Genomic DNA, 230,686 nt, shown 5'->3' with positions numbered 1-230,686 from the left:
TGATGGTCTCCGCACGGGCGTTGATCATGGGCGGTCCGCTGGTCAGATCCGGTGCCCACGGGGGGACGAGCCCCCAGCGCACGGCCCGCACCGAACGCACCGGCGCGGGCCTGCGGTCCTCGGAGTCCGCCCCGGCGGGGAACCGCTCGACGATGATCGGGATGAGGCGGGTGGGCGTCACGTTGTGATCCGGTCCCACGGCTCCCTCCGCACCGTCCACCGCGTCGAACTCGGCGGCCAGTCGCGCCGGATCCAGGCTGATCGCGTACCTACCGCACATCGGCGATTCGTCTCCCCGCGTCGCTGTCCCGGCGACGGGAGGGGCCGCGCCGCCCCGGTGTCGCCGGTGGGTCCGGGGATCATCCTTGCCGAAGGAGTGCCGAGGTGTCCAAGTCGGGGGTCACGCTGGTCCAGTCGAAGCGCCTGGTGAGCCGGGGGCCGTGGTGTTGGGCTCGGTTGACCTCGCGGGACACCGGCCGCACCTCGATGGCGGTCAGCTCCGCCGCCGGCGGGGGGACCATCAGGTCGGAGACGGTGTCCACGTCAGCGGTCGTGTCCAGCCACCGATCCCAGGCCGAGGGTGGCAGCAGCAGGGGCATCCGCTCGCCGATGGCGGCGAGGGGTCCGACCGCGGGTGTGGTCAGCACCGCGCAGGTGTCCAGTCGGCGGGTGGATCCCGGCTCCGGATCGCTCCACGAGGACCAGATGCCCGCGATCGCCAGCGCCGACCCGTCATAACGCGTGGAGTAGAAGGGGTACTTCCGGCCCGGCCCCCGTACCCACTCGTACCAGCCATCGGCCGGGAGCAGGCAGCGGCGGGCGGCGGCGGCGTCGCGGAACGCCGGCTTGTCCGCCACCGTCTCGACACGCGCGGCGAACATCCTGGAACCGATGGCCGGGTCCTTCGCCCAGCGTGGCACCAGCCCCCACGTCATCACCCGGACGATGCGTCCCGCCCGGTGGCCCCCCACCGACCGATTCCACTCGTTCGGGTGATCTCCGGTGATGACTAACACCGGGTGGGTCGGTTGGATGTTGTAGTCGGGACCGGGCGCGTCGCCCCCGGTGACGTCCACCGCGTCGAACTCCCGCGCCAACTGGGCCGGCTTCCGCGTCGAGGCATACCTTCCGCACACGCTGTTCCCCTTTCGTCGTTCCCACCACGGGTCGGAACGACGTCGAAGCACCCCCTCCGCGTCCAACGGTACGCAGGGCTCTCGTGCTCGCAGGGCCAATGACCAGGGTCAATGGCGGTTCGTGTCGCAACTTCATGGCACTGCGTGACGGAGGCTTCCCTGAACGAGTGAAGGCGGGTGCCTCCACCTCCAGGTCAGCTCACCCCCTTCCGGTGACGTCCCCTCCCCTGCCCGGGCACCGGTCCGGCGGAACTCCGCCCGGCGAGGCCTCACCGGTGCCGGTCGAGGTCGGGGAAGGGGTGGTGCGGGATTATCGGGTCATGGCAGAACTGTGGCCCGCGCCGAGCGCGGCAGGACCCGTCGGTGCGACCGTCTCGGTTCCCGGCTCGAAGTCGTTGACCAACCGCGCACTGCTGCTGGCCGCCCTCGCGGAGGGGGTCTCGGTGCTGCGGAACCCGCTGCGGAGCCGGGACACCACCCTGATGGCGGACGCGTTGCGGTCGCTGGGCATCGGTGTGCGCGACCTCGACGACGGGGACTGGGAGGTCACCGGGGGTCCGCTGCGGGGAGGCGCGCGCATCGACTGCGGCCTCGCGGGGACGGTGATGCGCTTCGTCCCCGCTGCCGCGGTCCTCGCCGACGGTCCCGTCCACTTCGACGGCGACCCGGGGGCCCGGGTCCGCCCGATGACGACCGTGCTGACGGCGCTGCGCGACCTCGGCGCCGAGGTGGCGGGCGACCGGTTGCCCTTCACCCTGAACGCCACCGGTCACCTGCCGGGCGGTGAGGTCACCATCGACGCCTCCGCCTCCTCCCAGTTCGTCTCGGGACTGCTCCTCGCCGGTGCCCGCTACGACCGCGGGGTCACGATCCGCCACGCGGGCCCCCCGGTGCCGTCGATGCCCCACGTCGTGATGACCGTGGCCGCGCTGCGCGAGGCTGGCGTGACCGTGGACGACGGGACGCCGGACGTGTGGCGGGTGGAGCCCGGTCCGATCGGGGCGCGGACGTGGGAGATCGAACCCGACCTCTCCAACGCCACCCCGTTCCTCGCCGCCGGCGCGGTCACCGGTGGCCGCGTGACCGTCGCCCACTGGCCGTCCGCGACCCACCAGCCGGGTGACGTGTTCCGGGGGCTGTTGGCCGAGATGGGCGCCGAGGTCGTCCTGGACGACCGGGGAGTCACGGTGACCGGACCGGACCGCCTCGTCGGCATCGACGCCGACCTGCACGAGGTCGGGGAACTGACCCCGACCGTCGCGGCCGTGGCGGCCCTGGCGGACACCCCTTCCCGGATCCGGGGAGTCGCGCACCTCCGAGGCCACGAGACCGACCGGCTCGCCGCGCTGGTGAGCGAGATCAACGGGCTCGGGGGGCGCGCCAGGGAGACCGAGGACGGGTTGGTGATCGAACCGGCGCCCCTGCACGGCGGGCGGTGGCGCTCCTACGCCGACCACCGCATGGCCACCGCGGGCGCCGTGATCGGCCTCCGGGTGCCCGGGGTCTCCGTGGAGGACATCGGCACGACGAGCAAGACGATCCCCGACTTCCCCGGCATGTGGGCGGCCATGCTCGGCGGGGGAGCCGGCGTCTCCGACGCCGAGCGGACGGAGGGTGTGGTCGGGTGAGCCGCCGCAGCTGGCGGGAGCTCGACGAGTCCGACGTCCGGGTACGTCCGAACCGGCGCGGGTCGCGGCCGCGCAGCAAGCGGCGGCCCGACCACGCCGACGCGGTGGCGGCGCTGGTCGTCGGTGTGGACCGGGGCCGGTGGACCTGCGCGCTGGACGCTGATCCGGACCAGCTCGTCACGGCGATGCGCGCCAGGGAACTGGGACGCACGCCGGTGGTGGTGGGGGACCGCGTCAGCCTGGTCGGCGACACCAGCGGAGCCGCCGACACGCTGGCCAGGATCGTCCGGGTCTCCGACCGGGAAAGCGTGCTGCGGCGGACCGCGGACGACACCGATCCCTACGAACGGGTCGTGGTGGCCAACGCGCACCAGCTCGTCATCGTCACCGCCCTCGCCGACCCACCGCCCCGGCTCGGGTTCATCGACCGTTGCCTCGTCGCCGCCTACGCGGGCGGGCTCGAACCGGTGCTGTGCCTGACCAAGTCGGACCTTGCCTCCCCGGACTCCATCCTGTCCGGCTACGAGGGCCTCGACCTGCCCGTCGTGGTCACCCGCCACGACACCGAGCCGGCGGAGCTGCGGTCGAGGCTGGCCGGCCGGGTCTCCGCCCTGGTGGGGCACTCCGGGGTGGGGAAGTCGACACTGGTGAACCACCTGGTGCCCAGCGCCCGCCGGGCGACGGGCGAGGTCAGCTCGGTGGGGAAGGGGCGGCACACCTCGACCTCGGCGGTGGCGCTGCCGCTCGAAGGCGGCGGCTGGGTCGTCGACACCCCCGGGATCAGGTCCTTCGGTCTCGCCCACATCAGCGCGGACGACGTCGTCTCGGCGTTCCCCGGCCTGGCCGAGGCGGCGGAGGAGTGCCCCCCGCACTGCGGCCACCTCGGCGCCCCCGAGGACCCCGGCTGCCACCTCGACCGGCACGTCGAGGAGGGGGACGGCTCCCAGGGCAGGCTCGACTCACTCCGCCGATTGCTGCTCTCCCGCGCTGGCCAGGACACGGAAGGGTGAGTTGCGGCCGACGCACGTACTCCGCGTGATGAAACATGTTTGGATCTTCACCCAAGTGGGAAAACCACCAACGTAATCGTGTGACGGTGGGAACCCGTTGCCCTCGCGGTACGTCCATCTCGGAAGACTCGGGCGACGAAGAGCACTCGGGTGGAGTGAGAGGAAGAGATTCTCAGTGCGCAAGACGACGATCGCCGCCTTCGCCGTCGCCCTGGCCGGGGTGGCCGCAGGTTGCGGGAACGCGGAGGACACCGCGGAGGACACCACTCCCGGCTCGTCCCAGGAGGCGGAGGGCGGCGACGCCGAGGGCTCCGGTGAGCACGGCGACGCCGGGGAACTCATGACCCGGATGAACGAGGCCATGATGGCCGAGGGAACCGTCACCCTCTCCTACGAGGGCGAGGCCGCCGGCGCGAGCATCAGCGGCGAGGGGGTCATGGAGTACCAGGACGGCGGAGCCGTCGACAGCTCCACGAGCATGGACGTCCCCGACTCCCCCAGCCCCGTGCGGTCCGTGCAGGTGGGCCAGATCATGTACCTCAACCTGGGGCAGGAGTTCGAGCCCGGCAAGAGCTGGTTGAAGATCGACCCGAACGAGGAGGCCGCGGGCGCCGGGGCGATGTTCCAGATGCTCGGCCAGCAGGCGGCGGCCTCGGGCAACCCGATGGCGATGTTGCAGGAGGCCGAGGACGCCCTTTCCATCGTGGACAGCGCGGAGGAGGAGGTCAACGGCCAGCAGGCCACCCGCTACACCGTCAGCCTCGACGTGGCCAGGGCCGGCGAGCTCGTGCAGGACGAGATGCAGGCGCAGGCCATGCAGATGCTCGCGCAGCAGGGTGTCGACACCATCGAGCAGCAGATCTGGCTGAACGACGCCGACCTGCCGGTCCAGGTCGTCCTCGACCAGGAGATCCCCGGCGCCGAGGACCAGGCGACCACCACGATCGTCACCTACTCGGGCTGGGGCGAGCCGGTGGACATCACCGTCCCGGCCGAGGAGGAGACGGTGAGCGCGAACGACCTGGAGGTGCCCTCCGGCGCCCCGACCGGCTGACGCCGGAACCGGGAGACCGCGTCTCGCGCCCCGGGACGGCGGTTCCGCCGCCGCGACCACATGCCGAACGCCCGGCCGGATCATCCGGCCGGGCGTTCGACCGTTCCCACCCGCTCCCGATCCCGCCTCGGGCCTCGGGCGGCCCTCACCCTCGTCGAGCCTCCGCCACCTCGCTCGCCGGCGGTGGCTCGAGGGCCACCCGCTCCTCCCCCCACCGGGAGAAGACCGCCTCGGTCACGTGCTCGGCGCCGTCAGCCGTGACGGCGCGGACCTCGGCTCTGGTCGGCAGGCCCTCGACGTCCACCCAGAGGTCGACGACGACGCGGGGCACCCCGTGATCGGTCAGCGCCCGGTAGTGGGCGCGGTCCGCCTCGTCGCGCGCGGCCGCCACCGCCGAGGCCGGGTCGACCTCCACCGTGTACCGCAGCACGGGGTCGTCGCCGTCCTCCGCCACCACCGCCACGAGGTCACCACCGGGTGGCAGCACACCGACGGGCGAGACCGCGCGCCGCACCAGCTCGGCGGTGGTCGCCAGGCCCTCGTACTGCCCGCCAGGGCCGAGCGCCAGCCAGGGTGGGCGGTGCGGATCCCTGGCGATCTCCGCCGTCTCGACGAACACCCCGTCCCCGACGGCGAGGAACCGGTCCTGGCTGCTTCCTGTCTCGGTACCCCCCAGGACGAAGCAGTCGACCCCGGGTTCCCGATCCGCGTAGACCACCAGGCAGTCGCCGCTCAGCGGCGGCACATCCGCGCTGCGGCCGACCGTGACGCCCACCCGCGCGCTGCCGGCCTCCTCGACGGCGGCCACCGTCGCTTCGACGAGCTCCGACAGCGAGTGGTGTCGACCCGGTTCGGACCGGCCGGCGCACGCGGCGACCGCCAGGACGAGCAGGGCTGGTCCGACCACCCGGGCGATCCGGCTCACGGCGTCCTCCAGGGTCCTCACCAGCGCTGGGGCCGGCCACCAACGATCCCGCTGGCCGTCCCAGGCTAGGTCTCCACCCGGGGGGACGCCCCCTCCCGTCACTCGACGGTGGGGCGGACGGGCTCAGCCCATGTGCGGGTACCGGTGGTCGGTGGGAGGCACGAAGGTCTCCTTGACCGAGCGCGGGCTGGTCCACCTGACCAGGTTGAAGACGGAACCCGCCTTGTCGTTCGTCCCCGAGGACCGGGACCCGCCGAAGGGCTGCTGGCTGACCACCGAACCGGTGGGCTTGTCGTTGACGTAGAAGTTGCCGGCGGTGAACCGCAGTCGCCGGTGCGCCTGCTCCACCGCCGAGCGGTCGGTGGCGAAGACGGCGCCCGTGAGGGCGTAGGGGCTGGCCTCGTCGACGAGGTCCAGCACGCGCGAGTAGTCACCGTCCTCGTAGACGTGGACCGCGAGGATCGGGCCGAAGTACTCGGTGGCGAACACCTCGTGCCCCGGGTCGGTCCCGACCAGGACCGTGGGCTCGACGAAGTAGCCGACCGAGTCGTCGGTCCCACCTCCCACGAGGACGTCGACCGAGGGATCGTCGGCCACCCGGTCGAACAGCGCCCGGTGCTTGGCGAACGCGCGGGCGTCGATCACCGCCCCACCGAAGTTCGAGAAGTCGCTGATGTCGCCGTAGCGGATCGTCCTCGTCACGTCCGCCAGCTCCTCCCGGAGACCCGACTCCCACAACGACCGGGGCAGGTAGGCGCGGGACACCGCGGAACACTTCTGCCCCTGGTACTCGAACGCACCCCGGACGAGGGCCGTCACCAGGGCGGCTGGGTCAGCGGAGGAGTGCGCGACCACGAAGTCCTTGCCGCCGGTCTCGCCGACGATGCGCGGGTACGCGCGGTAGGTGTCCAGGTGCTCGCCGATCGTCCGCCAGAGCATGCGGAACGTACCGGTCGATCCGGTGAAGTGCAGGCCCCCGAGACCCGGGTCGGTGAGCGCGACCTCGCTGACCGCCTCCCCGCGCCCCGTCACCAGGTTGATCACGCCCGGGGGCAGGCCGGCCGCCTCCAACACCCGCATCGTGAAGTGCGCGGCGAGCTGCTGGGTGGGCGTGGGCTTCCAGACCACCGTGTTACCCATCAGGGCGGGCGCCGTCGGCAGGTTGCCCGCGATCGCGGTGAAGTTGAACGGCGTGATCGCCGTCACGAACCCGTCCAGGGGACGGTACTCGAGCCGGTTCCACACCCCGGGTGTCGACCTCGGTTGTTCGGCCAGGATGCGTCGGCCGTAGTGCGCGTTGAACCGGAGGAAGTCGATCAACTCGCAGGCCGCGTCGATCTCGGCCTGCTGGACCGACTTGGACTGCCCGAGCATCGTCGCGCCGTTGATGGTGTCCCGCCAGGGGCCGGCCAGCAGGTCCGCCGCACGCAGGAACACCGCGGCACGCTCGTCGTAGGAGGTCTCCGCCCAGGCGCCCGACGCGTCCTTGGCCGCGCGGACCGCCTCCGCCACGTCCTCCCGGGTCGCCTCGGCGCTCACCCCCAGGACCTGGGAGTGGTCGTGCGGCCGCACCACGTCGAAGGACTTCCCCCCAGCCAGGCGCTGGACCCCGCCGATGGTCTGCGTGAGCTCGTGGCGGGTGCCGCCCAGCTCAGCCAGTCTCCGCCGCAGGCTCTCCCGCTCCTCGGTGCCGGGAGCGTAGCTGCGGACCGGCTCGTTGTAGGGGGTTGGTGGTGACGTCACGGCGTCCATCGGGTGACTCGCCTCCTCGCCTGGTGGCGCACCGGCTGCTGGGGCGCGGGCGCTGTCCCGGCCGCCGGCCGGTTCTGCTCGATCCCTGCCTCCATGGTGGCACGGAGACCGCCTCGTGACCGTCGGTCCGGCGACGGCACGTCGGGGTGCGGAGGACGTCAGCGGAGCGACCGACGGCTCCGTGAACGACGTGGTGAACCCGGCGCGGCATGCCGGGAGCCGCCCCTCGACGGCGCCAGGAGGCGGGGGCGGGTGACGGACGGAGGACGCGCGCGGGACGCCGGCGCCCCTGGCGGCGGCGGGTGAACCGCCCTGCCTCAGGGCTCCATCAGCTCCAGCAGGAAGGGCAGCTCCTGCGGGGCGTACCAGGCGAGTTCGTGGTCCTCCGCCTCGCCGATCTGGAACTCCGCGTCGTCGTCACCCAGGTCGGCGGCGTCGACCACCTCGGCGGCGGTGCGCACCGCGTCCTCGGCGGCGGGGTCGTCGAGGTGCACGGCGGCCACCTCGGCGGAGGTCACCGGCCCGGCCAGTCGGACGACCGCGGCGTCCAGGTCCGGCCGCAGCCGGACGTCCTCGACGTCAGCCGCCACCACCCCGCGACGAGCCGGGGTCTTCTGGTCCTCGGCCCACTCCGCCGCGAGCAACCGCAGCGAGGCGCGGGCCGCCTCCAGCATCGCGGCGTACTCGAGTTCGTCCGTGGAACCCGAGGCGTAGGACTCCCGGAGCATCGGGGTCAGAGCGAACGCCGTCCCGCTGATCGCCCGCAGCTCACCGGTGTCGACCAGGCTCCGCAACATCGTCACCGTGACCGGAACGTAGACCCTCACGCAGCACCCACCGTCCCGACCAGTTCCTCGACCGACTCGTTGATCATCCCAGCCAGCACATCCACGTCGAACATGGCGTCCCGGTCGCCGTTGAGACCGTAGTAGACACCGCCATCGTAGGACGTCACTCCCACCGACAGCGCCTGGTTCTTCGCGAGCGGCACCACGGGGAACATCTCCCGCATTCTCGCCCCTCCCGCGTACAGCGGCACCTGGGGCCCCGGGACGTTCGTCACCATGACGTTGAACAGGCGTTGGGAGAAGGAGTTCGCCGCCCGGGCCCCGAGCGCGTGCAGCGTCGGCGGGGCGAACCCCGACAACCGGACCAGCGCGTTCGCCGCGACCGACTGCCCCGACTCCTGGTGGGCCCGCATCTCGTGGCTGACCTGGTGCAGCCGCACGAGCGGGCTGCTCTCACCGACGGGCAGGTTCACCAGGTAGGCGGACACCTGTCCCGCCCCCGGGTCCTGGTGCCACGCCCCCTCGGTCACCCGCCCGGACGCCTCCGCTGCCACCGTCCGAACCGAGAGCGGCACCATCGCCCGCACCGTCGTCGACGCGGAGACCGCCTCCCCCCTCGACAGCAACCAGTTGCGGAGCGCGCCGGCCACCACGGCGAGCACCACGTCGTTGACGGTGCCACCGTGCCGCTGCCGCACGCTGCGGTAGTCGGTCAACGAGGTGCGCGCGACGGCGTACCGGCGCTGGCTGGAGATCGCGACGTTGAGCGGGCCCGCCGGCGGGGGACGCACCGCCGTCCGCAACGCGGAGGCGACGCCGGTGACCGCGCCCACCAGCTTCCGCGCGGTGGCGGCGAGGTCGAGCGCGGCCAGGCGGGCGTTCTCCACCGCCTCACCCGGCTGGCGGACCGCCTCCCACGCCGCGTCGAGGACGAGCTGGGAACCCGAGGGTTGCGGCTCCGGCATCCACAGCTCCGGGTCCTGCTGGGGAGGACGACGGCTCGACCGGAGGAGGACCTGGCCGATGTCCACCCCGGCGACCCCGTCGACGACCGCGTTGTGCGTCTTGGTGATGACCGCGACCCGGTTGCGGCTCAGCCCCTCCACCAGGTAGATCTCCCACAGCGGGCGGGAGTGGTCCAGCGGCCGGGACATCAGCCTCGCCACGAGCTCGTTCAGCTGCTCCTCACTGCCGGGTCTGGGCAGGGCGGACCGCCGGACGTGGTACCCGATGTCGAAGTCCGGGTCGTCGACCCACACCGGCCTGGCCAACCTGCCGGGGACCGCCACCACCTTCTGCCGGTACCGGGGCACCAACGCGAGCCGCTGCTCGATCAGGGAGACCAACCAGTCGTACTCGGCCGAGGGCGTCGCCGCCTCCCCCGCCCCGGCGGAGCGGGATGACCGGCGCGGCAGCTGGAGCAGCAGCACCGTGCCCACGTGCATCGGAGTGGTGGCGTCGTCCAGGTACAGGAAGGACGCGTCCAGGGCCGAGAGACGATCGGGCATGCCTCGATCCTGGCACAGCGGCCGGTGGCGCGATGGTCCCTCCGGGTCTCCGGCCCGCCGCCGGACGAGCCGCCCGGGTGGCCCCGTCCGCCCTGGCGATCGGCCGGGACGCGGCTCCCGGTGGGCCTGCTCCTCCCCCGGTGCCGGGGGCTTGCGATGCTGACGCCATGCAGACCCCCATCTCCCCGAAGGACCGCTTCGTCACGGTGTACGGCCGCAAGCCGGTGCTGGAGGCGTTGGCGGACCCCGAGCTCACCGTGGACAAGGTCGTGCTGGCGACCAACGCGAGCGGCGACTCCGCCGGTGAGATCCTGCGGGCGGCCAAGCGTCGTGGGGTGACCGTGCAGCGCGCCACCGCGCAACGGGTGAAGGTGCTCGCCGGGAACGGCCGCCACGACCAGGGGGTTCTCGCGGACGTCGTCGCGCGCCGGATGCGTCCGCTGTCCCTGGCGCTCTCGGAGGGCCCGGCGCCGAGGACGGTGCTGGTGTTGGACGGCATCACCACACCGGCCAACGTCGGCATGATCCTGCGCACCGCGACCGCGGCGGGCGTGGAGGGCATCGTGATGCCCCGGCGGGGCGTGGCGGCGATCGACCCGATGGTGGTGAAGGCATCGGCTGGCGTCGCGTTCCACGCCCCGGTGCTCCGGTGCGCCACCGCGGCCGGTGCCGTCGAGGAGCTGGCGGCCGAGGGCTACCAGGTCGTGGGCATGCAGGCGAGCGCCCACCGGTCCCTGTTCGACCTGACCCTCCCCGACGAGCGGGTGGCCTTCGTGCTCGGTGGCGAGACGGAGGGGATCTCGGTCGACGTGCACCGCCAGGTGACCAGGTGGACCCGCATCCCGCTCGGCGGCGGCGTCGAGTCGCTCAACGTGGCGAGCGCCGCGGCGGTGCTCTGCTTCGAGCTGGTGCGCCGGGGCCTGACCCACGACGGGTGACGGACGCCGAGGGCGAGGCGAGCGCCGGGGAGTTCGGGACGGCTCACCGTTCCGGGAACAGCGCGTCCAGTTCCTCGAGGGTGGCGGCCACGGTGTCGTGCCGCACCCCGACCATGCCGACGGCGACGGCACCACGCACGTTGCGGGGGAGGTCGTCGACGAAGACGCACCGGGAGGGGGCGAGACCGAGTCGAGCGGCGGTCAGGCGGTACACGCGCGGGTCCGGCTTCCCCATCCCGACCTCGCCGGACACCACCACGGCGTCGAAGTCGGCACGCCAGCCGGCATCGGGCGGGTACCCCTGGGCGTTGGACAGCACGGCCGTCCGCACGCCTCGGCGGCGCAACAGCCGCACCGCGCCCAGCAGCGGGGGCTCCTCGGACGCCGGAAACCCGCCGAGGTCGGTCAACACCCCGCCGACATCCATGACCAGGCCGACCAACGAATCCGACGACACGCGGCCCAGGGTAGTGCGCCAAGGTGGGACGACCGCCGTCCGTCGTCCGGGTTGGCCGTGCCCGAGGTCAGGTGGGTGGCCAGCGCCCGCGTCCGGCGCTCGGTACGGGGAGAACGCCCCCACCGTCGCGTCCGCACGTCGCACGGTGGACCGGGACCACTTGATCAGGTGAAAATCCCGGCCGGGTGACCGCAGGCGTGGTGCTCGGGGATCAGCCAGGTGTCCCGTGTCCCGGAACCTGGGAGATCCCGTGGAACGTTCGTTCGCCGCCGGCACGTCACTGCTGGTCCCGCCGAGCCCGGGCCTCGTCCGCGACGAGGCTGAGCGGCTGCTGGCCGATGTCCTGCCCGCCCTGCGCCTCCGCCCGCTGCCGGAGTTCGAACCGCCGCTGCGCCCGCTTCCGCCACCGCCCCAGCAAGGCACCCCGGTTGACGAACCGGCGTGGCACCGGAGCGGCCTGGCGGCACTGGCCGCCCAGGGACCGGTGGTCCTGCCCGGTGGTACCCGCGCCGGGGAACGGCTCGCGTACCGGGTGGCGCGGCCCGCCCTGACCGTCATCGTCGAGGTGTTCGCCCGCCGCAGGCCGGCGAGCCAGCTGCGGGCGGTGCTGGCCCCAGCCCTGGTCCGCGAGCTCCGCCCCGGCGGTCCCGGAGCGCCACCGGCGGCCCCCTACCGGCTGTGCTCGCTGCGCGCCCAGACCGTCCTCGACGCGCGGGGCGAGTGGTCCGGGGTGGAGGCCAGCGGTCTGGTGGCCCTGGGTGATCGCCGGCAGGCACTGGTCGCCCGCTTCGTCAGGGTGGGGCGGACATGGCGGTGCGCCGTGTTCGACCTCGTCGGTCGGACACGGCGCACCGGTCACGTCGTGGACGGGGGCCGGCGGTGACGCCGTTGGCCGGGTCAGCCGCGCCGGTCGCGCTTCGACTGGGCCCGCGCGGCCGCCCGGCGGTCCTTCCGGTTACCGCTCTGGCTCCGGCCGGCCTGGTTCCCGCCGGTGTTCGCGGTGCCACCCGAGCGGCCGCCGCCTCGACCACCCTGGTTGGCGGGGGCGCCGGCCTCGTCCGGTCCCGAGTAGTTCAGCTGCTGACGCCCCGGGCCGTCCAGCCCCTTGCCTCGCAGTGCCGCGGGCACGGGCGCCTGCTCCGCCGCCGGCGGCGGGGGTGCCGCTGGCCGACGGCCGCCGTTGCCGTTGGTCCTCGCCTGGCCGGGGGTGGCGGCCGGGTCCGCGCTGCCGGCACCCGAGCTGACGGTCACCGCGACCTTGTCCTCGCCCTCGCCGGCGGCGCGTTTGCGGTCCTTGTCCTCCGGCGGCTCGACCTGGATGTTGAACAGGAAACCGACCGATTCCTCCTTCAACGCGTCCAACATCGCGTTGAACATGTCGAAGCCCTCGCGCTGGTACTCGATCGCGGGGTCCCGCTGCGCCATCGCCCGCAGGCCGATGCCCTCCTTGAGGTAGTCCATCTCGTAGAGGTGCTCGCGCCACTTGCGGTCCAGGACGGAGAGGAGGACCCGCCGCTCCAGTTCACGCATGGCGTTCTCGTCGCCGACCAGCTCGTTGATCTCCGCCTCACGCCGCTCGTAGGCGCGTTCGGCGTCCGCCAGCACCGCGTCGAGCAGACCCTGCTTCGTCAGCCCCTTGCCGTCCTGCTCCAGCAGTTCCTTCCAGTCGATGCCGACCGGGTAGAGCGTGCGCAGCGCGGTCCACAGCTGCTCGAGATCCCAGTCCTCCGGGTAGCCGTCGTCGGCGGCGCCCTCCACGTAGGCCGTGCAGACGTCCCGCATCATGTGGTGGATCTGCTCGCGCAGGTCCTCACCCTCGAGCACCCGGCGGCGCTCGGCGTAGATGACGGTCCGCTGCTTGTTCATCACCTCGTCGTACTTGAGGACGTTCTTCCGGATCTCGAAGTTCTGCTGCTCGACCTGGGTCTGGGCGCTGCGGATCGCCCTGGTCACCATCTTGTGCTCGATCGGGACGTCGTCGGGCACCCGCAGCCTGGTCATCACCATCTCGACCATGCTGGCGTTGAAGCGCCGCATCAGCTCATCGCCCAGGGAGAGGTAGAACCGCGTCTCACCCGGGTCGCCCTGCCGCCCGGCCCGACCGCGCAGCTGGTTGTCGATGCGCCGCGACTCGTGGCGCTCGGTGCCCAGCACGTAGAGACCACCGGCCTCCCTGACCAGCTCCGCCTCCGCCTCGGCCTCGGCCTTCGCCTTGTCGAGCTCCGCGTCCCAGGCGGCCTCGTACTCCTCCCGGGTCTCCACCGGGTCCAGGCCCCGGTCGCGGAGTTCCTTGTCCGCGATGAAGTCGGGGTTGCCACCCAGCACGATGTCGGTTCCCCGGCCCGCCATGTTGGTGGCCACCGTGACCGCGCCCCGCACACCGGCGAGGGCGATGATGGCGGCCTCCCGCTCGTGGTGCTTGGCGTTGAGGACCTCGTGCTTGACACCCTTCTTGGTGAGGATCTTGGAGAGGTGTTCGGAGCGCTCGACGCTCGTCGTCCCGACCAGCACCGGCTGCCCCTCGCGGTGCCGCTCCTCGATGTCCTCGGCGACGGCCTCGAACTTCGCCACCTCGGTCTTGTAGACCAGGTCCGGCTGGTCCTTCCGCTGCATCGTGCGGTTCGTCGGGATGGTGACGACACCCAGCTTGTAGATCTGGTGCAGCTCGGCCGCCTCGGTCTGCGCCGTACCGGTCATCCCGGACAGCTTGTCGTAGAGGCGGAAGTAGTTCTGCAGCGTGATGGTGGCCAGCGTCTGGTTCTCGGCCTTGATCGGGACCCGCTCCTTGGCCTCGATGGCCTGGTGCATCCCCTCGTTGTACCGGCGCCCCGCGAGCACCCGGCCGGTGAACTCGTCGACGATCATCACGTCGTCGCCGCGCACGATGTAGTCCTTGTTCTTGTTGAACAGCTCCTTGGCCTTCAACGCGTTGTTCAGGTAGCCCACGAGCGGGGTGTTCGCCGCCTCGTAGAGGTTCTCGATACCGAGCTGGTCCTCGACCAGCTCCACACCGGCCTCGGTCACACCGATGGTGCGCTTGCGCTCGTCGACCTCGTAGTGCTTCTCCCGCTCCATCAGCGGCGCGATCCGCGCGAACTCCTGGTACCAGCGGGAGGACTGGTCGGCCGGGCCGGAGATGATCAGCGGGGTCCTGGCCTCGTCGATGAGGATGGAGTCCACCTCGTCGACCACGGCGAAGTTGTGGCCGCGCTGCACGCAGTCCCGCAGGTTCCACGCCATGTTGTCGCGCAGGTAGTCGAAACCGAACTCGTTGTTGGTGCCGTAGGTGATGTCCGCCCGGTAGGCCTCCCGTCGCTGCTCGGGGGTCATCTGGGCGACGATGACGCTGACCTCCAGGCCCAGGAAGCGGTGGACCCGGCCCATCCACTCCGAGTCACGTTTGGCCAGGTAGTCGTTGGTGGTGACGACGTGAACGCCCTCACCGGAGATCGCGTTCAGGTAGGCGGGCAACGACGAGGTGAGCGTCTTGCCCTCACCGGTGCGCATCTCGGCGACCTGCCCGAGGTGCAGGGCGGCGCCACCCATGAGCTGCACATCGAAGTGACGCTGGCCCAGCGTGCGCTTGGCGGCCTCCCGCACGACGGCGAAGGCCTCTGGCAGCAGCTCGTCGAGACTCTCGCCATCGGCGTGACGGCTGCGGAACTCGTCGGTCTTCGCCCGCAGCTGATCGTCGGTCAGCGGGGCGATCTCCTCCTCGAGCGAGTTCACGTGCGCCGCGATGTTGCGCAGGCGCTTGAGAGTCTTGCCCTCGCCGGCGCGGAGCAGTCGGGACAGGACCATTCGGTCGACCTCACTAGCTGATCGTCACGCGCCCGCCACAGGCGCTTTGCCGCCATACTAGGCGCGGATTGGGAGTGCGATACGTCCGTGCGGGGCAAGCATGACCGGCGGGAGCGCCCCGGAGTCGGTGCCACGCGGACGCGCCCACCGGGAACACCGACCTCACCGCCCCCACTCGCGGGGCGGTCCCCGACCCGATCCTGTCGGGCGGGGACCACTCGCACGGTCGCACTCTCAGTATGGCCCGTGCCGCGAACCGTCACTCACGGCAGTCAGACCAGACTGATCACACCGTAGTCGAAACCCCGACGCCGGTACACGACGCTGGGACGGCCGCTGTCGGCGTCGGAGAAGAGGTAGAAATCGTGGCCGACCAGTTCCATCTGGTAGAGGGCCTGGTCAACGGTCATCGGCTCGGCCGGGTGCTCCTTGGTGCGCACGATCCGGCCGGGTTCGTCGGAACTCCACTGGGAGGGGATCTCGCTCACGTTCTCGGCCTGAGCCACCTGGCGCTCGGTCGTGTCCAGCACGGTCGTCCTCCCTGTCTGCTCGCGATCAGCGTTCCCGGCGCCTCCGCCGGCCGTCGGCATCCCGACGAGGCTCGGCCACTCGGCGGAACCGGCGGCGGTCCCGGCCATCGTCTCCGCGATGGACTTCGCCTTGCGCCTGCCGTCCTTCCGCCGGTCGTGGATGCGGCGCAGCCGGTTCTCCAGCTTGTTCACCGCCACGTCCAACGCCGCGTAGAAGTCCTGGGCACAGGCCTCGGCGCGGACCACGGGTCCGCGTCCCTTGCCGGTGATCTCGACGCGCTGGCAGTTCTTCGCCTGCCGCGGATTGGGTTCGTGGAACAACTCGACGTCGAAGCGGATGACTTTGCGGTCATAACGTTCGAGTCGGCCCAGCTTCTCCGCCACGTGCACCCGGTAGTGCTGCGGGATCTCGACGTTACGACCCTTGACCACGATGTCCATAAACGACCTCCCTCGCGCGATCTGCGAGCGATGCGTGAAACGGTGGCGTCGGAGCGCGCCCGGGCTCATCCGGCCTCACGACGCCAATGGCATGAGTTGATCGCCTCCCTCCGGCGGTGTCATCCGGCCGGTTCGTCTGGCCCTCCGCGACTGATAGCCGAGCACGTTAGCCCCATCCGTCGGTATTGCCCAGCCCCGTGGAGAGCGATGCGCGATGACTACCGACGGTCACAGCACCCCTCGGCGGTCCCGAGACGTCGACGACCGAGGGCATGCTCGTCCGACCCGGTGTCCCACCGGGCTGACCTCCGCCCTCACTGCCGCCGCCTCGTAATCGCCTCATACCCGGGTAACGGGTGCGCGCAACCCGAAGTTCCCGAATTGGTCGCGAAAAATTCGCGGGAAACCAACCGATCGGGCGAGCGCGGAAACCCCGGGAGTCACGTCAGGTAATCGCCACGCGCCGTTCCACCGGTACCCGCGAGGCGCGCCGAACCCCCGCCCGCCACCGCCAGCACCACCACCGCGCGCACCCGCAGCCCGGCGTCGAGGAGGGAGCGCACCGACTGGGCGGCGGTGGCGCCGGAGGTGACCACGTCGTCCAGCACGACGACCTCCGCTCCCCGGGGTGGCAGGCGGCGGGGGCGCACCACGACCCGGCCGGCGAGGTTCGCCAGCCGTTCGGCGGGCGGCAGACCGACCGAGTCCCTGGCACCGGGTCCCAGCCGCAGGCCGTCCGCGACACCGACGGCCAGGCCACCCGCGCGGAGTCCCGCCGCGGCGACCTCGGCCAGCCGCAGAACGTGGCTCCCGCCCCTCCTCCGCACCGCGGCCGGGCGGGACGGCGCGGGGACGAGCCACCACGGTTCGTCACGCCCCAGCCTCGGTGGAGCTCCTGCGGGACGGTGCGGACCGCCGATCCCCTCGGCGAGGGCCCGGCCCAGGGGCACCGCGAGCCCCCGCCTGGCCCGCTCCTTGAACGCCAGGACGGCGGACCTGGTCGCGCCGGCGTACTCGGCCAGCGCGTACACCGGCGCCGCCACCGCGACCGGCCTCCTCGTCACCGCGCGGGGTCGGCCGAGCCCACGCCGGCAGCCGTCGCAGAGGTCGACCCCGGGGAGGTCGCAGCCCACGCACCAGCGGGGGACGAGCAGGTCCAGCACCGAGTCGCACAGCGCACGCATGGTTCGGAGCCTCCCGAGCGGGACCGACGGAAACCGGGTTCCCGACGCTCGATCGCGGCCGACTCCGACCGATCGGGTGTCACCCGGGGTAGAGCGGTACCGCGCCGCCGTTCTTGACGGCGGTGTGCTGCTGCCAGTAGCTGTTCACGTCCTGCACGGTCCACAGCCCGTTCTGGTCGGCGACCATCACGTCCTTCTTCGGGAACGCGGTCACCGTCGTGACGTCCTGGGTCAGGTTCGACTGCTGGTAGCGCTGGAAGACCATGCCGTCCGGGCTGATCCGCATCACCGGGTACTTCCCGCTGACCGCGACGATCAGGTACTCGCTGCCCTGTTCCCCGGGGGCCGGGTACTGCCAGGCCACCGAACGGGCCTGGATCTCCTCCCCGATGCGGTGCAACACGTGGTGCCCTCCGATCCTGGGCCCCTCGTTGTCGCTGGACACGGAGGCGACCAGCAGGTCGTCACCCCCGACCACGGCCACCCGCATCCCGTCCGGGGACAGCCGGAGATCGGTGACGGGCAACTGGTCGTCCGGCAGCCGGTGGGGCACCGGCCTGGTCACCCAGCCGTTCTGCCCCGTGGCCACCACCTGCAGCACCGTGTCGCCGTCGGCGACGGTCCACAACTCGGAGGTGCCAGCCCGCCACGTCGGCCTGGTGAGCGTCTCGGCGTCGATCTCCACCGGCAGCAGGTCCTCGCCGTAGCCACCGACCCAGAGGGTGGGCCGACCGCCCAGGTCACGGCCCACGACCGCGAGCTGGCTCCCGTCGACCGACTGCGCGGCCGTCTCCGCCCGGTAGTCGCCCGCGCCGGCCGGCCCCGGCACCGGTTCCCCGGTCAACGTCTCCACCCGGCCGTTGCGCACCATCAGCCCCGGCAGGTCCAGGTTGGGGGCGAACGCCTGCATCTCCGCCCGGAAGTCGACCATGCGCCACAGCTTCTTCTCGGGCAGCACGTCGACGTTCTCGTACATCACCCGCACCGGACGCGGGGTGACCGACTGGATGGAGAGCACGATGCCCGCGACCATCCGCCGGTAGGACTCCGGCGTCGGGTCCTTCCCCAGGTTCGACAGGTTGACCTCGATCACCGCGTCCCGCGCGTCGCTGACGTTGGACCGCATCGCCGCGCCCCGGGGCAGCACGGGAGCCACCGCTCCGGCGAGGCTGGCCGAGGGACCGCTCTGGAGCAACTCGACGACCTTCCCGGGATGCGCGGTGCTCGGCTGCGCCGGGATGTACCGCAGGTCCGGCACCAGGCCCGGCCGGTCACTGGCGTGGAAGTACAGCTGCACCTGCTGGTAGTTCAGGTTGAAGTCGTCCACCGTCATGACCACGTCGGTCGGGGGCTGGCTGATCCGCCACCCCCGCTCCTCGCTCTCCTTGGTCATCACCAGCCGCATGTCGTGCGTCCCCCAGTCGGGCACGAAGGACATGTCCGGCTCGATCCGGCCGATGCGGCGCGCGGTGACCCGGACGACCGCCACATCGTCCGGGGCCTCGCTCACGGCGAGTTCCTGGTCGTGGATCACCAGCTGGAGCTCGTCCACCAGGGTGATGCGGGACTCGGTGTCCCACTGGCGCTGCGCGTCGTCGGTCAGGTACGCACGCGCCTCCGCGTGGTCGTCGTCGGGGCGCGCGCTCGCCTGCACGAAGGCACGGGCCAGCTCGGGGGCGTCCAGTTCCGGGTCGGGCTCCTGGACGTCACCGCCGGGAATCCCGTCATCCATCCGTTGCGCCACGGTGGCCGTGGAGGACTCCGGGATCGCCACGCACCCCCCGGCGAGCAGGCTCACTCCCGCGAGCAGCATCACCAGCAGGCTCGCCGCCGGTCCTCCCCCACCAGGTCCGCTCCGCCCCGACGTCACGTCGAGTCCCTCCCCCGGTCGCCGGTCAACGCCTCGGACCAGCTGGGAAGGCCCAGCTTCTCCAACCGCTCCCGCGTCGCCCGCGCCTCGGCCACCGCCACGTCGTCCTCCGCGCCGACCAGCACCGAGTCCTCCTGGTGGTCCGGGTCCTCGACCGGTGCCGGAGCGGGTGGCCCCGCTGGAGCGCCGTCCTCGGGCCCGGCACCGCTCACGAGATCGGCGAGCCCGTCGTCCTGGACCCCGCCCGCCACGAGGCGCTCGGCGTCGTAGTAGGAGCGGGCACCGCCCCACGACGGGTCCGCCACCATCAACGGCAGCGGGCTCCGCGTCAGCTCGATCCCGGGACGCCGGGGCAGCGTCAGCCGGAAGCAGGCGCCCTCCCCGGGTTCACCGACCGCCTCCAACTCGCCGTTGTGCAGGCGGGCGTCCTCCAGGCTGATCGCCAGCCCGAGCCCCGTGCCACCGCTGTGCCGGTTCCTGGAGGGGTCGGCACGCCAGAAGCGGTTGAAGACCAGCTCCTCCTCACCGGGCCTGAGCCCCACGCCGAAGTCGCGGACGGTGACGGCGACCGCGGCGGAACTCTCACCGACCCTGACCTCCACGGGTTTGCCCTCACCGTGGTCGACGGCGTTGGCAAGCAGGTTGCGCAGCACCCGTTCGATGCGGCGGGAGTCGATGGCGACCATCACCGGGTCGGGTGGCAGGTGGAGGTCGATGCGGACCTTCGCCGTCGCGGCGATCGCGCGCACCGACTCCGCGGCGCTGCGCACCACCGGCCGCAGGTCCACGCTCTCCGCGCTGAGCTGGATCACCCCGGCGTCCAGTCGGCTGATCTCCAACAGGTCGCTGAGCAGGGACTCGAAGCGGTCCAGTTCGTTGACCAACAGCTCCGTGGAGCGGGCGAGGCCGGCGGGGAACTGGTCTCGGGAGGCGTGCAGCACGTCCGCCGCCATCCGGACCGTGGTCAACGGCGTCCGCAACTCGTGGGAGACGTCGGAGGTGAATCGGCGCTGGAGCTGGCCGAACTCCTCCAGCTGGCGGATCTGCCCCTGGAGGCTCTCGGCCATGGCGTTGAAGGACTCGGCGAGCCTGGCCACCTCGTCCTCACCGGTCGCCCGCATCCGGTCGTCCAGGTCCCCGTCGGCGAAGCGCTCGGCGACCTCGGCCGCCTCCCGGACCGGTCGGACGACCTGCCTGGTCACGAGGTAGGTGACGCCGCCCAACAGGACGACCAGCGCGAGCCCTCCGACGAGCAGCGTGCTCTGCACGAGGCTGATGGTCCGCTGCTCCGGGGTCAGCGGGTACAGCTGGTAGAGCTGGATCGTCCGGCTCACGGTGGGCACGGGAATGCCGACCGCGAGCATCGTCACGGGTTGGCCGTCGCGGTCGACCGTGGTGATCTGGGAGGCGAGGCTGTTCTCGTCCTCCACCTGCCGCCGCAGGTCCTCCGGGATGTCGTCGAGGGGGCCGGACTGGGCCAGGGGCTCCCCCGTCTCGGTCTGGCGCCCGTAGAAGTCGGCCAGCACCGGGTCGAAGACGCCGGCTGACCCGGACGAGTCCTGGTCGGTCCTGGTGCTGAGCGTGTTCCTCGCCGCGCTGAGCTGGGTGCCGAAACCGTCCGAGTTCGGGTTGGAGCCGCGCAACTCGTTGCTGACGATCTCCCTGCTGGTCTGGGCCTGTTCCAGCGCGGCGTCGCGCTTGCCGTCGATCAGCCGCGAGATGATCTGCGTCTGGAGCACCATCACCAACACGAACACCACGGCGGAGGAAAGCGCCAGCGTGCTCACGACCACCCGCACCTGGAGCGACCGCCGCCACAACCCGGCGGCTGCTCCCAGCCGCCGGCGGACGAGGCGATGAGCTCGCCGGACCCGCCGGGCGGCGCGCCGGTGGAACGACTCACCGCCGCGATCAGAACTCCTCACCCGCACCACCCGGTCCCGTCACGGGTCATGGGGGGCCGGCCTTGTATCCCACCCCACGAACGGTCAGTACCACCTCGGGGTGCTCCGGGTCGCGTTCGACCTTGGAACGCAGCCGCTGCACGTGGACGTTCACCAGCCGGGTGTCGGCGGCGTGCCGGTAACCCCACACCTGTTCCAGCAAGACCTCACGAGTGAACACCTGCCGGGGTTTGCGGGCAAGGGCGACCAGCAGGTCGAACTCCAGCGGAGTCAGCGAGATCGGTCGTCCCTCCCTGGTCACCTCGTGTCCGGGCACGTCGATGGTGAGATCTCCGATACTCAGCACCTCCGCCGGCTCGGACTCGGTCCGCCGGAGCCGGGCACGCAGGCGGGCCACCAACTCCTTGGGTTTGAACGGTTTCACCACGTAGTCGTCGGCACCGGATTCGAGGCCGAGCACGACGTCCACCGTGTCGTTCTTCGCCGTCAGCATCACGATCGGAACGCCCGACTCGGCGCGGATCGCCTTGCACACGTCGATGCCGTTCATCCCGGGGAGCATGAGGTCCAGCAGCACCAGGTCCGGCTTGAGCTCCCGCACGGCGGGAAGGGCGCGTGTGCCGTCGCCGACGACCGCGGTGTCGAATCCCTCGCCCCGGAGGACGATCGTCAGCATCTCGGCGAGCGCGGGGTCGTCGTCAACTACCAGTACACGCGACTTCATGCTGGATATCGTCGCATTGGCTGCCCTGCGGGAACGCACCACCCAGGGACGTGAGACGTGACCGTTGTTACCGAACCGCTCGCCGTGCACGGTGCTCGCATTTCGCACCAGCTCCCCCTCTTCCACGCCGTGGTGACTCGAATCACGTTGTATCCCCCGGTCTTAGACCGTTTCCGGTGACCGGTTCGTTACGCGTGGGGCAGGCGTGGTCGGGACGGGGTCGGGCTAGTCGGAACGGCTGCCTCCCAAGGCCGTTCCGGCGGCCTCCACGCTCTTCGTGGGGGGACTCTCGAGGCTCTCGCGGGGTGCGACCAGGAAGCCCTCCCCGGGGGGAGCGCCGTCGTCCTCGCTCGTGCCCGTCGGGTGCCCGTCGGGCACGTCGGCCAGGACCCGGCCGGGTTCCGCCGCCCCCGTCCAGGAGGGGAACCGCCGCACCCGGTGGGTCATGCGCCGCCGCCACATCCAGGTCCACGAGGACACCGTCACCCGGTGCTCGCCGCCGGGCCAGCGCACGGCGTAGGGGTGGCTCGCGGACCTGCCCACCAGCTCGTCGAACTCGACCTGCCCCCGCGCGGCGGCGAGCAACAGCGAGTGGAGGCGCTCCGCCTCACCCTCCTCCCGGAGGTCGAACTCGACGGGCTCGGCGATGTCCAGGAAGACCAGCGCGATCTGGCCGAGCAGCCACACCACGACGTCACCGGCGGCGTCGGGCGGGCAGACCTCGACGATCGAGTGGTCGCCGTGCTCCTCCCGGACCCAGTCCGTCACGGGCAGGCCAGTCTCGGACCGCACCTCGTCGAGCAGGGCGAGTACGAGGGTGTGCGGCTGTTCAGCCGAAGAGTTCATCGACCAACCGATTCGTATCCACCGTGGACACCGCGTCCACGACCGTCCAGGGCGCGAGCCAGCCGCGTCGGGCGAGCTGCTCGTAGAGCGCGGCGCACCGAGCCTGGAGGTCGGCGTCCGACTCGTAGATGTCACGTTCGCGCCCCACCTCGGTCGCCTCACGGCGGGTCACTCGGGAGGCGGCGACGGTGGGGGTGACGCTGAGCAGGAGGTGCGCGTCGGGGACGGGCAGCCGGAAGCGGGAGATCTCCAGGTCGTGCACCCAGCGCACGAAGTCGCCGTCGGCGTCCTGGCGCAGCCGGGCGGCACCGTACGCGGCGTTCGACGCCACGTAGCGGTCCAGCAGCACGACGTCGTACCGCTCCAGGTCCGCTCGCAGGCCCTCCGCCGCGTCCCGCCGGTCGAGCGCGTACAGCAGGCCCATCGCGTGCGGCGAGTCCGAGACCGGACCCAGGTCGCCGTGCAGGGCGTCCCGCACCAGGTCCGCGTGCACGTCCACGCCGTAGCGGGGGAAGGCTCGACCGCGCACGCTCAGCCCGCGTTCGGTGAGTGCCGTGCTCAGCTTCCCGAACAAGGTCCGCTTGCCCGCTCCGTCAATGCCCTCGATCCCGATCAAGCGTCCCACGGGCGCACACCGTAGCCACCCCTCGGGAGCCCGCGGACGCCGGCCCACGGATGTCGCTCGTGGCCGGTCACCAGGCGCACGACGTCGCGACGGCGAACCACGGCGGTGGGCGGCCGCCCGAGGCGGTGGGAGCTTCCTGGGCCGCGAACCCCCTCCGCACCCCTCGGATGAGGCGCGCCTGGCGGCGGGCGCGGGCCCGCGCGTCCTCGCGCCGCCGGCGGGACTGGCACGCGTGAGGACGGCACGGCCGAGGGGCGGTCCGCCCCTCGGCGCCGGCCCCGGCGGTGGTGGCACCCAGGTCCGGCACCGGTCGTCGCTTTCCGGGCCCCGCGACGCGCCGCCGGCACCACCAGCCGCCTCGACGCCTCCCGTCGGCACCACGGGTTGGGCGGACCGCTCAGCCGGCACCCCACCAGCGGGGCGCTGCCCGGCGGCAGCGGCGGCCAGCCCCGTGCTCGGACGGGGGCGGCTGGCTCGCGCACCACCTCCTCCGGGCCGGGTGCGCGGCCCCGCCGGCGCCCAGCCAGCACGAGGAGATCACCGCCGGGCTCGGGGCTGGGCGGAGCCCGGCCACCGGCGCCTTGGCCAAGGGGAGGGTGGCGGCTTCGCGACGAGGGGCGGGGGGAGGTGCTGCCCCCCGAGGCAGGGCGCGCGCCGAACGGGGGGACCGAGGACCGCCACCACCACGACCCGCCCGGAGGGCACCCGGGCGCGTCACGCGGCGGCAGCGGGCGACCCACCACGGCCGGATGGTCCCTCGGCTGCGGGGCGCCCCGACCAACCGGAGTCCGGCACATCGTCGGGAGGGCGCGCGGGACCGCCGCCCTCGGGCGGGACGGGGTGCTCCTCGGGCCGGGCGGAGCGGCTGCCCGCGCCGAGACGCGGACCCGGCACCGCACGGGAGCCCGCCGGCGACAGGTGGGCGACCGGGAGCGGCCCCCGGCTGGGCATCCGCCGGGGACCGGGACGGTCAGTACCGGTAGTGCTCGGACTTGAAGGGGCCGTCGACGGCGACGTCGATGTACTCGGCCTGCTCCTTGGTGAGCTTGGTCAGCTCACCACCCAGCGCCTCCAGGTGGATGCGCGCGACCTTCTCGTCGAGCTTCTTCGGCAGCCGGAAGACCTCCTTGTCGTACTCCTCGTGCTTGGTGAACAGCTCGATCTGGGCGATCACCTGGTTGGAGAAGGAGTTCGACATCACGAAGGACGGGTGCCCGGTGGCGTTGCCCAGGTTCAGCAGGCGCCCCTCGGAGAGCACGATGATCGAGTGGCCGTCGGGGAAGACCCACTCGTCGACCTGCGGCTTGATGTTGACGCGCCGAACGCCCTTCCACCGGGCGAGCCCCGCGATGTCGAGCTCGTTGTCGAAGTGCCCGATGTTGCCCAGGATCGCCTGGTGCTTCATCCGGGACATGTGCTCGGCGCTGACGACGTCCTTGTTGCCCGTGGTGGTGATGACGATGTCGGCCTGGTCGATGACGCTGTCCAGCGTGGACACCTGGTACCCGTCCATCAGGGCCTGGAGACCGCAGATCGGGTCGATCTCGGTGACGATGACCCTGGCGCCCTGACCCCGCAGCGACTCGGCCGCGCCCTTGCCCACGTCACCGTAGCCGCACACCACCGCGACCTTGCCGCCCATGAGGACGTCGGTGCCCCGGTTGATGCCGTCGATCAGCGAGTGCCGGATGCCGTACCGGTTGTCGAACTTCGACTTGGTGACCGAGTCGTTCACGTTGATGGCGGGGAAGAGCAGCTCACCGGCCGCCGCGAGCTGGTACAGGCGCAGGACGCCGGTGGTGGTCTCCTCGGTGACGCCCAGGATGGACTCCCCGACACGCGTCCACCGCGAGTCGTCCTCCTTCAGCGAGCGGCCGAGCAGGTCGAGGATGACCTTCCACTCGTCGGGGTCGTCGTCGGCCGCCGAGGGAACCACGCCGGCCTTCTCGTACTGCGTTCCCTTGTGCACCAACAGGGTGGCGTCGCCACCGTCGTCGAGGAGCATGTTGGGCAGGGCGCCCCCACCCCAGGTGAGCATCTTGTCGGTGCACCACCAGTACTCCTCCAGGGTCTCCCCCTTCCAGGCGAAGACGGGGACGCCCTTGGGCTCCTCCTCGGTGCCGTTCGGACCCACGACGACGGCCGCCGCCGCGTGGTCCTGGGTGGAGAAGATGTTGCAGGACGCCCACCGGACCTCGGCGCCCAGATCCACCAGCGTCTCGATCAGCACCGCGGTCTGCACCGTCATGTGCAGCGATCCGGAGATACGGGCTCCACGCAGCGGAAACGTGCCCGCGTACTCCCGCCGCAGCGCCATCAGCCCGGGCATCTCGTGCTCGGCGAGCCGGATCTCCTTGCGTCCGAAGTCGGCGAGTGACAGGTCTGCGATGGCGAACTCGATACCGGCACGGGTCTGGAGCCTTTCGGCGCTCATCAGGCGTCTCCTCACGACATGGGAACAGCCCCCGCACACTACCGTTCGCCACGCCGGAGCCCCAATACTCGCCAGTGACGATCAAATAGCCCAGGATTGCCACCGATCCACCACCGGAGAACCGATAATCGATCGCACGGAGCACGACGGGGCAGGGAGGGCGGTGGCCGTGGTGATACCCGGGCCCGACACACGCGTCGTGGAGCTGAGGGTCCACGGCGTTCTCGGAACCACCCCGGAGGACCTGACCGGATCGGTGTCCGCCGTCGAGGTGGCCGGGGACGGCCTCGGCCAACTCGTCCGCCCCGCCGACCGGCTCCGCAGACCCGCGCCCGGACCGATGCTCAACGCCGGGGGACGGCCGGTGCCACGTGTCGTCGAGGGTTACGTCTGGGGCGGCATGACCTCCGGCGGGTTCGCGAAGGCGACCTGGGCACTGCTCTTCCCCTTCGCGATGGCCAACGTCGCGCACTGGATGCTGCCTCCCGTGCGGGAGGGCAGCGCCGCCTCCCGGGGGCTCGGCCACCTGCTGCGCGCCCTGCTCCGGTTGGCCGCGCTCCTGCTCTCCTGCCTGCTCGTGTCCCAGCTCACCGTCATCTTCCTCGACCTCGTCGCGACGCAGTGCCTGCGGCCCGGCTCCTCCTGCCTGCCGTTCGCGCCGGACTCCCTGCGCGGGTGGGACCTGGGACGCGCCGTGCTCGGCCTGCTCCCGGTGGTGGCCCTGGTCGCCGTGTTGCACCGGGTGTCGACGGTGAGCTGGAAGGTCAACAGGTCCTCGGACCCGTTGCCCGCCGACCCGGAGCGGCGGCGCAGCCGGCTCGCCGGCCTCCCCGGCGAGACCGTCATCGCCGACCCCGACACCCCCGTTCTCCGGATGACGCACACCGTGGCGACGCTGGCGGTGGTCGCGATCCTCGCGCTGGGCGGGCCCACCGGCGCAACCGACGGTTCCAACGACTGGTTGTGGTGGTCGGCCGCCGCCCTGTTCCTCTTCGGGCTCCTGGCCACCGCCCTGTTGGACGACCCACCGGAGCTGCGGGCCAGGGGCGGCCTGGGGGGAAGGCTCCGGCGGTTCCTGGGGTCCTGGCCGTCCCAGGTCATGGTCGGCGCGTCGGTACTGCTCGTGGCCCTGGTGTCGGTCCGGTTGGGCCCGCTGCCCGCCGAGCTGCCGGCATCGACGCTCACCGTCGAGGTGGTCGCCGCCCTGCTCGCGCTCTGCTGCGTCCTGTTCGGCGCCCTGCTCGTCCCGGCCGCCTGGCTGGCGCGGGTGGAGTGGCGCGGGCAACCGCGCGACCAGCGCCCCTGGGCCGGGGGCTGGTTCTCGGCTCCGGTGCTCACCCTGGCCGCCCTGTTGGGAGCCGGGTTCGGTGCCGGGTTGACGCTCACCGTCCGCCAGTTGTTGGGGCGAGGACATCTCGCCGATCCGGAGGGCTACGAGGCGATCACCCTGTTGTGGGGCGCCGGTGCCGTTCTCGCCGTCGTCGCGGTCGCGGTCGTCGTCCCGGTGGTGCTCTTCCGCCGCTGGCTCGCCGAGCGCCGCGACCGACTGGCCCCGCCCGAGACCACGCTCCTGCACGCGGGCCGACCGGAGGACTCCCGAGTAGGCGCGAGGGCCTGGTGGTGGGCCGCGGCGCAGCGCCGGCACCTGCACCACATCCTGTTGCTGGTCGCCGGGGTGCTCAGTGCCGGTGCGCTGATCGCGTTGGTCGTCCGGCTCGCGGACGTCTCGCTGCCCGACTGGTTCGACCCGCTCGCCGGGATCGGGGTCGTGGTGCTCGCCGCGCTGGCCCTGGCGTTGCTGCGCACCGTCCACCTGGCGAAACGGCGCCCGGAAACCGCCAAGGTGCTGGGCATCCTCGCCGACCTGACGAGTTTCTGGCCCAGGGAGGCCCACCCGACGGTGCCGCCCTGTTACGCGTTGAAGGTCATCCCCGAGTTGGCGGACCGGGTGGTCCACCACCTCAAGGACCCCGGGGTCCGGGTGGTCATCACCGGGCACAGCCAGGGCAGTCTGTTGGCGGCGGTCACGGCGGCGCGGCTCGCGCAGTCCCTGCCCGACGCGGACCGGCACCGGGTCGGTCTGGTGACGCACGGCTCCCAGCTCCAGTGGATCTACGCGCGCGCGTTCCCCTCGGTGGTGCCGCTGTCCTCCCTGGCGGAGCTGTCCGGCGCGCTCCGGGGCCGGTGGCGTTCCCTCTGCCGTGGGACGGACCCGTTGGGCGGGCCGGTCACCACCTGGAACCGGCAGGTCTACGAGGGGACCCTGATCGGCGTCGGGTTCCGCGCCGACGGCTCGGTCGGCCCCCTGCCCGCCGCGACGCGGAGCCCCAACGGCGCCCTGGTGCTCGGCGGCGACCACTGGCTCCCCGACCCGATGCGGGGGCCGTTCACCGGTCGTCGGTGGAGCCCCGGGGTGCTCTCGCACTACGACTACCCCGTCGACCCGGAGTGGGACCGCGCGGTGGCCATCGCGGCCGGCCTGGAACTGCCACCGAGGGACACCCCGACGACGGGCAGCCTGCTCAGCGCGTTGGGGGTGGGCTCCGACGGCGCCGCCGCCGGCCAGTCCCCTCCACGAGGAGCGGCGGACCCGATCGACGGCGGTGGTGGTGGCTCGGCCGACCCGGAGGGCCGAGGACGACCGCCGGGACGACCGTCGAAAACGTCGTTATCCGACCCCGTGCCACCTCCCACCGAGATCCCCCGGGGCCGCAGCACTCCCTGGGAACGTGCCGCCGAGTTGCCGGTGAAGGGCGGCTGAGCGTTCGGGGTCGACGGGCGTCGCCGGCCCGGAGCCGCACGCGAGGAGCGCTCGCGCGCCCTGGGGTGGCCCTCGGGCCCGGGCCCTGGGACCACGCCCCGAGCGGAGAGGACGGCGCTCACCGCCGTCACGAGCCGGGACGCCGAGGAGCTGGCCGCCGGCGCGCGGGGAGATCCGCGTGGTGCCCTGGATGACGTGACGCCGCACTCCCCGGCTCCCTCGGGCGGGTTCCCCGGTCCCCCTGGCGCCCGGAGGGGTCAACCCGAGGCACCGCCCGGGTCCGGCTCGACGGCGGCGCCGCCGGCCGCGTCCGTCCCGGGTTCTCGTGGGGCCGCCCCCGGCCTCGGACTGGTCCGCCGACGCGCGGGTGGTGGACCGGGCTGTCCGTCAGGAACCCCCACCCGACCCGTGCCCGCGAACGGGCACCGAGCCGGGGCGGCTGGGAGCGGGCCGCGGTGCGTCGGGGGGCCGGTGGCGAGCGTGGACCGACCCCCGAGGCACGGCGCTCCTCTCCGCACGAGCCGTGGGCGGTCGACGCCGACCGGTCACCGGCGGCGTCGAATCCCGCCGGCCGACTCGCCCCACGGCCCCGCCACCGACCGGGTCAGGTCAGTCACCCGCAGCGCCGGAGGAGGAGCCGTCCCCGGTGCCGTCGGAGGTGGACCCGCCGCCGGACGCACCGTCCGCACCGTCGTCCTGGGCCGTCGCCGGGCCCCGGGGTCCCGCCCCGCCGCGTCCCCCGGCAGCGTCACCCGCCTCGGAGGGCACCGGGCCAGCGGCCGCGCCCGCCGGGGCCGTCGCCATCCGCTCCCGCCTGGCCAGGGTGGAGTTCCGGTAGCCGTAGACGAAGTAGATCACCGCGCCCAGCGCCATCCAGATCGAGAACCGCACCCACGTCAGCGCGGTCAGGTTGAACATCAACCAGACGCAGGCGAGGATCGCGAGGATCGGGATCAACGGGACCAGCGGGACCCGGAATCCCCTCTTGAGGTCCGGCCGGGTGCGGCGCAGGACGATGACCCCCGCGGAGACCAGGACGAAGGCGAACAGGGTGCCGACGTTCACCATCTCCTCCAGCGCGTGCGCCGGGAGAAAACCGGCGACCACGGCCACCACCCCACCGACCAGGAGGGTGGCCCGCACCGGCGTGCCGCGCCTGCCCGTCGGTGCCAGCCTCCGGGGCACCAGCCCGTCCCGTGACATCGCGAAGAGGACCCGGATCTGGCCCATCATGAGCACCATCACCACGGTGGTCAGACCGGCGAGAGCCCCCACGGAGATCACTCCGGCGGCCCAGTCGACCCCGTTCGCGGCGAACGCGGTCGCCAGGGTGGCGTCCTGCCCGCCGGGTTGGGTGGCGAGTTCCTGGTAGCTCTGCATCCCGGTCAGCACGAGGGCCACCAGCACGTAGAGGACGGTCACGATGAGCAGGGAACCGAGGATGCCTCGGGGCAGGTCGCGCTGCGGGTTCCTGGTCTCCTCGGCCGTCGTGGCCACCACGTCGAATCCGATGAAGGCGAAGAACACCAGGGACGCCGCCGCGAGCAGGCCGAACACCCCGTACGTGCTGGTCTCCACGCCGAACACCAACGACAACAAGGACTGGTCGAGCCCGGAACCGCCACCCTCGGCGCTGCCCTGGGCCGGGGGGATGAACGGCGAGTAGTTCTCGGCCCGCACGTAGGCGAAGCCCACGATGATCACGAGCAGCACGACGGCGACCTTGATGGCGGTGATGACCTGGCTGACCCGGGAGGAGAGCTTGGTGCCCAGGGCCAGCAGGAGCGTCAGCACGGCGATGAGCAGGACGGCGCCCCAGTCGAACTCGAGCGACCCCAGGGTGACGGTGGTGGGCACGTCCAGACCCAGCAGGGCCAGTCCCTCACGCAGGTAGTCCGACCAGCCCTTGCTGACCACCGCCGAGGCCAGGGCGAACTCGAGGATCAGGTCCCAGCCGATGATCCAGGCGAGGAACTCGCCGAAGGTCGCGTAGGAGAAGGTGTAGGCCGAACCGGCGACCGGCAGGGTCGAGGCGAACTCGGCGTAGCACAACGCGGCCAGGCCACACGCGATCGCGGCGAGGACGAACGACAACGAGACGGAGGGGCCGGCCACGTTCCCGGCGGTTCTGGCCGCCAACGTGAAGATCCCCGCTCCGATGACGACCGCGACACCGAAGACCGTCAGGTCCCAGGCCGTGAGGTCCCTGCGGAGTCGCGTACCGGGCTCGTCCGTCTCGGCGATGGACTGCTCCACGCTCTTGGTTCGCATCAGCCCATGCCGGGCCATGTCGTTCGCCCCTCACTGCCTTCCCCGGGGTTCCCCCCGAGGCCCCACCGTTGGAAAGTCACCGAAACGATAGTCCTCGCGGCGCTGAAGTCCAGACCATTTGACGTTGGCCACACGGGGGTGAGCACCGGTCGCACCCGCCCACCGGACGATTCGGTCGTTTCGCACCGGTTCGCCGTCCGGGCGGCGGGCGAGCCAGGCCCGCGGGGCCACGGTCGTGGTCGGCTCACCGGGTGGGACACCGCCCGCGCCGCAGCGCCTCCCACCCGCCCGTCGACCGTTCACCCCCGGTCGAGATCGGGTTCGAGGTAGACGAGGCGGGCGACGGGAACGGCGGCGCGGAGCCTGCCCTCCGCCTCGTCGATGGCGGCGGCCACCTCGCGGGTGGAGAGCGACGCCGTCACGGCGATCTTGGCGGCGACCAGCAGCTCCTCCGGCCCGAGGTACTCGGTCCGCAGGTGGATGACGCGGGATACCCGGCTCCCGACCAGCGCCTCCCGGATGCGCCGCACCTCCTCGGCGCTCGCCCCCTCACCCACCAGCAGGCTCTTGGTCTCGATGATCAGGGTGACCGCGATGAACCCGAGCAACGCGCCGATGCCGAGGGTGGCCACGCCGTCCCACACCGGGTCGCCGGTCAGCACGGTGAGGCCGATACCGGCGAGGGCGAGTACCAGCCCGACCAGCGCACCGCTGTCCTCCAACAGCACGATGGGGAGTTCGGGCTCCTTGGCCTGCCGGATGAACCGCCACCAGCTCCGGGTCCCCCGCGCGGCCCGGGAGTTGCGCACCGCCGTCCGCAGGCTGAGGGACTCCAGCCCGATGCCCACGAGCAGGATCACCACGGCGACCAGGGGAGAGGTGAGGGTCTCCGCGCCGAACACCTTGCGCACGCCCTCGTAGAGGGCGAACACGGACCCGAGGGAGAAGAGCAGCAGGGCCACCACGAAGGCGTAGAAGTAGCGGTCCCGTCCGTACCCGAAGGGGTGTTCCGGTGTCGCCCTCCGCCGGGAGGTCCGCTTCCCGACCAACAGCAGCCCCTGGTTCGAGGTGTCGGCAACCGAGTGCACGCTCTCGGCGAGCATGGCCGACGACCCGGTGACGAGGAAACCGACGAACTTCGCGACCGCGAGACCCAGATTCGCGGCCAGCGCGGCCAGTACCGCCCTGGTGCTCTCCTCCCCTGCCACGCCCCGCCCTCCCGTGGTCCGACCCCGGGTCAGCGCGCTGACCGCGGGTGGAAGCGCCGCAGCGGCAGACCCGTGCCCGGGCGCCTCACCCGCCGCCGCGCTGGTCACGGTAGCGAGAGCGTGGGGAGCCGGCTGGGTGGCACGAGTCCCACCGCGCTCTGATCACCCACCCGGGTCGGGGTGGACGGGCCGGGCCCGCGCGATGGCGTGGTCGCCACGAACCGGACGAACCGCGACCAACGGGGGGCGTGCCCGCCGGGCCGGCGCGACGACCGCCGGCCCCTCGGCGGTGGTCAGCCGAGCGGCGCGGTGGCGTGGAAGAGCTGGGTGCGGGCCCCGGTCGCCGGGCGCACCCGCACCGGTGGGTCCTCCGCCGGGAGCCACACCGACTGCCCCCGGCACACCTCCAGTTCACCGTGCTCGGGGCTGGTGAGGGTGACCTGACCGTCCGTGCAGAGGAGCAGTTGGGGGGTGGCGCCGGTCAGGGCGACCGGCGCCACCTCGTCGGCGTCCCAGTCGATGCGCGACAGCTGGAACTCCTCGGCCGGGGTCCGGTAGACGGTCAGGTGCTGGCCCTCCTGGTCACCGGTCAGCACCGGCATCGGGCCGTGGGCGAAGTCCAGCACCCGCATGAGTTCCGGCACGTCCACGTGCTTCGGGGTGAGTCCCCCGCGCAGGACGTTGTCGGAGTTCGCCATGATCTCCACCCCGGTGCCCAGCAGGTAGCTGTGCAGGTTCCCCGCCGGGAGGTAGATCGCCTCCCCTGGCTGGAGGACGACGCGGTTGAGCAACAGGGCGGCCAGGACCCCCGCGTCCCCCGGGTAGGCCTCCCCCAGCTCCAGCACCGTCCGGCACTCCTGACCGAACGCGCCGCGTTCCCGCAGGTGCCGGACGCAGCCCTCCAGCACCGGCGGGAGCAGCACGTCCAGGGCGCGCTGCGGCAGCGTGATGAGGGTGGTGAACAGCGCCCGCAGCCCACCCGGCCCGGGCTCGGCGGCCAGCAGGCCCGTGTAGGGCCGCAGCGTCGGCACGTCGAGCGCGTCGAGGAACCGCAGGGTCACCTGGGCGTCCCGGAAACCGGCCAGGGCGTGGAACTCGGTGAGCGCGCAGATCAACTCGGGTTTGTGACTGCTGTCGCGGTAGTTCCGGGTCGGTGCCAGCAGGGGAACGCCCGCGGCCTCCTCCCGCTCGAACCCCTCCTCCGCCTGCTCGGAGGACGGGTGGGCCTGGAGGCTGAGCGGTTCCTCGGCGGCGAGCACCTTCATCAGGAAGGGGAGCCGAGGCCCCCACCGGTCGGCGCACTTGCTGCCGAGCTGCCCGATCGGATCGGCGTGGAGGAGCTCGGTGAGGGCGGCTTCGGTACCGTCCGGCCGCACCAGGACCGAGGAGTCGGAGGGATGGGCGCCGAGCCACAGTTCTGCCTCGGGGTGGGGCGCCGGGATCGGTCGACCGAGCAGTTCCGAGATCGCGGTGCGGGAACCCCAGGCATAGGGGCGCACCGGATTGCGCAGCAGGTCCACTGTCGTCTCTCGTTCGCTTGTCCGCTGGTCTCAAGCCGGGCCGGCGCTGGCCGCCGCCCGGACGGTCACACGCCGGACGGCCGCAGCTCGGCCGAGCCGCCCATCGCCCCGGTGGTCAGACCGAGGTAGACGGCGGCGGTGTCCAGTCGGCACGCGAGGGACAACGCGCCGGTCACCGGGTCGCCCTGCGACTCCTCACCGGGAACGAGGAGGTCCGCGGCGGGAAGGCGGTCCGTCGCCCTCCGCAGCACGAGGTCCGCCTCGCGCTGGTCGGGGCGGGGCGGGACCGGGGACGCGGCCGGTCCGGCGGGCACGCTGACCAGCAGTACCCGCACCCGCTGCTGCCCGGACAGGTCGTCCGGGTCGGCGAAGATGTCCCCGTCGGAGCCCTGGGAGACGGCGGTCCTGAACAGCGCGGGACGGCGTTCGGCCTGCTGGTAGCCGGTGGCGTCGGCGGCGACACCCGCGAACCCGGCCAGCGCGCCCGCGCCGTGGCCGGCCACGGCGACCGCGACCGGGTCGACGCCCCAGAGCAGCGGCAGGCGTTCCCCGAGCCGCAGCGCCAGCGACTTGGCCGGGTTGACGAAGGACTCGTGGGAGAGGTGGTCGCGCTCCGACGCGTGGTCCAACCGGTCGGCCAGACCGTCGAGGTCGACGCGGAGGAGCCCGAGCGCGTCGGTCACCGCGAGGGTGAGCGCGACGGCGGCCGCGAGCCCCAACCCCGGTGGGACCGGGACCCGGGTGGGGAGCAGGATCGCCTGCCCGCCGGCCGCCGCGGCGGCCACCGGCCCGTCGCCGGGCCCGGCGACGACCACCCGCGCCCCGCGCCGGCCCGCTCGGTACACGCCCTCCGCCAGGGCGGGTTCGTCGACCATGTCGTCGACGTGGACGACGACGACGTCGAGTGGGCCGACCCAGCGCGGGACGTCGGGCGAGGTCACCACGGGGACCGGGCACTCCGGCCCCAGCAGCGCGGTCACCAGCGGTGCCGCGTCGGCGCCGGCGGTGCTCCTGGAGAGCAGGACCAGCGCCCTGGGCCGTTCACTGACGAGGCGGGACAGGCCCGCCTCGACCGCGGCGCCGGCGGTGGCCCGCACCTGGGCTCCCGGGGTCGCGGCCGCCCGGAGCAGACCGGCGGTGTCGGCCTGCTGGAGCCACGCCGGATCGTCGAGCAGGGTGTCGTCGAGCACCGGGATCACCTGCTCGCCGAGTCCCCACCGGTCGGTGCGCCGGTTCCGGTCCCCCGCGCCGCGTCCGGGCCGCCCTCGGCCTCGTCCAGCAGCAGCACCGGGATGCCGTCGCGGACCGGGAACCGTCGGGCGCACAGGGTGCAGGTCAGGTAGTCGGCGTCGGGGTCGGACGGCGTACCGGTCCGCAGGGGGCCGTGCTCGTCACACGGGCACGCGAGCACGTCCAGCAGACGGGGGTTCAGATCAACGGCCACGGTTCCTCCTCTTCACCGGGAGTCGCAAGGCCGGCACGCCGCCCTCTGACTCGTCGTCGACGTCAGCCTCGGACGATCGCGAGCACGTCGTCGCGCAGTCCCGCGACCGTCGCCTCGTCCGGTCCCTCGATGTTCAACCTCAACAGCGGCTCGGTGTTCGACGGGCGCAGATTGAACCACGCTCCCCCGGGCAGCGAGACGGTCAGGCCGTCCAACTCGTCGAGGACCACCTCGGGGCGGTCCGCGTAGGCGGACCGCACCGCCGCGAGCCGCTCGGTCGGCTCGTCCACCGTCGAGTTGATCTCCCCCGACGCCTGGTAGCGCTGGTAGGCGGCGGTGAGCTCGGACAGCGGCCGGTCCTGTTCGCCCAGGGCCGCCAGCACGTGCAGCGCGGCGAGCATGCCGGTGTCCGCCCGCCAGAAGTCGCGGAAGTAGTAGTGGGCCGAGTGCTCCCCGCCGAAGATCGCCCCCGTCTGGGCCATCGTCTGCTTGATGAAGGAGTGGCCGACCCGGGTGCGGACGGGCTTCCCGCCGTGTTCGGTGACGATCTCGGGAACTCCCCGGGAAGTGATCAGGTTGTGGATCACCGTCGCGCCCGGTTCCTTGGCCAGTTCCCGCACGGCCACCAGCGCGGTGATCGCGCTCGGGGACACCGCCTCTCCCCGCTCGTCCACCACGAAGCAGCGGTCGGCGTCCCCGTCGAACGCGAGTCCCGCGTCGGCCCCCTCGGCGCGGACCCGCGCCTGTAGGTCGACCAGGTTCTTCGGGTCGAGCGGGTTGGCCTCGTGGTTCGGGAACTCGCCGTCGAGCTCGAAGTACAGCGGGACGATCTCGATCGGCAGCCCCTCGAAGACGCTGGGGACGGTGTGGCCGCCCATCCCGTTCCCGGCGTCGACCACGACGCGCAGCGGCCGGGAACCGGACAGGTCCACCAGTTCGCGCAGGTAGCGGGCGTAGTCCGCGAGGAGGTCGCGCTGCCGGACCGTTCCCTGCCTCCCCACGAAACCCGGGACGCCGGTGGCGACCATCTCGCGGATCTCGGCGAGGCCGCTGTCCTGGCCCACGGGCGCCGCGCCGGCCCGGCACAACTTGATGCCGTTGTAGGCGGCGGGGTTGTGGCTCGCGGTGAACATCGCGCCGGGCAGGTCGAGCGTGCCGGAGGCGAAGTACAGCATGTCGGTGCTGGCCAGACCGATGCTCACGACATCGATCCCCTGGCCGGTGACCCCCTCGGCGAACGCCGCGGCGAGCCCGGGTGACGACTCCCGCATGTCGTGGCCGACGACGATCTCCGGGCCGCCCACCAGTCGCGCGAACGCGGCGCCGATGTCCCGCACCACGTCCTCGTCGAGTTGTTCACCGACCAGACCGCGGATGTCGTAGGCCTTCACGATGTCGGACAGGTCGCGCACGCCGCCTCCCTCACTGCGGGCCGTCCCCGATCTCGCCGACCCTGGCCTCCGAAGGGTACCGGCGCGGAGCGGTCACCAGAACGGGTCGGTGGGCAAAGCCTCCGGTCAGCCCTCACCCTCCACGACATCCGGATCAAGACCGAGGTAGCTGGCCACCTGCTCGACCAGGACGTCGTGCACGAGGTCGGAGAGGTCCGCGCCGTCCCGCGCCCTCGCCTCCAGGGGCCGGCGGTAGAGCACGACCCTGGCCCTGGTGGGAACGCCGCGCCGGTCGACGCCCGCCGGTACGAGCCGCGCGAGGGGGATCTCGCCGTCGCCCACGACATCACCCTGGTCGCCGTCCGGCCGGTAGCCGGCGCGCAGCTCGGGCACATCGTCCACGGCGACGTCGAGCTGGGTCAGCTCCGCCCGCCACCGCTGCTCGATGGGCTCCAGCGCCTCCAGCACGAGGGCGTCGAACCGCTCCGCCCGACTGCGTGCCGCCGGCATCGACGGCGGGTACAGCGTGCCTCGCAGGCCACGCCCCCGCCGATCACGTCGGCAGCGAGTTCGCCTCTGGTATCCGCGCGCTACCGCCACAGGGCCAAGGGTACGGGACCAGGCAGCCCTTCCGGTCCGCCGTCACCGGACCGGCTGCCCAGGAGCACCCACCGGCGGACCGGCGGAACCGGAGCGTGACCGGCGGGGAATGGATCACGAAAGCGTGTCATCCGCGTGGCTGCTACTCGCCAGGGCGGACAGGCGCTATCGTCCCCGCTGTGCGGAGCGTGAGACGGTGCTCGCGAACCGGGTGTACCAACCCGGCTGTCGCCACGCTCACCTACGCGTACGCGGACTCCACCGCAGTTGTCGGGCCCCTGGCCACCTACGCCGAGCCACACAGCTACGACTTGTGCGAAGCGCACGCGATGAGGTTGACGGCACCCAAGGGATGGGACGTAGTCCGGTACGAGGGCGAGTTCGCCCTGTCCCAACCGTCGGTCGACGATCTGACCGCGCTCGCGGAGGCAGTCCGCGAGGCCGGTCGCGTCGACCGGCAGGCAGAGGTGCCCGAGGAGTCGGTGACCAGCCCTGGTCGGCCACACCTGCGAGTACTCCGGAATCCCCATGACGACTGAGGCGGGGTCCGGTCGCCGGACCGGAACGGGTGGCCGACCCGCCCGGGACAACCGACGTGGCCAAGATCACTTCCGGACCGCGGCGGGGGTGCCCTGACCGAGTTCCGACTACGCAGCGCAGCCACCGGGCGCCCGTGGCGAGAACGCCAGACGGGGCTCCGGGCCGCCCCCTGGGCGCGGGAACGACGGAGCCCCTCGGCGTGCCGAGGGGCTCCGCACACGCGGCGTCAGACCGCGCGTTTCTTGAGCTTGCGTCGCTCACGTTCGGACAGTCCGCCCCAGATGCCGAAACGTTCGTCGTGCGCCAGCGCGTACTCGAGGCACTCGGAGCGCACCTCGCAGCCGGAGCAGATCCGTTTCGCCTCCCGGGTCGACCCACCCTTCTCTGGGAAGAACGCTTCCGGATCGGTCTGCGCGCACAGTGCGCGCTCCTGCCAGTCCTGTTCTTCCTCTCCCGTATCGAACAAACCGGTCAGCACGTCCAACTCCCCAAGCTGGACGGTCCCCCGCTCTGTCTCACGGTCCAGTTCGAATTCCCGCACGTCCGCCTCCTCGCCTTCCGCACTCCCCGGTTGGCGGACGCCACCCGTCGGCCCCCTCGGTCGACGAATGACACCGATGTGATTACACCTGTGTAACCGCTAGGGGTCAAGCGATAGTCAGCCGAACGAGTTACCAGCGCACGGGGTTCCCGAAGGCGGGTGCGGAACGCCGAACTCGCTAGGCCATCAGGAGGTTTCCCGGAAACCCACGGACAGCCGCTTGACAGCGACGCGCCGCGAAAGGCCCACCGATCGGGCGGTGGCGGCGGGCCGGCTGGGAGGGACCTCTCTCCCACCGGTCGCCCCCGGGAGGTGGGGGACACTGGCCTCGTGACGAGTTCTCCCGTTCGCCTCAGCCCGCTCTTCCTCGCCATCCTCGCGGCGACCGTGGCCGGCGGCGCGCTGACCCTCGTCGACGCCTCCGCCGCCGCCACCGCGGGAGTCGTGCTCGTCGTCCTCGGCGGCTGGGCGGTCTCCCTGTGCCTCCACGAGTTCGGTCACGCCGCCGTCGCCTACCGGGGCGGGGACCTGTCGGTCAGGGACAAGGGCTACCTGACGCTCGACCCCCGGCGGTACACCGACCCGGTCCTGAGCCTGCTGCTGCCGATCCTGCTGCTGATGGCGGGCGGGATCCCGCTGCCAGGCGGGGCGGTCTGGATCAACCGGCACGCGCTGCGCTCCCGTGCGGTGGAAAGCGGGGTCTCCCTCGCCGGCCCGCTGACCAACCTCGCCCTTGGCGGGTTGCTCGTCGCCGCGGTGTCGCTGACCCAGCCCCCGCTCACGCTGGCGGCCGCGCTGTCCTACCTGGCCTACGTCCAGATCATCGCCTTCGTGCTGAACATGCTCCCGGTTCCGGGGTTGGACGGGTACGGGGCGCTCGAACCGCACCTCTCCGCCAAGTGGCGGCACTACGGGTCGGTGGCCCGACCCTGGGCCCCGCTCGCGCTCTTCGCCGTCCTGCTGGGGTTGCCCCAGATCGGCTTCCCGTACCTGACCGACGGGCTGTTCACCCTCACCTCCGAGCTGTTCCGCCTGATCGGCGGCGACGCCATGCTGGCCGCCTGGGGCGGGTCGGAGTTCCGGTTCTGGCGGTAGGCCCGAGCCCCGCTGCCCGCGCCGCCCGTCCGACCCGCTTCCGACGGCTCCCGGCGGTGGCCGTGATCGGGGAATGCGAGGATGACGCCTCGTGAGAATCGTGGTGCTGGTCGGGGGAGTCGGGGGCGCTCGCTTCCTCCTCGGGGTCAAGGCCGCGCTCGGACTGCCCCCGGTCGGGGAACCGACCTCGGGCTCCGGCGGCGACGTGGGGGAACACCAGGTGACGGCGGTGGTCAACACCGGCGACGACACCTGGATGCACGGTCTCCGGATCTGCCCGGACCTCGACACCTGCATGTACACCCTGGGCGGTGGCATCGACGAGGAACGGGGCTGGGGCCGCGCGGGGGAGAGCTGGGCGGTGAAGGGGGAACTCGCCGCCTACGGCGCGCCCCCGGACTGGTTCGGCCTCGGCGACCGGGACATCGCCACGCACCTGGTGCGCAGCCGCATGCTCCGCGCCGGCTACCCCCTGTCCGCCGTCACCGAGGCCCTGTGCGACCGGTGGCGGCCGGGGGTCCGGCTCCTCCCCGCGTCCGACGACCGGGTGGAGACCCACGTCTCGGTGGACGACCCCGACTCCGGGGAGCGGCGCGCGATCCACTTCCAGGAGTGGTGGGTGCGGCACAGGGCTGGCCTACCGGCGCACTGGATAGGCCAGGTCGGCGCCGAGACCGCCACCCCGGCCCCCGGCGTCGCGGCCGCCCTCGACGAAGCGGACATCGTGCTGCTGGCGCCGTCCAACCCCGTCGTCAGCATCGGGTCGATCCTGGCCGTCGAGGGCGTCCGGGACGCTGTGCGCGCCACCTCCGCCCCCGTGGTCGGCGTGTCCCCGATCATCGCGGGGAAACCGCTCCGGGGCATGGCCGACGCCTGTCTCCGGGCCATCGGGGTCCCCTCGACCGCCGAGGGGGTGGGCCGGCACTACGGCGGGCGGGGGCAGGGGGGCTCCGGCCTGCTCGACGGCTGGCTCGTGCACACCGGGGACACCGCCGTCGTCCCCGGCGCGGCGGTGCGTTCCGTGCCGCTGCTCATGTCCGACGTCGCCGCCACGGCTGCGATGGTGGAGGCGGCCTTCGATCTGGCTGAGGTGACCCGATGAGCACGACGTCCACCCCCCACGAGGAGAGCCCCGCACCCCAGGGCGCCGGCCCGGCGCGGGGCGGTTCCGACACCACCACGCCGCCGGTGCGGGAGGGCGACCACGCGGCGAGCCGCCTCGAACTGTTCCCGGTCCCGGGGCTGCCCGAGGTCCGGCCCGGTACCGACCTGGCCGCGCTGGTCGCCGGATCGGCCCCCTGGCTGCGGGACCACGACGTCGTCGTGGTCACCAGCAAGATCGTCTCGAAGGCCGAGGGCCGGTTGGTGACCGTTCCCCGCGACCCGGAGGCCCGCGAGGCCGCCCGGCGGGAACTGGTCGGCCAGGAGGCGGTCTCGGTGATCGCCCGGTTCCGGAACAGCCTCATCACGGAGAACCGGTTGGGCATCGTGCAGGCCGCCTCCGGGGTCGACGCCTCCAACGTCGCCACCGACCAGATCGCGCTGCTCCCGGAGGACCCGGACGCCAGCGCCGCGCGGCTCAGGGCCGGCGTCCGGGAGCGGCTGGGCGTCGAGGTGGCGGTCGTGGTGACCGACACGATGGGCCGGGCCTGGCGGAACGGGCAGACCGACGCGGCGATCGGCGCCTCCGGGTTGCCGGTGCTCCACGGTTACGCCGGGCGGGTCGACCAGCACGGCAACGAACTCGCGGTGACGTCCGTGGCGCTGGCCGACGAGATCGCCGCCGCGGCCGACCTGGTCAAGGGCAAACTGGGTGGCGTGCCGGTCGCCGTGGTGCGTGGGCTGCGCCTGGTGGACGACGGGTCAACGGCACGCGCGTTGGTGCGGCCGGTGGAGCAGGACCTGTTCCGCATGGGGACCGCCGAGGCGGTGCGACGCGGGCGGTCCGAGGCCGTCCTGTCGCGGCGGTCGGTCCGCGAGTTCGCGGACGAGCCGGTGAGCCCCGACGCGGTGCGCCGTGCCGTGGGTGCCGCGCTGACGGCCCCCGCACCCCACCACAGCCGCCCGGTTCGCTTCGTGTGGCTCCGGGACCCGGTGCGGAGGCGGACGCTGCTGGCGGCCATGCGGCGGGCGTGGTTGGCCGACCTCGCCGGCGACGGCCTGACGGTCGAGCGCGCGGAACGGCGGGTGCGGCGGGGTGACCTGCTCCACCGCGCTCCCGAACTCGTCCTGCCCTTCCTGGTCCGGGACGCGGCGCACGACTACCCCGACGCGCGGCGACAGGAGGCGGAGCGGTCGATGTTCACCGTCGCCGGGGGCGCCGCGGTGCAGGGCCTGCTCGTCGCCCTCGCCGCCGAGGACCTCGGCTCCTGCTGGGTGTCGTCGACCCTGTTCTGCCCGGAGGTGGTGCGGGAGGTGCTCGAGCTACCCGAGCACTGGGAACCGCTGGGCACCGTGGCGGTGGGGCACCCGGCCCAGCCGGCCGAGGGCCCCCGCCCGCCGGCCGCCCTGGACGAGGGCATGGTGGAGCTGTGACCGCGCCAGGGCCGGACCTCCACACCAACGCCGTGCGCTGCCTGTCCTCGTGGCGGACGGCGGACCCCGGGCAGGAGGCGCTGCGCCAGGCCTTCCTGGGTTTCCTCGCCGCCAGGGCGGACGCGTGCCACCGGTCCTGCGAGGCCGGCCACCTCACCGCCTCCGCGTTGGTGCTGGACGCGACGGGGGAACGCACCCTGCTGACGCTCCACCCCCGGGTCGGGCGGTGGCTCCAACTCGGCGGGCACTGCGAACCGGAGGACACCGACCTGGTGTCGGCGGCGTTGCGGGAGGCCACCGAGGAGTCCGGCATCACCGGGCTGCGCATCGACCCGCGTCCCCTGCACCTCGACGTCCACGAGGTGACCTGCTCCCTCGGTGTGCCGACCCGGCACTTCGACGTCCGCTTCCTGGTGCGCGCCCCGGTGGCGGCGCGGGAGGTGCTCAGCGCCGAGTCGCTCGACCTGCGCTGGTTCCCGCTGGCGGCGCTGCCGGCGGACGTGGACTCGGTGCCCACCATGGTCAGCCTGGCGATGACCAGGGCGGCCGGTGCGGCTGAGGCCGGATCAGCAGGCCCGGTAGTCCCGGGGTGACAGCCTCGGCCCCCTCCGGGGGGCGCGGGAACCGACCGCCGTCAGGTACCGGACCGCGCGGTGCCGCTGGCCGGCGTAGGGGGCGAGCAACGCGAGCATGCCCGCGTCGTCCACCCGCCGGCCGAGCAACGCCCACCCGATCGTGTTGGACAGGTGGTAGTCCCCGACGCTCACCGCGTCGGGGTCGCCCCAGGCCCGCTGGGCGACCTCGGCTGCCGTCCACTCCCCCACGCCGGGCACGACGCGGAGCAGCGCCCGTCCCTCCGCACCGCCGAGTTCGACCGCGCGCTCCAGGCGGGACGCGACGCCCGCGACCGCCAGCAGGGTGCGCCTCCTCGCGCCGTCCACACCGCACTGGTGCCACTGCCAGTCGGTGATCGACCGCAGCCGAGCCGGGTCCGGTGGGACCCGCAGGTCCACCCCGTCGGGGCCGGGGGCCCGCCCGCCGAAACGGCGGGCCAGCTCACGCCAGGAGCGCCACGCCTCGGTGCTGGTGACCTTCTGCTCCAGGACGGCGGCCAGCAGCACGTCCCACACCCGGCCCGTGGAGCACAGCCGCAGCCCCGGCAGGGTCCGGCGCGCGAGGGCGACCGCCGGGTGGTGCGCGACGAACCCGCCGTCGTCGTCCTCGGCGCCGCACAGCGCCGGGAGCCCCTCGACCAGCCGCGCCGCCCCGGGCCCCCACGCCGTCGCCAGGACCGCCCCCCGGTGCCGTCGCAGCGCCAGGGTCCCGGGGCCCTCGTCGGTGTTGGTCGCCCACCAGTAGGCGTCGCCGTGGGTGCGGAGGCACGGGTCGCCGCTCCCCCGCCGGAGTGGCCCGAGCAGCTCCCCCAGGTCCACCGGGCGGGCCGGGGTCCAGGACCGGGTGAGGGGTGTCCGGGGGTGTCCGGCGGGCGGGCGGGCCGCCGCGCGCGACCGCGTCCCGGACTCGCGGTTCACACGTCCGCCGAGAACCGGATGCCGTTGGAGGGCAGCTCCACTCCGGGCCACACGCGGGCGCCGCCGACCAGCTCGCAGTTCTCGCCGACGACCGCGTCGTCGCCGATCACGGAATCCTCGATGACCGCCCCGGCCCCGATGACGGCGCGCGCGCCGACGACGCACCGCCGGACCTCGGCGCCCTTGCCGACCACGGCACCGGAGAACAGCACGGACCCCTCGACGGTGGCGCCGGAACCCACCTCGGCCCCCTCGCCCACGGCGGTGCCCCCGTGCACCTTCGCGTCGTCGGCGACCCTCGCGCCGTCGAGCACGATGGCTGGGCCGGCGGGGCGGGGGAGGGCCGGGGAGTGCACGACACCCCGGACGAGGTCGGCGGAGCCTCGGACGAACGCGGCGGGGGTGCCGAGGTCGAGCCAGTAGGACGTGTCGACGTGGCCCTGGAGCCGAGCTCCGGACTCCAGGAGGCCGGGGAAGGTCTCCCGTTCGACCGACACCGGCCGTCCGGCCGGGATGTCGTCGACGACCTCGCGGCGGAAGACGTAGCAGCCGGCGTTGATCTGGTCGGTCGGTGGGTCGTCGGTCTTCTCCAGGAAGGCGAGGACCCGCCCCGTCTCGTCGGTGGGGACGCTGCCGAACCTGCGGGGGTCCTTCACCCGGACCAGGTGCAGGGTGGCGTGCGCTCCCGAGGAGCGGTGCGTGTCGACGACGGCGGCCGGGTCCACCCCGGAGAGGATGTCCCCGTTGAACACCAGCACGTCGCGGGCGGTCAGGCCGGCGGCCGCGTTGCGGATCGCGCCCGCCGTGTCCAGCGGACGGTCCTCCACCACGTACCGCAGGTCGAGCCCGAGGGCCGACCCGTCGCCGAAGTGCCGCTCGAACACCTCCGCCTTGTACGAGGTCCCCAGCACCACTCTCGTCACCCCGGCGGCCCTGATCCGGCAGAGCAGGTGGGTGAGGAACGGCACGCCGGCGGTGGGCAGCATGGGCTTGGGTGCGGAGAGGGTCAGGGGCCGCAACCGGGTACCCTTGCCTCCGACCAGCACAACCGCGTCGACGTCGCGCAGTGCTCGTCGCGATCCGGACTCAGTCGCCGGTGGCTCGGCTGGACTCACCGACATGCGACGCTCCTCCTGATCTATCGAAACCACGTCGGAGGGCCTACTCTGGCATGAGCGACCAAGCGCGCGGGCAGTGGACCCACCGAGGCGCCGCGGTCACACACCGCGAGTAGGTCTCCAGCCGCCCACCGAACACCGCTCGCGTCGGCCCCCGCGGCTCCGCGGCAACGTCAGGAGAGGTCACCGATGGACCCCCGAAACCGTGCTGACGCGGCCCTGGCGCGTGCCAGGGCGCGCGGCTCATTCGTCGTGACCCCCGATGACGCCACCTCACCGATGGACGCCGCCAGCACCGTGCAGATCCCCCGCCGGGTGGTCTCGGCGGCGGACCCGGGCCGGAAACTCGCCGACGCGGAGAGCACCGTGGTCCTCCGGCCGGACCAGCGCCCGGCCCCCACCGCCCCCGGTCATCCCGGGATGGGCCAGCCCGGTCAGCACGGACAGCAGCCGGGTCCGGGTGGCCCCGGCCGGCCGCAGCCGCCCGCGCAGCAGACCGGTGGGCACGGCATGACCGCGCCCCAGCAACGGCCCCCGCACCAGCCCCCGCCGTCGCCGGGTGGTCAGCAGGCCCCGCACCCGGGGCCGGGCGGTGGCGGGCACCAGCAGGCCGAGAGCACCACCCCGCCCTGGCACAACCAGCAGTTCTAGGCCTCCCAGGCGCGTTCCCCAGGCCAGCGCCCGCTCCACCGGGCGCGACTGGCCGTCACGGGTCGGGCGCGGCGCCGGCCGCCGGCCCGCGCGCGTGCCGGCGGCAACCCGCCCTCCTGGCCCTGGCGCCGGACGAACTCGGGCCCGGTGCGTCGAACGGGCTGGGCGGGGCGCCACCTCCGGATGAGGACGCCGGGGTCCCGGTCGGCCGGAGGCGGGGTGCGGCCACTCGTCGGCCCGGGGTGACGGTGCCGTGCCCCGTCACCGCGCTCCACCTCCGGGTCAGCCCCCGGTGCGTCGGGAGCCGCGCAGCTCCCAGCGGTAGCGGGCGTTCAGGCCGGTGCGCAGGGCGAACCGCAGCGGAGCCCAGGCGGGCCCCTGGTGCCGGTCGCTGAGGTACCGGTAGGCGCTGCGGTGGTGGGCCGCGAGCATCCGTTCCGACGCCGTCGAGGTGGACGCTCCCCCGACGTGCATGACCTCGGCGCTGGGCACGTACACGTTGAGCCAGCCGGCCCGTGCCAGCCGATCGCCCAGGTCCACGTCCTCGAAGTACATGAAGTAGCGGGGGTCGAAGCCACCGACCGAGTCGAAGGCCTCCCGGCGGAAGAGCTGGCAGGACCCGGAGAGCCAGCCAGCGGTCCGCTCGACGACGGCGGTGTCGGACTGCCGGTAGGCCCTGGACCACGGGTTGTCGCTCCAGACCTTCCCGAGGACGGCGTGCCCGACGCCGCGCCCCAGGGAGGGCAGGAGGCGCGCGGACGGGTAGACGTCGCCGGCGGGCTCCCGGATCAGCGGGCCGAAGGCCCCGCCGCGCGGCCACCGCTCGGCGGCGGCCAACAGCACGTCGAGGCTTCCCGGCGTCCACTCCAGATCGGGGTTGGCGACGACGACCCAGCCGACCTCGTCCCCGAGGCGCTCGACACCGTGGTTGGCCGCCCGCCCGTACCCGAGGTTGCCCCCGGTGGGGGCGAGTTCGACGTTCGGTCGTTCGGCCGCCCGTTCTGGGGCGCCGTCGGTGGACCCGTTGTCGGCGAGGACGACCTTCGGGGTGCGTTCTGTCGCGGTGACCAGGGTGTCCAGGAAGCGGTCGATCGTCTCCCCTGGTGAGTAGGTGACGGTGACGACGGCGACATCGTCGCCGTAGGTCGCTGGTTTCCGGCTCTGCGCACTCGACGAGGTCACGGCGGACCATTCTGCCGTGGACCGCTCGTGCGCCACCGGCCCCCCGCGTCCTCGGTCCAGCTGGCGCTCCCGCGGCGCGAACGGCGTGTCGCGGCCGGCGAGCGGGGCGTGTCGGAGACGGTCAACGGCCGCGCCGGTGGATCCAGTCAGCCCGCGCGAAGGCCTCCAGGTGCCCGGCGGCGCACCCCGCCCAGGAGAACTCCTTGGACCGGGTGAGCGCGGCGGTGCTCAGCTCGGCGCGCCGCCGTGGCTGGTCCAGGAGCTCGGTGATCGCCTGGGCGATGTCCGCCGCCCCCACCCCGCAGTAGGCGACCGCGTCGCCGCCGACCTCGGGGAGGCTGAGGCGCTGGGTGGTCAGGACGCAGGCCCCGCAGGCCATCGCCTCCAACACCGGCAGGCCGAAGCCTTCCCCGAGGCTCGGGTAGGCGACCAGTTCCGCGCCGCCCAGGAACCCGGCGAGGTTCCGGAACGGGAGGTAGCCGGGCCGGATCACCCGCACACGGTGGGGAACCGAGTCCAGGGCTCGTTCGACCTGACCGTCCCAGCCCGGTTGACCGGCCAACACCAGCGTGGGCGGGTCCTCCCGTCCCTGGCACGCCTTCGCGAACCCCCGGATCAGCGAGGGCACGTTCTTCCGGGGTTCCAGCGCGCCGAGGAAGGCGACGTAGGGCGCGTCCCGCAGACCCAGCAGCTGGCGAACCTCGGCGACCTCCTCCGGGGTCGGCGGGTGGAACCGGTTGGTGTCGACGCCGTGCGGCACCACCGACATGGCGCTGCGCCTGGCGCCGAGCAACCGGACGAGTTCGCTGGTCGTCGCGTCGCTGGGGGTGACGCACAGCGTGGCGCGGGCCAGGGACGCGCGGATCCACCCCCGGAAGAACCCGGCCTTGACCGACGAGTGCAACGCGGGGTCGGTGAAGAAGGTCGCGTCGTGCAGGGTGACCACGCTGGCCACCGGGTTGGCCAGCGGCATCGTGTAGTGGGGTGAGTGCAGCACCCGGACGCCCAGTCGTCGGACGAGCCGGGGCAGGGTGAGCTGTTCCCAGCTGAGGCGCGCCGTCCTGGTCGCCACCGACTCCGAGGCCGGAACGACCCGGGAGGACGGCGCGGTCCTGGTGTACAGCTCGGCGTCACGAGGTTGGCAGACGACGCTGAGCTGGGCCCCGGCGGCGTCAAGGCCAGCGATCAACGAGTCCACGTACCGGCCCACTCCACCTCGGTCGGTGGGCACAGCGGTGGCGTCGATCAGGACGCTGGGTTCGGCAGACCGCACCACTGAAGCCTACGGCCGCTTCACACGCGATCCGGCGCCTTTGGCCGAATCGGCGGCCGGCAGTGGGCAGCCCCACGTCCACGCGCCTCGGCGACGGGTCCGCGCTCGCCTCCCGTGCCCGGGTTCCCGCGCTCCGTGGCCGTTCCCCTTCCCGTCGACCCGCCTGGGGACGGCCGGGCGGGGCACGGTGGCGGGCCGCCGGACCGTGGTGGTCCGAGGTGTCCGCACGGTCGACCCGAGGACCTTGACCTCAACAATCGTTCAGGTTGAACGATGGTGGCATGACGACGACCGAACAGGACAGCACGACCACCCTCGCCCACGATCCGCTGGTCGGTCCGGAACTCGACACGGCACCGGAGACCGCGCGGGGGTGGGCTTCCGCCGATCTCGACCTGGACGCCTACCTCGCCCGCATCGGCTACGACGGCGACCGCGCCCCCAACGCCGACACGCTGCGCGCGGTGCACCGCGCCCACGCCACCACCGTCCCGTTCGAGAACCTGGGCCTCCTCTCAGGTGGGGGTGTCCGACTGGACACGGCCTCCCTCCAGGACAAACTGGTCCGGCGCCGTCGTGGCGGCTACTGCTTCGAGCAGAACGTCCTGCTCGCCGCCGCCTTGGAGCGCCTCGGCTACCGGGTGTCCGGAGTGAGCACCCGAATCCGGCTCGGTTCCCGGAACGTGCGGCCCGCCGCGCACGCCGCCCTCCTCGTCGAGGCCGAGGAGCGGATGTGGTTGGCGGACGTCAGCGTCGGCGAGCAGGGCGTGCTGGAACCGACACCCCTGGTGTCGGGAGCCGAGGTTCGGCAGGGGGCCGGGTGGCGACACCGCCTCGCACGGGAGGAGGACGGGACCTGGGCACTCCAGTTGGCGCGCGGCGAGGACTGGCAGGACCTCTACGGCTTCACCCTGGAACCCCACTACCGCGTGGACTACGTGGTGCAGAACCACTTCGCGGCGACCCACCCGACCTCGCCGTTCCGCCGAACCCTGTTCGGCTCGCGCGGCGGGGAGGAGACGGCGCACAGCCTCTCCGGCCTGGACCTGACGGTGTCCCGCCCCGATTCCCCGGACGAGGTGGTCGTCCTGGGGCCCGACGAACTCCCCGGGTACTTCCGCGACGTGTTGGACGTTCCCCTGACATCGGAGGAGGCCGACGAGTTGGTGGTGATCGGCGAGCGCGCCCGCGCGGACCGGGAGACCTCCGGCTGAACCACTCCTGGCCGCGGTCGGCTGGCGTCAGCCGACCGCGTCGAGGTGGATCCGCCAGAGCGCCCGCGCCGCGCGTTCCCAGTCGTAGTGCTCGGCCCGGCGCAGACCCGCGCGGATCATCGCCTGGGCCCGCCCGGAGTCGGAGGCCACGGCGCGCAGCGCCCCGGCCAGGGTGTCCGGGTCCCCCCGCCGCACCACCAGACCCGCCCCGCCCGCGACCTCGACGAGCGCGGGCACGTCGGTGTGCACCACTGGAACGCCGACGGCCATCGCCTCCAGGACCGGTAACCCGAAACCCTCGGCCCGGCTCGGTGCCGCGAGGACCGTCGCCTGCCGGAGGACGGCGGACAGCTCGGTGTCCTCGATCCGCCCCAGCACCCGCAGCCGATCGCGGGCGAGCCCGTGCTCCTCGGCCAGCCGCCGGGGGTCGACCCCGCCCCAGCCGCTGGCTCCGACCAGGACCAGGGGGAGATCCGGGCCCCTGGCACCGGCCATCGCCCGGATGAGGACGTCGATGCCCTTCCGGGGCTCCACGGTGCCCACGGCGAGGACGTACCGGTCTGGCAGTCTCAACTTCCGGCCCACCCGCTGCTGGAACTCGTCGGTCAACGGACGGCGCAACGCGTCCGAGACGCCCTCGCCGACCACGTGGGTCCGGGGGCCGGTGGCGCCGATCGTGCCCGCCCCGGACCGTTGCCGGTCGGCGTCGAGGTGCCTGGCGAGTTCCGCCGCCACGGCCGCGGTCGGGGTCACCAGCGCGGAGGCACGGCGGGCGGCGCGACCCACCATCCGCCGGTGCCAGGCCGCGCCCCGACGGGTCAGCGTCTCGGGGTGGGTCCACGGCACGGTGTCGTGCACCGTGACCACCAGCCCCCGCCCCCGTGGCACGGACGGCGGGGCGAACGGGGTGGGCGCGTGCACCGAGTCACCTCCGGGCCAGACCGGGATCCCGCGTTCCCACAACGCGGAGAGCACCCGCCTCGGGTAGGGCAACGACTTCGGTCCGATCAGCCCGGGGATCACGGCGGCGTCCGGGTCGGCGTGCTTCGCGACGACCCCGGCGACATCCCACCCCGGGGGCGCCGTCCCGGCGAGCGCGGCGGCGAGTTCCCGGGTGTAGCGGCCCGTCCCACCCGGGACGGGAGCGAGCAGCTGTTCGGTGAGCACAACGAGGAGCGGCACCCGCCAACACTGCCACGAACCCCGCGGCGTTTCGCCGGGACCGGACGATCCGGAGCCGGGACCGCCGGCCGCCACCGGCCCCGGCCCCGTGGGTAGGTTGGTCGGTCATGGACACGGCCGACCCCGGGACCACATCGGCTCGCAGCACCGTCGTCATCGTGACCTGGCGGGCGAGGGACCACCTCGAACACTGCCTGGACGCGCTGGCGGCACAGACCCGGCCGCACCGGCTGCTGGTGGTCGACAACGCTTCGGACGACGGCACGGCCGACCTGCTGAGGGCGCACCCGACCGCCCCGGAGGTGCTGCGGCTACCGGCCAACTCCGGGTACGCCGGGGGGATGGCCGCCGCGCTGCGCCGGGTCCGCACCGAGTTCATGGTGTGGCTGAACGACGACGCCGTCCCCGCACGCGACTGGCTCGCGGCCCTGGAGGACGCCGCCGACGCCGACCCGGGGGCAGGGGCGGTCAGTTCGCTGTTGCGCGCGGAGGACGGCACCGTGCAGTCGGCCGGCGTCGGGTTGACCCCCGACGGCCACGGACGCGATCTCGGTGCGACCACCGGGGTGGACGGCACCGCCGAACCCGTGGAGGTGTTCTCCTTCTGCGGGGGCGCCGCCCTGGTGCGCACCGAGCCGCTGCGCGCGCTCGGCGGCGTGCCCGAGTCCTACTTCTGCTACTACGAGGACACCGACACCGCGTGGCGGCTGCGGCTCGGGGGCTGGCGGGTACTGCTCGCCCCCGCCGCCGGGGTGCGCCACGCGCACGGTGCGAGCAGCGCCCCGGGCTCCCCCCGTTTCCACCGGTGGAACGAACGGAACCGCCTCGTGACGCTGGTGCGCTGCGCGCCGCTGCCGGTCGCGCTCCGGGAGGTGCTGCGGTTCACCGCGATCACCGCGGCGCTCCCCCTCCGACGCCGGCTGGGACGACCAACGCCGGACGCCGCGAACTTCCGGGTGGGGCTCCGCCTCGGCGTGCTCGGCGAGACGCTGGAGCGGACACCCGAGGCGCTGCGGTTCCGGCGGGAACTCGGCCGCCGGGCCGTGCTGGACCGGACGGCGGTGTGGCGTAGCTGGGCTGGCCGGGACGAGCGGTGAGCGGCGCCGCCCGCACCGCCCCTGGTCGCCGTGCCAGCGGGTGGACCGCCCCGCTCGTGACGAGGAGCGCGCCGCCCCCGCCGCGCCGGCCCGCCGGCCCGACTCCGCGGTGATGGCCGCACCGACGACGACCAGGCGAGCGGAGCACCGGCAGCGCGGCCTGGCCTGGTGACGGCACCCGCCCCCGGGACGTCGTAGCCCCCGCCCGACGACGGCGGGGAGGGATGCGACGTGGCCCAACGTGGCCCACCTCCTCGACCAGGGTCGGGACGGGACCGAACCTCCCCGATCACCTCGCCTAGCGGCCCGGGTCCTCGGCGTCCGACCTCAGCGGCCGGCCCCGGAGCACCGGCGCGAGCGGCGCCGGCCGGCGGGGAGCAGGAACCCGCTCGGCCCACACCGCGAAGTACTCCCACGACCGGAAGTGCTGCCACGACCGGTCATCCCCCGCCGCCTGGTCACTCGGGTGGACCCCGAGGCCCGACGGGGAACCGCACCCCGCCTGGGCCACCTCACCCGCCACGTGGGCAACCGGGCCGTCTCGCCCCGACCTCCGCGCGGTCGGCGCGCGGGGGCGGGGAACGCCCGGCGGTTGGCCGCCGGGACGGCCCCGGGTCAGGCCGAGCTCTCCCCGGTCGCGAAGGGCTTGTCGTCGACCTGGGTGGAGTACACGGCGAGGTTCTTCGGCACGGCGATGGCGAGGGTCTGGGCCACGTCGGTGAGGACGTCACCGAGCTTCGCGACGTGCTTGCTGAGCCCGGTGATGCTCAGCACGGCCTTCTGGATCCAGTCCTGGACCTTGTTGGCCCACTTCATCACCAGCCGGATCCCGTCGGCCACGAGGACCGGGGTGGCGAGGCCCAGGGTCAGTCCGGCGGCGGCCGCCGCCCGGATGAGCCACTGCACGAGCTCGCTCATCGCCTCGGCGATGAGGTCCCGCACGATGGTGCGCACCACCGACACCACCGTGGCCCCCGCCGTCAACGCGACTCCGACCCCGTTGGCGGCGATCGAGGCGGCCTGGATGGCGGCGGCCTGGCCCATCGCGACGGGGCGGTAGGCCTCCACCGCCGGCCCCTCCCAGCCCTCGGTGTCGGCGCGGACGATGTCGCCCATGTCCTGGGAGGACTGCCCGAGCGAGTCGGCCACGTTGCCCCAGGTGGCCGCGTTGGTGTGCACCACGTCGGGGTTGCCGGCCAGGCAGTTCAGCAAGTCGGGCAGCGGCGGCACGTGTTCGATGAACCAGGCGAAGGCGGAGGTGAGCAGCGTGCCGAAAGGGTCGGCGACCACTGCCAGCGCGTCCAGGCCGGCCGCGCCGATGTTCACCCCGGCCTCGAGCCAGTCGCCGTTCTGGACGGCGGTCACCGCGTCGCCGGCGGCCTCCACCATCACGACCGCGTCGAGCTTGTCACCCCCGCTGTAGTCGGGGGCGATCAGCGGGTTCGTCATGGCGTCGACGGTCCTTCCAGTCGCTCGGCGATCTGGGCGAAGAGGCGGCTCACGCCCTCCTCCAACAGCTCGTAGGTGTCCGCGGAGGCGGTGATGGCGGTGCTGGTCGCGCTGACCGTTTCGCCGGCGGCGGCGATCGCGCCGTGGCCGAGGGCCTCGATGCTGCCCATCAGGGGCAGCATGATGGGACTGCACAGCAGCCCGTACGCGGTGGTGCCGCTGATCGAGGCGTGGGTGGCGGCGTCCTGCGCGACCCCGATCTGCTGGACCACCCCGTCGAGCCGGGCGGCGTGCTGCCGCATCTGCTCGGGGTAGACGTGGAACCCGTCCATCCGTCACCACCCCCTGTCGTTGCGCCAGCTGGCGCCGCCGTCCGGGTCGTCCGGGTCCTGGGGGTCGTCCGAGCTCCGGGCTGCTCCCCCGGTGTCCTCGTCGTCGAGCTGGGGGAACCGCTCCTGGTAGCCGCCCATCACCGCGTTCAGCGACTCGCTGTCCTCGCCGAGGATCGGGGCCAGCGCCTCCCGCATCTGGTCGGCGATCCGGGCCTGCGCCCGGCGGAGGGTGTCGAGGATCTGCGCGGACAGCTCCTCGGGGCGCCGGGTCATCGCGGCCGGCGTCAGGTCGAGGGCGGTCATGCCCCCGTTGCTGTCGACCGTCACCGAGACGGCGCCGTCCCGGCTGCGTTCGCTGACGCGCGCCTCCCTGGCGGCGGCCTGCAACTGGTCGGCCTGGCGCAGCTTGGCCTGCATCTGTTCCTGGAAGCCGCGCAACATGGCGTCGGCGGCGCTGGTGTCGGGCTGCACGTGTCCTCAGTCTCCCTGTCCGGTGGTGCCTCGCTGCTGGTGGGGCGGTAGGTGGCTGGCGGGGGGAGCGGGTGGTCCGCCCTGGCTCCCCGGTCGGCCGCTGCTGCCCCAGTGCGGTCCGAACCTGGGGTTCGGGGGGCTCCCCCCGCCGTTCCGCTCCTGCTCACCCTCCCGCTCCGGACGCGGCAGGAACCCGAGGCGCACCAGGACGCCGACGGTCACGGCGAGGACGAGCAGGTTCGCCAGGGCGTAGGCGGCGATAGAGATCGGCGGCGGGACGGGGGCTCCGGAGCGGTCCGTCCGGAAGACGGCGAGCTTCCATCCGCCACCCGCCACGATCTGGACCTCCTCCACCGGGACCTCGGTGCCCAGGTCCTCCCGGGTCAGCTGCCGGGGGTAGGCCTCACGGTGCTCCACCCGGCCGTCCGACCAGTGGATCTCCGCGGTGCACACGTCGGCCGGCCCGATGCCGCCCTCCAGGCTGATGGGCCCGGTGCTCCGGCAGCTCGTCACCTCGGCGGTTCCCGCGTCCACCACCGGCCTGTCGTCCGCCTTGGTCCCGCCCCAGGTGTGCAGGGTGGTCGTGAACGGGAACACGAGGGCGAACAGGGTCAGGCCGACCACCCCGAGGACGACCCCGGCCACGATCTTCCGGCCTCTGCTGATCTCCGCCACCGTCCACTCCTCACCTGGACCTGACACCCTGACGGAAGCGTAGACAGCGCGGCCGGCCACCGGGGGCGTTTTCCTCACAGAAGGTTGCCACGGGACTCCGCAGGGCGATCATGGTGGCGGGGGGCGGCGGTTCCCCCGGGTCCGCCCCCCGGCGCGAAGCGGATAGGGCAGGCTTAGACGCGGCTGGTCGCCGACCGGCCCGAGGAGAAGCTGAGGGGGAGCGACGTGCCCGAGCCGAGTTCCGGGGGCCTGCCGACAGTTTCCGTGGTGGTGGTGAACTACCGGGGGGTCAAGGACACGATCACCTGCCTCCGGTCGCTGCGGGACGACCTGGACTACCCGGCCGACCGCCTGGAGATCATCTGCGTCGACAACGCCTCCGGCGACGGCAGCGTGGAACGGCTCCGGGACGAGATGCCCGACGTCACCCTGGTCGAGTCTCCGGAGAACCTCGGTTTCGCCGGCGGCTGCAACCTCGGCGCCCGCCAGGCCAGTGGCCAGGTGCTCGCGTTCCTCAACAACGACGCCCGCCCGGACGCGGAGTGGGTGCGGGCCGCGGTCGCCGTGTTCCGCGCGGAGCCCACGGTCGGCGCGGTCGCCAGCAAGGTGCTCGACTGGGGCGGCGAGCTGATCGACTTCGTCGACGGCGGCCTCACCTGGTTCGGGATGGGGTACAAGCGGCACGCCGGTCAACGTGACGACGGCAGCCACGAGGTCGCCAGGGACGTGCTCTTCGGAACCGGTTCGGCGCTGTTCGTGCGCACCGAGCTGTTCGCCGCTCTCGGTGGCTTCGACGAGCGCTACTTCATGTTCTACGAGGACGTGGACCTCGGCTGGCGGCTGAACCTGCGCGGCTGGCGGGTGCGGTACGAACCGACGTCGGTGACCTACCACCGGCACCACGGCTCGATGGGTTCGGTCGACTCGTCCCGTGAGTACTACCTGTTGGAACGCAACGCCCTGGCGACGCTCTACAAGAACCTGGAGGACGAGACGCTGGCGAAGGTGCTGCCGGCGGCGCTCGCCCTCGCGGTGCGCCGGTCGACGGCACGGGGGGACATCGACCCCACCCAGCTGGAGATCACCCGCCGCCCGGCGGACCGGGGTGCCGACGCCGAGCCCGTCCCGGTGTCGCGGGAGGCGCTGGCCGGTTTCCTGGCGATCGACCAGTTCGTCGAACTGCTGCCCCAGCTGGCCGAGTCCAGGAAGGTGGAGCAGGAGTCGCGGGTCCGCTCGGACGGCGACATCGTTCCGCTGATGCGCAAGGCGCTGGAGCCGGCCTACCCGCTCCCCCGCTACCTGGCCGCCCACGAGACCCTGGTGCGGGCCTTCGGACTGGACGAGGCGTTCGGACGCCCCCGGCGGGTGCTGGTCGTCACCGGTGACGCGATCGCCGAACGGATGGCGGGCCCGGCGATCCGCGCCTGGCACATGGCCGAGGCGCTGTCCACCGAGCACGAGGTCAGGTTGGTCAGCGTCAACAACCACCACGAGCCGCCGGAGGCGGGTTTCCCGGTGGTGCACGCCAGGCCGAGGGACCTGGGCACGCACATCGCGTGGTCCGACATCGTGGTGGTGCAGGGCCACATCATGGAGATGGCGCCCGAGCTGAAGGACCCCTCCTCGGGCAAGATCGTGGTCTGCGACGTCTACGACCCGATGCACCTGGAGTACCTGGAGCAGGGCAAGGACGTCGACGACGAACGTCGCGCCCGCGACCTCGACGGGGTGACCCGGGTGTTGAACACCCAGCTGATGCGCGGGGACTTCTTCCTCTGCGCCTCGGAGCGGCAGCGGCACTTCTGGCTCGGGCACCTGGCCTCCCTGGGCCGGCTCAGCCCCGGGATGTACGACTCCGACCCCACCGTGCGGTCCCTGCTGTCCGTCGTCCCCTTCGGACTGCCGGCGGCCCGACCACGGCGCACCGCGCCGGCGATCCGGGACGTGGTGCCCGGCATCGGCCAACGGGACCGGGTCGTGCTGTGGGCCGGCGGCGTGTACAGCTGGTTCGACCCGTTGACCCTCGTCCAGGCCATCGACAAACTGCGCCGGGAGGAGGACGGCGTCCGGTTGTTCTTCCTCGGCATGCAGCACCCCAACCCGGACGTGCCCGAGATGGGCATGGCCGGGCAGACCCGCCAGCTCGCCGACCGGCTGGGCCTGGTCGGTTCGCACGTCTTCTTCAACGAGACCTGGGTGCCCTACCACGAGCGGCACAACTGGCTGCTGGACGCCGACTGCGGGGTCACCACGCACTTCGACCACGTCGAGACGACGTTCGCGTTCCGCACCAGGGTCTTGGACTACCTGTGGGCGGGTCTGCCGATCATCACCACCGACGGGGACTCGTTCGCGGACCTCGTGCGGCGGGAACGGCTCGGGGTGGTCGTGCCGGCCGAGGATGTCGACGCGCTGGCCGCCGCCCTGCGCCGGGTGCTCTACGACGAGGCGTTCGCCGAGTCCTGCCGGACGCGGATCGCGGAGGTGCGCGAGCGGTTCACCTGGGACGCGACCCTGCGCCCGCTGCTGGAGTTCTGCCGCGACCCCCGGCCGGCGGTGGACCGGCTGGGCGGGTCGGCTCCCTTGGTGCGCGAGCAGCCGCGAGGGGCCGGCGGCCAACTGAGGCATGATCTTGGTCTGATCCGGGAGTACCTCGACCTCGGTGGTCCCGGCGAGGTCGCCCGCAGGGCGGCCGGCAGGTTACGCAGGCTGGTGAAGGAGACGGTGCGTGGTCGACGCTGACGGTTCCGGGCGCAAGCTGAGGATTCTGCTGGACGGGACGCCGCTGCTGGGTGCCCGCACCGGGATCGGCCGGTACACGGCCGCGTTGGCCGAGGAACTGGCGTCGATGCCGGGCATGGACGTGACCGCTCTCGCGTTCACGCTGCGCGGTTGGCGGACCCTGCGCGGTGTCCTGCCGCACGGGGTCCGGGCCCGTGGTCTTCCCGTGCCGGCGCGTGCCCTGCGGGCGGCCTGGCTCCGCACTTCGGCGCCTCCGGTGGAGCTGCTGGCCGGCCGCGCGGCGGTGCTGCACGCGACGAACTTCGTCCTGGCACCCACGATCTTCGCGCGGGGTGTGCTCACCGTGCACGACCTGGACTTCCTGGACTCCCCCGAGGAACTGCCGGCCGGGGAACGGGACCTGCCCGAACTGGTGCGGCGCTCCGCTGGCCGGGCGGCGGTGGTGTGCACCCCGACCTCGGCGGTGGCCGAGGTGGTCACGGAACGGCTGGGGGTGCCCCAGGAACGGATCGTGGTGACGCCGTTGGGCGTGGACGCGGCCTGGTTCGCCGCCCGCCACCCGACCTCCGCCCTCCGGTCCGCGTTGGGCATCCCCAAGGAGTACCTCCTGTTCGTGGGCGCGGACGGCCCGAGGAAGGGTCTGAGCACGCTGCTGGCCGCCCACGCGGCGCGCCCGGAGCTGCCGCCGTTGGTGATCGCCGGCCCGGCCGCCGCGGACCCGCCAGGGTCGACCGACCGGGTGATCAGGACCGGCTACCTGCCGGAAGTGGACCTGCGGAGGGTGGTGGCCGGCGCCTCGGCGCTGGTGCTGCCGTCCCGGAACGAGGGCTTCGGTCTTCCGGTGTTGGAGGCGCTGGCCTGTGGGGTGCCGGTGGTCTGCTCCGATGTGCCCGCACTGCGCGAGGTGGCGGGTGGGCAGGCCGTCCTCGCCCCGGTGGGCGACGTGGAGGCGCTCGGGGCGGCCCTGGTCCAGGCGTTGGACAGCCCCAGCGACACGGCGACGTTGACCGCGCGCCGGGACCACGCCGCCGACTTCAGTTGGCGCCGGTGCGCCGAGGCGACGGCGGCGGCCTACCGCAGGGCGGCTGGCTGAGGCGGAGCCGCCGTGGGCGGTCCGGGCTCCCGGGGCGCGGCTCGTCCACCAACACCTCCACCGCCAACCGGGCCACATCCTCCCGAGCCACCCACGCCACCCGACCACCCCCAGCCGGAGCCGAAAGCACCCCGTCCTCCCCCACGCACCCCGGCGCCACATCCGCGTTAGACCGTGTTGCGCAACGACCGTTGGGGGGCGGGACGCCGTTGGGGGGCGGGGCGGCCGTGCCCCTCATGGGGGACCCGGCGGCGACGGGACGACCGGGTCGCCTGTTCCGCTCATCCTCGGTGTCGGGTGGTGCCCGCACGTCCACCCGGGGGAGCAGCCGTGTCCTGTCGGCGAGGTAGCCGGAGCACACCCCCACCCACCCGGGGGAGCAGCCCCGCGGCAAGCCTATCGGCGGGCCGGTGACGTGCGCCTCCACCCGCACCGACCGCTGTGGACAACTCCCTGATGGGGACAGGGCGGCCAGCCGAGGAGTTCCTGATGGGGACAGGGCGGCCAACCGAGGACGATCAGCACGGCCAACGGGCGGCACCTCTGGCCGGGCCGTGGGGACCACGGCTGCCACTCCCCCGGGGGACGCTCACCCCTTCCCGCCGGGATTCCGGGGCACGCCCGCCCCAAGAGGGAAGGACGGGCAGGGCGGGTTCCGGCGGGGGCCTCGGCACGCTCGCCCGGGGAGGCGCGCCCTGGTAGCGGGCCGCGTTCCTCCCCGAGGTCCCGGGCTCAGTTCCGCAGTTCCTCACCCTGCTCGGCGAAGGCCGCCGCCAACGCCTCCCGCCAGGGGCGGAGCGCTCCCAACCCCTCGTCCTCCCACCGCCGTGGGGACAGCACCGAGTAGGCCGGGCGGGGCGCCGGGCGGGGGAAGTCCTCGGTTCCGCAGGGGCGGACCCGCTCCGGATCGGCGCCGAGTTCGACGAAGACCGCCCTGGCGAACTCGAACCAGCTCGTCACGCCCGTGTTGGTGCAGTGCAGCACCCTGTTCTCCGGCGGTCGGCCGGCGGCCACCACCGACGCCAGCCGCAGCAGTCCGGCGGCCAGATCGGCCGACCAGGTCGGCGAACCCACCTGGTCGGACACGACGCTCAGCGTGTCGCGCTGCCGTTCCAACCTGGCCATCGTCCGGACGAAGTTGCCGCCACCAGCCCCGTACACCCAGGCGGTGCGCACCACCCATGACCGGTCGGTGCCACCCAGCACCGCCCGCTCGCCGGCGAGCTTCGTCCTTCCGTACGCCGAGCGGGGAGCGGGCGGGTCGCTCGGCTCGTACGGCCGGTCGCCATCACCCGCGAAGACGTAGTCCGTGGAGACGTGGACCAGCGGCACGGCCTCCGCCGCGCACGCCGCCGCCAGCGCCGCCGCCCCGGCCGCGTTGATCTCGTGGGCCCGGGCCTCGTCCTCCTCCGCGGCGTCCACCGCCGTGTAGGCGGCCGCGTTCACCACCACCGGCACGACACCGGAGTTCCGAGCCGCCTCGGCCAGCGCCCCGACGGCGTCCCGGACGGTGTCGGCGTCGGTGATGTCCAACTCGGCGGACCCCGGCGCGTGCGCGAACCCCGCGTCGCCGAGGTGGGCGGGCGCCAATCTGGCGAGGTCGCGGCCGAGCTGCCCGTGGCCTCCCGGCACCAGCAGGGCGAGTTCTGGCATGTCCGTCAGCTCCTCACCAGCGCGGCGCGCCGCTTCAGCGGCTCCCACCAGGCGCGGTTGTCCCGGTACCAGGCGATCGTGCCCGCCAGGCCCTCGTCGAAGGGCACCTTCGGGGCGTAGCCGAGTTCCGCCTGGATCTTGCCGATGTCGACGGAGTACCGCCGGTCGTGTCCCTTCCGGTCGGCCACCGGTTCCACCGAGGACCAGTCGGCGCCGAGAGCCGTGAGCAGCCGGCCGGTCAGCTCGCGGTTGGTCAGTTCGGTCCCGCCCCCGATGTTGTAGATCTCCCCGGGACGGCCGCCCTCCGCGACCAGTTGGATGCCCCGGCAGTGGTCGTCCACGTGCAACCAGTCGCGGACGTTCCCGCCGTCCCCGTACAGGGGCACCGTGCCCCCGTCGAGAAGCCGCGTGACGAACAGCGGGATGAGCTTCTCCGGGAACTGGTACGGACCGTAGTTGTTCGAACAGCGGGTGATGGAGACCGGGAGCCCGTGGGTGCGGTGGTAGGCGCGCGCGAGCAGGTCGGAGGCGGCCTTGGACGCCGAGTAGGGCGAGTTGGGTTCGAGGACGTGGCCCTCGTCCCAGGACCCCTCCGCGATCGAGCCGTAGACCTCGTCGGTGGAGACGTGGACGACCCGGCCGACCTCGGCCTCCAACGCGGCCTGGAGCAGGACCTGCGTGCCCAGGACGTTCGTGACGACGAAGTCGGAGGCGCCGTCGATCGAGCGGTCCACGTGTGATTCGGCGGCGAAGTGCACGAGGAGGTCGGTTCCGCGCATCAGCGGGTTCACCGTCTCCGGGTCACAGATGTCGCCCTCGACCAGGCGGAACCTCGGGTCGGACGCCACGGGGGCCAGGTTGTCGACGCTCGCCGCGTAGGTGAGCTTGTCGAGGACCACGACCTCGGCGTCCGCCAGGGCCGGGTACGCGCCAGCGAGCAGGGACCGGACGTAGTGGGAGCCGATGAAGCCCGCTCCACCGGTCACTAGGACTCGCATCACACTTCCTCCTTCGTGGGGGGCCGACGACGTCACGTCGAGGGTGACCGACACGCCGACACACGGGGGAAGGGCGTGCGCACCGACCGGGCGGCGCCCGGCCCGGACAGTCTGTCACGGGCGGTTCGGGTCGGGAGTGAACCTCGAGGATCTCGAAAACGTCAAACATGTAGCGAGGTGACACCCGTTCAGCCCAACACGGGATTAGCCTTGTTCGGGGCCGGGTACCAACGGTCAGTCGGGGCAGTGCCGGCGCGCACGCGGCAACGTGCGCTCCTGCGGGGAGGAGTTCACGCGTGGAGGATATGCCGCCCGATCCGGGAGGGGCATCCCGCCGCCGCAGAGGCGGTCCGACGCCTCCCCAGCCTGGTCGTACACCCTCTGAGCTGCGGCGGGTCGCCGCGGGCGACCTTGATGACGACCTTTCCTCCGCGCCGACCCAGGTGGGCGTCGGCGGTGGTGCGCTCACCGAGCCGATCGGGGCGGTGGGCGGCGCGGCCAGGGCCTCGGCCGAGCGCGACCGAGCTCGGCGCGGCCGGGGCCGGGTGCGCCCGAGCCGGGCCGGGCGGGCCGCGCTGGCCACCGCGAAGAGCGTGGTGGCCCTCTGCTCGGCGATCGTCATCGGCGGAACCGGCTACGCGTGGGCGACGCTGGGCAGCCTCGGGTCCGGGATGACGACGACGAACGTCTTCGGCGACCGCGACCGCGCGCCGATCACCCCGGACGGGCCGAGCCCGCTCGACGGGGGCATGGACATGCTGCTGGTGGGCATGGACAGCCGCACCGACGCGGAGGGCAACCCCCTGCCGGAGGAGGTCCTCGCGGAGCTGCGGGCGTCCGACAACGACGGTGAGCTGACCGACACCCTCATCCTGGTGCGCGTCCCGGTGGGTGGGGAGAGCGCGACGGCGGTGTCGATTCCGCGGGACAGCCTGGTCAACATCCCCGGCCACGGCTCCTACAAGGTCAATTCCGCGTTCGGCCGGGGGAAACGCGCGGCGGAGGCGACCCTCGCCGCGCAGGGGGTCACCGATCCCCAACAGCTCCACCAGGAGTCCTCCGCCGAGGGGCGCAAGTTGCTCATCGAGACCATCGAGGAGTTCACCGGCGTCGAGATCGACCACTACGCCGAGGTGAACCTGCTCGGCTTCTTCGAGATCACCGACGCCATCGGCGGCGTCACCGTCTGCCTCAACTCCGCGGTGAGCGAACCGAAATCCGGCGCCGACTTCGAGGCGGGTGAGCAGACCATCTCCGGGGGCGACGCGCTGGCCTTCGTGCGCCAGCGCTACGGCCTGCCCCGAGGTGACCTCGACCGGGTGGTGCGGCAGCAGGTGTTCCTCGCCGGGCTGGCGAACAAGCTGTTGTCCACCGACACCCTGACGAACCCGGCGAAGCTGAACAACCTGGTGTCCGCCGTGCAGCGGTCCGTCGTCCTCGACGACGGCCTCGACGTCCCGGGTTTCGCCATGCACATGCAGGACATGGCCGGGGGGAACATGGCGTTCGAGACCATCCCGGTCGGTCACGTCGGGAACTACATCGAGGTTGACCCGGTGGCCGTCCAGGAGTACATGCGGTCGCTGACCGCCGGTTCCTCGGAGGACGGCGGTTCCGAGGAGGCCGCCGACGCGGACAGGGCGGCGGTCACGGTCGGCGTGCACAACGCGGCGCAGGTGACCGGCCTGGCCGGGCAGGTGATGGAGCGGCTGACGACGGCGGGTTTCACCGAGGGCGTGACCGGGAACGCGGAACTGCGCGAGACCACGGTGGTCAGGCACGCGCCGGGCGAGGAGGCCAACGCGGAGCTCGTGGCCGAGGAACTCGGTGGCGTGTCCATCGAGCCGGACGCGAACCTGCCAGCCGGGTCCGTCTCGGTGCTGCTGGGGCTGGACTACTCCGGTGGGGAGTTGGCGGAGGGCGCGGAGCCCGGTCCGGGTGCCGTCGACCCCGGGGCGGTCCAACCGAACGCCACCGCGACGGACGAGGGCGGCGACATCACCGCGAGCACGGTTCCCTGCGTCAACTGACCACCCTCCTCGTCCCGTCGGGTTCCGCACGGTGGCGGCGCGGGCCGGTGATGCGCACTATGAGCGTGGGGGAAACGCTCGGGGCGTGACCACGGCCGGTAACGCCCGGGGGACAGCGAGGGACAGGACCGGTGAGGGCGCGATCCCGCGCCAGCTCGGCGACAGTAGGGGGAACAGGTGGCCGACGAGGGGGAGCCGGGCCGGCGGACATCGGCGACCGACCCGCCGGAGGGAGTGGCGGCGAGCGGGTCCGGGGAGCCCACGCCCCCACCCGCCACCGGGCGGGTCCGGGTGGTGCCAGGTGGTCGAGGACGTGGTCGGGCCCGGCGGGTGCTGGTCGCCGGTGGCCGCTCGCTGACGATCCTCGTCTCGGTCACCGCCCTGGTCGTGACCGGGGTCGCCTGGGTCATGGTCGACCGCATCCAGGAGGACCTGAGCACCACGAGCGTCCTGGCGGACCTGCGGCGGGCGCCCGTGGAGGCCGAGAGGAACGCTCCACCACCGCCCGACGCGGCCGATCTCGCCACCGACATCCTGCTGGTGGGCAACGACAGCAGGACCGACGCGCAGGGCCGCCCCCTGCCGGAGTCGGTGCTCCGGGAGCTGCGCACCGAGGCCAACGCCGGCCTGAACACCGACACCATCATCCTGCTGCGGATCCCCGACGACGGAAGCGCCGCGCACGCCGTGTCCATTCCCCGGGACACCTCGGTTCCGGTGTCGGCGCTCGGCACCGAGGAGAAGATCAACGGCGCCTTCGGGCTGGTGAAGGCGCGGAAGGCGAACGAGTTGGCCGCCCAGGGCGTCACGGACCGGTCCCGGATCGAACGGGAGTCCGACCACGCGGGCCGGTTGGCGCTCGTCCGGGCGGTCCAGGACCTGACGGGCGCGCACATCGACCACTACGCCGAGGTGAACCTGTACGGTTTCTACCTGTTCACGGAGGCGATCGGCGGCGTCGAGGTCTGCCTGAACCAGGCCACCAGCGACACCGACTCCGGCGCCAGCTTCACCAGGGGCGCGCAGGTCATCTCCGGCGGCGACGCGCTCGCGTTCGTCCGGCAACGCAAGAACCTGCCGCGAGGCGACCTGGACCGGATCGTCCGGCAGCAGGTCTTCCTCGCAGCCCTGGCGAACAAGGTGCTGTCCACCGGCACCCTCACCGATCCGGGCAAGCTCCAGGCCCTGTTGGCCGCGACCCGGGACTCGGTGGTCCTCGACGAGGACCTGGACCTCGTGGGCTTCGCCCGACAGCTGGAGGGCATCGCCAGCGGCGCCATCCAGTTCACCACCATCCCCGTCACCGGGGTCGGCGCCCGCAACGACCGGGGTCAGAGCATCATCACGGTGGACCCGACCCAGGTGCGCGACTTCGTCGCCGGCCTCCTCGACGGCGTGGAGGACCCGCCCGCGCCCGCCCGGTCGTCCGGGCCCGGGACACCCGCGCCGGGAGCGCCGTCCGAAGCCCAGGAGACCGGCGCGCCGAGCGCCGGCCCGGCCGCGGCCGGCGGCCCCTCTCGACCTGCGGAGGCGTCCTCGCTGGCCGCTGGTGCGCCGACGGACGAGGACCCGATCACCGCCGAGGGCCTGACCTGCGTGAACTGAGCCGCCCCCGGCGTTCGCCCGGTCGTCACCTCTCGGGCCAGGGGCCGTCCGTCCCGTGCCGGCACCGCCCGGGGTCCGCCGCTCGGAGCAGGGGCCGGGTCGACGGCGGCGGACACTAGGCTTGCCGGTATGAGCGTCACCGATCACCTGTTGCGCCCGCTGCTCGCCCGCAACCCCAGCCGGCCGATGCTCACCTACTACGACGGGCCCGGGGGTTACCGGGTGGAGCTGTCGGTGGCGACGGCGGCGAACTGGGCGGCCAAGACCGCGAACTGGCTGCGTGACGAGTGCGACGTGGAGCCGGGGACACCGGTGGTGGTCGCGTTGCCGGCGCACTGGCAGACGCTGGGTGTGCTGTTGGGCAGCTGGTGGTGCGGTGCGCACGTGGTGGCGGCGACCGGTGGGGACGGGTTGGGGGACGAGGAGGCGGCGGTCGCCTTCGTGCCGGCGACGGCGGTCGAGGCGCACCGGGGAGCGGCGACGACGATCGCGAAGGTCGGTCTCGACGCGCTGGGGATGTCCGGAGGCGGGCAGGACGATGACGCCGTGGACTACACCTCGGAGATCCGCATCCAGCCCGACGACTTCGTCCCGTGGTCACCGGTGCCGGGTTCGACCCCGGCCCTGCTGGGGATGACGGTCGACGAGGTGCTCGCCGCCGCCGAGGAACGGGCTTCGGCCCTCGGGGTGGAGCGGGGCTCACGTGTCCTCTCGGCCCTCGAGTGGACGCTGCCGGCCGGTGTGCTCGACGGCGTCCTCGCGGTGTTCGCACGGGAGGCGGGGCTGGTCCAGTACGGCACCGCGCCCGGGGGCGTCGTCGACCCCGAGCGGCTGGCGTCGTTGCGGGACTCCGAGCTCGCCGCCCTCGTCCTCCCCCGGACCGGCGGCGTCGACGGGGCCTGACGCGCGCTTGTCGTCGTGGTCAGGCGTTGACCTCGGCCGTCGGCTTCGGCTGCCCGCTCGTGCCGGCGGCGGCGACCGGGGGCGTGCCTCGGAACAGCAGGCGGTCCACGGCGTAGGAGCCGCCGTTGAAGCCGAGCGCCAGGGCGGCGGTGCCCAGGACGAGGACGAGTTCGACACCGCCCTCGGAGGCGAAGAACCCGTTGCCGATGTGGACGAAGAAGGCCGCGCCGGCCATCAGGGCGGCGAGGACCACCCCGGCGACTGGGAGGCCGACGCCCAGGACCAGGGCCGCGCCACCGACGAGCTCCCCGACCGCGGTGACCCACGCGGACACCTCGGGCAGGGGCACGCCCATCGCGTCGAACCCGGTCGCGACGTTGCCGATCCCGTTCGAGAACTTGTCCCAGCCGTGCGCGACGAAGGCCAGGCCGATTGCCAGCCTGGCCACCAGCAGGGTGATGTCCTTGATCATGCTCATGCTGATCTCCTGTGCTTGGTGCGGGGGCTCACGAGTGCCGATTATATGAACGCTCAACTAAGCTTGCCGTGAACCTACACCGGGAGTGATGCTCCGAGCGATCGATGTCACGACTCGTTCATGCGAGACCCAGCCAAACACGACAGACAAGACACCACTTCCACATACTGGGAACCGGTGGAGCCATCCGCTCACCCCACCGGGGCAGGCGACCAGGCCGGTCGGCCATCCCCCGGCAACGGCGGAGGACACGCCCCCTCCCACCTCCTACGCCGGCCGAACGACGAACGGATCCCACGGAGAGTGACCGTCGACACTCCTTGGCGACATACCGTGATCGACGGTCGGCGGCGTACCGTGTCGCGGCACCAGGCGGATTCGACCGGCCCACGAGCCGGGATCCAGCACGAGCGCGTCGACCGCCCGCGACCACGACGCCTCGCCACCCCGAGCACACGGATTCCGGACGGCCCGCTACCGCGTGCGGTACGGGCCGGGGATGCCACCGGCCTTCCACCCGTGGCCGCCGCCAGGAGCCCGACCGGTGACGGACGGTGGAACGGTCCCGTCAGCACGAGCGATCGTGCCGGCCTCCGGCCGTGGGGCTGGGCAGCCGCCGCACGCCGCGGAGGCGCTCCGCCAACCGCACGGCGACGGCACGGCGAGCGGCGAAGCGCAGTCGTCGACCACCCACCGGGGCCGGCGTGGCCCGGGGACCACGGACCAGGCCGGTTCGAACGCCCGAGGCTCGGCATCGGCCTCGGCGGGGCCACGCCGCGTCGTCCACGCCCGGACTGGGGTGTGGAGGCGATCCGGGTGCCCGCGCACGGCTCGTTCGCCCACCGCGCCCGGGCACCACGAGCTCGTGCCCTCCTCACCGGCCGCGCGCGGCGGCCGGTGGTCCCGGGTGACCGCCGCCTCCCGTCCCCAGCCCAGGAGGCGGACGGCGCCGGCCCGGGACGCTCGGGGCACGCCGAAGGACGCCCTGGTCGCCTCCGGGTGGCCGGAGGGCCGGGTGCCGGCCCCGGCGGCGCGGTGCCCACGAGCAGCGACGGCGAGGCGGCCGGGGCGGACTCCGCCCTCGTGCGCCCGGTTCAGCCCCGGAGCAGGGACTTCGCCATCACCATGCGCTGGATCTGGTTCGTGCCCTCGTAGATCTGGGTGATCTTGGCGTCACGCATCATCCGCTCGACCGGGAAGTCCGTGGTGTAACCGGCACCGCCGAAGAGCTGCACCGCATCGGTGGTGACCCGCATCGCGACGTCCGACGCGAAGCACTTCGCGGCGGCCGAGACGAACACGAGGTCGTCCTCACCGCGCTCGGCGCGCGCCGCCGCCACGTACACCATGTGCCGCGCCGCCTCGATGCTCATCGCCATGTCGGCGAGCATGAACTGGACGCCCTGGAAATCGCTGACGGGGCGGCCGAACTGGCGGCGCTCCCGCACGTAGGCGACGGCCGCGTCCAGGGCGCCCTGAGCGATGCCGACCGCCTGCGCGCCGATCGTCGGCCTGGTGTGGTCCAGGGCGCGCAGGGCGGTGCGCAGTCCCGTCCCCGGCTCCCCGATGATCCGGTTCTCGGGGATCGCGCAGTCGCTGAAGTGGATCTCACACGTGGGCGACCCCTTGATGCCGAGCTTGCGCTCCTTGGCCCCGACCTCGAAGCCGGGGTCGTCGGCGTGCACCAGGAACGCGGAGATCCCGTCCGCCTTCCTGGCCGCGTCCGGATCGGTCACGGCCATCACCGTGTACCAACTGGACTCGCCCGCGTTCGTGATCCAGCACTTGGTGCCGTTGAGCACCCAGTGGTCGCCGTCCAGGCGAGCCCTGGTGCGCATCGACGCCGTGTCGGAGCCCGCCTCGCGCTCGGACAGCGCGTAGGACACCATGGCCTCGCCGTTGGCGACGGAGGGCAGCACCGTCCGCTTCAGCTCATCGGAGGCGCCGAGCAGGATCGGCATGGTGCCCAGCTTGTTGACGGCCGGGATGAGCGACGACGAGGCGCACACCCGGGCGACCTCCTCGATGACGATGCAGGTCGCGATGGAGTCGGCGCCCTCCCCGGCGTAGTCCTCGGGGATGTGCGCGGCGTGGAACCCGGCCTTGACCAGGGCCTTCTTCGCCTCGATCGGGAACCGCGACTGCTCGTCGACCTCGGCCGCGTGCGGCGCGATCTCCTTCTCCGAGAGGGACCGCACCGCCGCGCGCAGCGCTTCGTGCTCCTCTGCCAGCTGGTAGGTGTCGAAGCCACGGTTCACCGCACGTCCTCCTGTTACCGACGGGTAGCAACGCTCCTGCGGGCGATCGTAGCGGGGTTACCCGCCAGTAGCGAGGGAGCGTGCCGACACCGGTGCTGGTGACGGGTGCCCAGGTTCCCGGCGGAGCGCGCCTCTCGGGTCGGCCGCCGTGTGGGAGGTCGACCGGATCCAGGGGAGCGCTCCTCCCCGACCGGGCCGGAGGAGCCCGCGCGCCAGCGCGGTCGTGACCAGCCGGACCACCCGACACCGCGTGCGGTGGAGGTCAGCCGGTGATCGCCTCGCCCTGGCTGATCCGTTCCCGCAGCGCCGCGTCCTTGTCGAGCACCAGGCGTTCCATCTCCGCCTGGAACGCGGCCATTCGCTGCCGGTACCCGGCCGCGCGCTCGTCGGTTCCCGCACCGAGCACGCGCACGGCGAGCAACCCCGCGTTGCGCGCCCCGCCCACCGACACCGTCGCGACCGGGACCCCGGCCGGCATCTGCACGATCGAGAGCAGCGAGTCCATGCCCTCCAGGTGCCGCAGGGGCACCGGAACGCCGATGACCGGCAGCACGGTCGCCGAGGCGACCATGCCGGGCAGGTGCGCCGCCCCACCGGCTCCGGCGACGATCACGCGGATTCCCCGCTCCGCCGCCGTCCGCGCGTAGTCGAGCATGCGCTGGGGTGTGCGGTGAGCCGACACCACCGACACCTCGTGCGGGACGCCGAACTCGGCCAGGGTCTCGGCGGCGACGCCCATCACGGGCCAGTCCGAGTCACTGCCCATGATCACACCGACGAGAGGCGCCTGTTGTTCTGCCACGTTGGTTCTCTTCTCCCTCCGCGGCCCCACCGGGCGGCCGCACCAGGAGGTGGGCCGGCGGGACCGACGCTCTGCGCTACGGGACGACGTCGCCTCGGGCGGGCGGACCGACCCCGGCCATCCTGACCCGACCCGGGGTGGTGGCGGGGCCGTGCCACGCCGGCGGCGACCAGTTCTAGGTGCCGTGGATGTCGTGGCCGTCGGGCCAGCGGGCGTCCCGCAGCCACGCCGCGGCCTGCCCCGCGCGCCCGCGAGCGGCGTCCGGATCGGCGCCCAGCGCGGTGACGTGACCGATCTTGCGCCCCGGCCGCTCCTCCTTGCCGTAGAGGTGGATCTTCACGTCGGGGTACCGGGCGAACAGGTGGTGCACCCGTTCGTCCATGGTCATCTCCGGAACGGGGTCCCCGCCCAGCACGTTGGCCATCACGACGGCGGGCGCCGCCAGGTCGGTGGCGCCGAGCGGGTAGTCGAGCACGGCCCGGAGGTGCTGCTCGAACTGGGAGGTCCGCGAGCCCTCGATCGTCCAGTGGCCCGAGTTGTGGGGGCGCATGGCGAGCTCGTTGACCAGCAACCTCCCGTCACGGGTCTCGAACAGCTCCACCGCCAGCACCCCGACGACGCCCAACGCGGACGCGATCGTGAAGGCCAGCTCCTGGGCCTGGGCGGCCTGGCCCTCGGTCAGGCCCGGCGCGGGCGCCAGCACCTCGACGCAGATGCCGTCCCGCTGCACCGTCTCGACCACGGGCCACGCCCCGCCCTGGCCGAAGGGGGACCGTGCGACCAGGGCGGCCAGCTCGCGGTGGAGGTCGACCCTTTCCTCGACCAGCAGTGGGGTACCGGCGGCGAGCAGTTCCGCCACCAGGGCCGCCCCGTCCTCCCGGGTGTCCACCATCCACACCCCGCGCCCGTCGTAGCCCCCTCTCGCGGCCTTGAGCACGCAGGGCCAGCCGTGTTCCTCCCCGAAGGCGACCAGGTCCGCCGGCGAGGTCACCTCCGCGAAGGCGGGGCCCGCGACGCCCAGCTCGGCGAGCCGGCGACGCATGACGAGCTTGTCCTGCGCGTGCGCCAGCGCGGCCGACCCCGGGTGGACGGTGACCCCTTCCGCCTCGAGCGCGCGCAGGTGTTCGCCGGGCACGTGCTCGTGGTCGAACGTGAGGACGTCGCTGTCCCGGGCGAAGGACCGCAACGCCTCCAGGTCGGTGTGGTGGCCGAAGGCGACGTCGCTGGCGACGACGGCGGCGGGGTCCGTCTCCGCCACCGCCAGCACCCGGAGGGACTGCCCGAGGGGAATCGCTGCCTGGTGGGTCATCCGCGCGAGCTGACCGCCGCCCACCATGCCGACCGAGGGCATGGTGGAACGGCCGCCGCGGCGGGCACGTCGGTCGTTGCTGGTCTCCACGGTTCCAGGAGCCTAAACGGGGGCCACGCGGAGAGGGTCCGGTGGCCTGGCTCCGAGGGACCGCGCGTTGCCGGTCCCCGCCCCGCTCGTCCGTCACGGTGGCCCTGATGGCGCGACGGGTAACCGGTTGGTCACAATGTGTGCTTCCGTGTGATGAGGAGGCGGCGGGCGTGGCAGACCCGGGGAACACGCACGGCACGAGTGACGAGGACCTGATCGATGCCGTCCGCCAGGGGGTCACCTCGGCGTACGGGGAGCTCTACGTCCGGCACGTCGACGCGGCGCGCAACCTGTCCCGCCAGCTCGCCAGGACCCCGATCGAGGCCGACGACCTGGTGTCGGAGGCGTTCGCCCGGGTGCTCCAGGTGCTGCGGACAGGTGGGGGCCCGGACTCGGCCTTCCGCGCCTACCTGCTGACGTCGTTGCGGCACACCGCCTACGACCGGACCCGGCGGGAACGGCGGGTCGAGCTGTCCGAGGACGTGGGCGCCGTCGCGGGCGCCGCCCTCGCGGTGCCCTTCACCGACACCGCGGTCGCCGGCCTGGAACGCTCCCTCGCCGCCCGGGCGTTCGCTCGACTCCCCGAACGGTGGCAGACGGTGCTGTGGCACACCGAGATCGAGGGACAGCCGCCCTCCGCGGTGGCACCGATCCTCGGGCTCTCCGCCAACGGGGTGGCGGCCCTCGCGTACCGGGCGAGGGAGGGGCTGCGGCAGGCCTTCCTCCAGGAGCACCTCAGCGAGGTCGGGGCGACGTCGCGGTGTCGCGCGGTGGCCGAGCGGCTCGGCGCGTGGACGAGGGATGGCCTCTCCCGACGGGAGACGGCCCAGGTGGAGACCCACCTCGACGGTTGCGAACGTTGTCGGACCCTCGCCTCCGAGCTGGCCGACCTCAACGGGGCGCTGCGCGGCGTCGCGTTCGTCGTCCTCGGGGTGGGAGCGGGCGGCTACCTCGCCACGGCGGCGGCGACCTCCCTGACCGGCGCGGGAGTCGGCGCGGTGAGCGGGTCGACCGCGGGTGCGGTCAGCGGGCTCATCAGCGGCGCGCCCCGCCAGTGGTTGGGTGCTGCCTCCTCGGCCGCCGCGCTGGCCGCGGCGATGGTGCTCGGCCTGTTGAGCGGAGGTCCCGCACCCGACCCGGTGGCGCAGCCCTCCGACCCGCCGGCCAGCGAGTCCTTACCGCTGCCCGAGGTCCCGACCGCGCCCCCGACCGTGCGGGATCCGGTCCAGCTCCCACCCCCACCACCGACCCCGTCCCCGTCGCCGCCCCACCCGCCAAGGCCGGCGGACCCACCTCCGCCCCCGGAGGAAACACCGGAGCCGGTGGGCGCGCGGCTGGAGGCGACCGTTCCCGACAGCTCACTCGTCCTGGTCGCCGGCGGCGAACCGGTGGACCTCCCCATCACGGTGCGCAACACCGGGGACCGTGCGTCGGAACCCGTCACCGTGTCGTTGGACCTCCCGAAGGGGGTCACGGCAACGGGACGAACCGTCCCGGACGCCCCTTCCGGATCGCGGCCCGCCGGAGACACCCCGGGAACGGGGGCCGGCGAACCGCCCGCCCCGGACCCGGCCGCGAGACCGCGAACCGGCGCCGAACCTCCCTCACCGAGGGCCGCCGAGGATCCCACCGGAGCCGCGCCGGCCGCCCCCTCCCCGGTCCCGACCACCGTCGGCGAGCCGGACGTCTGCGTCCAACACCCGACCGGCACGAGGGTCACCTGCCGGTCGGCCGAGGGGGTGCCCGCCGGGGGCGACCTGACGCTCCACATCCAGTTGACCGCCTCGGTCGACGCCGAGGGGGGCGCCATCAGCGGCACCCTGCACGCCGGCACCGCCATCCACCTCCGCCTGGCCACCATCACCGTCACCGTGCGCCCCGCCACGGTCGACCACCTGGCCCTGGGCGGGAGCGCGCTCCGCACCCCTGGGGGCGGGTGGCCCGCCCCCGCCGAACTCAGGGCCGAGGTCACGAACACCGGGACGAGCACCGCGCCCGTCTCCGTGGAGCTGCGGCTGCCGTGGTGGGTCCGGGTCGACGGCCTTCCGCCCCGGTGCGACCTGCGGTCCGACGCGTTCCGTCACCCCCACTCCTCCTGGGTCGTCGCCTCGGCGCTGCCCCCGTCGGTGGTTCGCTGCGAGTCACCGGGCGAGGTGGCACCGGGCGACCGGCACGACGTCCGCCTGCGGCTCCGCACCTGGCTGCCCGTGGAGACGCCGATCCGGGTCACCGCGAGGCTGGGCGCGGCGCGGGAGGCGCTGGACCTCCGGCTGACCGCGGCGCGCCCGGCCCTCCGGGTCGAGGCCCTCGGCGTTCCGGAGCCGCTGCCGCCCGGCGGCCCCGCCGGGTCGGTCACCTACCGCCTGCGGAACACGGGGAACGCCCCGACGGGCCCGGTGACCGTGCGAGCCGAGGTCCCGCGCCACTTCGCCCTCGACGGCGGGGAGGACATCTCGTGCGACGGGCGTGGACGGTTGGTCCACTGCCACGTTCCGGGCGGCCTCGAACCCGGTGAGCAGGCCGACCTCCCTCTCGTGGTCCGCGCGCTGGCGGCGGCGGGTTCGGCCGGGGAGGTCACGGGACACGTTCGAGGGGTGGACGGCGCGCTGACCCGGCTGCCAGCGGTACGGCTGGACCTGGCGGAACGGCCGTCCGGGGTGGCGGTCTCCACGGGGACCGGACCCGCGTGGTCGACGCCGTCCCCGAGTGGCGCCGGCCACCGCTCCTACCACGCGGTGCTGCGGGTCCGGGTGAGCAACGTCGGCCAGACGACGGCGCCGGCGAGGCTGGAGGCCACGCTGCCGCCGGGTGTCCGGATGCGCCAGTTGCCCGGTTGGCCCCTCGACCCGCCGAGGGGGCTCGCTGGCTGCCCCTCGGGGTCGACCCGACCCCGGCCCACGCCGCCCCTCAGCCCGGGCTCGTCACGGCACCTCGTCCTGTGGTTCTGCGCGGAGGGCGGTCGGGACGTGCCACCCGCGTCCTCCGTCGCACTGCTGGCGCGGCTCGGCGACTCCGAGCACCCGACGTCGGTGCGGGTGGAGTGGTCCCACCGACCGTTCGGCGGTCCCGCGGTCGGGGAGGCGCCGGACCCGGTGGAGGACGTCGACCGGGACGGACCACCGGCACCGAGGGACGCCGCGGACCCGGAACCGCGGCCACGGGCCCCCGCTCCACCGGAGGGGCCCCCGGGGCCGGCTCCTGAGCACGGCGTCGAATCCCGGGATCCTCCCCGTCCCGACCGGACCCCGGAGGCGCCGCACCGACCGTCGCCCCCGTCCACGCCCCCTCCGGTCAGCGGGAGCGGGCCACCCCAACCGGGGGGTCCGCCGGGCGGTGGTCGGGACGCACGGTCAGTACCACTTCCCTCACCTCCTTCACTCGACAGTGGCGTAATGCGACGGTTGTCCGATACGTTCGGTAGGAGGAACCAGGCGGACCGGCACGACCACCCACCGGGGATCGGGGGGCGCTCGCACGGCTGAACAGGGGGAATTCACCACTTCGCTGCGGGGTCCGGTAGCTACACACGGCCGTGGAGCGTGGTTCCGTAGACTGCGGTGGTGTCCGTCGTCCACAAGGTCCTCGATCGACTACCAGCGCCGCTGCGCACCGTCATGCTCAAGCACCGCGAACTGCTCAAGTTCGCGGTCGTGGGCGGCACGGCCTGGGTGATCGACACGATCGTCTTCTACACCGTCAAGTTGTGGATCCTGGACAAGCCCCTCACCGCGAAGGTCATCGCGGTGCTGGTGGCCACCGCCGCCTCCTACGTGCTGAACCGGGAGTGGTCCTTCCGGACGCGGGGAGGCCGACGCCCGGGGCACGAGGCGAGCCTGTTCTTCGTCATCAGCGGTCTCGCCTTCGTGCTCTACCTGGCCCCGCTGGCGGTGTCGCGTTACGTGCTCGACCTCAAGCAGCCGGCGGTCAGCTTCGTCACGGAGCAGGTCGCCGACTTCGTCAGCAGCCAGGTCATCGGCGTCCTCCTCGGCATGATCTTCCGGTACTGGGCGTTCCGCCGGTTCGTCTTCCCCCAGAGCGGGGTCCGCAACCTGGAGACGAGCTACGACACGGCCGGGTCGGAGACCGACACCCTCGACGGCCCGCCCCCGGCCCGGGCGGTGCCGGCCGCCTCGGCGCCGCCCGCCTCGGCGCCGGAGCACGGGCGGCGAGCCCACCCGGAGTCGGAGGAGCAGCCGGCCGAGGAGGCACGAGACCGGAACCGCATCCGTCGCAGGTGAGCGAACGCGCGCGGGGGAGCTGACGCCGGCGACCCACCGGTCCTCTGCCGTTCCCCTGGGCCCGGACGCGCGGGCCACCGACCTCGCTCCCGTCGTCGACGACGGTGGGCGGCCCCGTCCCGATCAGCCGCCGCGCCGGTGGGCACCACGTGCCGGGGACTCAGCGCGGGGCCTCCGCCCGCCAGGACACGCCGAGGACGTCGTCGACGCGGGGCACCCGGAGGTAGATGACGAACGCCGCCGTGCGTTCGGGGCTCACCTTCAACCGGCCCCCGTCGGCCTCCACCAGCGCCCGGGCCACCGCGAGCCCCACCCCGGTCGACCCGGCGGCGGACACGCCGCGTTCGAACACGTGGGGTACCAGCTCCTCCGGCACCCCCTTGCCCTGGTCGGTGACCTCGATGGTCACCATTCCCCCGGTCAGCCGCGCGGTCACCGCCACGGTCCCGGCGCCGTGGACGACGGCGTTCTCCAGCAGCACCCCGATCGCCTCCCGCAACCGAGCGGGTGTCGCCCTGGCCAGCAGGTTGGGTTCGACCCGCACCCGCAGGGCGCGGCCCGCCCCGCGCAGCCGGTCACGCCACTCGGCCACCATCGTGGGCAGTTCGGCGCTCAGTTCGAGGGGCTCGGCGCTGAGCGAACGCACCGCCGTCGCCGTCGCCAGCAGGTCCTCCAGCACCCGGGCCAGCAGCTCGGCCTGCTCCAGGGCCGCCCTCGCCTCCCCCGGCTCGGGTTGGTGCCGGGGGTCGGCGAGTTCCTCCAACCGCAGCTGGAGGGCGGTGAGGTGGCTTCGCAACTGGTGGGAGACGTCCCCGACCAGCTCACGCTCCCGCTCGACGAGCTGTGAGAGCGCGGCTGCCGAGGTGTCCAGGGCCTCGGCGACGCGGTCCAGCTCGGGCACGCCGTGGCGCCGCGAGTCCGGCCGGAAGTCACCCGCCCCCAGCCGGGCCGCCCGGTCCCCCACGTGCCGCAGCGGCTCGGACAACCGGCGCGCGGTCACGTTGGCGACGAGCATCCCGGTCCCGACCGAGAGCACCACCAGCAGCAGCACGACGGCCGCCATCTGGGCCTGGGCAGTGCGCAGCGGCCCGGAGGGAACCGCCAGCGACACGGTGCCCTGCTGCACGATCGCGGCTCGCTCCACCACCGGGTTCGGGCCGGGGTCGGGCCCCTGCTCCACCGGCGGCTCTCCCGGGATGGTCACCCTGATCTGGCCGTCCTCCGGCACCGCGACCCGGATCTGGCCCAGGTCGAGGTCCCGGCCGAAGGCCAGCTGGTCGTCGAGGCTGGCGGCGATCTGCTGGACGCGACCGCTCAGTTCGCCCCGGGTGATGTCCTCGACGAGGCGCAGGGCGCTGAAGCCGAGGGGCAGGCCGAGCGCGACCGCGGTCACCGCCACGGCGAGCAGGATCGACTGGAGGATTCGACGTCGCACCGGACTCAGCCGTCGCCGTTCGACCCTGCGCCGGGTCCGGGGCGGACGCCGACCCCGTCGTCCGCCCCGGTCCGGGCACGATCCCTCTCGGGCAGTCGCCGAGCCACCTGGGTCACCCCGTCAGTCGATGTTGAATCGGAAGCCCACGCCGCGGACGGTGGCGATGCGCTGGTCCGCCGGCTTCGCGTTGGTGTCACACAGTTTGCGGCGCAGCCAGGACACGTGCATGTCCAGGGTCTTGCTCGTCCTGCTCTCCGGCCCGTTCCACACCTCGTCCAGGATCGCGTCCCTGGTCACCACCTCGCCGGCGTGCTGCATCAGCACGCGCAGCAGCTCGAACTCCTTGTTCGCCAGCTGGACCTCGGATCCGTTCACCTGGACCCGCCGCGCCGCCAGGTCCATCCGCACCCCGTTCGCCTCGATGGTCTTCACGGCGCGCCGCCGGAGCAGCGCCCTGATCCTGGCGAGCAGTTCGGCCAGTCGGAAGGGTTTCGCGACGTAGTCGTCGGCACCCGCGTCCAACCCGACCACGAAGTCCACCTCGTCGGTGCGCGCGGTCAACATCAGGACGGGAATGCCGACACCGTCCGAGCGCAGCCGCCGGCACACCTCCAACCCGTCCATCTCGGGCAGCCCCAGGTCGAGCACGAGAAGGTCGGCGCCGCCGGCCCGGGTCGCGCCCAACGCGCTCGGGCCGTCCCCGACCACGCGCACCACGTAGCCCTCGCGTTGCAGCGCCCGGCACAGTGGTTCCGCGATCGCCTTGTCGTCCTCAGCCAGCAGCACCACGCTCACGCCTCCCAGCCTAGAGCGGCCGGTCCGCCCCGGGTGGGGTGACGACCGAGGTGACCACCTCCCAGCGGGCGCCGAAGGTCCCAGCGGGTGGCGGCCGTCCGCCGGCTAGGCTTGCGGGCCGTGGGTGCTGACGGGGAGGACCTGGTCCTGGCGGGCCAGACGGGGGACACGGTGGCGGCGGACCTCCGGCTGGCGCTGGCGCTGGCGGACGCCGCCGACGAGATCACGACGCGACGCTTCCGGGCGCTCGACCTCCGGTCGGAGCGGAAGCCGGACCGCACGCCGGTGACCGACGCCGACCGGGCCGTCGAGGAGCTGATCAGGACGTCCCTCGCCGAACATCGGCCGGCGGACGTGTTCGTCGGCGAGGAGAGCGGGGAGTCCGGGGCGGAACGAGCATCCACCGACCGGGTGTGGATCGTCGATCCCATCGACGGCACCAAGAACTTCCTCCGGGGTGTGCCGGCGTGGGCCACCCTGATCGCCCTGGTCGTGGACGGCACGCCCGCGGTGGGCGTGGTCAGCGCGCCCCGGTTGCGCCGTCGGTGGTGGGCGGCCCGGGGGCTCGGCGCCTGGGCGGCGACGGCCGAGGAGCCCCCTGAGCGGCTGCGGGTGTCCACCGTGTCCCAGCTGGAGGACGCGTACCTGTCCACCACCCACCTGGGCACCTGGGTGGAGTACGCGTCCCGGGACGCCTACCTGGCCTTGGCCGACGCCTGCTGGGAGAACCGCGCCTTCGGCGACTTCTGGCAGCACTGCCTCGTCGCCGAGGGGGCGATCGACCTGGCGGCCGAACCGGTCGTGAACGCCTGGGACGTCGCCGCCCTCCAGGTGCTCGTCGAGGAGGCCGGGGGCCGCTTCTCCGACCTGCGGGGAACACGCACGCACGAGGGCGGTGACGCGTTGTCCTCGAACGGTCCGCTGCACGACGCGGCGCTGCGCGTGTTGGGCGGCTGACAGCTCGCCCGACGCGCACCGGCCGCCGCGACCCCGGTCACCGGCCGACCGGAAGCCCCGTGGGCGGGGTGGCGGCCTCATGCGCGGTGACCGGTGGCGGGCTCGGACGGATCTCGTCCACGGTGGACGTGGGTGACGTGGTGCCGAGGGCACCTCGGAGCACCTGGGTCCAGGACAGCCGCCCGAACAGGTAGAAGCAGGCCACCTGTTCGTTGGAGAACCTGGCCCAGTCGTACCGGTTCCCGTGCTCGCGCCAGAAGACCTCCCAGGCGGGCTCGCCGCCGTTCTCCCCCGGGTCGTGCAGCACGCACCAGGCGTCCTCGGCCTCCCGGCCGACGGACACGACCTCGTCCGGCACCCCCACCCGGGCGAGCCAGTCCGCGATCGAGTTCATGTTCACGTGGTGTCTCCTCCGGTCGCCGTGGAGCCGAGCCGATCCAAGTAGCCCATCGCCACCAACTCGGCCACCGCGTACGTGGTGCGGTATCTCAGGGCGCCCCCCGGTTGGGCGAACCAGGCGGCGGCGGGGCCGGCCCACACGGGCAACGGCCGGGCGACCCGGTACCGCGCGTACTCGCGGTCGGCGTGGCCCGGTGGCAGCGACCGCGCCTCGAACGGGGCCCCCGCGCGGCAGAGCAGGCGTCCCTCCTCGTCGCCGAACCGGTCGAGTTCCGCCCCCTCGGACAGCACCACGGGCTCCAGGCCACCAGGGTCGGCGGCGCCCTCGGGGAAGAGCTCCGGTGGCGGCCAGGCGTACTCGGGTGGGCGGCCCGTCGCCAGGTCGATGCCGCGCACCACGAACCGGCGGTCCCACTCGCGGTCGGTGGGCGTCGGTTCGGGGACGGCCACGGCCGCCCCGGGGGGTGAGGTGCCCTCGGGTGCGGGCCCGGAGCCGTCGGGGCCCTCTCCCCCGGGTGTGTCCAGGGTGTTCACCAGGTCCGCGCGCGGATGGTCCTGGGGCGCGTACCTCCCGCCGGGGGCGTAGTCGCTGTCGGGAGCGGGAGCGGGCCGTTGCCGGGCGGGTTCGACCTCGGGGACCGGGATGCGTCCGAGGGGGAACAGGTGCATGACGAACGAGGCGACCTCGGGGAGTTCGCCCTGCGGGGTGGCGGTGCGTCGCGTCGTGCGCGGTTCGGCCGGTGGCGCCGCCGGTCCGTCCGGGGCCCGGGTCCGAGCACCTGCTTGGCGACCGGAGCCGCGCCGGCAACCGGGGCCAGCGGCTGCTGGCCGGGGGCCGGGGCTGGGGCGGGGGCGACGGCGGCTCCGGGTGGTACGGCCGTTCCACCGCCCACCGGGAACTCGGGTCGGAACGGCATCGGTTTCGGCTGGCCGCCGAGCGGCGGAGCGGCCCCGGCGCCGCGACCGGGGTCGGCCTGGCCGCCTGGCGCGCCGGCGCCCCCAGCACCGCCCGAACCGGGAGGGACCGCCGGCGCGGGCCCACCGTGCGGAAGGCCGGGACCACCCGCTCCCGGTGGCGCGGCGGGCAGGCCGCCAGCTGGGAGGTGCCCGCCAGGCGGCTGTCCCCCTCCTGGAGGGGGCGGCGGCACCGGCTGACCACCCGGCTGCCGTTCGGCCGGTGCGGTCGGCTGCGCGGGAGCGCTTCCGGCCCAGTTCGGGTCCACCCTGGTCGGTCCGGTGACCTCCCCCGGACCTGCCCCGGCCGGGGGTGCCCCAGCGGGGGGCGGCGCCGACGGGGGTGCCGCCGCTGCCGGTGGTTCGGTGATCGGGGGTGTGCCCGCCACGGGCGGGGCTGGCGGGGCGGCGGAGTGGACTGGCGGCCCGGGCACGGCGGCCGGGACACCGGCACCCGTTCCGACGGGTGCGTCCGTTCCGGACGGCGCGGTGCCTCGGGTGGATGCCGGGAGGGGTGGGCCTCCGGTGTTCGATGGTTCGGACGGTGGTGGGGGCGTTTCCTCGCCAGGGACATCCGGGATCGGCTGGCCGTCACGGCCACCCAGGAAGCCCTCGTCCAGCCCCCACTCCTCGCCGCTGCGGACGGCGAACTCCTCGGAGATCTCCCCCTCGGCCACCAGGCTGCTCATCACCTCCTCCAGCAGGAACGCGGAGTCCGAGGCGGACCGTTCGAGGAAGTCCCCGTCGTGCTGGCCGAGCCCGAACGGCGCGCCCTCCCCGATCCCGTCCTCGTCACCGAGCAGTGCCTCCGGCGAGGAGAAGGTGAGCGCTGTCGGGCTGCTCGCACCGGCGACCGGGGTCGCGCCGGGCATCATGACGCCGTTCCCGAGGTCCACGGCCTCGGCCAGGCCGCCCTGGATCTGGGCGAACTCGGTGCGGGCGGCCGAGAAGAGGGAGTCGAGCCCGGCCAGGGCGTCGGTGTGCCCCGCCGCGGCCGCCTGCTCGGCGGCGTCCGCGCGCTGGGCGAGGACGACCAGCCGGCGCACGATCGCCACCTTGGCGGCCCCGACCTGTTCGGCGCCGTGTTCCAGGCGGTCGGCGGCCGCCAGGCAGCCCTGGACGATCAGCGGGTAGTCACCCGCGTCGGCGTCCACGAAGGTGCGCCACTCGCGGCGGGCGCCGTCCGCGGTCGCGCCGGTGAAGCCGTCCAACGCCTGGTCGGCGAGGGAGTCGGCCCGCCGACCCGCGACCTCGACGTCCTCGGCGGCCTCCCGCCAGGCCTCCGCCTGGTCACGCATGGCCTCCTCGTCGGCGGCCGGCCAGCGCACCCCGGCCCGGTTGGCGATGTCCACGAGCTCGCCGGGTAGTTCGATCCCCATCCTCAGATCCCTTCGGCGAGATCAGCGGCTACCGGGTCCGGTGCCCAGCGCGCTGGTGTTGGTCTCCTCGGCGTCGCGGTAGGTGGCGGCCGAGGCGCGGAGGCGGTCGGTGTGGTCGGTGAGCCTTCCCGGCAGGCCGCTCATCAGCTCCAGGGTGGTGTCGGCGGGGTCCACGTGACCGGCGGCGAACCGGCGGCCGATCTCGTCGTCGCCCCAGCACTCCCCGGTCGCGTCCAGCACCTCGCGCAGCCGGCCCAGGATCCGCTCAGCCGTGGTCGCCTCCCCGCCCAGCGCGGCGGCGCGCTCGGCGAGGAGCTCCGGGTCGACCTGGTATCCGTCGTGGCTCACCGTCCGCTCCTCTCTCCCGACGTGGACCACCCGCCGGGGCGGAGCCAGCTCACCGCGTCGAACGAGTCGTCCTCGCTCGTGCCACCGGAAGCGGCGGCGCCCTCGTTCCGGTCTCGGCCGCACGCGTCGGGGCCGGGGAGCAGGTCCCGATCGGAGAGGTCACCGGTCCCCGCCAGCACCGAGTCCGAGCCGACCCGTTCGGGCAGCACGGGGGCCAGGGCGAGTTCGGCGGCCCGACTCGCGGCCTGGGAGGCTTCGGAGACGGTGGTGAGCACGAGTCTCGCGAGCTCGTCCGGCCGGTGCCGCCGGTAGGCGTCCGGGCTGATCGTCAGGTCCCGCAACGCGCCCTGGGAGCCGACCGTCGCCGTGACCGTCCGGTCCGGGCTGCTCGCGGTCTCGCGGATCGCCACGAGATCACGGCGCACGGTGCCCAGCTGCTCCCGGCTGCGCCGGTAGTCGGCCAGCAGCGCGTTCACGTCGGCCTGGTGGTCCATGTGGGCCAAGGTCGCCTCCGGGGTGGCCGACGGCACGGGGTACCGGTCTGGCAGGTTCCGGCTTTGACGGCGGCAGGGCTCCCCCGGTTCCGACGGAATGGGGAAACTTTTTCACGTCCACCCCGGCGGTCCGTTGATCAGCAACGCCGACCGGCTCTCAGGGCGCCAGCGCCGCGACCACCCGGGAGACGCTGGGGCGGCCGAGCCGCTCCGCCATCCACCTGCTGGTCTCGACCAGCGCGGGCAGGTCGACGCCGTGGCGCACCCCGAGCCCGTCGAGCATCCACACCAGGTCCTCGGTGGCGAGGTTCCCGGTGGCCGACCCCGCGAAGGGACAGCCCCCGAGCCCACCCGCCGAGGAGTCCACCGTCCGGACGCCGGCGCGCAGCGCCGTCAGGGTGTTCGACAGGGCCTGGCCGTAGGTGTCGTGGAAGTGGACGGCGAGCGTCACCGCCGGAGTTCCGGCGCGCTCGAAGGCGGCTAGCACGGCGAGCACGTGGCCGGGCGTCGCGACCCCGATGGTGTCCCCGAGGGAGAGCTGGTCCACTCCCATCTCCGCCAGGCGCGCGCCCGAGGCCACGACTCGTTCCGGCGGGACCGCCCCTTCCCACGGGTCGCCGAAGCACATCGACAGGTAGCCGCGCACCCGGACCCCCTCGGCGACCGCCCGCGCCACCACCGGTTCGAGCATGGCGAACTGCTCGTCGAAGGACCGGTTCAGGTTCCGCCGCGCGAAGGTCTCGGTCGCGCTGGCGAAGACGGCGATGTCCTCGACCCCGGCCCGCAGGGCGCGGTCCAGCCCGCGTTCGTTGGGCACCAGCACGGGGTACCGGACACCGGGTCGGCGGGGAAGGCGGGCCAGCAGCTCCTCGGCGTCGGCGAGCTGGGGAACCCACTTCGGGTGGACCAGGCTGGTGGCCTCCACGACGGGCAGGCCGGCCGCCGCCAGCCTCTCGAGGAACTCGAGCTTGACGGCGAGGTCCACCGGGCGGGACTCGTTCTGGAGGCCGTCCCTGGGCCCCACCTCCCAGATGGTGACCCGAGGGGGCAGGCCCTCCTCCTCGGGTGCCGGAACGGTCTGGGGCAGGCCGGGGGTGCGGGTGCTCAACGCTGGGCTCCTCACCGTGTCGGCGGCGCCTGCTCCAGGGCCGCTAGTCCGGGTCGCGTTGCGGACGGGACCGGTAGTAGTAGTCGCCGTCGTCATCGTCGTTGATCTGGTGGTAGAGCAGGCCGTGCACCCGCTCGACACTCGGGATGTCGTCGAACTCCAGGGGCTCCTCGGACGCGGACTCGATGATGAGCGTGCCGCACCCGAGGACCCGGTCGATCAGGCTGTGCTGGAAGCGGACGCTGTTGATTCGGGACAGCGGGATGTCGATGCCGGTGCGGTGCAGGACCCCCTCCCGCACCATGACCCGTTCCGAGGTGACGACGAAGTGGGTGCTGCGCCACCGCACGAGGGGGGTGACGAACAACCAGAGGATGAGGACGCCCCCCAGCACCGCGAGCGAGATCCAGGCGATCTGGTTCCAGGAGAGGTCCTGGGCCAGCGCGGCGAGGTAGGAGCCACCCCCCACGATGACCAGGAAGGCGATGGTGGGCCAGACGAGCGTCTTCCAGTGCGGATGCTTGTGGATGACCACCCGTTCGTCGTCGGTGAGCATGTTCTCCGGGTATCCCACGGATCCCTCCCCGCTCTGCCCGTACCGCTGCCGACCTGATCACCGTACCGGCGCGCCAGCCCGCGCGGGACGGCAACCGACCCGATTCCGTCACGTCCCACCCCCGGTGGGGGCACCGCCCGGCCCCGGCTCGGCCCGCAGGTGGTGGACGTCCCCGGCCGGGTAGTGGGCGCGCGCGCCGTCGTCGGTGCGCAGCACCAGCTGGCCCAGGTCGTCGACGTCCTCGGCGACTCCCGTCAGGTGCCCGCCTCCGGGCAGGTCGAGCCGCACCCGGGTGCCGAGGGTCGCGCACCGTTCGCGGTAGGCGGCGAGCTGACCGGACCGGCGGACGTCTCCCGCGTGATCCCGCCACCGCCGTTCCGCCGAGGCCAGCTCGTGGAGGAACACCGAGGCGAGGGTGGTGCGATCGGTCTCGGTGGCCCCCTGGAGCACCAACGACGTCGCCGGGACCGCGCCTGGACGGCTGGGCAGCTCCTCGGCCTCCTGGGTGACGTTGAGCCCGACACCGACCACCACGGCGGGCCGCTGCCCCTCCGATGCGGCCCTCGCTCCCCCCGGGCCGGCCGGAGGCACCGCCACCTCGGCGAGGATGCCGGCGCACTTGGCGCCCTCCGCCCCGACGAGCAGGTCGTTCGGCCACTTGAGGGCCGCCCGGACCCCGCACCGCTCACGCACCGTCCGCACGAGGGCGAGGCCGGTGAGCAGCGGCAACCAGCCCCACGCCGTTCCCGGCACGTCCGCCGGCCGGAACAGCACGCTGAGGGTGAGACCCGCCCGGGGCGGGGACTCCCAGTCCCGCCGGAGCCGGCCGCGCCCGGACCGCTGTTCCTCGGCCAGCAGCGCACTCCGGTCAGGAGCGCCCCGCCGGGCGGCGTCCACGAGGTCGGCGTTGGTCGACCCCGTCACCCCGACCACGTCGACGGAGGTGAACGGGCCGCCGTCCAACACCAGCTCGTGGTGGAGGCGGACCGCGTCGAGCGGGGGTCTGTCGAGTCGAGCGCGCACCGCACCAGCCTACGAACGACCGGCCGCCCACCGGTCGGGCCGGCCCCCGGGACGGGCGCCCCGCGTCCGAGGCCCTGGCGCGGCTCGGCGCGCCGGGCCCGCCTCGTCACGCTGGGGTCGGGGCGGGCCGCCACCCGACGCCGCCGGTCCCGTTCCCGCTCCCGCCTTTTCCTGGTTCCGCCCGGAACGGCACCGGACCCGGAATCGAAAAGCACCGTCCCGGTGTCGTCGTCCCCCGGGGGGTGGTGGTCCGCCGGCCGATTTCCGCTCGTGCGACACCATTCGCCTTTCGCGACAACCGGAGGCGCCAACTTCCCCTTTCCCCCACTTCCGAGTGAAACGCGGGTCCTGAATCCGCTACCGCGGTGCCGCGTGCCGTCGGCCCGGCCACGCCGCCAGGCCCCGAGGCCGCGGCCGCGCGACCCGCCGGCCGCCGCGGGGCGCGGCGCCGGCCCTCCCAGCGGCACAGCCCGGGCCCCGCGTCGGCCCGACGAGCGCCGCACCCCGGTGGGTGGTACGGGCAGGCCCCGCGGCCCCCGCGCGAACCGCTCAGCACCGACCCGTGCGTGGACGACAAAGCGAGCGGTCCGTTCTTGGTCCAGTTCCACAGAACTACCGCATCGCGGCAGGTGGTATGGGGTGCGGTCCTGGCAGGAGGAGTCCGGGCAAGGGTGCGGAGAAGTGGCTCCGACAACGCTAGGCTGCCTCCTCATGAGCAGCGCGACGGAGCCGATCGGGGAAGTGCCGGATGCCGAGCCGGACATCCACACCACGGCGGGCAAGCTCGCCGACCTCTACCGCCGGAGCCACGAGGCGGTGCACGCCGGCTCGGCCCGAGCGGTGGAGAAGCAACACGCGAAGGGCAAGAAGACCGCCCGTGAGCGGATCGACATGTTGCTCGACCCGGGGTCCTTCGTGGAGATCGACGAGCACGCTCGTCACCGGTCCACCAATTTCGGCATGGAGCGGAACCGCCCACTCGGCGACGGTGTCGTCACCGGATTCGGCACCGTCGACGGCCGAAAGGTGTGCGTCTACTCCCAGGACTTCACGATTTTCGGCGGTTCGCTGGGCGAGGTGCTCGGCGAGAAGATCGTCAAGATCATGGACCTCGCCATGAAGACCGGCTGCCCGATCGTCGGGATCAACGATTCGGGGGGCGCGCGGATCCAGGAGGGCGTGGTCTCCCTGGGGCTCTACGGCGAGATCTTCCGGCGCAACACCCACGCCTCGGGCGTCATCCCCCAGATCTCGCTGATCATGGGGCCCTGCGCGGGCGGTGCGGTGTACTCCCCCGCCATCACCGACTTCACCGTGATGGTCGACAAGACCTCGCACATGTTCGTGACCGGCCCGGACGTCATCCGGACCGTGACCGGTGAGGACGTCGGGTTCGAGGAACTGGGCGGCGCGGAGACGCACAACTCGCGGTCGGGCAACGCCCACTACCTGGCTGAGGACGAGGACGACGCGATCTCCTACGTCAAGGCGCTGCTGAGCTACCTCCCCTCGAACAACCTGTCGGACGCCCCGGTCTTCGAGGGGGAGGACACCGGCGAGGGCCCGGTGGCCGACACGCTCACCGAGAGCGACCTGGAGCTGGACACCCTCGTCCCGGACTCGCCGAACCAGCCCTACGACATCCGGGACGTCGTGACCCGCGTGCTCGACATGGGTGACTTCTGCGAGGTCCAGGAGCTGTTCGCACCCAACATCGTGATCGGCTTCGGCCGCGTCGAGGGGCACAGCGTCGGAGTGGTCGCCAACCAGCCCACCCAGTTCGCCGGCACGCTGGACATCGCCGCCAGCGAGAAGGCCGCCCGTTTCGTGCGGACCTGCGACGCCTTCAACATCCCGGTGCTGACCTTCGTCGACGTCCCCGGCTTCCTGCCAGGCACGGACCAGGAGTGGAACGGCATCATCCGACGCGGGGCGAAGCTGCTCTACGCCTACGCGGAGGCCACGGTCCCCAAGATCACCGTGATCACCCGCAAGGCGTACGGGGGCGCCTACGACGTCATGGGCTCCAAGCACCTGGGCGCGGACATGAACCTGGCGTGGCCCACCGCCCAGATCGCGGTGATGGGGGCGCAGGGCGCGGTCAACATCCTGCACCGCCGGACCCTGGTCGAGGCGGCGAACCGGGGGGAGGACATCGCCGAGGTGCGAGCCCGTCTCCAGCAGGAGTACGAGGACACCCTGTGCAATCCCTACGTGGCCGCGGAACGGGGCTACGTGGACTCGGTGATCCCACCGTCCCACACCCGGGGGTACATCGCCCGGTCCCTGCGGATGCTGCGGGACAAGCGGGAGGCGCTGCCCCCCAAGAAGCACGGGAACATCCCGCTCTGACCCTGGCGGGCCGACGGTCAACGGAGGTGAACGCATGAGCACGAACGACGAGGGCCAGCCGGCGCGTCCGCTGCTGCGGATCGTCAGGGGCAGCCCGGACGACGTCGAGCTGGCGGCGCTGACCAGCGTGGTGGCCTCACTGGCCTCGGCCGGTCCGGCCGAGGGCGGCCGGCGGGAGCGGTCGCCCTGGGCGGAGCGCTCCGCCTCCTTCCGCCAACCCCTGAGCCCCGGGCCCGGGGCGTGGCGGCGTTCCACGCTCCCCCGGGGGTGACGGGCCGCTGGGCGCGAGCCGACCGGAGGCCGTCGAGCGCGGGGAACGGTGGCCGGGCATCGCGATCCGGCGCCGTTCCCGCCCCCGGAGTTGGTGCCGCCCCTGGCCCTGGCGGGTCGCGGCACCCCTCTACGCTCGACCCGTGCAGCTGATTCTCGCCTCGGCCTCGCCCGCCCGACGCAGTGTGCTGCGGGCCGCCGGGGTCGATCCGGTGGTCCGGGTCTCCGGCGTCGACGAGGACGCGCTCATCGCGGGGATGTCCCGGCCGGACCCGGCTCGGGTCGTCGTGGAGCTGGCCAGGGCGAAGGCGGACGCGGTCGCCTCCGAGATCGCCTCGGAGCACCCGGATTCCGTCGTCGTCGCCTGTGACTCGATGCTGGCGGTGACGGGTCCGGACGGCGTGACGGCCGTGGGCAAGCCCGGTTCGGTCGAGCGCGCGAGGGAACGGTGGAAGTCCCTGTCCGGGAGCAGCGCCGAGCTGTTGACGGGCCACGCGGTGGTGCGCGTCGAACACGGTCGGCGGGTCCAGTCGCTGGAGGGCATCGCGGGGACCACGGTCCGGTTCGGTGAGCCGACCGAGGCCGAGTTGGAGGCCTACCTGGCCACGGGCGAACCGCTCCAGGTCGCCGGGGCCTTCACCCTCGACGGTCGCGGCGGGTGGTTCGTGGAGGGTGTGGAGGGGGACCCGTCGAACGTCGTCGGGATCAGCCTGCCCCTGACCAGGAAACTCCTCGCCGCCGCCGGGGTCGACGTGGTGGCGCTGTGGAGCTGACCGGCGAACGCCGGGCGAGGGCCAGCGGCCCCACGTCGCGGGTTCTCGGTCTCGACGTGGCGCGCGCCCTCGCGGTGTTGGGGATGTTCGCCGCGCACATCGGCCCGCACCCCAGGGACGGCGCGGAGGGCGCCGTGGTGCTCGAGGTGTTCCACGGCCGGTCCGCGGCGCTGTTCGCCCTGCTCGCGGGCGTCTCGCTCGCCCTGCTCAGCGGCGGCCGCACCCCCGCGGCGGGAGGGGACCGCGGTGCCGTCGTCGTCAGGCTCGCCGTCCGAGCCCTGCTGCTGTTCCTGATCGGCCTGGTGCTGGGCGCGCTGGGCACCCCGGTGCTGGTGATCCTCTGCTACTACGCCGTGTACTTCGCGCTGGCCCTGCCGCTGCTCTGGCTCCGACCGGCCGCGCTCTGGGCGGTCGCGGCCGCCTGGGCCGTGCTCGGACCGTTGGTGTCCTTCTGGCTGCGGTCCCGGTGGGCGCCCAGCGACCAGCCGTACGAGTACCACGTGTTCGAGTCACTGGAGTGGTCGAATCCCGACGGGCTGCCCGCGCTGCTGGTCACCGGGTCCTACCCGGCGCTGACGTGGATGCCGTTCGTGCTCGCCGGCGTCGCGGTGGGGCGGCTGGACCTCTCCTCCACCCGGGTCGCCAGGACGCTGTCGCTGGTCGGGGCGGGCCTGGCGGTGGCCGGGTACGGGCTGTCGGTCTGGATATCGGCCTCGGGGAACGCGGACCGGCTGCGTGGACTCCTCCTCGACCAGTACGGGTTGGGCACGCCGCCGACCGAGGAGTTCGCCTCCCGTCTCGACCAGCTCGTCCAGTGGGGCATGCTCGGCACCGTGCCCAGCGCCGACCCCGCGTGGCTGCTGGTCTCCTCCCCGCATTCGGGAACTCCCTTCGAGGTCGTGGGGGCGACCGGAGTCGGTCTGCTGGTGCTGGGCGGGTGTCTCCTGCTCTGCCGGTGGGGGGTGGTCGCGGCGGCACTCACCCCCCTCCGGGCGATCGGGTCGATGCCGCTGACCGTCTACGGTGCCCACCTGGTCGCGCTGGCCGCCGCGCATCCCCTCGACGAGGGCGACCGGTGGCCGGCGCTGGGGTTGTTCGTGTTGATCACGGCCGTGGTGGCGGTCGGGTGGTCGCTGGTGTTCCGCCGGGGGCCGCTGGAGTGGATGTTGTGGTCGGCGAGCACCCGCGTCTCCGAGGCGGTGACCGGCTCCGCCGGCGCCCGGTGACGACGGTCGTCGGCACCGGTTCGCGGGCCGCCCGACGGCCGGCCCCGCCCCCGACGCCCGTCTCGGAGGCTGACGGCGGGGGCTGTCACCACCGGCCGTGGTGCCTGGTCGCCGGCCTGCCGGCCCCGTCCCCGCCTCCGACCGGATCCACCCCTCCCCCGCCAGCCGTGAGCACCGGGTGCCCGCGCTCCGCCGCGTGCCCGGATCGAGGGCGGCTCCGCCACGTGCCCGACCGCTGTCCGATGGGGTCGAGGCCCGATCCGGCCCCCCTGGATGTCGTTCGCGGCCCTGGCCGTCACGCCCGGGCGAGGTGGGGGCGGACGGCGTGAACGCCCGCGCGGCCACGACCGGGTGATGGAGAACTCATGCCCCGCTGGTCCGAGCGGCGGTGTCGGACGGCGGTGACCGCAACCACAATCGGCGCGGAACGGGAAGAGATCTTCACACGATCGGGTTACAGCCCCCGCTATGCGAAGCCGATACAGGACTCCCCTGCTGACCCGCCGTCGCCACGTCGACTACTGCCGGTTGGCGAGTGCCACCTGTCCGGGTCGCTGATCCGACTCAGCACCCGACCGCCCGCACTCGTCCAGGAGTCCTCCCATGTCCGAGGCGACCGTCCGCCGCAGATCCCTCCGTCCCAGCCTCGCCATCCAGGTGCTCGCCGCCCTGTTGCTCGGCCTGTTGCTCGGCCTGGCCGCCAGGTCCCTCGAGTGGGACTGGCTGACCACCACCCTGGCCACCCTCGGTTCCTCCTACGTGAGCGCGTTGCAGGTGACCGTGGTCCCGCTGATCTTCACGGCGATCGTCGTGAGCATCGCGAACCTCCGCGACCTCGGGCGGGGCCCGGGAGCGGTCGCCCGCCTCGGCGGGAAGACCCTGCTGTGGTTCGCCGCCACCTCGCTCATCGCGGTGCTCATCGGACTGGCGACCGGCCTGCTCAGCCGCCCGGGGGAGGGCGTCGCGATCCAGCCCGATCCCGAGACGGTGGAGTCGCTGGCCGAGCGGCAGCCCGGTTCCTGGCTGGACTTCCTGACGGGCCTGGTCCCGAACAACCTCTTCGCCGCGTTCGCCGACGGAGCGGTGCTCCAGGTGGTCGTGATCTCCGTGGTCACCGGCATCGCCGCCTACGCGCTGAAGGACAAGGCCGCTCCCTTCATCGCCTTCAACCGGTCCGCGTTGGAGATCGTGCAGAAGGTGCTGTGGTGGCTGGTGCTGCTCGCGCCGCTCGGCGTCCTCGGGCTCATCGGCCGCGCCGTCGCCACCTACGGCGTCGGGGAGACCCTGGCCCCCCTGCTTCGCCTCGGCGTCTCCGTCTACGTCGCGTGCTTCGTCGTGCTGCTCGCCGTCTATCCGCTGCTGCTCCGAGTGGTCGCCGGGGTCAGCCCGCTGTTGTTCTTCCGGAAGGCCTGGCCTGTCCTCCAGTTCGCGTTCGTCTCCCGTTCCTCCGGGGCGACGCTCCCGCTGAGCACCCGGACCGCGGTCAACCTCGGCGTGGACTCGCGGTACGCGAGCTTCGCGGTGCCCCTGGGCGTGACCACCAAGATGGACGGGTGCGCCGCCATCTACCCGGCCATCGCGACCATCTTCATCGCCCAGTTCTACGGTGTGACGCTCACCCCCACGGACTACCTGCTCATCGTCCTCGTCGCGGTGGTCGGCTCGTCGGCGACGGCCGGCGTGACGGGGTGGTTCACGATGCTCACCCTGACCCTGAGCACCGTCGGCCTGCCGTTGGAGGGGGTCGCCCTGGTGTTCGCCATCGACCCGATCCTGGACATGATCAGGACCGCGACCAACGTCGCCGGTCAGATCGTCGTCCCGGTCCTCGTCGCCCGGAGCGAGGGGCTTCTCGACCGGGAGACCCTGCTCTCCCGGGACAGCTCACTGCTCGACCCCACCGCACCGCCGCTGGCCGAGGAGACCGCGCCGGCCGGTGCCCACGACGGGGGGTCGTCCAGCGGGCAACCCCCGGTACCAGCCGGTGAGGGGCGCTCCCCGGCAACGGGCTGAGCACCGAACGGCCACCCGTGAACCGGATCATCCATCCGCCAAATGGGTGATCCGGTTCACGTTCGGCGGACCGTTCGGGCCCGTGCCACCCGGGGAGCTGTCGGGCAGCGACAGAAACGGGCCCCGCCTTTGGTAGGGCTTCGCCATGACCGATCGCCCCTCCGGGCAGCGAGCATCGATCAGGGGTTTTGTGCCCGGACGCGTCCTTCGGTCCGCCACTCGCCGTAACGGCGACGGCCAGGGCCCCAGCAAACTTTGGTCGGGCCGGCCGTCGGCGACGACGTGCCAGGCGAGGAGGTTGAGCGTGCCCGAGTTGGCAGCCGAACACGGCACCGGAACCGGGTCGAGTGTCGAGATCCGTCCCCTACGCAAGGTGCTGATCGCCAATCGCGGCGAGATCGCCGTCAGGGTGATCCGGGCCTGCCGGGACGCCGGTCTGAGCAGCGTGGCGGTGTACGCCGACCCGGATCGGGACGCTCCGTTCGTCCGGTTGGCGGACGAGGCCTTCGCCCTCGGCGGGGACACCGCGGCCGACAGCTACCTGTCCGTCGACAAGCTGCTGGACGCCGCCGAGCGCAGCGGCGCCGACGCGGTCCACCCCGGCTACGGTTTCCTCTCCGAGAACGCCGACTTCGCCGAGGCCGTGACCAAGGCCGGCTTGACCTGGATCGGCCCGACGCCGCAGGCGATCCGGGACCTGGGGGACAAGGTCACCGCCCGGCACCTCGCGACGAAGGCCGGCGCGCCGCTGGTGCCAGGCACCAAGGACCCGGTCTCCGGGCCCGAGGAGGTCGTGGCCTTCGCGACCGAACACGGCCTGCCCGTCGCCATCAAGGCGGCCTTCGGCGGTGGCGGTCGTGGTCTCAAGGTCGCCAGGACCCTCGAGGAGATCCCCGAGCTGTTCGACAGCGCCGTCCGGGAGGCCGAGGCGGCCTTCGGCCGGGGCGAGTGCTTCGTGGAGCGCTACCTCGACCGGCCGCGCCACGTCGAGGCCCAGGTCCTGGCGGACCAGCACGGCCGCGTCGTGGTGGTCGGCACCCGGGACTGCTCGCTCCAGCGCCGCCACCAGAAGCTCGTCGAGGAGGCGCCCGCGCCCTTCCTGACCGAGGAGCAGCACTCCACCATCCACGAGGCCGCCAGGGCGATCTGCCTCGAGGCCGGGTACCACGGTGCGGGAACCGTGGAGTTCCTGGTCGGCACGGACGGCACGATCTCCTTCCTCGAGGTCAACACCCGCCTCCAGGTGGAGCACCCGGTGAGCGAGGAGACCACCGGCATCGACCTCGTCCTGGAGCAGTTCCGGATCGCCGAGGGCCTGCCGCTCGAGCTCGCCGCCGACCCGGTGCCACACGGCCACTCGATCGAGTTCCGGATCAACGGCGAGGACGCTGGGCGGAACTTCCTCCCCGCTCCCGGCACCGTGACCCGGTTCGTGCCCCCGAGCGGACCCGGTGTCCGGGTCGACGCCGGCGTCGAGTCCGGCAGCGTCATCGGCGGGCAGTTCGACTCGCTGCTGGCCAAGCTCGTCGTCACCGGTCGGACCAGGGCGGAGGCACTCGCCAGGGCCCGTCGCGCGCTGGACGAGTTCGAGGTCGAGGGGATGGCGACCGTGCTCCCCTTCCACCGCGCGGTGGTGCGTGACCCGGCCTTCACCGCCGAGGACGGCTTCGCCGTGCACACCCGGTGGATCGAGACGGAGTTCGACAACACGATCGAGCCCTTCACCTCCGGCGGCGCCTCGGCGGGCGAGGACGAGCCGAGGGAGTCGGTGGTCGTCGAGGTCGGTGGTCGTCGGCTCGAGGTGTCCCTCCCGGCTGGTCTCACGGCCGGGACCGGCCGTGGTTCGGGTGCCGCCGCGACGAAACCGGCGCCGCGTCGCCGTGGTGGTGGTCGGACCGTCGCCGTGTCGGGGGACGCGGTCACCGCCCCCATGCAGGGGACCGTCGTCAAACTCGCGGTCGCCGACGGCGACCAGGTCTCGGCCGGCGACCTGGTCGCGGTCCTCGAGGCCATGAAGATGGAGAACCCGGTCACCGCGCATCGGGCGGGGACGATCACCGGGCTGACGACCAGCGCCGGCGACACCGTCAGCCAGGGCACCGTGCTGTGCGAGATCAAGGACTGACCGGCGGGGTCCTGGTGGTCCTGCCCGACCGCGCCGACGCCGAGCTGCTGGCGGACGGCCTGGCCGAGGAGGGCTGGCGACCAGCGACCGTGCACCGCGAGCTGCTGGCCGGCGAGGACGACGCCGAGGACGCGGACTGGGTCGTCGAGCTGCTCAGCACGCCGGCAGGAGAACCGGCGACGGCCCTGCGGAACCGCCTGGACGAGCTGGCGCTTCCCCTCCACGGGTTCACCAGCGACCTCGACTGACCGGTGGCACGTCGTCCCGTCGCCCGGGCCGCCACGGCGACGGGCGCGGGGCGACGTCCGCTCCACCGCGCCGGCGAACGTAACATCGGCGTTCGTGGAGGACTTCCCGTCACCAGACGTCCGGATCGGGGACGCCGAACGAGCCGAGGCGGTGCGGCTGCTCGGTGAACACCTCAGTGCCGGGCGCCTGGGGGCGGAGGACTACGGGGACCGCGCCGCGCGGGCGTCCTCCGCCGTGACGCGCGGGGACCTCGCCAGGCTCTTCGTGGACCTGCCGGAACCCCGTCCCGAGTTCCTACGCCCGCCACCCCGTCCACGGGGCGACGTGGAACCGCGCCGCCACGGCGGGACCCTCGACTTCGGGACCGTGTCCACGATCGCGTTCTGCTGGGTCGCCGGCCTGGCGATCGCCTTCGTCGTGCGCAACCCGGTGGTCCTGCTGCTCCCCCTGGTGGTGACCCTGGTGCTGCGGCCCCGTCGCTGAGGCGGGACCCGCTCCCCGGCTCGTGTCCGGCCCCCGAAGGGCCTCCGCCCGGTTCCTCACTCGCCTCCCCGCCCCGGCCCGCGTCCGCGACGGCCGTCACCCGACACCCCCTGATTCCCCCGTTCCGCTTGACGCCGTGCCGAAGCCGTTGGTACCCACCGGTCGGGGGATACGGCGGACGGAGATCGTCGTCCGGCCGGTGACGAGGGGAGCCCGGGATGCCGCAGCTCGTGATCATGGCGCTGGTGGCCGTCGGAAGCGCGATCGCGGCGATCGTCCAGCGACGACGCGACCGCCGACTGGCGGCCGAGCTGAGCGCCTGGGCAGCCCAGCACGGCTGGGTCTACCAGCCCGACGACCAACGCTGGGTCGGGAGGTTCCAGGGGCCGCCGTTCAACAGGGGCTTCGGGCGCGCGGCGAGGCACGTCCTCGTCGGACGCCACCGGGGTTGGCGCGTCGCGGCGTTCCAGTACGTCTACAAGGAGAAGCGGGGCTCGGGGAAGAACCGGCGCACCGTGACCATCACCAACCTGGTGGCCTGCGCCTCGGCGGAACGCCGCATCCCGTGGCCCTCCCTGCAGATCGGCCGGGAACACTTCGGACACCGGCTGCTGAACCTCTTCGGCGGGCACGACCTGCGGTTGGAGAGCGAGGACTTCAACCGCACCTTCCGGATCAACACGGTGGACGACAAGTTCGCCTACGACGTCCTGCACCCGCGCACGATGGAGTGGATGTTGGCCGACGCGCGGGCCGTCCGGTTCCCGCTGCGCTTCGAGAACGTCGACCTGGTGACCTGGGAGAGCGGGACGCTGGACCTGCCGCGCGCCACGTCGATGCTGGACTACCTGGTGGACTTCCTGGAACGGGTTCCCCAGTTCGTGTGGAACGACGGTGGGGACGGCTACCACACACCGCGCACCCCGGGAACCTCGTCGGGGCCGCCGCCCGCCGCGCCGCTTCCGCCGCCGGGCATCGCCGGCGCCCCCAGCTCCCCGGCCGGTCCGCCGCACGGCGCCGCTGGTCCGGCCCCGTCCTTCGACCCGCCAGCCGCCCCGGCCACCCCGCCCGGTTGGCACCCCGGCCACCCGGCGCCTGGCGCGCCGGGTGCCGCCCATCCGGGTTGGAGCGCTCCCCCCGCTGGCTCGCCAGGGCACCCCCCGCACCCGCCCCGGTGGTGAGCTCCGGCGGGGATCCCGGAGAACCGCGCGGCCCGCGCGACCGCCCTCGTGGAGCGGCCCTCGGCCCCCTGCCGTGGTGGCGGGTCCGCGCGGAGCACCGCCCGGCCCTACCCTCCTCCCGTGGACGAGGTGGAGATCAACGCTGGCGTGGCCTACCTGCGGTCGCTGCGCGCGGACGGTGGGCTCGACGACCGCCCGGCGCTGGTCGCGGCTTCGGGCGACCCCGTGGCCCGAGCGGTGATGGGGATCGGTTCCCCCCTCGACGGTGACGGCGCGGGGGCCTACGTGTCCCGCCGCCACGAGCAGGGCCGCCGCGACGAGCTGATCTCGTGGGCGGTGGCCGAGCCGACCAGCGGGGCGTTGCTCGCCGAGGTGATCCTGGTTCCCGCCCGGGCGGATCGCTCCTCGGCGACGGCTTCCGCCGAGCTGCGGTGGTGGACCGGGCCCGGCGCCTCGGACCCGGACGTGCCGCGCGGAGCGCTCACCGCCGTGGTCGGTTTCGCGTTCGCGGGCCTCGAACTCGGTCTGCTGTGGATACGACCCACGGCGGAGGCCGACGCCCTCGCGGAGGCCATCGGGTTCCGACGGGGCCGGCCGACCAGCCCGTCCTGGTGCGACGAGGCGGGTGCCGCGCGCGCACTCCCCTGGTGCATCACCGCCACCGGTTCGGCGGCCGGAACCGGACCGGCTCCCAGCCGGCGGCACCGTGCGTAGCTGACTCCATCCGCTCCGTGGGTTACGGTACGGCCATGCGCGGGTTCACCTCCGGACGACGGCTGGTCGGCTCCGTCGCCGCCGTCCTGCTCACGACTGGCTGTGTGGCGGAGGCCGGTGGCCGTGCCGCCCTCCGGGAGCCACCGTCGCACCTGCTGGCCCCACTGCCCTCCCCGTCGGTCCCCCCACCGCCGCCACGCCCCGCCGAGATGCCGCTCGACGGCGTCGACCCGTGTGCGCTGCTCGGCCGGGAGGACCGGATCCAACTGGGCATCGACCGCCCTCCGGTCCCCGGGGTGGAGAACGGCTTCGGCGAGGCCGCGACGTGCAGCCTGCGGAGCGCGCAGAACCTGGTGGGAGCCCGCCTCGCGCTGGTCACCATCGAGGGTGTCGGGGTGTGGACGGACGACACCGCGCAGGTCGAGGTGGAGCACGTCTCGTCAGCCGGTTTCCCGGCGCTCGTGGTGCGGACCCCCGGGCAGGAGGGCGTCTGCAACGTCGAGGTCGACGTCGCGGAGGGGCAGTTCCTCGACGTCCTCTACCGGGACGACGGAGCGAGCCCACCTCCCGGTCTCGACCAGCTCTGCGCCGGGGCCGAGCGGGTGGCGGAAATCGTCACCGCGAATCTGCGCGAACGGTCCGGTGTCGCGGCGGAGGAACACGAAACTGCTCCACCATCGGGTTAGCTTCGCCGGATCACGTCAGTACGAACCCCCTGCACGGAGCAGGCCCGCTACACACCGAACTCATCCTTCACTCGTCAGCGGGAATTGGGTTCCGGGCAGCCGACTGTTTTACTGAATGACGCACTGTCCGCGATCGGGTAACTCCACAACGTCATCACGGCGGGCTAAGCTTCAGCACGGTCGCAGGTAGGGAGGTTGTCGTGCCATCCAGCCACAGTCCCGACGACGGGCCCGGTCCCACTGGCCACTCCGGACCGCCGCCCTCCGGGGAGGACGCGACGGTTCCGGGCGGTGGGGACCACCTGGAAATCGAGCCGCAGGCGATTCCGGAACTCATCAGTTCACTCCAGCACGCGCTCGACCAGCTCGGTCCGCAGATCGAACACGCCTTCAACGACCTCAGGATCATTCCGTGGGCCGGCGACCCGGTCAGCCAGAACGCCGCGGAGCGCTTCAACGAACGTTCCTTCGGCAGCAGTGCGGCGGCGTTCGAGGCGTTGTGCGGGTATCGCGACCAACTCCAGTCCGCCGCCGGTTCCCTCCGGATGGCCAACGAGCAGTACCAGGTCATCGAGGGGGACAACTCCGCTACCTGGGACACGTACTGCTGATCTACCCGTGGGGGTGCTGAACATGAGCGGCGAGCACCGCTGGAACGGTTACACGCACGAGGAGCTGTACGAACAGCTCCACTCCGGCCCCGGCGCGGACGCCTCCCACACCGCCGGCGATCGGTGGGCCGCGATGGCGAACGCGTTGGGCGAGATCGACGAGGACGTCCGCGAGGCGCTGCTCCGCTCCACCACCTCCTGGCAGGGCGCGGCCGCGGAGAGCGCGCGGAACGGCCTCGGACCGCTGCGGGACTGGGCGCGGGAGGCCAGGGACCTGGCCGACCTGATGCGCAAGGCCGCCGAGGCGCAGGCGGAGAACGTCAGCAAGGCCCGCGCGGACATGCCCCCGCCGGTCCAGGTCACCGCCGAGGAACCCGGGCTGCTGGACAACCTCCGCGCCCTGTTCGGCGGCCAGTCCGACTACGAGGAGCAGGAGTCGGCGCGGCGGGACGCGGAGTCCCGGGCGTTCGAGGTGATGACCACCTACGAGGTGAGCACGGCGAGTGCCACGACGATGCTGGCGACGTTCCGCCCGCCACCCGAGGTGGTCGTGCAGGCCCCCGACCTGGTCCGGGGGGACGGGACTGCCCCGGGGCGGCCCCTGCTCTCCCTGCGGACGCCGGGGCCGGGCGCCCGGCCCGCGCGCCCGGCCCCCCAGGGGACACCGTCGTCGTTCCGGGAGCCCGGCGGCGCGACCGCGCGCCGCCCGGCCCACCTCCCCCGGCTCCCCGTGCGGCCCGGTGCCCCGACCCCGAACACGGGACGCGAGCCCGACTCCCACGTCCCCCCGAGCGACCCCAGCGCCACCGAGACCGTCGACCTCTACGGCCGCGACCACCGGGTCGCCGCGCCCGTGATCGGCGGAGGCACCGCCTGATGGCCTTACTCGACGTGTTCGCCCGGCACTCCGACGATCCGTTCGCGCTGAGCGCGCTGGAGTTCGACGTGCTGTGGCAGCACCTGGGGCTCGGTGACCAGCCACTGGTGATCAGGGTGGACTCGCCGGGCCGGACGTTCGAGGAACGGTCCTGGTTGGAGGAGGCGGCGTGGCGGGACCTCGGACAGCGCGGCCTCGGCTGCCCCGGCGCCGTCCACGGGGAGCTGCGCTCGTTGCTGCGCCGCCTGGAACGACCCGACGTGGAGGTCGACGGCCGGCTCTGGCTCGGGGAACGCAGGGTCCGGGTCCTCGCCGCGGCCACCAGGGGCCGAGGGGCGTTGGCGGTCCTCGAGCACAAGCGAGTGACCCTGCGCGCGGTGGAGGGGAGCGGCCTCGCCAGGGCCGCCGTCGGCACCGCACCCGCCCGCCCCGCCGGGCCGGGTCACTCCGTGACCCTGCGGGCCGAGCAACTGGACAGCGCGGCCGCCCGGGCCGGCGGTTCGGCTGACGCCCTGCGCACCGCCCTGTGCGGCGGCGGGGTGCGGGAGGAGGACGCCCGCACCCTCGCCGAGATGGTCCGGGAGGCGGGGGACCGAGGCCAGTTCGGGGTGGCCCGCCGGGACAGCTGGGGCAGCCGGCGACGGCTCGACCGCGTCATCGCCTTCTTCGACACCCCCAAGGGCCGGTACCTCCAGACCCGACGGGGAGCTCCCGACGGCTCCAGTTGGTCGGTGGTGTCGCCGGTGGACTCCCGCCGCCTGGTCCAGCACGTCGAGGACATGCTGTCCGAGGTCCGAGGACAGGCCGCCGCCGGACTGCCCTCGGACGGGCACGTGGTCGGTGCCCCCTGGTCCACGCCGTGACGGGGCCGGGGCGGCGGGACCGTCAGGCGGTGGCCTCCAGTCGTGGCCTGGCCTCGGGAGCGGCCGCCCTCCTGGCGTCCGCCGTCTGGTCGTCCGGCTCGGTCTGCGAGTCCCGCTCGGCCTCGACCCGCGCGACGTAGACGCGGACCTCCTCCCGCGCGGTCTCGTCGTCCCAGCCCAGGACGCGGCCCATCAGCCGGGCCGCCGCCTCCGCGGACTCCACCCCCCGGTGCGGGTACTCGATGGAGATCCGGGTGCGCCTGGTGAGCACGTCCTCCAGGTGCAGCGCGCCCTCGTGGCTGGCGGCGTAGACGATCTCGACCTGGAGGTAGTCGGGCGACCCAGGGACGGGTTTGAGCAGTTCGGGGTCGTCGGCCGCCTCCGCGAGGACCTGGTGCACCAGCGAGCCGTAACGGTCCAGGAGGTGCCGGACGCGGTAGGGGTGCAGCCCGTGCCGCGCGGCGAGCTGGTCCGCCTGGTTGACCAACGCGTGGTACCCGTCGGCGCCCAACAGCGGGACCTTGTCGGTGATGGAGGCCGGGATGCGGTTCGGCAGGTCGGCCGCCGCCGCGTCGACGGCGTCGGCCGCCATCACGCGGTAGGTGGTGTACTTCCCGCCCGCGATCGCGATCAGACCAGGAGCGGGCCTGGCGACGGCGTGTTCCCTGGAGAGTTTCGAGGTGTCCTCGCTCTCCCCCGCGAGGAGCGGGCGCAGACCGGCGTACACGCCCTCGATGTCGTCGTGGGTCAGCGGGGTCGCCAGCACCGAGTTGACGTGTTCCAGGATGTAGTCGATGTCCGCCCGGGTCGCGGCCGGGTGGGCCAGGTCGAGGTTCCACTCGGTGTCGGTCGTGCCGATGATCCAGTGGTTGCGCCACGGGATGACGAAGAGCACCGACTTCTCGGTGCGCAGGATCAGGCCGGACTCGGCGACGATCCGGTCCCGGGGGACGACGATGTGCACGCCCTTGCTGGCCTCCACGCGGAACCGGCCCCGGCTGCCGGAGAGGCGCTGGAGCTCGTCGGTCCACACACCGGCGCAGTTGATCACGACGTTCGCGGTGACCGAGGTCTCGGCTCCCGACTCGACGTCGCGGACGTGCACGCCGGCCACCCGGTCGGCCTCCCGGACGAAACCGGTGACCTGGGTGGAGGTCCGCACCACGGCGCCGTACTGCGCGGCGGTCCTGGCCAGGGTCATCGTGTGCCGGGCGTCGTCCGACTGGGCGTCGTAGTAGCGGATCCCGCCGATGAGCGCGTCCCGCCGCAGCGCGGGGAACAGGCGGAGCGCTCCAGCCCTGGTGAGGTGCTTCTGCCCGGGAACCGACCGCGCCCCGCCCATGGTGTCGTACAGGAGCAGGCCGGCCGCCGTGTAGGGCCGTTCCCACACGCGGTGGCTCAGCGGGTAGAGGAAGCTGACCGGTTTGACCAGGTGCGGGGCGAGCCGGGTGAGCATGAGCTCCCGTTCCCGCAGCGCCTCGCGCACCAGGCCGAACTCCAGCTGCTCCAGGTACCGGAGACCGCCGTGGAAGAGCTTGCTCGACCTGCTCGAGGTGCCGGAGGCGAGGTCCCGGGCCTCGACGAGCGCCACCCGCAGCCCCCGGGTCGCCGCGTCGAGCGCGACCCCGGCGCCGGTGACCCCGCCACCGATGACGACGACGTCGAAGTCCTCGTCACCGAGGCGCGACCAGCTGCGGTCACGCTCCGCCGGGCTCAACGCGCCGGGCGGCACCACGGCCTGGGCGTCGGACGGCCGACGGCCGGGCCCCCCGCCCCGCTGGTGCGCACCGTGTTCGTCTGCCACCGGATCCGCCTCCTCCGCTGTCAGGGCGTCCACGTCGGGACTCCGTCAACGCTACTCCGATCGGATGAGCCCACGAGTGGGCTCATCCACCATGCCGTGCACCTACTGTGCCCGTTCGGGCCGCTCACCGCGACCGACAGCACCCATGATCGTTGAGTGTGGACACTTCCGCTACCGCACAGTAACCTCCCGTGCACCCACAGGTTGCGGCACCGTCGCCCGGCCCGGCACGGGTGCGAAGGCCTGACCACCGACCCATACTGTTGCCGACGCGGGGAGGCCACCGATGGATCCGATCAGCAATGGCGAGATCTTCATCTGGGAGCTGCTTGGCACGGCGGTGTTGATCATCCTGGGTGCCGGGGTAGTGGCGAACGTCGTGCTCCGCCGGTCCAAGGGCCGCGAGGGGGGCTGGCTGCTCATCGCGATCGGCTGGGGTTTCGCCGTCTTCGCTGGAGCCAGCATCGCCGACCCATCCGGCGGCCACATCAACCCGGCGGTGACCCTCGGCCAGGCGATCGCGGGCAACACACCGTGGTCGGTCGTGCCGGTCTACGTCGTGGCCCAGCTCATCGGCGCCTTCCTGGGCGCGGTGATCGCCTGGGCCGCCTACAAGCTCCAGTTCGACACCCACGACGACCCGAAGGGGACCCTGGGGATCTTCTCCACCCAGCCGGCGGTGGAGAACCGGCCGTGGAACACCGTCACCGAGGTGATCGGCACCTTCGTGCTGCTGATGTGGATCCTGCTCAGCCCGGGTGCGGAGGTGGGGACCGGCAGCGTCCCGGTCCTGGGCAACTCGGCCCTCGGTTACGCCGGCGTCGCCTTCCTGGTGATCGGGATCGGCGCCTCCCTCGGCGGGCCGACCGGGTACGCCATCAACCCCGCCAGGGACCTCGGACCCCGCATCGCCTACGCGGTGCTGCCGATCAGGGGGAAGGGCAGCCCGGAGTGGGGCTACTCCTGGGTGCCGGTCGTCGGTCCGCTGGTGGGCGCGTCGCTCGCGGCCCTGCTGTACCTGGCGCTGCCGATCTGACCCCGGCGCCCGCCCGAGGTGTGGCCCGACCACCCGAGGGGCATGACCAGGACGACGGTCGCGTCCCGACGTGACGTGGCGACGGTGCCCCGGGCACCACGACTCTCGAACGGCCGGAACCACGAGGAGGCACGCGAGGCATGGCCAACTACGTAGCCGCGATCGACCAGGGCACCACGTCGACCCGGTGCATGGTGTTCGACCACTCCGGAGCGGTGGTCGCCGTCGACCAGCGGGAACACGAACAGATCTTCCCGAGGGCCGGGTGGGTGGAGCACGACCCGGAGGAGATCTGGCGCAACACCCGGCAGGTGTGCGCTGGCGCGCTGGCCAACGGGGACCTCGTCGCCTCGGACATCGCGGCCGTGGGCATCACCAACCAGCGGGAGACCACGGTCGTCTGGGACCGCCGGACCGGTCGTCCCGTCTACAACGCGATCGTCTGGCAGGACACCCGCACCGATCGGATCATCGAGGAGCTGGGGCGGCTCGGCGGCGGCCAGGAGCGGTACCGGGAACGGACCGGACTGCCGTTGGCCACCTACTTCTCGGGGCCGAAGATCCGGTGGATCCTCGACAACGTCGAGGGTGCCCGGGCGCGGGCCGAGGCTGGCGACCTGCTGTTCGGCAACATGGACACCTGGGTGCTGTGGCACCTCACCGGCGGCCCGGACGGCGGCCTCCACGTCACCGACCCGACCAACGCGTCCCGCACGCTCATGATGGACCTGGAGAGCCTGAGCTGGAACGAGGAGATCGCCGGCGAGCTGGGTGTCCCGCTGTCGATGCTCCCGGAGATCCGCTCATCCTCCGAGGAGTACGGGCGCATCAGCCAGCGGGGAGCGCTGAACGGGCTGCCGATCGCGGGCATCCTCGGCGACCAGCAGGCGGCGACCTTCGGTCAGGCGTGCCTCTCCCCCGGCGAGGCGAAGAACACCTACGGGACCGGCAACTTCGTCCTGCTCAACACCGGCACCGACAAGGTGATGAGCCAGAACGGGCTGCTGACCACCGTCTGCTACAAACTGGGTGAGCGGGACACCGTCTACGCCCTGGAGGGCTCGATCGCCGTCACCGGCTCGCTGGTCCAGTGGCTGCGGGACAACCTGGGGCTCATCGGCTCCGCTCCGGAGGTCGAACGGCTCGCCTCGACCGTGCCGGACAGCGGCGGCGCCTACTTCGTGCCCGCCTTCTCCGGCCTCTTCGCGCCCTACTGGCGCTCCGACGCCCGGGGCGCGATCGTGGGGTTGACGCGGTTCGTCAACAAGGGGCACCTGGCCCGAGCCGTGCTGGAGGCCACCGCCTTCCAGACCCGCGAGGTCATCGACGCGATGAACGCCGACTCCGGTGTCGCGCTCAAGTCCCTCAAGGTCGACGGCGGGATGGTCGTCAACGAACTGCTGATGCAGTTCCAGGCCGACATCCTCGGTGTGCCCGTCATCCGACCCAAGGTGAACGAGACGACGGCGCTGGGCGCCGCGTACGCCGCTGGTCTGGCCGTGGGCTTCTGGGACAGCGAGGACGACATCCGGCGCAACTGGATCCAGGACACCCAGTGGGACCCCTCGCTGGCCGAGCAGACCAGGGAGGCCCGCTACCGGGAGTGGAAGAAGGCCGTCACCAGGACCTTCGACTGGGCCGGCGGCGACGAGGAGTGAGACCCAGGCTCAGTTCAGGTCGTCGGCGGGCCGCATCAGCTGCCGGCCCACCTCGGTGATGGAGCCGGAGAGCGACGGGTACACCGAGAAGGTGTAGGCGAGGTCGTCCACGGTGAGCTGGTTCTGCACCGCCATCGCGATCGGCAGGATCAGCTCACTCGCGGACGGGGCGACGACGACCCCGCCGATGACCACCCCGGTCGCCGGCCGGCAGAACAACTTGATGAACCCGCGGCGCAGCCCCTCCATCTTCGCTCGCGGATTCGTCGCCAGCGGGAGCATCACGCTCCTCGCCGGCACCTCACCCGAGTTGATGGCGCCGGTACCGATGCCGACGGTGGCGATCTCGGGGTTCGTGAAGACGTTGGCGGCCACCGTCTTCAGCCGCAGCGGCTGGACGCCCCCGCCCAGGGCGTGCCACATGGCGGTCCTGCCCTGCATCGCGGCGACCGAGGCGAGCAGGAGGACACCGGTGCAGTCACCGGCGGCGTAGACGTTGGACACCGAGGTCCGCGAGACCCGGTCGACGGGGATGAAACCGCCGCGTCCCGGGGTGATGCCCACGCGTTCCAGGCCGATGTCGGTGGTGTTGGGCACCGAACCGACGGTCATCAGGGCGTGGCTGCCCTCGACGACACGCCCGTCCTGGAGGTGCACCCGGACACCGCCGTCGACGCGTTCCACCCGCTCCGCCCTGGCGTGCTTCACGACCTCGGTGCCGCGCTCCGCGAACACGTCCTCCAGGACGGCCGAGGCGTCCGCGTCCTCGTGCGGGAGCACGCGGTCCCTGCTGGACACCATCGTGACCTTGACGCCCATCTCGGTGTAGGCGGAGGCGAACTCGACGCCGGTGACACCGGATCCGATGACGACCAGGTGTTCGGGGAGTTCCGGGAGGTCGTAGATCTGCCGCCAGGTGAGGATGCGCTCCCCGTCGGGTTCGGCTCCCGGGAGGACGCGGGGCGTGGCCCCGGTGGCGATCAGCACGACGTCGGCTTCCAGCACCTCGTCCTGGCCGTCCTCCGTCTCCACCGCGACGCGGTGGGTGGCCAGCCCGGGGTGCTCGTCGGTGAAGCGGGCGTAGCCGCGCACCACCCGCACGTTGTCCCGGCGCAGGCGGGTCTCCAGGTCGGCGGACTGGGCGAGGGCGAGCCCCTTGACCCGGCCGTGCACCACCGGGAGATCGACGTCGGCATGGCCCTCGCCGGTGTTGATGCCGAGTTCGCCCGCGCTCTTCGCCGCGGAACGGGCGGCGGCGGAGACGATGAAGGTCTTCGACGGCACGCAGTCGTACAGCACGCACGCGCCACCGAGGCTGTCCTGGGTGACCACCGTGACCTCTGCGTCATGCTGTGCTGCGACCAAGGCCGCTTCCCAGCTGGCCGGGCCGCCCCCCATGATCACGACGCGGGTCACCAGGTCCTCCTTCGTAGAAAAGCGAACATTCGTCGAACTCCGCAACCGTACGCTGTCCACCGGCGTGGCGAACGATGGCCCTGGTCCGGGCCCTGCCGCTAGCACGATCCTGGCATCGGATCAACGCCCGCGCCCGACAGCGTGCCCACACCGAACGGCTACCCTGTCAGGGTGCCGCTCTACGCCGCGTACGCCTCCAACATGGATCCAGCCCAGATGTTGGAACGGGCTCCGCACTCGCCGCTGGCGGACACCGGCTGGCTCGTGGGCTGGCGGCTCACCTTCGGTGGGGAGGACATCGGCTGGGAGGGCGCGCTGGCCACCATCGTCGAGGACCCTGGCTCCCAGGTCTTCGTGGTGCTCTACGACGTCACGCCCGAGGACGAGCGCAACCTCGACCGGTGGGAGGGTTGCGAACTGGGGCTGCACAAGAAGATCCGGCTGCGCGTGGACACCCTGAACCGTTCGGTCCTGGCCTGGTTCTACGTGCTGGACGCCTACGAGGGGGGACTGCCCTCCGCGCGCTACCTGGGGGTGGTGGCCGACGCCGCCGAGGCGGCCGGGGCTCCCGGGGAGTACGCCAACGAGATCCGCACGAGACCCTGCACCGGTCTCGGCCCCTGATCCCCTCGGTCGCACCGGCCCGGGACCGGCGGGGGCGGTGTGACCGCCCGTCGGGCGGGCGGCGGAGCACGTCCCCTGCGCGGCGAGGACCGCCGCCCCACCCCGCGCTCGCGCGGGCCGAGCCCCGACGTGACCGGACGCATGCGCCCGGGTGGTCACCCCGGACGCACCGGAGCGGGGCCAGCGCGCACCGGGGACCGCCCGGTGCGCCCGCCCGTGCCCCGCTAGTCCGTCATGGCCGTCAGCGCCGCGTGCACGAGGACGCGGACGCCGACCAGCAGGGCCCGTTCGTCGAGGTCGAACGTCGGCTGGTGCAGATCCCGCTGGGGGCCTACCCCCGGCCACACGCCCAGCCTGGCGAAGGACCCGGGGACGTGCTCCAGGTACCAACCGAAGTCCTCACCGCCGGAGGACTGCTGGGTGGTGGACACCGCGCCCTCACCCAGGGCGGCCCGGACGGCCGCGTCCAGGACCCGGGTGCTGTCCTCGTCGTTGACCACCGGCGGGACGCCGCGCTGGTGGCGGAGTTCGTAGGTCACCCCGGTCGGCGCGAGCAGCGCGCCGACCAGGTCCCGCACCATGGGCTCCAGCGCGGCCCACACGTCGCGGTCACCCGTCCGCAGGGTCCCGCGCAGCACGCCGTCCTGCGGCACCGCGTTCGGTGCCTTGCCGGCGTGCACCGCCCCCCAGACCAGCACGGTGGCCGACCGGGGGTCGATGCGCCGTGACAGGAGGGTGGGCAGCCCGGTGATCACGGTGCCCAGCGCGTGCACCAGGTCGGCCGTCAGGTGGGGACGCGAGGTGTGACCACCGGGCGAGGTCAACCGCAGTTCGAGCAGGTCGGCCGCGGAGGTGATCGCGCCGACCCGCAGCCCGACCCTGCCCACCTCCAGTCGGGGGTCGCAGTGCAGGCCGAAGATCTCGTCCACGTCGTCCAGCCCGCCCGCCGCCACCACGTCCAGCGCGCCGCCGGGCATGACCTCCTCCGCGGGTTGGAAGATCAGGCGCACCCGCCCGGGCAGGGACGGCGCGTTGGCCAGGGCCAGCGCCGCCCCGAGCAGGGCGGTGGTGTGGGCGTCGTGGCCGCAGGCGTGGGAGATCCCCTCGTTCTCGGAGGCGAACGGCAGGCCGGTCGCCTCGGCCAGCGGTAGGGCGTCGAGGTCGGCTCGGAGTGCCACGCAGTGCCGTCCGCTGCCGATGTCGCAGATCAGGCCGGTACCGCCCGGCAGCACCCTGGGGCGCAGGCCGGCGGCGGTGAGGCGTTCGACGAGGAAGGCGGTCGTGTTCGTCTCGTGCCGGGACAGTTCCGGGTTGGCGTGGATCGCCCGCCGCCACGCCACCACGTCCGCACCGTGCCGGCCCAGCCAGGAGTCCAGCCAGTCCGGCCCGCGTCCGGCGCCGATGTCCGCCACAGCCGTCATGGTGCTGCCCGAGTCGGTCCCTGGTCCAATCGGCTCGCCGAGCGGCGCGTGGCCCGGTGCGAAAGCACCGCGCGCCGCCGGCTGGCCCCTGGTGCCGGGGTCCGTCCTCGACGGCCTCGCCTGGGCGGTCCTGGTGTTCGTTCCCGTCATCTCATGACCCGAATCCACCACAGTCATGCCGCACCTCCTGTCGCGGCGACTTTCCTCGAAGCGGCAGCCCGACCCGCCACGTCGGCAAGCAGCCTTGTCCGTTGTTCGCTGTCGGTGGCGGCGGCCACCGCGGTCCACGCCATCGCGACCGCTCCGTCCAGCACCGCCTGGTCCGCGGACGGCGAGACGCAGGCCGCCGCGAACTCCGGCTGGTGGTTCACCGCGTCCCCGCAGTCGAGGGCCAGGGTCGGGTGGATCCCTGGCACGACGTGGGTGACGTTGCCCATGTCGGTGCTCCCCGAGACCCGGGACCGCTCCTCGGCCGGGCTCAGCGGGGCTCGGCCCAGGTCGACGACGGCCTCGCGGTACGCCTCCGCCAGCCAGTCGTCCGGACGCAGCTCCGCGTACACCGGGGAGATCTCGGAGGTCTCGTACCCAGCCCCGGTCGCGACGGCACCGGCCCGGAGGCAGTCCTCGATACGACCGCTCAGACGAGCCAGCGATTCCACCTCTGGTGCCCTCAGGTTGAACACCGCGGAGGTCCTGGCGGGCACGATGTTGGGCGCCGCACCGCCGTGCGTCACGATACCGTGGACCTGCTGGCCGGGTTCCAGATGCTGACGAGCGAGCCCGATGGCGACCTGCGCGACGGTGAGGGCGTCCGCGGCGTTGATCCCGCGCTCGGGAGCCGAGGACGCGTGCGACTCCCGTCCCGTGTAGCGCACCTCCAGGTCCGCGATGGCCCGACTGGGACGGGTCACCGTCTCCTCGGGTCCCGGGTGCACCATCAACGCCAGGGCGACCGGGTCGAAGACGCCCCGCTCCAGCATCAACACCTTGCCCCCTCCGACCTCCTCAGCGGGGGTACCGATGACGAGGACGGTGATGCCGAGCTCGTCGGCGACGTCCCGGAGGCCGAGCGCCGCCCCGACTGCCGCCGCCGCGATCACGTTGTGCCCGCAGGCGTGCCCGACCTCGGGCAGGGCGTCGTACTCGGCGCACAGCCCGACGACGAGGTCGCCGTGCCCGAAGCTCGCGGTGAACGCCGTGTCCAGCCCCGCGACGGGGCCACGCACCTCGAAACCCTCGTCGGCGAGCACCGTCGTGATCTTGCGGACGCTCTCGTGCTCGGCGAAGGCCAGCTCGGGCTCGGCGTGGATACTGTGCGAGAGACCGACGAGTGCCGGGGCGTGGGCCCGGACGGCCCTCGCGCAGCGTGACCTGAGTGAACTCCTGTGCCCGGTATCCATCGGGCCATATCCTGCCCCATCCGGGGGGTGCGGGGCGTCGGTCCCGGCGGGGAAGCTGCTCTGCGGTACCGGTCGTGCGCTGGGCGGACCCGGGAACTACAGCCTTGGTGTACTGCCGGACCTGTCACCGTGTGCTTCACCCGGACGGCGCAGGCGCGTCCCCGGGTGGGGCAAGCGCCGCCGGTGGTCGGTCCGAAGCGGACCGACCACCGGCGGCCGGCGCCGGCTCAGAACCGGAGATCCCGCAGGTACTCGTAGCCGACCCGCACGGTCGTCAGCGGGTCGGACGGGTTGTCGTGCTCCACGACGAACTCCCGAACGCCCGCGGTCCGCGTCTCCCGGAAGATCCGACCGAAGTCGATGGTGCCGGTGCCCAGGTCCGCCCACTCACCCGAGGCGCTCCGGTCCTTCACGTGGTACTGGCGGACCCGCCCACCGGTGGAGTGGACGAAGTCGACGGGGTCCACCCCGCCGTCCACCACCCAGTACAGGTCGACCTCGAGGTACACGTTCTGGCGCTGGGTGTGCTCGAGGATGATGTCGATGGGACGTTCCCCGTCGACGAGCTGGAACTCGTGGCCGTGGTTGTGGTAGCCGAAGCGCAGGCCGGCCCGTCGCGCCTTCGCGCCGGCCTCGTCGAGTTGGCGGGCGTAGGAACGCCACTCCTCCGCCGTGTCGAACATCGCCCACGGGGCGGCGACGTAGGTCTGCCCCAGGGTCAGCGCGTCGGCCACCACCTGGTCGAAGTCGCCCTCGACGCCGTTGTGGCTCGAGGTCGCGCGGAGCCCGAACCGGTCGAGCAGGGCGCGGAACTCGGCGGCGGTGCGACCGTAGGTCCCGGCCAGTTCCACCTTCTGGTAGCCGATCGCGGACAGCTCGGCGAGGGTGCCCGGGACGTCCTGTTCGAGCAGGGAACGCAGGGTGTACAGCTGGACGCTGATCGCGTTCCGGGGGACGCGGCCGCCGGGGCCGCCGGCCGGGACCGGGGCCGCGGTCGCCTGGCCGGCGGCCAGGCCGAGCGCCGCCACTCCGAGGGCGGCTCCTGCCACGCCCCGGAACAGGCCGCGTCTGGACAGGGCGACGTCGTCGTCGGGTCTCATCTGGTCTCCTCGGGGAATCCGGTCGGATGGGATGGCCGCGTCACTTCTGGTTGCTGAACGCGGCGTCGAACGCCGCCGAGGGCTTGTCGAAGACGAGGTTCCTGATGAAGGTGACCGCCTCTGCCGCGCCCCGCAGCCGGTCCATCCCGGCGTCCTCCCACTCGACCGAGATCGGACCGGAGTACCCGATCGAGTTCAGGGCGCGGAACGCCTCCTCCCAGTCCACGTCGCCGTGCCCGGTGGAGACGAAGTCCCAGCCCCGTCGGGCGTCGGCCCACGCCAGGTGCGATCCCAGCCGGCCGTTGCGCCCGTCGAAGCGCTTCTTCGTGTCCTTGCAGTCGACGTGGTAGATGCGGTCGGCGAAGTCGAGGATGAAGCCGACCGGGTCGAGGTCCTGCCACACGAAGTGCGAGGGGTCCCAGTTCAGCCCGAAGGCCTCCCGGTTCCCGACCGCCGCCAGCGCGCGTTTCGTGGTCCAGTAGTCGTAGGCGATCTCCGAGGGGTGCACCTCGTGGGCGAAGCGGACGCCGACCTCGTCGAACACGTCGAGGATGGGGTTCCAGCGGTCGGCGAAGTCCTGGTAGCCGTCGTCGATGACGTCCTGGGAGACGGGCGGGAACATGGCCACGTACTTCCAGATCTTCGACCCGGTGAATCCGACGACGGTGCCGACACCCAGCTTCGCGGCCGCGCGGGCGGTGTCGGCCATCTCCGCGGCGGCGCGCTGCCGCACCCCCTCCGGCTCGCCGTCGCCCCAGATCCGGGCCGGCAGGATGTTCTGGTGCCGGTGGTCGATCGGGTCATCGCAGACTGCCTGCCCGACGAGGTGGTTGGACAGCGTCCACACCCGGAGACCGTGCCGCTCGAGCTGGGCCAGTTTCGCCGGCACGTACTCGTCGTCGGCGAGGGCCTTGTCCACCTCGAAGTGGTCGCCGGAGCAGGCGATCTCCAGACCGTCGTAGCCCCAGTCCGCGGCCAGCCGGCAGACCTCCTCGAAGGGCAGGTCGGCCCACTGGCCGGTGAACAGGGTGATGGGTCGGGTCATCGTCGGATTCCCTTCGGTGTGCCAGCGCGGGGGTCGCGCTACTACTTCTTCTTCTTGCGGTATCGCCTTCCCAGGAAGACCGCGCCGAACAGCGCGGCTGCTCCCACGATGGCGGCGATCTGCCGGTTGGAGTCGCGCAGCGCCGTCGGATCGGTCTCCCCGTCCGGGGCGTCCGACTCGGCGGGCGTCTCCGCCGAGCCGGTGGTCCCGGTGTCCCCGGCGGCTCCCGCCGCCCACGGGGCGAGGTCGGCGGCGCCCACCGCCGGCGGTGGGGCCGCCAGGGCTGCTGGGGCGGCGCCGAGTGCGATCAGCAGGAACAGGAGCGGAACCGCCAGCAGGCTGCGGAACGTCGCGCGCATCAGTAATCCTCCGTCGTGTGATCAGCGGTCGTGCTCGCTGAGACACCGTGTAGATCCGACGCCGTCGAGTCTGCCGGTCCTGGCCGTCCACATCACCTGCCGATCGGGATCAATCCGTGCCGAGGCCGGGAACCGAGCCGAGCGGCCACCGCGTCTTCGGTCCACCGTCGAGCCCCTGGAGGCGCAGCATCACGTCCCGGACATCGGTGGCGGCGACCCGGCCGCCCCGCTCGGCCGCCTCCGGTGCCGGTCCACCGGAGCAGAGCAGGACGGGTCCGTCGAGCGGGCTGTCCGGGAGTCGCCCGTGCGAACCGCTGACCGGGGACGGGTCGAGGGGCACGACGTTCATCGCGTAGCGCAGACCGACCTTCTTCCTGACCAGGTTGCCCGCCGCCTTCGCCTTCACCAGCGGGTCCTTCGGGTCCAGGAAGAGCTCGGCCGGGTCGTAGCCGGGCTTGCGGTGGATGTCGACGCCCTTGGCGAAGTCCGGTGCCCGGTCGTCGTTCAACCAGTAGTAGTAGGTGAACCAGGAGTCGGGTTCGGCGACCACGACGAGTTCCCCGGCCCTCGGGTGGTCGATCCCGTACCGGGCCTGTTCCTCCCGGTCCAGGACCTCGTCCACGCCGGGCAGTTCGGCCAGCAGGCGACGCACCCTGGGCTGGTCGGCGGGATCGGCGACGTAGACGTGGGCCACCTGGTGGTCGGCGACGGCGAAGGCGCGGGACGCCCACGGGTCGAGGTACTCCATGCCGGCCTGCCGGTAGACCTCCAGCAGGCCCTCACGCCGCAGGGCCCGGTTGACGTCCACCGGCCGGCGGACCGACGTGATGCCGTACTCGCTGAGCACGAGCACGGTCGCGTCGGCCTCGGCCGCGTCGCGCAGCAGCGGGGCCAGCGCGTCGTCCACGGCGCCCGCGGCGATGACGGCCTCGGAGGAGTCGGGGCCGAACCGCTGCAGGTCGTAGTCCAGGTGTGGGACGTAGACGGTCATCAGGTCCGGCGCGTGCCGCGCGAGGACCCGGCGGGCCGCGCCGACGATCCAGCGGCTGGACTCGATGGAGGCCGTGGGCCCCCAGTAGTGGAACAGGGGGAAGTCCCCGAGGTCCGAGGAGAGCTCGTCGTGCAGCGCCGGCGGACGGGTGTAGCAGTCCGGGGACTTCCTGCCGTCGGCGTGGTAGATGGGCCTCGGGGTGACCAGCAGGTCCGTGCTGGCCCCCATCGCGTACCACCAGCAGATGTTCGCGGCGCGGTAGCCGGGGCGCAGCCGTCGCGCGGTCTCCCAGACCTTCTCCCCGTGCACCAGGCGGTTGTGCTGCCGCCACAGGTGCACCTCGCCGAGATCGCGGAAGTACCAGCCGTTGCCGACGACGCCGTGCTCGGCGGGCATCAGCCCGGTGAGGAAGGTGCTCTGCGCGCTGCACGTGACGGCGGGCAGCACGGTTCCCAGTTCGGCCCGCCAGCCGCGTTTCGCCAGTCTGGACAGCCCGGGCATGTGCTCCAGCAGCCGGGGGGTCAGTCCCACCACGTTGACGACGATGAGCGGCTTCACCAGGCGGCCTCCTTCGGTTCTCCGGACGGCGGTGTCCGGCGTGGTGCGCGGTCCGGGTCGGGGAGCAGGTTGTCGCGTGCCCACCGCAGCTCGGCGGCGATGCCCTCCACCAGGTCGTGGCCGTTCGACCTCGATCCGGCCGACCCTTCCGGTTGACCGCCGGCGAGCGCGGTGGGAGGCAGCACGCCCCAGGTGTAGGTCTCCACCTCCAGGTGGGGAGGGTGCGGCTGCCGGAGTTCGTCGAGCGCGGCGGTCGCGGCCAGCAGCACGGGGGTGGTCGAGGCGAGCGGTGGTGCCGGGGTGGCGTGCAGCGGCACGTGGAAGTGCACCCGCCACGGCCCCTCGGCGGGCAGCTCGTCGAACGCGGCGGGCAGGTCGTCGGCCCGGAGCACCCGCCCGTCCCCGGTGCGCTCCCGGACCTGGTGCAGGTAGCGGGGTTCCGCGAAGGCCGCCAGCGCGCTCCTCGTGGCCGGGGTCGCCGGGTCGGGGACCTCCAACGCGGCCGAGGCCTGGACCTTGACGACGTCGAGCCCGGCGGCCGCGACCGCGCGGACCGTCGCGGCGGGCTCCGCCCAGGACACGGCGAGGTGGCAGGTGTCCAGGCACAGGCCGACGTGCGCGGGGTCCACGCGTCCGGCGAGCCACCGCACCGCGGCCGACACGTCGTCGAGGCGGGACCCGGGTTCCGGCTCGACCGCGATCCTGATCGGGGGCGCGTCGCCGGCCAGTTCCCGCAGCCGGGCGGTGAGTTCGGCGAAGGCGGTGGTGGCCACCGCGTCGTCCCGCTCGGACCACGGCTCCCGCCACCCGAGGGGGAGGGTGGAGATGCTGCCGTGGCCGGCGTCGGCGGGCAGCAGCGCCGCGAGCACCCTGGCGCAGTCCAGGGTGTATCGCGAGCGGCGGGGGTCGGTCCACGGCGGCGCGAAGACCTGGTGCTTGACGACCGCGTCGTGGAAACCCCCGTAGGGGAAGGCGTTGAGGGTGACCACGTCGAGGCCTCGGGCGTCGAGTTCGGCCCGCAGCCGGCGGAGGCCGCCCGGATCGGCGGCGAGGTGGCCGGCGACCTCGGCGGCCAACCACAGCCCGACGCCCAACCGGTCCCCGCCGAGGCGGTCGCGGACCGGCCCGGCGTACCGGTCCAGTTGGGCGAGGATCCCCGGCAGGTCCTCCGCGGGGTGCACGTTGGTGCAGTAGGACAACACCATCCTCAGACAGCGCTCCCCTCGGCCGAGGGGCTCGTCGTGCCTGGTCGCGCCCCGCGCAGGACGGAGTTGCCCGAGAACGTCGCGGCGTCGCCGGTGAAACCGGGGAGCGGGTCGAGCACGAGGCGACCGCTCTGCCCGTAGAAGGCCACCGGGTTGTCCCAGAGCACCGTGGACACCTGGTGCTCGGCGAAGCCGGCGTCCCGCATCGCCTCGCCCGTCCTCGCGGTCTTGAGCGGGTCGGACCGCCCCCAGTCGGCGGCCGAGTTGACGAGCTTCCGGTCGGGGCCGTACCGGCGGAGGATCTCGACCATCCGGTGCTCGTCCATCTTCGTGTCCGGGTAGATGGAGAAACCCATCCAGCACCCCGAGTCGGCGACGAGCTCCACGGTGACCTCGTTGAGGTGGTCGACCACGACCATCTCGGGGTTGAGGCCGGACTCCCGGACCACGTCGAGGGTGCGGCGGGTGCCGGCGAGCTTGTCCCGGTGCGGGGTGTGCACCATCACCGGCAGCCGGTGTTCCCGTGCCAGCTCCAGCTGGCGGGCCAGGACCCGGTCCTCCTCGGGCGTCATCGAGTCGTAGCCGACCTCGCCGACGGCGACGACGCCGTCCTTGGCGAGGTAGCGGGGCAGGACGTCGAGCACCTCGACGCACCTCGGGTCGTTGGCCTCCTTGGGGTTGAGCGCGATCGTGCAGTGGTGCCGGATGCCGAACTGGGCCGCCCGGAACCGCTCCCAACCGATCAGCCCGTCGAAGTAGTCGGTGAAGGAGCCCACGTTGGTGCGCGGTTGTCCCAGCCAGAACGCGGGCTCCACCAGGGCTCGGACCCCCGCCGCGTACATCGCCTCGTAGTCGTCGGTGGTGCGGGAGGTCATGTGGATGTGCGGGTCGAAGATGCGCATCGGTCAGGCTCCCTCTCCGGGGTCGGCGGCACTGGTCGGCGGCCGGCCCTCGTCGGTGGCCAGCAACGCCAGGGCATCGGCGGGGACCTCCCGGCCGGCGGCTCGGCGTTCGGCCGCGTAGTCGGCGACCATCCGCAGCAGCTCGGGGTCCGTCCGCCTGGTGAGCTCGGCGACGGCGGCGAGCGGGACCTCCACGAACAGGCACTTCAGCACGCCGTGGCGCCAGGAGTGGTCGTCGAGGTGCGCCGCGGCGAAGGGCCCCATCGCCGCGGCGACCAGGCGGACGTCGTTGGCGCGCAACGCGTCCCGCACGGCGAGCAGGCCGGCCGCGACGACCGGGTCGGCGGGGTCCGGGGCGCGGCCCGCGACGGCCGCGAGCCCCCGCAGCAGACCCCGCTTCTCGGCGTCGTCGCCGTAGCGGTACAGCTCCCGCAGTTCCCTGGCGAGTGCCTCCGGCTCCGCCTCCAGCGCGGCGACCAGCGCGGCGACGATCAGGGTCCTGGCCTGGTCGTCCACCGTGCCGTGCACGAGGCCACCCGGGTCCTCCTCCGGTCTCAGCGCCGCTCGACCGACTTCCCGGCCGACGGCCGGGAAGAGGGAGCGGACGGCGGTGGGACCGCTGGTGACGCGGTGGACGGCCTCGTTCAGCCAGGTTTCCGCCTGGTCCTGCCCGGTCATGTTGACCTCCCGTCGGTGAACTCGCGCCGGTCCTGTTCGGACCGCCCGTCGCTGGTGGGGAGCGCCGCCGTGAGGGCCGTCAGCGCGCGGCGGGCGGTGTCCGGGGCCGCGTGGGAGTGGCGGGGCAGCTCGACGGCGGCGATGCCCGTGTACCCGACCTCGACGAGCGCGGCCAGGGTGGCGGGGAGGTCGAGCTGTCCCTCGCCGAACTCCAGGTGTTCGTGGACGCCGGGCAGCATGTCGTCGAGTTGCACGTTCGCCAGCAGCGTCCCGGCCCGGCGCACGCAGTCGGCCGCGGTGTCCGCCTCGACCGCGACGCAGTGCCCGACGTCGAGGGTGAGCCTCAGCCACTCCGGCTCGCCGAGTGCGGTGCGCAGGTCCAGCGCTTGGCCCAGGTTCCACACCCGGTGCCCGGGTTCCGGCTCCAGGGCGAGGGGGGTGGAGCGGCGTTCGGCCTCGGCGAGGACGGGCCGGAGGTTGTCCCGCAGGCGCCGCCAGGCGAGGTCACCCGGTGCGGCCGCGCCCCGCGACGCGGGCTCCTCCGCGTCCGTCGGTTCCCGTTCGCCGGTGCCGGGTTCGGCGACGCCCGACCAGCAGGACACGCAGTCCGCGCCGAGGCCCTCGGCGACCCGCAGGGCGCGCCTGAGGAAGTCGACCCGGGGCGCGGCGTCGGGGGACACGAGGGTGGGGTGGTGTTTGCGCCACGGGTCGAGCAGGTACCGGGCGCCGGTCTCCACGACGACCCGGAGGCCGAGGTCGGCGAGGGTGGCCGCGACCCGGTCGACCCGGGCGCCGAGGTCCGGTGCGAAGGGGTCCAGGTGCTGGTGGTCGAGGGTGAGCGCCACCGCCTCGTAGCCGAGGTCGGCGATGACCCGGAGCGCGTCGCCGAGCCGGTGGTTGGCGAAGCCGTTGGTGCCGTACCCGAGGGCGAAGGCGGCACCGCCGGCGCTGGGTGGCTCCACGCCGGTCATGTCTGGCTCACCCGCCGGGCCAGCCGTCGTCCCAGGGGCACCAGCCCGGCCAGGGCCGCGGACACGGCCAACGAGCCCCGCCTGGCCACCAGGGCCGCCTGGAGGGGGATCATGCCTCGGATCCCGACTCCCGTCGCGGCCCTGGCGTTGGCCGCCGAGGTGTCCCGGGCGGCGGTCAGCTGCGCCCCGCCGACGGTGCGGGCGTAGCCGGCGGCGGCGAGGACCGCACCGGCGCGGTGCCACCCGCCGCGGGCCGGGCCGAGGACGGCGAGCGCGGTGGACGCGGTGGTGGTGGTGAGGGCGACACCCGCGGCGACGCGACTGGTGCCGTGCACCTCGCCCTGGGCGAGGGTGGTGACGCCCGCCGTGTGGGCGGCCATCGCCAGGGCGCCGGGCGCGGCGGCCCGGGCCGAGCGGGCGCCGGCGCCGAGCAGCACGTCCAGCCCACGGCACACCGCCATCCCGAGGGGCGCGGCCGGGGTGTTCTTGAGCAGCGTGTCGTACGTCCACACCGAGGCGGCCAGCGGCACGGCGATCCGGAGGGCGTCGCGGCCGCCGCCCAGGGCGGCGAGGGCGAGGCCCGCGCCGGTGAGGGTCGTGGCGACTCCCAGCGCGGCACCCGGGCTGATCCGACCGGAGGGGATCGGCCGCTCCGGTCGTTCGACGGCGTCGAGGTCGCGGTCGGCCCAGTCGTTCAGCGCCATCCCGGCGAGGTAGAGGGCCGCGGAGGACAGGGGAAGTCCGAGCCGCCGCCCGGTCAACGGGCGGCCGGCGGCCGCGGCGCCGACGGCGGTGTCCCCGAGCACGGAGAGCGCGGCGGGCAGGCGGACGAGTTCGGCGAGGGTCCGCAGTCGCGCCGCCGGGCCGGCCAGCTCGGGACCGGGGTGGGCCGTGCCGGGCCCGGTGTCCCCGCGTCCCCGGTGGCGGCGGGTTGGCGGTGTGGGTCGGCCTCGGGTGCGGTCGGAGGGCCGGTCCCGGCGCCGGTGGTGCCGGTGGTTCGCCCGTGTCCGCCGCCGGCGTCGCCGCTCGGCGCCGTGCCCGCTCGGGTGGGCTCGTCGACGGTGACGCCGCCGGGCGCGGGAGGCTGCGGGCGGTCGTGGGGTGCGGGGTTCACCGGGTCTCCCCCTCCCCCCGCGTCGGCTCCCCGAGCTCGTCCACCCAGCTCAGCAGTTGCCGGTACTGCTCACCGAGCCCGTGCTCGCGGTTGCCGTCCGGGTCCTTGAAGAAGAAGGCGAGCGCGCCCAGCGGCCCGCTCCGCCCGTCCGCGTGCGCGGCGGCGGTCAGCCTGGCCAGGTCCAACACGAGAGGAGCGGCGAGCGCGGAGTCGTATCCGGTCCAGGTGACCTGCATGGTCATCCGCGCGCCGAGGAACCCCTCAAAGGACACGTGGTCCCAGGCGGTCTTGACGTCCCCGAGGTCGGGCACGTTGTCGATGTGCAGCGGGGCCGTCACGTCCTCGCCGAGCAGGGAGGAGAGCACCCCGGACTTGGACTCCAGCTTGCTGGCGGCGGACCTGGGGTCGGCGAGGGTCGCGCCGTCCCCGCCGCCGAGCAGGTTCGTGCCCGCCCAGGAACGCACCCGCAGCGCCCTGGTGGTGAACATCGGCGCGAGCGCGGTCCGCAGGAGGGTCTCCCCCGTCTTGCCGTCCGATCCGGCGTAGGGCAGCCCGCGTTCCGCCGCCAGCTCGCGCAGCGCGGGGAGCCGCATACCCGTGGACGGGGTGAAGTCGACGTAGGGGCAGCCGGCGAGCAGCGCCGCGTAGGCGGACAGCGAACTGGGTGGCAGGGGAGCCCGCTGGGGGTCGGTCAGCGCGGCGGTCAGCGCGGCGGCGTCCTGGTGTTCGGGGAGGAGCGTGACCGGGGCCTCCGTGGAGGAGACGTTGACCACGACGACCCGGTCGAGCGCGTGGCGCTCGGCGAACTCGGTGAGGTCGTCGGCGAGTCGGCGCGCGGCGTCGGCCTGGGCTCCCCGGTGGGAGACGGGGTCGTGCCCCGCCCGGATCTCGGCGTCGACGGCGGCCAGGCCGGGTTCGATGGAGGGCAGCAACCGGTGGGGCAGCAGCCCGGCGTCGGCGAGCAGTTCCGCCTTCTTGGGCAGGCACGTGTTCACGATGTCGTGCCCCCCGACGACGATCTCGTCCCAGGTGGGCAGGGGGCAGGCGGAGAACTCGGGGAGTTCGGTCACGCACCCGGTGGCCTCGACCAGGCCGTGTCGTAGCGCGACGAGACCGCTGACGGCGGTGGTGGCCACCGAGCCCCTGGCTCCGATCAGCCACAACCCGGTACGCCCCGGTCTTCCAGTGGTGTTCATCGTCGAACCCCTTCCTTGCGGCGCACGCGGCTCGCCGAGCGTTCCGTCGAGTCCGCTGGGGCGGCGCGGCGCTGGTGACCTCGTTCGAGGAGACCGCACCGCGCCACCGACCAACAGCAGGGTGTGCGGTGGCTCACATCCGCTGGCGGATATGAGCCACCACGGTGGGTGACCGCGGGTCGTCAGTCGCGGTCGACCGCGTTGACGGCCATGTCGAGCACGGCCACCCCTTCGATGGAGGCGATGATCGCCTCCGCGTCACGCACCAGCACCGAGCGCACCTCGGCGTCGCGGACCAGTTCGGCGTCCCCGGCCAGCGCGACGAACTCGCGCAGCTCGTTGATCGCGCCGAGCTCGTCCCCGGTCGCCTCGGCGATCCTGGCGGCGGTGAGCTGACCCGCCAGGGCGGCGTGCCCGCTCAGCGACAGCCGGTTGGTGAGCCGGAACCTGTCGACGAGCTGGCCGACGTCGCGCAGCGAGGTGGTGGTGGCGAACACCAACGACTGCTCGGCGGTGTTGCCGGCGTTGTCGGTCGCGCTGACCGACAACGTGTGGGTGCCCAGGGCCAGCTGGTAGAGCGGGAGCACCCGCCCGGACAGCACGGCCTCCCCGTTGAGCGTGCCGCTCACCGAGTCGATCCCGGAGGTCTCGTCCTCGGCGTGCCAGGAGAGCACCAGGTCCGTGGCGTTGCCGTAGACCACGCCGTTGGCCACTCCGGACACCAGCAGCGTCGGCGCGGTCGCGTCGATCATGATCGTCGCGGCCTTGTCCGCCTCGACGTTCCCGGCGACGTCCACGGCCCGGTACCGCAGGGTGTGTTCGCCGTCGCCGCTGACCTGGACGGGTTCGGTGTACTCCGCCCAGTCCTCCCCGTCGAGGGTCCACTCCACCCTGGCCACCCCGGACGTGCCGTCCTCGGCGGCGAGCTCGACCACGACGTCGGCGTCGTGCCAACCGGCCTCGTTCGGGTCGGCGAAGTCGGCCGTGGTCAGCGGGGCCGTGGTGTCGACCCGGAGTTCGGCGGTGCCGGGCTCCTCCACGTTGCCGGCCACGTCGGTCGACCGGTACTCCACGGTGTGGACGCCGTCACCGGGCAGCGCGAACGGCTCGGTGTACTCGGTCCAGTCGCCGTCGCCGATCCGGTACTCGGTGGTGGCGACACCGCTGCCCTCGTCGCTGGCGTCGAGGGTGACCTCGGGGGAGGTCAGGAACCAGCCCTCGGCGCCGTCGGCCTCCGCCGGGTCGGTGCTCAGGGACGTGGTCGGCGCCTCGGAGTCGACGATCTCCTGGATCTGGACGTTCCGGAAGAACACGTCGTCGACGTCACCGTGGTTCTGGAGGCCGATGTGACCGCTGGTGAGGTCGCGGTCCGGGTGGGTGCTGGTGAAGTCGTTGATCAGCACGTCGTTGAGGTAGACCTTGATGGTCTGCCCCTGGACCACGATCTCGTAGCTGTTCCACTCGCCCTCGGGGTTGAGCGCCTCGTCACGGGCCTCCAGGTCAGCGCCCTGGAAACCGTAGATGGCACCGGTGGTGCGGTCCGGCTCGTCGGTCGGGTCGATCTGGATCTCGTACCCGTGGTTGACGGCCAGCCACGGGTCGTCACCCGGGTCCGGGAACCCGACGAAGACACCGGAGTTGTCGTCGCCCGGCATCATCCAGTCGAGCTTGAGGCTGTAGGCCTCGAACTCCTCCTCGAACCAGTACAGGCCCATGCCCCCGGTGGACAGGATGGTGCAGTCCTCCTGGAGCACGAACTCGCCCGGGCCCGCCTGCTTCCAGCCGCCGAGGCTGTCCTCGGTGCCGTCGAAGAGCATGCGGTAGCCCTCCTCCGGCTCGGCGGGCTCGCAGCCCGGTTGCCCGGCACCCGGGTCGGCGACACCGTCGCCGTGGAAGTGGATGATGTCGACGTCGAAGAGCGCCTCGTCACCGTCGCCGGTGAACACGAAGTACAGCGCGTTCGTGCCGCCCGGGTCGGTGATGTCGACCGGGCCGACGGTCTCGAAGTTCTCCCAGCCGCCGGTGTTCGCGACGTCGACGCTGCTGATCAGTTCGCCGTCGGGCGCGCCGACCCGCACCTCGATGGTGCCGCCGATGCCGCCGGAGGCGATCCGGAAACCGATCTGGTCGACCTGGTGCAGGTTCACCGGGTCGACGGAGATCCAGTCGCCGTCGTGGATGTCACCCACGACCCGGCCACCGCCGGCGCCCTCCTTGCTCAGGACCGTGACGCCCTCGCTGTCGGTGAAGAACTCGGCCTGCTTGTTCTTCAGCTGGAGGACGACCTCGTCCGACCCGGTCAGCGGGGGCAGGTCGCCGGCGCCGTTGTCGGTGTAGCTGGCGTTGATGATGCCGAAGACGTTGGCGTCGTCCCCGTGACCGCCCTCGCCGGGGGTCTCGATGAGCCCGCTGCAACCGTTGACCCGGGTCAGCGGGTGGCCGTGGCTGTCGTGCCCGAGGATGTACTCGACGACGACCCTGGAGCAGTCGATCTCGCCGTCCTCGGGGTCGGTCACGGTCACCTCGAAGGGCACCCGCTCACCGAACGCGAAGACACCGCCGTGCACGGGAGCGTTCAGTTCCACCACGGGGGCGGTGTTGCCCACCGAGATGGAGACGGCGGCGGTACCGACCCGCTCGTCGTCGTTGGTGGCACGCAGCCGGGCGGTGTAGACGCCCTCCTCGGTGTAGGTGTGCTCCGCGGTGGCGCCGGTGGCGGTCGCGCCGTCACCGAACTCCCACTCGAAGGCCAGCTCGCCGCCGGCCGGGTCGACCGAACCGGCCGAGTCGAACTCGACGGTCAGCGGCGCGTGCCCGGAGGTGACGCTGGCGCTGATGGTGGCCACCGGGGTCCGCTCGCCGCCGGTGTAGTCGATCCGGTAGAGCGCGGAGTCGTCCGAACCGCCGAACCACTCGCTGCCGTAGTCGAGCACGTACAGCGAACCGTCCGGTCCGAACTCGATGTTCATCGGCTGGACGAGGTCCATCGAGTCGAAGAACGGGTTGATCTTGAGCAGGTTGCCCTCGGCGTCGTGGTGGAGCTCCTTGATCCAGCCGCGTCCCCACTCGTAGGCGAAGTTCTTGCCGTCGTAGTACTCGGGGAACTTGGTGTCGGACTCCAGCTCGGGGTCGTACCGGTAGGTCGGGCCCCCCATCGGGGACTCACTGCCCGAGCCGAAGGCCGGCAGCGAGCCGCCGCTGTACTCGATCCAGGCCGGCACCGACGGCGGCAGCTCGGTCAGACCGGTGTTGTTCGGGCTGTTGTTGACCGGGTTGTCGCAGTCGAACAGCGGGCCGGACTCGCCGGTGGCGAAGTCGTACTCGTTGTACGCCTGGTTGTCGCCGTGGCAGTAGGGCCACCCGTAGTTGCCGGGCTCCTTGATCAGGTTGAACTCGACCAGGCCCTCCGGACCCCGGTTCGGGTCGGGCGAGCCGGCGTCGGGACCGTAGTCGCCCAGGTAGATCCAGTCGGTCTCCCGGTCGATGGCGAACCGGAACGGGTTCCGGAAGCCCATCGCGTAGATCTCCGGACGGGTCTTGTCCGTACCCGGCTCGAAGAGGTTGCCCTCCGGCACCGTGTAGCTGCCGTCCTCCTGGACGGTGATCCGCAGCAGCTTGCCCCGCAGGTCGTTGGTGTTGGCGGAGGAACGCTGCGCGTCGAAGGCCGGGTTGCGGTCCGGGCGGATGTCGATGGGCGTGTAGTTGCTGGAGGCGAAGGGGTTGGTGTCGTCCCCGGTGGACAGGTAGAGGTTGCCCTCGGAGTCGAAGTCGATCTCACCACCGGCGTGGCAGCAGATGCCCCGGTCCGCCTCGACGTGGATGATCTCCTGCTCGCTGTCCAGGTCGAGGGTGTTGTCCTCGGTGAGCTGGAAGCGGGAGAGGGTGTTGTGCCCGATGAAGGGGGCGAAGTCCTCCGCCGTGCCGTTCTCCGGCGCCTCGCCCGGCGGGGTGTCCAGTTCCGGGGAGTAGTAGAGGTAGACCCAGCGGTTGTCCTCGAAGTCCGGGTCCACGGCGATGCCCTGGAGGCCGTCCTCGTCGTGGTCGTACACCGGGATCCGGGCGGCGAGGGTGTTCAGGCCGTCGGCGGTGGTGTGGAACACCCGGCCGTCGCGGGCGGTGTGCAGCACGCTGCGGTCGGGCAGCACGGCCAGGGCGATCGGCTCGCCGGCCTGGTCGGCACCCTTGGCCAGGGTCACCTGGTCGAAGGAGGAGTCGACGGTCGCCTTGCAGTCGGCCTCGGCGACCCCGGCGGCGGTGCGCAGACCGCCGAGCAGGTGTTCCAGGAACGCGGGCTCGGAGAACGACTCGATGGTGTGGCCACCGCCGGTGTACCAGGAGCGGCCACCGTCGAACTCCTGGCACCAGGCGATCGGGTGGTCGTGGCCCATCGCGCCGCTGCCGGCGTCGTAGCTGTCCTCGTCGAGGGCCGCCAGGACGTGCACGTCGCCGCGCGGGTTGTCCTGGAAGTTGTACCACTCGTCCGTCCGCACCCACTCCTCGTCGAGGTGGGCGGTGGAGGGGTGGACGTGGTCGGTGACGACCGTCGTCGCCTCCTGGATCTGCGGGTGGGAGTCGAAGTAGGCACCCACCAGCTCGCCGTACCACGGCCAGTCGTACTCGGTGTCCGACGCGGCGTGCACGCCGGCGTAGCCGCCGCCGTCCTGGATGTAGCCCTCGAAGGCCGCCTGCTGCTCCTCGTTGAGGACGTCACCGGTGGTGGACAGCCAGACGACGACGTCGTAGTGGCCCAGGTTCTGCTCGGTGAAGTCCTCGGCGTCCTCGGTGTGGTCCACGTGGAAGCCGTGCTCCGCACCGAGCTCCTCGATGGCGGCGACACCGGCCTCGATGGAGTCGTGCCGGAACCCGGCGGTCTTGGAGAAGACCAACGCGTGGAAGTGGTCGTCGTGCTCGTGGTCATCGCCGGGGTGGTCGTGCTCGTCCTCGTCGAAGACCGGGAAACCGATGGGAGGTTTGGGCTGGAAGGTGTTCGCGGCCGTGGCCGCCTCGGCCGGCTGGTCGGCCGCCACCGCGACCGGGGCCGCGGCCATCGCGCTGCCACCGAGAGCGGTCAGGAGCGCCAGTGACAGGGTGCCCGCGCGGGCCGCCGTGCCCCTGGATCTGGTTCTGTGCCCGGTGGTCGCGGAACTCCCGCCGCGCCCCCGTAATGATCGTCGCACTGGTATGTTTCTCCTGTTCTCACCAAGGTTCGTCGCCCGAACAACAGCGCGTTCTCGACGAGCCGGGGACTACTCGACGTTGAGTGCCAACCTCCTTGTTGCGCTTCCCCGTCGCGGTGTGAACCCATCCGCCCCGGTGTCGGCCGGGGCAGGTCCTTCGTGGAGCCGCCGGGGCTCCCGGTTCCCGGCCCGGCTCCGTGGAGGAGCCGGGCGGAACCGTCTCGCCGACCCGTTCGGCCGGCTGGTCTCGTGGTCGACTACGGCACCGGGGTCCAGCGGGAGTCGGCGGCGGCGCTGTCCTCCACCGCCCGCAGCACCCGCTGCACCCGCAGTCCGTCGGCGAAGCTCGGCTCCGGGTCGGTCCCCGTGCCCACGGCGGTGAGGAAGTCCGCTGCCTCGTGGGTGAAGGTGTGCTCGTAGCCGAGCCCGTGGCCGGGCGGCCACCACGCCCCGAGGTAGGGGTGCGTGGCCTCGGTCACGAGGATGCGTCGGAACCCGCCCTCGGCCGCGTCGATGTCCTCCTCGTGCAGCCACAGTTCGTTCATGGACTCGAAGTCGAACGCGAGGCTGCCCCGCGAGCCGTTGACCTCCAGCCGCATGGCGTTCTTCCGACCGGCGGCGAACCGGGTCGCCTCGAAGGTGGCCACGGCCCCGCCGGTGAACCGCGCGAGGAACAGGGCGGCGTCGTCGACCGTGACGTCCCCGTACTCGGTGCCGGCCGAGGCGGACAACCCCGCCGATGAGGTGGCCACCGGGCGGCGGCGGACGAAGGTCTCGGTGATGGCCGAGACACCCGTGATCGCCTGCCCCGTGACGAACTGGCTCGCGTCGATGATGTGCGAACCGATGTCGCCGAGCGCGCCAGCGCCGGCCTTGGTGCGGTCGAGCCGCCAGGTCAGTGGCGAGTTCTCGTCGGTGAGCCAGTCCTGGAGGTAGACGGCCCGCACGTGCCGCACGGTGCCGAGGCGACCGTTCGCGACCAGCTCGCGCGCCAACGCGAGGGCCGGGACGCGACGGTAGTTGAAGGCGACCATGGAGCGGACCCCGGAGGCGGCGGCCCGTTCCGCCGCAGCCACCATCGCCTCCGCCTCGGCCACCGTGTTGGCCAGCGGTTTCTCGCAGAGGACGTGCTTGCCGGCGTCCAGCGCGGCGATCGCGATCTCGGCGTGGGTGTCCCCCGGCGTGCAGATGTCGACCAGGCCGACGTCGTCCCGCTCGACCAAACGCCGCCAGTCCGTCTCCGCGGCCGACCACCCCATCCGGGCGGCGGCGGCCTCGGTCCTGGCCCGATCGCGGCCCGCGAGTGCGACGAGTTCCGGTGCTACCGGCACGTCGAAGAACCGGTGGACGGTGCGCCAGGCTTGGGAGTGGACGGCACCCATGAAGGAGTACCCCGCCATCCCGACGCCGATCGTCTCGCTGGCTGCCATGCTGTGATCCCTCACATTCTCGATGTCCTCACGATCTCGGCGTGGCCGAGAGGACTACCGTGCCGGCCTCCGCCGGTGGGGCCGGCTGGTGCCGTCCAGGTCAGGACGCGAAGCCCACGTCCCGGTACTCCGCGACGTTGTCGCTGGTGACCACTGCCGAGTAGGTGGTGATGGACGCCGGGATCTCGTGCTCGGCCATGTCCCCGAGGCCCTTGGCCTGTCCGAGGAGGCGGGCCAGCGAGATCGCCGAGGCGCACATCGACGGGCTGTAGAGGACCGTGGCCTTGACGACGCTCTCGCCCGACTCGATCCGGTCCATCATGTCCAGTGAGCCCGCGCCGCCCACCATGATGAACTCGTCTCGTCCGGCGTTCTCGATGGCGGCGAGCACGCCGATGCCCTGGTCGTCGTCGTGGTTCCACAGCGCGTCGAGGGAGCTGGCGGACTGGAGCAGGTTGGAGGTCTGCCGCTCACCGCTCTCCACCGTGAACTCGGCCGCGACCCGGTGCGAGACCTCGAAGCCATGCCGGGCGAGCGCGTCGGCGAACCCCTGGCTGCGTTCCTGGGTCAGGGGCAGCGAGTCGATTCCCGCCACCTCGGCGATCACCGGGTCGTCCTTGCCCTGTTCCCGCATCTGCTCGGCGATGTAGTCCCCGGCGTTGACGCCCATGCGGTAGTTGTCGCCGCCGATCCAGCAGCGGTAGGCCAGCGGGCTGTCGAAGACGCGGTCCACGTTCACCACCGGGATGCCGGCGTCCATCGCCTGCTGGCCGACCGCGGTCAGCTGCGCGCCGTCGTGCGGCAGGATGACGAGGACGTCGACACCGTCGTTGATGAGGGTCTCGATCTGCGCGATCTGCTGGCTGGAGTCGTTGGTGCCCTCGGTGGCGGTGAAGGTGACGTCCTCGAACGCCTCGGCCTGCGACCGCGCGTAGGCGGTCATGGCCGCCATCCAGCCGTGGTCGGCGGCGGGCGCGGAGAAGCCGATCGTCACCTCCGGCCCGGGTTCGGCGTTGTCGCCGGCACCGACGCTGACGTTCCGCGGGGCCTCCTGGGCGGCGTCGTTGGAGGTGCAGGCGGACAGGACGACCCCCGCGCCGAGGGCGGTGCCGCCGAGCAGGAAGCGGCGGCGGGCGAACAGTGGCTGTCTTGACATCGAGGACTCCCGAGCACGAGACGTGGACCGCCGGACTTGGCGGCGGCGGACCTGGGGTGTGTTGGCCGCCGACGGCTCACGGGCCCACCGGCTCGTGCCGGTGGACCTCGTCGGGGCGGGCGGCGGTGACCGCCCCGACGACGGACTGCGGTGCTAGGTCGTTCGCGGGTGGTTCATGGTGCGGTACTGCAGGAGCACGGCGACCACGATGATCACGCCCTTGGCGATGTTCTGGATGTCGGTCTCCAGGTTGTTCAGCGTGAAGATGTTGCTGAGCACGGTGAAGATCAACACACCGATGAGGGTGCCGAGGAGGCTGCCTCGGCCACCGGTCAACAGGGTGCCGCCGATCACGACGGCCGCGATGGCGTCGAGCTCGTAGTAGAGCCCGTTGGTGGACGCGCCCGAGGTGGTCCTGGCCGCGACCATGATGGCGGCGATCCCGCAGCACAGGCCGGCCAGCCCGTAGACCAGCGCGACATGGCGCTTGACGTTGATGCCAGCGAGGCGGGCCGCCTCCGGGTTGCCCCCGACGGCGAAGGTGCGCCGGCCGAAGGTGGTGCGGTTGAGCAGGACCCAGCCGGCCGCGAAGACCAGCAGGAACATCCACACCAGGACCGGGACGCCGAGGAAGCTGCCCCGGAAGAAGTCCAGGAACGCGGTGTCCCTGATCACCTGCGTCTGCCGCCCGCTGATGCGCTCGGCGAGGCCCCGGGCCGCGACCATCATCGCGAGGGTCGCGATGAAGGGCACGACCCTGCCGTAGGCGATCAGTATGCCGTTGACCAGACCGGCGCCCAGTCCCACCAGCAGGGCGCAGAGCACCATCACCCCCACCCCGTAGGACTGGGTGGCGACCGTCGTCATCCACACGCTGGCGAGCGCGACCATCGAACCCACGGAGAGGTCGATCCCGGCGGTGGTGATGACGAAGGTCATGCCGACGCTGACCACGCCGATGGCGGCGGCGAGCCGGAGGATCGTGGACAGGTTCCCCTCGGTGAGGAACGCGTCCGGCCGGGTCAGGTACCCGACGACGCACAGCAGGACCAGTACCGCGAACAGTCCCGTGAGCCGGACGTCCAGTCGCAGCCCACCGCCCTTCGTGGCGGCGGGGGCGGTGGGCTGCGGTGCGGACCGCCCGTCTCCGCCGGTTCCACCGGCGGAGCTCGGGGAGCCCGCAGTCTCGTTGGGGGATCTGTCCTCGGCGCTGCCGGCGCCGAGCACCGAGCCCGGTTTCTTGTCGGTCACGCCGCACTCCCTTCCATCACCAGATCAAGCACGTCGGCCTCGGTCAGCTCGTCGGCGGGCGCCTCGTGGACGATGTCGCCGTCGCGGAGCACCAGCACCCGGTCAGCCAGGCCGAGCACCTCCGGGACCTCGCTGGAGACCACGACGACCGCGACGCCGGAGGCGGCGAGTTCGCGGATCAGCCGGTACAGCTCGCTGCGAGCTCCCACGTCGACGCCCCTGGTCGGTTCGTCGAGCAGCAGGATGCGGCACCCGTGCACCAACCAGCGGGCCACCACGGCCTTCTGCTGGTTGCCGCCGGAGAGCGTTCGGATGAGGCGTCGGGGGTCCGCCGGCCGCAGGTCCAGTTCCCGCAGCTTCTCCGTGGCGTCGTCGATCTCCCTCGCCCGTTGGGAGAAGCCGAGTCGGCTGTACTCCGGCAGGCTGGCCAGGGTCACGTTGTGGGCGACGGGGAGGTCGAGCAGGAGTGCCTGGCTCTTCCGTTCCTCGGGCGCCAGTCCGATGCCGGCGCGCACGGCCGCCGGGACGCTGCCCGGCCGGAGTGGCTGGCCGTGCACCAGGACCCGCCCGCTGTCGGGTTTCCTGGCGCCGAAGACGGTCTCCAGGATCTCGCTGCGCCCGGCGCCCACGAGCCCGGCGATGCCGAGGACCTCGCCCGCGCGCAGGGTGAAGTCGACGTTCCTGAACTCGCCTCGCCTGGTGAGCCCCTCCACCCGCAGCGCCTCCACCGAGGCGTCGGTGGTGTTCTCCTCCCGCTTCGGGAAGGCCGCGTCGACCCGACGCCCGGTCATCAGGGACACCAGCTCCGAGGTGGGTGTGGTCTTCGCGTCGAGGTTCCTGGCGACGGTGCGACCGTCCTTGATGACCGTGATCCGGTCACCGATGCGCCGGAGTTCCTCCATGCGGTGCGAGATGTAGACGACGGCCACCCCGGACGCCGTGAGGTCCTCCACGACCCGGAAGAGGTTCTCCGTCTCGTCGGCGGCGAGCGCCGCCGTCGGCTCGTCCATCACGATGAGCCCGGCGTCGTGGGCCAGTGCCCTGGCCATCGACACCAGCTGCTGCCCGGCGGCGGACAGGCCGCCGACCTCCCGGTGCGGGCGGATCTCGGGGTGACCGAGGCGCGTGAGCAACCGGGTGGCCTCCGCCGCCGCCGCGCGGGCCCGGGTGAACCCCCAACGGGACCGCCAGTGGCCGAGGAAGATGTTGTCGGCCACCGACAGGTCGGGGACCAGGTCCAGCTCCTGGTACATGGTGGCCACGCCGAGCCGGAGGGCCGCGACCGGTGACGGCAGCCTGGCCTCGGTCCCCCGCCAGGTGATGACGCCCTCGTCGGGTTGGTGGGCGCCGGCGAGGACCTTGATGAGGGTGGACTTCCCCGCCCCGTTCTGCCCGAGCAGGCAGTGCACCTCGCCGGGCCGCACCTCCAGGTCCACTCCGTCCAACGCCCGCACCCCGGGGAACACCTTGACGATCCCCTCCATGCGCAGCAGGACCTCCCCGGCCTCCTCCTGGCCGGCGGCGCGCGGCCCCGTGGGCCCGTCGGTTCGGCTCATGCCGGTGCCTCCGTCGGTTCGCTCGCCACCACCGGGGCGAGGGTGGGGTTGTCCATCACCATCCGCATCGCGTGCTGCGCGCCGCCTCGGATGGCGGCGGTGAACCCGAGGGTGGACGGCAGGATCGCCGCCCGGGCCGCCTCGGGCGAGAGGACGCGGGAGGCGATCTGGATGCGGGCGTGCTCGACCAGCCACTCGTACAGCTCGGCGAAGTAGCCGCCGAGCACGACGGCTGCCGGGTTGAGGACGTTGATCAGCAGGGCGAGACCGACCCCCAGGGCGTCCCCGACCTGCTGGAGCGCGTCGAGCGTGCGGCGGTCGCCGGCCTCGGCCCGGACCCGGATGATGCGCAACCGGTCGGAGACCGCGAGGCTGGGGTCCCGCACCGGGTCGTCCGGGCTGGACATCACCTCGAGGAGCGTGCCCAGATCGATCTGCCGCTCCCAACAGCCCCGGTTCCCGCAGGGGCAGGACGGGCCGAGCGGGTCGAGCGAGAGGTGGCCGACCTCTCCGGCGAAGCCGGACGCCCCGCGCACGGGCACCCCCGCCGCGAGGAGACCAGCTCCCACTCCGCTGCTGCCGACGATGCAGAGCAGGTCGTCGGTGCCGCTGGCGGCACCGCTGGTGTGTTCGGCGAGGGCGGCGAGGTTGGCGTCGTTGTCCACGGCGCACCGTTCGAGCGGGAGGTCGACGCGGGCGGCGAGCCCGTCGACGAGGGCGATCTGCCGCCAGCGCAGGTTCGGGGCGAAGCGCACCACGCCGGCCTGGGTGTCCACGAGGCCGGGAACCGCGACCGTGATGCCGGCCGGCCAGGCGCCGACGGCGGCGACCGTGGCGAGCATCGACCTGGCGAGTTCGGCGAGCTGGTCGAGGCACCGTTGCGGGCCGAGTTCCACGACCCGGAGGGGCACCAGCTGCTCGGTGACGACGGTTCCCGCGAGGTCGAGCACCGTGGCTCGCAGGTACTCGAGGTTGATCTCGAGGCCGATGCCGCACACCGACCCCGGCGACAGCTCCACCAGCTGGCCCGGGCGCCCCTGGCGGCCGGCGGTCAGCCCGGCGGCCCGCACCAGGCGGCGGGACTCGAGTTCGCTCACGAGGTTGGAGACGGTCGCCTTGCTCAGTCCACTGAGGGCCGACAGCTGCGCCCGGGACTGCTGCCCGTGCTCACGCAGGGTTCGCACGACCAACGCGAGGTTCGCTCGGCGCAGGCCGGCCTGATCGGCCGGCGGCACGTGACCGTTCCGCACAGCAACCTCACTTCGTTGGGTGGTTCATCAAAGTAAGGTGGTCCACATCACTGGTCAACCCCTTCGGGCTACCAAAATCCCAGGTTTTCACTCGTTCGGCCCAGATTTCGGCCGCAACTTTGGCATTCTCCACACGAAAGTCTGCTCAGTTTAAGCGATTCGACAAGATCCTTCGCAGCTCTCGCGACCCGGGCCGGGGACCGAGCTCCGCTTGAGGTCCCCAGCGGGCCCGACCGCGCGCTGACCTGGGACGACCGTCGTGCCCGGGGACGGGAAGGCGGTCGCGCCACCCACTGGGCGCGCGACGGTGGCGCGAGCCGCCCGGGGCCGGCGCTGGCCGAGCCCACCGCACCGGTGGGGGCGAGGCCGGGAGTTCGGCTCCGGAGCACCCGTCACCGGGGTGGTGGCAGCCCTCCAAGTCCCCCGTCGGCGGCCCGGCCCCGGCCGGGCCACCACGCGCCGGTGGGCCCGTGGAGGGCCGCCGGCATCCGAGCGCCGTCACTCTCCGTCAGAACCTGGAAGGTTCGCCGACCTCGCCGACCCAGCCGCCGGACGCCGGCCGGTGCCGGTTCTGGGACGACACGTGGTGGTCGGTGGAGCCCCGCCCGGCTCCGCTCCTGTGCGCCGCCGCCACGCCAGCGCCGGGGCACCGTGGCAGGGGACGGGCCGCGACCGGCACGTCGCGGCGGTCCGGCGTTCCGGCGCTGTCCACGGCAGACCGGCCGCCCTGCCCTCACCCGAACCGAGCGACCATCCCGTCGCGGCCGGCCGAGCCCGCACGGCCCGGCTCCGCACCGTCGGCGCGCTCAGCCCCCCGAGTAGGTGCCGAAGCTCCACTCGTTGCCCTCGGGATCACGGACGGTGAACCCCCGCGCCCCGTAGTCCTTGTCCTCCGGAGCCACCACGACCTCCGCACCCCCAGCCACGGCCTGGTCGAACAACTCGTCCGGGGTGCTGGTCACCAGGTACACGGCGCAACCACCCGGCCGGATCGCGTGTCCCTCCCCGGCGCTGGCCGAACCGAGCATCACCCCGCCACCCTCTGGCCACAGCAACTCGGCGTGCAGGACCACGTCAGGGGTCTCGCCCGGGTAGACGACGTTCTCCTGGAAGCCGAAGGCGTTCACCAGGAACCGGATACCGGCGGGCGCGTCCTCGTACGCCAGCACCGGCCAGACGAGGGTCTTGTTCTCACCAGGCATGCCACCAGGATGTGGGCTACCGGCGCCGGTCGCCCGGCGCACGGCACCACGTCACCCGAGCCAGGGAGGAGAGCGCCGCCCGCACCGGAGCTGGGGCTCCGTCGAACGGCCGGGCGGCACGGGCGTCGGGCCCTCGGAACACACCTGGAGCCGCGCCCGCCACCTGGCCGCCGCCGGGAGCGCCTGGTCGACACCCCGCTGGTGGGGACCGGTGAGCGGCGGAGGACTAGTGCGTCAGGGCGAAAGCGCGCTCACTGGCCGACCACGCCGCGCCGATCACGGCGGCCTGGTCCCCGAGTTCGGAGAGGACGATCGGGAGGTTCCCGGTCGCGAGGGGCAACGATCGCCGGTACACGGCACTGCGGACCTCGGCCAACAGCTGGTGCCCCAGGCCGGCCACGCCTCCCCCGATGACGACCATGCCCGGGTTGATGAAGCTGACCAGCGAGGCGATCACCTGCCCCAGCCGCCTGCCGCCCTCCCGGATCAGGTTCACGGCGGCGAAGTCGCCCGCACCGGCGGCGGCGCCCACGTCCTGGGCCGTCAGGCTCCCCCGCTCCTCCAGGAGCTCGGCGAGCCGGGTCGACCGGCCGCTGCGGGCCAGGGTCAGCGCGTCCCTGGCCAGGGCGGCGCCGCCGAAGTAGGCCTCCAGGCAGCCGACCTCCCCGCAGGCGCACGCCGGCCCGTACTCGTCGATCCGGACGTGCCCGATGTCGCCGGCCGTCCCGGCCACGCCCCGGTAGACACGCCCCCCGAGGACGATCCCGCACCCGATACCCGTTCCGATCTTCACGAAGATCAGTTCGTCGAGGGACTGGGCGACGCCCGCGTGCCGCTCGCCCATCGCCATCGCGTTCACGTCGTTGTCGACCGCGACCGGACGGCGCCACCGGCTCGCGAGCTGGTCCCGAACCGGGAAGCGGTCCCACCCCGGCATGATCGGGGGCGCCACCGGCAGCCCCTCCCGGAAGCTGACGGGGCCGGGAAGCCCCACCCCGGACGCCAGCAGCCGCCCGGGGTTGCTGGCGAGCACGACATCGGCCAGCGCGGCGACCCGTTCGAGCACAGCCACCGGCCCCGTGCGGACGTCGCAGTCCTCCACCACGTGGGCGAGCACGTCGCACCTCGGTCCGGTCACCGCCACCCCCACCGAGGTGGCGCCGATGTCCACCGCGAGCAGGCGCAGGTCGGAGGCCAGTCGGACGAGCGTGGACCGCCGGCCACCCCGGCTCGCGGCGGGTCCCCCCGACTCGACCATGCCCGCGTCCGCCAGCCGGCTGACCTCCGCGGTCAGGCGGGCGCGTGGCAGTTCGAGCCGTTCACCCAGCTCGACCCGGGACATCGGCCCCTCGTCACGCAGCAGCGCCAGCAGTCGGGACTGCTCCACGGTCTCCACTCTCAACGACTGCTCACCGGTTGTCGCGGTCACTTACGGACTGTATCCCCTCATCGGTCGGCCGCCCCCCGCGTGGTGGAGCGAGCCCGACACCGCGGAACGGGAGACGCTCACGGCGAGCACCTGGTGTCGGCGGGCGTCGCCGGCACGCCGTTCCGACGAACGCCGCCCGCTCCCGGTTCCCGGCGAACGTCGGATTCCCGGCCCTCCGGGGCTCCGGTGCCCGGGCTCCCTCGCCGGCGCGGGCGCCCCCTTCGCCGCGGCGCATCCGCGTGGCATCGCGAGGAGCGCGGGTCCACTCCGTCGTGCCGCCCGCGTCGGAGTGGACCCACCCGCGTGCCACCAGTAGCCAGGGGCGCCCCCGCCAGGCGACCCTCACCCCGGCGGCCCGGACGGTGCGTCCAGTCGCGTCCGGAGCGTGGCGGCGAACTCCTCAGCCCGGGACAGCTGCACCCGCGGTCTCGCGACCTGCTCGGCCGCCGCTCGTTCGTAGCTCCGGACGCGTCCACCAGCTCGAGGGCTCCCCGGGCGCCGACGGCCGGTGGTCCTCCACCGGCACCCGGGGAGGACTGGGTCAGCCGGTGTCGGACTCGCGGACCGGGGCCAGCTCGGCCCGCACCTGGTGCCCCCGCCTGGCCAGGAGGGACCGGATGAACTCGATCCCGGAGGGCCGCACCCGGGTGGTGAACCCGCCACGACGCCCGTCCGGTGTGTCGAACACGCTCGGCACCACCCGGAAGTGGTGCGCGTGCTCCTGGTAGGGCTCGTTGCGGCGGTGCTCGGCCGACATCAGCACGTGCTCGGCGCGCAGGAACTCGAAGAGCTTGTTCTGGCCCATCCCGGGGACTCCGAGCATCTTGGCCACGTTGCCCACCAGGTAGGTGCCGTCGGTCTCCAACAGGGCGTCGTAGGCCTCGGCCTTCGGAGCGGCGACCGCCAGCTCCCTGCGGGTGCGCTCGGCCTCCTCGAACTGGTCCGCCAACGCCCGCAACGCCGACGGGTAGTCCTCCGGCATCCTCGGCGAGGGCAGCACGATCTCGGCTTCCCTGGCGCGGACGGCGAAGTAGCGCTGGGCCGCCGCCACCTCCGGCTTCGCCGGGTCGCCGTTCATCGCGACGAGGTAGCAGGCGTACCTGGTGAGGCGGTGGTCGTCCGACGGTTCCCCACCCGTGGCGGCGGCACCGCCCGCCGCCACGAATAACGTGCCCACGTTCACCCGGGTGTTGGCGGCCGACCGCTTGGCCCGCGCCAGGGTCTCGCCGAAGTGCCGCCAGTCCGAGTAGCCGAGCAGTGGCATGAGATCGCGGGCGGACCACCACTCACCGGTGTCGTCCACGCGCCGGACCGAGTCGAAGGGATTGGTGTCGTTGGCTGATTCCAGACCGCTGTTCTCAGGCATGTCCGAACTCCCCTGCCGATTCCCGCCGGAACCCCGCGAAGTGGTTTCCACCGTTTCCCCGGGGCTTTCACCGTCACCACCGAGAATACCGGCAACGACCGACATTTCCGGGCGCTGAACTGGGAGGATGCGAACTGGGAGCAGCGGGGGCGACGGGGTCGTGGCGGGTTCCCCGACTACCGCGCCGCCGGTCGAAAACCCTCGCCAGCTCCGCCGGTAGCGAAAAGGGAGCGCCTCGCGTTCCCCACCTCGAACGGTTCCGCGACTCGGCGGCGGCCCCGGGGCTGGCAATTCCGCACGGCGGGAGAACCGAGGGAACCGGGAGAACGGCGACCGGCCCTCCGCCGGGTGCCCGGGCGTCCTCAGGAGAGGTCCACGCCCCTGACGCGAGGCCGGCTCCGTCCCGATCGGGAGCGGGACGGAGCCGGTTCCGGTTCAGCGCAGCAGTTCCGCGACCTGGTCGCGGAGCTCGGTGAGTCGGGCCTCGGCGCGTTCCCGCGCCGCCGCCACGCGGTCGGACCTGTCGGCGCCGCCGTCCGGGGCCGCGTCCGCGACCGGCTCCACCACCTGGAGGTACGCCTTCAGCTTCGGTTCGGTCCCCGAGGGCCGGATCACGACGCGGAGGGACTGGGCGCGGAGTTCGACGATGTCGGCCGCCCTCGGTTCCGCCAGGGACACCGGCACTCCGGCCAACTCCGCCGGCGGGCGCCCGCGCACCCCCGCCACCAGCCTCGCCCGTTCCGCCTGGTCGGTCACCCGGATCGACACCTGGTCGGTCAGGTGCACGCCGTGCCGCGCGGCGAGCTCGTCCAACGCGGCCAGGAGGTCACTGCCCTCGGCCTTCCTCGTGGCCGCCAGGTCCGCCGCGAGCACCGCGGCGGACAGGCCGTCCTTGTCCCGAACCACCTCGGGATCGACCGACAGCCCCAGGGCCTCCTCGTAGGCGAAGACCAGACCGGTCCCCCTGCCGTCCCCCGCCCGCACCAGCCACTTGAAACCCGTGAGCGTCTCGTCGTACCGGGCGTCGTGGGCGGCGGCGACCGAGGCCAGCATCGACGAGGACACGATCGTCGTCGCCACCAGCGGATCGGGGTGCGCGGCGCGGTCCAGCGCGGCCAGCACGTGCTCGGCGAGCAGGACACCGGTCTCGTCCCCGCGCAGCATCCGCCAACCGCCGCCGGGTTCACGGGTACCCACCGCGCAGCGGTCGGCATCGGGGTCCAGGGCGATCGCCAGGTCGGCCTCGACCCGCTCCGCGAGGGCCAGCAGCAGGTCGGTGGCCCCGGGCTCCTCGGGGTTGGGGAAGGCCACCGTCGAGAAGTCGGGGTCGGGTTCCGCCTGTTCGGGGACGAGGTGGACGTCGTGGAAACCGGCGGCGGCCAGCGCGCGCACCAGCGGTTCGCCGCCCACGCCGTGCATCGGGGTGGCCGCGATCCGCAGGTCCCGGGCGCTTCCCCTCGGCAGCGTCCCGACGTGCGCGAGGTACTCGCCGAGGAGGTCGCGGTCCTCCACCCGCCAGCCCTGCGACAGGGGCACCGTGAAGGCGGGCCCGACCCGTTCGATGGCGGCCTCCACCTCGGAGTCGGCCGGGGGCACGATCTGGGTGCCCTCGCCGTCGTACAGCTTGTACCCGTTGTCGGCGGGCGGGTTGTGCGAGGCCGTGATCTGGATCCCCGCGACCGCGCCCAACCGGCGGACCGCGCCGGCGAGCAACGGGGTGGGCAGCGGGCCGGGCAGCAGCCGGGTGTCGAAACCCGCCGCGGCCAGCACCCCCGCCGCGTCGGTCGCGAACCGCTCGGACCCGTGCCTGGCGTCCCGCCCGACGACGACCACCCCACCGGCATGGCCGTGGGCGGTCAGCCAGGCGGCGACGCCGGCCGTGGCCCGGATGACGACGGACCGGTTCATGCCGTTGGGACCAGCGCGCAGCGGGCCGCGCAGCCCGGCGGTGCCGAAGGTCAGCGGACCGGCCAGCCGGTCGGCCAGCTCCGCCTTCGCCGACTCGTCGCCGGCCATCGCCGAGGCGAGCACGCGTTGCAGCTCGACGCGGTCGTCCTCGTCCACGTCCTCGGCCGCCCACCGCATGGCAGCCGTGCGCAGCGCCGGGTCGAGGCCGCTCACAACCGGCCCACCAGACGGGCGAGCAGACCACCGAGCCTGGTGGCGGCGGCGCGTCCCTCCGCCACGACCTCCTCGTGGTTCAGGGGCTCGCCGGTGGTGCCGGCCGCCAGGTTCGTCACCAGCGACAGGCCCAGCACCTCGGCCCCGGCCGCCCTGGCCGCGATGGCCTCCAGGGCCGTCGACATGCCCACCAGGTCGGCGCCCAGCGTGCGGAGCATCCCGATCTCGGCCGGCGTCTCGTAGTGGGGCCCGGGGAGCTGGGCGTACACGCCCTCCGTGAGCGTCGGGTCGAGCTCGGCGGCCAGCGCGCGCAACCGAGCGGTGTACAGGTCGGTGAGGTCCACGAACTGGGGCCCCACCAGGGGGGAGAGCGCGGTCAGGTTGAGGTGGTCCCGGATCAGCACGGCCTGGCCGACGTCGAGGTCACCGCGCAGGCCACCGGCCGCGTTGGTGAGGACGACCGTGCGGGCGCCCGCCGCCACGGCGGTGCGCACCCCGTGGACGACCGGCGCGACACCCCGACCCTCGTAGAGGTGCGTACGGCCGAGCAGCACGAGCACCCGGGAGTCACCGAGGCGCACCGAACGGATCGCGCCACCGTGGCCGGCGACGGCCGGCGGCACGAAACCGGGCAGCTCCGCCATCGGCACCTCGGCGACCGGGTCGCCCAGTTCCTCGGCCGCCGGGCGCCAGCCGGAGCCGAGGACCACGGCCACCTGGTGCTCCTCCACCCCGGTCCTGGCCGCCAGCTCGGCCGCCGCCCGCCTGGCCGCTGCCTCGGGGCTGGCCTGGTCGGCCGGGGCGGTTCCGCCCGTCGCCGCTGACTCGTCGGTCCGCACCGTCGCGGTGCCTGCGTCACTCGCCGTCACAGGGCGAAGCTTAAGGCCTCCGACCCCGAGTCCGGGGCCACCGGGTTCCCCGGCTCAGGCGAGGGTGGTGAAACTCGGGGCGATCTGGTTGAACAGCTCGGTGCGACCGACCGTCTCCGACCGGGTGTCCACCGAGACCGAGACCAACCACAGGTCGTCGTCCCTGGGCAGCAGCCGCACGTAGACCGTCCGCCGCTGCTCCGCCCCCGCCGACTCCCTCAGCAGGCCGGAGTCGACGAGCCGGTAGGTGAGTTCGCGGGCGGGTTCGGGCCCAGCTTGTTCCCGGTCGGTCTCGACGGGGACGTCGAGACCCGGGACGAACTGCCCGCCGCTGCCCGCCGTCAGCTCCGGCAGGCGGCTCACGTAGTCGTCGACGCTGTGTTCCTGGAAGTAGTCGGCGAACCACTCCACCGCGACCGTGCTCGAACCGTCCTCGGAGACGTACCGGGTGATGGAGCTGTCGGGCAGCTCCGGGTACTGCCGCTGCTCCTGGAACCGGCCCCACCCCTCGGGGAGCATCAGCTCGAAGCGTCCCTCGGTGGGTTCGGTGTCCGCGCCCACGGCGCGGTCCGAGGCGAGGTCGAGCGTCGGGCTGCCGACCCCCTGCCCCGGCGCGGGCGCCCCGGCGACCTCGGTCGGCAGCACGGACTCGCCCGCGACGGTCCTGACGAGCGCGAAGCCCACGAGCGCCGCGACGAGGAACAGCGGGACCGCGAGCATCATCCCGCCCCTGCCGATGCGGGGAGCGCCCGTCCGGCGTCCCGGTCGGGAGCCCGCCGTGTCGGACGGAGCCGGCGGTCGACCGCCCCGGTCGTCGGAGGTCGCGCCCGGCCCACCGGAGGAGGGAGGCGGCGCGAAGGGCAGCGGACCTGGGTCGGCGGCCAACGGCGCGGGCGGGGACGTCTCCTCGACCGCCGGCTGGGTGCCGGTGTCCCGAACGGGGAAGGGGAGCGGACCTGGATCGGCGGCCAACGGCGCCGAGTCGTCGATCGCCCGGATCGGCGAGGAATCGTCGTCGGCTCCGAGTCCGCCCAGGGCCCCGGTGTGGGCTCCGAGCGCGCCGGTGGACTGCGCGGTGGGACGGCGTCCGCCGGGGCGTCGACCGCCGGGGGACCAGCCGCCCGTCGCCCCCGCGGTCGGGGGTTCAGGCTGGCCGCGCCCGTCGCCGTCGGTGGGCGCCGCGACGCCTGCGCGCGGGTGCCCGCGCCACCACGCGTGCCGGACCGTGTTCCGCCGGCTCCCCGGGTGCCCGACCGGGTCCCCCCGGCGCCCCGGGTTCCCGTCGACGGCGGCTCGGCCGCGCTGGGATCGGGCATGTGGACGTCCTCGAACACGTTCACCCCGGACTTGGGGAGCAACGGGGCGAGCCGCCGGCGCACCTCGGCCAACGGCATCCTCTTGGCCGGCGCCTTGACCATCAGACCGCTGATGATCTCGGCGATGGTGCCTCCCCGGCTCGCCTGGGGAACCGGGCCGTGCACCACCTCGGTGACCGTGGCCAGCGGGTCGCCGCCGGCGTCGTAGGGTGGTCGCCCCTCCATCGCCGCGTACAGCGTCGCTCCCAGCCCCCACAGGTCGGCGGCCGGGCTGACCCCGCGCCCCGTGGCGACCTCGGGTGCGATGTAGGAAGGCGTTCCCAACAGCAGGCCGGTGGCGGTGAGGGTGCTCTCCGTGACGTTGCGCGCGATGCCGAAGTCGGTGAGCTTGGTCCACCCGTCCTGGTTGACCAGCACGTTCCCGGGTTTGACGTCCCGGTGTGTGATGCCGGCCCGGTGCGCGGCCTCCAAGGCCGCCGCGATGGCGTCTCCCACCACGGCCGCCTGCTGTTCGTTGATCGGCCCGTGGTGCCGCAGCACGGCGGCGAGGCTGTGCGCGAGCACGAGCTCCATGACGACGAAGGGCTCGCCCTCGTGCCGCACCACGTCGTAGAGGGTCACCACGTTCGGGTGCGAGAGCACGGCGTTGGCCCGTGCCTCCCGCATCGTGCGTTCCCGCATGGCGTCGGCTTCGGGAGCTGGCACGCCCTGGGGCAGCAGCACCTCCTTCAGCGCGACCTGTCTGCGCAGGAACTCGTCGTAGGCGACCCAGACGATGCCGGTGGCGCCCTTCCCCGACACCCGGCGGAGCCGGTATCGGCCGGCGATCACACGAGGAGTTGCGGGATCTTCCGAGTCTGTGGTGGCCACGGACACATTCTCCATGCGTTGTACTCGACTGTGCACTGTGCGATACAGACGACGGTACGAGCCTGTTCTTGGATCGATGGTCCGAGCGGGGTGATCCCGGACCAGGGCGCAGGGGTGGACGCGTCGCCCGCCGTCATTGTGCTGGCGGCGTCGCGGTGGAGACAAGATCGGGAGGTGGTCGCGATGACCACCTCGTGCCGCCCGCCAGCTGGGCCCCGTCCGCCCGCCACCGGCCGACGGCCGTCCGACCCCGCCACGCCCACCCAGGAACGCTGGTCACCCCGGTGGTCCTCCGGGCCGGCCCCCGACCGGGCCGCCGGACCGGGAGGCGGCGTTACCCTCGCCGCCTCGGTACCGCCCGTCCCGCCCCGCCAGAGCACACCCACCACGAGGAGGCGTCCGATGTCCGCCGAGAAACGAGCCGAGTCCGGGTTCGAGGTGAAACCGGTCTACGGGCCGGCCGACGTCCGGGACGGACTGGCCGACAGGGTCGGCGAGCCGGGCGGTTACCCCTTCACCCGGGGCGTGTACCCGACCATGTACACGCGGCGGCCGTGGACGATGCGGCAGTACGCGGGATTCGGGACCGCCACCGAGTCGAACGCCCGCTACCACCAGTTGATCAGGGCGGGCACCACCGGTCTCTCGGTGGCGTTCGACCTGCCCACCCAGATGGGTTACGACTCGGACGAGCCGGTCGCCCACGGCGAGGTCGGCAAGGTGGGCGTCGCGATCGACTCCATCGAGGACATGCGGCGTCTCTTCGCGGGCATCCCGCTCGGCGAGGTCTCCACGTCGATGACCATCAACGCGCCGGCCGCCGTGCTGCTGCTGCTCTACCAACTGGTCGCCGAGGAGCAGGGCGTCGACCCCGCCACCCTCACCGGCACCATCCAGAACGACGTGCTCAAGGAGTACATCGCCCGGGGGACCTACATCTACCCGCCGGCCCACTCGCTCCGGCTGATCACCGACATCTTCGCGTACTGCCGTACCGAGCTCCCCCGGTGGAACACCATCTCGATCTCGGGCTACCACATGGCCGAGGCCGGGGCCACTCCCGCGCAGGAGATCGCGTTCACCCTGGCCAACGGCGTGGAGTACGTGCGGGCGGCCATCGACGCCGGGCTGCGGGTGGACGACTTCGCCCCCCGACTGGCCTTCTTCTTCGTCTCCAGGACCAGCCTGTTGGAGGAGGTGGCGAAGTTCCGGGCGGCACGGCGGATCTGGGCCCGCCTGATGCGGGAGGAGTTCGGGGCGACGAACCCCAAGTCCTGGACGCTGCGGTTCCACACGCAGACCGCCGGCGTGCAGCTGACCGCGCAGCAGCCCGAGGTCAACATGGTGCGGGTCACGGTCCAGGCGATCGCCGCCGTGCTCGGCGGCACCCAGTCCCTGCACACCAACTCCTACGACGAGGCCATCGCGCTGCCCACCGAGAAGGCCGCCCGGCTGGCGTTGCGCACCCAGCAGGTACTGGCCAACGAGACGGACCTGACCTCCACCGTCGACCCCTTCGCCGGTTCGTACGCCGTCGAGGCGATGACCGACGAGGTGGAGCGCGCGGTGGTGGAGCTGATGGGCAAGGTCGAGGACCGGGGCGGGGCGGTGGCCGCCATCGAGCAGGGCTTCCAGAAGGGCGAGATCGAGCGGACGGCCTACCAGAACGCGCTGGACATCGACTCCGGCGACCGCGTCGTCGTCGGCCTGAACCGGTACACGGTGGACACCGAGGAGCCCTACGAGCCGCTGCGGGTGGATCCGGACATCGAGCGGACGCAGTCCCGGCGGCTCGCGGAGCTGCGTGCGGAGCGTGACGGCGAGGCGGTGCGCGTGGCGTTGGCGGAGCTCCGGGAGGCGGCCAGCGGCCGGGAGAACGTGCTGCCGCCGATGAGGAAGGCCCTCGCTGCCAGGGCGACCGTGGGTGAGGTCTGTCACTGTCTCCGGGAGGTGTGGGGACGGTACACCCCGTCGGACGTCTTCTGATCCCCACGCCATCCGGGGGCCACCCGGCCCGGTCCGGCCGCCGGGCGGCCCCCCGCCCACGACGGTGTGAAATGTCCGCTAAGTACGGGGTAAGCAGGGAGAAGACGCGGCGGCGTACCACTGCCGATCTACCCCCCGGCCCACCGTCCGCCCCTGGTGCCACGCGGTCGACCACGGGCGGCGCGGCGAGGGCGTGCGCCCGGTACGCACCCCCGAGGATCGCGGGAAGCACCCCGGAGAACCGGTACGGTTGTTCCGGCGGCTTGCCACTGGTAGCAACCGGTTTCGCCCGGAACGGGCGATCAGTCGGGGCGGTTGTCCGGCAGGCACCACCGAGAACGTCGACCTAGGGAGCTGAGCACCACACCAGGAAGGACACCCGCTGTACCAATCGCGGACAGCGGGCGCGGGCGCCACGCGGCAGCGGAGGAGTTGTGAGGCGCACGTGAGTCCGTCCGTACGATTTTCCCGTCTTGCGCGTTCGGCGAGCGGCCCGGATGGAGGGCCGCCCGCCGCTGGCGCGGGTCGTGGCAAGGTCAGCCCCGCGTCCCGGAGGAGCTTATGAGCGAACGCAAGCCGGCGGTCGTCCCGAGGTCGGGGAGGTCCCGATGCTGCTCCTGGTGACCGCCCACCTGGTGTTGGCGGCCCTGCTCCCGACCGTCAGCAGGTGGCTTGGGCGCTGGGCGTTCGCGGTGGGCGCCATCCTGCCGGCCGTCTCGCTCGGCTGGGCGCTGACCAGCCTCACCGAGGTGCTGGCCGGCGGGACCGTTGACGAGTCGGTGGCGTGGGCGCCCGTTCTCGGGCTGACGTTCACGCTGCGACTCGACATCCTCTCCCTGTTGATGATCTTCCTGGTCTCCGGGGTCGGAGTCCTGATCCTCTGCTATTGCGTCTACTACTTCAAGCCGGACGCCCAGAGCAACTCCCGGACGTCCGCGCTGCTCGTCGCCTTCGCCGGGGCGATGCTGGGCCTCGTCCTCGCCGACGACCTGTTCACCCTCTACATCTTCTGGGAACTGACCACGGTCTGCTCGTTCCTCCTGGTCGGGCAGGACGGCAACACCAAACAGCAGCGGCGGTCCTCCATCCAGGCCCTGCTCGTCACCGTACTCGGTGGGCTGTCGATGTTGCTGGGCTTCGTCCTGCTCGGCGAGCAGGCCGGGACGTACCGGATCTCCGAGATCGTGGCCAGCCCGCCGGCCGCCGGCGCTCTCACCAGCACCGCGCTGGTGCTCATCCTCCTGGGGGCGTTCACCAAGTCCGCCCAGGTCCCGTTCCACACCTGGCTGCCGGGCGCGATGGTCGCGCCCACCCCGGTCAGCGCGTACCTGCACGCCGCGTCGATGGTCAAGGCCGGCGTCTACCTGGTCGCCAGGCTCTCCCCCGCGTTCTCCGACCACACGCCCTGGTGGCCGTTGATCGCGACGCTCGGGATCTGGACGATGCTCATCGGCGGCTACCGGGCGCTGTTCGAACGTGACCTCAAGACCCTGCTCGCCTACGGCACCGTCAGCCAGCTCGGGTTCCTGATGGTGTTGATGGGCGCCGGCTCGCACACGGTCGCGATGGCCGGGGCGACGATGCTGATCGCGCACGGCCTGTTCAAGTCGACGCTGTTCCTCGTCGTCGGCATCATCGACCACCAGGCGGGCACCAGGAACATCGACGAGCTCTCCGGGATCCGACGGCGCTTCCCGGTGCTCACCGTGATCGGCGCCATCGGCGCGCTGTCCATGGCTGGCATCCCCCCGCTGTTCGGGTTCCTCGGCAAGGAGGCGGCGTTCGAGGGGTTCCTGGAGTCGGGTACCACCGGTGACCTCGTGGTCCTGGTCGGTCTCGTGCTCGGGTCCGCCCTCACCGCCGCCTACAGCTTCCGGTTCCTGTGGGGGGCGTTCGGCACCAAGCCGGGTGTCGAGGACTCCTCGGCCCCCAAGCCCTCGCTCGGCCTGATGGTGCCGGCGGCCGTGCCCGCGGCACTGACCCTGCTCCTCGGGGTGGTCGCCTCGCTGTTCAACGCGCTCGCCACCACCTACGCCGAGCCCTACCCGGCCGGGGACCACCCCTACTACCTGGCGCTGTGGCACGGGTTCTCGCTCCCGCTGCTGCTCTCCGCGGTGGTCGTGGCCTCCGGTGTCGGGTTGCACCTGGCCAGGGACCGGGTGGTTCGCCTCGGGGGGTGGCTGCCGGACTTCCTCCAGGCACAGCCCGGCTACGAACGCACCGTCGCCGGGCTGGACACGGTGTCGTACGCGGTGACCGGCCGGTTCCAGGCCGGTTCCCTCCCGACCTACCTGGCCATCATCCTGCTGACCTTCGTGCTGGTGCCCGGCAGCGCGGTCCTCACCGGTGGCTCGATGCCGGAGGAGCTCCGGCTGTGGGACTCGGCGGTCCAGGTCCCGGTGGCCATCCTGGTGCTCACCGCCGCGATCGCCGTGACGATGGCGAAACGCCGGATGACGGCCGTGATCCTGACCGGCGTGGTCGGATACGGCATCGGCGCGTTCTTCGTCCTCGACGGTGGCCCCGACCTGGCGCTGGCCCAGTTCCTGGTGGAGACGCTGACCCTCGTGGCGTTCGTGTTCGTGCTGCGCCGCCTGCCCAGCCGGTTCACCCAGGTCGAATCCACCCGTTCCCCGCGCTGGCCCAAGGTGGCGGTCTCGGTCGCGGCCGGTGCCCTGGTGGCGGTGTCCGCCCTCGTGTTCAGCGGGGCGAGGCAGGCGCCACCCGAGGCCAGTGAGGGCTTCGTCGAGGCCGCTCCCGAGGGGGCGCACGCCAACAACGTCGTCAACGCGATCCTCGTCGACTTCCGCGCCTTCGACACCGTCGGCGAGATCTCCGTCCTCGCGGTCGCCGCCACCGGCGTCGCCAGCCTGATCCTCGCCACCAGGAGGGCGCGCCGCCCCTCGGCGGCCGAGGAGACGGAGGGACCGCGCAAGTCCAGGGAGGTGCGCAAGTGAGCGAGGGACCGCCGCGTTCCCAGCCCTCCGGTGAGAAGAAGCGCCGGACCAGCCTGTGGGAGGAGTGGGACACCCCGCAGGAGCACTGGCTGTTGGTCGGAAGCCACCGGGACGGCCGGGAACGGTCGCTCCTGCTGGAGGTCGCCGCCCGCATCATCTTCCCCACGGTGCTGGTGTTGTCGCTGTACCTGCTGTTCGCGGGCCACAACCGGTCCGGGGGCGGGTTCTCCGGTGGCCTGGTCGCCGGGCAGGCCTTCGTCGTCCGCTACCTGGCCGGCGGGCCGATGGAGGTGCGCGCGGCGGTCGGGCTGCGCCCGCCGGTCATCATCGGCGCCGGGCTCAGCCTGGCCGTCCTGACCGGCCTCGCTCCGATCTTCTGGGGTGAGGCGCCGCTGACCAGCGCCTACGTGAGCATGACGCTGCCGGTGCTCGGCGACGTGCACGTCGTGAGCAGCCTCTTCCTCGACATGGGGGTCTACCTGCTGATCGTTGGCGTGGTGTGCGACCTGCTCCGCACGCTCGGCGCGGGCATCGAGGAACAGTCGCCACGACCGAGGAGGAGGCCCTCCGGATGAACACCGTGAACGTCACCGTCAACCTGACGATGGCGCTGACCATCGGCGGGCTCTACGCGGTCGGCTTCTACCTGCTGCTCCAGCGCTCCCTGATGCGCATCATCATCGGCATCGTCATCGTCGGGCACGCCGCCAACATGTTCCTCCAGCTCGCCGGTGGCCCTCCCGGACGCTCCCCGATCGTGGGCGTGTCACCGGCGGAGGAGATGACGGACCCCCTGCCCCAGGCGATGGCGCTGACGGCGATCGTCATCACCTTCGCCCTGACCACCTTCCTGCTCGCGCTCGCCTACCGGTCCTCCGTGCTCCTCGGGCACGACGAGGTGCGTGACGACGTCGAGGACCGGCGCATCCGCCGGCAGCAGCAGCGCGTCGACGAGCGGGAGGAACCAGACGAGCCGGGAGCCGACCGGAAGTTCGAGTTCGGCACCGACAACGACAAGGAGGCCACGCGGTGACGATGTTGGTCGCGCTGCCGATCCTTCTGCCGCTGCTGGCCGCCGGGCTCTCGCTGGTGCTCGGCCGGTTCGCGACGCTCCAGCGGCTGCTGGGCGTGGTGGTGTTCACGGCGAACGCCGTGCTGGCGGTGGTCCTGCTCGCCGAGGCGGACAAGTCGGGCCCCGTGGTGCTCCAGCTCGGGGGTTGGGACGCTCCGGTCGGCATCACCCTGGTCGCGGACCGGTTGTCCGCGCTGCTGATGCTCATCTCGATGGTGGTGATGCTCGCGGTCCTCGTCTACTCGATCGGCCAGCGCATCACCGACTACGGCCGCAGCACCTCCAGCACCGCCTTCCACCCGATGTACCTGGTGCTGGGCGCTGGCGTTTCGATGGCCTACCTCACGGGCGACCTGTTCAACCTCTTCGTCGCCTTCGAGATCATGCTGGGCGCGTCCTACGTCCTGATCACCCGCCGGACGACGGCGACCCGGGTGCGGGCCGGGATGACGTACACGATCGTCAGCCTGACGTCCTCGCTGCTGTTCATCACGATGATCGCGCTGGTGTACGCGGCGACGGGCACCGTGAACCTCGCCGACCTCTCCGGCAAGGTCGAGGCGTTGCCGGTGGGCGTGCAGTCCGCGATGGCGCTGATGATGATCGTGGTCTTCGGCATCAAGTCCGCGATGGTGCCGCTGCACTTCTGGCTGCCCGACAGCTACCCGACCGCCCCGGCCCCGGTGACCGCCGTGTTCGCCGGCCTGCTGACCAAGGTCGGCGTCTACGCGCTGATCCGGACCCAGACCCTGGTCTTCGACCACGGGGAGAGCTGGACCCTGCTGCTCTGGTTCTCGGTGATCACCATGATCATCGGTGCCCTGGGAGCCATCGCGCAGAACGACCTGAACCGGCTGTTGTCCTTCCTGCTGGTCAGCCACATCGGGTACATGCTGTTCGGCCTGGCGTTGTACGACGTGACCGGCCTGGCTGGCGCGATCCTCTACGTGGTGCACCACATCACGGTGCAGGCGACGCTGTTCCTGGTGAGCGGTCTGCTGACCCGGCACACCGGGACGGTCGCGCTCCGGGGGATGGGCGGCCTGGCCAAGCTGTACCCGGCGATCGCCCTCCTGTTCGCGATCCCGGCGCTGAACCTGGCCGGGATCCCGCCGTTCTCCGGCTTCGTCGCGAAGTTGGCACTGCTGGAGGCGGGGGCCGAGGTCGGCACCACGATGGCCTACGTGGCCACCGGCGCGGCGGTGCTGACCAGCTTCCTGACGCTGTACGCGATGGCCAAGGTGTGGGTCTTCGCGTTCTGGGGCAAGTCGAAGCCGCCCCACCCCGATCCGGATCCCACCGACGAGCTGATCATCGGCACCGGTTCGACCTCCCGCACGATGGTCTCGGCCACGTCCGCGCTGGTGGTCTTCGGTGTGCTGATCGCCGTGTTCGCCGGACCGCTGTCGGAGATCAGCACGCGTGCGGCGACCGACCTGCTCGACGGCGGCCCCTATCGCACCGCGGTGCTCGGTGAGGAGGCGGAATGAGCAAGATGACGGCCCTGCTCGCGACCCGTCGGCACGCCTGGCGGCGGGCGCCGCTGGTGGTGTGGCTGACGCTGGTCTGGCTGATGCTGTGGGGCACCCTGGACGTGGCCACGGTGCTCGGGGGCGTGATCGTCGCCTCGGTGGTGGTCCTGGTGTTCCCGATGCCCCCCATCACGCGCCGGGGCCGCCTACGACCGCTGCGGGTGCTCCAGCTGCTGTGGTGGCTGTTGGCTGACCTGTTCACCTCGGCGTTCCAGGTGGCCTGGGAGTCGATCAGCTACGGCCCCAGGACGAAGGCCGGGATCGTGGCCGTGCCGGTGCCGGCCGACACCGACCACGTGGTGGCCACCGCCGCCAACCTGGTCTCGCTGGGGCCGGGGAAGTTCGTCCTCCAGATCGACCGCGAGCAGCGGGTCTTCTACGTCTACGCCCTGGGGATGCAGGGCGAGGAGGACGCCGCGAAGATCCGCCGTGAGGTGCTGGAGATGCAGTCCTGGGTCGTCCGGGCCATCGGCTCCGACGAGGACGTCCGGGCGCTGGACCACCTCGGCCCGACCGAGGCCGACCAGCCGGCGCCGCCGTCGGCCCCACCGTCGGCCGGGGCCCGGCCGACGCCGCCAGAGGAGGACCGCTGATGCAGATCGTCTTCGCCATCACCCTGGCGCTGCTGTGCGCCGCGGGCCTGGTCATCGTCATCAGGCTGGTCCGAGGCCCGACGACCCTCGACCGGATCCTCGCCGTCGACGTCCTGGTCGTGCTCATCGTCGGCGGAACCGCCGTGGGCATGGCGATCCAACAGGACGGCTCCAACATCGCCCTGCTGGCCGCCGTGGCACTGCTCGGGTTCATCGGATCGATGGCCGCCGTCCGACTGGTCGAGAAGAAGGGGACGCACCGATGAGCGTGGGTGACGTGATCTCCGCCGTCCTCCTGATCGGCGGTGCGGTCTTCTGCCTGCTGGGCGCGCTCGGTGTCCTCTGGTTCCCCGACGTCACGGCGCGGCTCCAGGCGGCGACGAAGCCGCAGACACTGGGCCTGATCATGCTGCTGGTGGGCACCGCGATCCAGCTGGACTTCCTGTACGGGTCCGGCCTGATCATGGTCGCGATGTTCCAGATGATCACCGCTCCCGTCATCTCGCAGATGGTGGGCCGGGTCGCCTACCGGACGGGAGCGATGAGGAAGGAGAGCCTGGTCGTCGACGAGCTCGGCGAGCGGCTGGCCCGCGAGGAGGGGACCGGGAAGTCCGGCTGAGCCGACGCGGCCCGGCCGGGAACAGGTCGGGCCGCGTCCCACAGTGGACGGACGGTCACCTCCGCCGCGCACCGTCGCAGGTAGACGGACCGTGGCGCGCCGACCTCGGGATCCTGTCGTAGCCTGTCGCCGTGCCGCGACCACGGACTCACGACGACGCCTTACGGATCCGGCTGCTCGACCGCGCCGGGGAACTACTCTCGGCGCACGGCCCCGAGGGCCTGAGCCTGCGCCGCCTCGCCAACGACGTCGGAACGTCGACGACGGCGGTGTACTCCCTCTTCGGTGGCAAGCCGGAACTCGTGCAGGCCCTGCTGGGTGAGGCGTTCGACCGCTTCGCCGTCTGGCTCGCCGAGGTGCCGAGCACCGACGACCCGGTGGAGGACCTGATCCAGCTGGGGCTCGCCTACCGCCGCAGCGCACTGGCGGACCCGCACCTCTACGGAGTCATGTTCAGCCAGGGCACGGCCCCCAGCCCGCTGGGCGAGGACTCCCGCGAGCGCGGCCGACGCGCGCTGCGCCCGCTGTTCGAGGCGGTTCGCAGGGGGCTGGAGCGGGGCGTGCTGGCGGAGGCCCCACCGGAGACCATCGTCATGGGCTGCTGGGGGCAGGTCCACGGACTGGTGTCGCTGGAGCTCGGTCACCGGGTCCCGCCCTACCTGGACGTGGAGGCGAGCTACGAGCGGGCGCTTCGCGCGAACGCCCGAGGCTGGCTCCGCTGACCGGGCGCCGGCACCGAGGCGCCCTCCCCCACCGTGGCCGGAGGTGGCGGGCGCCCCGTAACCCCCTGTGCCCGGCGAGCGGCGGGCCTGGGTGGCCCGGACCGGCGCCCCGCGACGAGCGGCGCGTCAGGCCGGGCCGTACTGCCGGTCACCCGCGTCGCCGAGACCGGGCACGATGTACCCGGAGTCGTTGAGGCGCTGGTCGATGCTGGCGGTGACGACGCGGAGCGGCAGGCCGCTCCTCCTGAGGTGTTCCACGCCCTCCGGCGCGGCCAAGGCGCAGACCGCCGTGATGTCCGTCGCTCCCCGGTCGGCCAGCAACCGGATGGTGTGTTCCATCGAACCCCCGGTGGCCAGCATGGGGTCCAGGACCAGCACGGCCCGTCCCTCCAGGCTCTCCGGCAGCGACTCCAGGTAGGGCGTGGGTCGCAGGGTTTCCTCGTTGCGGGCCAACCCCACGAATCCCATCTGCGCCTCGGGGATCAGCAGGTGCGCCTGGTCCGCCATGCCCAGGCCGGCGCGGAGCACCGGGACCAGCAGCGGCGGGTTGGCCAGCCGGTAGCCGGTGGCCATCGCCACCGGGGTGTGCACCTTCTCGGTCCTGACCTGGGCTTCCCTGGTTGCCTCGTACACCAGCATGAGGGTGAGCTCGTGCAGGGCTGAGCGGAAGGCGGCACTGTCGGTGCGCGCGTCCCGCATCGTGGTGAGTCGGGCTCTCGCGAGGGGGTGCTCGACGACGAAGACGTCCATAGCGGCCCACGGTAACCGTCGGCTCGTCGGAGCCCACCAGCCCGCCGCCCGACCCCGCGGCGGCGGCCGTCCGCTCCCGCCCTCGTCCGCCGTGCTCGGTCGTTCCTCCCCGTCCGCACGGGTGCGCCTCGGGTGGGCCCCGGCGGGCACCGCGAGCGTCGCGGAACCGTCCAGGGCGACGCCTAGACTTCGGGCATGCCATCCGGGTCGACCACGACAGCCCAGGCCACCGACGCGGTCAGCGGCGGGCCACCCCCCGAACTGACCGAGGCGAGCCGCGACGAGACCTCGCTCCGCCGTTTCCTGCACGCACTGCCCGGCATCGACCAGGTGGGGTTGGAGCAACGAGCCGCGACGCTGGCCACCCGCAGCGTCAAGAAGGACGCCAAGAGGTGGGCCATCGACGCCGCCATCTCGATGGTCGACCTCACGACCCTGGAGGGCGCGGACACGCCGGGCAAGGTGCGCGCGTTGACGGCGAAGGCCCGCCGGCCGGACCCCGAGTACCCGGACGTGCCCCCGGTGGGCGCGGTCTGCGTCTACCCCGACCTGGCCGGGGTGGCGGTCCGCGACCTGGCGGGCACCGGGATCGGGGTGGCCTCGGTCGCGACGGCCTTCCCGTCTGGCCGGTCGAACCGGCAGGTCAAGCTGGCCGACACGGCGATGGCGGTGGAGGCGGGAGCCACCGAGATCGACATGGTCATCGACCGGGGCGCCTTCCTCACCGGCCGGTACGGCCTCGTCCTCGAGGAGATCCAGGCCGTGAAGGCGGCCTGCGGCGACGCCCACCTGAAGGTCATCCTGGAGACCGGCGAGCTGGCCACCTACGACAACGTGCGGCGGGCGAGCTGGCTGGCGCTCCTCGCTGGCGCCGACTTCATCAAGACCTCGACGGGGAAGGTCTCGCCGGCCGCGACCCTGCCGGTCACCCACGTGATGCTCCAGGCCGTTCGTGACTGGCACGCCCTGACCGGCGAACACCGGGGCGTGAAGCCGGCTGGCGGCATCCGGGGCACCAAGGACGCCATCCGCTACCTCGTCGCCGTCCGCGAGGTCGCCGGTCCGGCCTGGCTGACCCCCCGCCTGTTCCGCTTCGGGGCGTCCAGCCTGCTCAACGACCTGCTGATGCAGCGTCGGCGGCAGCTGACCGGCCACTACAGCGGCGCCGACTACGTCTCGGTCGACTGAGGAGTCCCCCGCCGCCCCTCCCAACCACCTACCGCTGGAGCACTGGAATGTCCGAGACTCCCTTCGAGTACGCCCCGGCTCCCGAGTCCGCCGATATCGCCAACCTGCGACCGGCGTACCAGATGTTCGTCGACGGGAAGTTCGTCGACGGCGCCGGGGAGCCCATGAAGACCGTGAACCCCGCCACCGAGGAGGTCCTCGCCGAGGTCACCACGGCGGCCGCCTCCGATGTGGACCGCGCGGTGCGCGCCGCCCGTCGTGCCTACGACCGCGTCTGGGGCCGGATGCCCGGCGCGGAACGGGCCAAGTACCTCTTCCGCATCGCCCGGCTCATCCAGGAACGGTCGCGGGAACTCGCGGTGCTGGAGACCCTGGACAACGGCAAGCCGATCCGGGAGTCGCGGGACGCCGACCTGCCGACCGTCGCCGCGCACTTCTTCCACCACGCGGGGTGGGCCGACAAGCTCGACTACGCGGGGTACGGGCCCGACCCCCAGCCGTTGGGGGTGGCGGCCCAGGTCATCCCGTGGAACTTCCCGCTGCTGATGCTGGCGTGGAAGATCGCGCCGGCCCTGGCGTGCGGCAACACGGTCGTGCTCAAGCCCGCCGAGACCACGCCGCTCACCGCGCTCGTCTTCGCCGAGATCTGCCAGCAGGCCGAGCTGCCGCCCGGCGTGGTCAACATCGTGACCGGCGCGGGCGAGGTCGGCGCCGAGCTGGTCGCGCACGACGGCGTCGACAAGGTCGCGTTCACCGGGTCCACCGACGTGGGCAAGCGGATCCAGCGCGGCCTGGCGGGCACCGGTCGCCGGCTCAGCCTGGAGTTGGGCGGCAAGGCCGCGAACATCGTCTTCGACGACGCCCCGTTGGACCAGGCCGTCGAGGGCGTGGTGAACGGGATCTTCTTCAACCAGGGGCACGTGTGCTGCGCCGGGTCGCGCCTGCTCGTGCAGGAGTCGGTGGCCGAGGAGCTGGTCGCGCGCCTGCGAGACCGGATCGGCACCCTGCGGATCGGTGACCCGCTGGACAAGAACACCGACGTCGGGGCCATCAACTCGCGGGCCCAGCTGGACCGGATCACCGAGTTGGCCGACTCCGGCGACGCCGAGGGCGCGAGCCGGTGGACCAGTCCCTGCCCCGTCCCCGAGCGCGGTTACTTCTTCGCCCCGACGGTCTTCTCCGACGTCCAGCAGTCGATGCGGATCGCCCGGGAGGAGATCTTCGGCCCGGTGCTGTCGGTGCTGACCTTCCGCACGCCGGACGAGGCGATCGCGAAGGCCAACAACACCCCCTACGGCCTGTCGGCGGGGATCTGGACGGAGAAGGGCTCCCGCATCCTGTGGGCCGCCTCCCGGGTGCGCGCCGGAGTCGTCTGGGCCAACACCTTCAACCGCTTCGACCCCACCGCGCCGTTCGGTGGATACCAGGAATCGGGTTTCGGCCGTGAGGGCGGTCGCGCAGGACTGGAGGCCTACCTCAATGTCTGATCGTCTCGCGGTCGCGAAGACCTACAAGCTCTACATCGGCGGGAAGTTCCCCCGCTCCGAGTCGGGTCGCGTCTACCGGGTGAACGACGCCAAGGGGGGTTTCCTCGCGAACGCGCCGCAGGGCTCCCGCAAGGACCTGCGGGAGGCGGTCACCGCCGCGAGGAAGGCCTTCCCCGGCTGGTCCGGCGCGACGGCCTACAACCGGGGCCAGGTGCTGTACCGGATCGCGGAGATGCTGGAGGGCCGCCGGGAGCAGTTCGTCGCCGAGGTCACCGCCGCCGAGGGTGTGCCGGCCAAGCGGGCACAGGCCCTGGTGGACCAGGCCATCGACCGCTGGGTCTGGTACGCGGGGTGGACGGACAAGCTGGCCACGGTCCTCGGCGCGGCCAACCCGGTGGCCGGCCCCTACTTCTCCTTCACCGTCCCGGAACCCACCGGCGTCGTGGGGGTCCTCGCGCCGCAGGACTCGTCGCTGCTCGGGCTGGTCAGCACCGTTGCCCCGGCGATCGCCGCCGGGAACACGACGGTGGTGGTGGCCAGCCGGGAACGGCCGCTGCCGGCGATCTCGCTGTCCGAGGTGCTGGGCACCTCGGACCTCCCCGGTGGGGTCGTCAACCTGGTCACCGGGAACGCCGTGGAGCTGGCGCCGTGGTTGGCGGCGCACGCCGACGTCAACGCCGTGGACCTCGTGGGAGCCCCGGAGATCCTGGGCACCGAGCTCGAACGGGCCGCCGCCGGCACGGTCAAGCGGGTGTTCGGGGCCGGGCGGGCGGGGCAGGAGCCCGACTGGACCCGTCCCCCCGGCATGGAGCGGCTGCGCGCGTTCCTGGAGCACAAGACCGTCTGGCACCCCCAGGGGGTGTGATGGCGTCCGCCGGGTGCTCCCCCAGCACCCGGCGGGTTCGCCCCGCTCCCCGTCCCACCGGCGGACCGTTCGCCGGGTCGGCCACGCCCTGCCGACCGGGTCCGGGAGGAGCGAGCGCGGGCGACGAACGCGTGCCAGGTCAGGTCAGGCAGAGTTCGTTGCCCTCCGGGTCGGCGATCGTCACCCAGCGGTGGTGGGGGCCCTGGCGGCCGTGGTGGAGCAGTCGCGCGCCGGAGTCGAGCAACCGCCGCAGTTCGCCGTCGATCCGGTCCTGTCCGACCCGCATGTCCAGGTGCGCGCGGTTCTTGACCGTCTTCGGTTCGGGGACGAGCTGGAAGAGGATGCGGCGCCGCTCACCGGTGGCCGACCCGGGACCGAGGATGGCCGCCCCCACCCGCCAGACCAGGGTCCCCCGATGGGTGGTGGTCTCCTCCTCGGTCGCGAACCCCTGCCGCACCATGTCGCGGATGAAGTCCTCGTCGCTCGGTTCCACGTCCCAGCCGAACGCCTCCGCCCACCAGTCCGCGAGTTCGTGCGGATTCGTCGAGTCGATGACCACCTGGAAGTCGTAAGCCATGCGCGGAGGGTAGGGTGCCGCCCCGACATCCGCCGGCCGGCGACGAGGGAGTGCCCGCGCCCGCCTCGTCGGCGGTCGTCCCGGTCGCGGCGCTGAGGTGACCCGCGCGCTCCCCGCTCCCGGATCGCCCCCCGTCGGGGTTCCTCCCGGCGCCGGGCCGTTCGGCCGGTGGCGGCATCGGTGACGTGCGCCTGGCTTGCCCCCCATCCTGACTTTGCGATACAAAGAGGAGGTGGAACTTTGTGTCGCAAAGTCAAGGGGTTGCCATGACTGACCGCTCCCAGGACGTGGTGTCCTCGGACCCGCCGTCCCCGGAGCTGCTCCTCGCGCTGGTCGAGGGTCAACAGCGCCGCACCGAGCACCTGACCACCCCCGACCCGAGGGTCATGTACGGCACCTGGGGTGTCGTCTGGTTCGCCGGTCACCTCCTGCTGTTCCTCGGCGGGCTGGCCGACCCGCTCCTCCCCCTGTCGGCCGCGCTGGCCGTCTTCTTCGGGATGCTCGTCGTCGGCAACGCGGTCGTCGGTGTCGAGCTGGTCCGCGCCTTCCACGGCCTGCGGGGCGATTCCCGCCGATTCGGGATCCTGTACGGGTTGACGTGGCCGATCGGCATGACGGCGGTCTCGTTGGTCGTCGTGGCAGCCGGGGCGCACGGCCTCCCGGACCCGCTCGCCGGGATGCTCTTCGCCACCCTGCCCGCCGTCCTCACCGGTGTCCTGCTCATGGCCGGCGCGGCCCTGTGGGACTCCCGGGTCGACTTCGGCCTCGGCTGCTGGTTCGCCGTCCTCGGGACGGCGAGCGCGTTCACCAGCCCACCCACCACCAACCTGCTGCTCTCCCTGCTGGGCGGCGGGGTGTTGCTCGTCGCGGCGCTCGTCGCCGCCCTCCGGCGGTCCGGTCGCGCGCGTGGGGAGGGGTGATCCCCACGCCCCCCGAACTCGACCCGGTCATCCACGCCCAGGCCAGGCTCCGGGTGATGGCCACGTTGTCCACCCTCGGCCCCGGCGACCAGATCACCTTCTCCCGCCTCCAGGAGCTCCTGGACATGACGCCGGGGAACCTGATCACCCATCTCCGCAAGCTCACGGCGGCCGGCTACGTCAACACGGAGAAACGCGGCGGGCGCACGTCCACCACCTTCGTCGAGATCACCCCGCGCGGCAGGAGTGCCTTCGACCACTACCTCGCCGCGCTGCACGACCTGCTCACCCCGAGCGGACACGTCGACCGGGTGTCCTCCCCGGCCCACGACGGGCGCGCTCCACACACGAAGGAACCATGAATGACGGGCTTACTCGCGCGGGCCGTCGGCGTCAGTCGGCGCTTCGGCGACACCCTGGCGCTCGACCGCGCCGACCTCGACATCCCCCAGGGGGGAATCGTCGGTCTCCTCGGCCCCAACGGGGCCGGCAAGAGCACCATGATCAGCCTGCTGACCGGGCTCCGGAGGCCATCGGCGGGCCGGGTCGAACTGTTCGGGGGCGACCCGAGGAACCCCGCCAGCAGACGCCGCCTCGGAACGACACCCCAGCGCACCGGGCTCCCGGAGAACCTCCGGGTGGGTGAGGTCGTCGACTTCGTCGGCGCGCACTACGCCGATCCGGTGCCGACGGGCGAACTGCTGGACCGCTTCGGGCTGACCGCCCTGCGGCGCCGGCAGACCGGCGCCCTGTCCGGCGGGCAGCAGCGCCTGCTCACGGTCGCGCTCGCCGTGGTCGGCCGGCCCGCCCTGGTCGTCCTGGACGAGCCGACGACCGGGCTGGACGTCGACGCCAGGCTCCAGTTGTGGGACGCGTTGCGGGACTACCACGCCACCGGCGGCACCCTCCTGCTCACCAGCCACTACCTGGAGGAGGTGGAGGCGCTCGCCGAGCGGGTCGTGGTGATCGCCGGCGGCCGCGTGCTGGTCGACGACACCCTCGACGCCGTCCGATCGCGGGTGCCCACCCGCCGCCTCCTGCTGCGCGCCGCGCACCTCCCCGCGCTCGACGGGGTCCTCGACCAGGCCGTCCTACCCGACGGCCGGACCGAGCTGCTCACCAACGACAGCGACGCGCTGGTGCGGGAGCTGGTCCTCTCGGAGGCCGAGTTCACCGACCTGGAGGTGTCGGGCGCCTCCCTGGAGGAGGCTTTCCGGAGCCTGACCGGCCGCCGTGACGACGAGTCGCTCGTGCCCACCTCGACCACGACGGGAGCGGCCTGATGCGCATGCTTCTGCTCCACGCCCGGTACCAGTTGCTGGAGACCGCGCGCATCCCCATCGCGATGGTGGGGAACCTCGTCTTCCCCGCGTTGATCATGCTGTTCTTCGTCGTGCCGCAGAGCCAGGTGGGCGGGGACCCCGTCGCCGCGACGGCGGCGGCGGGGCAGCTGAGCCTGTTCGCCGTCATCAACGTCTGCCTGTACACCTTCGGCGCCGGCATCGCCGAGGACCGGGCGCAACCCTGGGACGCCTACGTGCGGACCCTGCCCGTGGGCGCCGGCCCCCGCTTCGGCGGTCGCCTGCTCACCGGGCTCTTCTTCTGCCTGCTCGGTCTGATCCCGGTGATCGTGGTCGCCGCGCTGTTCACCAGCGCCCAGGCCAGCCCGGCCCAGATCCTGGCCGGAGTGGCGGTCGTGCTCGGCTGCGGCGTGCCCTTCCTCCTGATGGGACTCGCCGTCGGGTACCACTTCAGCGTGAAGGCATCCCTGGTGGTGGTGCAGCTGCTGGTGTTCCCGATGGCGTTCGTCGGTGGTCTGTTCATGCCGCCGGAGATCTTCCCGTCGTGGCTGGACACCGCCTCCCACGCCGTGCCCACCCGCGCCGGGCGCGACCTCGTGGTCAACGCCCTCACCGGTGGCCCGGTGGACGGCACCGCCCTGCTGGTGCTGCTCGGGTGGACGGCGGTGCTGGCGGTGTTGGCCGTGGTCGCGTTCCGCCGGGACGAGGGGCGCCGGTTCCGCTGAGGCGGCAGCCACGCCAGCCGGAGGGCCGCCGCGCGCACCTCCCAGGACCGCGCCGCCTGTTCAGCGCGATGCCTGGCTGTGGGCGGGCGCGAGCACGGGCAGCAGGAGGCGGGCGCCTGGATGGGGCGCCCGCCTCCGCACGCGTCGGCCAGGGCACCGAGGCCCTGGAGCCCCGGGGACCAGCGGTTGCCGGCCGCCCCCGGGTGGGGTCCAGCCTGGGAGCCCGTCCGTCGGCACGGCACCCCGCCGGCCCGCACCGCCGGCCCGCACCGCCGGCCCGATCCCGCCCGGCCTCCGGCCAGGGCCGAGGAGCACCACGTCGGGCGTCCCCTCCGGTCACACGGCTCACGACGGCGACCGGCCGGGGCACGCCCGCGACCACCCGCCCGACCCGGCGCTCGGGGTGAGTCACCCGGCACTCGCCCCACCCCCGACCGGACCTGATCCCCGCCGCCACTCGCGCGCTCGGTCCGTCACCCCCGGTCGTCGTACGAGTACCGCCCGGTATCGCCGTTCCCGCCCGCACCGGCACCGCGATAGGGCAGGCTGTCAGTGCGCCGGACGCCGTGTCCGGTCGCGGCGGAGGGGTCCGCGCCCCACGCCGAGGTCGAAGGAGGACCGGGTCGATGGCGGAGTCCGGCTTCGGTGTCGAGGAGGAGGCCCTGGCCTCCTACCAGGGCAGGGCGGGAGATCTGGCCGCCCGCCTGGGAGCTGTCGCGTCCGGCACCCTGGCTCCCGCCACGGCGACGGCGGGCGACGCCTTCACCCCGTTGGGCGCGCAGGCCGGGTTGACGAGTGCCTTCGCGCTGCTGGCGGGGGAGACGACGGCGGCCGTGACGGCCGCCGGGGAGGGCCTGGGCGGGCTCGCGGGCGCCGTGGGGGACTCGCTCAGCGGGTACCTGCGGCAGGACGAGGACGAAGCCGCCAACCTCAGGGCGGCGGAGCGCGCCTGACGGGCGACGCCACCACGTGCCGGGGGGCATCGGGGTGGCGGATTCCTCCACCCAGTACGTCCGTCGAGTGGTGAGCTGGCTCCTCGCGGAGGGCGAGGAGCGCCGGGGGGACTGATGAGCGATGTGGCCGGCGTCGTCGCCGGGTTGGTGGCTCCCATGCGGGAGCACCTGGAGCAGATGGACGGCGACCTGGGCGGCGCGACGGCGGCCTCGGAGGCCGCCGGGTCCGCGTTCGCCGAACTGGAGGCCGTCGCCGCCGACCACACGGCGGCGACAGGTGTGGCCTTGGCCGGCTGGTACGGCGAGAAGGCGAACGCCTTCCAGGCGCGGGCGGCCGACGTGGACACCGCGCTGGCCGCCGTCGGCACGAACTGCGCACTGCTGCGGGACGCGGCCGCCGAGGCGGTCACCGCGCTGGAACGCGGCCGGCGGACCGTCGAGGAGCTCGTCGAGGAGTGCGTGGACGCGGTGACCCCGGTCCTGCGGTCGGGTCTCACCGCGCAGAGCTTCGGCAACCCGTTCGCGTTCACCACCGCGATGGGCGCGGCCGCCGATATCGCGGACGGCTACGTGGTGCGCAGCGCGGACGAACTGGCCCGGGTCCGGGACGAGCTGGCGGCGTTGGCCGGCCGCCTCTCCGGTGCGGAGCGGGTCGACCTGGGGGCGCTGCGCGCCCTGGGGGCTCCCATCGGCGCCGAGTCCGCCGGACCGCCGTCGGTCAGCCCGAACTCCGCCGGTGGCGGCGCGGATCCGCACGGATCCCCGCCGGCCACCCCGGGGTCCCGGGGCGCGGAAGGGGCCGGCGGCGGAGGCAGCGGAGGCGGCGGGAGCGCGGGAGGTGGCGGGAGCGCGGGGGGTGGCTCCGGGGGCTCGGGTGGGGGCGCCACGAAGCCACACCTACCGGTGGCGATCCCGCCGCAGCCCGGTGAGGGCGTCGGTGTCAACCTGCCGGACGGTTCCTCAGCCGAGGCCCCGAACGAGGTCGCGGCGGCCGCGGTCCGCAACGCGCTCTCCGCGCTGGGCACGCCCTACGTGTGGGCCGCGTCGAGCCCACCCTCGGGAACGGACTGCAGCGGCCTGACGAAGTGGGCCTACGCGGGGGCGGGTCTCGACATCCCCCGCCACTCCGCCGCCCAGGCCATCGGGGCCGAGGTGCCACCCGGACAGCTGCTCCCCGGCGACCTGATCGTCTGGCAGGGTCATGTGGCGATGTACATCGGCAACGGTCAGCTGGTGGAGGCGGGCGATCCGGTGCAGGTCGGTCCGTTGCGCACCACCAACTCCGGGATGCCGTTCACGGGTTTCTACCGGCCGACGGGATGAGCGCAGCCATGAGCGACCGGATCGAGCACAGCATCAGCAGGGCCGTCGAGCGGATCGCGGCCACCACCGAGCTGGCCGACGCGGCGGTCGCCCGCCTCGGCGGCGCCACCGCCACCGCCGAGTCCGGGGACGGCTCCGTGACCGTCACCGCCGGTCCCGGGGGCAGGCTCGTCGACGTCCGGGTCTCGGACCGGGCGTTGCGGCTGGGCCCGGAGGGCCTCGCCCGCGAGATCCGCCGCCTCACCGACCAGGCCGGCTCCCGCGCCACCCAGCGGATGCGCGGCGCGTTGTCCCCCGGCCTCGACCCGCGAGTCGAGTCCAGACTGGACTGGCTCGGCCTCCGGGCGGACGAGGAGCCGGACGACCAGGTGGACGACGAGGACGGCTGGTCCGTCCTGGACAGGAGGCGCGGATGACCGCCCCGGCGAGCAGGTGGGCGGTCCCGCCCACCGTGGACGAGCTGCGCGGCCGCGCGGAGGAACGCAGGGCGGGCACCAGCGGCCTCCCCGCCGCGCTGGCCGAGGTGCGGGGCACCGGGCAGGACGAACACGGCACCGTGACCGTGACGGTCGACGCCCGAGGCGCGCTGCTCGACCTGCGCATCGACGCGGCGGCGCTCGCGTCGGGTGGGGCGGAGGTCAGCGCCCGCATCGCACGGGCCGCCTCCCAGGCGGCGGCGGAGGCCACCCAACGCTCCTACAACGTGCTCGCGCGGAGCCTCGGTGACGAGCTGACGTCGGCGATCGAGAACCTGGGCTCACCGGCGCCGGCGAGGACGGGCGAGCAGGTCGGAGCCGACCTCGAACCTGGTGCCGTCGACCCGGACCGGTCCGCGTCCCCCCAGGGGGAACCGCTCGGGCCCGGCCTTGACCCCCCGGCCCCGCACCAGCCCCGGTCCAGCCCACCCGCGCGGTGGACCGGTCCCCCGCCCCGCCCCGGGAAGCCGCCCAACTCCCTCGCACCCCGGCGCCGGCGGAACCGCCCGCGCGGGGGCCGGGCGGCTGGGGGCCGGCGCCGGGCAGGCACCCGGAACGGGATCGAGCCAACCAACCGCCCGGCGGCCCCGGGTGGAGCACCGGCCGGGGACCGGCCAACGGGCTCCCCTCCCCCGTGCGCCCCGCACCGGACCACCGGGTGGCGCCGCCCCCACCACCGGCTCAGCCTCGCCAGCCCCCGCCCGGCTGGCCGGGTCAGCCCTACCGGGCGGGTCCGAGGGTGGGGCCGGAGTACCGCCCCACCTCGCCACCCGGCAGGCCCGGCGCGGACCCCCGCGCGGTCCCCGGGGCCCCGCACTCCCCGCCCCCCGCTGGCCACGCCCGGCGGGCGGCGGTGGCGGCGCCCCCGTCCCGCGGCGGCCGGGGTGGCCGGGGTGGCCAGCACCCGGCCCGGGACAGGGTGGGTGGCCACCGCCGGTCCAACCGGCCCAACCACCGCTCCCCCCGTCGGAGCAGGACCGGCGGGGCCCGGACCACACCGGTGGACCTCCCGAGCCCGGCACCCGGACCGGTGAGCGAACTGGCGGGGGAAACCCGTAGGCTGCCGCGAGGCGAGACGTTCCCGGCTGCGCTGTTGGAGCCGCGGCCGGCGCACCGGAAGGTAGCCGATGGCGCAGGACATCGTTCCGATCGAACTCGGACTCACCCAGGGCGACATGGTGACGCTGTGGGCTCCTCGCTGGCGCGAGGACGGCGAGGAGTGGGAGGCGTTCCTCGGGCACGAGGAGGACCTCTACCTCTTCCCAGACAGCGCCCAGCTGGCGGCCTTCATCCGTTCCGACGCCGACCACGACCTGTTGGACCACCCGGCGTGGGACGTCGTTCCCGAGCTGACGGCGCGGGAACTGCTGCCCGACGCCGACCACCAGTTCGACCTGGTCGGCGTGCCGGAGCTGGTCGCGCAGGATCCGGACACCTGGGTGCTGGGCGAACTGGCCGACATCGTCTCCATCCTCCGGTCGCTCGCGGCGGTCTGCGAGCTCGACGTGGTCGACGAGGTCCTCGACGCCTCCCCCGGCTTCTCCGTCCTGGACCAGGGCACGGTGCAGTTCTCCGGTCGGGACGGGGAACGGTTGTGGACGGACCTGGCGCGGGTGGTCGTCAGCCGGTGGGACGAGGTGCTGGACGCCGTCGACGGTGTCGTCGCCACACCCGACGTCGACGCCGAGGCGGTGGCCAGGGCGTCGGCCGAGCTCCCCTCGGAGGACGAGGAGTCGTCGGAGGACGACGCGGAGGTCACGGTCGACGAGTCGGAGCCGGTGACCCCCAAGGACCCGTCGGTCGAGCTGTCCCCCGCCGAGGAGGCCGGCGCCGGCGTCGAACCGGATGCCACCCCGGGGGAACTCGGTTTCTGGCGCGGGGTGGGGATCGACCCGATCCGGATCGTGACGGCGAGCGGTGACTGGTACACGCTGCGCTGCTACCTGGGTGACGAGCCGATCTTCCTCGGCGCGGACGGCACGATCGAGGTGTTCCCCTCCACCGAGGCCCTGCTGGCGCACATCCGCTCCTCGGGTCCCGCCGCCGACGAGGACACCGCGGAGACGCCCGCGGTGGGAGGGGACCTCGCCGAGGTGTCGACCTGGCCGGAGGTGCTCGCGAAGTCCTCGGCCGGCGAACTGGCGATCGAGGACGTCGACGGCGACAACACCTACACCCTCGTCGGTCTCGACGAGGAACTCGCCGAGGGCCCGGAGGGTATCGACGCCAACCAACTGGAACTCGCCGTGGAGCTCCTCACCGACGCGGCCGACTGGGCGGCGGACGACTCGGCGGCCGAGGCCCTGGCCCCGTCGACCAGCCTGGGGTGGTTGGTGTCCTTCGCGCTGCGTCCCGACCCGACCCGGCTCGCGCCCAGCCCGCCGTACGAGAAGGAACAGGCGGCCTGGCGCGACCTGGTCGACGGGTTCGAGGAACGCCTCCACCGCAACGAGGGCTGACCGCCCGCGCAGCCACCCGAGGGGGACGTCCGTGGCGGACGTCCCCCTCGGCGTTCCCGCGTCCCTCCGGCCCCGGCGGGGACGGGAAGTGTCAGCTGCCGTCCCCGGCCAGCGCCTGGTAGGCGGGGATGAGGACGTCGTCGATGAGGGCGCGGCGGTCCTCGTAGTCGATGAAGGCGGCCTTGGCGGCGTTCAGCGTGAAGCGCTCCACGTCCTCCCAGCCGTAGCCGAACGCCTCGACGAGGAGTCCGAACTCGCTCGACACCGTGCAGTCGCTCATCAGGCGGTTGTCGGTGTTGACGGTCACCCGGAACCGCTCGGCGGCCAGCAGGGGGAACGGGTGTTCCTCCAGGGACTTCGCCGCGCCGGTCTGGAGGTTGGACGACGGGCACATCTCCAGCGCGATCCGCCGATCGCGCACGTAGGAGGCGACCTCGCCCAGCTTCACCGAACCGTCCTCGCCCACGGTCACGTCGTCGGCGAGGCGGACGCCGTGCCCGAGCCGTTCCGCGCCGCAGCGTTGCACCGCCTCCCACACCGACGGGAGCCCGAACGACTCGCCGGCGTGGATGGTGAAGTGCATGTTCTCCTGGCGGAGGTACTCGAAGGTGTCGATCTGCCGGGTGGGGGGGAAGCCAGCCTCGGGGCCGGCGATGTCGAAACCGACGACGCCGGAGTCGCGGTGGCGGACCGCGAGTTCGGCGATCTCCTGCGAACGGTCCGCCTGGCGCATCCCGCACAGCAGGGTCCCGACCCGGATCGTGCGGCCGTCGGCGGCGGCACGTGAGGCGCCGAGCGCGAACCCCTCCTGGGTGGCCTCCACGATCTCGTCGAGCCCCAGCCCCTTCTGCTGGGACTGCTCCGGCGCGTAACGCACCTCCGCGTAGACCACGCCGTCCGCGGCCAGGTCCTCGGCGGCCTCGGCGGCGATGCGGGTGATGGCGTCCCTGGTCTGCATGACGCCCACGGTGTGCGCGAAGGTTTCCAGGTAGCGCTCCAGCGAACCGGAGTTCGCGCTCTCGCGGAACCAGGTCGCCAGGGTGCCGGCGTCCGTGCTCGGGAGCCGGTCGTACCCGGTCTCCTTCGCGAGGTCGATCAGGGTCTGGGGCCGCAGACCACCGTCGAGGTGGTCGTGCAGCACGACTTTCGGGGCGAGTCGGAGGTTCTCCGACGTCAGCGGCGTCGACATGGCCCCAATGTATCGGCGTGGGCCAGCGGGGTTCAGCCCCTTGGGATCAGCCAGGTGACCCACGGCCCCGGGCAGGTGAGGATCGCCGGATCGGACCGCTCGGTGGTCCGAAGGGGTGGTTGATCGTCCGTCACCCTGCCACGACGGCCGGCTCCCCCGCTCCCCCCGCTCACCAGGCGGTCCGACACCTCCGCGAACGGAGGTCGCTCGGCGTGGTGGCTGGCCGGGAGCCATCCCGCGTGGTAGACACGGCGCGTAGCTGTTGATCACGGATGCCTGCCACGGCGCCGGCACCGCCATCCGTCGGGGGACGTTCCTTACACTGAGGACACAACCGAAGAAGACAGGTCGTCGCGGTACCGCTCCGTGACGACGCGGTCGTCTACACCCAGTAATCGCGTTATCGCTGGGGGTCCTTTCCGGTCGTGCCACTGACTGGTTAGGCTCGCTGTGTCGCCCCCGCCCCCTGACGAAGGTCACCCACGCCGTGAACGAGAACAACCACTCAGCGTTGTCGTTCGACCGGATGCGCTCGATGTTGACGCGAGCGGCCGAGATCCGCGACAGCGAGCAGCAACAGGTCTTCGACGCGTTGGACGAGATCCACGCTCGGCTGTCCCCTCTCGAGTCGCTCGGTTCCGTCCGCAAGCGACTGTCCGAACTGCCCGATCGCACCGAGGTCAGCGTCCTGGCCGAGAGACTGGACGAGGCGCTCTCGAAACTGGAGTCCCAGGACACCGCTATCTCGGGGCTGCTGCACGCGGTCGACGGCCTGGTGGACAAGCTGGCCAAGCCGTTCGCCCAGCTCGACGGCCGCCTCGACGGGGTCTCCGGACGCTTCGACGGCGTCGCGGGGCGGATGGACGGCCTGGAGGACCGCCTCGGCCACATCCACAAGCGCCTGGACGACCTGGGCCTGCACCTGGACAAGCAGGACACCCGGCTGGAGAACATGCCCGCCGCGGTGCACGGCCCGGTGCGGGAGCGGATGGACGGCCTGGAGCTGTCGCTGCGCAGCCGCATCGACGAGGTCGACGAGGGTGTGCACGAGCACCTGGACGGGACCAAGGAAGCCCTCCAGCGGCACGTCACGGAGTCCGCGGAGACCGTGCGCGGCGAGGTCACCTCGTCGTCCGAGGCCGTGCGCGCGAGCGTGGAGACCAGCCGCGAGACACTGGGCGACCAGCTGCGCGAGACGCGGGACGAGGTCCAGCGCAAGCTCGACAGCCTGCTGGAGCGCCCGGCGGTCGACCCGACCGAGAAGCTCGACGCCCTCGCCGAGCGCCTGGAACAGCTCTCCCGCCGCGTGCAGGACGTCAACAGCCGGGTGGAGAAGGTCGATGACAGCGTCCTCGGCCGGATCGGTGAACTGAACGACGCCGTGGACACCCGCCTGCGCGAGGTGGACTCCGACGTCCTGTCGAAGATCTCCGAGCTGAACCGCGCCGTCGAGACGCACCTCGACCGGATCGACGGCACCCTCGCCGACCGCCCGGACACCGGCGCGGTGAACAGCATGGTGCGGGAGGCCAACGCGGAGTCCGAACGGCGCAACGCCACCCAGCTCGACGAGGCGATGGCCACCTTCGCCGAGCTGATCCTCGGTGGGGCCCCACGCCGCCGCCACCGCCCACCCCGCTGCCCCGGCAGCAGCGCCGCGCCACCCGCAAGGGCGGCAAGGGCCGCGAGGGGGAGAAGGGCGACGAGGCCGACGCCATCGAGAGCGCCTGAGCCCGCGTCACGCTGACGGAGGGGGTGGCCGCGACAGCGGCCACCCCCTCCTGCCGTCGGGTGGCCGCCCGGCACCCTTCCGGCAGGCCCCGGCCGCGCCCCTCAGGCGCGGTGTTCGAGCCTGCCGACACCACCCACCTCCCGCCGCCGGCCGTCGTCAGCCGCCTGGCGGCGACCTCGCCCCCGCCGCTTGCCCGCTGAGTCGCTGCGCCGCGTCCGGCACACGGCCCCCGGCCGCGCTGCCGTCCTGCCGCACGCGCCCGGGCGACCACCGGGGACCACCGCCGAGAACGGCCCAGCCCCGGCCCCTCCCGGCAACCAGCGTCAGGTGATGCGCTCTCCGACAGCGCTTCCCGCCGCACGGCCCGGGCTGGGGAACGTGCTCCCTGACGAGCAGCGGCACCCGACGACGGCACCTCTGCCGTGATCAGCACCCACGCGCCTGACGGGTCCGTGTTCCGTCGTGGTGCCTGACGGCGACCACCTACTACACACGGGTGGTAGTGAGTCGAATACTCTCCGCATCTCGATCACCGCTGCTACTTTTCGATCGGCTTGCCCTTGGGCACGAGTCGACCAGTCGCGACTCGTCCGGGGAGATCAGTGCGGGGGTCCTTGGGATGACGACACCATTCGGAGCTGGCGGCGCCCGCCTGGCACCCGTCGGGGCGGCGGTGACCAACCAGGTCGACCAGCTCAGAACGAGCGTGGCTTCGGGTTCGGTCCACATGGAACAGCGGAGCGCGGAGGCCGCCGCAGCCAGGCTTGACGACATCGCGGACTCAGTGGCTCGAATGCTCCGCGAGCTTCGACGGGTGGAGCAGAAGGTCCCGCTCGGTTCCGGGCCGGCCGCCGAGTGGATGTCGCGTCACGACGAGCTCGTCGCCAGCGGTGGGATGGACTCCGCGAGAGACATCCTCACGACGTTCCAGGGCCTCATCAGCGACCTGGCTACCGCCGTCCGCGCGGCCGTGCGCCACACCCAGGAGACCGACGAGGCCGTCGAGTCCTCCCTTGACACGATCAGGGGAGGAGGCGATGCGTGATGCGAGCCGCGCCGGCACCACGACCGCCGCACTGTCCTGCCTGGCGGTCTCGGTGCTCCTTGTCTCCTCGTGCGGCGCGGTCGAACTGGGAACCGCCGCACCCGTCGACGCGCCCGCCGCGATCGCTCCCGGGGGCTCGGGCGGCCCGGCCGCCACGAGCGCGGCCGGTGGTGCTCCCGGTGCGGGCCGGCTGGCATCCCTGGATCCCTGTGAGCTGTTCACGGAGGACGAACTGCGTGATGTCGGGCTGGACCCCGCATCCGGGGAGTACTCCAGCGTCCTGAACTCCTGCGACTTCCTGGCCGCCGAGCGCGGCGATCCGGGGGTGATCGTCGACGTGGCCGTCGGGGAGGCTGCCGAGAGCCTGAACCTCGACCAGTACACGGTCGTCGACATCTCGGTGGGGGGGCTGCGCGGGTACCGGATCACGGACGACATCTGGTGCCAGGTCATCCTTTCCTCGGACTCCGCGGGCTACGTGTCCCTGGGCGCGGAGAGCGAGACCAGCACCGCCGCCTGCGATGTCATCGACCCACTGGCCGAGAGCGTCGCGGCCACCCTGTCGGCGGGAGCTCCGTGATCCCTGACCACGGGGGACTCACCGAGCGTTCCCCCTCCCGCGCCCCCACCTTCGGCTGTCCCCACAACTACGCGGCCGTGGACCACGCCACCCTGCGCCGCTGGGTGCGCGAGAACAACGATCCAGCCGGTTGTGCGGACATCGCCGAGGGCTGGTACGAGATGCGCTCCGCCATGAAGGAGGTCCGCGACGTACTGCGGGCGATGTCGGCCACCCGCGACATCGTGTGGGAGGGCGAGGCCGCCGACTCCGCCCGTGCCGTCCTCGACTCGCTCGGGCAATGGTCGGGGAGGACCAGCGAGGCCATGAGCCGCATCGGTGACTCGGTGCGAGCGCAGAGCGAGATCGCGGTGCGGGCTCGGGACGCGATGCCGGATCCCGTGGAGTACGACGAGCCAGGTTTCCTGCGTGAGGTCGTCGCTGCCTTCAGCCCGCTGGAGGCGCTCAGGATGGGCGAGGAGGCCCGCGCCGCCCACGCGGCCTCCACCGAGGCACATGCACGGGCCGTCGATGTCAGTGTCGAGTTGGAGTCGGCCCTGCGCGAGGTCGACGCCTCGATGCCCTCGTTCGTTCCCCCACCCGAGTTCGGCAACGGGGCGACGGAGGCCCGGGAGGCCACGGGAACGGCGGACTCGCACCGAGTACCGGTCCGCCAGGACCGGTACCCACCTCCGCCGGTGCCGTCGGCCCCGGTGAGGAGCCCGCACGGTGCTGGCGACCACCAGCACAGGGGCGCCGACTGGCGTGGCGTGAGCGAAGACGGCCGGACCGCCGGTGGTGGTGGCATCGGCGGCGGAGAAGGGGGTAGCGGCGGTTGGCGAAACGGGAACGGCTTCCCCGTGCCCCCGTCCCCACCGGTTCCGACCGGTGTGCCTGACAACCTCGGATCACCGCCCAGCCCTCCCGTCCTGTCGCCGCCGCTGGTGACGTCGGACTGGGTCCGGGCGGGCGGTTCGCCCGGTGGCGGTGTGCCACCCGGGCCGAACGTCCCGCCCGGCAGCGGACCGGTCGGAGGGTTCGGACCTGCCGGAGGGTTCGGGACCACCGGCGGCTCGGGGCCCGCTGGCGGGTTCGGCCCGCCCGGCGGTGGTGTCGGCCCCGGTGGTGGTTCCGCGGTGGGAGGAGTGACCGGCGGGACGGGCGGTGGCCGCCCCGGGGCGGGAGGACCCGGTGGGGGCACCGGTGGTCCGGTGGGTGGTGGCGGTGCGGGCCGGGGCGAACAGCGCGCGGAGGACCAGGAGCACTCGCGGCCGTCCTACCTCCAGGAGACCGACGACCTCTTCGGGGACGGCAGGGCTGTCGCACCGCCCGTGCTCGGGGAGGACCACGGGCGTTGAGCGCGCGGCGCTGCCCTCCCCGGTGCCCGTGGGTGCCGGGGTGCCAGTGGGTGCCCGACCCAGGCGCGTTCTCGCTCCGGAGGCGGAACTCCGGAGCGGCGTCGATCAGCGAGGCCCGGTCTCGGAGGCGTGAGGCGGTCGGGTCTCCTCCCCGGACCAGCCGGATGTGATCCCGACGGCCGGCAGGATGGCCTGGTCGACGATGTCGGCCAGCTGCTCGTCGGTGGGAAACCGCCCGGTGTCGCTGGCGAACTTGAACACCAGGGCCTCCCCGATGTCGGTCACGACCGGGGTCAGGCGCTCGGCGTCGATGGCTCCTCGGTCGGCGTAGTGCCGCAGCACGACCCGGGTCACCCGGCCGCCGGCGGGGTCGAACACCCGGTCGAACAGGGCCGCGACGAGGTCGGGGTACCGGTCCCGTTCGATCATGATCGCGGACACCGCCTGGGCCTGGTCGGTGTTCATCCACTCCCGCAGCTGGCGCAGCGCGCGGATGAGGTCGCCTCGGAGGTCGTTCGTGGCCGGTGACACCTCCTCCTGCGGGTAGGTGACCTGGATGGCGTCCAGCAGCAGCTCGTGCGGGGAGTTCCAGCGCCGGTAGAGCGAGGTCTTCGCGGCACCGGCGCGGCGGGCCACTCCCTCCATGCTCATGCGACCGAGCCCGACCTCGGCGAGTTCCGCCAACGCGGCCGCGTGGATCGCGGCGACGAGGGCCGCGCCCCGCCGGCGGGTTCGCGCCGTCCCCTCCCGGTCCACCTGGTCCCCCACGGCACCCCTCCTTGCTTGGATACGCGACCGTACCCTAAGGTGATTTTTAGATACGCTTCCGTATCTTCCCGGGGCCGGCATCCGGCTCCGCCCGACATCCTTCACGACCACCGGGGAGTCCGTCGTGTCCGTTCCCGCCACCTCAGGTCGTTCGTCCGGGTCCCCACCCTCGGCGAACACGCCGCACGCGAGGTCCCTCGCGCCCGACCTCGCCCGAGGCGTGATGCTGGCCGTGATCGCGTTGGTCCACGCTCACATGCTGGTCGGCGGGGACAGCCACTTCGCCGGCGGATACCCGACGCACGGGGACGTCCTCGACCGGATCGCCGCCGCCGTCCTCACCCTGTTCGCCGACAGCCGTGGCTACCCGATGTTCGCGGCGCTCTTCGGCTACGGGCTCGCCCGCGTCGCGGCCAACCGGGCGGTGAGCGGGTGGGACTGGCCGAGGGTCCGCCGGTTCCTCCGGCGCCGGGGGTGGTGGATGGTCCTGTTCGGACTGTTCCACGCGGTCCTGCTGTTCCCCGGCGACATCCTCGCCACCTACGGCCTGCTCGCCCTCGTCTTCGTCGGCGCCCTGCGGTGGAGTGACCGTGCGCTGATCCGTCTGGCCGGCGTGTGCCTGGTGGTGTGCTCCACGCTCTACTCGGTGGCCTTCGTCGGGGCGATGGCCGCCACCGGTTCCGGTGCGGCCGCCATGGAGACGGTGGACCCGTTGACCGACGCGGCGATCCGGCTCGCGAGCTGGCCCGTCAGCACGCTGCTCTTCGCGGTGACGTCGCTGTCCCCGTTCCTCGTGGGGATCTGGGCGGCCCGCCGACAGCTGCTGGAACACCCGGAGCGCTCCCTCGGCCTGCTGCGGGCCACGGCCATCGGCGGTATCACCATCGCCGTCGTCGGCGGCCTTCCCCTGGCGCTGATCCACTCGCTGCTGTGGACCGACACCTCCACCCTCGTGTCCACCGCCGCCTTCGCGCTGCACTCGACGGCCGGCGTCGCGGGTGGACTGGGTTACGCGGCGCTGATCGCCCTGCTCGCCGTCCGCCTCGGTGACCGAGGCGGACCGCTCGTCACCGCGCTCCGGGCCTCGGGCGAACGGTCCATGACCTGTTACCTGCTCCAGTCCGTCGTCTGGTTCGCCCTGTTCAACCCGACCACGTTCAACCTCGGGCAGCACATCGACGTCGCGACGTCCGTGCTGGTCGGGCTCGGGGTGTGGGTGCTCGGGCTCGTCGTCGCCGACCTGCTGCGCAGGGCCGGACGACGAGGCCCCTTCGAGGTCCTGTTGCGCCGGCTCAGCGCCGAGCGCGACCGGGGCCGGGCCGGGTCAGCCGAGACCAGGGCTGACCTGGGAGGGGCCACCCGGGGGCGGCGGGGCGAGGCGGCCGCTGGAGCGGACTCATCCTCCGCGCACCACATCCAGCACAAGGGGGTGCGCCTCGACCGCCGTCTCCCCGGTGCGCACCGCGCTGGCCAGCTCGGCCACCGCACCGGGGAACGCCTCCGGGGTGTCGGTGCTCAGCTCGAACAGCGGGTCGCCCCGGCGGACGCGGTCGCCTGGCCTGGCCAACAGGCGGACACCGGCACCGAACCGCACGGCGTCCTCCTTCCTGGCCCGGCCGGCGCCGAGCCGCCAGGCGGCCATCCCGACCTGGTAGGCGTCCACGGCGGTCAGGACACCGTCCTCCGCGGCCGTGACGGTCCGGGTGTGCGCGGCGGTCGGCAGGGGGGCCTCCGGGTCCCCTCCCTGCGCGCGGATCATCCGGCACCACGTCTCGTAGGCGGCGCCGGAGGAGAGCACGGCGGCGGGATCGGTGGCACCGGTGGGGTCGATGCCGGCCAGCCGCAGCATCTCGGTGGCCAGTGCCACCGTCAGCTCGACGACGTCGGCGGGGCCACCACCGCGCAGCACGTCCACCGCCTCGGCGACCTCCAGGGCGTTGCCCACGGTGGCCCCCAGCGGGGTGGACATGTCGGTCAGCAGGGCGCTCACCGCCATGCCGTGGCTCTCACCGATGGACACCAGGGTGGCGGCGAGCTCCCTCGCCCTGTCCTCGTTCTTCATGAAGGCGCCGGAGCCGACCTTGACGTCGAGCACGAGGCCGTCCGCGCCCTCCGCGACCTTCTTCCCCATGATCGACCCGGCGATCAGGGGGATGGACTCGACGGTCCCGGTGACGTCGCGCAGCGCGTACAGCTTGCGGTCGGCTGGCGCCAGCCCCTCGGTGGGCGCGCAGACGACCGCGCCGACGGAGTTCAGCTGCGCGACGATCTCGGCGGTGGTGAGACGCGCCCGCCACCCGGGGATGGACTCCAGCTTGTCCAGGGTGCCTCCGGTGTGGCCGAGGCCGCGGCCGGAGAGCTGGGGGACGGCCGCCCCGCAGGTCGCCACCAGCGGGGCCAGCGGCAGGGTGATCTTGTCACCCACACCCCCCGTGGAGTGCTTGTCGACGGTCGGCCGGTCGACCTCGGTCAGGTCCAGCCGCTCCCCCGAGCGCACGATCGCCCGCGTCCAGCGACCGGTCTCCCGGGCCGTCATCCCGTTCAGCAGGATCGCCATCGCGAGAGCCGCCATCTGTTCCTCGGCGACGGCACCCGCGTTGTAGGCGTCGACCACCCAGTCGATCTGCTCGTCGGTCAGTTCGCCGCCGTCCCGCTTCACGCGGATCACGTCCACGGCGCTCAACGCTGAGGTCATCTCGTCTCCTCGCTCTGGCTCACCGTTCGTTCCGGCGCGGCGCCTCAGGCGGGCAGGTCCGCCGGCCCGAAGGCCGCCGGCAGCACCCGCGTCATCGGCAGCACCCCGTCCGGGGTGTCCACCAGGCACTCGGGTCCACCGAGTTCGTAGAGCACCTGGCGGCAACGACCGCAGGGCATGAGCAGCTCACCGGCTCCGGAGCGGCAGGCGACGGCGACGAACCGGCCACCGCCGGTGAGCTGGAGCTGACCGGCCATGGTGCACTCGGCGCAGAGACCGACCCCGTAGGAGGCGTTCTCGACGTTGCACCCGGTGACCACCCGCCCGTCCGAGCAGACCGCCGCCGCCCCCACCTGGAGTCCCGAGTAGGGGCAGTAGGCGGTCTGGGCGGCCCGGACCGCGGCCTCGCGCAGGGCGTCCCAGTCGACCTCGGTCCCGGCCGTCGCCGTCGTCATCTCGTTGGCTCCTCTTCCCACGATCAGCGCGTGTCCTCGTCCGCTCCGGTCCTCGCTCCCGCGTCGTGCGGGAGCGACCGGATCAACCGCCCGTTGGCGGCGCGGCCCCACCCCGGCCTGGGGGTTCCGCCTCGTCGGGTCCCGCCCGACCACCGGGGGGTGGTGGCGGCGCCCCGGGCCCGCCGGCGCCCACCAGGGCCCCGGGTTCCTTCCCTCCCCGTTTCCGGCGACCACCGGTCTCCCGGCTGTACTGGAGCCCGTTGGCCGCCGGTCCCCGCAGTTTCTGGGCGGCGACGGCGAGCACCACCAGCGTCACCAGGTGCGGCGCGTAGGCCAACAGCTCCCGGGGGATGCCGTCGGTGAACCAGTACACCGCGTAGAGCGCGACCGCTCCCCCGAGGGCGGTGGCCCCGTTCGTCCAACGGCCCCGCACGAGGTGCACGACGGCGAGGACCAGCACCAGCAGCGCCGCTCCGTACAGCAGGGCGTGCACGGTCGTTTCGCCCTGCCGCAGCCGGAGGCCGTCGGCGTAGCCGAACAGCGCGGAACCACCGAGCAGACCACCCGGCCGCCAGTTGCCGAAGATCATCGCCGCGAGGCCGATGTAGCCCCGGCCGTTCACCTGGTTCTCCGAGTAGCCGGGCTGCCCCGGGTTGAGGACCAGGGCGGCGCCACCGATGCCGGCCAGCGCGCCGGACATGATCACGGCCGAGTACTTGTACAGGTACACGTTGACGCCGAGCGACTCGGCGGCCTTCGGGTTCTCACCGCAGGATCGCAACCGGAGCCCGAACCGGCTCCGCCACAGCACCAGGTAGCTCACCGGCACCAGCAGGATGCCGATCATGGCCAGCGGGGAGACGCCGATCACGAGGCCGCGCAGGATGCCGGCCACGTCGGAGATCCCGACCCGCTGCATCGCCTCCAACTCGCCCAGCCACCCGGCCAGCGGCTGCGCCGAGTAGGTGTCGAACTTCGGCACCGGCGGCGACTCGCGCGGGTTCCCGGACAGCGGGTAGAAGATCAGGCTCGACAGGTACTTGGTGACGCCGAGGCCCAACAGGTTGATCGCCACACCGGAGACGATGTGGTTCACCCCGAAAGTGACGGTGGCCACGGCGTGCAGCAGGCCGCCGACCGCGCCGAACAGGGCGGCGGCCAACAGGCCGGCCCACGGGCCCCAGTAGTAGCCGGCGAAGGCCGCACCCCAGGTCCCGAAGATCATCATGCCTTCGAGGCCGATGTTGATGATGCCGGCCCGTTCCGCCCACAGCCCGCCCAGGGCGGCCAGCAGGATCGGCAGCGCGAACCGCGCCGCCGACTCGATGGTGCTGGACGAGGTGAGCTGCGGGAGCCCGGTGAGGAAGGACGTGGTCGAGAGCAGGACCATGACCACCGCGACCCAGAGGGCTCCCATGAGCCAACCGGGGATGCGACGCCGGGACCGCGGTGCCTTCTCGGTCACCGGCCCCGCCGAGGTGTTCGGGTCCTGTGACGTAGCGCCGAGGGTCATACGGCACCTCCTGCCGACACGGGCCGCGGCTCACCGGAGCCGGGCGGGTTCTGCCCGCCGACCCGCCGCTGCTCGGCCCGCAGCTCGACGCGGCGGACCAGCTCGTACGCCACGACGACCGACAGGACGATCGAGCCCTGCATGATGGTCACGATCTCGCTGGGCACGCCCACGTTGTCGAGGGCGAGCCTGCTCTTGTCCAGGAAGGCCCACAGCAGCGCGCCGAAGGCGATGCCGACGGGGTTGTTCCGCCCGAGCAGCGCCACCGCCAACCCGGTGAACCCGTAGCCGGCGGGGAAGTTCAGGCTGAAGGTGTGGTCCCGGCCGAGCAGTTCGGGCAGCCCGGCGAGGCCGGCGACCGCACCGGAGATCAGCAGGGTCACCAGGATCATCTTCTTGGCGTTGACGCCGCCCGCGGCCGCCGCCGTCGGCGACTTCCCGGAGGCGCGCAGCTCGAAGCCGAACCTGGTCCGGTTCATCAACACCCAGTACCCGACGCCGAGGGCGGCGGCCACCAGCACCATGCCGAACACGGTCCCCGACGAGCCGAAGGAGAAGCCGGGGACGCGGCTGGATTCGGGCAGGTAGGGCGTGCCGATGTTGTTCCCGCGCAGCTCGCCGAACATGTCCGAGCTGATCAGGTAGGCGATCACGCCGAACGACAGCGCGTTCAGCATGATCGTGGAGATCACCTCGGACACGCCCCGGTACACCTTGAGCAACGCGGCGATGCCCACCCACGCGGCTCCGGTGGCGGCCGCCGCGAGCATGGTGACGACCACGCCCAGCCCGAAGGGCAGCGTGACCGCGCCACCCACGATCGCGGCGACGCAGGCCGCGAGCCGGTACTGGCCCTCGATGCCGATGTTCAGCAGGTTCATCTGGAACCCGAGGGCCGCCGCGAGGGCGACGATGTAGTACGAGGTGGCGGTGTTGACCACGTCCACGGCGGTCGTGCCCCGGCCGAGGCTGCCCACCATGGCGCCCAGCGCCTCCAGCGGGCTGCTCCCGGAGAACAGCAGGGTCACCGCGCACAGCAGCACGGCGAAGGCGATCGCCAGTGCCGGCGGCAGCAGTTTCGCTCGTATCGACCCCATCACCGATCCCCGCCTCGTGTCGACCGGTCGGTCCCGCCGTCGTCGGTGCCCCCGTCGTCGGTGCCGCCGTCGTCGGTGCCGACCTCCCCGGCGCCGGTCATGGCCGCGCCCAGGTCCTCCGGGGTGACGGACCGGGGGTCGGCGTCCGCGACCAGCCGCCCGCCGTAGATGACCTTGATCGTGTCCGACAGCCCGATCAGCTCGTCGAGGTCAGCGGAGACGAGCAGCACCGCGAGACCGTTGGCCCTCGCGGTCTTGATGTGTTCCCAGATGCCCGCCTGCGCGCCGACGTCCACCCCTCGGGTGGGGTGGGAGGCGATGAGCAGGACGGGGTCGCCGGACAGTTCCCGTCCGACGATCAGCTTCTGCTGGTTCCCGCCGGAGAGCGCCCCGGCGGCCACGTCGATGCCCGGGGTGCGGACGTCGAACTGTTCGACGATGCGGGTGGTGTCCGTCCTGGCTCCCTCGATGCTGAGCCACGCGCCGCTGGAGACCGGGCGGCGGCTCTGGAAGCCGAGGATGCGGTTGGACCACAGCGGTTCGTCGAGGAGCAGGCCGTGCCGGGTGCGGTCCTCCGGGACGTACCCGATGCCCGCCTCACGCCGGGCCATCGTGCCCTTGCTGGTGAGGTCGACCCCCGACAACCGGACGGTGCCGGCGTGGGCCCGGCGCATCCCCATGACGGCCTCGACGAGTTCGACCTGGCCGTTGCCCTCGACCCCGGCGATGCCCACGATCTCCCCCGCCCGGACGGTGAGGTCGATCGAGTCGAGCAGGGGCCGCTCGCTGCCCTCGCTCCGCAGGGTCAGGCCCTCGACGCGCAGCACCTCGACGTCGGTGACCGAGGACACGCGCGTCTCCGGGCTGGGGAGCTCGCTGCCCACCATCATCTCGGCGAGCTGCCGCGAGGTGACCGTCCTCGGGTCGGCGGTGCCGACCGTGGTGCCCCGACGGATCACGGTGACGGCGTCGGCGATCGCCCGCACCTCGTCCAGCTTGTGGGAGATGAAGAGGAAGGTGTAACCGTCGGCCCGCATCTCGCGCAGGGTCGCGAACAGCTCGTCGACCTCCTGCGGGACCAGCACGGCCGTCGGCTCGTCGAGGATGACGATGCGGGCACCCCGGTAGAGCACCTTGAGGATCTCGACGCGCTGCCGGTCGGCGACCCCGAGCTCCTCGACGAGCAGGGAGAGGTCGACGGTGAGGCCGGCCCGCCTGGCCAGTTCCGACACCCTCGCCCTGGCCCGCCGGCCGATGCCGTGCAGCTTCTCCGCGCCCAGGAGCACGTTCTCCAGGACCGTGAGGTTGTCGGCCAGCATGAAGTGCTGGTGCACCATGCCCACGCCCGCGTCGATCGCGTCGGCCGGCGAGCGGAAGACCACCTCCCGCCCCTCGACCTCGATCGTGCCCTCGTCCGGTTGCTGCATGCCGTAGAGGATCTTCATCAGGGTCGACTTGCCCGCGCCGTTCTCCCCGCAGAGCGCGTGCACCTCGCCGGCCCGCACCCCCAGGTGCACGTCCGAGTTGGCGACGACGCCGGGGAACCGCTTGGTGATCCCGGACAGCCTCACCGCGGGCACGGCGGCTGTGTCGGAGGGCACCCCGGCGTCGTGACCGGTGCCTTCCTCGGGAACAGGACTGGTCATCCCGCCCTTCCTTGTCGTGTGTGGCTCTCGGCCGCGTCTCGACCGGCCGACGACCGTGGCGGCGGGCGTGGGTGGCCGCGCCGCCCTTCGAGTGTGCGGGACACGCGCCCGCCCGTCGTGGGTGCCCCTTGCCCGGATCCGACACCGGGCACCCCGCGCTGGTCGCGAGGTGCCCGGTGCGTTGCCTGGGAGCGGCGGGTGGTGGACCGGCTCAGCCGGTCGGCGAGGACGGGACCTCGATCTCACCCTCGATGATCTGGGCCTTGTAACCGTCGAGGACGTCGGCGATGTCGTCGACCATCCCCCCCGAGGTGGAGTAGTCCACGCCGTCGACGCTCAGGTCGAAGACCTCGGGGAAGTCCGCGAGGTCCTCCTCCGCGACCGCGGCGAGGTAGTTGAACACCGCCACGTCGACGCGCTTGAGCATCGAGGTGATGATGACGTCCCTCGACTCCGCCACCGTCTCCTGGTTGTACTGGTCGGAGTCGACGCCGATCGCGAGCGCGTCACCCGCCTTCGCGGCCTCGAACACGCCCTTCCCGGAGGCACCGGCGGCGTGGTACACGACGTCGGCACCGGCGTCGAGCTGCGCGCGGGTCGCCTCGTTGCCCTTGGCCGGGTCCTGGAAGCCCGTGATGTCACCGGCCGGGGTCAGGTAGGTGTTCTCGATCTGGATGTCCGGGGCGGCCGCCCGGGCACCCTCGAGGAAGCCGGCCTCGAACTTCTGGATCAGCGGCGTCTCCACGCCCCCGACGAAGCCGATGTGGCAGTTGTCCGTCTTGTAGGCGGCGGCCACACCCGCGAGGAAGGAGCCCTCGTGCTCGGCGAACAGCAGCGGGGTGATGTTGTCCGCACCCTCCACGGCCGCGTCGACCAGCGCGAAGTCGGTGTCGGGGTAGTCGGCGGCGACGGTCTCGAAGGCGTCGGCGTAGGCGAAGCCGACCCCGATGATCGGGCTGAAGCCCTCGTCGGCCAGCTGGCGCAGGCGGGACACCTTGGCGTCCTCGGACTCGTTGGCCTCGGCCGTCAGCTCGCGGACGTCGCCAAGGCCGAACTCCTCCTCGGCCCGGTCGAGACCGGCGGCGGCGGCGTCGTTGAACGAGGCGTCACCCCGGCCACCGATGTCGTAGGCCAGACCGACGCGCAGCTCGCTGCCGTCGACGTCGGCCGTCTCCGGTGTGCTGACCTCGACCTCGTCCGGGACGGGGGGCGGGTCGGCCAGCTGGCAGCCGGCGGCGCCCTCGCCACCGCCGCCCTCACCGGACGTCGACGTGCCGCCGCCGTCCTTGGCACACCCGACCACCGCCAACACCCCGGTCAGGGCGATTGCCAGCGCGGCACCACGCGGTCGACGCATGGTTGCACTCCTTCCAACTCAGTCATGCTGAGCAGCACAGAGGTCTCTGCGGACGCCGAACCGTACCTGTCGGTAGCGCATGGTCGGTAGCCGTTCACGGGCCCTTAACCGAATCGTTGGGTCCGCATCGCGGGAGACACACGGTTCGCGGTTGACAACCAGGACCCCTCACGCACCGCGACCACCCTCGGGTTCCCGCCACGCCGGTTCGCCGAGGTGAGGCGACCCCCAGATCACCACCACCGGCCGGTTGGCCACCGCCCACCCGCGCACCACGGCATGTTCGGTCAGTCACAACCAGGCACCGTCGGCTGTGCCGGAGTGATTGCCCAGGACTAACATCCGGCGAGTCAAGGCTTCGTGATGCTCGAGGCGAGTTTCCCGCGACGTTACGAGTCCCTTCCCACCAGCGATGTTGGAGGCCGTCGATCATGGCCAGCACCACCGCCCACTCGGCTGGTGCCGCGGACCGGGCGGGGAACGCCCGGCTTGGCGGCACCCTGTACCGGGGCGACCCGGGGATGTGGTCGTGGGTAGCCCACCGGATCACCGGTGTGCTCGTCTTCTTCTTCCTGTTCGTCCACGTGCTGGACACCGCACTGGTGCGGGTCTCGCCGAACGCGTACGACGTCGTGATCGAGACCTACAAGCACCCGGTGATGGTGCTCTTCGAGCTGGGCCTCGTCGGTGCCGTGCTCTACCACGCCCTGAACGGCATCCGGGTGATGCTCGTGGACTTCTGGTCGAAGGGCACCAAGTACCAGAAGCCGATGCTGTGGACGATCCTCGCGATCTGGCTGGTCGTGATGATCCCCGGCTCCTACTACCTGCTCGTCAAGGGCTTCGCTGACCTGTTCGGGGGTAGCTGACCATGTCCGTGACCGACGCCCCCTTCTCGGTGGACAAGCCCCGTTCCCCGCAGCGCCCGGCGGCGCGGCGCAGCAACTTCGAGCTGTACAGCTGGTTGTTCATGCGCCTGTCCGGCCTGCTGCTGGTCTTCCTGGTGCTGGGCCACCTGCTCATCATGCTGTTCCTGGACGACGGCGTGCAGCGCATCAACTTCGCGTTCGTCGCCGGTCGGTGGGCCTCGCCGTTCTGGCAGTTCTGGGACCTGACCATGCTGTGGCTGGCCGGTCTCCACGGCGGCAACGGCCTGCGCACCGTCATCAACGACTACGCGCGCAAGGACCAGACCCGCTTCTGGTTGAAGATGCTGCTCTACGTCTCGATGATCGTCACGATCGCCGTCGGGACCTTCGTGCTGTTCACCTTCGACCCCAACATCGGTAACTGACGCCGGTCCCCCGGGTCCCCCGACGGCGACGCGGTAGGCGCCGTCCGACGCGAGAAGTGCGGGCGACCCCGGGTGGGCGACCACCCGGGGTCGGCGCAGTGAAGACGGAGAGACGCTCATGCAGTTCCACAAGTACGACGTGGTGATCGTCGGCGCCGGCGGCGCCGGGATGCGAGCGGCGATCGAGTCCGGTCAGCAGGCGCGTACCGCGGTGCTCACCAAGCTCTATCCCACTCGGTCCCACACCGGCGCCGCCCAGGGCGGGATGTGCGCCGCGCTGGCCAACGTCGAGGAAGACAACTGGGAATGGCACACCTTCGACACCGTCAAGGGTGGTGACTACCTCGTCGACCAGGACGCCGCCGAGATCATGGCCAAGGAGGCCATCGACGCGGTCCTCGACCTGGAGAAGATGGGGCTGCCGTTCAACCGCACCCCCGAGGGCAAGATCGACCAGCGCCGGTTCGGCGGCCACACCCGCAACCACGGTGAGGCCGCGGTGCGCCGGGCCTGCTACGCGGCCGACCGCACCGGCCACATGATCCTCCAGACGCTCTACCAGAACTGCATCAAGCACGAGGTGGAGTTCTTCAACGAGTTCTACGTGCTGGACATCTGCCTCACCGAGACCGCCGACGGCCCCGTCTGCACTGGCGCCGTCGCGCTGGAGCTGGCCACCGGCGAGATCCACGTGTTCCAGGCGAAGGCCGTCGTCTTCGCCACCGGCGGCTTCGGCAAGGTCTTCAAGACCACCTCGAACGCCCACACCCTCACGGGTGATGGCATGGCCATCGTCTTCCGCAAGGGCCTGCCGCTGGAGGACATGGAGTTCTACCAGTTCCACCCGACCGGCCTGGCCGGCCTGGGCATCCTCCTGACCGAGGGCGCCAGGGGCGAGGGCGGCATCCTGCGGAACGACTCCGGTGAACGCTTCATGGAGCGGTACGCGCCCACCATCAAGGACCTCGCGCCCAGGGACATGGTGGCCAGGGCGATGGCCACCGAGGTCCGCGAGGGCCGGGGCTGCGGGCCGCACAAGGACTACGTGCTGCTGGACCTCACCCACCTCGGGGCGGAGGTGCTGGACGCGAAGCTGCCGGACATCACCGAGTTCTCCCGCACCTACCTGGGCATCGACCCGGTGGAGGAGCCGGTCCCGGTGTACCCGACCGCCCACTACGCCATGGGCGGCATCCCCACCAACATCAAGGGTGAGGTGCTGCGGGACGCCGAGAACGTGGTCCCGGGCCTGTACGCCGCCGGCGAGTGCGCCTGCGTGTCGGTGCACGGCGCCAACCGGCTGGGCACCAACTCGCTGTTGGACATCAACGTCTTCGGCCGGCGGGCCGGGATCGCCGCGGCCGAGTACGCGAAGGCGCACGACTTCGTCGACCTGCCCGAGGCCCCGGAGGTCCCGGTGGTGGCGATGGTGGACAAGCTGAACGCCTCCACCGGCGGCGAGCGGGTGGCGAACATCCGCACCGAGCTCCAGCAGACGATGGACGCCAACGCCTCCGTCTACCGCACCGAGGACACCCTGAAGCAGGCGCTGCACGACGTGCAGGCGCTCAAGGAACGCTTCGACCGGGTGGCCATCCAGGACCACGGCAAGCGGTACAACACCGACCTGCTGGAGGCCGTCGAACTCGGCTTCCTGCTGGAGCTCGCCGAGGTGCTGGTGCTGGGCGCGATCAACCGGAAGGAGTCCAGGGGCGGTCACGCCCGCGAGGACTACACGACCCGGGACGACGTCAACTTCCTGCGGCACACCATGGCGTACAAGCAGATCTCGGACGACGACACCACGAAGAAGACGGGCTTCGGTGGTCTGACCGCCGACATCCGGCTCGACTACAAGCCGGTTGTGATCACCCGCTACCAGCCGATGGAGCGCAAGTACTGATGTCCGCACCCACCACAGAGAAGCCGGGCACCGACGACTCGCGGAACGACCCGGCCGCGCCGCCCCCCGCCCCGGAGGGCTCCGTCGTCGTCACCGTGAAGATCCGCCGGTACAACCCGGAGGGCGACGCGGACGAGCCCTACTGGGAGTCCTTCGACGTACCGGCCCTGCCGACCGACCGCGTGCTGAACCTGCTGCACCACGTCAAGTGGTACCTGGACGGCACGCTGGCGTTCCGCCGTTCCTGCGCCCACGGCATCTGCGGGTCCGACGCGATGCGGATCAACGGCATCAACCGGCTCGCCTGCAAGGTGCTGATCAAGGACCTGCTGGCGGGCGGCGGGAAGCACACCACCATCAGCATCGAGCCGATCAAGGGCCTTCCCGTGGAGAAGGACCTGATCGTCGACATGGAGCCGTTCTTCGAGGCCTACCGGGCGGTGAAGCCCTACCTGGTCACCACCGGCAACGAGCCGACGCGGGAGCGCCTCCAGTCCTCGGCGGACCGCGCCCGGTTCGACGACACCACCAAGTGCATCCTGTGCGCCGCGTGCACGACGTCCTGCCCGGTGTTCTGGACCGAGGGTTCCTACTTCGGCCCGGCGGCGATCGTCAACGCCCACCGGTTCATCTTCGACAGCCGGGACGAGGGCGCCGAGGAGCGGCTGGACATCCTCAACGACAACGAGGGCGTGTGGCGGTGCCGCACGACGTTCAACTGCACGGACGCCTGCCCGCGAGGCATCCAGGTCACGCAGGCGATCCAGGAGGTCAAGCGGGCCCTGCTCTTCCGCAGGGTCTGACCCCCTCCTTACCCGCGTCCGGGCCGGCCTGCGCCGGCCCGGACGGGGTCGCGCCGGCGGCCGTCCTCGGTCCCGGCGCTCCTCCCACCGCCGAGCGCCCTCGGCGATCCCGGTGAGCGCCCCGCCCCCGCCGCCCGGCTCGGGGCGCGGCCCGTTCCCGCCTTCCCGCTCGTCTCCGTCGCTCCCCTCCCCCTTCCCGTGCCGCCGACGTGCCGTCGCGTCGGCCGCCCAACCCGTGGTGGTGGCAGGCCCCGGGCTGCCGTCCCCGAACGCCGAGGACGTTCCCCCATGCCAGCGAAGGCGATTGAAACCTTGACAGCTCCGGTGGCCGGTGCGATCACGCAGAGTGGGGTGGCTAGCCTGAGAAGCGTGTCTATGCCGGCTCGTCGTCGCTTCGCCGCGGCTCTGTCCATCGGCGTGGGTGCCGCTCTGCTGGCCCCACTCGGACTGGTGACAGGCACCGCGGTGGCATCCCCGTCGTGGCAACCCGCGGCTCTCACCCAGGACCAGAACGGGACCGAGTGCCCGGTGCGGGAGAGCCCACCCGCCGCGCCGAGTGACACCGAGGGTCTCGCGCCGGGGGAGGGTCCTCCCCCACCCCTGGCCGTTCCGGACGAACCGGTCGGCGGTGAACGGCTCGGCGAGTGCGGCGAAGTGCTGCCCGAGGGCGCTCCCCCGGCCCCCGCCGACGTGACGGCGGCGTCCTGGGTGGTCGCCGACCTGGGCTCCGGCGAGGTGCTGGCGGCCCGGGACCCGCACGGCCGGCACCGGCCCGCGGCGACGATGAAGATCCTGACCGCGTTGGTCGCGCTTCGGGACCTCGGCATGGAGGACATCGTCGTCGGGACCCCCGAGGACGTGGCTCAGGGTGGCGCGGCGATGGGCATCGCCGCCAACACCGAGTACACCACCCGCCAGGTGGTCAACGGCCTGGTGATGGCCTCCGGGAACGACGCCGCCAACGCGTTGGCCCGCCAGCTCGGGGGGATCCCCGCCACCCTGGACCGGATGAACGCGGTCGCCGAGGAGCTGGGCGCCCTGGACACCAGGGCCACCACCCCCTCCGGCCTGGAGGCCCCCGGCATCAGCACGTCGGCCTACGACGTGACGCTGTTCCTGCGCGAGGCCCTGGGCAACGAGGACTACCTGAGCGCGTTCAGCAGCCCCGAGCTGCCGCTGCCGGGCGGAGCGCTCGGACCGCTGGTCAACGACAGCGACCTGCTGGCCAACTACCCGGGGGCGCTGGGAGGCCGCGACAGCTTCACCGACGACGCCCGCTACACCTTCGCCGGGGCGGCCGAACGCGACGGACGTCGCCTCGGCGTGGTGCTGCTGCGGGGGGAGCCCGTCACCCCGTTGTGGCAGCAGGCGGCATCGCTGCTCGACTACGGTTTCGCCCTGCCGGCGGAGTCCGGGGTGGGCACCCTGGACACCTCGCCGCCCGAGTCCGATGACGCGGCCGAGGCCGGTGAGAGCGGCGACGCCTCCGCAGCCGGTGGGGACGCCGACGAGCCGGTCACGGCACAGGACCAGCCCAGGCTGGCCGACCGGGCCGGGGACACCTCGATGTTCGGCAGCTTCGGGCTTCCCCTGACCATCCTCGCCGGCGTCGTGGTGCTGTTCTTCACCGTGCTGACGTTGCGGGACCGCGCGGCGCGCCGGAAGGCCGCCGCCCGCCGGGCCGCCAAGCAGCGGGAGGAGGCCGCGAAGGCCACCGAGGACTGGCTGTGGCCGCCCCCGAACCAGAACCCCCCGCAACAGGGCTGACGCCGGGCACCACCGCCGGCGGAGCGACGTCGCGCCGGCCCTGCCGCCGTCCGCGTTCGCCCCGTCTCCGCCGGCAGACGCGACAGGAGCCACCCGAGCGCTGGCAGCACGCCGAACGCCGCCCCCGTCAGGCCGTCACCCCGGTGTGGGGAGCCTCAGCCCCGTCGGTCTCGTCAGCCTCGGCGTCGCCACCACCTGCCGGCCCCGAGACCGGTCAACACCCCGACCCCGAACATCCCGGCCGCCAGCCGGTTCCCTCCCAGGCCGGTCCGGTCGTCGGTGCGGCTCAGGGCCACCGGCAGCTCGGTCGACACCGGCGGCGCCGGCGGCTGGTGGCCGGCGGCGTCGGTGTGCGCCAGGTTCTCCGTGGCCGAGGCTGTCCAGGCCGCGACGAACAGCAGGAACCGCGCCACGAGGTAGATGAGGACGAGGAGACCGAGCACCGAACCGAAGGCGGCGCCGGCCGGGGACCGCGCCACCGACTGGAGGTAGACGCCGCCGAGCTGCTTGAGCAGCTCGATCCCCACCGCCGCCACCAGCCCACCCCACATCGCGGAGCGCAGGGTGACGGGTTTCCGGGGCAGCTTCGCCAGTACCCAGGTGAACACCAACCAGTTCGCGGCGAGGACGAGCAGCAGGCTCACCACCCACAGCGAAGCCCGTGCCGCCGCCGTCCGCTCCACCCCGAACAGGTCGAGGATCTCGCTGGCGAACGCCGAGCCGACGACGGTCAGGCCAATGCTGACGACCAGGGCCAACCCGAGGCCGACCAACGCGAGCAGGTCGCGGACCAGGCGGGTGACGAACGGCGGCTGCTCGAAGCTCTGGTTCCACTGCGCGGTCAACGCGTTGCGGAGGTTCGTCATCCAGCCAAGACCGGAGTAGAGGGCGGTGAGCAGCCCGAGGATGCCGACGACGGTGCGCTGGTCGATGGCCTGGGTGACGACCTCGTTCAACGTGGAGCTGAGGTCCGGGGTTGGGGCGGCCTCGGTGATCGCCGTCCGCGCCTGGTCCAACAGCTGCTGGTTGTTGAAGAGCACGAACCCGGCCACCGCGAACGCGACCATCAGCAGCGGCACCAACGCGAGGACGCTGAAGTAGGTGATGGCCGCCGCGTAGTGGTCGCCGTGGTGTTCGGAGTACCGGGTGCCCGCCCGCATCAACCGGTCGAGCCCGGGGTGCCGGTCGCGGATCCGGCCCAGGGTCGACTGGGCGTTCCGTCCGACGTCGCCGGCCCGCTGGGCCGGGCTCCGGTGCTCCTGGCTCATCCGGACAGTCTCACCCAGGTTCGCCGCTCCCGCTGATCACGCCCGCCGCCCGCCGGACGCCGACGACGTCGGTCAGGAATGACGGCATGGTTGGTCCCCGCGACCTCCGGCAGGATCCGGGGGTCGCGAGGACCGGTCGGAGCCCCGGGGCGCGGGGGCTCGATGGGGGCGCTCGGGAAGGGCCGGCCGGCGCTAGTCGGCGGTGACCACCACGGTCACCTGTCGGTCCAGGACGTCGAGAACGGTCAGCCGAGCGGAGCCGAGGCCGTAGGCCGGCGCCCCCTCCGCGCGCATCCCACCGGACAGCCTGGCGAGGACGGTGCGCACGACGGAGTGCGGATCCTCGGCCCTCGCCCGCACGAACGCATCAACGGCCGGGGACACGACGGCTCCCGCCCCCGCGACGAGCTCGGCGACCGCGTCGCGCGCGGGGGTGTCCGTGTTCATGCTTGCTCCCATCAGGCGCGGTGGAGGACGTTGGTGGCCTTCTGTCGAAGTTCAGCCACTGGACGGTAGTTGCCCCGCGCGGCGGCGCGGATCTCGGCGATTTTGTCCCGCAGGCGCCGGGACGGAATACCTCGCACCTGCCCCAGCACCTGCATCCCAACAGCGGCAGCCTCGTCCTGGTCGCCGTGCCGCAGCAGCAGGGCGACCAGCCTCGATTGGCTGGACAGCGCGGACCGGAAGTATTCGGCTGGGTAGTGATCGACCGCGAACCGCAGTCGCCGGCACGTCTCAGTGAAGTGCACACCCCTGGCCGCGATTCTGGACAGCCCGCCCGCCGTGTCGCCGTGCAGCTGCGCCGCGCTGTAGTAGGTCGCGTATTCACCGAAGTTCGGATCATCCTTGTCGTCAGATTCTCTGTCGTGCTGATTGAAATGGTCCTCGGCTTGCTTGACGGAACGCAGGCACTCCTCGGCGTTCCCGAGCGCCCCGTGTGCGCGCGCCTGCACTGCCGACAGGTTGGCGCGGCGCAGGGGTGAGATCCTGTCCTCGCGAACTCGTGCCGCGCCCAGCAGGGTGAGCGCTTCGTCGGGCTGCCCGATGTAGATGGCTTGCCGGGCCATGTCCGACAGGATCTCGGACCTGAGCCACCAACTCCCCGCGACATCAGCGCAGTGCAGGCCAATGCGGAAGTACCTGTCCGCACTGTGGTGGTGCCCTTGGTCGAAGTAGGCCCAACCGACCACCTCGGCCAGGTTCCCCACCTCGGCGTGCAGGTCGACCCGGTCCTGGTGGGACGCCGAGGCGTCCAGGAGTTCAACGGCCCAGCGCAGCTGACCCGCCATCGCCTGCAAGGAGAGGGGGGTGCCCGCGTGGTCACTGGAGCGGAGGAGCGCGGTGGCGTCCCTGACCTGTGCTACGTGTTCCTTGCCGATGACCTGTGGTGCGGTGGCGGTGGTCCGAGCCGCGTCATCCAGGGTCGCCGCGAGGCTCCCTCCGGTCAGCGCGCTACCGGTGACCGCCGCAAGTCCGCGCAGGAAATCTATTCGACGCACGTCCTCCTCCTTCTCCCTTTCCCCCCTCAGCTTCGCCGTGGTCCGGCGACGCGTGCTGTAGAACCCGATGTCACTGTCGGAACGGACCCGGAACACGCTTCGGAGCGCGGCCCGATAGTCAGGGTGCGGCCACGTGACCTTCCCCCTCAGAAGTCTCCGAATGGACTCCGCGTCCTAGGCACCAGGACTCCCGGTTCTTTCCTCGTATGCTTCGTTGACGCGTTCCGCCGCCACCGCGAGCGTCCATCCGAGGTGCCGCAGCGCGCGATCCAGCGCGAGGTTCGGAGTCGGCGTCCCCTTGGTCATGGTGCCTCCACGATTCCCGGGCCCTCTGATCATAGCCATTCATGGGGGGTGTTCGACGGAATTGAGGGTTTGTTTGCGGCCTTGACCGCACTGTCAGAACGTGCATTAACCCTAAGACCATTGATCACCGACAGCGATCATACAATCACTGGAGGTAGGGGTGGACGGGCTCGTGCTCGTGGGGATCTGCGCGCTGGTCGGAGGCGCGTTCTGGACGGCGGCGTGCGTCGTCGACCGCCGAACCAGTCCGGGCCCCATACCCGATCCGTCGCCCGCGCCACCGCCCGCGCGCCGCGTGTCGGTCGCGGAACTCCTCGCCCTGCGAGCTCAGGACAGGCCGGACACGTCGCCCGACTCCCCGAGGTGTGCCCGGCCGGGGACGGCGTCCCCCGGCGCCGTCCCCTTCCAGCGGCTGGCCCCACCTCCTCCTGGGGGCCGGCCCGGTGTGGTGGCGGGAGGGCAGCCCGCCGCCACACCACCCCCACCGTCGTCCCCCACCCCGCGCGCTCGAACCGGGGGACGACCGGGGGCGGCGAAGTCCCCCGACACTTCCGCCGCCCCCACCCGGCAGCCGGCCCGCACAACCGATGCGCCCCGGCGCGGGCCGGCGGGGGTGGTGGCGTTCGACGCTTCCGCCACCACCCCCACCCTCCCCGCTTTCGCCGGTGTGCTGCCGCTGTGGACGGAGCCGAGGAGGTGACCGCCCCGGCCCGACGGACCAGCCGCCAGTGGTCGGCCACCGTCCCCGCCGTCGACCCGACCGGCCGGCTCACCACGCTCGCCCTCACCCTCACCGTCGAGCGCTCCGCCGTCGCCCTCGTCGGCAGCGGAACCAGGTTCCTGGTGCTGCCCTCGGGCGTGCGGCAGGTGGCCGCCGCCCTACGAACCCGGCGACGCCTGGCGGTCCCCGCGCACATCGGACCCACGACCCGAACGCTGTCCGTCGCACCCACCGCCATGCCCGGGGCCCTGGCCTCGGGGGCGAGGCTGACGCTGCGATCGGCCTCCCAGGTCGCCGCGTACTGGCCGTTGATGCTGGGCCCCGGCCCGGCCCGGTCCCTGGCCCGCCTGCTGGACCAGGCCGCCGACCAGTGCCAGCCGAGGCGGTGACCGTGATCCCCACCGCCACGATCACCGACTCGGTCACCCAGGCCGTCACCCTGCTGCTCCCCCGGGTGGACGCACGGCCCGCCTCCCGCATCCGCCGCTACGCCCTGCCCCACCGAGCCCGCCGGGTCCGCCCCTTCCTCGGTGGGGGCCTTCGATGAGCGGCCCACCACCCGACGTCGTCATGCCCGGGAACGCGGTGGGCGAGGTGGTGGTGTGGTGGCCGGCCCAGTACCGGCCGGTGCCGCTGCGGGTGGAGGCGAGCCGGCTCGGCGTGGTGTTGCGTCCCGAACACGCCCCCGCCGAACCGGTCGGTCTGCCGTGCGTGCAGGCCCGGCGGGTGGCCGGGGCGCTCCTGGTGCCCGACGCCGACGCGGTGGCCACGGCCATCACCACCGGCCCCGGGATCGTGGCGTCCCTGATGGTGACGAGCTTGTCCCGACTGGGCGGGAAGGTCCTCACCCTGACCTCCGCCGGTGCCCCGCCGCTGACGTGGGTGCTTCCCGTGCTCTGGCGCCCACCCCACGACCGTGGTCTGACGCTCACCCACCCGCAGCGGGCCGGGGAGCTGATCGGCCAGGCCGCCTCCGCCGCCGCCGTCGACACCCTCACCTGAACAGGAGAACCGCCGTGGACATGCAGCAGATCATCGGAGGCTTACAGGCCGCGACCACCCTGCTGGAGCCCTACGGGCTCAGCCAGGAACAGGGCCGGATGGACGAGGTCGCCGGGCACCTGGCGGTGCTCAACGGCACCGCCCGGCACGCCGAGGTCCTGGCGCAGCTGGAGCGGATCCGCCAGTCGATCGCGATGGCCGCGAACCAGCAGCAGCAGTTGCGCGAGCAGTTGGTGCGGCTGATGGCCACGTTTCAGGGCGGCTTCGGGATCTGACCAGGCCCCTGGGCCGCCAGCCGGTGGGGTGGTGCACGGCACCCACGACCCCGCCCCGGCCGACGAACCACCCCGGGGCCGTCCGCTGCCGCACCCGTCGAACACCCCGTGGGAAGCGGCCCCGGGGACAGGCGCCGCCTGGGTGGCCTGGGCCCGAGACTAGTTGCCACAGCGATCGCAGGGCGGGCAGACGACCGGGATCATCCTGGGCGGACCCGAGGGCAGCGGCGAACGGGTGGTGTCCGGACGCGGGCCGGAGTCGGACCTGGCGGGCCTCATCCTCGCCACCAGCGACATATTCCCGAAGCACCGGCTACGCGACCTGGCCATCGTCGACGTGGCGCGCCACGTCGAGACGAAACTCGCTGTGCGCCAAGCGGAGTCAGGGGTCACCCACACGGTCGTAGTGATCAATCACAGGGTCTGCCGGGGTAATTGGGGTTGTATACAGGCTGTAGCAGCGATCCTGCCTGTCGGATTCTCCATGACATTGTGGGAACCGGGCAGGACGAAGCCAACCGTCATCGAAGGGAAAGCACAGTGAACGTGGTGAGCGCCGTCGTGGACAACGACTGGCAATACGCAACGACTTCTGCGGAGCGTGCCACTCTCGCACGGCTGGTCGTGGACGAACCCCATCCCGACTGGGCCAGCCTCCTCTACGTCTGCGACCACCGAGTCGCTGACGACGTGCGGGGGCCCGACTGGCAGCTCCGGGTGTCCACCGATCCGGCCCGGGGAATAGGTGCCATGAACTGGATCGGACCAGTCCCGAGCGACGAGCTGGGGCCGTGGGACACCTTCAACCCGTTCGCCGACCCGCAGGCGCAGCCAATCCTCTTCGACGGTTCCGTCCCGTCCTACTTCCCGCCGTCGGCGGCGTTGCCGATTGAGGATGTGCGCCGGGCGGTTGCGGAACACTTGTGCACAGGTCTCCGGCCGGAGTGCGTGCGGTGGCAGCCGGGGGATCGGTTCTGAGTCCGACCGAAGTCACTGGGCGCCAGAAACCGACGACCGGCGACGTCCTGGCGGCCCCGAGGGAAGTGGCGAACAAACGGCGTCCGGGTGCGGGCTGGAGTCAGACCTGGCAGGCCTCATCCTCGCCACCCGACCCGCTCCCCGAACATCCGCCGCGCGATCGCGCGACCGCCGACGCCGAGACCCACGTCGAGGTCAAGCTTGCGATACGTCAGGCGGAATCAGGCGTCACTCACTCGGTTGTAGTGATTAACCACAGGTCCGTGACGGTGATTGGGGCTGTATACAGGCTGTCGCAGCGATCTCGCCGGTCGGTTTTTCCATGACCGTGTGGGAACCGGGCAGGACGCGGCCAACTGTCATCGAAGGGAAAGCGAAGTGAACATCGTGAGCGCCGTCGTCGACAATGACTGGCGGTATGCGACAACTCCTGCCGAACGGGACGCGCTCGTACGGCTGGTCGTGGATGAGCCCCATCCCGCCTGGGCCAGCCTTCTCTACGTGTGGAGCCACCGAGTCAGCGACGACGGGCGTGGACCCGACTGGCAGTTGCGGGTGTTTACCGATCCCGCCCGAGGAGTGGGCGCCCTCAATTGGATCGGCCCGGTGCGGAGCGGCGAGCCAGGCCCGTGGGACAGCCTGAACCCCACGCCGTTCGACGGTGAACCCGTCGACTTCGACCCGTCCGTTCCGCTGTTCTTCCCACCGTCGGCATCACTACCGATCGAGAAGGTGCGCCGGGCCGTCACCGAGTACTTCCAGACGGGCCGCCGGCCGGAGTGCGTCCAGTGGCAACCCGGGATGTGGTACTGAGCGGCCGAACCGACCCAGGCCAGGCGGACGACCAGCACCGTCCCGGTGGCCCCGAGGGCAACGGCCACCGGGTGGCGTCCGAACACACGCCCCGGAACCAGACCGCGCGGGCCTCGGCCTCGCCGCTCCCAGGCAGGTGCCCGCTCGCCCTCCCGCTACCGGCGGTCGGTCCGGCGTCGCCAGTTCAGCGCGACCGCCACCGCCACCCCGACGACTCCGGTGAGCACGGCGGTACCGAGACCATGCGAGACCCGCACCACGGGGCGGATCACCGCTGGCCCTGGGGGTGGCAGCGCAACGGGCTCTGCGTTCTCCCTGGCCGTCGCCGTCCAGGCAGTGATCAACAGCAGGTACCGCGACATCAGGTAGCAGAAGATCAGCAGTCCGAACAGCGAGCCGAACACCGCCGCGTTCGGGGAGTTGGACACGACCTTCAGGTACAGCGCCACGGCGTGGCGGAGCAGCTCCATGCCGACCGACCCGGCCAGGGCTCCGAGCACGGCGGTCCGCAGCGCGACCGTCTTCCGGGGGAGCCGGGAGATCACCCACAGGAAGACGAGGAAGGTGGCGGACATCGACAGGGCCACCGACAGCACCGCCAACGCGACCGGCCACAGCGCACCGAACTCGTGGAGGTTGAAGGCCCGCAACACGGTGACCGCGACGTCGCGCCCGACGAGCACCATCGCGAAGGAGAGCACGACGGCGGCGCCCAGGCTCGCGAGCACCGCCAGGTCCAGCAGCTTGGTACGCCAGAACGACCTCCGGGCACCGCGCAGTGGCCCCCACTGGGCGGTCAACGCGTCGCGCAGGTTGCTCATCCACCCGAGACCCGAGTAGACGGCGGCGAGGAGGCTGAGCACACCCACCGTTGAGCTGCGGTTGGAGGCGGCGTTCACCGCGACCTCCAACGCACCGCCGATCAGGTCGGCTGGCACCGCGTCGAGCAGGATGCGCTCGAACTGGTTGAGCGCGGCGGGGAACGGCGCCAGCACCCAGCCGGCGACGGTGAAGGAGAGGAGCAGGAGAGGAACGATGGCGAGCACGCTGTAGTAGGTGATCGCCGCGGCGTAGTGGTTGCCGTTGCTGTCCCGGTAGCGTTCGGCCGCCACCACGAGGTGATCGAGCCAGTAGTGCCGCCGCCGGAGCCGGTGGAACCGGCCGACGAGCCGGAACACCCGGTCCAGCGGGTCGAACTCCTGGTCACCGCTTCCTCGTCGACCGCTGGCGGCCGGTTCCTCCCGCTCGTCGCGGTCCCCCGGCCCCCGCCGGCCACCTGGTGCGTCGTCGCCCGGTCCGCCCTCTCGACCGGGCCGGTTCGCTCTTCGCCCCACCGTCCGCCGTCCTCCCCGCTGTCCGGGGGGAGGCTATCCGACGTGCGGCGATGGGCGGGCCGAGGTGACGGCCCAGGCCGTCAGGGCTGGTTGCCGGCGACGGCGGACTTGCGCCGGTGGCGGACCAGCCCGAGCACGAAGCCCAGGATTCCGATCCCGATCGCGATGGTCCCGACGGGGCCCCCGAACGCCATCCCGAGGTTCACGTCCGCGTCGACCGGTGCCGCGTCACGCGGTTCCGCCGTGGTCGCCTGGGCGGACAGCGTGATGCCCGCCAGCATCCATAACAGGGCAGCGACCAGGGCGGTCGCCGTCCGCGACACCACACGCGCCGTGCTCACAATTGCGCCTCCCTGCTGGCCCTCTGGTCCATAAGGGTGGACGAGAGGCAGACGAGTGTGCGGAGAACTACCGAACGTTCGCGGAAAGCAGAGCCGTATCGAACATTCGGTGGGCTCAAGACTCCACACAGGCTAGTGGCTGGGTCCCGTCAACCGGAAGGCACCCCTTCCCGTCAACGCGGCCCATCCTGCCACGCGGCGAGCGGATGTCGAGCGCTCTCGCGCCTTTCTCCGAGACGCCGCACCTCGGGAGGGCTCGGGCGGAGGGGCGCCGGGCACCGCGCTCGTCGTGCGCGGCGCCCGGGGTCGGCTACCCCCAGGTGGCGACGAGGGTGTTCAGCCGGGCCGTCACCCACCACCGACCTCCCTCGCGGACGAGGACGTAGGTCGCGACCATGGAGGGTTCCCGGTCGATCAGTTCCCCGCCGGCGGTGGCGGCGCGAGCCGACTTGTGCGCCAGGGCGAGGCCAGGCCCTGGGAAGGTGACGTCGGTGACCTCGTAGCGCACGTACTGGTCGCGCAGGAACCCGGTGAGCGCGGCCCGGGTGTGGTCCAGGATCGCCTGGCGGCCCGTGACACGGGTTCCGGTGGCCGTGGTGATGGTCGCGTTCTCGGCGAAGTGCGCGACCATCAGTTCGGCGTCGTTGGTGTTGTAGGCGGTCTCGCTCTCCTCGATGATGCGGCGGATGGCCGCCGTGTCCCCCTCGGGGTCGGTGGCGTTGTCGGTCGCCGTCACGGTCTCCCTCGTTCCAGGCATGATCGCGACACTAGGACCTCGACCAATGTGGAGGTCAAGGGCGCGGATGTGGCGGGGAGGCGCCGGCGGGATCCGCCACGCTGACCGGGACGCGCGGGGATGCCGCCGCGCATCGGGTGAGGCCGAACCGCTGGCGGCCAAGGCCCGGTCCCTCGCGTCGAGCGCGACCGGCGGGACCCCGACGAGCGGGCTCAGCCGATCCGCACGAAGCTGTCGATCATCCCTCCCCAGGCCTCCCCGTCCCACTGGATGACGAGTCGGTCGCCGTCGGGGTGCATCTCGATCGTGCCGGCGTCACGGTGGCGGTCGGGCGTCTCGCACTCGAGCACGATCCGGAGGTCCTCCTCCGAGTCGTCCAGGGTTCCGGGGCAGGACAGCGGGCCGGTGGTGTTCACGGTGTCACCGTCCACCACCAGGGTCGCCACCACGTTGTCCTCGACGATGGACTCCCACTCGCCGTCGGCGGCCGGGGCGTCGTCCGCGTCCCGCTCCTCGCTGGTCTCCGCGACCTCGGGCTCCCCGGGCCGCTGCTCCGCGCTCACCTGGGGCTCCGGGTTCCCGGTGGCGGACTCGGTGTCCTCCTCCGCTCCGCCGCAGCCCGCCACGACCAGCACGGCGGCGAGGGAGACACCCACGATTCGGGATGGCTGTCGCACGGTCTTCCTCCAGAAGTGGACCTGTTCCGACGCACAGTGCGATTCGGAGCAGCGACCATACGCCACCCGTTCGGCGGTTGATTTCACCAACCCGAGGGACTAATTCACTCTGTTGAAGGATCCGTGCGAGTATCCGTCACCTGACGCACTTCCCCGGAAGGGACGGCATTCGGCGTGAACGGGTGACCCTCGACGGCAATCTCCGATGACCTTCGGTCACGTCCTCGTCGTCGCGACACCAGGCCCGGCCCGCCGAGCGCTACGCGGGGCGCACTCCGACGGCCGCGTAGATGCCGCTGGCGGAGGGCTCACCCGCGAACGGACCGGCGGGTCCGTCAGGCCGCCACGACGGCGCCCAGCTGATGCCCGGGTCGAGCGGTTCCCAGCCCGCCAGCAACTCCGCCACCTGGTCACGGGACCGGTCGACCAGCCGGGAGGTGGCGCGGGACCGGTACGCCTCGTAGACCTCCGTGACGTGCTCGCCCTGACCGTCCCTGGTGACGTGGGTGAGCGCCAGGGCCGAACCGGGGACCACCGCGTCGCGGTAGCGCTCCACCAGGTCGACCGGGTGGTCATCGTCCGGCACGAAGTGCAGCAGGGCCACCATGAGGACCGCCACGGGCTGGCTCAGGTCGAGGTCCCGCCTGGCGAGGTCGAGCACGGCGTCGACGTCGCGCGCGTCGGCCTGTTCGGCGCTGACGTGGGAGATGTGCTCGCGTTCGATGATGTTGCGGGAGTGCGCCACGGCCACCGGGTCGTTGTCGACGTACAACACCCGGGCGCCCGGGTCCTCCCGTTGCGCGATCTCGTGCACGTTGCCCATCGTCGGGAGCCCCGCCCCCAGGTCGAGGAACTGCCTGATCCCCAACCCCTGGACCGCGCGCACCGCGCGGCGGAGGAACTCGCGGTTGGCCCGGGCCGCCGGGCGGACGATCGGGTCGACCCGCACCATCTCCTCGGCGAACCGCCGGTCGACGGCGAAGCTGTGCGATCCACCGAGCAGGTAGTCGTAGATCCGAGCGGGGTTGGGTCGATCCACGTCGATCTCGGACATGCGCTGAACCTCCCACCGCCGGGTGAGCCCCGAAGCCTAGGCGAGCGGGGCGTCACGCGCACCACCGAGTTGATCACACCTGGTGATCCGCGCCCGGGGCGTGGCGGCGTTCGAGGTGGTCGTGCCCTCCGGTGGCGTGGTCGGGCACCAGCGGTTCACCCAGTGCCCGGCACCACAGGACCGTGACCGCCTCGACGACGGCCTCCCTGTCGACGCCGGCGGGTGGGTGGAGGTAGGCGCCGTGCAGCTGCGCCTCGATCCCCTGGACCGCGAGGAGGGCGTTGACCTCGGCGTCGGGGCCACCGCGTCCCATCCGCCGCAGCTCTGCGGCGAGCAGCGCCGCGAGGTGGCGCTCGCCGTCCCGGAGCCGTGCCACCAGCTCGGGAACGCGCGGAGCCTGGTCGAAGAGCAACTGGTGCAGCTCGGGGCGGTCCCGGTGCGCCGAGGCCACCGCGCCGACCAACACGCGAAGGGCGGCCTCCAGGCCCAGGTCCGCCCTCCTGATCTCGTCGAAGACGCTCCCCAACCCGCGTAGCGCGGCGTCGAGGTGTCTCTCGGCCAGGGCGACCAGCAGGGCGTCCTTGTTGGGGAAGTACTGGTAGACGGAGCCGATCGAGACACCCGCCCGGTCCGCGACGTGGTTCGTGCTGGTCGCGTTGAACCCGTTCCGTTGGAAAAGCTGAGCGGCGGCTTCGAGGATCACCTCGACCGTGTGCCGCGACCGCTGCTGGCGAGGCCGTTTCCGGGCTGCGTACACGGCTCCTCCAATGCGAGTACCAAAACCTGAGCATAGCTCATATTCTTGGCTTCCAGCGCCCTGACCGGCGCTTTCACACCATTTCTGAGGAGAACTTCTTCGTGCTGCTCGAATTCCTGGGTTACGGCGCGCGGATCGGTCCCGGCCTGCTGCTGGTGGTCCTGTGCTTCTGGCTGACCCGGGGCGACCGTGACCCGCTGCTGCGGATCGTGCTGCTCATCCTCGGCTTCGTACTCATCCGGGACGCCATGACCCCGGCCGGTTTCTGGACCTTCGGCGTCGTCGGTGGCACCGTCCCCTGGCTCCGGTTCACCGACGACGCCGCGGTCCTGCTGGTGTTCGGCGCGTCGACGCTGCTCATCACCGGGTCCGTCCTGCGCTGGGCACCCGACCTCCGCTCGCTGGTCCGCTGGGGCGACCTCCGCCCCAGCACCGTGGCCCTGGGACTCGGTGGTGGGGTGCTGGCCGCCGCGCCCGTCCTGCTGCTCTCCCTCGCGTGGCCCCTGGAGGAGCGCGGCGGCCAGGTAGCCGCCACGCTCCTCCCCGCGCTGCTCTTCCTGGCCCTCGCCGGCAACCTCGCCGAGGAGGTGCTGTTCCGGGGCTTCCTCCAGGGGCGACTCGAGCGGACCTTCAGCCCCACGCGGTCGGCGGTGCTCTCCGGCGTCCTCTTCGCCACCTGCCACGCCTTCCTCGCCTCGACCGTCACCGACGTCGGGTGGCCGCTGCTGGTCTTCACCCTCCTGGAAGGGCTGATCTGCGCGTACCTGCGGCTCCGCCGGGGGCTCACCCCCGCCGTGCTCGCGCACGGCACGGCGATCTTCCTGCTGGCCAGCGGCCTGCTGTGAGCCCTCGACCTACCCGGGAGGGCGACCGCGGGTGAGCGGCGCCGCGCCCCGACCGGCCCGACGGTGGACGGCCACCCGGCGGTGAGGACGGCCGGCCGACCCGCCCCGGGGTCGGCCCTCCCCCGGGGCCGGTTCAGGCACCGCTCCCCGCACCGACGCCATTCCAACGGAGCAGTTTCCTCGGGTCGCGCACCACCCACACCCGGTGGACGACTCCGGCCGCCACTCCGAGTGCGACGACCGCGAGCACCGTGCCGTCGGCGTCCCGCGTGACCAGACCGGGGCTCCCGTTGACCTCCCCCTCGTCGATCACCAGGTCGGGTTGACGACCGCGAACCGCGAGCAAGGTGCCGGCGACCTCCCACGCCCCGCGCACCGGCTCGGCCGGTGCGCTGACGAGACCGCCACCGTCGACGACCGCCCGCACCTCGGGGGCGAGCTGGCGGACGAGGGCGGTGAGATCACCCGCCTCCCAGGCGCGGCGGAAGGCGGTGCGCGCCTCCACCGGCACCCGCCCGCCGAGGTCGGCGTGCCCCGGGCGGGCCGCCCGTGCCTTGCGACGGGCCTCGAAGGCCAACTGGCGGCAGGCGTGGGGCGTGCGGCCCAACACCGGGGAGATCTCCTCGTACCGGTAGGAGAAGACGTCGTGGAGGACGAAGGCCACCCGCTCGGCCGGGCTCATCGTCTCCATGACCACGAGCACGGCCAGGTCGAGCGACCCCACGAGCGCCGCCTTCTCGGCCGGGTCGTCCGGGACACCGTTCGCGCCGCAGCTGGTCCAGGCCGGGCTCCCCGGCACCGGCTCGGGAAGCCACTCACCGACCGCCCGCTCCCGCCGCACCCTGGCCGACCGCAACGTGTCCAGGCAGATCCGGCTCACGGTGGTCATCAGCCACGCGGCCGGGACCCGGACCTCGCGGCGGCGGTCGTCGTCGAGGGCGTACCAACGCGCGTAGGCCTCCTGGACCGCGTCCTCCGCGTCGGAGACCGACCCGAGCATGCGGTACGCGGCGGCCATCAGCGGCCCTCGTTCGTCGCCCGGCACACCGCTCACCTCCCGTTCCCGCCACAGCGCCTTCCCCACTCTCCCCTGACGAGACGGGGGCCACCAGTGTCAGGCCCTCCAGGCGAACCGTGCCCGGCCCTGACGATCGGCGCCCCCGCCTCGTCATCCCGGGGTGGTGGGTACCGGACCGGCCGGGACCCGGGAAGGGGCAGGGACATGTCCGAGGACACCGTGACGTTCGTCAACGTCCTGGAGGTCGAACCCGAGCGGCAGGAGGAACTGGTGGCGCTGCTCACCGAGGCCGTGGAGCAGGTGATCCGGCATCGTCCCGGGTTCCTCTCGACGGTGCTCTACGCCAGCGTCGACGGCCGACGGGTGATCAACCACACGAGCTGGCGAGCCGCCGAGGACGCCGCCGCGACCCAGAACGACCCGGACGCCGCCGCGTACGCGCGTCAGGTGTCGAGGATCGCCACCGCCACGCCGGGCCTCTACCGGGTCGCGGGGCGGACCGAGGTGGGGAGGTGACGGCGGCGCTGGGCGTGCTGGTCGTCGCGATCACGGTCGCGCTCAACCTGGGGATCGCCGTCGCCGACTTCGCTCGTGCCCGGTTCGTCCTCGCGAACTCGGCGGAGGTCGGGGTCCCGGAGCGGTGGCTGCCGGCCCTGGCGACCCTGAAGGCCGCCGGCGCGCTCGGCCTGGTCCTCGGCCTCCTCGGCCTGGGGTGGCTCGGGGTGGCGGCTGCCACCGGGCTGGTGCTGTTCTACCTGGGCGCGATCGTGGCCCACGTCCGCGCCCGTGTCCTCCACAACATCGCCTTCCCCGCCCTGTTCCTCGGCTTCGCGGTGGCCTCGCTCGTGGTCCTGCTCCTGCGGTGACCGAGGGCTCGTCGAGCCGGCGGGACCGGTGTGGGGGAGGTCGACGGCGGCCCGTCCCGACCAACGGCGGGTACGGCCAGGCCAGGCCGTACCCGCGCGGGATGCCCGTCAGTCGACCGACCAGTCGTAGGTGATGGTGACGGGGGCGTGGTCGCTCCAGCGTTCGCCGTGGCTGGCCGCCCGCTCCACGACGGCGGAGGTGGCCCGCTCCGCGAGGCCCGGGGTGGCCACCTGGTAGTCGATGCGCCACCCGGAGTCGTTGTCGAAGGCCCGCCCCCGGTAGGACCACCAGGTATACGGGCCGGGCCCCTCCGGGTGCGACCGCCGGTGGACGTCCACGTACCCGGCCTCGTCGAACACCCGGCCGAGCCAGGCCCGCTCCTCGGGGAGGAACCCCGCCGCCTTCCGGTTGGCCTTCCAGTTCTTCAGGTCGATCTCCTGGTGCGCGATGTTCCAGTCACCGCACACCAGCACCTCCTGACCACTGGCCTCGCTCTTCTCCCGCCGCTCCACCAGGTAGGCGTAGAAGGACTCCATGAACCGTTCCTTCTCGTCCTGCCGAGGGGTGCCCACCTCACCGCTGGGCAGGTAGAGACTGGCGACGACGAGACCGGGGAACTCGATCTCCACGTAACGGCCGGACCGGTCGAACTCGCTGTCACCGAAGCCGACGCGCACCGCCTCCGGTGCCTGGCGGCTGAGCAGTGACACACCGGCCCGCCCCTTCTGGTCGGACTCGGCGTGCACGGTGTGCCAGCCCTCGGGTGTGCGGATCGCCGCCGGCAGGTCCTCCGGGTTCGCCCGCACCTCCTGGAGGCAGATCACGTCCGCCGAGGTCGTGGCCAGCCACTCCTGGTAGCCCTTCTTGGCGGCGGCGCGGAGACCGTTGACGTTGACCGTGGATACCGTCAGCACTCCGCGAGACTACAAGCCACCCGAGGCGGGCGGAGGGCCCCCAACCAGGGGGTATGTCACACCCGGGCGCGCGGCCGGCACCAGTGGGGTGACCGGCGCGGGGGTCAGCGGCACAGCTCCCCGGAGACGTGCCGCAGGTCTCCGTCGGTGCCCTGCCTCCAGCCGGCTGGTGTTCGGCGCGTCGAGGCCGCTCACGGCGTCGATCTGGGCAAGGTTCCAGTCGTGTTCTCGCATAGTCGCGTTCTCGCGTAGTCGCGTTGTCGCATAACTCGCTCCGGCCTGATGTCTTCCACGGCGATACCGCGTTCCGGCAGTCTGAAGCGGCGATCATTCAGCGACAGGAGGAGCCGAGATGGGCAAACGCGACGCGGACCGAGATGGACAGGGCGAACCGCAGCCGGACAAGTGGGAGAACTGGGGGGAGAAGGATGACGGCAACAAGCACGACGGCGACGACAAGGAGTAGGTGACCGTGACCGAATGGCGCGAACGGTTGCCCGTGCCGCGTGAGCGGTTCATCCCGGCCGTGGTGTGGGTCGAGGACCCCACCTCGGACGGCTTCACCTCGGTGACCCGCGAGGACGACGAAACCCGCTGGCGTGCTCTGGTCGAGCAGGACGAACCGGTTGTCACTCAGGTAGATGACGGTCAGACGCGGCCCGGCGAGGTCGGTCTCCAGCCGTCCAGCTCGTGTAGTCAACCGTCGCTGGTCGCCGCCATGCTCGACCATCTCGACGTGCGCGAGGGTCACCGGGTCCTGGAGATCGGGACCGGTACCGGCTGGAACGCCGCTCTGCTGTCCGAGCGCGTCGGGAAGGGCGGGCACGTGGTGTCGGTCGAGGTGGACCCTGTCCTCGCCGACACCGCACGCCGTGCGCTGACTCGTGCTGGCCATCGCCCCGTCGTGGCGACGGCGGACGGCACCGAGGGGTACCCACCCGGTGCCCCGTACGACCGCGTGATCTGCACGGCTTCGGTCCGGAGGGTCCCTCGATCGTGGATCGACCAGACACGGCCAGGCGGCGTGATCGTGAGCCCGTGGGGTACCGACTACGGGGATGACGCGCTGACCCGGCTGGAAGTCCACGAGGACGGCTCGGCGGCCGGCCGGTTGGGTGTGAGCCTGGCGTTCATGCGTGTTCGCCACCAGCGACGGGTCTACCTCGACCCCACCGATGACGAGGCACGCGAGGCGGACAGGAGCGTGACCACACTCGGCGGACGTGAACTGTTCGAGGTGACCGCGTTCCCTCGTGCGGCCCTCACGATCGGGCTCCGGGTGCCGAGTTGCTATCTCACCGTGGAAGACCTGGACGACGACCACCGGATGATCGAGTTCCACGACGCGGGTTCTCGGTCATGGGCACGGGTAGCGATGGTGCGTGGTGCCGACGCGTTCGAGGTCCGGCAGCGTGGCCCCCGCCGACTGTGGGACGAAGTGGACGCGGCGTACTCCTGGTGGCTCGACGCTGGCAAGCCGACCTCGGACCGGTACGGGCTCACGGTTCAACAGGATGGCACGCACGACGTGTGGCTCGACGCGCCGGACAGCCAGCTCCGGTGGTCACTCGGCCTCTGATCGGCCGGAGCCCGAGGTCGCGACGAACCCTCCAGGACGCGGAGGCGGCTCCGTCGCCCGCCGGTGCGCCCGGCCCTCTGTCCGCGTGCTGGGCCCGAGCGATCCGCTCGCTCACCGGCCAGCATCCGCCTCGACCGTGCGTCGAGCCGAACCAGCGCGTCAACCCGTGACCGTCACCCGCGGCTGCCGTCGTCGAGCGGGGACCGGCGGCGCACGCGGCGCGGCCGCGAACTGGTGGCGCTCGTCCGTGCGGTTCGGCGGCCGGGCCGTGCCGTAGCGCTGTGCGCGCGTCCGGTCGCGAGTCGAGGACGTCGCTGAACACCGATCGGACGCCACGGTAGGTCGCCGGGCGGAGGGCCCCCGACCAGGGGGTATGTCACACCCGGGCGCGCGGCCGGCACCAGTGGGGTGACCGGCGCGGGGGTCAGCGGCACAGCTCCCCGGAGACGTGCCGCAGGTCTCCGTCGTCGATCCACCGGCCGTTGCCCAGCTTGCGGAAGCCGTTCTCCACCCTCTCCTGGGTGCCGGTCACCACTCCCCGGTCGAGGCCACCGATGGTGGGCTCGTCGTGCGCCGGCCCCGCTCGGACCGGGGAGTGACCGGCCACCACCTCGTACTCGCAGGGGCTGCCGAACAGGGGCCGCAGCCGGCGTTCCTGGTGGGCCGCCCCGTCCCCGCTCTGGTCCATGACGATGACACCGACCCCGAGGACCGTCGCTCCCACCAGAGCCCACACCCGCTTCGACGCCACCTCGACCATCCCCCGATCCACCAGGTCGCCCGTCAGAGAACCGCGGTTCCAGGTTGGGTCACCTCGGCGGCCACTACCGACCCACTCCCGCCGAATCCACTCGTTCGGGGGTGGTCCACGGCTCGGACGCCGGGCGGGTGCGCGGGGGCGGGCGTGGCGTGCGTGGCCGTCCTGGAGGAGCGGGAACGCCGTCGGCCCCCGAACCCGTGGGGGTTCGGGGGCCGACTCGGGTGCCGTGCCGGAGGGGGCGTCGTGCCCTCGGTCAGGCGGCGACCTTCCTGGCCAGGTTCTCGTCCAGGGTCGCCAGGAACTCCTCGGTGGTCTGGAACGGCGTGTCGCCGCCGACCAGGAGGGCGAGGTCCTTGGTCATCTTGCCGCTCTCGACGGTCTCGATGACGACCTTCTCCAGCGTCTGCGCGAAGCCGACGACCTCGGGGGTGTTGTCCAGCTTGCCCCGGTGGGCCAGGCCCCGGGTCCAGGCGAAGATCGAGGCGATCGGGTTCGTCGAGGTGGGCTTGCCCTGCTGGTGCTGCCGGTAGTGCCGGGTCACCGTGCCGTGGGCGGCCTCGGCCTCGACGGTGCGCCCGTCGGGGCTCATCAGCACGGAGGTCATCAGACCGAGGGAGCCGAAGCCCTGCGCCACCGTGTCGGACTGCACGTCACCGTCGTAGTTCTTGCAGGCCCACACGTAGCCGCCCTCCCACTTCATGGCGGCGGCCACCATGTCGTCGATGAGGCGGTGCTCGTAGGTGAGGCCCTTGGCGTCGAACTCGGCCTTGAACTCCTTCTCGAAGATCTCGGCGAACACGTCCTTGAACATGCCGTCGTAGGCCTTGAGGATGGTGTTCTTGGTCGACATGTAGACCGGGTAGCCGCGCTGCAGGCCGTAGGAGAAGGACGCGCGGGCGAAGTCCTCGATCGACTTCCGGTAGTTGTACATGCCGAGGGCGACGCCGCCGCCCTCCGGGAAGTTCGCGACCTCCAGCTCGATCGGCTCGCCCTCACCCTCCGGGGTGTAGGTGATGGTGACGGTGCCCGGGCCGGGGACCTTGAAGTCACTGGCCTTGTACTGGTCGCCGTGGGCGTGCCGGCCGATGATGATCGGCTGCGTCCAGCCCGGCACCAGCCGGGGGATGTTCGAGATGATGATCGGCTCGCGGAAGACGACGCCACCGAGGATGTTGCGGATGGTGCCGTTCGGGCTCCGCCACATCTTCTTCAGGCCGAACTCCTCGACCCGCGCCTCGTCCGGCGTGATGGTGGCGCACTTGACGCCCACCCCGTGCTTGTTGATCGCGTTGGCCGCGTCGACCGTGATCTGGTCGTCGGTGGCGTCCCGGCTCTCGATGCCCAGGTCGTAGTACTCAAGGTCGACGTCCAGGTAGGGGTGGACGAGCTTGTCCTTGATGAACTGCCAGATGATCCTGGTCATCTCGTCGCCGTCGAGCTCGACGACCTTGCCCTCTACCTTGATCTTGCTGCTCATGGCGCCGGAGCGCTCCTCTCCCGTGTCACCGCGTACCGTCCAAGCGGTACAAGCGTACTGGTATACGTGCGGTGCTGGACAGGGCGTCGTCCACGAATCACGGTTCGGTCTGACGGCTCGCCGCCCGCTCCACGTCGACGACACCCGGTGCCGACGACCCGTGCCGGGCGTGTCTCGCGGACCCTCTAACCTCCCAAGATCGGGTGATCTTCGGGAGGGCACATGGCGACGGGGCCGACACACGCCATCAGCGGGCTGGCCACCTGGGCAGCGGTGACGGCCCTGGCCAACACGCACAGCATAGGCCAGCTGTCCCCGAAGACCTGGGTGGTCGGGGCCACCCTGGCCTCGGGAGCCGCGCTCCTCCCCGACATCGACCACCCCAACTCGACGGTGGCCCGCACCTTCGGCTCGGCCAGCAGGGGCGTCTCGGCCGCCGTGAACACCATCAGCGGCTGGGTCTACAAGGTCACCAAGACGAAGAAGGACTCCAACCGGGACGGCGGCCACCGGGGGCTGACCCACACCCTCGTGTTCGCCCTGCTGATGGGGGTCGTGACGACGGCCGTCGTCCAGGCCAGCGACGGCGGGGCCCTCGCCGTCCTGATGTTCGTCTTCGCCGGGCTGGCGATCCGGGGGATCATGCACCAGTGGTGCCCCCGCCGGGACGCCACCCTGATCACGGTGGCCTCGTTGGTGCTGACCGTGCTCTGCTGGGCCTGGGCCGGCACCGAACCGCACAACCCGGCGGTGTTCGGCGTCGCGGTGATCCTGGGCTGCACGGCGCACTACCTGGGGGACGCGATCACCCAGCAGGGCTGTTCGATGTTCTGGCCGGTGCCCATCAAATGGAAGACCTGGTATCCGGTCCGGTTACCCAAGGCCTTCCGAATGAGCACCGGGAGCAAGGTGGAAATGGTCGTCGTACTGCCACTGCTCACGGTCGCCGCGACCATTCTCTCGGCCATCGTCCTCTACCGAACGGGGGCGGCCCCATGGCTCGCCGAGTTGGGGATCCTGAACCGCTAGCGGCACCGCTCGACCATCGGTGCTGGTGGCGGGCACATTTCCGTCCCACCAGTTCGTCGATCCGTTCGACGAACCCTTCGTTTGAGGCCGCGACGAACAACCGGCCGAGCGCGACCGGAAGTGTTCCGCCACCCTTTTTCCCAATACGGGGAGACACCAGCGACGACCACCCGAACAGCGCAATCTTTCCTCGGATCGGATCTGTTGGTGGGGAATTTTCCTCCGTAGCGTGCGGAATGCCAGCACCTGTCGAAGGGAGTGCTCACCACATGTTCACTCAACGAATCCGGCGTGCGGCCGGAGCGGCACTGCTTGGTCTTCTCCCCCTCCTCGGCGTCACCGCGTTCGCCGGAACCGCGCAGGGCCACGGCTGGACCCAGAACCCCGCCAGCCGCCAGGACCACTGCGCGTCCGGCGCCGTCACCGGCTGCGGCGAGATCCAGTGGGAGCCCCAAAGCGTTGAGGGTCCGAAGGGGTTCCCCGCCTCGGGCCCGGCGGACGGCACCATCTGCGCCGGCGGCAACGGCCGGTTCTCCCAGCTCGACGACCCACGAGGGGCGGGGTGGCCGACGACCCCGCTCACCAGCGGAGCGAACCACGAGTTCCGGTGGCAGATCAGCGTCTCGCACGCCACCAGCTCGTGGCGGTACTTCGTGACGCGCGACGGCTGGAACCCGAACCAGCCGCTGAGCCGGGCCCAGCTGGAGCCGGCGCCGTTCCTCAGCCTCGACTACGGCGGCCAGCGGCCGCCGTCGGTCTTCGCGCACAGCGGAACCCTGCCGAACAAGAGCGGTCACCACGTCATCCTGGCGGTGTGGGACATCGCTGACACCGGGAACGCCTTCTACGCCTGCTCGGACGTCCGGTTCAGCTGACAGCCGAACCCGCTGCCCAGGGCGGTCCTGCCGGCCGGAGCCCACGACAACTTCGCGTCACCCTCGGTAACGTGCGCTACGGGCCGCGAGTCCGGCCCGAACCGAGGGCGGAGGAAACGCACATGAGGTTGAGCGTGAGGTCGTCGGCCGGCAGGGCCCGGCGCGCGGTGGGCGTGGGCGTGAGCGCCCTGGCGCTCGGCGCGCTGCTGGTGGGCTGCGGAGAGGTCCAGGAAGCCCAACAGGAGCTGAGCAACGCCATCGACCAGGGGCGTGAACAACTGGAGCAGGGCCAACAGCAGATCGACAAGGCGACCACCTGCGCCGAGGCGCTGGGCATCGTCGGTTTCTTCGAGTCGGTCGGCAACGCGGTCTCGAATCCGGAGGAGACCGCTCAGCAGGCACGGGAGCGCGCCGAGGAGCTGGCGACCCTGGCGGCCGAGACCACCGACGAGGACGTGGCCAACGCGCTGCGGGAGATGAGCGACTCGGCGGCCAACCTGGCGGAGAACGGCGTGGGGTCGGACACCGTCGAGACCGTCGAGAACCAGGTCCAGGTGCTGCGGGACGCCTGTCTCTGACCCGTGCCCACCGTGGTTCGGTCGGTGGTTCGCGGCCTGGCGAGGGGTGGTCGTCCCGATCCCCTCGCCACCGGCCTGCGTCGCGCCGGTCACTTCCGTAGCCTGGATGGCGGAGGTGACCAGCGATGCGAGCGGATGTAGGCGACCGGCTGCACATGCACAGCAGGACCGTGGGCCAGCAGGACCGCACCGGCGAGATCGTCGAGGTGCGCGGCCCGGAGGGCGAACCGCCCTACCTGGTCCGGTTCCCCGACGGGAGCGAGGCCCTGATGTTCCCGGGGGCGGACTGCCTCGTCGAGCCCCCCATGCCCGAGCACGGCTGACCCGGGCCGCGGTCTTCGCCGGCTGGCGGGCCGTGGCCACGGCGGCACCGAGCACGTCGGCGTCGCCCCCAGGAGGACGACGCCGACCTTCCCCGCTCGGGGCCGATCGAGCGACCCCGAGAGCGTGTTCAGAGGCTCTGGACGTCGGCCTGCTTCGCGCGGACGGCCTCGGCGGCCTCCTTCAGCGCGGCGAGCTCGGTGTCGGTGAGGTCGCGCTCGACCACCTTGCGCACGCCCTCCCTGCCCAGCTCGGCGGTCACGCCCAGGTAGACGCCGGAGATCCCGTACTCACCGTCGACCCACGCGCACACCGGCAGGACCTCACCGGAGTCCTCGTGCACCGCCTTGGCCATCCGGGCGGCGGCGGCCGAGGGAGCGTAGTAGGCGGACCCGGTCTTGAGCAGCGCGACCACCTCCGCGCCACCGTTGCGGGTGCGGGTGACCAGTTCCTCCACCTTCTCGGCCGGCAGCGCCTCGGTCAGGGGCGTCCCGTCGACCGAGGACGCGGAGGGCACCGGCACCATGGTGTCGCCGTGCGAGCCCAGCGTCAGGGTGGTCACGGAACCCACCGGCACGTCCAGCTCCTCGGCCACGAAGTTCGTGAACCGCGCGGTGTCGAGGATGCCGGCCTGGCCGAGCACCCGGTTCTTCGGGAACTCGGTGGCGATCTGGGCGAGGGCGGTCATCTCGTCCAACGGGTTGGAGACGACGATGACGACGGCCTCGGGCGCGTGCTTGGCGACGTTCTCCGAGACCTGCCGGACGATCTTGGCGTTGGTCTCGATGAGGTCCATCCGGTTCATGCCCGGCTTGCGGGGAAGACCGGCCGTGATGATCACGATCTCGGCGCCGGCGATGGCCTCGTAGCCCTCGCCCTTGGGGCCGGTGGTCTGCCCGACGACCCTGGTCTCGAAACCCTCGACGGCCCGGGACTGGTTCATGTCCAGGGCGAGCCCCTCGGGCTTGCCTTCCAGGATGTCGGTGAGCACCACGGTCTCGAAGATGTCGTACTCGGCCAACCGCTGGGCCGTGGTGGAGCCGTAGAAGCCGGCGCCGACGACGGCGACCTTACCGGAACGTGCCACTTGGGGGGTCCTCCCGATCCGCGTCTTGGGTGGGTTCCCCGGGCGCGACGCTGGGCGGGCACGGCGACGTCACGTTCGTCGTGAGCCAACCCGGAATCACCTGTTCGGCGACGGCCACGGCACCGGGACCGCGCGCCGGCAGGGGCCGGCGCGCTGGGAGATTACCAAGCCGGCGGGCGGCGGAACCCCCGGTGGTGAGCAGGGTCTCCACCGGGAGCGGGCGTCCACCGCCGCACGGGGGAACGCCTCGTCCGACCTCCGCGCCGCCGGAGCGCCGGTGGCGCACGAGGGCGCCACCGAGTCCTCAGTGGCCGGCGAGCAGGGCGTCGAGTTCCACCCGCAGCACCTCCTCGGGGTCCACTCCGGTGGCGGTGAACTGCCCGACCAGCGCGAGGCTGATGAGGCCGTGGAGTCGTGCCCAGCACCGGACCGCCCGCAGGGCCACCTCCGGCGGGAGGGGCTCGCCCCCGCGGGCGTCCACCCAGCCGGCGAGCTGGTCCCGGAGCGGTCCGCCGCTGACCGCCCTCGTCTCGGCCGGGCCGGGCGGGAGCTCCGCCAGGACGTCGAACAGCACGGCCATCGGGCGGAACGCCTGCTCGAAGGTGTCCTCGGGGGCCGCGTACCCGGGCACCGGCGCCCCGAACAGGAGCAGGTACCGGTGCGGCATCTCCGCGCTCCACGTCCAGAGCGCGTGGACGAAGGCCCGCAGGCGGAGTTCGGGGTCGGCCTCGCCCGCCCCGGGCACGGCCGCGTCGACGGCCTCGGCCAGCCCCCGGTAGCCCTCGCGCACCAGCTCGGTCAGCAGGGCGTCGCGGTTGGCGAAGTACCGGTACAGGGCGGGGCCTGTCAGGCCCATCCGGCGGGCGATCGAGTTCAGCGAGAGCGCCGCTCCGCCGCCCTCCGCGACCTGCTCCCACGCCAGGTCCTTGATCTCCCGCAGGGTCAGTTCCCGGTAGCGGGCACGGGGCGGGCGTCGGGACGACGGGCTCGCGGCCTCGGGCACGACGGGTCTCCTCACTACTGCCGATGACGGGCGCGGCGACCCGCGCTTGACAGGCCCAGGGTAACTGGCGCATTCTTTGGTTACAGGCTATAACGAACGTAACAAGCAATAGCTAATGTGAGGCAGCATGGTCAGGCAGATGGAACTGAGCGGGTTCGGCGGCCCGGAACGTCTGGTCGCCCGCGAGCGGGAGGTGCCCGGGCCCGGCACGGGCGAGGTGCGCATCCGGGTGGAGGCGAGCGGAGTCGCTTTCGCCGAAGTGCAGATGCTGCGCGGCCGCTACCCGATGCAACCCCGCTTCCCCTTCGTGCCCGGTTACGACCTGGTCGGCCGGATCACCGCCGTGGGGCCGGAGGTCGCCGGCCTCGCGCCGGGCGACAGGGTCGCGGCCATGCCCCGCACCGGGGCCTGGGCGGACGAGGTGGTGCTCCCGGCCTCCGAGGTCGTCCCGGTTCCCGCCGGGGTGGACTCGGGAGACGCCGTCGCCCTGGTGACCAACGGTGTGACCGCCTGGCAGCTGGCGCATCGCAGCGCACCGGTGGGTCCGGGCCAGACGGTGCTCGTGCACGGGGCGACCGGCGGCGTGGGCGGTCTGCTCGCCCAACTGTGCCGGCAGGCGGGCGCGACGGTCGTGGGCACCGCGTCGGAGGCGAACCAGGAAGCGCTCCGAGCCGAGGGCGTCGTTCCCGTCGACTACCGCTCCCCCGACCTCACCGAACGGCTCCGCCGCCACGCACCGCACGGCTACCACGCCGTGTTCGACCACCTCGGGCCCCGGAGCGTCGCCCGGTCACGCGCCCTGCTCGCGCCGGGCGGACGGGTCGTCAGCTACGGGTCGGCGGCGACGCTGCGCGACGAGGGCGGGCCCCTGCGCCCCTACCTGCGGATGCTCGGCGGGTTGCTGTGGTGGAACACGCTCGGCGAACCACGGCTCACCCGGCGGCGCCGGGTCTCCCTCTACTACGTGCGTCCCGGGCGGAGGTTCCGCGAGGACCTGGGCACCGTGCTCGGTCTGCTCGCGGCGGGCACCCTCACGCCGGTGGTCCACTCCCGGCACCCGATGTCGCGGGCGGCCGACGCGTTGCGGATCCTGAGCCGGGGCGGCGTGCACGGGAAGATCGTGTTGGTGGCCGACCAGGAGCGGGGCACCTGAGGATGGGCTGCGAGGCCGCCCATGCCGGGCTCGGCGTCTCCCGGTGGAAGGGTCCGCGGGGCGGGGCGCGGCGGTCCGAGGGCGCGGCGGGGCGGGGCGGGTCGAGGTCCGCGCTCCCGCGTCAGCCCAGCGGGCCACCCTCGATGGTCAGGGCGACCAGCACCACCATGCCGCCCAACAGGCCGTAGAGCAGCACGTCCACCCCGCGACCCCGGATCTTCAACAGGCCGGCCTGCTCGTCGGCCAACAGGACCCGCAGCCCGGCGGCCAGCAGGAGCGCGCCGCCCAAGAGCACGGACCCCTCCCGCCAGTGCCCCATGAACACCCGGACGAAGCCGAGCACCACCACGGCGATCACCAGCAGGAAGGAGAACTGGGGCGCCGTCGCCCGCCCCTTGGGGCGACCGCTCACGCGCGGTCCGCCGCCCGCTCGGCGGCCTCCACCACGTTCAGCAACAGCATGGCCCTGGTCATCGGACCGACCCCGCCCGGCATCGGCGCCAGGTACCCGGCGGTCTCCCGCGTCTCCGGCGCGACGTCACCCACCAGGCCCTCGGCCGTGCGGGTGATGCCGACGTCGAGGACCGCCGCCCCCGGCTTGATGCTGTCCGGCCGGACCAGCCCGGGAACGCCGGCGGCGGCCACGACCACGTCGGCGCGCCGCAGCTCCGCGTCCAGGTCCCGGGTTCCGGTGTGGCAGAGGGTGACCGTGGCGTTCTCCGAGCGGCGGGTCAACAGCAGCCCCAGCGGGCGCCCGACCGTGACCCCTCGGCCGACCACGGCCACGTTCGCCCCGGCGAGCGGCACGTCGTAGCGGCGCAACAACTCGACGATGCCCCGGGGGGTGCACGGCAGCGGCCCCGGCTCGCCGAGCACCAACCGGCCGAGGTTGACCGGCTGCAGGCCGTCGGCGTCCTTGGCGGGGTCGATGCGCTCCAACACCGTCCCGGCGTCCAGCCGCCCCGGCAACGGCAGCTGCACGAGATACCCCGTGCAGGCCGGGTCGGCGTTCAGCTCGTCGACGGCCGCCTCGACCTCGCCCTGGCTCGCCGTGGCCGGGAGGTCGACGCGGATCGACTCGATCCCCACCTTCGCGCAGTCCCGGTGCTTGCCCCGGACGTACGCGTGCGACCCGGGGTCATCGCCGACGAGGACCGTCGCGAGCCCCGGTGTCACCCCGCGAGCGCGCAGCGCGTCGACCCGCTGCCGCAACTCCGCGAAGATCGTGTTCCTGGTGGCCTTGCCGTCGAGGATCGTGGCGCTCACGGGCCTATCGTTCCAGACCCCGACCCCGCCGGGTTCGGCCGGGCACCACCGCCAGGACCGCGCCGAGCAGTGTCAGCGCGCTGCCAGCCAGGGTCGCCACCGACATCGGCCCGTCCGTGGCCGGCAACACCAGGTCCAGCAGGACGGCCCCGGAAAGCTGGCCGGCGACCGCGCTCATCGCGAACACCAGCACGCCGGTGTGGCGGACCGCCACCGCGCCGATCGCGATGAAGAGCACGCCGAGCGGCCCGCCGACGTAGAGCACGGGCTCGGCCGGCAACGGGGCCGGCCGGTCACCGAGGACGAGCAGAACGGCCAACGCGACCAGCAGACCAGTCAGACCGACCACGAAGTTCACCAGCGTCGGCGGCAGCGGAGACCGGGCCACCACGCCGACCTGGCCGTTCACCGCCTGCTGCCAGGCGATGGCCACGCCGGCCAGCGCGGGCAGCACGGCCAGCCCGAGCCGGGAGGGGTCGCTCAACTCCCCGGACATCGCGATCACGACGGCGCACAGCGCGATCACCGCGCCCACCATCCGCAACCACGTCACCGGGCGTTTCCCGCCCGGCCCGACACCCAGCCGGTCCACGACCATCCCCGAGGTGACCTGTCCGGCGACCACCGCGACCGTGAACACCGCGACTCCCACGCTCCCGACGGTCAGACCCTGGCTGAGCACCAGGAAGGCCCCGCACAGCCCGCCGAGGCAGTGCCACCACCGCAACCTCGGTTCGCCGGGGGCCGCTGGTGACGGTGCCCGAGCACCGGAACCGGTGGTGTCGCGAGGCCGGGACGACGAGGAACCGGGCGAACCGCCGCCGGAGCGTAGCGCCGCGAGCACACGTCCCAGGCCCCGGCGCGCGGTGGGAGACGCCAGGGCGAAGAGGGCGACGAGCAGGAGACCGGTCCCGAAGGACACCACGGCCGCCGCGACCCCGCTCCCCAGCCGGCCCGCCAGTTCCCCGTTGACCCGCGACTGGGCCGCCATACCCAGTCCGGCGACCACCGCGCCGGCGATGCCCAGCGCGAGGAGACGAGAGGGCTGGCCGTTCCCGGCGGTGGGGGGTTCAGTCGTCACGTCCGCTCATACTGCGCCATGTCCGGACCGGCCTCCCGCGACGGCCGGGTCAGATGTCGCGCGAGTAACACCGCGACGAGGCACCAGGACGCCGCGACCGCCGCCGTCACCGACGGGTTGGCGGCGTCGAGCAACCACCCGGTGACCACACTGGCCAGGGCTCCGCCCGCCGTGGTCGCGGCCGCGAACCAGCCGAACACCTCGGCCTGCCTCCCGGCAGGGGCGATCCGCCCCACCAGACCGTTCATCGCGGCCAGGGCTGGCGCGATCGCCAGCCCGCTGACCACCAGCACCCCGGCCAGCAGCCACGGGGAGGGATCGGGGTGGACGGGGGGCAGCACCAGGCTGATCGCCGCCAGCCCACCCAGGACCGCGCCGATCCGCAGCCACAGCCGGGGCTCGCCGCGGAGCCCCCCGGCCACGAACCCGCCCACCAGTGAACCCGCCCCCCACGCGGCGGCCAGCAACCCCGCCAGGGCCGGCGTGCCCCGATCCCGGGCCCATGCGACGATGAGCAGGTCGATCGCGATCACGGAGGCGACGAAGGCGAACCCCATCACGAGCGAACCCCGGAGCCTGGGCACCCGGAACACCGAACCACTCGCCCTCGCCGACCGGTGGGTCAACGAGGCGCGCGCCGAGAGGAGCTCCGTCCGGCTCGCGGCGAACGCGAACCCCGCCACCCCGACCAGGGCGAGGGCGGCGCAGAGCAGCACCGCCGCCATCGGGCTGACGACCGCGACGACCATCGCCGCCAGCACCGGGGCGACCACGAAGAGCAGTTCCTGGAGCGTCGCCTCCACGGCGTAGGCGGCCTCCCGCGCGGTCCGCTCGGGGATGCTGGCCCACACCGCCCTGCTCACCTGGGTCACGGGCGGCATGAAGCACCCGGTGACGAACGCCACGAGCGGGGCGGCGTACCACCAGTCCGCCGGCCACCACGAGAGCGCCGCCAGCCCGCCCGCGTACACCAGCCCGGTCACCAGCAGCAGTCGAGGAACCGAACCGTGGTCGGCGGCCCGACCGCGCAGCGGTCCCGCCACCACCTGGCCGGCCGTGAGGGCTCCTGTCACGAGACCGGCGACCAGGTAGGAACCGGCCCAGTCCGCGACGAGGAACGTGAGCGCGATGGGGACTCCCGGTTGGTACAACCGCCCCAGCAGCGACCAGAGCAGCAGACTGAGGACACCTGGCACGTCGGCGAGTCGCCGGTAGGGAGCGAGCACCAGGCCAGCGTGCACCAGACGCCACCGCGGCACATCGGCTTTTCCGGCGGGCGGGCGCGGCCGGGCTACGAGGTGGTCTCCGGCCACCGGTCAGGTCCTCGTCCGCGCGAGCCGAGTCAAGGCGACCGGGGAGCCCGGGGACCACGGGACGGACGCGGCAGGTCTCCGACTTCGGAACACCGCTCCTGCCCCGCGCTCCGCTCCGCGCGCTGCGCTCTGCGCGAACACCTTCGGGCCGTCCCGCCCGCCGGGAGGGTGGGCACCCGGGTCGTCAGTCGCCCGCACAGGTGAGCCCGCCCGCAGGAGCCGACCGGCGAACATCGCTGGCCGCGCGGTGGGGAGGGCGGTCGTCCCCATTCCTCGGCGGCGCCCCGAACCGTCCGAAAGCACCGGTCATGCTCGTTACGGTTCATGTTGTTGCACGACCGCACACCGTTCGGGCGACCCCGATCGAGCGGTGGCCTCGCCCGATCCGACGAGCCTCGTCACCGGCAGCGTTGTATGCGGAACAGCACGCGTGGTTACCAGCGACAGCGGTGTTTTCGGCCCGCCAGGTGGGCGTAGTCTCAGCCGTTGTTTCCGCCCACCCCGGACCACGACTCCGGCTCCGTCAGAGAGGATGTAGCTATGTCCCGTCCGACGGCGAACAGTCCGGAAGATCAGGCAGCGCTCGCGCGAAAGATCGGCGTCGCGGTGTTGGGCGCCGCTCCGCCCGGGTGGCAGCGCATCCGGGTGGAATACCGCGCTGCCGGCCAACGAGCCGAGACGGTCGGAGAGGTCGTCGGACCCGACGGCGAGTCACAGGGCTGGGAACCGCCCGCCGAGTGCGCTCCCCTGTTCGACCAGCTGCGGCACGGCATGTACCGGCCAGGTGTCGGCACCTGGCTCTCCGCCTTCTACGTGGTGGAGCGGCCGTCCAACTACCGGATCGACGTCAACCTGAACCAGGAGCCGGGCTGGGACCCGCCGCTGCCCGACGCGGTGTACCGCGAGGAGCTCCAACGCTTCCCCCGCGCCGAGGAACACATCCCGGACTGGCTGCGGCAGCGCTTGGGCACCTCGTCACGTCCGTCCGGTGAGGACGCTCCCCGGCGTGGCGTCCCCCAGCTCGGCGATCCCACCCAGGCCGCGGAGCTCGTCCGGGAGGACGCGACCGACCTGCTGCCCGGTTCGGTGGTCGAGGAACTGCGTTCGTACACCATGGACGGTGGGCAGGCGGCGCCGAGGGCCGAGGAGCAGCACCAGAACAACGGCTTCGGTGGCCCACCGAACAACGGGTACCAACACGAGAACAACGGCTACCAGCACGGCCGCCGCGCGGAGTCAGCGCAGGAGCCCGACCGGCCCGGCGACGCGGCCGGGGACGGGGGCTTCTCCGTCGCCCGTGTCTTCGACGGCACCAGGGAGGACGGCCGCCCAATGATCAACAGGGCGGCCGTGGACCCGGCGGACCGCGAGGTCCTCCTCGCCTACCTCGACCACGCCCCCGTGGTCCTGGACACCCGGAACCCCACCCCGGATCCCTTCGGGGCGGACGGGCGGGCGACCGTACCGGCGAGCTGGCACACCGACGGTCGGTGGATCTGGTCGGCGGCGGTCGGCTACCACCTCCGCCGCCACGGTGTCCCGCCGGTGCCCGAGCTGGTGGACCACGTGCGCTCCCAGCGGTTCGAGCTCCCCCCGGTCGGTGAGGACGTGCTGGCGGCCGCCGCGGCGCTGCTGCACCAGCGGATGCCGGAGACGCGGGCGGCGGCCCAGCGCGAGCAGCAGCCCGTCCCGGACTTCCCCCTCGGCCACGGCGGGGGGTTCCGCGACGACCTCCAGGACGCGGCCACGGGCATCCTGCCGGCGGCGACGGACCCGTCCGGTCCGGAAGGCCACGACGGACCAGGACAGCGCCCCTCCACCCCGGAGGGCGCGCGTCAGCAGCACGAGCGGATCGAGGACCAGCCGGTCGAGGCGCCCGCCGAGTCGGGCGGGTACTACTCGGAATTCGACGAGGAACCCGCGTACCGGGACCCCGGCTACCCGGACGAGCGGTACGGCCAGCGCTACGAGGAGACCCCGGGATTCCCGGAACAGTCCTACCAGGACCAGCAGCCCTTCCCGGAGCAGTCCTACCAGGACCCGGTCCACCACCAGCCGGCCGAGGACCACGACCCCTCGCCGCGCCCCGACGACCAGGCGGGCTACCAGGACGGGAGCGGTGCCGGCGCGTTCCAGGAGCAGCCCGGCTTCGACGGCGGCCAGCCCTACCAGGACCCGGGGGGTTACGAACACCAGCACGACTACGAGCGCGACCACGGTTCTGAGCCGTTCCGGGACGACCGGCACTACGACGCGGACGGTCTGGACGACGAGGCCGAGGCGGCGGCGATCGAGGACGAGGCGAGCATCGAGCAGCTGCGGCAGCGGCTGAGCGACCTCGGGGTCGACCCGGAGGGTTTCCGGGTCGGCGTCGTCGAGGAGGACGTCTGGTGCCTGCTCCGCGAGGACGTCGCCGGCGAGGAGGAGACCTGGTCGGTCTTCTGGTCGGAGCACGGTGAGCGGTACGACGAGGTCCACTTCGGTCAGGTGAACCAGGCCTGCGCGTACCTGCTGGGGGCGCTGCTGATGGCGCACCCGCACGACCACGAGGAGCCTCCCCGACCGGTCGTCCAGGACACCGTCGGCGAACCGGACGACCGGCGGGCGCACCACGGGGACGAGGACTTCCGCCGCGACCAGCACGAGGAGGCCGAGGAACCGCCCCGCAACCTCCCCGACCCGTTCGCGGGCGGTGGCGTCGCGATTCCGCCGGCGAGTGGCGGCGACCCCTTCGAGGAGGGGCCACACCGTTTCGACTACGACCCGCAGGACGGTCCGCCCATGCTGGACCTGGGCATCGGCGGCGGCCCCCGGCAGATCCGGTTGCCGCTGAACCAGTCGCAGCGCGGCGAGGAGGCGCCGTCGCGCGATCTTCCCCCGGACCCGGAACCGGGTCCCGAGCAGCGGGAGGAGGTGCCGGCCGGGCACTGGCAGGACGACCCGGAGGATTCCGACCCCGCCCGGCAGGTCACCAGCGCCCTGTCGGTACCGCCGCCGGCGCCGCAGCGTCCGACGCCGCCCGTGGAACACCCAGACGGGGCGCACGACCCGGGCCAGCGCGAGCCGAGCGCCCCGCAGCACGACACGGTGGGCGGCGGCCACGAGGCGGCCGGTCAGCCACCCCGGCGGCAGGCCGCCGACGCCCAGCCGTCGGCCGCGCGGCAGCAGGCCGTTCGTGGGCAGGGCTCGGAACAGCAGAGCATCATCCGGCCCCTGAAGGGGGAGCCACCGCTCACCCTGTTCCGGGAACGTCGTCTCCTCATGCTCCAGGCGGGCACGGAGATCGACAGGTTCGGCGAACCGGACGGCAACGTCAGCTACAGCGCGGGGACCCCGTACGAGCAGCGCTCGTTGCCGCCGCAGTGGGTCAACCGCTCCTACCGCGCCTACCGGCTGCTGCGTCCGCTCCAGGTGCTGACCGGCGTGGCCGTGCCGTGGTTCGAACAGCCCGGAGGCGGCCTGGTGTACATCCTCCCCCGGTCGATCACCGACCTGGTGGATGACGGCGCGCTGGCGGAGGTGCCCGAGGCGGCTCCGCCGGCGTGACGGACCCGGTGGCGACGGGGCCCGGCCCCTAGTCGACCACCAGGCCGTGGGCTGCCGCGAAGGTGATGGCCTGCGCGGCGTCCACCCTGGCACCGGCCACCGTCGCCTGCCGGAACGCGGCCGGGTCGATCAGCGCGCCACGCAGGTCGGCCTCGGACAGGTTCGCCTCGGTGAGACGTGCTCCTCCGAGGTCCGCCTCCCGGAGGTCGGCGTGGCTCAGGTTCGCCTGGAAGAGGTCCGCCTCCCGGAGGCGGACGCCGGACAGCACGACCCGCCGCAGGTCCGCGCCCGGCAGGGCCGCCAGGGTCAGGTCCGTCTCCCGGAGCCGCAGGGGTCGCAGCCGCGCGCCCTCGAAGCTCGACCCGAGCAGGGAGCAGCCCTCGAAGGTGCCGCCGGTCAGCACGGTGCGCCGGAACACGCAGGACCGGAAGGCACTGGCCGTGTGGTGGGACTCGCCGAGGTCCGCGCCGCCGAAGTCGCACCGGGTGAACGTGCACCCGACCGTCACCAGCTCCCGCAGGTCGGCCTCCGTGAAGTCGCAGTCCTCGAAGGCACGCCGCTCCCACCGCGCCCGGGGCAGCCGGGCGAAGGAGTAGTCGGCCCCCACCTCCGGTGGCTCGACGGCGGCCGGGGGTTCGGCCGGTCTGTCCGAGGAGCGCGCGGGTTCCGGGTGGTCGGCGGGGCGGGCGGGCGGGAGGAAGGGACGGTGGGTCACCCCGTCACCGTAGGGCAGCGGTCGGACGGGTCCCGGCGGCGCGGGCACCGGCCGTGCCGCGAGCGAGGCGTCCCGTCGTCGACCCGCCGCGCGCGCGGGGACCCGCTCCGGCCACACCACCCCGACCGCCTAGTCCGCTCCCATCCACTCCCCGGGGACGGCCTCGCGCAACGCCGCCAACGCCGCCGGGGTGCGCGCGCGAACCCACAACCAGGACCGGCCGTCGTCCCGCACCACGAGGTCAGGAGCGGTGAACCACCGCACGGCGGAGCCGGGGACCGCCCACACCGGGTACTCCGGCATCGGGAGTCGGCGGCAGTACCGCTCGACGAGCTCGATGTCGTCGGCATCCAGGTACCGATTGTCCACGACACCCGCCGGGCCGAACAGCGACTCCGAGAGCACCAGCTCCACCGCCGCCAGGGACACCGAGGGCAGGAAGTCCTCGTTCCCGGCGGACAACTCGTGTTGGAGCAGGACGGGCGGGTCGGCCGCCGCCAGCTGGTCGACCGCGACCCCCCACCGGGCGGTGTCCTGGTTCTCCTCGCGGAACACCAGCAGCCCCCCGTGCTCGTCCACGTGGAGCCCGTCGGGCGGCAGCAGCGTGTCCTGCGCGCTCGTCACGTCCGTCCGGCGGCCGAGCAGCCCGTAGAACTCGCGGAGCGCCGCCGGCAGGGGCAGGCCCAGCCGTCGCTCGGCGGCGTCCAGCTCGTCCGCCGGGCAGCCGTCCTCCGGCGCGATGCTGCTGCCGAGGCCACCGAGGTAGCGGCACAGGTAGCGCCACACGGCGGCGCGATCCGCCGGGTCGGCGGGCCAGTCCCCTGCGGGGTCGAAGGACTCGCTCACCCGCGTGACGCTACCCGGTACCGGCGACGTCGTGGGGTCCTCGCGCCGCGCGCCGGGCCACGACCCCCCGCCCGGCGGAGGGGGAGCCGCCAGGCGGTCGACGCGGGTTCCCTCGGGCGGCCCCGGGGGCGGCGCGATCCGGTCAGCGGGGGCCGAGCAGGTGCCGGTTGACCGCGCGAGCCGACTCGGCCAGCTCCGGGACCTCCACCACCGAGACCCCGGCCGCCCGCAACCGCTCGGCACCGTCGCAGTCGACGAAGATCGTCGGTTCGCGCCAGGCGAAGACCACCCGCCGCACCCCGGCGGACAGGATCAGCTGGGTGCACGTCCTGGGTCGGGAACGCCGGGCGGCGCAGGGCTCCAGGGAGCTGTACACCGTCGCACCCGGCAGTCGCGGGTCGTCGGGCCCGATCTTGGCCAGCGCCGCCTCCTCCGCGTGCACGTGCGGATCGTTCCCCTCCCGGGAGAAGCCCTCGGCGAGTGGTGTGCCGGCGGAGTCGACCACGACGGCGCCGACCGAGAAGGCCGTCGTCGAGGGCGGGCACCGCCCGGCGAGGGCGACGGCGTGCCGGAGCCAGCGGTGATCCTCGTCCGTGGCTCCCACCTGTCGTCTCCTCACGTCGCTGGTCCCTCGGCACGGGCGGGCCTCGTGCGTCCACCGCGCGGTCCCTCCTGGCCGGGGGTGATCGGCCGTTGGTGGTCGCCCGGCGGAGGCTCGTCGCCGTGCTGGGCGGACGGCGTGATGACCCGCCCCGCAGTCTCGCATCCGGGGTTCCCCGTAGCGTCCGCGCCGGGCGGCGAGGCCGTCACGTCACCACGCCGGGGTAGGCGGATCGGCGAGCCCTCCCGGTACGGGCAGGGACCGGCACCACTCCGCGCGTTCCCGGAGCACCAGGGCGAGTTCCTCCGCGCGGCGCACCGGGAGGACGTGACGTGCCCGGTCGGTGACCAACTCCACGCCGGGTCCGGGGACGGGCTCCACCTCCTGTCCCGCGCCGCCGCGCGGCGGCGGGTCGACGGTGACGACCCGGACGTCACGCAGGTCCGCGAGCGGCACCGCCCGGTCGAGGACCGTGCGGGTCGTGTGCCGGCTGGTGATCTGGACCAACCAGCGAATCCGGTCCTCCGACACGGTGATCCGGGCGATGAGCCGTCGCCGGACCCGCAACCGGTAGCCGAGCTCGAAGCCGCTCCTGGCGACGATCCTCGGGGTGCCCGACCAGAGCAGGCGGCACGCGTGGTCGCCGACTCCCCAGGCCAACGCCGCCACCCCGAACAGGGCCACGCCCAGGACCAACGCCACCTCCGCCCTCGGCTGGTACCACCCGAACACCAGCAGGGCGAGCGCGCCGATCGACGCCGGGACGCCGGCGGCCAGGAGCGCGGCCGGTACCCACTCGTGCGGCTGCGTCGCCAGACCACGGCGCCGCAGCCTGGCCAGCACCAGGACCACCGGGAGCAGGCCGAGCCCGGGGAGCACGAGGCCCCCGGGGGAACCGCCCAGCACGAGCAACCCGGCCACCGGGAGCGCGACCGCCGACATCGGCAGCAGGACCAGCGCCCAGCGCAGGGCCGGGCGCAGCCGTGCCCACCGGGCGCGGAGCTCGGCGCGCACGTCGTTCGCGCAGCCGACCGGTAGCGAACGCGGGATCAGTCCGTCCATCGTCACGCCCGTCCCGCCGCGGTTCGGGCAGCGCGGGGCGCCCGACCGCCGGGACGTCACTCCTCTCAGCGGTCCGGGGTGGGCAGTGGTGGTTCGTCGTCCTGGTCCTGGGGGCGGGACCGCCCAGCCTGGCCGATCGCGGTACCGGCGCTGATGCCGAACTGTTCCCGCGCTCCGCTGGTGTACGGGTCCCGCCAGCCCTCGGGGGGCCGGGCGCCGACCGGCCACTGGTGGCCGTTCTCCAGCACCTCGCGGCCGTGGCTCACGTTGTTCCTGGGCGTCGAGTGCTCCGGCTCCTGGTGGGCGACGGTGGATTCCGCGAGCGCGTTGGTGCGGTCGGCCATCCCGCCCTGGGCACCGCTCACGGACCCGGTGACGGTGCCGCTGGTCAGGTTCCGGTAGTCCCAGCCGCCCCCGACCGCGCCGCCCGAGAGCTCGTGCGCACTGCCCTGGAGCGCGAACTCGGTGGCCCCCCGAGCGAGACCGCCGGCCGCGCCGGTGGCCGCGCCCCGGGCGGTGGCCCGTTCCCGGAGCGTCGACATCCGGCCCTCCGGTTCGGCACGGCGCTCGGCTGCGTTCGACATGCGATCACCACCTCGGGGAGGTGCCCAGTCTAGGCTCGTTCCCCCCGCCCTCACCGGGCTTCTCCCGGACTTCGCCCGCCCCTCACCCGATCGGCGGCAGGCCGTGCGGGGACGGGAAGTCCATTGTGGCCGGGCGCTTCCGACTCCCCGTCCCGATGGCACCGCGCGGTCCGCGCTCCAGTCAGCCGGGGGCCACTTCTCGGGGCCAGCGCACGGGTGGCGGAATGGCGCGCGGGCCCCGTTGGCCACATCGGAGGGATGGCCGGATGCCACTCGGCGGTGTTGAACGATCGGGTGGCGTGGCTGACTGGTGCGGTGTACGGGCGCCTCAACCGCTTCAGCCAGGGCGGACAGCGTGCCGATGGGCGGGCAGCGGCGTCAGCCGTTCCGGGCTCGCGCCCCGCCCGGCACGCCGGCGTACCGGGCGACGGCCAGCGGCGCCGAGGGCCGGCCCGGGAGCCCGACCACCAGGAGGACGAGGAAGGACGATGGACAGGGAGACCGACCGTCCCAGGACCGTGCCCACCGCACCGGGCGGACTGCCACTCGTCGGGCACCTGCCGGCGCTCGTCCGGGGCCGGGTCTCGTTCCTCCAGGAGTTGCGCGGGCGCGGGGAGATCGTGCGGATCCGCCTCGGCCGGCACCCCACCTACGTGGTGAACTCCCCGGAGCTGCTGCACCGGATGTTCACCGTGCGGGCGGACAGCTTCGGCAAGGGCCGCTTCTTCGAGAACATGCGCCCGTACATGGGGAACGGGGTGGCGACCTCCGAAGGGGACTTCCACCACCGGCAGCGCCGGCTGATGGCCCCCGCGTTCCACCGCGTCCGCCTGGAGTCGTACGTGGCGCTGATGCGCCGCGAGGCCGAGCGGATGACCTCCCGGTGGCGCCCCGACCACCCGATCCGACTGGACCACCAGTTGCACCACCTGACGACCGTGGTCGTCGCCAGGGCGCTGTTCTCGACGAGCCTGACCGACCGGACCGCGACCAGGATCGTCCTCGCCACCGACGCCTTCGTGCGAGGTGTCGCCTGGCGCGTCCTGGCGCCCGACGCCCTCGAACGACTGCCGACGCCGGCGAACCGGCGCTTCCTCGCGGAGCGCGCGCTCCTCCAGGAGATCATTCGCGACCTGGTCGCCGACCGGATGCGGACGCCGGGGGACGATGGCGATCTGATGGCCGCGTTGCTGTCCGCGCGGGAGGAGGGCACCGACCGCGGGATGACGGCCGAGCAGCTGCACGACGAGGTCCTGACGCTGTTGTTGGCCGGCAGTGAGACGGCCGCCGGCACCATGTCGTGGCTCTTCCACGAGCTGGGGCGGCACCCGACGGTGGAGCGCCGCCTCAGGGCGGAGCTGGACGAGGTGCTGGCCGGCCGACCGGTGACGGCGGCGGATCTGCCCCGGCTCGTCTACACCCGCAGGGTGGTGGAGGAAACGCTCCGCCGCCACCACGTGAACTGGATCCTGACCCGGCGCACGCTGCACGGTGTCCGGCTCGGGCGGTACTGGCTGCCGGCGGACGCGGAGGTCCTCTACAGCATCACCGCCCAACACCGCGACCCCACCCTGTTCCCCGACCCGCTGCGTTTCGACCCGGACCGGTGGGAGACCGCCCCGCCGAAGCACGCTTTCACGCCCTTCGCCACCGGGCCCCACAAGTGCCTCGGCGCGCACTTCGTGATGACGGAGATGGTGGTGGTGGTCGCCACCGTCGTCGCGGCGTGGCGACTGCGGCCCACTCCGGACCCGGTGCGCCCGGTGGCCACGATGGTGCTGCGGCCGAACGCGTTGCCGATGGTGCCGGAACGGATCGCGAGCTCCTGACCAGGCGGTCAGGAGCTCGTCCCTGGGCAGGGGCGGCCCGGCCCTGGGTGATCCGGGCGCTCCGCCGGCCACCGCTCCGCCAGCCGGGAGCCGGGCCGGGAAGGCACGGACGGCGGTAACGGTGGTGAAACCGCCACCTCGGTGGAATGGGTCCACCGGTCGCTCCCGCGACACGGTGCGGACACCACCGGAAAGGACAACACCATGCGGGTTCCTCGTCAGAACCGGATCGGCCTCGCGGCGGCGCTCTGCGCGGCAGCCGTGGGCGCGGCCGCCCTGATCGCCCCGTTCGCCGGCGCCTCCGACGACGGAGTGCCGGAGCCGACCGGGACGGAGCGGCCGGGGGAGGAGTTCCACATCGAACACGTCGACGACCTGGCGGACTCCGGCTGCTTCAGCGCCACCCAGACCGGCGACGACGCTCCCGAGGTCGTCACCGGCGACGACTGCGAGTTCCCCGAGGCACCCGAGGACGCGGTGATCTGCGGCGACGGGGCGGAGGAGGGGACCGAGGTGGTCGGCTCGGTCACCGTCGAGGCCAGTGCCGACGGCGTGGTCTGCGAGGTGGAGGGCGAGGACATCACGAGCTAGCCACGGCCTCGGCCCTCGCCGGCCGCCGGCAGCCTGAGCCGCACCGTCAGCCCGCCGCCCCTTCGTGGAGAGGCGTCGACCGTTCCCCGGTGGGCGCGGGCGACCGAGCGGACGATGGACAACCCGATCCCCGCGCCCCGGTGGGAGTCGGTGCGTTCGGGCTGGCCCCGGCGGAAGGGTTCGAACAACCGGGGCAGGTCCTCGGCACGCACGACGGGACCGCTGTTGCCGGCCACCAGCTCGACGTCCGCGCCCACGGTGGCGGTGCGGACGTCGAGCCACCCGCCGGAGTGGTTGTGGCGGATGCCGTTGTGGACCAGGTTGGTCACCAGCTGTTCGAGCAGCACCGGGTCCCCGAGCACCGGGGCGGCGGCGGGGGACACCGTGAACCGCACCCCGGCGAGTTCGGCCGTGCCCTCGACCCTGCCGGCCACCCTGGACAGCACCTCGCCGAGATCCACGGGACGCGGGTCCTCCACCGTCCGGTCGCTGCGGGCGAGCATCAGCAGCCCCTCGATCAGCCGTTCCTGGCGGGCGTTCACCTCCAGGAGCTGTCCTCCCAGGTCGCTCATCCGCTCGTCGGCGTCCGCGTCGCTCACGGCGTACTCGATCAGGGCACGGTTGACCGCCAGCGGGGTCCGCAGCTCGTGGGAGGCGTTCGCGACGAACCGGCGCTGACCGTCGAAGGCGCGGTCGAGCCGCTCCAGCATGTCGTCGAAGGTGTCGGCCAGTTCCCTGATCTCGTCGCGGGGCCCGGTCAGCGCCACGCGCTCGTGCAGGCTCCGCTCGGCCACGCGTCTCGCGTGCGCGGTGACCTTGCTGAGCGGTCGCAGGGCACGTCCGGCCATCAGCCAGCCGATCGCCACCGCGAGGACACCGGCGACGGCCAGCGCGACGAGGGACTGGTCGAGCAGGTCCGCGAGGGCGGCCTCCCGCGCCCGCTGGGTGGCCTCCGCGATCTCCGAGGCCAGCCGGTCGTCCACGGGTTCGACGGAGACGCCTCGCGACTCGCTGCGCACCACCCCGTCCACCTCGGTCGACCGCCAGTGCTGGTGGACGACCTGGCTGAACGCGGTGTCCGCCAGGTGCGTGCGCAGGCCGCGTTCGGTCAGGGCGTGGTTGATCGCCACCAGCGACGCGCCGCTGACGAAGAAGACGAGCCCGTACCAGGCGGTCAGCCGGGTGCGGACGCTGACGTCCGGCAGCAGGAGACGCGGCCTGGACCTCACCGGATCCGGTAGCCGACTCCTGGGGTCGTCTCGATCACGTCGGGCTCCCCGAGGGCTCGCCGGAGGCGGAGCACCGTGAGTCGTACGACTCCCGTGAACGGATCGACGTGTTCGTCCCATGCCTTCTCCAGCAGGTGTTCGGCGCTGACGAACGCGCCATCGGCGCGGAGGAGTTCCTCCAGGAGGGTGAACTGCTTGGGCGAGAGTGCCACGAGTTCGCCTGCCCGGCGGACCTCGCGCAGGCCGGGGTCGAGCTCGATGCCGGCGCGCGACAGCACCGGGGGCGCGGCGGGACGGCTGCGCCGTCCCAGGGCTCGCACCCTGGCCACGAGTTCGGCGAGCGCGAAGGGTTTGACGAGGTAGTCGTCGGCGCCGAGCGCCAGACCGGCGACCCGGTCCGGAACCTCGGCCGAGGCGGTGAGCATCAGCACCCGGGTGGTCGCGCCGGAGGCCACGAGGTCCCGGCACACCTCGTCCCCGTGGACCAGCGGCAGATCGCGGTCGAGCACCACGACGTCGTAGTCGTTGACCACCAGGCGCTCCTGCGCGCTCGCCCCGTCGCCGACCACGTCGGCGACGACGTGGTCCCGCCGCAGTGCCGCCGCGACGACCTGGGCGAGCATCGGCTCGTCCTCCACCACCAACACCCGCATCCGCGACGTCCTCCCGACCGGGCGGCCCCACCACCACGGGGGACCGACGACGGTCCGGACGTTATCCCCGCCCGGCGTTTCACCGACGTTACGGCCGTGGTGCGATCCCGGCATCGTCGCCTCGGTCGCCGGGGGAGGCGCCGTGGCCCGCGCGGCGGTGGGAACGGAGGCCCTTCGATCGTGGTCGGGGAGGTGGTCCCCGTCGGGGCGGGAGGTCGAGGACGGCTGTCCGGGACCCGACCCGCCCCACCCCCGGGCAGGTGCCGCCACGTCGTGGTCACCGGCCGGTCATCGACCACCCGCCGCGCGACGAGTGGGCCCGGCGTGGCCCTCAGTGGAAGTCGCGGGAGGTGGACGGCACCCGCAGGATGAGCGGCTGGAGCCGGTCCGCCTGGAGGGTGACCACTCCGTTGGCGTTCTCCACCACCCCCCGCACCAGCATCGCGGGACTGGTCACCGCGACCTTCCGGTACCGGGACCACAGCCCGGGTGAGCACACCACGTTGACCATCCCGCTCTCGTCCTCCAGGTTCAGGAAGGTCACCCCGCCGGCCGTCGCGGGCCGCTGCCGGTGGGTCACCGCCCCGCCCACCAGCACGCGGGTCCCGGACTCCACGTCCGACAACCCGCCGGTCGGCAGCGCGCCCAGCCCGGTCAGGTGTTCGCGGACGAACTGGACCGGGTAGCTGTCCGGGGACACCCCGGTCGCCCACACGTCGGCGACGGCCAGGTCGACCTCGTCCATCCCCGGCAGCGCTGGCGCGTCCACCCCGCCGGCCAGCCCGGGCAACTGGCCCGGGCGTTCGCCCGCCGCCGCCCCCGCCGACCACAACGCCTGCCGGCGGTCCACCCCGAAGCAGCCCGCCGCCCCCGACGTCGCCAGGGCCTCCAGTTGGGGGGCCGTCAGCCGCACCCGCCTCCCCAGGTCGGACAGGGAACGGTAGGGGCCGCGGGCCTCCCGTTCCGCGTGGATCCGTTCCGCCAGTTCCTGCCCGATGGTCCGCACCGAGGCGAGCCCGAGGCGGACGGCGGGCCCCTGTGCCGGCCCGGTGGTCGGGTCCGGGCCGGCTCCCCCGGTGCTGGGCCCCGCTCCCCGGCGCCCTCCCTCCAGGGAGGCGTGCGGGAGGCTGGCGTTGATGTCCGGCCCCAACACCCGCACCCCGTGCCGGCGGGCGTCGGCCACCAGGGACTGCGGCGAGTAGAAACCCATGGGTTGGGCCCGCAGCAGGGCCGCGCAGAACGCCGCCGGGTAGTACAGCTTGAACCAGGCGCTGGCGAAGACGAGGTGCGCGAAGCTCAACGAGTGGCTCTCGGGGAAACCGAAGTTGGCGAAGGCGAGCAGTCGCTGGTAGATCCGCTCGGCGAGTTCCCCGGTGATCCCGTTGACGGCCATGCCCTCGAAGAGCCGGTCGCGGAGCCTGGCCATCCTGGCTTCGGACCGTTTCGCGCCCAACGCCCGCCGCAGCTCGTCCGCCTCGGCGGCGGAGAACCCCGCCACGTCCACCGCGATCCGCATCAGCTGTTCCTGGAACAGGGGAACCCCCAAGGTCTTGCGCAGGGCTGGTTCCAGCAGCGGATGTTCGTAGTCCCAGTCCTCCTCACCGTTGCGACGGCGGATGTAGGGGTGCACCGAACCGCCCTGGATCGGTCCCGGCCGGATCAACGCCACCTCGACGACGAGGTCGTAGAACTCCCGGGGTCGCAGGCGGGGCAGCGTCGCCATCTGCGCCCGGCTCTCCACCTGGAAGACCCCGACCGAGTCGGCCCGGCACAGCATGTCGTAGACGGCGGGGTCCGCCAGGTCCAGGGCCCCCAGGTCGACCCGAAACCCGTGGTGGGCCTCGACCAGGTCGATCGCGTAGTGCAACGCGGAGAGCATGCCGAGGCCGAGCAGGTCGAACTTGACCAGCCCGACGGCGGCGCAGTCGTCCTTGTCCCACTGGAGCACCGTCCGGTCCGCCATGCTCGCCCACTCCACCGGGCACACCTCCCCCACCGGCCGGTCGCAGATGACCATGCCGCCGGAGTGGATGCCGAGGTGGCGGGGGAACCCCTCCAGCTGGGTGGCCAGGTCGAGCACCCGTTCGGGCAAGTCGGTCTCCCGAGCCGCGTCGCGGACCGAACCCCACCGGTCGAGCTGTTTGCTCCAGGCGTCCTGCTGCCCGGGGGAGAAACCCAGCGCGCGGGCCGAATCCCGGACGGCGGACCGCACCCGGTAGGTGATGACGTTGGCCACCTGCGCGGCGTGCCGTCGGCCGTACCGGCGGTAGACGTACTGGATGACCTCCTCGCGGCGGTCGGACTCGATGTCCAGGTCGATGTCGGGCGGCCCCTCCCGTTCCGGGGAGAGGAAACGTTCGAACAGCAGCTGGTAGCGGACGGCGTCCACATTGGTGATACCCAGCGCGTAGCAGACCGCCGAGGTCGCGGCGGACCCCCGGCCCTGGCAGAGGATGTCGTTGTCCCGGCAGAACGAGACGATGTCGTGGACCACGAGGAAGTACCCGGGGAACCCGAGCGTGGCGATCACGCCGAGTTCGTGCTCGATCTGGCGGTACGCCTCCGGCGCCTCCTGCCTGGTGCCGAACCTGCGCGCCGCTCCCCTGTGGACCAGTTCCCGGAGCCAGCTGTCCTCGTCGTGGCCGGGCGGCACGTCGAACGGGGGCAACCGGGGGGCGACGAGGCTCAGGTCGAAGGCGGACTCGGCGGCCAGCTCGGCGGCGCCACGCACGACCCAGGGGTACCGGGCGAACCGGGCGGCCATCTCCGCCCCGGACCGCAGGTGCGCGGTGCCGGCGGGGGCAGCCAGCCGTCCATCTCGTCGAGGGTCCGCCGGGCGCGGATCGCCGCCGTGGCGGCGGCCAACGGCCACCGGGACGGGGTGGCGTAGTGCACCGCGTTGGTGGCCACCGCCCGCAGGCCACGCCGCTCGGCCAGCGAGACCAGGGCGTCGTTGTGGGCGGTGTCGGCCGGGCCACCGTGGTCGAACAGTTCGACGGCGACCCGGTCGGCGCCGAAGAGTTCGGCCAGCCTCCCCAGTTCCCGGTCGGCCGCCGGGACGCCCTCCCCGGTCAGGGCGGACCGGACCGAGCCCTTCCTGCACCCGGTGAGCACGGTCCAGTGGCCGCCGGCGGCCTCGGCCAGCTGGTCGAGGTCGTAGACCGGTCGCCCCTTCCGCCCGCCGGCCAGGTGGGCTTCGGTGATGGCCGAGGACAACCGCCGGTACCCCTCGGGGCCGTTGGCCAGCACCAACAGGTGCTGGCCGTCGGGATCGGGCACACCGCCGCCGGGTTGGGTGAGCCCCAGGCTGAGTTCCGCCCCGAAGACGGTGCGCAACCCGGCGGCGGCCGCCGCCTCGGCGAACCGCACCACCCCGTACAGACCGTCGTGGTCGGTGACGGCCAACGCCTCCAACCCGAGCCTGACGGCTTCCGCCACCAGTTCCTCCGGGTGGCTGGCGCCGTCGAGGAAGCTGAAGTTCGAGTGGCAGTGCAGCTCGGCGTAGGGGTGGGGGACGGCCGACCGGGTGGGCGGGCGCTCCCGTTCCACCCGGGGGTGCCGGCGTGCCCGGGCCGGATCGTCTCGCCCGTCCGGGGCCAGCTCGTCCTCGGTGAACCTGCCGGACAGGCGCCGTTCCAGCTCCGGCCACGGCATCGGTGGGTTGTGCCAGCTCATCCTCGTCCTCCTCCCTCGATCCGTTCCGCACGCCGGGCGTCAGCCCCGGCCACTCGCAGTCCCGGGTGCCCGCTCCCCCTTGACCGGGCACCCGGGCACGTCCGGCCCTAGGCGGGCACGTCCCGCCGTCGGAAACCCGCCATCCCGGCGAGCAGCGACACCAGGGCCAGCCCGGTGAGCCAGACCAGGGGAGCCAGGGCCAGCTCAACGGCCGGCAGTGCCGGGACGTGGCTGAACGGCGAGAGGTCGGCCGCCGCCGCCGGCAGGTTCAGCAACGGTCCGAGCAGCCCGACCAGGAGCGCGTACGCCACCACCAGCCAGGCCAGGCCGAGCGCCTTCGGGGCCAGCCCGAGGAGGAGGGCCGCGACCCCCGCGATGAGCAGGACCGCCGGCAGGAAGGCCAGCGCGGCCCCCAGCAGCGCTGGTACCAGTCCGTCGTCACCGGTGACGACGGCCGAGGACACCCCGGTGCCGAGTCCGGCCAGGGCCAGGAGCACCACGCAGTTCAGCGCGCTCACCGCCAGGCCAGCTCCCAGCCACCGCCACCGGGAGACCGGCGCGGCGAGCAGCGGCTCCAGCCGCCCCGAGGTCTCCTCCGCGCGCAGCCGCAGCACCGAGGACACCGCGTAGGCGCCCACCGCCATCGCCAGGTAGCCGAGCATCGCCGCGAGGAACCCGTCGACGAGGTCGTCGCCGCCCCCGGCCATGACGGTCCTGGCGAGCAGTTCGTTGTCCACCAGCGCCTCTGCCACGGAGTCGGTCAACGCCCCGAAGGCCAGGCCGGCGAGGAGCACCGCGACGCCCCAGGCGGTCAGGCCGGCCCGGTGCAGTCGGAAGGTGAGGGCGAACGGCCCCGCCAGCAGCGGGTGCCCGGCGGCGCGGCCCGGCCGGGGGCGCACCAGTCCCGCCCCCACGTCCCGGCGGCCGAGCAGCAGGAAGGCGAGGGCGGTGGTGAGGACCGCCAGCCCCAGGCACAGCGCCAGCGGCCACCACCGGAGGTCGACGAAGACCCGGGTGGCCTGCGCCCACCCCAGGGGGGAGAGCCAGGTCAGCGGGCTGCCGCTCTCCAGCTCGGTGACATCGCCGACGGCCCGGAGGGCGAAGGAGACACCGAGGAAGGCCATCGCCAGGCCGGTCGAGGCCCTGGCGTGCTCGCTGAGCTGCGCCGTGAGCGCGGCGACACCGGCGAAGACGAGCCCGACGGCGGCGACCCCGGCGCCGAAGGCCAGGGAGTCGACCGCGCCCAGGCCACCCGCGGTCAGCCCCACCGTGAGGAGCAGCCCGACCGCGAGGTTGGCGACCACGGCGCTGATCAGGGCCGAGGTGAGCCCGGCCCGCCGGCCCACGACGTTGGCCCGCACGAGTTCGGCCCGCCCGGTCTCCTCCTCGGTCCTGGTGTGCCGCACCACCAGCAGGATGCTCATGATCGCAGCGGCGACCACGGCGAGCAGGCCGATCTCGTTGGCGACCATCGCTCCGTAGGTGTAGTCGTCCAGCCCGTACCCCGGTCCGCTCATCACCACCGCCGCCGGGCCGCGGATCAGCTCGGCGCGGAGTTGCCGGTCCTCCTGGGTGGGCATCAGGTCCTCCAACGCGGGGAGGAAGGACGCCGGCAGGACGCCGAGCACGAGGGCCCACACGAGGATCCGGACGCGGTCCAACCGCAGGGTGAACCGGGTCAGCGTCGAGGTGCCGACGAACGCGCCGACCTGGGTGCGGGGAGACCGGCCGGCGGCCCGTACCGCTCCGGTGCTCATCGACGGCCTCCTCCGGCGAGGGCGGCCTCGTCGCCGTAGTGCCGCAGGAACAGCTCCTCCAACGAGGGCGGGCTGCTGACGAGACTGCGGATGCCGAGCCCCGCCAGATGTCGCATCACCCGGTCGAGGTCGTCGTTGTCGACGTCGAACACGAGCGTGCCCGAGCGCTCCCGCAGGTCGTGCACTCCGCTGAGGGCGGCCACCGAGGTGCCGTCGTGTTCGGTGGCCACCGTGATCGAGGTCCTGGTCAGGTGGCGGAGTTCGGTGAGCGTCCCGCTCCGCACGGTCCGACCGGCCCTGATGATCGTCACCGTGTCGCAGAGCTTCTCGACCTCGGCGAGGATGTGGCTGGAGAGGAGCACGGTCCGCCCCTCGGCCTTGGCCTCGGCGACGCACTGCTGGAAGACGACCTCCATCAGCGGGTCCAGACCGGAGGTCGGCTCGTCGAGGACGAGCAGTTCGGCGTCGGAGGCCAACGCGGCCACCAGCGCCACCTTCTGCCGATTGCCCTTGGAGTAGGTCCGCCCCTTCTTGGTCGGGTCCAGTTCGAACCGTTCGACCAGCGCGGCGCGGCGTCGGGGGTCGACGCCGCCCCGCAGCCGGCAGAACAGGTCGATCGCCTCTCCCCCGGTCAGGCCGGGCCAGAGGTTCACGTCACCGGGGACGTAGGCGATGCGGCGGTGCAGTTCGACGGCGTCGGCCCACGGGTCGGCGCCGAGCACCCGGACCCGGCCGGAGTCGGCGCGCAGCAGCCCGAGCAGGACCCGGATGGTGGTGGACTTGCCGGCCCCGTTGGGGCCGAGGAAGCCGGCCACCTCGCCGGGACGGACCGTCATCTCCAGTTCGTCGAGGGCCCGCACGGCCCCGAAGGACTTGCTGAGCCGGTGGATGTCGATGGCGGTGGTCATGGCGTCACCCTGTTCTCCGCTGGTTCTGGTCGTGGGCGCCCGAGGGCCGCGCCGGAGTTCGGGCGCTGACGTGGTCCTGGCGCGGGGGGAGGCGGGAAGCGGTCCGTCCGGCCCGGCCGGGTGTTCTCACCCGGCACCGGCACCGGGTTCGCCCCCGCCGTCGGTGGCCGTTTTGTCCCGTTCGTTGGGGAAGGCGGACAGGTAGGAGTCGAGGAACGTCCGGTTGGCGAACAACCCCTCGGTGTAGACCTCCAGGGACGGCAGCGTGGACCACGCGGCGAAGTCCCGGAACACCTCGCCGATGTCGACGTCCGGTCCTCGAAGGTTGGCCTCCAGCAGGAGCATCCCGACCCCGGAGAGCGTCAGGAACCGCGCTCTGGCGGCGGGGTCCCTGCTGGGCGGGATGATGCCCGCCTCGACGCCGGCGGCCACGTACTCCTCGGCGTCCTGGACCATCTGGTCGAAGAACTGGCTCGCCAGGCCCCCGCCCACCGCCAGGCTGCGGACGATGTAGGCGGCGGTCGGCGCGTAGTCGTCGACCATGGCGAGGTTCGAGAGCAGGTGCGTCCCCGACGCCCCGGTCTCGACCGCGGTGGACTTGGCCTCCCGCACCACTCGGAGGACGTACCGGTCGCACTCCTCCCGCAGGCCGTCCTTGGAACCGAAGTGGTGGACCACCAACGCGGGGCTGACCCCCGCCTCGGTGGCGATCGCCCGGACTCCCACCCCGAAGCCGGAGCGCCCGAACAACCGGATCGCCGTGTCCCGGATCCGTGCCCTGGTGGTGAGGTCCTCCGGTGGCACCTGGCCACGTTTCGAGTGCTCACCCGATGTGCCTGAACGCATGTTCAGTAGACTAACCACATGTTCAGCCCGTGCGCAAACCCCGGTCGCCGTCCCTCCCGACACGAGGGTGGCCAGCCCCGGCTCACTCGTACCGCCCCTCGACGAACCAGGAACCACCCGACCTGACCAGGAGGAACGCCTCCTGGTCCTCCCCGGCCCCCTGGTCGTTCGACGACCCCGCGCCATTCCCCGCCGGCGCGAGGGTGACGAGCTGGAGCCGGGCCTCCCGACCACCGTCGGCGGACCACCACCGCTGCTCCACCGGCCACGGGCCGGCCCATCCCACGACCTCGCGTTCCCGCTCCCCCTCGACCACCAGCACGGCGGGCGCTCCGGTCAGGACGTACCTCCCCGTCACTCCGACCGGCTCGCCGCCCTCGGCGCGGAGCCCGGCCGGCGTCGGAGGCACCGGCACCACCGTCGGCGAGGGCGGCGGAAGCCGCCCGGGCCAGGGGGCACCCGGATCATGACGGGGTTCGAGCGGATCGCCCCACGGAACGAGACGCACCCTCTCGGCCGGTCCGCGTCCGCCACCGAGCACCGCCGCCAGCACACCGTCCGGCCCCACCATCCCCCGCACCCGGACCAGCGCCCGCTCCGCCCGCTCGTCGAGCTGCCGGCTCCCACCCCCGACATCCCACAACTCACGGGGGAACTCCCCGGCGGGGGACGTCTCGTCCGGGGCCAGCCGCAACAGCCGCACGCCGGCGGTGGGGCGCTCCCCGGGTGGAGCGCGCAACCAGCCGTCCAGCTGCCAGCGGACCCGATCAGCGGTACCGGCCACCGTGAGGGGCTCCGCGCAGCGCCACGTCCTGGTCAGTTCCTCGCCGTTCTCGGTGACCGCGGTGATGGCCAGCCGGGTGCAGGCCAGCCCGTGGGCGGTCAAGCCGAGGTGCAACCGCTCCGCCAACGTCCTGGCGACGAAGGCCGCGGTGTCCACCCGGTCCACCGGCGGGTCCAGTTCCTCCTCGATGGCGAGGTCCGCCGGTGGTCGCCTCGGCGAGGGTGGCCGTTCCTCCTGCCCCCTGGCCAGCCGGTGGACACGCGTCGCCT

General features: G+C 72.7%; 204 protein-coding genes and 3 pseudogenes (2 of these 207 running past the window's edge). 90 read left to right on the top strand and 117 right to left on the bottom strand.

Annotated elements, in window-relative coordinates:
* Both G443_RS20070 and G443_RS20065 read right to left on the bottom strand, forming a co-directional pair.
* On the bottom strand, positions 1 to 280 hold the beginning of the coding sequence (locus tag G443_RS20070; RefSeq protein WP_026419286.1) for an SOS response-associated peptidase. 491 nt of this gene lie to the left of the window's left edge; the window shows 280 of its 771 coding nt (coding positions 1-280); the start codon lies at positions 278 to 280; its stop codon lies off the left edge, out of view.
* A gap of 79 nt (positions 281 to 359) precedes the next feature.
* Positions 360 to 1,136 (bottom strand): SOS response-associated peptidase, encoded by a 777-nt coding sequence (locus G443_RS20065; RefSeq protein WP_026419287.1) that lies wholly within the window; start codon positions 1,134 to 1,136, stop codon positions 360 to 362.
* 320 nt (positions 1,137 to 1,456) lie between these two features.
* On the opposite strand from G443_RS20065, the gene aroA reads away from it, so the two are divergent.
* From aroA to G443_RS20050, 3 genes are all read left to right on the top strand, one after another.
* Complete coding sequence (aroA, locus tag G443_RS20060) at positions 1,457 to 2,764, top strand: 3-phosphoshikimate 1-carboxyvinyltransferase (protein WP_030227669.1); 1,308 nt, start codon at positions 1,457 to 1,459, stop codon at positions 2,762 to 2,764.
* Positions 2,761 to 3,774 (top strand): ribosome small subunit-dependent GTPase A, encoded by a 1,014-nt coding sequence (gene rsgA, locus G443_RS20055; protein ID WP_026419288.1) that lies wholly within the window; start codon positions 2,761 to 2,763, stop codon positions 3,772 to 3,774. The genes aroA and rsgA overlap by 4 nt, the downstream gene beginning before the upstream one ends.
* Positions 3,775 to 3,949: 175 nt before the next feature.
* Positions 3,950 to 4,828, top strand: coding sequence for an SCO4651 family lipoprotein (locus tag G443_RS20050; protein ID WP_026419289.1), 879 nt, complete (start codon positions 3,950 to 3,952; stop codon positions 4,826 to 4,828).
* A gap of 145 nt (positions 4,829 to 4,973) precedes the next feature.
* Here the strand turns inward: G443_RS20050 and G443_RS20045 are convergent, their stop codons facing one another.
* The 4 genes from G443_RS20045 to G443_RS20030 all read right to left on the bottom strand — a co-directional run bounded on the left by G443_RS20045 (position 4,974) and on the right by G443_RS20030 (position 9,801).
* Positions 4,974 to 5,753 carry a hypothetical protein gene (locus G443_RS20045; protein ID WP_155886186.1) on the bottom strand — a complete coding sequence of 260 codons (780 nt, stop codon included), beginning with the start codon at positions 5,751 to 5,753 and terminating at the stop codon, positions 4,974 to 4,976.
* Between the two features lie 123 nt (positions 5,754 to 5,876).
* Positions 5,877 to 7,505 (bottom strand): L-glutamate gamma-semialdehyde dehydrogenase, encoded by a 1,629-nt coding sequence (pruA, locus tag G443_RS20040; RefSeq protein ID WP_026419291.1) that lies wholly within the window; start codon positions 7,503 to 7,505, stop codon positions 5,877 to 5,879.
* Positions 7,506 to 7,822: 317 nt separating this feature from the next.
* Positions 7,823 to 8,332, bottom strand: a complete 510-nt coding sequence (locus tag G443_RS20035; RefSeq protein ID WP_026419292.1) for a DUF6912 family protein — start codon at positions 8,330 to 8,332, stop codon at positions 7,823 to 7,825.
* On the bottom strand, positions 8,329 to 9,801 hold the full coding sequence (locus tag G443_RS20030; RefSeq protein WP_026419293.1) for a WS/DGAT/MGAT family O-acyltransferase: 1,473 nt from the start codon (positions 9,799 to 9,801) through the stop codon (positions 8,329 to 8,331). Before G443_RS20030 ends, G443_RS20035 begins: the two co-directional genes overlap by 4 nt.
* Positions 9,802 to 9,968: 167 nt before the next feature.
* Here G443_RS20030 and G443_RS20025 point away from each other — a divergent pair, with 167 nt between their 5' ends.
* Entirely contained in the window at positions 9,969 to 10,739 is a 771-nt protein-coding gene (locus G443_RS20025) for a TrmH family RNA methyltransferase (RefSeq protein WP_026419294.1), read from the top strand.
* 43 nt (positions 10,740 to 10,782) lie between these two features.
* Here the strand turns inward: G443_RS20025 and G443_RS20020 are convergent, their stop codons facing one another.
* Positions 10,783 to 11,166, bottom strand: coding sequence for an HAD-IA family hydrolase (locus tag G443_RS20020; protein ID WP_035292533.1), 384 nt, complete (start codon positions 11,164 to 11,166; stop codon positions 10,783 to 10,785).
* A gap of 280 nt (positions 11,167 to 11,446) precedes the next feature.
* On the opposite strand from G443_RS20020, the gene G443_RS25600 reads away from it, so the two are divergent.
* Positions 11,447 to 12,079 (top strand): Rv3235 family protein, encoded by a 633-nt coding sequence (locus G443_RS25600; protein ID WP_155886187.1) that lies wholly within the window; start codon positions 11,447 to 11,449, stop codon positions 12,077 to 12,079.
* A 14-nt stretch (positions 12,080 to 12,093) separates the two neighbouring features.
* Here G443_RS25600 and secA read toward each other — a convergent pair whose 3' ends face one another.
* From secA to ahcY, 9 genes are all read right to left on the bottom strand, one after another.
* On the bottom strand, positions 12,094 to 14,997 hold the full coding sequence (gene secA / locus G443_RS20010) for a preprotein translocase subunit SecA (protein WP_026419296.1): 2,904 nt from the start codon (positions 14,995 to 14,997) through the stop codon (positions 12,094 to 12,096).
* A 272-nt stretch (positions 14,998 to 15,269) separates the two neighbouring features.
* The gene (gene hpf, locus G443_RS20005) at positions 15,270 to 15,968 is read right to left on the bottom strand and encodes a ribosome hibernation-promoting factor, HPF/YfiA family (RefSeq protein ID WP_026419297.1); all 699 of its coding nucleotides are present in this window, start codon (positions 15,966 to 15,968) and stop codon (positions 15,270 to 15,272) included.
* A 440-nt stretch (positions 15,969 to 16,408) separates the two neighbouring features.
* Positions 16,409 to 17,152, bottom strand: coding sequence for a ComF family protein (locus G443_RS20000; protein WP_051314088.1), 744 nt, complete (start codon positions 17,150 to 17,152; stop codon positions 16,409 to 16,411).
* Between the two features lie 79 nt (positions 17,153 to 17,231).
* Positions 17,232 to 19,022 (bottom strand): LpqB family beta-propeller domain-containing protein, encoded by a 1,791-nt coding sequence (locus tag G443_RS25595; RefSeq protein WP_026419298.1) that lies wholly within the window; start codon positions 19,020 to 19,022, stop codon positions 17,232 to 17,234.
* A complete protein-coding gene (gene mtrB / locus G443_RS19990) occupies positions 19,019 to 20,956 on the bottom strand; it encodes an MtrAB system histidine kinase MtrB (RefSeq protein ID WP_026419299.1) in 1,938 nt (645 codons plus the stop codon). Before mtrB ends, G443_RS25595 begins: the two co-directional genes overlap by 4 nt.
* Before the next feature lie 16 nt (positions 20,957 to 20,972).
* Positions 20,973 to 21,650 (bottom strand): MtrAB system response regulator MtrA, encoded by a 678-nt coding sequence (gene mtrA / locus G443_RS19985; protein WP_026419300.1) that lies wholly within the window; start codon positions 21,648 to 21,650, stop codon positions 20,973 to 20,975.
* A 225-nt stretch (positions 21,651 to 21,875) separates the two neighbouring features.
* On the bottom strand, positions 21,876 to 22,496 hold the full coding sequence (locus G443_RS19980) for a hypothetical protein (RefSeq protein ID WP_026419301.1): 621 nt from the start codon (positions 22,494 to 22,496) through the stop codon (positions 21,876 to 21,878).
* Positions 22,480 to 23,121, bottom strand: a complete 642-nt coding sequence (locus tag G443_RS19975) for a dTMP kinase (RefSeq protein WP_026419302.1) — start codon at positions 23,119 to 23,121, stop codon at positions 22,480 to 22,482. Before G443_RS19975 ends, G443_RS19980 begins: the two co-directional genes overlap by 17 nt.
* 970 nt (positions 23,122 to 24,091) lie before the next feature.
* Positions 24,092 to 25,555 (bottom strand): adenosylhomocysteinase, encoded by a 1,464-nt coding sequence (gene ahcY / locus G443_RS19970; protein WP_026419304.1) that lies wholly within the window; start codon positions 25,553 to 25,555, stop codon positions 24,092 to 24,094.
* A gap of 199 nt (positions 25,556 to 25,754) precedes the next feature.
* Between ahcY and G443_RS19965 the strand changes: the two genes are divergently transcribed.
* Positions 25,755 to 28,316: an alpha/beta hydrolase family protein gene (locus tag G443_RS19965; protein ID WP_245588850.1), complete on the top strand. Its 2,562-nt coding sequence runs from the start codon at positions 25,755 to 25,757 to the stop codon at positions 28,314 to 28,316.
* A 609-nt stretch (positions 28,317 to 28,925) separates the two neighbouring features.
* Here G443_RS19965 and G443_RS19960 read toward each other — a convergent pair.
* From G443_RS19960 to G443_RS19930, 7 genes are all read right to left on the bottom strand, one after another.
* A complete protein-coding gene (locus G443_RS19960; RefSeq protein WP_026419306.1) occupies positions 28,926 to 30,605 on the bottom strand; it encodes an amino acid permease in 1,680 nt (559 codons plus the stop codon).
* Positions 30,606 to 30,886: 281 nt separating this feature from the next.
* Entirely contained in the window at positions 30,887 to 31,795 is a 909-nt protein-coding gene (locus tag G443_RS19955; protein WP_026419307.1) for a cation diffusion facilitator family transporter, read from the bottom strand.
* Positions 31,796 to 32,088: 293 nt separating this feature from the next.
* The gene (manA, locus tag G443_RS19950) at positions 32,089 to 33,315 is read right to left on the bottom strand and encodes a mannose-6-phosphate isomerase, class I (protein WP_026419308.1); all 1,227 of its coding nucleotides are present in this window, start codon (positions 33,313 to 33,315) and stop codon (positions 32,089 to 32,091) included.
* Positions 33,316 to 33,380: 65 nt separating this feature from the next.
* The gene (locus G443_RS19945; RefSeq protein WP_026419309.1) at positions 33,381 to 34,505 is read right to left on the bottom strand and encodes a hypothetical protein; all 1,125 of its coding nucleotides are present in this window, start codon (positions 34,503 to 34,505) and stop codon (positions 33,381 to 33,383) included.
* Between the two features lie 5 nt (positions 34,506 to 34,510).
* On the bottom strand, positions 34,511 to 34,759 hold the full coding sequence (locus G443_RS19940; protein ID WP_026419310.1) for a Trm112 family protein: 249 nt from the start codon (positions 34,757 to 34,759) through the stop codon (positions 34,511 to 34,513).
* A 62-nt stretch (positions 34,760 to 34,821) separates the two neighbouring features.
* The gene (locus G443_RS19935) at positions 34,822 to 36,171 is read right to left on the bottom strand and encodes a phosphomannomutase/phosphoglucomutase (protein WP_026419311.1); all 1,350 of its coding nucleotides are present in this window, start codon (positions 36,169 to 36,171) and stop codon (positions 34,822 to 34,824) included.
* A 105-nt stretch (positions 36,172 to 36,276) separates the two neighbouring features.
* The gene (locus G443_RS19930) at positions 36,277 to 36,750 is read right to left on the bottom strand and encodes a metallopeptidase family protein (RefSeq protein ID WP_081715528.1); all 474 of its coding nucleotides are present in this window, start codon (positions 36,748 to 36,750) and stop codon (positions 36,277 to 36,279) included.
* A gap of 188 nt (positions 36,751 to 36,938) precedes the next feature.
* Here G443_RS19930 and G443_RS19925 point away from each other — a divergent pair, with 188 nt between their 5' ends.
* Complete coding sequence (locus tag G443_RS19925) at positions 36,939 to 37,289, top strand: DUF3499 domain-containing protein (protein ID WP_016699407.1); 351 nt, start codon at positions 36,939 to 36,941, stop codon at positions 37,287 to 37,289.
* A 227-nt stretch (positions 37,290 to 37,516) separates the two neighbouring features.
* Here the strand turns inward: G443_RS19925 and G443_RS19920 are convergent, their stop codons facing one another.
* Positions 37,517 to 37,774 (bottom strand): WhiB family transcriptional regulator, encoded by a 258-nt coding sequence (locus tag G443_RS19920; RefSeq protein ID WP_169533982.1) that lies wholly within the window; start codon positions 37,772 to 37,774, stop codon positions 37,517 to 37,519.
* A 387-nt stretch (positions 37,775 to 38,161) separates the two neighbouring features.
* Between G443_RS19920 and G443_RS19915 the strand changes: the two genes are divergently transcribed.
* From G443_RS19915 to G443_RS19900, 4 genes are all read left to right on the top strand, one after another.
* Entirely contained in the window at positions 38,162 to 38,926 is a 765-nt protein-coding gene (locus G443_RS19915) for a site-2 protease family protein (RefSeq protein ID WP_026419313.1), read from the top strand.
* A gap of 91 nt (positions 38,927 to 39,017) precedes the next feature.
* Positions 39,018 to 40,028, top strand: a complete 1,011-nt coding sequence (gene cofD / locus G443_RS19910; protein ID WP_026419314.1) for a 2-phospho-L-lactate transferase — start codon at positions 39,018 to 39,020, stop codon at positions 40,026 to 40,028.
* On the top strand, positions 40,025 to 41,461 hold the full coding sequence (locus G443_RS19905; RefSeq protein WP_245588851.1) for a coenzyme F420-0:L-glutamate ligase: 1,437 nt from the start codon (positions 40,025 to 40,027) through the stop codon (positions 41,459 to 41,461). The genes cofD and G443_RS19905 overlap by 4 nt, the downstream gene beginning before the upstream one ends.
* A complete protein-coding gene (locus G443_RS19900; RefSeq protein WP_026419316.1) occupies positions 41,458 to 42,054 on the top strand; it encodes an NUDIX hydrolase in 597 nt (198 codons plus the stop codon). The genes G443_RS19905 and G443_RS19900 overlap by 4 nt, the downstream gene beginning before the upstream one ends.
* On the opposite strand, the gene G443_RS19895 is transcribed toward G443_RS19900, so the two are convergent.
* Positions 42,028 to 42,894: a DNA glycosylase family protein gene (locus G443_RS19895; RefSeq protein WP_026419317.1), complete on the bottom strand. Its 867-nt coding sequence runs from the start codon at positions 42,892 to 42,894 to the stop codon at positions 42,028 to 42,030. The two genes, G443_RS19900 and G443_RS19895, sit on opposite strands and share 27 nt — an antisense overlap.
* Positions 42,895 to 42,989: 95 nt before the next feature.
* A complete protein-coding gene (gene manB / locus G443_RS19890) occupies positions 42,990 to 44,114 on the bottom strand; it encodes a mannose-1-phosphate guanylyltransferase (RefSeq protein ID WP_051314089.1) in 1,125 nt (374 codons plus the stop codon).
* 186 nt (positions 44,115 to 44,300) lie between these two features.
* On the opposite strand from manB, the gene G443_RS19885 reads away from it, so the two are divergent.
* The gene (locus tag G443_RS19885) at positions 44,301 to 44,762 is read left to right on the top strand and encodes a hypothetical protein (RefSeq protein WP_035292470.1); all 462 of its coding nucleotides are present in this window, start codon (positions 44,301 to 44,303) and stop codon (positions 44,760 to 44,762) included.
* 282 nt (positions 44,763 to 45,044) lie between these two features.
* Here the strand turns inward: G443_RS19885 and G443_RS19880 are convergent, their stop codons facing one another.
* Both G443_RS19880 and G443_RS19875 read right to left on the bottom strand, forming a co-directional pair.
* Positions 45,045 to 45,944, bottom strand: coding sequence for a glycosyltransferase family 2 protein (locus tag G443_RS19880; RefSeq protein WP_026419319.1), 900 nt, complete (start codon positions 45,942 to 45,944; stop codon positions 45,045 to 45,047).
* Between the two features lie 121 nt (positions 45,945 to 46,065).
* Positions 46,066 to 47,217: a glycosyltransferase family 4 protein gene (locus G443_RS19875; protein ID WP_026419320.1), complete on the bottom strand. Its 1,152-nt coding sequence runs from the start codon at positions 47,215 to 47,217 to the stop codon at positions 46,066 to 46,068.
* A 281-nt stretch (positions 47,218 to 47,498) separates the two neighbouring features.
* Here G443_RS19875 and G443_RS19870 point away from each other — a divergent pair, with 281 nt between their 5' ends.
* Positions 47,499 to 48,431, top strand: a complete 933-nt coding sequence (locus G443_RS19870) for an arylamine N-acetyltransferase family protein (protein ID WP_051314090.1) — start codon at positions 47,499 to 47,501, stop codon at positions 48,429 to 48,431.
* Between the two features lie 27 nt (positions 48,432 to 48,458).
* Here G443_RS19870 and G443_RS19865 read toward each other — a convergent pair whose 3' ends face one another.
* On the bottom strand, positions 48,459 to 49,613 hold the full coding sequence (locus G443_RS19865; RefSeq protein ID WP_026419322.1) for a glycosyltransferase family 4 protein: 1,155 nt from the start codon (positions 49,611 to 49,613) through the stop codon (positions 48,459 to 48,461).
* A 107-nt stretch (positions 49,614 to 49,720) separates the two neighbouring features.
* Here G443_RS19865 and G443_RS19860 point away from each other — a divergent pair, with 107 nt between their 5' ends.
* Complete coding sequence (locus G443_RS19860) at positions 49,721 to 50,710, top strand: glycosyltransferase family 2 protein (protein ID WP_026419323.1); 990 nt, start codon at positions 49,721 to 49,723, stop codon at positions 50,708 to 50,710.
* Between the two features lie 615 nt (positions 50,711 to 51,325).
* Here G443_RS19860 and G443_RS19855 read toward each other — a convergent pair.
* Genes G443_RS19855 through G443_RS19840 form a run of 4 tightly spaced genes read right to left on the bottom strand, consistent with a single transcriptional unit; the run spans position 51,326 to position 53,664 of the window.
* Positions 51,326 to 52,159: a hypothetical protein gene (locus G443_RS19855; RefSeq protein ID WP_026419325.1), complete on the bottom strand. Its 834-nt coding sequence runs from the start codon at positions 52,157 to 52,159 to the stop codon at positions 51,326 to 51,328.
* Complete coding sequence (locus G443_RS19850) at positions 52,156 to 52,491, bottom strand: type VII secretion target (RefSeq protein WP_026419326.1); 336 nt, start codon at positions 52,489 to 52,491, stop codon at positions 52,156 to 52,158. Before G443_RS19850 ends, G443_RS19855 begins: the two co-directional genes overlap by 4 nt.
* Positions 52,492 to 52,494: 3 nt before the next feature.
* A complete protein-coding gene (locus tag G443_RS19845) occupies positions 52,495 to 52,962 on the bottom strand; it encodes a YbaB/EbfC family nucleoid-associated protein (RefSeq protein ID WP_051314091.1) in 468 nt (155 codons plus the stop codon).
* Positions 52,963 to 52,968: 6 nt separating this feature from the next.
* Positions 52,969 to 53,664, bottom strand: coding sequence for a DUF6346 domain-containing protein (locus tag G443_RS19840; RefSeq protein ID WP_155886189.1), 696 nt, complete (start codon positions 53,662 to 53,664; stop codon positions 52,969 to 52,971).
* Between the two features lie 198 nt (positions 53,665 to 53,862).
* On the opposite strand from G443_RS19840, the gene G443_RS19835 reads away from it, so the two are divergent.
* Both G443_RS19835 and G443_RS19830 read left to right on the top strand, forming a co-directional pair.
* A complete protein-coding gene (locus G443_RS19835) occupies positions 53,863 to 56,379 on the top strand; it encodes a glycosyltransferase (RefSeq protein ID WP_026419328.1) in 2,517 nt (838 codons plus the stop codon).
* The gene (locus G443_RS19830) at positions 56,366 to 57,472 is read left to right on the top strand and encodes a glycosyltransferase family 4 protein (RefSeq protein ID WP_026419329.1); all 1,107 of its coding nucleotides are present in this window, start codon (positions 56,366 to 56,368) and stop codon (positions 57,470 to 57,472) included. The genes G443_RS19835 and G443_RS19830 overlap by 14 nt, the downstream gene beginning before the upstream one ends.
* A gap of 732 nt (positions 57,473 to 58,204) precedes the next feature.
* Here G443_RS19830 and rfbD read toward each other — a convergent pair.
* Positions 58,205 to 59,125, bottom strand: a complete 921-nt coding sequence (gene rfbD, locus G443_RS19825; protein ID WP_026419330.1) for a dTDP-4-dehydrorhamnose reductase — start codon at positions 59,123 to 59,125, stop codon at positions 58,205 to 58,207.
* A 5-nt stretch (positions 59,126 to 59,130) separates the two neighbouring features.
* Positions 59,131 to 60,123 (bottom strand): dTDP-glucose 4,6-dehydratase, encoded by a 993-nt coding sequence (gene rfbB / locus G443_RS19820; RefSeq protein ID WP_026419331.1) that lies wholly within the window; start codon positions 60,121 to 60,123, stop codon positions 59,131 to 59,133.
* Between the two features lie 443 nt (positions 60,124 to 60,566).
* Here rfbB and G443_RS19815 point away from each other — a divergent pair, with 443 nt between their 5' ends.
* The 3 genes from G443_RS19815 to G443_RS19805 all read left to right on the top strand — a co-directional run bounded on the left by G443_RS19815 (position 60,567) and on the right by G443_RS19805 (position 64,661).
* On the top strand, positions 60,567 to 62,153 hold the full coding sequence (locus tag G443_RS19815; protein ID WP_245588852.1) for an LCP family protein: 1,587 nt from the start codon (positions 60,567 to 60,569) through the stop codon (positions 62,151 to 62,153).
* A 177-nt stretch (positions 62,154 to 62,330) separates the two neighbouring features.
* Positions 62,331 to 63,758, top strand: a complete 1,428-nt coding sequence (locus G443_RS19810) for an LCP family protein (protein WP_245588853.1) — start codon at positions 62,331 to 62,333, stop codon at positions 63,756 to 63,758.
* Positions 63,759 to 63,887: 129 nt separating this feature from the next.
* On the top strand, positions 63,888 to 64,661 hold the full coding sequence (locus G443_RS19805; protein ID WP_026419333.1) for a TIGR03089 family protein: 774 nt from the start codon (positions 63,888 to 63,890) through the stop codon (positions 64,659 to 64,661).
* A 19-nt stretch (positions 64,662 to 64,680) separates the two neighbouring features.
* Here the strand turns inward: G443_RS19805 and G443_RS19800 are convergent, their stop codons facing one another.
* The 4 genes from G443_RS19800 to G443_RS19785 form a co-directional block, all read right to left on the bottom strand.
* Positions 64,681 to 65,139, bottom strand: coding sequence for a DoxX family protein (locus G443_RS19800; RefSeq protein ID WP_026419334.1), 459 nt, complete (start codon positions 65,137 to 65,139; stop codon positions 64,681 to 64,683).
* A 1,094-nt stretch (positions 65,140 to 66,233) separates the two neighbouring features.
* Entirely contained in the window at positions 66,234 to 67,397 is a 1,164-nt protein-coding gene (locus G443_RS19795; protein WP_026419336.1) for an acyl-CoA dehydrogenase family protein, read from the bottom strand.
* Between the two features lie 262 nt (positions 67,398 to 67,659).
* Positions 67,660 to 68,163, bottom strand: a complete 504-nt coding sequence (purE, locus tag G443_RS19790) for a 5-(carboxyamino)imidazole ribonucleotide mutase (RefSeq protein ID WP_035292544.1) — start codon at positions 68,161 to 68,163, stop codon at positions 67,660 to 67,662.
* A gap of 211 nt (positions 68,164 to 68,374) precedes the next feature.
* Complete coding sequence (locus G443_RS19785) at positions 68,375 to 69,550, bottom strand: 5-(carboxyamino)imidazole ribonucleotide synthase (RefSeq protein WP_026419338.1); 1,176 nt, start codon at positions 69,548 to 69,550, stop codon at positions 68,375 to 68,377.
* A gap of 218 nt (positions 69,551 to 69,768) precedes the next feature.
* Here G443_RS19785 and G443_RS19780 point away from each other — a divergent pair, with 218 nt between their 5' ends.
* Both G443_RS19780 and G443_RS25590 read left to right on the top strand, forming a co-directional pair.
* Entirely contained in the window at positions 69,769 to 73,080 is a 3,312-nt protein-coding gene (locus tag G443_RS19780) for a sigma-70 family RNA polymerase sigma factor (RefSeq protein ID WP_051314092.1), read from the top strand.
* A 78-nt stretch (positions 73,081 to 73,158) separates the two neighbouring features.
* Positions 73,159 to 73,836: a GtrA family protein gene (locus G443_RS25590; RefSeq protein WP_308208865.1), complete on the top strand. Its 678-nt coding sequence runs from the start codon at positions 73,159 to 73,161 to the stop codon at positions 73,834 to 73,836.
* Positions 73,837 to 73,996: 160 nt separating this feature from the next.
* Here G443_RS25590 and G443_RS19770 read toward each other — a convergent pair whose 3' ends face one another.
* Entirely contained in the window at positions 73,997 to 75,271 is a 1,275-nt protein-coding gene (locus G443_RS19770; protein ID WP_026419339.1) for a sensor histidine kinase, read from the bottom strand.
* A gap of 120 nt (positions 75,272 to 75,391) precedes the next feature.
* A complete protein-coding gene (locus G443_RS19765; protein WP_026419340.1) occupies positions 75,392 to 76,066 on the bottom strand; it encodes a response regulator transcription factor in 675 nt (224 codons plus the stop codon).
* Between the two features lie 120 nt (positions 76,067 to 76,186).
* Between G443_RS19765 and hisN the strand changes: the two genes are divergently transcribed.
* Positions 76,187 to 77,023, top strand: coding sequence for a histidinol-phosphatase (hisN, locus tag G443_RS19760; protein WP_245588854.1), 837 nt, complete (start codon positions 76,187 to 76,189; stop codon positions 77,021 to 77,023).
* Between the two features lie 37 nt (positions 77,024 to 77,060).
* Here hisN and G443_RS19755 read toward each other — a convergent pair whose 3' ends face one another.
* The 8 genes from G443_RS19755 to G443_RS19720 form a co-directional block, all read right to left on the bottom strand.
* Entirely contained in the window at positions 77,061 to 77,423 is a 363-nt protein-coding gene (locus G443_RS19755) for a hypothetical protein (protein WP_026419342.1), read from the bottom strand.
* Positions 77,420 to 77,956 carry a TNT domain-containing protein gene (locus G443_RS19750; RefSeq protein ID WP_253860253.1) on the bottom strand — a complete coding sequence of 179 codons (537 nt, stop codon included), beginning with the start codon at positions 77,954 to 77,956 and terminating at the stop codon, positions 77,420 to 77,422. The genes G443_RS19755 and G443_RS19750 overlap by 4 nt, the downstream gene beginning before the upstream one ends.
* Positions 77,953 to 79,755 carry a WXG100 family type VII secretion target gene (locus G443_RS19745; protein WP_253860252.1) on the bottom strand — a complete coding sequence of 601 codons (1,803 nt, stop codon included), beginning with the start codon at positions 79,753 to 79,755 and terminating at the stop codon, positions 77,953 to 77,955. Before G443_RS19745 ends, G443_RS19750 begins: the two co-directional genes overlap by 4 nt.
* Before the next feature lie 21 nt (positions 79,756 to 79,776).
* On the bottom strand, positions 79,777 to 80,103 hold the full coding sequence (locus tag G443_RS19740; RefSeq protein WP_051314094.1) for a WXG100 family type VII secretion target: 327 nt from the start codon (positions 80,101 to 80,103) through the stop codon (positions 79,777 to 79,779).
* Entirely contained in the window at positions 80,100 to 80,597 is a 498-nt protein-coding gene (locus G443_RS19735) for a YbaB/EbfC family nucleoid-associated protein (RefSeq protein WP_035273976.1), read from the bottom strand. Before G443_RS19735 ends, G443_RS19740 begins: the two co-directional genes overlap by 4 nt.
* Before the next feature lie 157 nt (positions 80,598 to 80,754).
* Positions 80,755 to 81,705 (bottom strand): hydroxymethylglutaryl-CoA lyase, encoded by a 951-nt coding sequence (locus G443_RS19730; protein ID WP_026419344.1) that lies wholly within the window; start codon positions 81,703 to 81,705, stop codon positions 80,755 to 80,757.
* A 43-nt stretch (positions 81,706 to 81,748) separates the two neighbouring features.
* Positions 81,749 to 82,279: a PH domain-containing protein gene (locus G443_RS19725; protein WP_030104812.1), complete on the bottom strand. Its 531-nt coding sequence runs from the start codon at positions 82,277 to 82,279 to the stop codon at positions 81,749 to 81,751.
* A 90-nt stretch (positions 82,280 to 82,369) separates the two neighbouring features.
* Positions 82,370 to 83,284, bottom strand: a complete 915-nt coding sequence (locus G443_RS19720) for a biotin--[acetyl-CoA-carboxylase] ligase (RefSeq protein ID WP_026419345.1) — start codon at positions 83,282 to 83,284, stop codon at positions 82,370 to 82,372.
* A 711-nt stretch (positions 83,285 to 83,995) separates the two neighbouring features.
* On the opposite strand from G443_RS19720, the gene G443_RS19715 reads away from it, so the two are divergent.
* From G443_RS19715 to G443_RS19650, 15 genes are all read left to right on the top strand, one after another.
* Positions 83,996 to 85,636, top strand: coding sequence for an acyl-CoA carboxylase subunit beta (locus G443_RS19715; protein ID WP_026419346.1), 1,641 nt, complete (start codon positions 83,996 to 83,998; stop codon positions 85,634 to 85,636).
* 34 nt (positions 85,637 to 85,670) lie between these two features.
* Entirely contained in the window at positions 85,671 to 85,907 is a 237-nt protein-coding gene (locus tag G443_RS19710) for an acyl-CoA carboxylase subunit epsilon (protein ID WP_026419347.1), read from the top strand.
* A 142-nt stretch (positions 85,908 to 86,049) separates the two neighbouring features.
* Positions 86,050 to 86,679 (top strand): Maf family protein, encoded by a 630-nt coding sequence (locus G443_RS19705; RefSeq protein WP_026419348.1) that lies wholly within the window; start codon positions 86,050 to 86,052, stop codon positions 86,677 to 86,679.
* Positions 86,670 to 87,905, top strand: coding sequence for a DUF418 domain-containing protein (locus G443_RS19700; protein WP_030104808.1), 1,236 nt, complete (start codon positions 86,670 to 86,672; stop codon positions 87,903 to 87,905). Before G443_RS19705 ends, G443_RS19700 begins: the two co-directional genes overlap by 10 nt.
* Positions 87,906 to 88,373: 468 nt before the next feature.
* Entirely contained in the window at positions 88,374 to 88,463 is a 90-nt protein-coding gene (locus G443_RS25900; RefSeq protein ID WP_372492994.1) for a putative leader peptide, read from the top strand.
* Between the two features lie 45 nt (positions 88,464 to 88,508).
* A complete protein-coding gene (locus G443_RS19695; RefSeq protein ID WP_026419349.1) occupies positions 88,509 to 89,918 on the top strand; it encodes a dicarboxylate/amino acid:cation symporter in 1,410 nt (469 codons plus the stop codon).
* A 313-nt stretch (positions 89,919 to 90,231) separates the two neighbouring features.
* A complete protein-coding gene (locus tag G443_RS19690) occupies positions 90,232 to 92,043 on the top strand; it encodes an acetyl/propionyl/methylcrotonyl-CoA carboxylase subunit alpha (RefSeq protein WP_245588880.1) in 1,812 nt (603 codons plus the stop codon).
* On the top strand, positions 92,025 to 92,291 hold the full coding sequence (locus tag G443_RS19685) for a hypothetical protein (RefSeq protein ID WP_026419351.1): 267 nt from the start codon (positions 92,025 to 92,027) through the stop codon (positions 92,289 to 92,291). The genes G443_RS19690 and G443_RS19685 overlap by 19 nt, the downstream gene beginning before the upstream one ends.
* Positions 92,292 to 92,385: 94 nt before the next feature.
* A complete protein-coding gene (locus G443_RS19680) occupies positions 92,386 to 92,775 on the top strand; it encodes a DUF1707 SHOCT-like domain-containing protein (protein ID WP_030104804.1) in 390 nt (129 codons plus the stop codon).
* 218 nt (positions 92,776 to 92,993) lie between these two features.
* A complete protein-coding gene (locus tag G443_RS19675; RefSeq protein ID WP_051314097.1) occupies positions 92,994 to 93,956 on the top strand; it encodes a type III secretion system chaperone family protein in 963 nt (320 codons plus the stop codon).
* A gap of 120 nt (positions 93,957 to 94,076) precedes the next feature.
* The gene (locus tag G443_RS19670) at positions 94,077 to 94,670 is read left to right on the top strand and encodes a GNAT family N-acetyltransferase (protein ID WP_051314098.1); all 594 of its coding nucleotides are present in this window, start codon (positions 94,077 to 94,079) and stop codon (positions 94,668 to 94,670) included.
* A gap of 35 nt (positions 94,671 to 94,705) precedes the next feature.
* Positions 94,706 to 95,356 (top strand): DUF3558 domain-containing protein, encoded by a 651-nt coding sequence (locus G443_RS19665; protein WP_026419352.1) that lies wholly within the window; start codon positions 94,706 to 94,708, stop codon positions 95,354 to 95,356.
* A gap of 200 nt (positions 95,357 to 95,556) precedes the next feature.
* A complete protein-coding gene (locus tag G443_RS19660) occupies positions 95,557 to 95,967 on the top strand; it encodes a hypothetical protein (RefSeq protein WP_026419353.1) in 411 nt (136 codons plus the stop codon).
* Between the two features lie 22 nt (positions 95,968 to 95,989).
* Complete coding sequence (locus G443_RS19655) at positions 95,990 to 96,844, top strand: PPE domain-containing protein (protein WP_155886191.1); 855 nt, start codon at positions 95,990 to 95,992, stop codon at positions 96,842 to 96,844.
* Positions 96,844 to 97,707 carry an ESX secretion-associated protein EspG gene (locus tag G443_RS19650; protein ID WP_026419354.1) on the top strand — a complete coding sequence of 288 codons (864 nt, stop codon included), beginning with the start codon at positions 96,844 to 96,846 and terminating at the stop codon, positions 97,705 to 97,707. The genes G443_RS19655 and G443_RS19650 overlap by 1 nt, the downstream gene beginning before the upstream one ends.
* Positions 97,708 to 97,729: 22 nt before the next feature.
* Here G443_RS19650 and G443_RS19645 read toward each other — a convergent pair whose 3' ends face one another.
* On the bottom strand, positions 97,730 to 99,439 hold the full coding sequence (locus tag G443_RS19645) for a glycerol-3-phosphate dehydrogenase/oxidase (protein ID WP_035292553.1): 1,710 nt from the start codon (positions 99,437 to 99,439) through the stop codon (positions 97,730 to 97,732).
* A gap of 358 nt (positions 99,440 to 99,797) precedes the next feature.
* Between G443_RS19645 and G443_RS19640 the strand changes: the two genes are divergently transcribed.
* Together G443_RS19640 and glpK are read left to right on the top strand one after the other, a co-directional pair.
* Entirely contained in the window at positions 99,798 to 100,547 is a 750-nt protein-coding gene (locus G443_RS19640) for an MIP/aquaporin family protein (RefSeq protein WP_035292474.1), read from the top strand.
* A 140-nt stretch (positions 100,548 to 100,687) separates the two neighbouring features.
* Positions 100,688 to 102,205 (top strand): glycerol kinase GlpK, encoded by a 1,518-nt coding sequence (gene glpK, locus G443_RS19635; protein WP_026419357.1) that lies wholly within the window; start codon positions 100,688 to 100,690, stop codon positions 102,203 to 102,205.
* A gap of 9 nt (positions 102,206 to 102,214) precedes the next feature.
* Here the strand turns inward: glpK and G443_RS19630 are convergent, their stop codons facing one another.
* Positions 102,215 to 103,621: an NAD(P)H-quinone dehydrogenase gene (locus G443_RS19630; protein WP_026419358.1), complete on the bottom strand. Its 1,407-nt coding sequence runs from the start codon at positions 103,619 to 103,621 to the stop codon at positions 102,215 to 102,217.
* 171 nt (positions 103,622 to 103,792) lie between these two features.
* On the opposite strand from G443_RS19630, the gene G443_RS19625 reads away from it, so the two are divergent.
* Positions 103,793 to 104,245 (top strand): gamma-glutamylcyclotransferase, encoded by a 453-nt coding sequence (locus G443_RS19625; RefSeq protein ID WP_026419359.1) that lies wholly within the window; start codon positions 103,793 to 103,795, stop codon positions 104,243 to 104,245.
* 224 nt (positions 104,246 to 104,469) lie between these two features.
* Here G443_RS19625 and G443_RS19620 read toward each other — a convergent pair whose 3' ends face one another.
* The 24 genes and pseudogenes from G443_RS19620 to G443_RS19505 form a co-directional block, all read right to left on the bottom strand.
* Entirely contained in the window at positions 104,470 to 105,666 is a 1,197-nt protein-coding gene (locus G443_RS19620) for an amidohydrolase (RefSeq protein WP_272500058.1), read from the bottom strand.
* A 173-nt stretch (positions 105,667 to 105,839) separates the two neighbouring features.
* The gene (locus G443_RS19615; protein WP_026419361.1) at positions 105,840 to 107,066 is read right to left on the bottom strand and encodes a M20 family metallopeptidase; all 1,227 of its coding nucleotides are present in this window, start codon (positions 107,064 to 107,066) and stop codon (positions 105,840 to 105,842) included.
* A gap of 227 nt (positions 107,067 to 107,293) precedes the next feature.
* Complete coding sequence (locus G443_RS19610) at positions 107,294 to 108,166, bottom strand: sugar phosphate isomerase/epimerase family protein (protein ID WP_030227616.1); 873 nt, start codon at positions 108,164 to 108,166, stop codon at positions 107,294 to 107,296.
* Positions 108,167 to 108,206: 40 nt separating this feature from the next.
* On the bottom strand, positions 108,207 to 109,211 hold the full coding sequence (locus G443_RS19605; protein WP_026419363.1) for a sugar phosphate isomerase/epimerase family protein: 1,005 nt from the start codon (positions 109,209 to 109,211) through the stop codon (positions 108,207 to 108,209).
* Between the two features lie 41 nt (positions 109,212 to 109,252).
* Complete coding sequence (locus G443_RS19600; protein WP_026419364.1) at positions 109,253 to 109,570, bottom strand: hypothetical protein; 318 nt, start codon at positions 109,568 to 109,570, stop codon at positions 109,253 to 109,255.
* 109 nt (positions 109,571 to 109,679) lie between these two features.
* The gene (locus G443_RS19595) at positions 109,680 to 111,119 is read right to left on the bottom strand and encodes an alkaline phosphatase family protein (RefSeq protein ID WP_026419365.1); all 1,440 of its coding nucleotides are present in this window, start codon (positions 111,117 to 111,119) and stop codon (positions 109,680 to 109,682) included.
* Positions 111,116 to 112,321: a metabolite traffic protein EboE gene (eboE, locus tag G443_RS19590; RefSeq protein WP_051314177.1), complete on the bottom strand. Its 1,206-nt coding sequence runs from the start codon at positions 112,319 to 112,321 to the stop codon at positions 111,116 to 111,118. Before eboE ends, G443_RS19595 begins: the two co-directional genes overlap by 4 nt.
* 5 nt (positions 112,322 to 112,326) lie before the next feature.
* The gene (locus G443_RS19585) at positions 112,327 to 113,226 is read right to left on the bottom strand and encodes a TatD family hydrolase (RefSeq protein ID WP_051314100.1); all 900 of its coding nucleotides are present in this window, start codon (positions 113,224 to 113,226) and stop codon (positions 112,327 to 112,329) included.
* Positions 113,227 to 113,229: 3 nt separating this feature from the next.
* Positions 113,230 to 114,875, bottom strand: a pseudogene (locus G443_RS19580) (EboA domain-containing protein).
* Positions 114,872 to 115,726, bottom strand: coding sequence for an SCO3242 family prenyltransferase (locus tag G443_RS19575; RefSeq protein WP_026419367.1), 855 nt, complete (start codon positions 115,724 to 115,726; stop codon positions 114,872 to 114,874). The pseudogene G443_RS19580 and the gene G443_RS19575 overlap by 4 nt, the downstream one beginning before the upstream one ends.
* 259 nt (positions 115,727 to 115,985) lie before the next feature.
* On the bottom strand, positions 115,986 to 117,185 hold the full coding sequence (locus G443_RS19570; protein WP_051314101.1) for an inositol-3-phosphate synthase: 1,200 nt from the start codon (positions 117,183 to 117,185) through the stop codon (positions 115,986 to 115,988).
* Positions 117,186 to 117,367: 182 nt separating this feature from the next.
* Positions 117,368 to 122,233: a ThuA domain-containing protein gene (locus G443_RS19565; RefSeq protein WP_026419369.1), complete on the bottom strand. Its 4,866-nt coding sequence runs from the start codon at positions 122,231 to 122,233 to the stop codon at positions 117,368 to 117,370.
* Positions 122,234 to 122,619: 386 nt separating this feature from the next.
* Complete coding sequence (locus tag G443_RS19560) at positions 122,620 to 123,792, bottom strand: Gfo/Idh/MocA family protein (RefSeq protein ID WP_026419370.1); 1,173 nt, start codon at positions 123,790 to 123,792, stop codon at positions 122,620 to 122,622.
* Positions 123,793 to 123,892: 100 nt separating this feature from the next.
* On the bottom strand, positions 123,893 to 124,948 hold the full coding sequence (locus tag G443_RS19555) for a substrate-binding domain-containing protein (RefSeq protein ID WP_026419371.1): 1,056 nt from the start codon (positions 124,946 to 124,948) through the stop codon (positions 123,893 to 123,895).
* A gap of 153 nt (positions 124,949 to 125,101) precedes the next feature.
* Positions 125,102 to 126,040, bottom strand: coding sequence for an ABC transporter permease (locus tag G443_RS19550; protein WP_051314178.1), 939 nt, complete (start codon positions 126,038 to 126,040; stop codon positions 125,102 to 125,104).
* A 155-nt stretch (positions 126,041 to 126,195) separates the two neighbouring features.
* Positions 126,196 to 127,683 (bottom strand): sugar ABC transporter ATP-binding protein, encoded by a 1,488-nt coding sequence (locus tag G443_RS19545; RefSeq protein WP_026419373.1) that lies wholly within the window; start codon positions 127,681 to 127,683, stop codon positions 126,196 to 126,198.
* 68 nt (positions 127,684 to 127,751) lie between these two features.
* Positions 127,752 to 128,990 carry an ROK family transcriptional regulator gene (locus G443_RS19540; RefSeq protein WP_245588855.1) on the bottom strand — a complete coding sequence of 413 codons (1,239 nt, stop codon included), beginning with the start codon at positions 128,988 to 128,990 and terminating at the stop codon, positions 127,752 to 127,754.
* Positions 128,991 to 129,811: 821 nt separating this feature from the next.
* The gene (locus G443_RS19535; protein ID WP_026419376.1) at positions 129,812 to 130,207 is read right to left on the bottom strand and encodes a VOC family protein; all 396 of its coding nucleotides are present in this window, start codon (positions 130,205 to 130,207) and stop codon (positions 129,812 to 129,814) included.
* 226 nt (positions 130,208 to 130,433) lie between these two features.
* On the bottom strand, positions 130,434 to 131,549 hold the full coding sequence (locus G443_RS19530) for an ROK family protein (RefSeq protein WP_245588881.1): 1,116 nt from the start codon (positions 131,547 to 131,549) through the stop codon (positions 130,434 to 130,436).
* Between the two features lie 628 nt (positions 131,550 to 132,177).
* Positions 132,178 to 133,002, bottom strand: a complete 825-nt coding sequence (locus G443_RS19525; protein WP_051314102.1) for a phage antirepressor KilAC domain-containing protein — start codon at positions 133,000 to 133,002, stop codon at positions 132,178 to 132,180.
* Between the two features lie 435 nt (positions 133,003 to 133,437).
* Positions 133,438 to 135,087, bottom strand: coding sequence for a phospho-sugar mutase (locus G443_RS19520; RefSeq protein WP_051314179.1), 1,650 nt, complete (start codon positions 135,085 to 135,087; stop codon positions 133,438 to 133,440).
* Between the two features lie 32 nt (positions 135,088 to 135,119).
* Positions 135,120 to 135,872, bottom strand: coding sequence for a purine-nucleoside phosphorylase (locus G443_RS19515; protein ID WP_035292565.1), 753 nt, complete (start codon positions 135,870 to 135,872; stop codon positions 135,120 to 135,122).
* Positions 135,873 to 136,046: 174 nt separating this feature from the next.
* Positions 136,047 to 136,715, bottom strand: coding sequence for a hypothetical protein (locus G443_RS19510; protein WP_253860251.1), 669 nt, complete (start codon positions 136,713 to 136,715; stop codon positions 136,047 to 136,049).
* Complete coding sequence (locus G443_RS19505; RefSeq protein ID WP_253860250.1) at positions 136,712 to 138,193, bottom strand: serine/threonine-protein kinase; 1,482 nt, start codon at positions 138,191 to 138,193, stop codon at positions 136,712 to 136,714. Before G443_RS19505 ends, G443_RS19510 begins: the two co-directional genes overlap by 4 nt.
* A 387-nt stretch (positions 138,194 to 138,580) precedes the next feature.
* Here G443_RS19505 and G443_RS19500 point away from each other — a divergent pair, with 387 nt between their 5' ends.
* The 9 genes from G443_RS19500 to G443_RS19460 all read left to right on the top strand — a co-directional run bounded on the left by G443_RS19500 (position 138,581) and on the right by G443_RS19460 (position 147,659).
* Positions 138,581 to 140,164 carry an acyl-CoA mutase large subunit family protein gene (locus G443_RS19500; RefSeq protein ID WP_026419381.1) on the top strand — a complete coding sequence of 528 codons (1,584 nt, stop codon included), beginning with the start codon at positions 138,581 to 138,583 and terminating at the stop codon, positions 140,162 to 140,164.
* Positions 140,165 to 140,772: 608 nt separating this feature from the next.
* Positions 140,773 to 143,121, top strand: a complete 2,349-nt coding sequence (gene mbhE, locus G443_RS19495; RefSeq protein WP_016700144.1) for a hydrogen gas-evolving membrane-bound hydrogenase subunit E — start codon at positions 140,773 to 140,775, stop codon at positions 143,119 to 143,121.
* Positions 143,118 to 143,696 (top strand): MnhB domain-containing protein, encoded by a 579-nt coding sequence (locus tag G443_RS19490; RefSeq protein WP_016700145.1) that lies wholly within the window; start codon positions 143,118 to 143,120, stop codon positions 143,694 to 143,696. Before mbhE ends, G443_RS19490 begins: the two co-directional genes overlap by 4 nt.
* Complete coding sequence (locus G443_RS19485; RefSeq protein WP_026419382.1) at positions 143,693 to 144,154, top strand: Na(+)/H(+) antiporter subunit C; 462 nt, start codon at positions 143,693 to 143,695, stop codon at positions 144,152 to 144,154. Before G443_RS19490 ends, G443_RS19485 begins: the two co-directional genes overlap by 4 nt.
* Positions 144,151 to 145,683 carry a Na+/H+ antiporter subunit D gene (locus G443_RS19480; protein ID WP_016700147.1) on the top strand — a complete coding sequence of 511 codons (1,533 nt, stop codon included), beginning with the start codon at positions 144,151 to 144,153 and terminating at the stop codon, positions 145,681 to 145,683. The genes G443_RS19485 and G443_RS19480 overlap by 4 nt, the downstream gene beginning before the upstream one ends.
* Positions 145,680 to 146,318: a Na+/H+ antiporter subunit E gene (locus G443_RS19475; RefSeq protein WP_016700148.1), complete on the top strand. Its 639-nt coding sequence runs from the start codon at positions 145,680 to 145,682 to the stop codon at positions 146,316 to 146,318. Before G443_RS19480 ends, G443_RS19475 begins: the two co-directional genes overlap by 4 nt.
* Positions 146,318 to 146,584 carry an MrpF/PhaF family protein gene (locus tag G443_RS19470; protein WP_016700149.1) on the top strand — a complete coding sequence of 89 codons (267 nt, stop codon included), beginning with the start codon at positions 146,318 to 146,320 and terminating at the stop codon, positions 146,582 to 146,584. Before G443_RS19475 ends, G443_RS19470 begins: the two co-directional genes overlap by 1 nt.
* Positions 146,581 to 146,937 (top strand): monovalent cation/H(+) antiporter subunit G, encoded by a 357-nt coding sequence (gene mnhG, locus G443_RS19465; RefSeq protein ID WP_016700150.1) that lies wholly within the window; start codon positions 146,581 to 146,583, stop codon positions 146,935 to 146,937. The genes G443_RS19470 and mnhG overlap by 4 nt, the downstream gene beginning before the upstream one ends.
* A 131-nt stretch (positions 146,938 to 147,068) precedes the next feature.
* Positions 147,069 to 147,659, top strand: coding sequence for a TetR/AcrR family transcriptional regulator (locus G443_RS19460; protein WP_016700151.1), 591 nt, complete (start codon positions 147,069 to 147,071; stop codon positions 147,657 to 147,659).
* A gap of 126 nt (positions 147,660 to 147,785) precedes the next feature.
* Here G443_RS19460 and upp read toward each other — a convergent pair whose 3' ends face one another.
* A complete protein-coding gene (upp, locus tag G443_RS19455; protein ID WP_026419383.1) occupies positions 147,786 to 148,409 on the bottom strand; it encodes a uracil phosphoribosyltransferase in 624 nt (207 codons plus the stop codon).
* A gap of 195 nt (positions 148,410 to 148,604) precedes the next feature.
* Here upp and deoC point away from each other — a divergent pair, with 195 nt between their 5' ends.
* From deoC to G443_RS19440, 3 genes are read left to right on the top strand one after another with little or no spacing between them, the layout of a single operon-like run.
* Positions 148,605 to 149,597, top strand: coding sequence for a deoxyribose-phosphate aldolase (gene deoC / locus G443_RS19450; RefSeq protein ID WP_051314103.1), 993 nt, complete (start codon positions 148,605 to 148,607; stop codon positions 149,595 to 149,597).
* 47 nt (positions 149,598 to 149,644) lie between these two features.
* The gene (locus G443_RS19445) at positions 149,645 to 151,084 is read left to right on the top strand and encodes an aldehyde dehydrogenase family protein (protein WP_026419385.1); all 1,440 of its coding nucleotides are present in this window, start codon (positions 149,645 to 149,647) and stop codon (positions 151,082 to 151,084) included.
* Positions 151,077 to 151,949, top strand: coding sequence for an aldehyde dehydrogenase family protein (locus G443_RS19440; protein ID WP_026419386.1), 873 nt, complete (start codon positions 151,077 to 151,079; stop codon positions 151,947 to 151,949). The genes G443_RS19445 and G443_RS19440 overlap by 8 nt, the downstream gene beginning before the upstream one ends.
* A 139-nt stretch (positions 151,950 to 152,088) precedes the next feature.
* Here G443_RS19440 and G443_RS19435 read toward each other — a convergent pair whose 3' ends face one another.
* Entirely contained in the window at positions 152,089 to 152,526 is a 438-nt protein-coding gene (locus G443_RS19435; RefSeq protein ID WP_016698288.1) for a VOC family protein, read from the bottom strand.
* Between the two features lie 266 nt (positions 152,527 to 152,792).
* On the opposite strand from G443_RS19435, the gene G443_RS19430 reads away from it, so the two are divergent.
* The 9 genes from G443_RS19430 to G443_RS19390 all read left to right on the top strand — a co-directional run bounded on the left by G443_RS19430 (position 152,793) and on the right by G443_RS19390 (position 160,683).
* Positions 152,793 to 153,446: a hypothetical protein gene (locus G443_RS19430; RefSeq protein WP_051314104.1), complete on the top strand. Its 654-nt coding sequence runs from the start codon at positions 152,793 to 152,795 to the stop codon at positions 153,444 to 153,446.
* The gene (locus G443_RS19425; protein ID WP_016698286.1) at positions 153,443 to 153,808 is read left to right on the top strand and encodes a transcriptional regulator; all 366 of its coding nucleotides are present in this window, start codon (positions 153,443 to 153,445) and stop codon (positions 153,806 to 153,808) included. The genes G443_RS19430 and G443_RS19425 overlap by 4 nt, the downstream gene beginning before the upstream one ends.
* Complete coding sequence (locus tag G443_RS19420; RefSeq protein WP_026419387.1) at positions 153,809 to 154,729, top strand: ABC transporter ATP-binding protein; 921 nt, start codon at positions 153,809 to 153,811, stop codon at positions 154,727 to 154,729.
* Positions 154,729 to 155,472: an ABC transporter permease gene (locus G443_RS19415; protein WP_016698284.1), complete on the top strand. Its 744-nt coding sequence runs from the start codon at positions 154,729 to 154,731 to the stop codon at positions 155,470 to 155,472. Before G443_RS19420 ends, G443_RS19415 begins: the two co-directional genes overlap by 1 nt.
* 626 nt (positions 155,473 to 156,098) lie before the next feature.
* Positions 156,099 to 156,425 (top strand): hypothetical protein, encoded by a 327-nt coding sequence (locus G443_RS19410; protein ID WP_026419388.1) that lies wholly within the window; start codon positions 156,099 to 156,101, stop codon positions 156,423 to 156,425.
* Between the two features lie 114 nt (positions 156,426 to 156,539).
* The gene (locus tag G443_RS19405) at positions 156,540 to 157,748 is read left to right on the top strand and encodes a C40 family peptidase (protein ID WP_035292482.1); all 1,209 of its coding nucleotides are present in this window, start codon (positions 156,540 to 156,542) and stop codon (positions 157,746 to 157,748) included.
* Positions 157,749 to 157,756: 8 nt separating this feature from the next.
* A complete protein-coding gene (locus tag G443_RS19400; protein ID WP_051314105.1) occupies positions 157,757 to 158,164 on the top strand; it encodes a YbaB/EbfC family nucleoid-associated protein in 408 nt (135 codons plus the stop codon).
* Complete coding sequence (locus G443_RS19395) at positions 158,161 to 159,258, top strand: YbaB/EbfC family nucleoid-associated protein (RefSeq protein ID WP_253860249.1); 1,098 nt, start codon at positions 158,161 to 158,163, stop codon at positions 159,256 to 159,258. Before G443_RS19400 ends, G443_RS19395 begins: the two co-directional genes overlap by 4 nt.
* Positions 159,259 to 159,351: 93 nt before the next feature.
* A complete protein-coding gene (locus G443_RS19390) occupies positions 159,352 to 160,683 on the top strand; it encodes a SatS C-terminal domain-containing protein (RefSeq protein ID WP_026419392.1) in 1,332 nt (443 codons plus the stop codon).
* A 91-nt stretch (positions 160,684 to 160,774) separates the two neighbouring features.
* Here the strand turns inward: G443_RS19390 and G443_RS19385 are convergent, their stop codons facing one another.
* A complete protein-coding gene (locus tag G443_RS19385) occupies positions 160,775 to 161,872 on the bottom strand; it encodes an adenosine deaminase (RefSeq protein ID WP_026419393.1) in 1,098 nt (365 codons plus the stop codon).
* Positions 161,873 to 162,398: 526 nt separating this feature from the next.
* Between G443_RS19385 and G443_RS19380 the strand changes: the two genes are divergently transcribed.
* The 4 genes from G443_RS19380 (at position 162,399) to G443_RS19365 (ending at position 166,566) form a co-directional block, all read left to right on the top strand.
* Complete coding sequence (locus G443_RS19380; protein ID WP_443612875.1) at positions 162,399 to 163,619, top strand: hypothetical protein; 1,221 nt, start codon at positions 162,399 to 162,401, stop codon at positions 163,617 to 163,619.
* A 604-nt stretch (positions 163,620 to 164,223) separates the two neighbouring features.
* Positions 164,224 to 164,649 carry a hypothetical protein gene (locus G443_RS19375; protein ID WP_155886193.1) on the top strand — a complete coding sequence of 142 codons (426 nt, stop codon included), beginning with the start codon at positions 164,224 to 164,226 and terminating at the stop codon, positions 164,647 to 164,649.
* Entirely contained in the window at positions 164,642 to 165,229 is a 588-nt protein-coding gene (locus G443_RS19370; protein WP_026419396.1) for a DUF3558 family protein, read from the top strand. The genes G443_RS19375 and G443_RS19370 overlap by 8 nt, the downstream gene beginning before the upstream one ends.
* Positions 165,226 to 166,566, top strand: coding sequence for a hypothetical protein (locus tag G443_RS19365; protein WP_026419397.1), 1,341 nt, complete (start codon positions 165,226 to 165,228; stop codon positions 166,564 to 166,566). The genes G443_RS19370 and G443_RS19365 overlap by 4 nt, the downstream gene beginning before the upstream one ends.
* A 105-nt stretch (positions 166,567 to 166,671) precedes the next feature.
* Here G443_RS19365 and G443_RS19360 read toward each other — a convergent pair whose 3' ends face one another.
* Together G443_RS19360 and G443_RS25585 are read right to left on the bottom strand one after the other, a co-directional pair.
* Entirely contained in the window at positions 166,672 to 167,334 is a 663-nt protein-coding gene (locus tag G443_RS19360) for a TetR/AcrR family transcriptional regulator (RefSeq protein WP_026419398.1), read from the bottom strand.
* A 639-nt stretch (positions 167,335 to 167,973) separates the two neighbouring features.
* The gene (locus G443_RS25585; RefSeq protein ID WP_253860248.1) at positions 167,974 to 168,294 is read right to left on the bottom strand and encodes a hypothetical protein; all 321 of its coding nucleotides are present in this window, start codon (positions 168,292 to 168,294) and stop codon (positions 167,974 to 167,976) included.
* On the opposite strand from G443_RS25585, the pseudogene G443_RS19350 reads away from it, so the two are divergent.
* Positions 168,185 to 168,571: pseudogene (locus G443_RS19350) on the top strand (DUF418 domain-containing protein); the annotation flags it as partial. The gene G443_RS25585 and the pseudogene G443_RS19350 sit on opposite strands and share 110 nt — an antisense overlap.
* Before the next feature lie 159 nt (positions 168,572 to 168,730).
* Here the strand turns inward: G443_RS19350 and G443_RS19345 are convergent.
* The 6 genes from G443_RS19345 to G443_RS19320 form a co-directional block, all read right to left on the bottom strand.
* Positions 168,731 to 170,029, bottom strand: a complete 1,299-nt coding sequence (locus G443_RS19345) for a thymidine phosphorylase (RefSeq protein ID WP_026419400.1) — start codon at positions 170,027 to 170,029, stop codon at positions 168,731 to 168,733.
* A 44-nt stretch (positions 170,030 to 170,073) separates the two neighbouring features.
* The gene (locus tag G443_RS19340) at positions 170,074 to 170,484 is read right to left on the bottom strand and encodes a cytidine deaminase (protein ID WP_026419401.1); all 411 of its coding nucleotides are present in this window, start codon (positions 170,482 to 170,484) and stop codon (positions 170,074 to 170,076) included.
* 82 nt (positions 170,485 to 170,566) lie between these two features.
* Positions 170,567 to 171,997, bottom strand: a complete 1,431-nt coding sequence (locus G443_RS19335) for an ABC transporter permease (RefSeq protein ID WP_026419402.1) — start codon at positions 171,995 to 171,997, stop codon at positions 170,567 to 170,569.
* The gene (locus G443_RS19330) at positions 171,994 to 173,094 is read right to left on the bottom strand and encodes an ABC transporter permease (RefSeq protein WP_026419403.1); all 1,101 of its coding nucleotides are present in this window, start codon (positions 173,092 to 173,094) and stop codon (positions 171,994 to 171,996) included. The genes G443_RS19335 and G443_RS19330 overlap by 4 nt, the downstream gene beginning before the upstream one ends.
* Positions 173,094 to 174,740, bottom strand: coding sequence for an ABC transporter ATP-binding protein (locus G443_RS19325; protein WP_026419404.1), 1,647 nt, complete (start codon positions 174,738 to 174,740; stop codon positions 173,094 to 173,096). Before G443_RS19325 ends, G443_RS19330 begins: the two co-directional genes overlap by 1 nt.
* A 211-nt stretch (positions 174,741 to 174,951) precedes the next feature.
* Complete coding sequence (locus G443_RS19320; RefSeq protein WP_026419405.1) at positions 174,952 to 176,097, bottom strand: BMP family lipoprotein; 1,146 nt, start codon at positions 176,095 to 176,097, stop codon at positions 174,952 to 174,954.
* Positions 176,098 to 176,528: 431 nt separating this feature from the next.
* Between G443_RS19320 and sdhC the strand changes: the two genes are divergently transcribed.
* The 5 genes from sdhC (at position 176,529) to G443_RS19295 (ending at position 181,864) form a co-directional block, all read left to right on the top strand.
* Positions 176,529 to 176,966 carry a succinate dehydrogenase, cytochrome b556 subunit gene (gene sdhC, locus G443_RS19315; protein ID WP_016698112.1) on the top strand — a complete coding sequence of 146 codons (438 nt, stop codon included), beginning with the start codon at positions 176,529 to 176,531 and terminating at the stop codon, positions 176,964 to 176,966.
* Between the two features lie 2 nt (positions 176,967 to 176,968).
* On the top strand, positions 176,969 to 177,391 hold the full coding sequence (locus G443_RS19310) for a succinate dehydrogenase hydrophobic membrane anchor subunit (protein ID WP_026419406.1): 423 nt from the start codon (positions 176,969 to 176,971) through the stop codon (positions 177,389 to 177,391).
* A gap of 118 nt (positions 177,392 to 177,509) precedes the next feature.
* Positions 177,510 to 179,294, top strand: a complete 1,785-nt coding sequence (gene sdhA / locus G443_RS19305; RefSeq protein ID WP_026419407.1) for a succinate dehydrogenase flavoprotein subunit — start codon at positions 177,510 to 177,512, stop codon at positions 179,292 to 179,294.
* Entirely contained in the window at positions 179,294 to 180,097 is an 804-nt protein-coding gene (locus G443_RS19300; protein ID WP_026419408.1) for a succinate dehydrogenase iron-sulfur subunit, read from the top strand. The genes sdhA and G443_RS19300 overlap by 1 nt, the downstream gene beginning before the upstream one ends.
* Positions 180,098 to 180,472: 375 nt before the next feature.
* On the top strand, positions 180,473 to 181,864 hold the full coding sequence (locus G443_RS19295) for a D-alanyl-D-alanine carboxypeptidase family protein (RefSeq protein ID WP_051314106.1): 1,392 nt from the start codon (positions 180,473 to 180,475) through the stop codon (positions 181,862 to 181,864).
* 173 nt (positions 181,865 to 182,037) lie between these two features.
* Here the strand turns inward: G443_RS19295 and yhjD are convergent, their stop codons facing one another.
* From yhjD to G443_RS19280, 3 genes are all read right to left on the bottom strand, one after another.
* A complete protein-coding gene (gene yhjD, locus G443_RS19290; RefSeq protein WP_026419409.1) occupies positions 182,038 to 183,132 on the bottom strand; it encodes an inner membrane protein YhjD in 1,095 nt (364 codons plus the stop codon).
* A gap of 192 nt (positions 183,133 to 183,324) precedes the next feature.
* Positions 183,325 to 183,579 carry a hypothetical protein gene (locus G443_RS19285; protein ID WP_026419410.1) on the bottom strand — a complete coding sequence of 85 codons (255 nt, stop codon included), beginning with the start codon at positions 183,577 to 183,579 and terminating at the stop codon, positions 183,325 to 183,327.
* Positions 183,580 to 183,590: 11 nt separating this feature from the next.
* Positions 183,591 to 184,793: an NsdA family TPR-like regulatory protein gene (locus G443_RS19280; protein ID WP_504919249.1), complete on the bottom strand. Its 1,203-nt coding sequence runs from the start codon at positions 184,791 to 184,793 to the stop codon at positions 183,591 to 183,593.
* Positions 184,794 to 185,615: 822 nt separating this feature from the next.
* Here G443_RS19280 and G443_RS19275 point away from each other — a divergent pair.
* The 7 genes from G443_RS19275 (at position 185,616) to G443_RS19250 (ending at position 188,726) form a co-directional block, all read left to right on the top strand.
* Positions 185,616 to 186,047: a hypothetical protein gene (locus tag G443_RS19275; protein WP_026419412.1), complete on the top strand. Its 432-nt coding sequence runs from the start codon at positions 185,616 to 185,618 to the stop codon at positions 186,045 to 186,047.
* A 2-nt stretch (positions 186,048 to 186,049) separates the two neighbouring features.
* Entirely contained in the window at positions 186,050 to 186,205 is a 156-nt protein-coding gene (locus tag G443_RS19270) for a hypothetical protein (RefSeq protein WP_155886195.1), read from the top strand.
* Positions 186,202 to 186,660: a hypothetical protein gene (locus G443_RS19265; RefSeq protein WP_026419413.1), complete on the top strand. Its 459-nt coding sequence runs from the start codon at positions 186,202 to 186,204 to the stop codon at positions 186,658 to 186,660. Before G443_RS19270 ends, G443_RS19265 begins: the two co-directional genes overlap by 4 nt.
* 14 nt (positions 186,661 to 186,674) lie before the next feature.
* Positions 186,675 to 186,935 (top strand): hypothetical protein, encoded by a 261-nt coding sequence (locus tag G443_RS19260; RefSeq protein ID WP_026419414.1) that lies wholly within the window; start codon positions 186,675 to 186,677, stop codon positions 186,933 to 186,935.
* A gap of 163 nt (positions 186,936 to 187,098) precedes the next feature.
* Positions 187,099 to 187,479: a DddA-like double-stranded DNA deaminase toxin gene (locus G443_RS25895; RefSeq protein WP_026419415.1), complete on the top strand. Its 381-nt coding sequence runs from the start codon at positions 187,099 to 187,101 to the stop codon at positions 187,477 to 187,479.
* Between the two features lie 5 nt (positions 187,480 to 187,484).
* Positions 187,485 to 187,913, top strand: a complete 429-nt coding sequence (locus G443_RS19255; protein WP_162147319.1) for an Imm1 family immunity protein — start codon at positions 187,485 to 187,487, stop codon at positions 187,911 to 187,913.
* Positions 187,914 to 188,291: 378 nt separating this feature from the next.
* Positions 188,292 to 188,726, top strand: a complete 435-nt coding sequence (locus G443_RS19250) for an Imm1 family immunity protein (RefSeq protein ID WP_026419416.1) — start codon at positions 188,292 to 188,294, stop codon at positions 188,724 to 188,726.
* Between the two features lie 155 nt (positions 188,727 to 188,881).
* Here G443_RS19250 and G443_RS19245 read toward each other — a convergent pair whose 3' ends face one another.
* From G443_RS19245 to G443_RS19220, 6 genes are all read right to left on the bottom strand, one after another.
* Entirely contained in the window at positions 188,882 to 190,060 is a 1,179-nt protein-coding gene (locus G443_RS19245; RefSeq protein WP_051314110.1) for a YhjD/YihY/BrkB family envelope integrity protein, read from the bottom strand.
* A gap of 80 nt (positions 190,061 to 190,140) precedes the next feature.
* Positions 190,141 to 190,401 carry a hypothetical protein gene (locus tag G443_RS19240; RefSeq protein WP_030104393.1) on the bottom strand — a complete coding sequence of 87 codons (261 nt, stop codon included), beginning with the start codon at positions 190,399 to 190,401 and terminating at the stop codon, positions 190,141 to 190,143.
* Between the two features lie 310 nt (positions 190,402 to 190,711).
* Complete coding sequence (locus G443_RS19235) at positions 190,712 to 191,158, bottom strand: SgcJ/EcaC family oxidoreductase (RefSeq protein ID WP_035292489.1); 447 nt, start codon at positions 191,156 to 191,158, stop codon at positions 190,712 to 190,714.
* A gap of 191 nt (positions 191,159 to 191,349) precedes the next feature.
* Positions 191,350 to 191,814, bottom strand: a complete 465-nt coding sequence (locus tag G443_RS19230) for a hypothetical protein (protein ID WP_155886196.1) — start codon at positions 191,812 to 191,814, stop codon at positions 191,350 to 191,352.
* Positions 191,815 to 192,073: 259 nt separating this feature from the next.
* Positions 192,074 to 192,868, bottom strand: coding sequence for an SAM-dependent methyltransferase (locus tag G443_RS19225; protein ID WP_026419419.1), 795 nt, complete (start codon positions 192,866 to 192,868; stop codon positions 192,074 to 192,076).
* A gap of 73 nt (positions 192,869 to 192,941) precedes the next feature.
* Entirely contained in the window at positions 192,942 to 193,625 is a 684-nt protein-coding gene (locus G443_RS19220; RefSeq protein WP_081715533.1) for a TetR/AcrR family transcriptional regulator, read from the bottom strand.
* 101 nt (positions 193,626 to 193,726) lie between these two features.
* Here G443_RS19220 and G443_RS19215 point away from each other — a divergent pair, with 101 nt between their 5' ends.
* A complete protein-coding gene (locus G443_RS19215; RefSeq protein WP_026419420.1) occupies positions 193,727 to 194,470 on the top strand; it encodes a CPBP family intramembrane glutamic endopeptidase in 744 nt (247 codons plus the stop codon).
* Positions 194,471 to 194,603: 133 nt separating this feature from the next.
* Here the strand turns inward: G443_RS19215 and G443_RS19210 are convergent, their stop codons facing one another.
* Positions 194,604 to 195,515: a sigma factor gene (locus G443_RS19210; protein ID WP_026419421.1), complete on the bottom strand. Its 912-nt coding sequence runs from the start codon at positions 195,513 to 195,515 to the stop codon at positions 194,604 to 194,606.
* A gap of 177 nt (positions 195,516 to 195,692) precedes the next feature.
* Between G443_RS19210 and G443_RS19205 the strand changes: the two genes are divergently transcribed.
* Positions 195,693 to 196,004: an antibiotic biosynthesis monooxygenase gene (locus tag G443_RS19205; protein ID WP_026419422.1), complete on the top strand. Its 312-nt coding sequence runs from the start codon at positions 195,693 to 195,695 to the stop codon at positions 196,002 to 196,004.
* Entirely contained in the window at positions 196,001 to 196,354 is a 354-nt protein-coding gene (locus G443_RS19200) for a DoxX family protein (protein ID WP_026419423.1), read from the top strand. The genes G443_RS19205 and G443_RS19200 overlap by 4 nt, the downstream gene beginning before the upstream one ends.
* 108 nt (positions 196,355 to 196,462) lie before the next feature.
* Here G443_RS19200 and G443_RS19195 read toward each other — a convergent pair whose 3' ends face one another.
* Positions 196,463 to 197,269 (bottom strand): exodeoxyribonuclease III, encoded by an 807-nt coding sequence (locus tag G443_RS19195; protein WP_026419424.1) that lies wholly within the window; start codon positions 197,267 to 197,269, stop codon positions 196,463 to 196,465.
* 466 nt (positions 197,270 to 197,735) lie between these two features.
* On the opposite strand from G443_RS19195, the gene G443_RS19190 reads away from it, so the two are divergent.
* The gene (locus tag G443_RS19190) at positions 197,736 to 198,848 is read left to right on the top strand and encodes a methyltransferase domain-containing protein (protein WP_026419425.1); all 1,113 of its coding nucleotides are present in this window, start codon (positions 197,736 to 197,738) and stop codon (positions 198,846 to 198,848) included.
* 424 nt (positions 198,849 to 199,272) lie between these two features.
* On the opposite strand, the gene G443_RS19185 is transcribed toward G443_RS19190, so the two are convergent.
* On the bottom strand, positions 199,273 to 199,608 hold the full coding sequence (locus G443_RS19185; RefSeq protein ID WP_026419426.1) for a hypothetical protein: 336 nt from the start codon (positions 199,606 to 199,608) through the stop codon (positions 199,273 to 199,275).
* Between the two features lie 253 nt (positions 199,609 to 199,861).
* On the bottom strand, positions 199,862 to 201,085 hold the full coding sequence (locus tag G443_RS19180; RefSeq protein ID WP_026419427.1) for an NADP-dependent isocitrate dehydrogenase: 1,224 nt from the start codon (positions 201,083 to 201,085) through the stop codon (positions 199,862 to 199,864).
* Positions 201,086 to 201,307: 222 nt separating this feature from the next.
* Here G443_RS19180 and G443_RS19175 point away from each other — a divergent pair, with 222 nt between their 5' ends.
* The 4 genes from G443_RS19175 (at position 201,308) to G443_RS19160 (ending at position 203,890) form a co-directional block, all read left to right on the top strand.
* Complete coding sequence (locus G443_RS19175; RefSeq protein ID WP_026419428.1) at positions 201,308 to 202,114, top strand: metal-dependent hydrolase; 807 nt, start codon at positions 201,308 to 201,310, stop codon at positions 202,112 to 202,114.
* Between the two features lie 269 nt (positions 202,115 to 202,383).
* A complete protein-coding gene (locus G443_RS19170; RefSeq protein ID WP_211237561.1) occupies positions 202,384 to 202,989 on the top strand; it encodes a lytic polysaccharide monooxygenase auxiliary activity family 9 protein in 606 nt (201 codons plus the stop codon).
* Positions 202,990 to 203,111: 122 nt separating this feature from the next.
* Entirely contained in the window at positions 203,112 to 203,567 is a 456-nt protein-coding gene (locus G443_RS19165; protein WP_051314111.1) for a DUF8711 family protein, read from the top strand.
* Positions 203,568 to 203,692: 125 nt separating this feature from the next.
* Positions 203,693 to 203,890: a DUF1918 domain-containing protein gene (locus G443_RS19160; protein WP_026419430.1), complete on the top strand. Its 198-nt coding sequence runs from the start codon at positions 203,693 to 203,695 to the stop codon at positions 203,888 to 203,890.
* A gap of 128 nt (positions 203,891 to 204,018) precedes the next feature.
* Here the strand turns inward: G443_RS19160 and mdh are convergent, their stop codons facing one another.
* A complete protein-coding gene (gene mdh / locus G443_RS19155; protein WP_026419431.1) occupies positions 204,019 to 204,975 on the bottom strand; it encodes a malate dehydrogenase in 957 nt (318 codons plus the stop codon).
* Positions 204,976 to 205,279: 304 nt separating this feature from the next.
* Positions 205,280 to 205,978: a TetR/AcrR family transcriptional regulator gene (locus G443_RS19150; RefSeq protein ID WP_026419432.1), complete on the bottom strand. Its 699-nt coding sequence runs from the start codon at positions 205,976 to 205,978 to the stop codon at positions 205,280 to 205,282.
* Positions 205,979 to 206,105: 127 nt separating this feature from the next.
* Here G443_RS19150 and G443_RS19145 point away from each other — a divergent pair, with 127 nt between their 5' ends.
* Positions 206,106 to 207,131 (top strand): medium chain dehydrogenase/reductase family protein, encoded by a 1,026-nt coding sequence (locus tag G443_RS19145; protein ID WP_026419433.1) that lies wholly within the window; start codon positions 206,106 to 206,108, stop codon positions 207,129 to 207,131.
* A gap of 121 nt (positions 207,132 to 207,252) precedes the next feature.
* Here G443_RS19145 and G443_RS19140 read toward each other — a convergent pair whose 3' ends face one another.
* From G443_RS19140 to G443_RS19125, 4 genes are read right to left on the bottom strand one after another with little or no spacing between them, the layout of a single operon-like run.
* Complete coding sequence (locus G443_RS19140; protein WP_016696836.1) at positions 207,253 to 207,543, bottom strand: DUF3017 domain-containing protein; 291 nt, start codon at positions 207,541 to 207,543, stop codon at positions 207,253 to 207,255.
* Complete coding sequence (locus G443_RS19135; protein ID WP_026419434.1) at positions 207,540 to 208,397, bottom strand: bifunctional methylenetetrahydrofolate dehydrogenase/methenyltetrahydrofolate cyclohydrolase; 858 nt, start codon at positions 208,395 to 208,397, stop codon at positions 207,540 to 207,542. Before G443_RS19135 ends, G443_RS19140 begins: the two co-directional genes overlap by 4 nt.
* A 4-nt stretch (positions 208,398 to 208,401) precedes the next feature.
* Positions 208,402 to 209,478, bottom strand: a complete 1,077-nt coding sequence (locus tag G443_RS19130; protein WP_016696838.1) for a DMT family transporter — start codon at positions 209,476 to 209,478, stop codon at positions 208,402 to 208,404.
* On the bottom strand, positions 209,475 to 210,704 hold the full coding sequence (locus G443_RS19125; RefSeq protein WP_081715578.1) for an MFS transporter: 1,230 nt from the start codon (positions 210,702 to 210,704) through the stop codon (positions 209,475 to 209,477). Before G443_RS19125 ends, G443_RS19130 begins: the two co-directional genes overlap by 4 nt.
* 627 nt (positions 210,705 to 211,331) lie before the next feature.
* Between G443_RS19125 and G443_RS19120 the strand changes: the two genes are divergently transcribed.
* On the top strand, positions 211,332 to 214,337 hold the full coding sequence (locus tag G443_RS19120; RefSeq protein WP_026419436.1) for a TNT domain-containing protein: 3,006 nt from the start codon (positions 211,332 to 211,334) through the stop codon (positions 214,335 to 214,337).
* Between the two features lie 28 nt (positions 214,338 to 214,365).
* Here G443_RS19120 and G443_RS19115 read toward each other — a convergent pair whose 3' ends face one another.
* The 5 genes from G443_RS19115 to G443_RS19095 form a co-directional block, all read right to left on the bottom strand.
* Complete coding sequence (locus tag G443_RS19115; protein WP_081715579.1) at positions 214,366 to 215,052, bottom strand: pentapeptide repeat-containing protein; 687 nt, start codon at positions 215,050 to 215,052, stop codon at positions 214,366 to 214,368.
* Between the two features lie 129 nt (positions 215,053 to 215,181).
* Entirely contained in the window at positions 215,182 to 215,898 is a 717-nt protein-coding gene (locus tag G443_RS19110) for an SMI1/KNR4 family protein (protein ID WP_026419438.1), read from the bottom strand.
* Between the two features lie 142 nt (positions 215,899 to 216,040).
* On the bottom strand, positions 216,041 to 216,502 hold the full coding sequence (locus tag G443_RS19105; RefSeq protein ID WP_245588857.1) for a cytidine/deoxycytidylate deaminase family protein: 462 nt from the start codon (positions 216,500 to 216,502) through the stop codon (positions 216,041 to 216,043).
* Between the two features lie 207 nt (positions 216,503 to 216,709).
* On the bottom strand, positions 216,710 to 217,561 hold the full coding sequence (locus tag G443_RS19100; RefSeq protein ID WP_026419440.1) for a hypothetical protein: 852 nt from the start codon (positions 217,559 to 217,561) through the stop codon (positions 216,710 to 216,712).
* Between the two features lie 65 nt (positions 217,562 to 217,626).
* Positions 217,627 to 218,145 (bottom strand): hypothetical protein, encoded by a 519-nt coding sequence (locus G443_RS19095; RefSeq protein WP_026419441.1) that lies wholly within the window; start codon positions 218,143 to 218,145, stop codon positions 217,627 to 217,629.
* A 488-nt stretch (positions 218,146 to 218,633) separates the two neighbouring features.
* Here G443_RS19095 and G443_RS19090 point away from each other — a divergent pair, with 488 nt between their 5' ends.
* Both G443_RS19090 and G443_RS19085 read left to right on the top strand, forming a co-directional pair.
* A complete protein-coding gene (locus G443_RS19090) occupies positions 218,634 to 219,974 on the top strand; it encodes a cytochrome P450 (RefSeq protein ID WP_026419442.1) in 1,341 nt (446 codons plus the stop codon).
* A gap of 204 nt (positions 219,975 to 220,178) precedes the next feature.
* Positions 220,179 to 220,565 (top strand): hypothetical protein, encoded by a 387-nt coding sequence (locus tag G443_RS19085; RefSeq protein WP_155886197.1) that lies wholly within the window; start codon positions 220,179 to 220,181, stop codon positions 220,563 to 220,565.
* Here the strand turns inward: G443_RS19085 and G443_RS19080 are convergent.
* From G443_RS19080 to G443_RS19050, 7 genes and pseudogenes are all read right to left on the bottom strand, one after another.
* On the bottom strand, positions 220,562 to 221,794 hold the full coding sequence (locus G443_RS19080) for a sensor histidine kinase (RefSeq protein WP_051314113.1): 1,233 nt from the start codon (positions 221,792 to 221,794) through the stop codon (positions 220,562 to 220,564). The two genes, G443_RS19085 and G443_RS19080, sit on opposite strands and share 4 nt — an antisense overlap.
* Positions 221,791 to 222,447 (bottom strand): response regulator transcription factor, encoded by a 657-nt coding sequence (locus tag G443_RS19075; protein WP_026419444.1) that lies wholly within the window; start codon positions 222,445 to 222,447, stop codon positions 221,791 to 221,793. Before G443_RS19075 ends, G443_RS19080 begins: the two co-directional genes overlap by 4 nt.
* A 331-nt stretch (positions 222,448 to 222,778) precedes the next feature.
* Positions 222,779 to 226,122: pseudogene (locus G443_RS19070) on the bottom strand (error-prone DNA polymerase).
* A gap of 107 nt (positions 226,123 to 226,229) precedes the next feature.
* The gene (locus tag G443_RS19065) at positions 226,230 to 227,879 is read right to left on the bottom strand and encodes an ABC transporter permease (RefSeq protein ID WP_211237562.1); all 1,650 of its coding nucleotides are present in this window, start codon (positions 227,877 to 227,879) and stop codon (positions 226,230 to 226,232) included.
* Positions 227,876 to 228,787 (bottom strand): ABC transporter ATP-binding protein, encoded by a 912-nt coding sequence (locus G443_RS19060; RefSeq protein ID WP_026419447.1) that lies wholly within the window; start codon positions 228,785 to 228,787, stop codon positions 227,876 to 227,878. The genes G443_RS19065 and G443_RS19060 overlap by 4 nt, the downstream gene beginning before the upstream one ends.
* 126 nt (positions 228,788 to 228,913) lie before the next feature.
* Complete coding sequence (locus G443_RS19055; protein ID WP_030104413.1) at positions 228,914 to 229,633, bottom strand: TetR/AcrR family transcriptional regulator; 720 nt, start codon at positions 229,631 to 229,633, stop codon at positions 228,914 to 228,916.
* 82 nt (positions 229,634 to 229,715) lie between these two features.
* Positions 229,716 to 230,686 carry the 3' portion of a DNA polymerase Y family protein gene (locus G443_RS19050; protein ID WP_245588858.1) on the bottom strand. Its footprint extends 616 nt past the window's final position, so the window shows 971 of its 1,587 coding nt (coding positions 617-1,587); the start codon falls outside the window, past its right edge; its stop codon occupies positions 229,716 to 229,718.

The sequence above is a fragment of the Actinoalloteichus caeruleus DSM 43889 genome (assembly GCF_000429185.2).
Lineage (GTDB): Bacteria > Actinomycetota > Actinomycetes > Mycobacteriales > Pseudonocardiaceae > Actinoalloteichus_B > Actinoalloteichus_B caeruleus.
This window is presented reverse-complemented; position numbering and strand designations above follow the sequence as displayed.

Excerpts from the sequence above, each read along its gene's own strand:
- aroA (WP_030227669.1), top strand. The coding sequence starts at position 1,457 with ATGGCAGAACTGTGGCCCGCGCCGAGCGCGGCAGGACCCGTCGGTGCG.
- pruA (WP_026419291.1), bottom strand. The coding sequence starts at position 7,505 with ATGGACGCCGTGACGTCACCACCAACCCCCTACAACGAGCCGGTCCGC.
- G443_RS20030 (WP_026419293.1), bottom strand. The coding sequence starts at position 9,801 with ATGCCCGATCGTCTCTCGGCCCTGGACGCGTCCTTCCTGTACCTGGAC.
- G443_RS20025 (WP_026419294.1), top strand. The coding sequence starts at position 9,969 with ATGCAGACCCCCATCTCCCCGAAGGACCGCTTCGTCACGGTGTACGGC.
- G443_RS20020 (WP_035292533.1), bottom strand. The coding sequence starts at position 11,166 with ATGGATGTCGGCGGGGTGTTGACCGACCTCGGCGGGTTTCCGGCGTCC.
- secA (WP_026419296.1), bottom strand. The coding sequence starts at position 14,997 with ATGGTCCTGTCCCGACTGCTCCGCGCCGGCGAGGGCAAGACTCTCAAG.
- hpf (WP_026419297.1), bottom strand. The coding sequence starts at position 15,968 with ATGGACATCGTGGTCAAGGGTCGTAACGTCGAGATCCCGCAGCACTAC.
- G443_RS20000 (WP_051314088.1), bottom strand. The coding sequence starts at position 17,152 with ATGCGTGCGCTGTGCGACTCGGTGCTGGACCTGCTCGTCCCCCGCTGG.
- mtrA (WP_026419300.1), bottom strand. The coding sequence starts at position 21,650 with ATGAAGTCGCGTGTACTGGTAGTTGACGACGACCCCGCGCTCGCCGAG.
- G443_RS19980 (WP_026419301.1), bottom strand. The coding sequence starts at position 22,496 with ATGAACTCTTCGGCTGAACAGCCGCACACCCTCGTACTCGCCCTGCTC.
- ahcY (WP_026419304.1), bottom strand. The coding sequence starts at position 25,555 with ATGAGCGCCGAAAGGCTCCAGACCCGTGCCGGTATCGAGTTCGCCATC.
- G443_RS19960 (WP_026419306.1), bottom strand. The coding sequence starts at position 30,605 with ATGGCCCGGCATGGGCTGATGCGAACCAAGAGCGTGGAGCAGTCCATC.
- G443_RS19905 (WP_245588851.1), top strand. The coding sequence starts at position 40,025 with ATGAGCACGACGTCCACCCCCCACGAGGAGAGCCCCGCACCCCAGGGC.
- manB (WP_051314089.1), bottom strand. The coding sequence starts at position 44,114 with ATGTCGGTGAGTCCAGCCGAGCCACCGGCGACTGAGTCCGGATCGCGA.
- G443_RS19885 (WP_035292470.1), top strand. The coding sequence starts at position 44,301 with ATGGACCCCCGAAACCGTGCTGACGCGGCCCTGGCGCGTGCCAGGGCG.
- G443_RS19870 (WP_051314090.1), top strand. The coding sequence starts at position 47,499 with ATGACGACGACCGAACAGGACAGCACGACCACCCTCGCCCACGATCCG.
- G443_RS19860 (WP_026419323.1), top strand. The coding sequence starts at position 49,721 with ATGGACACGGCCGACCCCGGGACCACATCGGCTCGCAGCACCGTCGTC.
- G443_RS19855 (WP_026419325.1), bottom strand. The coding sequence starts at position 52,159 with ATGACGAACCCGCTGATCGCCCCCGACTACAGCGGGGGTGACAAGCTC.
- G443_RS19850 (WP_026419326.1), bottom strand. The coding sequence starts at position 52,491 with ATGGACGGGTTCCACGTCTACCCCGAGCAGATGCGGCAGCACGCCGCC.
- rfbD (WP_026419330.1), bottom strand. The coding sequence starts at position 59,125 with ATGCCAGAACTCGCCCTGCTGGTGCCGGGAGGCCACGGGCAGCTCGGC.
- rfbB (WP_026419331.1), bottom strand. The coding sequence starts at position 60,123 with ATGCGAGTCCTAGTGACCGGTGGAGCGGGCTTCATCGGCTCCCACTAC.
- G443_RS19805 (WP_026419333.1), top strand. The coding sequence starts at position 63,888 with ATGAGCGTCACCGATCACCTGTTGCGCCCGCTGCTCGCCCGCAACCCC.
- G443_RS19800 (WP_026419334.1), bottom strand. The coding sequence starts at position 65,139 with ATGAGCATGATCAAGGACATCACCCTGCTGGTGGCCAGGCTGGCAATC.
- purE (WP_035292544.1), bottom strand. The coding sequence starts at position 68,163 with ATGGGCAGTGACTCGGACTGGCCCGTGATGGGCGTCGCCGCCGAGACC.
- G443_RS19785 (WP_026419338.1), bottom strand. The coding sequence starts at position 69,550 with ATGCCCTCGGTCGGCATGGTGGGCGGCGGTCAGCTCGCGCGGATGACC.
- G443_RS19745 (WP_253860252.1), bottom strand. The coding sequence starts at position 79,755 with ATGGGGATCGAACTACCCGGCGAGCTCGTGGACATCGCCAACCGGGCC.
- G443_RS19735 (WP_035273976.1), bottom strand. The coding sequence starts at position 80,597 with ATGGACCACCAGGCCGACGTGAACGCGCTGCTGGCCGACTACCGGCGC.
- G443_RS19715 (WP_026419346.1), top strand. The coding sequence starts at position 83,996 with ATGAGCAGCGCGACGGAGCCGATCGGGGAAGTGCCGGATGCCGAGCCG.
- G443_RS19710 (WP_026419347.1), top strand. The coding sequence starts at position 85,671 with ATGAGCACGAACGACGAGGGCCAGCCGGCGCGTCCGCTGCTGCGGATC.
- G443_RS25900 (WP_372492994.1), top strand. The coding sequence starts at position 88,374 with ATGCGAAGCCGATACAGGACTCCCCTGCTGACCCGCCGTCGCCACGTC.
- G443_RS19695 (WP_026419349.1), top strand. The coding sequence starts at position 88,509 with ATGTCCGAGGCGACCGTCCGCCGCAGATCCCTCCGTCCCAGCCTCGCC.
- G443_RS19675 (WP_051314097.1), top strand. The coding sequence starts at position 92,994 with ATGCCGCAGCTCGTGATCATGGCGCTGGTGGCCGTCGGAAGCGCGATC.
- G443_RS19665 (WP_026419352.1), top strand. The coding sequence starts at position 94,706 with ATGCGCGGGTTCACCTCCGGACGACGGCTGGTCGGCTCCGTCGCCGCC.
- G443_RS19655 (WP_155886191.1), top strand. The coding sequence starts at position 95,990 with ATGAGCGGCGAGCACCGCTGGAACGGTTACACGCACGAGGAGCTGTAC.
- G443_RS19650 (WP_026419354.1), top strand. The coding sequence starts at position 96,844 with ATGGCCTTACTCGACGTGTTCGCCCGGCACTCCGACGATCCGTTCGCG.
- G443_RS19640 (WP_035292474.1), top strand. The coding sequence starts at position 99,798 with ATGGATCCGATCAGCAATGGCGAGATCTTCATCTGGGAGCTGCTTGGC.
- glpK (WP_026419357.1), top strand. The coding sequence starts at position 100,688 with ATGGCCAACTACGTAGCCGCGATCGACCAGGGCACCACGTCGACCCGG.
- G443_RS19620 (WP_272500058.1), bottom strand. The coding sequence starts at position 105,666 with ATGACGGCTGTGGCGGACATCGGCGCCGGACGCGGGCCGGACTGGCTG.
- G443_RS19615 (WP_026419361.1), bottom strand. The coding sequence starts at position 107,066 with ATGGATACCGGGCACAGGAGTTCACTCAGGTCACGCTGCGCGAGGGCC.
- G443_RS19610 (WP_030227616.1), bottom strand. The coding sequence starts at position 108,166 with ATGAGACCCGACGACGACGTCGCCCTGTCCAGACGCGGCCTGTTCCGG.
- G443_RS19605 (WP_026419363.1), bottom strand. The coding sequence starts at position 109,211 with ATGACCCGACCCATCACCCTGTTCACCGGCCAGTGGGCCGACCTGCCC.
- G443_RS19600 (WP_026419364.1), bottom strand. The coding sequence starts at position 109,570 with ATGCGCGCGACGTTCCGCAGCCTGCTGGCGGTTCCGCTCCTGTTCCTG.
- G443_RS19585 (WP_051314100.1), bottom strand. The coding sequence starts at position 113,226 with ATGCGCATCTTCGACCCGCACATCCACATGACCTCCCGCACCACCGAC.
- G443_RS19570 (WP_051314101.1), bottom strand. The coding sequence starts at position 117,185 with ATGAACACCACTGGAAGACCGGGGCGTACCGGGTTGTGGCTGATCGGA.
- G443_RS19565 (WP_026419369.1), bottom strand. The coding sequence starts at position 122,233 with ATGGCCGCGGCCCCGGTCGCGGTGGCGGCCGACCAGCCGGCCGAGGCG.
- G443_RS19560 (WP_026419370.1), bottom strand. The coding sequence starts at position 123,792 with ATGGCAGCCAGCGAGACGATCGGCGTCGGGATGGCGGGGTACTCCTTC.
- G443_RS19555 (WP_026419371.1), bottom strand. The coding sequence starts at position 124,948 with ATGTCAAGACAGCCACTGTTCGCCCGCCGCCGCTTCCTGCTCGGCGGC.
- G443_RS19545 (WP_026419373.1), bottom strand. The coding sequence starts at position 127,683 with ATGGAGGGGATCGTCAAGGTGTTCCCCGGGGTGCGGGCGTTGGACGGA.
- G443_RS19535 (WP_026419376.1), bottom strand. The coding sequence starts at position 130,207 with ATGCCTGGTGAGAACAAGACCCTCGTCTGGCCGGTGCTGGCGTACGAG.
- G443_RS19530 (WP_245588881.1), bottom strand. The coding sequence starts at position 131,549 with ATGTCCCGGGTCGAGCTGGGTGAACGGCTCGAACTGCCACGCGCCCGC.
- G443_RS19525 (WP_051314102.1), bottom strand. The coding sequence starts at position 133,002 with ATGCCTGAGAACAGCGGTCTGGAATCAGCCAACGACACCAATCCCTTC.
- G443_RS19520 (WP_051314179.1), bottom strand. The coding sequence starts at position 135,087 with ATGCGGTGGGCGGCCGAGGACGTGGACGAGGACGACCGCGTCGAGCTG.
- G443_RS19510 (WP_253860251.1), bottom strand. The coding sequence starts at position 136,715 with ATGATGCTCGCGGTCCCGCTGTTCCTCGTCGCGGCGCTCGTGGGCTTC.
- G443_RS19505 (WP_253860250.1), bottom strand. The coding sequence starts at position 138,193 with ATGGAGAATGTGTCCGTGGCCACCACAGACTCGGAAGATCCCGCAACT.
- G443_RS19500 (WP_026419381.1), top strand. The coding sequence starts at position 138,581 with ATGTCCGCCGAGAAACGAGCCGAGTCCGGGTTCGAGGTGAAACCGGTC.
- mbhE (WP_016700144.1), top strand. The coding sequence starts at position 140,773 with ATGCTGCTCCTGGTGACCGCCCACCTGGTGTTGGCGGCCCTGCTCCCG.
- G443_RS19485 (WP_026419382.1), top strand. The coding sequence starts at position 143,693 with ATGAACACCGTGAACGTCACCGTCAACCTGACGATGGCGCTGACCATC.
- G443_RS19475 (WP_016700148.1), top strand. The coding sequence starts at position 145,680 with ATGAGCAAGATGACGGCCCTGCTCGCGACCCGTCGGCACGCCTGGCGG.
- G443_RS19470 (WP_016700149.1), top strand. The coding sequence starts at position 146,318 with ATGCAGATCGTCTTCGCCATCACCCTGGCGCTGCTGTGCGCCGCGGGC.
- mnhG (WP_016700150.1), top strand. The coding sequence starts at position 146,581 with ATGAGCGTGGGTGACGTGATCTCCGCCGTCCTCCTGATCGGCGGTGCG.
- upp (WP_026419383.1), bottom strand. The coding sequence starts at position 148,409 with ATGGACGTCTTCGTCGTCGAGCACCCCCTCGCGAGAGCCCGACTCACC.
- deoC (WP_051314103.1), top strand. The coding sequence starts at position 148,605 with ATGCCATCCGGGTCGACCACGACAGCCCAGGCCACCGACGCGGTCAGC.
- G443_RS19445 (WP_026419385.1), top strand. The coding sequence starts at position 149,645 with ATGTCCGAGACTCCCTTCGAGTACGCCCCGGCTCCCGAGTCCGCCGAT.
- G443_RS19440 (WP_026419386.1), top strand. The coding sequence starts at position 151,077 with ATGTCTGATCGTCTCGCGGTCGCGAAGACCTACAAGCTCTACATCGGC.
- G443_RS19435 (WP_016698288.1), bottom strand. The coding sequence starts at position 152,526 with ATGGCTTACGACTTCCAGGTGGTCATCGACTCGACGAATCCGCACGAA.
- G443_RS19430 (WP_051314104.1), top strand. The coding sequence starts at position 152,793 with ATGACTGACCGCTCCCAGGACGTGGTGTCCTCGGACCCGCCGTCCCCG.
- G443_RS19420 (WP_026419387.1), top strand. The coding sequence starts at position 153,809 with ATGACGGGCTTACTCGCGCGGGCCGTCGGCGTCAGTCGGCGCTTCGGC.
- G443_RS19415 (WP_016698284.1), top strand. The coding sequence starts at position 154,729 with ATGCGCATGCTTCTGCTCCACGCCCGGTACCAGTTGCTGGAGACCGCG.
- G443_RS19410 (WP_026419388.1), top strand. The coding sequence starts at position 156,099 with ATGGCGGAGTCCGGCTTCGGTGTCGAGGAGGAGGCCCTGGCCTCCTAC.
- G443_RS19405 (WP_035292482.1), top strand. The coding sequence starts at position 156,540 with ATGAGCGATGTGGCCGGCGTCGTCGCCGGGTTGGTGGCTCCCATGCGG.
- G443_RS19400 (WP_051314105.1), top strand. The coding sequence starts at position 157,757 with ATGAGCGACCGGATCGAGCACAGCATCAGCAGGGCCGTCGAGCGGATC.
- G443_RS19395 (WP_253860249.1), top strand. The coding sequence starts at position 158,161 with ATGACCGCCCCGGCGAGCAGGTGGGCGGTCCCGCCCACCGTGGACGAG.
- G443_RS19390 (WP_026419392.1), top strand. The coding sequence starts at position 159,352 with ATGGCGCAGGACATCGTTCCGATCGAACTCGGACTCACCCAGGGCGAC.
- G443_RS19385 (WP_026419393.1), bottom strand. The coding sequence starts at position 161,872 with ATGTCGACGCCGCTGACGTCGGAGAACCTCCGACTCGCCCCGAAAGTC.
- G443_RS19380 (WP_443612875.1), top strand. The coding sequence starts at position 162,399 with ATGCGCTCGATGTTGACGCGAGCGGCCGAGATCCGCGACAGCGAGCAG.
- G443_RS19375 (WP_155886193.1), top strand. The coding sequence starts at position 164,224 with ATGACGACACCATTCGGAGCTGGCGGCGCCCGCCTGGCACCCGTCGGG.
- G443_RS19370 (WP_026419396.1), top strand. The coding sequence starts at position 164,642 with ATGCGTGATGCGAGCCGCGCCGGCACCACGACCGCCGCACTGTCCTGC.
- G443_RS19345 (WP_026419400.1), bottom strand. The coding sequence starts at position 170,029 with ATGACCTCAGCGTTGAGCGCCGTGGACGTGATCCGCGTGAAGCGGGAC.
- G443_RS19340 (WP_026419401.1), bottom strand. The coding sequence starts at position 170,484 with ATGACGACGGCGACGGCCGGGACCGAGGTCGACTGGGACGCCCTGCGC.
- G443_RS19335 (WP_026419402.1), bottom strand. The coding sequence starts at position 171,997 with ATGACCCTCGGCGCTACGTCACAGGACCCGAACACCTCGGCGGGGCCG.
- G443_RS19330 (WP_026419403.1), bottom strand. The coding sequence starts at position 173,094 with ATGGGGTCGATACGAGCGAAACTGCTGCCGCCGGCACTGGCGATCGCC.
- G443_RS19325 (WP_026419404.1), bottom strand. The coding sequence starts at position 174,740 with ATGACCAGTCCTGTTCCCGAGGAAGGCACCGGTCACGACGCCGGGGTG.
- G443_RS19320 (WP_026419405.1), bottom strand. The coding sequence starts at position 176,097 with ATGCGTCGACCGCGTGGTGCCGCGCTGGCAATCGCCCTGACCGGGGTG.
- sdhC (WP_016698112.1), top strand. The coding sequence starts at position 176,529 with ATGGCCAGCACCACCGCCCACTCGGCTGGTGCCGCGGACCGGGCGGGG.
- G443_RS19310 (WP_026419406.1), top strand. The coding sequence starts at position 176,969 with ATGTCCGTGACCGACGCCCCCTTCTCGGTGGACAAGCCCCGTTCCCCG.
- sdhA (WP_026419407.1), top strand. The coding sequence starts at position 177,510 with ATGCAGTTCCACAAGTACGACGTGGTGATCGTCGGCGCCGGCGGCGCC.
- G443_RS19300 (WP_026419408.1), top strand. The coding sequence starts at position 179,294 with ATGTCCGCACCCACCACAGAGAAGCCGGGCACCGACGACTCGCGGAAC.
- G443_RS19295 (WP_051314106.1), top strand. The coding sequence starts at position 180,473 with ATGCCGGCTCGTCGTCGCTTCGCCGCGGCTCTGTCCATCGGCGTGGGT.
- yhjD (WP_026419409.1), bottom strand. The coding sequence starts at position 183,132 with ATGAGCCAGGAGCACCGGAGCCCGGCCCAGCGGGCCGGCGACGTCGGA.
- G443_RS19285 (WP_026419410.1), bottom strand. The coding sequence starts at position 183,579 with ATGAACACGGACACCCCCGCGCGCGACGCGGTCGCCGAGCTCGTCGCG.
- G443_RS19265 (WP_026419413.1), top strand. The coding sequence starts at position 186,202 with ATGAGCGGCCCACCACCCGACGTCGTCATGCCCGGGAACGCGGTGGGC.
- G443_RS19235 (WP_035292489.1), bottom strand. The coding sequence starts at position 191,158 with ATGCCTGGAACGAGGGAGACCGTGACGGCGACCGACAACGCCACCGAC.
- G443_RS19225 (WP_026419419.1), bottom strand. The coding sequence starts at position 192,868 with ATGTCCGAGATCGACGTGGATCGACCCAACCCCGCTCGGATCTACGAC.
- G443_RS19205 (WP_026419422.1), top strand. The coding sequence starts at position 195,693 with ATGTCCGAGGACACCGTGACGTTCGTCAACGTCCTGGAGGTCGAACCC.
- G443_RS19185 (WP_026419426.1), bottom strand. The coding sequence starts at position 199,608 with ATGGTCGAGGTGGCGTCGAAGCGGGTGTGGGCTCTGGTGGGAGCGACG.
- G443_RS19180 (WP_026419427.1), bottom strand. The coding sequence starts at position 201,085 with ATGAGCAGCAAGATCAAGGTAGAGGGCAAGGTCGTCGAGCTCGACGGC.
- G443_RS19175 (WP_026419428.1), top strand. The coding sequence starts at position 201,308 with ATGGCGACGGGGCCGACACACGCCATCAGCGGGCTGGCCACCTGGGCA.
- G443_RS19170 (WP_211237561.1), top strand. The coding sequence starts at position 202,384 with ATGTTCACTCAACGAATCCGGCGTGCGGCCGGAGCGGCACTGCTTGGT.
- G443_RS19165 (WP_051314111.1), top strand. The coding sequence starts at position 203,112 with ATGAGGTTGAGCGTGAGGTCGTCGGCCGGCAGGGCCCGGCGCGCGGTG.
- G443_RS19160 (WP_026419430.1), top strand. The coding sequence starts at position 203,693 with ATGCGAGCGGATGTAGGCGACCGGCTGCACATGCACAGCAGGACCGTG.
- G443_RS19145 (WP_026419433.1), top strand. The coding sequence starts at position 206,106 with ATGGTCAGGCAGATGGAACTGAGCGGGTTCGGCGGCCCGGAACGTCTG.
- G443_RS19120 (WP_026419436.1), top strand. The coding sequence starts at position 211,332 with ATGTCCCGTCCGACGGCGAACAGTCCGGAAGATCAGGCAGCGCTCGCG.
- G443_RS19100 (WP_026419440.1), bottom strand. The coding sequence starts at position 217,561 with ATGGACGGACTGATCCCGCGTTCGCTACCGGTCGGCTGCGCGAACGAC.
- G443_RS19095 (WP_026419441.1), bottom strand. The coding sequence starts at position 218,145 with ATGTCGAACGCAGCCGAGCGCCGTGCCGAACCGGAGGGCCGGATGTCG.
- G443_RS19090 (WP_026419442.1), top strand. The coding sequence starts at position 218,634 with ATGGACAGGGAGACCGACCGTCCCAGGACCGTGCCCACCGCACCGGGC.
- G443_RS19085 (WP_155886197.1), top strand. The coding sequence starts at position 220,179 with ATGCGGGTTCCTCGTCAGAACCGGATCGGCCTCGCGGCGGCGCTCTGC.
- G443_RS19075 (WP_026419444.1), bottom strand. The coding sequence starts at position 222,447 with ATGCGGGTGTTGGTGGTGGAGGACGAGCCGATGCTCGCCCAGGTCGTC.
- G443_RS19065 (WP_211237562.1), bottom strand. The coding sequence starts at position 227,879 with ATGAGCACCGGAGCGGTACGGGCCGCCGGCCGGTCTCCCCGCACCCAG.
- G443_RS19060 (WP_026419447.1), bottom strand. The coding sequence starts at position 228,787 with ATGACCACCGCCATCGACATCCACCGGCTCAGCAAGTCCTTCGGGGCC.
- G443_RS19055 (WP_030104413.1), bottom strand. The coding sequence starts at position 229,633 with ATGCGTTCAGGCACATCGGGTGAGCACTCGAAACGTGGCCAGGTGCCA.